The sequence below is a fragment of the Chitinophaga filiformis genome (assembly GCF_021646545.1).
GTDB classification, from domain to species: Bacteria; Bacteroidota; Bacteroidia; order Chitinophagales; family Chitinophagaceae; genus Chitinophaga; species Chitinophaga filiformis_A.
Genome location: NZ_JAKIRP010000001.1, coordinates 576,715 through 807,400, shown reverse-complemented (window position 1 = coordinate 807,400; position 230,686 = coordinate 576,715). Strand labels below are relative to the sequence as shown.

The following is a 230,686-nucleotide window of genomic DNA, read 5'->3' as shown; positions in this document are numbered from 1 at the left end:
TAGGCCCCCACAGCAAAAATATTTTTATCGCAGCTATAAGCCCTTCAATTGGGAGTGCGTTATGCGCAAAGCGTCCTGCCCAATCCCCCGGAATCCCTTTTTTCATCGCAGCCATAAGCCACTAAAAAGCATAAAAAAGGCCCGGTTGATGTACCAACCAGGCCTTTTAACCTTAAATTATATCGTCAATAATTCATAACTATATAATTATCAATTAATTAACTACAATCCATACTGAGCGCTGATCTCCAACATTCTCTCAATTGGTTTCTTTGCAGCAATCCTCAATTGTTCGTTCATTGTGATCTCCGGCTCTTCATATTCCATGCACAGGTACAACTTTTCGAGCGTGTTCAACTTCATATGGGGACAGTCATTACATGCACACGCATTATTTGGCGGCGCTGGAATGAAAGTTTTACCCGGATTTTCTTTTTGCATCTGGTGGAGAATACCGGTTTCAGTCACAACGATATACTCCTGGGCGTCATCTTTCTGAGAAAACTTCAGGAGTCCGGTGGTAGATCCGATGTAGTCAGCGATCTCAAGTACTGCCGCCTCACATTCCGGATGGGCTATCACCTTAGCTTTCGGGTGACGGATCTTCAATTTTGTGATCTTTTCAAGGGAGAAGATCTCGTGTACCATACATGCACCGTTCCACAGTAACATGTCCCTACCCGTTTTTTTGGCCAAATAAGCCCCTAAATTCCTATCGGGGGCAAAAATGATCGGCTGGTCCTTGGGGACGCTTTCGATGATCTTTTCGGCATTAGATGAGGTACAGATGATATCGCTGAGCGCCTTGATACCTGCAGAACAATTTATGTAGGAAATAACGAGGTGGTCGGGATGCTTTTCTTTGAATTTCCTGAATAACTCCGGAGGCGCGCTATCGGCCAGGGAACAACCGGCCTTCAGGTCCGGCAGTAGAACTTTTTTCTGCGGACTCAGGATTTTGGCTGTCTCTGCCATAAAATGCACGCCGGCGAAAACTATAATGTCGGCATCCGTTTTTGCGGCCTGCTGACTTAAACCCAGACTGTCACCGATGTAGTCGGCTACATCCTGGATGTCGGGTTCCTGGTAATAATGTGCCAGGACGATCGCATTCTTTTCCTTCTTTAACCGTTCGATTTCTGCAAAGAGATCCAGGCGTACATCAACCGGCAAATCCAGATACCCTTTTTTTTGCAGTTCGCTTTTTGCAATTTCCAGCTCCCTCATCATAGTTTATATATATAGTTTATTTATTTAAAAAAGAAAAACCCACTACTATTAGGGCTGTGAATATGTGAAAACTAATTTTGACCACGATGTACAAATGTAGTTGTTATTCTTTTTGTGTTGGCTATCCACAGGAAATTAACAATGAAGATCAGCCATACTACTGGAAAAACCTACTTTCATCCACACCCGTGGATATCGTTTACCGTGAATATTTTTTTTGACGCCTGCCTATTGAAAACATGTGGACAGCTGAGCCAAGCAATCCCCAAAAATCACTTTTCAGGACCCGGACCTTTCTCTCGGGAAATAACAAAATTAGTTTTCAGGTACCTGAAGTGAGGTTTTTACCACGATATTGGACAATTCCTACCGCTTTTTTAACAGTCGATGTGGATAAACTACAACTAAAAAGTTATATCAGGTTAAGAACGCTTTTTTAGCTTTACATCATTCTTTGTACACATCTGGATGTGAATGAAGAAATTGCCTCCTGCGAAATGTGAATAAACAAGGCGACATTTTTAAAGAGGCGAAAATCCTGAAATAATGGCCCATAGCCGTATTGAAAAATCCCTGGGTCTAACATAAGATCTGGTACAAAAATCATGACAAATGTGGATAACCTGTGAATGAAGACTTAAATCTATTTCCCGCTAAATTGGCCGAAATCCTTTCCTGTATTGGGTTTGAGGCAATAAAATCTGTTTTGTAGTTACAGTTATTTTATTCTATTTTTGCTTTCCTTAAAAAATTTAGACTATATAATATATGTCAGTTATTCAGAAGATCAGGGATAAATATGCCGTGGTGATCGTTGTAGTGATCTGCCTGGCTATTGTCAGCTTCCTGTTGCAAGACGCCTTTTTCGGCAAAAACTCTCTTATTCGCCGTTCCACGACTGTAGGTAAAGTAAATGGTGAAGAACTCGAATTCTCCGACTATCAGCAGATGATCAAAACTACTGAAGACCGGATGCGTCAGGGTAATAATGTCCTGAACGATCAGATCACCGAGCAGGCACGCGAATCTGCCTGGAACCAGTTCCTCAGCAAACAGATCATGGACGCTCAGTATCAGAAACTGGGTCTGGCTGTAACTGACGAAGAGATCAGAGATCAGTTCACTGGTAAAAATCCCAGCCCGATTGTTACCCAACAGTTTACTGATGAGAAGACAGGACAATTTGATCGTGCACGTATGCAACAGGTACTTGCCAGCATCAACCAGGACAAAACCGGTCAGATGCGCGCAGGTCTGTTACAACTGGAAGATTACATTGCTCAGTCAAGGATTTCTGAAAAATATCTTTCCCTGATCAAACAGGCGGTTTATTATCCTAAATGGTTAGCTGAAAGGCAGATCCAGGATAACGGACAGCTGGCATCTGTTTCTTACGTGTCAGTTCCTTACGCCACTATCGCTGACTCCACTATTAAATTGACAGACAGCGAACTGAATAGTTATATTAATAGTCACAAAGAACTGTTCAAAACAGAAGAGTCCCGCAAAGTAGATTATATAGCTTTCAATGTAGTGCCTTCTGCTGCAGATACAGCTGCTGCGCTGAAAGTGCTGTTCGAAGCAAAGCAGGAACTGGACACTATCAGCAATGCTGATGTTGCCGCTTTCATCAACCGCAACTCTGACCTGCCTTTCTATGACAGCTATGTAGCAAAGAGCGCATTGATGGTTCCTCAGAAAGATACATTGTTAAGTTTACCAAACGGTGCAGTGTTCGGACCATATTATGATAATAACCTGATCGTTTTTGCAAAAATGATCGATCGTAAGTTATTACCAGACAGCGTGAAAGTGCGTCATATATTAGTAGCTACCCAGAACCAGCAAGGTGGTGGCCTACCAGATTCAGTTGCTAAAGCCCGTATCGATAGTATCGAAAGAGCAGTAAGAGGCGGCGCCGATTTCAAAGCACTGGTTGAGCAGTATACTGATGATGTAAGAAGCAAACCAACCGGCGGCGAATATGATGTAACTCCTTCCACAGATTTTCTGAAAGAATTCAAAGACTTCGCACTGGAAAAAAGTAAGGGAACTATCGGTGTTGTAAAAACACTGGCCGGTTACCACCTGATCGAAATTATGGATCAGAAGAATATCGGTCAGGCAGTGAAAATTGCTTATCTCGCTAAACCGGTAGCTCCAAGCCGTGAAACTGATAGCAAAGCATATGCTGAAGCAAACGAATTTGCTGCGAGGAACCGCGACTGGAAAACATTTGAAAAAAATATCCAGCAGAACGGTATGAACAAGCGTATTGCTGACAACCTGCGCCCAATGGATCACGTGATTCCAGGTATCGGTCAGGCACGTGAACTGGTTCGCTGGGCATACGATGCTAAAAAAGGTGACGTGAGCAACGTATTTACCTTTGATAATAATTATGTAGTAGCAGTACTGACTGCAGTGCGTGAAGAAGGTACCGCTGCGCTGGAAGATGTAAGACCTTCTGTAGAAGCTGAAGTAAGAAAGAATAAAAAGGCTGCTCAGATCATTGAAAAGATGCAGTCACCTGCATCTCTGGAAGCTGCACAGAAATCAACCAACCAGCCGGTACAGACTGCGGATAACCTGTCTTTCGGAACTCCGTTTGTTGCCAGTCTTGGTTTTGAGCCACGCGTAGTGGGTGCTGCATTCAATAAGAGCTGGGGTACTGCCAAAGTATCTGCTCCTATCGAAGGTAATGCAGGTGTATACGTGATCAAAGTAAATGCCTTCACTCCTTCCGGTCAGCCTCAGGATCCGAAAAGCGTAAGCCGTGTTTATGAACAGAGCCTGCTTTCTGCCTTAGACCAGCAGCTGTTCTCTGTACTGAAGAAACTGAGCAAGATCGAAGATAACCGTAGCAAATTCTTTTAAGGAATAAGAATCTTCAAATAACTGATAATGAAAACGCCAGGGGATAAGCCCTGGCGTTTCTGTTTTAGCCCCTTTTTCCTGCACTAAGTCATGATTAACCCGGCGCCTTCAGCCGGCCATCCCATAGATACTTTTAGTACCTTTGCATAGTAAAAAGTAGGGCTTATGGAAGAGATTGTAAATAAGGTTGCGCAAAGTGGGTTGATCACCCTGGACCTGGAAGACTATTATCCGAAAGAAGAGATTGTGGAATTTGATCTGAAGCAATACCTCTTTATGGAGCTGATCCTCAAGGAGAAAGATTTCAGGGCTGCACTTCAGTCGCTCGACTGGGAACAATATCGTAATAAAAATGTCGCCATCATCTGCACTGCAGATGCAGTTATACCATTCTGGGCTTATATGCTCGTGATGACCTATCTCGCGCCAGTCGCAAATTTTGCTGCTTTTGGCAATAAAAAGCATATACACCAGGTACAGTTTATGAAAAACCTGGCTGCGATCGATGTGAATGAATACCTTGATAAACGGGTGGTAATCAAAGGTTGTGGCGATCAGGGAGCGGGAGAAGCTGCATATGTTGAGATCACACGTTTGCTGACTCCTGTGGTGAAAAGCCTGATGTACGGGGAACCCTGCTCTACTGTACCTATCTATAAAAAGAAATGATCAAAACCATTTCTTCTTTTTAAAGAAGATGATCATGGCAATAAGCATAACCAACATGAATAGCATGGTAAGATAATAACCATTCTTGGTGTGCAACTCCGGCATGTTGTCGAAGTTCATGCCATAGATACCAGCTATAAACGTCAGCGGCGCCATCAGGGTAGTTACTACGGCGAGCACTTTCATAATCTCATTCATCTTGAGATTGATCTGGGTATGATACAGATCCTGGACAGTTAATATTACGTCCCGGTAGTTTTCGGCCAGGTCATTAGCCTGGATGATATGGTCATATACATCCTTGAAGTACTTCGTGGTCCTTTCTTCCAGTAAATCACTGTCACTTTTGAGAAAGCCATTTATCAGGTCCCGTACAGGAGCGATGGCCCTTTTGAACAGCAACAACTCCCTTCTTAACAGGTTGATCCGGGCCTGAGTGCGCGTATTCGCCTGGTGCTGAACAGCATCCTCCATCAATTCTATCCGTTCCCCTAACTTTTCAATAATACTGTAGTAGCTGTCCACAATAACATCCAGCAGGGAATAGCAGAGATAGTCGGCACCCACAGACCGGAAGCGCGAATTATTAATCCTTAGTTTGTCCCTTATATGATTGAATACGTCTCTTTCCGCGTCTTCCTGAAAAGAAATAACAAAATTTTTTCCCAGTACAATGCTTACCTGTTCCTGTTCTATCGTGCAGGTGTCTTTATTAAAGTACATCATTGGTAAAAGACAGAACAGGTGCTCCCCTATTTCATCCATTTTCGCACGCTGACCTACACTCATAATATCATCCTCAAGCAGGATATGGATCTTGAGACGTATACAGATGTCGTGTACCGTCTCTTTGTTAATACCGTCTACGTTTATCCACACTGTATTTTTACTATCAATGTGTTTGAAAATAGGTTCCACATTGCCGCCCATTATTGTCTCCTCCTCAAAATGGTTATGACCATAACTGAAGATGGTTATTTTTTCACATACTGACTGCTTTCGTGTAATTGGCCCGGTTGCCGGATTGTAATTCATCAGGCGTTGCTTCTTTACTTTGAAAGGATTCAAAGTTTCCAGTACATCCTGGATGGGCAATATGCGACTCGGCTTAACCATTATGGAGAAATTTATACTGACTTTTAAAATTAACTTAAAATTGGCGTAACGAGGAATTAACAACCAGTGACTATCTTGGATTGATTAACCACCTGCAACTGTTCACATAATAATTGTCTCCCGGAGACAATTGCTCCGCTTGCCCGCCAACTTATGCGGCTACACAATGCATTATTATGCTGCCATCAGTTTATATAGGTAAAAATAGAAATGCTTTTTTAATAACTGGTGAATTTAGAATCTATGCGCGCATTAATTTTTGTAATAGCCGTCCTGCTGCTGGTCATTTGTGCCTATAGCATTTATGAGTCAACCCGTAGTAAAATTGCTGCCGAGAAAAATGTTCTCAGCTGGTACAAACCGGCTGTTGGAAATCTCAGCATGAAACTGGGAAAATTGTGCACTGCGCTGGTTACTCATCAATCCTCTCAACAAGTACAACTGGCGTTTTGTGAATCAAGACTGGCCTATAAGAACGTCGAGGTTTTTGCAGAATACTTCAGTCCATATACGGTCCAACTTATTAACGGCAGAGGTGATGATACTACAGCGAGTGGTAAGAGGCAGGCATTCCAGGCACTTGAACATTTATTATATCCATCTCTGCAAACAACTGATACGCAGGCTGCTTATATAGCAGCGCGCAAGCTGCTGACTGCTGTCAGGAGTTTGTCTCAGGTGGAAAACAGACCAGCGCCAACAGATGGACAGTTATTTGAAGCAATGAGACTGGAACTTGTCAGGATTATGGCGCTGTCTCTCAGCGGGTTCGATTCTCCTGAAACGGGGCAGCATCTGAAAGAAACCGCAGCCGCTTTAGAAGGTCTTAAAAGTATCTGGCGTTTATATGCAGATCGTGTTAATATTTATAATCCCGTGTTGGTGCAGTATACAGAAGAATTGTTGACAGCTGCACATAAGTCGCTGGAACAGGGGCGGGCCGAAACGTTTGATAAGCAGGCCTTCATCACAGATTATATAAACCATCTTTCGGTGAATCTTAAATTGTCCAGGGAAGCATTGAGCATTCCTTATGGCAATGAACCATATATTCTCGATCCCGCAGCATCCAACGTTTTCGCCCGGAATGCGGTACATCCATTATATATTTCTTCCGATGCACAGACCGATTCTGCCGGCAGTCACGATCCGCTATACAATATTAATGGTCAGCAATTCAGAGCCAGTTATATATATACGTTGTTACAACAGAACGGTGCATTAAATGCAGTTGCCGGGGGTAGCAGATAAAAGAAGGACTGCCGGCGAAGAGTATCACCGGCAGCAGATTGGCTATTTAAGACTAGGATATGGAAGACATATTCAATAATGTTGTGGTCAAACAACAGGCCATACAAAGTCAACTCCGTAAATGCTACGGGGCAAAAATTGCTGTACAAAAAAGGGAATTACTAGAGATTGGATATATAACAATTATTCAGCTTTCTCTCACCTTATGCTATCACCTATTGCTATTGCAGCAGACCTCGGATTAAAAACATGCATTCTCAGACGCTCCCAGCAATAGTGTTTTTCCATGAGAATATGGTAAAACTGATTGCGGTGCAAATAACAATACAACGCTAATAATTCCAAAAAAAATAGCCCAAATACCATATAAATGTGAGATAAATGAGTATTGCCGGCATAACTATGAGTAAAAAAATGTACAAAAGATAAATTGAATATCAAGGAAAGATGGTCTATATCATGGTCATAATATAGGGTTTACAGCTTAGGAATTGTTTTTGTTGCGGATAGGTAGTGATCCTAACAAACATAATTACCAAAAAACCATAAAACATAGAAATTATGGAAAACAAGCTCAGTAATAAGAAAGTGGCCATATTGGTCGCCGATGGTTTTGAAGAGGTTGAATTCACGAAGCCTTTGGAAGCCTTACAGAGTGCCGGCGCCAATGTAGATGTAATATCACTGCATGACGGTGAAGTAAAGGCATGGGCCGAAAAAGACTGGGGCAAGACATATCCTGTGGATAAAGTCGTTAGTGAGGCCAACGCCAAAGATTATGACGCCCTGGTACTGCCAGGTGGAGTAATGAATCCTGACCACCTGCGGGAAAGTCAGGAAGCAGTGAATTTTGTATCGGGTTTCTTCGATGACAGTAAACCCATTGCGGCCATTTGTCATGGCCCCTGGACATTGATAGAAACAGGGGAACTAAAGGGAAGAACGGTTACCTCCTACCCATCTTTGAAAACGGATCTGACAAATGCAGGCGCTAATTGGGTTGATAAAGAAGTAGTTGTGGACAATGGATTGGTTACAAGCCGCAACCCCAACGACCTGCCTGCTTTTTGCAGGAAAATGGTGGAGGAAATAGGTGAAGGCATACATGCCTGATGACAGATAACTTATATGTAAAAAGGCGTCCTGCTATAGCGGACGCCTTTCTTTTTATCTGATAATCAGGTTATTTTTTCTTCTTCTTATATTTTATCTCCACAACGGCAACCCCGGTGGTGATTATGCCGATACGTTTGGCTGCTTTTTTCGAAAGGTCGATCACCCTTCCCTGCGAAAAAGGTCCACGATCGTTAATCCGTACCGTCACTGATTTGCCGTTAGAGATGTTTAGAACTTTTACCTTAGTACCAAATGGCAGTGTACGATGTGCGGCCGTCAGTCCATTCTGTCTGTAAGTCTCGCCACTGGCCGTTTTACGACCTTCAAATTTGTCAGCATAGTACGATGCTTTTCCATTTTCCGTGATCTTTCTGCTGCAGGATGAAAAGCAAAACAAGCTGCAGATCATCACTACCAACAGGCGGGTAAAGTTTCTAGTTATCATAGGTCTGGTTTTTACAAGCAGGGTTTTCGCCGGCCCAAGGTAAAAAAATCAGAAAGGATATCCAATCGCTATATTTAATATAAGATTTTCCCTGCGCCAGTCCGGATCGCCGAAGTTGATATCTTTTATTACCCATCTTTCATCGGATGGCAACCACGGCTTACGTAACGGAAATGCCAGATCAAGCCTTACTACGATAATGGAAGCGTCTATACGTAAACCAACACCCGCATCCACAGCTATCTGGTTTCCAAAGGTACTGGTTTTGAACTTGCTGCCGGGTTTGGAAGGTATATCCTGCTTTAGCCAGATATTACCTGCATCCAGGAAAACTGCAGCATTAAAGATACCAGTAAGACGTGCACGTATTTCAGAATTATATTCCAGCCTGATATCACCGGCCTCATTTGCGAGGAACCGGCTGGTGGTGTCCTTGTATGTTCCCGGTCCCAGTGTCCTGGCACGGAAGCCGCGAAGACTGCTGCTACCTCCTATAAAATACTGTTTTACAAACGGTAAGGTGATGGAGTTGCCATAAGGAATACCGAAACCGACATATAAACGGTTCACCCATGTCAACTTACGGGTAAGTTTCCAATAATGCCTTACGTCTCCTGTAAGCCGCACATATTGTGCAAACGGAGCGCCGAACAGCGTTCTTGCAGTGTCTTTTTTAGGTATAACAACTCCCGCTACATTGCCGGAATAGTCCAGATCACCGCTCAGGTAGAAGCTATGCTCTTTATTGTCCGACTGGTCATTGAACGTGATATTGTAATTGCCTCCCAGGATGAACTGCTTTTCGATAGCGGCCCGCTGACTGGGGTCATTTCGCAGAATGCTGTCATAACCAGGCGTAGTGCTGGTCGGCAACACATATGTAATAGCAATCGGGGACCATTTGTGTTCCAGGTATTGTGTCTGGCGCCAGATATACTGAAACTGGAATGAATATGCGTTCAGGTTATATAACTGACTACGGCTGAACAGTTCATAACTCAGGCTGATACGTGTACGTGGCACATAGGGTGTTTTCACATTGAAATTGAATAGCGGTTGCCAGAACTTCGGAATAGTAACAGCGGCTTCCGCTTTGAAATTGTAGGAGTTACCTCCGATCAGAGGGGTTTTGTTAGCAGTCTGTGTTCCTCCTACCTGCCACTCCACACCACCAGATAAAGTGATTTCAAACAAATTTGCCGCGTGCAGCCAGTTACGGTTACGGGAGGTGATCCTTATTTCAGAACCGACAAAGTTGTTTGATTTAGAAGTCCCCCTTAATTCGGCCGACAAGCTTCTACGCGGATAAGGCGTCAGGAAAAAACTGGCATTTAATTTCGAACTGTCTGACCTTGCAGGCCGGAATTGTCCCTTCACAAATTTGAAAGTACCCAGATCTGTCAGTCGGTGCAGGGTGGTATTATGTGCACTCAGCGTATATAAACTATCCGGTTTCAGGAATACTGACCGGGCTAAAACACTGGGCCTGAATTTATGCGTGGAATCGACAATCCGGATATGCTGGAACCTTTCCGGCGTGCCTCTCCGTGTAAGAGAATCCTTTTCCAGAGAGTAATTCGGAAACAGGGTAACATTGTTCATCCTGTATTGATGACGTGCTGCTAACGGGGTTTCCTCTTTCATCTTCAGATAAAGATCAACCATGCCATTGTTCGTGCTGTCTACCTCTACGAGCAGGTGGTCTGGCGTGAAGTAATAATAACCCTGTTCCTTTAAAATGTTATGTACACGTTGACGTTCCGCCACTACACTGTCCAGACGAAATGGACGCCTGAGTTTAAGCGAACTGCCCTTTTGTGCGGCAGCAATGGCTTTACCAAGGGCTGTACTATCTGTTTCGTAAGTAACGCTTTTAATGCGATATCGTAGATTGGGAGTCGCTGTATAAGCAATAGATGCTTTTTTCTTTCCCTTGTACTTGACCTCAGATACCACATCTGCCTGAAAGAATCCATTGTCAACCAGATATTGCTCCAGCACATTAGCCGTATGATCTGGTTTTGCACTGCTCAACAAAACAGGAGGTTCTCCCCACTTACGTCTCAACAGGTAGTTGAGTCCCTTGCCTTTAGGCTCCTTGCCAAGATTATACAACCACAACCTGATAGGCATGCCGGCAAATCTCCGGTTCCGGTTTGGCCTTATCCGGCTCTCCAATCCCGCAGTGAGGCTGCCATAGTCTCTCGGTTTTCTTCCCTCCCATTTTACCTTGGCGCCAGTATACAGCCTGTCGTTTTCAGGGACAGTTTTGGTGCTGCTACAGGCACTTATGCACAAAGCAAAAAGGGCTGTAATAACGGGGAACGATATATACTGGTTTATTCTGATCATTTTCTTTTGTTGCTGACAGTTTTCTTATTGCGGAGCTTTTGCTTTTTCTCCTCGGATTTGGCACGGCGGAATATCTCGCGGAATTCGTCATAGTCCATAATAAGTGCGAAGGCTACTCCTGTTTCCACAACCTGGCCTTCGATAACGGTACTGTTATCGCTGCGCTGATAGACCCTTACCCGGTAACGGCCATCTTTTGTCAGTTTGTATTCTACAGAAATATCACCCACCAGTGATGATGGATTTGCCTGGTTCTCTCCCTGCAACATTACATTAGAGCCAACGGAAACAGAAAGGCGTTCATTAAACAGTTTCTTGGAGGCACCTACTTTCAGATTGGTGGTTTCCTGCGCGCTGCCTGTGGAATAATCTTCCCTCGATTCTACATCGAAATTCAGGTCTACTCCTTTAATAAGATTGCCCGCCAGGTTGTTCAGCTGTTGCGACAGGATCTTGCTTACACTCTGCCGCGCCATATTACGAACGCCAAAGTCGCCACTGCCGCCACCATCGCTAGCTAATGGGTCCTCAGGAATAAAGCTATTCAGTACCAGCAATCCCATCACCTGTTTATTTAATTCAGACGGGATCTGGTTGATCTGCTTGATGCGGTTATATACGCTTCCGCTAAAGGCGTTCTGTTCCGCTTCCGGCATGTCGAGCTCAAAGGAGATCTCCGGCTTCATCATCTGCCCTTTGATGCGGAGATACACATAAAAGGGCAATTTTTGCCGGTACCTGTTCCTGTCAATTTCTGACAGATTAGTCAGCTGGTCTTGTACCAGGTCTGCCGCTGCTGCATTCACCGTATACCGGGCCGTAATGTTCAGGTCTGCCTGCATGGCCTCTCCGCTGAAGGTAATGGTACTGCCCTTCTCTATGCTGAAAGAACGTTTGATCAGCTGGTTCAGCGACATTTCATACTTTCCTTCAGTTATCTCATAACGTCCGGTAAGCGTCATTTTGCTACTGGCATCCAGGGTGGCATTGATATTGGCTGTACCCTGCGCCTCTACAAAATCGCCATTTACAGGATCGATGATGATCTTAATAATGGATTCCGGAGTGACTTCGGCAATACCGGAAAAATTAATGCCTTTCAGGCGTGGGTTCTCAAAACGGGTACTATCTACGGCTTTAAAGAGACTGGAATCGACAGGGTTAGACTTATCAACAAACACAATCACTCCTTCCCTGTTCGCTATTCCTGGTTCTTCGGCGGGGAGTGTAACAGTGATTTTTGATTTATCCCTGAGTTTCACATTGGCGTCTACCCTGGGAAGATCAAGATTTCCACGCACCCTGATACGTGTATCTATGAACGCCGGACCATAATATAGCTGCTTGGGATCCTGTTGCGTTCCCAGTATCATAAAATTCTCTGAATTGATATTGAGATTGAAATTGTACTTACTGAAATCTGGTGTATTGATACGGCCGTCCACCACCAGTTCATTGTCAAGACTGTCGGCAACCACGAACTGGTTAAATTCGATACCCCTCTCGTCCATGGTAATGGTTTCATCTGGCAGGCGGAGACGGGCGCCGACATAAGTAATAGTACCACCAGCATCATTGAAATGGAGGGCTCCCAATATTTTGGGTTTATCAGTAGTACCGGTAATGGTGAATTGTCCATCGGCACTGCCGTGCATACGGTTTACATTCCCGAAAGTAAACGCCTCCAGAGAAGCCATGTTGATATTGTTGATGTCTACAGTGGCATTGATCGTACTATCATAAGTTCCATCCACCTTCACATCATTCTGATTGCCGGTGAGATTGGCGCTGAGTTTATATTGGTTGGGCTGAGGAGTTTCTACGTTTGCTTCCAGCGTTCCAACCGAAGTTCCTCTGAAAGCGAAGGAATCTACTTTTAAAGAGGCTTTTATTAACGGAGATTTATCAAGGTTACTCGCCAGCGCTTCCGCATTCAGCAACCCGTTGGCCAGTAATGTATCGGATGACAGCAAAGCCGTAATAGTAGACAGCTTGAAGTCTTTGATGGTTGTTTTTAATGGAGGCAACGCACCCTGAACGCTATCCCCCAGGGTATGCACCTGTATGGACTGGTCCTGATAAGAGAGCGTCAGGTGAGCGGTATCAGGATTTCCATTGATCAGATGGATGCGGTTATTCTCATCTACCTTCCACTGCTGCTTGTTCAATAAGAGGTCTGTTTTCAGCGACAGCTGCATGGCATTTGCAGGAAGGAAGGTCACATATCCGCCGGCTTTATATTTTGGTTTACGTCTGATATCATCCACCAACAGGTCCCACTCTACTTTCCCTCCTACTGCATTGGCTTTTAATTGTGTATGATTGAGGGGGGCGATATTATGATATAACCTGGCAAGATCCACAGTGGCATTCAATGAGGTATCGAGTATACGGGCTGCCAGCTTTACACTGTCCAGGCGCAGAGAATCATAAGACAACTTGAGCAGATTGGCATTCATCACCAGCAGACTACTATCCGTATTCAGACGTCCGTCAATAAGCAATGGATATTCCATCCGCAGGCCGGGTGCCATATTGCGTAAACTACGAGGCCAGGTTAAGGAAGCATTCCAAAAAAGCGTCTGTCCGGCAGGCACTTGTACCAGCCTGGCGCTATCGTAAGGTTGTAATGGTTTATTGATCACCTGGCCGAAAGCGCCTCCAACTTTCGTATAGTCGATGTTACCATTGGCGTGGATAAACCCAAAGGGGCCCTCCAGTGCGAGATACTGTTGGTCCTCGTGTTTGGCGATGAATGCAATGGTATCCAGGGGGAATACCTGGCCTTCTGTAGCAATCTGCCAGTTATGAAAAAAGGCATTTCCCACCAGGCGTTGAGGAGCAAGGCTGCTGAAGTCGGCCGTCAGGTTACCTTTGAGGATCAGCGGTTCACTATACCAATTAGTAGCATGCAGATCAGCCTTGTCCATCTGGAGGGAGGCCTGTAGTGACTGTACACTGGTATCGTTTAATATGGCATTGAGATCAAAAGCCAGGGTGATACTCGTGTCTGTACTCTGGCCCTGGGCCTTTAACTGCCGTTTGTCTATGTTGGCATTCATAGCTATACCATGGTAGGTATAACGATTGTAAGTAGCTGCATCCAGATTGATGGCCGCCCGCCCAATCATACCCGGGAAAGTATATCCTTGTCCGGAGGTCGACATCCGTCCGCTGATCCAGCCCATCGATGTATCGTACATCAGTATACCGGGATGTACCTTAAAAGACGGTACTGTTACATCATAAGTGGCGCGGATGCTGTCCATGATATTCACCAGGTGCGCGGACAGTTGTGCATTGGCCGAACTACTGGTGAGCTGCAACTGTGCCTTCAGGTCCTGCATACCTCCGAGCACCTTGCCGGTAATGAGCATCTCTTCGGGCAACCGTGGCGTGTCTGGCAAAGTACCCGCTGGTAACCAGGACCTTAATGGTTTATTGCCGGACTGAATATATATGGAAGGCAGATTCGCATAAAACCGGTTCGCATCAGTCGCATGTTCAACTTCTCCTTTGGTATGAATGCGGTTACCAACGTTATCTGCTATACGTAACGTTTCTATGATCAGTTTTCCCAGGCTGCCTTTCAATACTGCGGTAACATCTATCTCTTTGTCCCACAATGGCGTCATCGCCGGATTACTGCGTGAATCCGGAACAAAAGGTAACCACTCACCCAGCGATATATGAGAAGAGTCTATGTTGGCGCGGAGTTGTAAGAGGTCCATATTGTTCGCAGAGAGGGAGGACCAGGAAGGTACCGTTACCGCAATCTGCTTCCTCAGCAGGCTCTTATTTGTTTCCAGGAACATGTTCTGCAAAGCCAGCGACTGTGGAGTGAACAATACATCGAAACGGGCTTCTTTTACCGCAAAGCCTGATTTCTCTCTGGTTTCCAGCTTCTTAAGTATTGCGCTGATCGTGTCTGGCTTGTAAAGGATATTGGAAAGAGAGGTACTGAGATCATAGAGCAGGAGGTGGTTATAATCCGGATTGTTGCCCGCGGCTCTTGGAGGAGGCGCTGCGTTATTGTCAAATTTGAAATCCAGGTGCTCCAGTTCTGCCTTGGTGGCCAGTACTTTCCAGGTGTTGGGCTCACTGTCGGATGGCACCGGCGAGGAGGTATCTTTTGGCACTGATATGGTAAATGATCCGGCCGTCTTACCGATTTTCAGATTACCTATCTGCACCAGGGTGGAATCCAGATCAATACTTGAGTTCAGTAATTGGAAATCATTGATGCGCCAAACGGTGGAGATACCACTGGCCTCATCTGAATATAAAAAGGCGCTGTTTTTAATGTGGAGCTTTTTTAACAGCAGGTGGAACGGGGTACTGGCAGTATCTACAGGTAAAGGCGGCGGAGGAGCCCCTGTCAGTGTTTTGGGACGGTATGCCTGTGTGAATAAGCCTTTAAGTCCGCTTAGTTCAATACCCCGGAAAGCGTATAGTCCTTCGTCAACCAACAGGTCATCAGGATCAATGTGGAATTCCTGGAAATGAACAATGGCGGTCATACCTCCTTCCGCATCTGCAATGCGGAGGCGCACATGCCGCAGTGTAACATCTTTAACACGGTACTGGAGCGAGGTGCCCGTCTCTGCAGCAAGGGTATCAGGCGTTTCATCAGAAGCAAAGGCGTCCTGAATGAACTGATAATTATAAGTACTATCGCCCTGATTGCGGTAAACATTGACGAGTACAGAATCCCATTCCAGGCCATTAACGCGTAGCTCATTGTTGATAAAAGCCAACAAATTGTACCGCACTTTTAATGAATTGGAAAACAGCAACGTCTTTGATGCCTTATCTGCAACATATACATTCCTCAGTTCCAGATATTGCCACCCACGCATCCGCAGATAGCCGATACGTACCTGTGTCTGAAGCTTCTTTTGCAGATACTGCTCTCCCTGACGGCGGATGTAGTCCTGCACTGGTGCCAGTTGTAAAAGTAATATTACTAGTACAGGCAGTGCCAGGATGACAACAAGCCCCCACAATAACCATCGCCACCAGGGACGACCATGATGTATTTCTTCCTTTGTAGATGGATCTGTCACTATGAAATAAGGTTACTTATATAGTAATTTACTGAAATAAAACACTTTAGGGTACGTATGCTCACCTGGTTAATCAAACAAATACTATACCTGCTGAGTTGGAAGGTATAAAAAAAGTCCCGTCATAGACAGGACTTCTGAAATAAAATGCCGGTTTTATATTACCAGGATGGCGTGTTTCGCTGGTTGAACTTCTGAATATAATATATCAGTTTACTCTTGTTCTGTTTGTCTTCGTTGAATTCCCGCAATAATGCAGTATCCTGGGTTAGTATATATCTGCGCATATTGAACAATGTCAGGTCATATACATCTCCGGTTACGAGATTCAATACCCTCTTATCGGCCGTTTGCGGAGGGGTATTTTCGAAAACCATGCCTCCTGTGGCCCTGTTGGGTGTAGCGGAGGTAATGGAGTGGATGCGATACAGGCAATAGTACCCGATCTCTTCCAGTTTATTCAGTCCATTGTCTTTTATGTAAATGGAGGTACCATCTGAATAGCCCCAGTATTTCTTCACTTTCTGCTCTTTACCGGTAGAGTCTACCAGATTCAGCTCGTTAGGCGCTGACAGCAGATAGACCTGTGCTGCAGGCGTTTTATTCTTCACCGTAATTGTTCCGGTAATAGAAGGATTGTTTGCCCTGAATTCCTGGAAGGTTTTATAGATACCTTTTTTGTATTGGTGGGTATCGTAAACTGAAGTGCCAACCTGAGCGGATGTGAATTGCACAAGGCCTGTGCAAAAGATGATAGAAAGTACCAACTGCCTCATATGGCTACAAATGTACTGTTTTTCACGAAGGAGGGCATTAGAGTGCCAGTACGTTCTGTTTCTTCATATCATCAAATATCACTTTGCGGATCCTTTTGTACACCGTAAATTTTGCCATTTCGATGCTGGTCGACAAACGTGCAGACCATATTGTTTCAGGTCCTTCAATCAGTGTAATATCAAACTCGTCGACCAGGTACATTTGGCTTACTGTTCCGCCGCCTGTATATGACATCACTCCGTTGTATCCCATTTGAGGGGCAGTACTAATGTAATTCGTCTGCTGATCCATAGAGGCCGACAGCGGAGAGAAGCGAAGCACTGCATCATGAGGCCAGGCGGCTACTTTCTTCAGGACTTCATCAGTATCCAGCTTATGAGGATCTCCGAGGTATTCATATTTGCAGTCGATATTATGTGCTTTCAGTTCTTTGATCAGCTCTACAGAGAGATGATCCATGTACATACGCGACTGCATACTACCTTCTCCGACAATAAGGATCTTGCGATAGTGTTTTACACTATCCAGCTTGTTCTCCACGGGCTGCAGTGTGATTTTTTTCTGGGCGTAGGCCGGCAGCAGGAACAGGCCTGCCAGCAGTAACAATAAAAGTGCTCTCATAGGGATTCCAGGGATAATTTATACTGTAAATATATATGAAAAAACGGCAACGGTCTGCACGGCTAGCAAGTAAAAGGCCGGGTAAAGACCCGGCCCGGCTGAAGGTTACAACAAAATCTAAACCTGCTTATGAGACTCTTTGATATTTTTATAAGTTCTGTGCAGCATTGGCGTTTTTAAACGGCCAATGCCTGCAATGAATCATCTTTACTTTCGAGTTGTGATGCGCCCATCAGGAATTCATCCACTTTTCTGGCGCACTCACGACCTTCACTGATAGCCCATACCACCAGGGACTGTCCGCGGCGCATGTCGCCAGCAGCAAATACCTTTGGTATGGTAGTCTGGTAGGCTTTCTCAGTGGCTTTTACATTCCCACGTTCATCTTTTTCCACGCCCAGTTCTTCCAGCAGGCCGGTATGTTGAGGATGTAAGAAACCCATCGCCAGGAAAGCCGCTTCACAAGGGATCTCCTGTTCACTGCCAGGAACTTCTTTGAAGCCGCCTGGTCTGCCATCGGGGCCCAGGGCCCATTCGAGGTTTACTATTTTTAACCCTTTCAGGTTACCATTTTCATCGCCGACAAATTCCTTTGTACCAATTGCCCATTGACGGTGTGCACCTTCTTCATGTGAGGAGGATGTTTTCAATACCATAGGGTAGGTAGGCCATGGCATATATGGTGTACGCTCTCCGGGAGGTTTTGGCAACAGTTCCAGCTGGGTTACACTTTTTGCTCCATGACGGTTGGATGTACCTACGCAGTCAGAACCAGTATCACCGCCGCCTATTACAACAACATTCTTGCCAGTTGCGAGGATATCATTACCGGATACAGGACGGTTACTTACACGCTTGTTCTGTTGCTTCAGGAAATCCATCGCATAATGCACGCCGTGCAGCTGACGACCAGGAATGCTCAGGTCACGTGGGATAGTGGATCCTCCAGCCAGTACGATCGCATTGTATTCACGCAGCAGATCGTTCACGCTTACATTCACGCCCACGTTTGCATTACACTGGAACACCACACCCTCTTCTTCCATCAGTTTCACACGACGGTCTATTACCCATTTCTCCAGTTTGAAGTCAGGAATACCGTAACGAAGCAGACCACCAGGAGCGTCATCTCTTTCAAATACAGTCACACTGTGGCCAGCATAGTTCAGCTGAGCGGCAGCAGCCAGCCCCGCAGGACCAGAACCGATCACCGCTATCTTTTTACCAGTACGTACCCTTGGTGTTTTAGCCTGTACCAGCCCTTTGTCGAATGCCACTTCAATGATGTGACGCTCAATTTCTTCAATAGCTACCGGAGGCTGATTGATACCCAGTACGCAGGCGCTTTCACACGGAGCAGGACAGATACGGCCTGTGAATTCCGGGAAGTTATTTGTACTGGTCAATATTTCATAAGCTTCTTTCCAGTCTTTCTGATATACTGCATCGTTGAACTCAGGGATCACGTTGCCCAGAGGACAACCACTGTGACAGAATGGAACGCCACAGTTCATGCAGCGCGCAGACTGTTCATTCAGTTTTGATTCTGAATACTTTTCTACGAATTCGTTATAGTGTTGGACTCTCTCCTTAGCAGGAGTTTTGCCCGGCAGTTCCCGGGTAAATTCCAGGAATCCTGTTGGTTTGCCCATTGTCTCTTGTCTTAGATGTTAGAATGTTACTACTTCTCTACCTTCTGTGCGCCCGTTTTGCTTGCGTTCAGTACAGCTTTGTACTCTTTCGGGAACACTTTCACGAAGTGGCGCAGCTGGTTTTCCCAGTCTTTCAGTATGAACTTAGCCACGGTACTGTTCGTATATGCATGATGCTTGGTGATCAGGTCCTGCAGTTCGGCAGCATCCTGCTGGTCCAGCGGATCCAGGTCGATCATGTCCTTGTTGCAACGTCCTGCAAACACACCTTTTACATCATATATATAAGCAATACCACCGCTCATACCTGCACCGAAGTTGCGGCCGGTTTCTCCGAGTATCACCGCTTTACCTCCTGTCATGTATTCACAACCGTGATCGCCAACACCTTCTGCTACGATGGTAGCGCCGGAATTACGTACACAGAAGCGTTCACCGGCTTTACCACGGATGTAAGCCTCGCCGGATGTTGCACCGTAAAGGGCAACGTTACCTGCGATGATGTTTTCTTCCGCTTTAAAACCTGCTTCAGGAGAAGGATAAAGGATCAGTTTAGCACCGGATAAACCTTTACCGAAGTAGTCATTTGCCTCTCCTTCCAGTTCCAGTGTTACACCTTTCGTGTTGAAAGCACCGAAGCTTTGACCTGCAGAACCCACAAACTTGTAGTGGATAGTATCTTCCGGAAGACCGGCTCCGCCGTAACGTTTGGATATTTCGTTACTGAGGATGGTACCTACGGCCCTGTCGGTGTTTTTGATATTATACTGGTGGAATACACGGGCTTTTTTCTCCAGTGCCGGCTGTGCTGATTTCAGCAGCTGCCAGTCAATCACTTCACCGATACCGTGATCCTGCTCTTCCTGTTTGAACAGCCCTGTTTCGTCAGCAGCTGGTTCTTTATATAATATTGGAGACAGATCGAGTTGTTTGTACTTCCAGTGAGTGATGTTTTCACGTACCTGGAGGCTGTCTACCTGGCCAACCATGTCGGTTACCTTACGGAACCCGAGGTCTGCCATGATCTCACGGAATTCTTCTACCAGGAACTTGAACAGGTTCACTACGTTCTCTGCATCACCGTTGAAGCGCTTGCGCAGTTCAGGATCCTGGGTGGCTACACCTACAGGACAGGTATTCAGGTGACATTTACGCATCATGATACATCCTTCTGCTACCAGTGCGGCAGTTGCTACACCCCATTCCTCTGCACCCAGCAGGGTAGCGATAGCAATGTCACGGCCTGTTTTCAGCTGACCATCGGTCTGCACCACTACGCGGCTGCGCAGTTTGTTCTTTACCAGCGTCTGGTGTGTTTCAGCCAGACCCAGTTCCCACGGCAGACCTGCATGTTTGATAGAGCTGATCGGAGAAGCACCGGTACCACCGTCATAACCGGCGATAAGCACTACATCCGCTTTTGCTTTGGCAACACCGGCAGCGATGGTACCAACACCAGCCTTGGATACCAGTTTTACACTGATACGTGCGGCACGGTTAGCATTTTTCAGGTCAAAGATCAATTGTGCAAGGTCCTCGATGGAATAAATATCATGGTGCGGAGGAGGAGAGATCAGACCTACACCTGGTGTGGAGTGACGAACCTTCGCGATCCAATCATCTACTTTATGACCAGGTAACTGTCCGCCTTCTCCAGGTTTAGCACCCTGTGCCATCTTGATCTGGAGCTCGTCCGCGTTTGTCAGATAATTACTTGTTACACCAAAACGGGCGCTTGCTACCTGCTTGATGGCAGAGCGCATGCTATCACCATTTGGCAGCAGTTCGTAACGCAGTTCATCTTCACCACCCTCACCGGTATTGCTCTTGGCGCCGATACGGTTCATCGCGATAGCCAGTGTGGAGTGTGCTTCGTGGGAAATGGAACCAAAGCTCATCGCGCCTGTAGCAAAACGTTTCAGGATGCTTTCAGCAGATTCAACTTCTTCCAACGGAACAGAAGGACGGGTACGTTTGAACGAGAACAGGCTACGCAGCGTGGCTGCTTTTTCGCTCTGGTCGTTCACTGCTTTTGAGTACTTCTTAAATACGCTGTAATCGCCCATGCGGGTAGCATATTGTAAGAGGTGGATAGTGGTCGGGTTGAAGAGGTGGAATTCCCCTTTTCTCTTCCACTGGTAGATACCGCCGGTTGTCAGACGCTGTACAGGTGTTTCCTTGCGGCCGTAACCCATCCAGTGTTTAGCCAGTGTTTCGCGGGCTATTTCATCGAGGCCCATACCCTGTATACGGGATACGGCGCCGGTGAAATATTTATCTACTACCTGGCGGTTGATACCTAATATTTCAAATATCTGTGCACCCTGATATGATTGCAGGGTGGAGATACCCATTTTAGAGAATACTTTCAGCAAACCGTCGCATACAGCCTTGATGTAGTTCTTCTTCAGTTTATCCACATCCAGTTCTGTCTCCAGTTTGTCGTTCAGCTTCAGGTCACGGATGGTGCTCAGTGCCAGGTACGGGTTGATGGCGGTTACGCCAAAGCCCAACAGACAGGCAAAGTGGTGCACTTCCCATACATCTCCGGCTTCTACGATCAGACCTACCTGGCCACGGTATCCTTTGCGGATGAGGTGGTGGTGTACGGCAGATGCAGCCAGCAGTGAAGGTATAGCGGCGTGTTCTGAGTCGATCGCCCTGTCTGACAGGATAATCACTTCGAAGCCATCTTCCACAGCATCTACCGCATAACGGCACAAACGCTGCAGGCCTTTTTCCAGAGAGCCCGGTTTGCCGTCAGCCCTGAAGTAAGTATGGAGGGTCTTAGCCTGGAACAAGCCGGTATCAATACTACGGATCTTTTCCAGTTCGAAGTTGGTCAGGATCGGGTGACGAAGCGCCAGACCATGACAGTGCAGCGGATCTTCGTCCAGCAGGTTACCATTGTTACCTACATAGGTAGCCAATGACATTACCAGCTTTTCACGGATCGGATCGATAGGCGGATTGGTTACCTGTGCGAACAGCTGTTTGAAGTAGCTGGTCAGGTGCTGTGGCTGGTCACTCAGCACGGCCAGCGGAGCATCCGTACCCATGGAACCTACCGGCTCTTTACCATCGAGGGCCATTGGCGCGATGATGGTGTAAAGATCTTCTGTAGAATAACCGAAGGCGCGCTGGTATTTAAAGATCTGATCGTGTTCCAGGTGGGTGAAAGTAACCCTTGGCTCAGACAGTTCTTCCAGGCGGATCTTATATTTATTCAGCCACTCGCCATAAGGTTGCTGAGAGCAGATATTCTGTTTCAGCTCCTCATCGCCGATGATACGGCCCTGTTCCATGTCCACGATGAACATTTTACCAGGCTGCAGGCGGCCTTTTTCTTTTACATTCTTAGGATCTATTGGCAGTACACCAGCTTCAGAAGCCATGATCACGCGGTCATCTTTAGTGATAACAAAGCGGGCAGGACGCAGACCGTTACGATCCAGGGTACCACCAATGATCTTACCATCTGTGAAGGAGATACAAGCCGGACCATCCCATGGCTCCATAAGAGAAGCATGGTATTCATAGAAGGCTTTCTTCACCGGATCCATGTCGTCGTTGCCATCCCAGGCTTCAGGGATGAGCATCATCATTACATGTGGCAGGGAGCGGCCGGTGAGCAGCAGCAGTTCCACTACGTTATCCAGGCTGGCAGAGTCAGACTGTCCTTCTTCCACAAGTGGAAGGATCATGTCCATCTCTTCCTGTGAGAAGTATTTGGAAACGAAGTCCTTCTCTCCTGCCCTTAACCAGTTCAGGTTGCCTTTCAGGGTGTTGATCTCACCATTGTGCGCTATGTAGCGGTAAGGGTGAGCCAGACGCCAGCTAGGGAACGTGTTGGTAGCGAAACGGGAGTGGATCAGTGCAAACGCAGATACCATCTTCTCATCGCTGAGGTCAGCGTAATAGTGACGTACCTGGTAAGTTGTTAACTGACCTTTATATACAATAGTCTTGGTAGAAAGGGACGGAATGTAGAAAAGCGCTTTCTCTTTCGGAACAGTGTTGCGAACGGTTTTAGAAACGTAGTTACGCAGCACGAAGAGTTTACGCTCAAAAGTGTCATTGTCCGTAATATGATAAGGACAGGCAATAAATACCTGTTCAATTTCCGGTTCAACAGAAAGGGCGCCTTCACCTATGCCATCGGGACGTACCGGCACCTTACGGTAACCCAGTATTTCCAGTCCCAGTTTCTCGGCCGCTCGGTTCAGGATCTCACGGCACTCTTCGCGCCAGCGAGGCTCTTTCGGAAAGAAAATCATGCCTACCCCGTATTTTCCAAATTCAGGGAGGCTAATGCCTATCTTAAGGCATTCGTCGTACAGGAACTCGTGTGGCAGCTGGATAAGGATACCAGCACCATCACCGGTGTTTTGCTCATAACCACATGCACCGCGGTGCTCCATGTTTTCCAACATGGTCAACGCATCCCGGATGATCTGATGCGATTTACGGCCCTTGATATGGGCAGTAAAGCCTGTTCCGCATGCATCATGCTCAAAATCCGGGTGATACAGTCCTTGCAATTGCTTCACTTCTTGCATTCGTTTAGATTTTTTGACCTTGGCACACCTTCCCCGCTTACTCCAGGCGGTTGAGGTACCGTAATTTTTCGGGAACGGTATAAAGATACTAAAGGAAACCGGTATTTTTTACGAAAGTTTTTGTATAACCCCAAAAAATTAGAAAAGATTAAAAAAGTACTGGCATTCGTTAGAATTAAATAAGAGGACAGGTAATAACTGACCATATTTGCCCCTGAAAGGGCCATGTTGGGTGACGAAAATGTTTAATGCGTTGAGGGCAAATGGGGTTTCGGCGGAAAGGAAGGGGAAATCACCGCCCTTTCGTGGGGGATTGAGACAATACAAGCTTGCGGATCCAGTGGAGATATAGTACAGATATAGTAGAGATATACTCATCCTCCCTTAATCTTCCGTTAAAAAAGGGAGGATTAAGGGAGGATGAGTATATCTCTACTATATCTCAACCGAATCTTGTCCTAATTGGGATCGGATCGAACCATGAAGAAAACCGGTTTCTCAAGTAAGCAAACGCAAGGCCGCGCGAAGGGATCATTTTCGCGTATGGTTTCCTGCATCTGTATAGTACCAATCCGGTACCAACGGTGTACCAATGGCCTCATCTTATGTTCATCCTACGTTTTGAACGTAAGATGAACATAAGATGAGGCCATTGGTACACCGTTGGTACCGGATTGGTACACTAGAGATACTAATGAAACTATCCACGGATATCAGCCGCGCCAAAGGCGGACCTTAGCGTTTGTAGCGCGGGGTTTCTAACCCCGGGGAGGGAAATGCGTCGCCTACGAACCATAAACGTATGGTTACGCCCAGGACCAAACGGATGGGCCAACAGACGCGATAATAATATATAAAACCCTCCGGCAATTAGCTGAAATTGCTACAAACACAGGCGAGTATGATGTAATAGATTAACTATTAAACGATTGTAACATTTATCCCCATTTCTTCCAACGCCTTCACAATATGTGCTGAAACACCGCTGTCGGTAATGATCTCATCCACTTCTTCCAGGTCGCAGATCTTTCCGAAACCACGACGTCCGAATTTGGAGGAGTCTGCCAGTACAATAGTTTTCTGTGCGGTTGCCACCATGCGCTGGTTCAGCTGGGCTTCCAGGAGATTGGTTGTGGTCAGGCCAAATTCAATATCAATACCCTCCAGCCCCAAAAATAATTTGGAAACGGAGAAATCGGCCAGGATCCTTTCGGCGTAAGTGCCTGTTACTGAGGAAGAACTGTTGCGTACAATACCTCCCAGCTGCAATACCTCGATCTCCGGATGGCGTAACAACTCCTGCGCTACGTTCAGGGCCGGGGTGATCACGGTCAGGTGGCCTTTAGGATGGATATTCCGGGACAGCGCCAGGGCTGTTGTTCCTGAAGAGATGATAATGGCATCGTTCGGGGCTATCATGGCAGATGCTGCGATGGCGATATTGTTCTTCTCATCCCGGCGCAGCTTCTCCTTCTCGTTGACAGGTTTGTCGTTAATGTAAGGATTGTTGACTGTAGCGCCCCCGTGTGAGCGGAATAACAGGGACTTGTCTTCAAGCAGTTTGAGGTCTTTACGAATGGTAACACCGGAAACATCCAGTTCCTTGCAGAGATCCACTACATTCACATATCCTTTTTCGGCTAAACGGTCAAGAATGTATTTGTGTCTTTCTGCAATATTGATCATTGACATACGCGCAAAAAATTAGCAGTTGTAGAAAAAAGCATTACATGTTTTAAACAGATTTGGAACAAATACAGTTATGCCTTCTTCCAATTCGTTACAAAAGTACTTTCATGTTGTTGAATTTAACACATTGCATCAGAAAAAATATTTAGTAAAAAGTGAGGAATATCATGTATAAATGTGCGTTTATACATTAACTTCCTGAAAAGGAATGAACAAAACATTTATTTTCGATTTACGGGACGGCCAGCGCCCGCTACTTTTTCTTCCTATGTGAATGAAATAAACTGAAACTAATTAAAAGAAAATAAAGCATAGTCCTCACAATGAACAGGTTAACCTTTCAACAACAGCTAGGCAATACGGCAACAGTCGTTTGGGATATTATTGTGATCGGCGGCGGCGCTACCGGATTGGGCATCGCCATGGATGCCGCCCAGCGGGGTTTCCACACCCTACTGCTGGAACAGTCGGATTTTGCCAAGGGAACTTCCAGCCGAAGTACCAAACTGGTACACGGCGGGGTACGCTACCTGGCCCAGGGTGACGTAGGACTGGTGAAAGAGGCCCTATACGAAAGAGGACTGCTGCTGGCAAATGCGCCACATCTCGCACACGACCAGGAGTTTATTATACCCTATTATAAATGGTGGCAGGGGCCTTTCTATGGCATAGGACTAAAACTTTATGACCTGCTCTCAGGACGACTCAGCCTCGGGCCTTCACGCGTAATCGGGCGACAGGCAGTCATTAAGGCCTTGCCGGCTATACGCCGCGAAGGACTGAAAGGCGGCATTGTTTATCATGACGGACAATTTGATGATTCCCGTCTGGCAGTAAATATTGCCCAGACAGCGACAGAAAAGGGAGCGGTACTCCTGAACTATTTTAAAGTGACCAGTCTGCGGAAAGATGGAAATGGAAAGATAGACGGCGTAAGCGCTAAAGACCTGGAAACGGGAAATACCTATGATCTGCAGGCTAAAACGGTGATCAACGCCACAGGTGTATTTGCAGACGAGGTGTTGCAGATGGACGAACCGGGCGCCCGGCCCACTATCCGCCCTAGTCAGGGCGTACACGTAGTGCTGGATGCGAGCTTCCTGAACAGCACCAGCGCGCTGATGATCCCGAAAACGGCTGACGGGCGTGTATTGTTTGCGTTGCCCTGGCACGGAAAAGTGTTGGTTGGCACGACGGATACGCCGCTTAACGATCATAGCCTGGAGCCACAGGCGCTCGAAACTGAGATTAATTTCATTCTGCAAACTGCCGGGAGTTACCTGCAAAAAGCGCCTACCCGCGCGGATGTGCTGAGCGTATATGCGGGCCTGCGACCGCTGGCTGCTCCGCAGAAAGATACCGATAGCACCAAGGAAATATCCCGCAGCCATAAACTGATTACCGCCGCTTCCGGACTAATTACCATCACAGGTGGTAAGTGGACTACCTTCCGCAAAATGGCGGAAGATACTGTGGACGCGGCCATTACTATAGGCGGACTGGCTGCAGTGCCCTGTTCAACGCAAACCCTGCATATCCATGGCTATACGACGATGGCCGCCGCTCCTGCCCCACTGGACGTGTATGGTAGTGATGCAGAACCGATCAATGCATTGATAAAAGCCAATCCGGATCTTGCGGAACAACTGCATCCCCGCTTGCCCTATATTAAGGCGCAGGTTGTCTGGGCTGTGCAACAGGAAATGGCCCGCACGGTAGATGATGTTTTGTCCCGAAGACTACGTGCCCTTTTGCTGGATGCGCGGGCCGCGGTGGAAATGGCTCCAGCCGTTGCTGCTATACTGGCGAAAGAGCTGGAGAAAGACAAGGCCTGGGAGGATGAACAGGTGAAAACCTTTACTGCCATAGCAGCACATTATCAGTTGCATTAATTATCATCGACAAAATAAACCATAGTTCCATACCCGTTAAATTTCACGTGTAAGCTATATGAAGGAAAAGGAAATAACCCGGTATGTCCTGGCATTGGATCAGGGTACCACCAGCTCAAGGGCGATCATCTTTGATAAAGCCGGCGCGATTGTATCTGTAGCCCAGAAAGAATTCAGACAGATCTTCCCTTCCCCCGGATGGGTGGAACATGATGCCAGCGAGATCTGGTCCAGCCAGTTGGGCGTTGCCGCAGAAGCAGTGGCTAAGGCACGACTGAGGGGAACTGATATCGCGGCGATCGGGATCACCAATCAACGGGAGACCACCATTGTGTGGGATCGCCGTACAGGTAAGCCTGTTCACAACGCCATTGTATGGCAGGACCGGCGTACCGCGGCCTACTGCGATGAATTGAAGGCAGCAGGGCATGGACAGATGATCCGGGAAAAGACCGGTCTTGTCATTGACGCCTATTTCTCTGCAACGAAAGTGAAATGGATACTGGATAATGTTGAGGGCGCGCGGGAAAAGGCAGCCAAAGGATTACTGGCCTTTGGGACAGTAGATGCCTGGCTGGTATGGAACCTGACAGAAGGGAAAACCCACGCGACAGATATTACCAATGCGTCACGGACAATGTTATTCAACATACAAACCCAGAGCTGGGATGAAGAACTATTGTCCCTCTTTGATATTCCGGCTACCATGCTGCCGGAAGTAAAGCAGTCCAGTGAGCTGATTGCAGAAACGGCAACATCTATTTTCTCTGTAACCATTCCTATCGCCGGTATTGCGGGCGACCAGCATGCCGCCCTGTTTGGACAGATGTGTACCTCTCCGGGAATGGTAAAGAATACCTATGGCACAGGATGTTTTATGCTGATGAACATCGGCGGACAGCCCATCATTTCGCAGAACAACCTGGTTACCACTATTGCATGGAAAATAAACGGAAAGGTGGAATATGCCCTGGAAGGTAGCATCTTCATTGCCGGAGCCGTAGTACAATGGCTGCGTGATGGATTGGGCATCATCCGGTCCTCCTCAGAGGTGGAAGGTCTGGCGGCAAAGGTGGCCCACAATGACGGCGTATACCTGGTACCGGCCTTCGCAGGTCTGGGTGCTCCTCACTGGGATCAGCATGCCAGAGGTACGCTTGTAGGCATGACCAGGGGTACAACGTCGGCGCATATTGCCAGAGCTGCCCTGGAAAGTATCGCCTACCAGACCATGGAGGTACTGCGTGCGATGGAAGCGGATGCCGGTATCAGCATAAAAGAATTGCGGGTAGATGGCGGAGCCACCAATAACAATTTGCTCATGCAGTTCCAGGCCGATATCCTGGGTACGCAGGTAATACGTCCCAGGATCACGGAAACAACGGCTATGGGAGCGGCTTATCTGGCGGGACTCGCAACCGGCTTCTGGAAAGACCAGGAAGAAATTGCCCGCCAGTGGCAGGTGGACCACTCTTTCACCCCGGCAGGTAAGGAAGAGCAGGTGCACAAATGGATCAAAGGCTGGAGCCATGCAGTAAAGGCGGTGAAGGCCTGGGCAAAATTCTCGGCACAGGAAGACGCCGTAGTAAGCCAATAATACAACCTGCGGATGATCTGACTTAATCATTCCCGCACCACTAAAATGACTAACTGATAAAAATAATTCTTCAATGAACCCTTTATTAGCAGAGTTTCTGGGAACCATGTTATTGATACTGCTGGGTAATGGCGTAGTGGCAAATGTTATTCTTAATAAGACAAAAGGCAATGGCGGTGGCTGGATCGTGATCACGACCGGCTGGGCACTGGCCGTATTTGTGGGTGTAGTCGTGGCCGGTCCTTATAGCGGCGCACACCTGAACCCTGCCGTGACGCTGGCAATGGCTATAGCCGGAAAGTTTGCCTGGTCAGCTGTTCCGATGTTTATCCTGGTTCAGTTACTGGGCGCCATGACAGGAGGATTCCTTGTCTGGTTTTATTATAAGGATCATCTGGATGCCACAGCAGATCCGGGCCTGATCCAGGCCTGTTACTGCACGGCCCCGGCCATCAGGAATAACGGGCGGAATTTCGGCAGTGAGGTGATAGGCACCTTTGTACTATTGTTCACTATCTTTTACTTTACCGGGGCTGAACTAGGGGCAGAGAAAACACCGGTGGGAATGGGTTCCCTGGGAGCATTGCCTGTGGCCCTGCTGGTATTGGCAATTGGACTTTCACTGGGAGGCACGACAGGGTATGCTATCAACCCGGTAAGAGATTTAGGTCCGCGTATCATGCATGCCATCCTGCCAGTAAAAGGAAAGGCAGGTAGTGGATGGGACTACGCCTGGATTCCGGTGGCTGGCCCTTTTGTTGGTGCGGCTATTGCTGCAGCGCTGTATCTCTGGCTGCAACCAGCGATAAGTCAATGATCTGAGATGACTGGCGGAACAACCATTGCCTGCTTTTTATAAGGGAAGATAGCCGGAAAGACACTTTTCCTATGTGAGAGAACAAGGAGAGAATAAGCAGAGAAGACGCAGAGAACAAGCAGCGGGTTTATCCCGGTATATTCCCGTTGGTAATATTTGTACAATTCAAATTCTGAAAGGATAGATAATTTGACAACCTTAAATAGCCGAAGGCGTTAACAATCAGGTCTTATTTGTAGTTGAAATTATCTATCATGAGAAAAATATGTCAATCACTGTCTGCACTGGTGCTTACCGGCGCGATGTTGCAGACAGTTGCTGTTTTTGCCCAGAAACCGGTGGACCGTCCGAAATTAGTTGTTGGTATTGTTGTTGACCAGATGCGTTGGGACTACCTGTACCGGTATTATGATCGTTATGAAGCCGGTGGATTCAGGAGAATGTTGTCAGAAGGCTTTTCCTGTGAAAACACATTCATTACCCATTTACCTTCTTTTACGGCTGTAGGGCACAGCACGATTTACACGGGATCTGTACCTGCCATTCACGGTATTACCGGTAATGACTGGACAGACCAGGTAAGCGGCCGCCATTGGTATTGTACAGAAGATACTACCGTACAGCCGGTGGGCACAACCTCTGACGCGGGTAAGATGTCGCCCCGTAACCTCCTTGCCTCTACGATCACTGACGAGCTGAAAATAGCGACGAACTTCCGCTCTAAAGTCGTAGGTGTGTCCCTGAAAGACAGAGCCTCCATACTGCCTGCAGGGCATGTTGCCAACGGCGCCTTTTGGCTGGATGACAGCAATGCCAGCTTTGTGACCAGCTCCTTTTACATGCAGGACCTGCCGGAATGGGTGAAGGCTTTTAATGCCCGCCAGCTGCCGGCACAGATGATGTCGAAGTCCTGGGAAACACTCTATCCCATTAATACCTATATCCAGAGTACTGCAGATGATATGAAATGGGAAGGCACCTTCAGCGGAGAGACAACGGCTACATTCCCACATAAGATGCCGGATATTTACCAGAAGGATAAAGGCAGCCTGCGCTCCACTCCTTCCGGAAATACCCTCACGCTCGAATTTGCCAAAGCTGCCATTGAAGGATATCAGCTGGGGAACAATACAGTGACCGATTTTCTTGCTATCAACTGTGCTTCAACAGACTACGTGGGACATAAGTATGGACCTAATTCTATTGAAGTGGAAGACACCTACCTGCGTCTGGACAAAGATCTGTCGGCCTTCTTCCGTTACCTGGACCAGCGTTTAGGCAAGGGCAATTACCTGGTGTTCCTGTCTGCAGATCATGGGGCGGCCAATTCTGTGGCATTTATGAAAGAACATCAGATCCCGGCCGGAGTGCCCGACGGGAAGATGTTAACGGGATTGAATGCATTGCTGAAGGAGCGTTTCGGCGCAGACAAGCTGGCTCTGACTACAGAAAATTATCATGTCGGATTTGACCTCAAAACGATCGCCGCGCAGAAACTGGATTATGATGCGATAAAGAAAGCAACTGTTCAGTACCTGCAAAAGCTTCCCGGAGTACAATTTGCTGCAGATGTGGATAACCTGGGCAACAGTGCCATACCAGAACCGATCAAGACGATGATCGCCAATGGATATAACCCTAAGCGTTGCGGATCGGTAGCGATCATTCCCGAACCAGGCTGGTATTCAGGATCTGATAAGGGCACCACCCATGGCAACTGGAATCCGTATGATACTCATCTGCCACTGGTGTTTATGGGCTGGCATGTGAAACATGGAACGAGCAATGATGTGGTTAGTATGGCGGATATTGCACCAACCATTGCGGCCATGCTACGTATCCAGATGCCGAATGGAGCTGTAGGTAAGCCGGTACAGGCGGTATATAAATAACAGATCATCATCGCAAAAAGAGAGGATGTACCGAAATAAGCGGAGGCTCCGAAGCGCATAACGGCGACCTGATTGCGTCAGATAACTGTATAAAAAGAGCGCCTGGATCAAAGTGTGATCCAGGCGCTCTTTTTATACATAATATGTTACTGATATCTGGCCGTCGGTTCTGGGTCAAACATAAACAATGTTCTCCTCCCCGACTTCTTCATATATAAAGGATCGCTTGCCCAGCTTTCGGTTTGCAGGCGGTTCAATGCTGTTACCACGTAGGTGTAAAGATTTCCTTTTACGTAGGAATAATCTATGAACTGCGGGTCGGGCATCTGTTGTATGATGGCCAGGATCTTGGTAGGATCGTTCAGATTGATGGATTCACTGGCATTGAAACGGTACAATACATACTGTTGCGTACGACCGGAGGTATCATCGTCTGCCCAATAAAGGTGGAGGCCATCGGTTCGTTCAAAGGCATCTATAAAATAAGGAGGCAGCGGTGCCGGCAGGTTGATCCAGGGCATTGCAGGGCGCAGGGCCGGATAACGGTAGAAATGATTGCGCAGGGTATCTTCAAATCCTAAAGGATTGCCATTGAATGATTTAGCGCTGTAAAAGGCGCTGCCATGAATCGTGTTAAGTGTCCGGGCCTCTGTGATCTGTATCGGCAGCTCTGCCGGAACACTCCAGGCGGCGCTGCTACGGAGGCGATATACGCCATGACCAATATATACATTACGGCCATAACCATGCTGGGCCCACCAGTTCAGCAGCAGCTCGTAGTTGGCTGCCCGGTGCCCCCGCTCCCAATACAGCTGAGGAGCCACATAATCAATCCAGCCGTTCTTCAACCATTTGCGTACGTCCGCATAGAGGTCGTCATAATTCGCCAGTCCTGTTGTATAAGAACCGTCCTGGTCTTTATTTTTATTGCGCCAGATGCCGAAGGGGCTGATCCCAAACTTTACCCAGGGCTTTTCTTCCTTGATCATTTTGCCCACCATCTGGATAATGGTGTCTACGTTCCAGCGGCGCCAGTCGTCTTTCATCATGTTACGGCCATACTGGCGGTAGGAATTGTTGTCGGGAAAGTCCCTGTTGGCGACCGGGTAAGGATAGAAATAATCATCGAAGTGAATAGCATCTATATCATAGCGGCGTACAACGTCCCGGATGATCTGGGTAACGTATTCACGCACTTCCGGAATGCCGGGATCAAAATATTTTTTACCATCAAAATTGACGAACCACTGTGGCCGCATACGTGTGATGTGATTGGGCGCTACGTTATTCCTGCCGGTGCTGATAGCAGCACGGTAAGGGTTAAACCAGGCATGGAATTCCATTCCCCGTTTATGGGTTTCTTCCAACATAAAACGGAGCGGATCATAATAGGGATTGGGTGCCTGTCCCTGTACACCGCTCAGGTATTCTGACCATGGCTCGAACGGAGAATCGTAGAAGGCGTCTGCAACCGGACGGACCTGAACAATAACGGCATTCATGCCGTTACGCTGTTGCTTATCGAGAAGATTAATAAATTCCTGTTTCTGTATCTCAACCGGCAATCCTTTCCTGGAAGGCCAGTCAATATTTTCCACCGTGGCAATCCATACTGCACGAAATTCCCTTTTGGGGGGCAGTTGAGCGTGGACCTGGTTAAAGATGCAGGTGAGCATTAGCGCAACTCCCAATAAATACTTGACCATTCTAGATGTAGGTTAAGACCTGAAAAACTGCGAAAATAACAAAAGCATTCATTTAAGCAATCCGAAGTAACCGACTGCCGGCCATGAAGTTGATAATGCAGCACAAACGGTGCCGGATTAGGGATAAACTGTACAAAAAACACATGTGATTTAAAAAACCTCTATATCCCTATTGTAAAATTCGATACGGAAAGCGGTTGATTCCACTGGGTATGTGGACGAAAGTTGCTACCTTTGTTGCATCAAAAAGTTTAGAGTACCATGATTAAAACAGGCAATCCCATTATCAGCATATATACGGAAATGACGCCGAACCCGGAAACAATGAAGTTTGTGGCTAACAAGCTGTTGTATCCAGGTAAGCACATCGATTTTCCGGATGAGGCCAGCGCTAAGCCGTCTCCTCTGGCAGTCGAGTTGTTCAGCTTCCCGTTCATAAGGGGTGTTTTTGTTATGGCTAATTTTATTACGCTGACAAAAACACCAGAGACTGACTGGAACGATATTATACCTACTATAAAAGCCTTCCTGAAGGAATATCTGGAAGATAACCGTCCCGTTATCAACGAAGAGGAAATAGTGGTGACAAAAGCTGCCGCGACCAATGAAGTGAGCGCAGACGATACTGATGTGGTAAAACGTATCAAGGAATTACTTGAAAACTACGTGAAACCAGCAGTAGAGATGGATGGCGGAGCAATTCAGTTCAAAGATTACGACGACGGTACTGTAACGTTGATGTTGCAGGGTTCCTGTTCAGGTTGTCCCTCTTCCATGATCACGCTGAAAGCCGGTATTGAAGGCATGATGAAGCGTATGATCCCTGAGGTGAAGGAAGTGGTGGCAGAAACAGAATAAGCCATAGTTGAGAGAATGATAGTGTTAAAAAAGAGCGCAGTCTTTTGACTGTGCTTTTTTATTGTCCCTGGTATATCTTTATCCCTTATTCGGAAACATTTTATACTTATGAAAAAACACTCATTACTGTGGATCGCCCTGTTGATAACCGGGGGGGTACAGGCACAATCGGGGAGCGAAAAACCCGGGGCTGAAATTATCTACGGCTTCCGGTACAACGGTAAGGACGTTCCTGAGGGGAATGTGAAACTGATCATCCAGGGCAACAAGGCCAGCTACCAGCCGATTGATGTCGCTGCACAGAAGGAAAGGCAGTTCCTGGACAACAAGGGAAAGGCTACTTACCAGATGATTACCAATAAAGAAGGGGAACTGCTGACTTTCAAAAAAGCCTTCAGCAATTATGATCAGCCAGAATTGCTGCCTGGTATCGACACCGTGCTGGGATACCCCTGTAAAAAAGCGAAAGTAAAGGTCCGCTCAAATAATATTGAGATCTGGTATACCGATGCCCTGCCACTGAAAGGAACGCCTGTTTTGGGCTTTGCGCCAGGCCTGGGCCTGATATTGAGAACGTTGCGTAATGGTACTTCCGAATACATCGCGACAAAAGTGGATCTGCGTAATATAAAAGATGAAGAGCTGAAATGGCCGGCTTCGATGGGTTCAATGGTAGACGATGCCACCTACCTGCGCCAGGTGATTGAGAACAGGTTCAATACCCTGCACATCTTCAACCAGGAGCAGATCAGCTGGGGAAATAAATTTAACGACCCTGCGGATGAGCAGGAGAACGTTACTTACCATTATGCCGGAGGAACCGTTATCCTAAAAAAGGTAAAACTGCCGAAGACAACCGACGTTACCTTGTTTGCAGAAGTTGCGGAATATTCCAACGGAGACTCTTACGACCGTACCGGCTCAGTATTTATGATCCCTTTGGACAAGAAGAGCTCCTTCCTGAACGGTTTGAAAAAAGGAGTAAAAGAATTGCCTGTTTATCATGAGAAATACCGTGGGGTTGTAGCCACAGATAACTATCTGCCAACCATGGAGTTGATGCGTTTTTTCACCCCTTTCGGTATCAACTATTATAATGAAAAGGTGAAAATAAAAGGCTACGAGTGGGCTGACTCTGCTGTATATCGCCAGGATATTACCGAGTTGCTGCCCCGTTTGCAGGGAGAAGTATGGCTGGGCATATACATTGGTAATTATGACAAAGGTGGGCATAAAGTAAGTCTCCGTCTGAAATACTATCCTGCCGACAACGACCAGAAAGGTACGAAGGACGAACATTGGGTAATGCCGGTTTTCAACACCACCAACCTGATGGAAATGGCAGACCAGGAATATGGCACTATGTTCGGAAAAGATTCTCTGACCGTCACAGTGAATATCCCTGAAGGATTAAAAAACCTGCGTTTACGTTATACAACTACCGGCCATGGTGGCTGGGGTGGTGGAGATGAGTTTAACCGGAAGCTGAACGAAATCTTCGTAGACGGAAATAGGGTTTATCATTTTATCCCATGGCGTACCGACTGCGGCAACTTCCGTTTGTCAAATCCGGCTACAGCCAATTTCAATAATGGTCTGGCCTCTTCAGACCTGAGCAGGTCTAACTGGTGTCCGGGAGGTGTGACGGAACCGATCACTATTCCCCTACCCGATCTGACCCCGGGAGAACACACCTTTAAAGTGAAGATTCCACTGGGAGAGCGGGAAGGCAACAGTTTCAGCGCCTGGAACGTTTCCGGTTGTTTAATAGCAGAAAAATAAGGGAGCATAACTTTAGGACATGAATTTTGATGCACTATATCAGGGACTACAGGAAGGAATGCGGGCAATGAGCTGGCTGGAAATAGTGGCAGCGTTGTTTGGCGCCATCAGTGTGATCTGCAGTAAGCAGAACAGCATATGGTTGTACCCAACAGGATTGGTGAGCACCGGCATCTATGCATATCTGTTGTCGCGGGAACAGTTCCGCCTGTACGCAGAAGCTACATTGAATGTCTATTATTTCATCATGAGCGTTTATGGCTGGTATCATTGGGCAAAAAAAGATGATAGTGAACCGGAAACGCCGGTAGAATGGGCTAGTCGCCGGGAATGGATTGTGACGGCGTTGATAACTGTGATAGGCTGGGGTGTTTTTGCATACTTGCTCAGTAATTACTCCAACTCGGATGTTCCTTTGATAGATGCATTTGTATCTGCTACGGCCTGCGGCGGTATGTGGCTGCTGGCGAAGCGGAAGATAGAGAACTGGCTGGTACTCAATGTGTCCAACCTTGTAGCGATTCCCTTATTGTTCCATAAACATTTATTGCCAACGGCAGTATTGACCATATTCCTGTTCATTGTTGCCGTGTTGGGTTATTTCAGCTGGAGAAAGATCTGGCGGGAACAACATGCTGCGGGAGTGGCAAAGTAATTATAATATATGTTGAAAGTAGTTGTTATAGGGCCGGAGTCTACCGGAAAGAGTACATTGAGCGACCAGCTGGCGGCACATTATCAAACGGTGTGGGTGCCGGAATATGCACGTCAATACCTGGAAGAGTTGCCCCGGCCCTATGAACAACACGACCTGCTCACTATTGCAGCAGGACAGCTGGCCCTGGAAGATAAGCTGGCAGCACAAGCCAACAGACTGCTGATCTGCGATACAGATCTGCATGTCATCAAGGTATGGAGTGAGCATAAGTATGGTGCCTGTGATCCCCGCATCCTGGAGCAGATAGCCACCCGCCCCTATAATCTGTATCTGTTAACCTATATAGACATTCCCTGGGAGGAAGATCCGCAGCGGGAGTACCCTGACCCTGCCATGCGGGAATACTTTTATAACATTTACAGAGACCTCGTTGCCACGTCGGGCGTACCCTGGGTGGAGATCAAAGGAAGTTTTGAAGAAAGGAAATCGCTGGCAGTAACTGCTGTGGATAAGCTGTTGAAAGACAATAAACGCTGATATTATTTACTGCTTACCAGTTCCGCGATATCCGGGTCCGGAGCAATGAACCGCATCTGCTGTAATATTTTTCGCTGACGATAGGAGGTGATACGTGCCGGCGGCGTTACGGTATACTTTATTGGATTCGGCAGGCAGGCAGCGATCATAGCGGCTTGTTCACGATTCAGGCTGGCTGCACCTTTATGATAATATTGTTGTGCTGCAGCTTCTACCCCAAAAATGCCATCTCCTGTCTGCGCCACATTCAGATACATTTCAAGTATCCTCTCCTTGCCCCATATTTTTTCGATCATAAAAGTAAAATAGACCTCGAGTCCTTTGCGCACCCAACTGCGTCCCTGCCAGAGAAATACATTCTTTGCTACCTGTTGGCTGATGGTGCTGGCTCCCCGGATCTTTTTACTTTTCTGGTTATGCTTCATCGCTTTCTCGATGGACTTAAAATCAAATCCGTTATGATCCGGGAACAGTTGATCTTCACTGGCCAATACCGCCAGCTTGGCATGTTGAGAGATCTCATCATAGTCAGCCCAGGTCTTATGGAAATGTTTATCTGTTCCAATGAGGCTAAACCAGGAGGATATCATGGTAAGGGTGATCGGCGGATTGACCCATTTTAATATTATAATGTAAACGAATTGAGCAATGAATAGAACGAGTGCAATCTTTTTCAGCCTTCTCCAGGTTCTCGGAACAATCCCTTTTAAATTCATCCAGATTGGTTTTGCAAATTGGCTGGAAAGATAGTAAGATTATTTAATGTGGAAAATGTGTTGGCCTGGAAATTGGGACTGCATCCCGGTGTACTTTCGTAAATTTGTAATATGCTCTTAACCTTACATCCGGACAATCCGAACGCCCGCCATTTAAAAACGATAGTGGAATGTTTGAAAGGCGGTGGTGTGATCATCTATCCTACCGATACTGTGTATGGTATGGGCTGTGATATTAGTCAGCATAAGGCTGTAGAAAGGATCTGCCAGATTAAACATATTAACCCGGCTAAAGCCCAGTTCTCTTTTATCTGTTATGACCTGAGCCATTTGTCAGACTATGCAAAGAGTGTGGATACGCCCACATTTCGTATGCTGAAAAAGGCGTTACCTGGTCCTTACACATTCATCCTGCCGGCCAGCCGGGCAGTACCGCGTATGTTAAAGGCCAAAAAAGATACTGTAGGTATCCGTGTTCCGGATAATAATATAAGCAGGGCTATTGTAAAAGAGTTGGGGAATCCTGTAATGAGTACCTCCCTTCCGATAGATAAATACGTGGAGGAGTATACGGATCCTGAGATTATTCATGAGAAGTTCGGTAAAATTGTGGATATCGTGGTGGACGGTGGAATTGGTGGGTTGACCTTTTCTACCGTAGTAGATTGCACTGGCGATGTGCCGGAACTGATCAGGGAAGGTGCAGGTAGCTGGGAGGCTTTGGTATAAAATGCGTTGATTATGAAGAAACTATTGTCCTTAGCGGGATTGTTCACATTTATTTGCCTGTCGCATCTATCTGCGCAGTCCTGGCTTATAGTAGCTCCGCTTTATCCTTTGACGAAGTCAAGTAACTTCTGGCTCGCACCTCCTGAAAAGGTGGCACCGCCGGTATATTTATCCTCCTTTCAGTTGACGGCTAACAAGCCATTGCCTGTGGCAAAATCTCCGCTTGCACCGAATGATTACTATCAGCAACATTTCGGGTTTTTCTGTAAAAAGGAGTGGTATTTTGAGAAGCAGGTACAGTTGCCGGTGAAGGTGCGATTGGGGAGTTATCAGGAGGCGCAACGACTGGAAGGTAAGTGAGTTTTCTTCCTTTAAATGCCTTATGGCGCTGTGTTTTAGTTCTTATTAATGACTGTGTCAATTAAATTAATTGCTTTTGTCAATTAATTATTTGCGTGTGAAATCTCTTCTTTTTGGGTGTAAATACTTGAGATTTTATTGATTAGAAACGGCGGTTTTTTCTTGTATTGAGGCTTGGTGAAATGGAGCTTGTGCAACGGTAGTATTTGACTTTGGCAAGGATGTTTTCAGTCGTTTATGTGTGAGATACGACGGGCTTTCAGGTGGGACTACTGGCTGAGTTCTTTGAAGCTGCGGAAGATTGAACGCTGGATGTCGTATTTAGCTTTTGGATTTCTGTTAAACCCCTGTCAAGCGTGCCGGCCGGCTTCAAACAACTGAGGCCAGTAGTCTCCACCTGAACCCCGTCTTGATTCAGGTCGTCCGCTTATAGTGAGACCGAAACAATCCTAACTTATAGTACATAATCAATCGAAACTCCCTTTTCCTTGATGATATCAAACGTTCGGAGTTGGATGCCATTTTAAAAAGACTTTGGTTGCTCCACTTAATAATAGCATGATCGTGTTTGATTTCCTCTAAGCCGTTAAGAAATACTTGCTCGTCTGAAGAAAACGAAAGACTCTTTCTTTAAATAGAAGGACCATACTTCGGCACAAATAAATATTGCATCACAAATGGATCTGCATTACAAGTAAAGTCATTTAATAAAAGATATACGTGCTATCATTGATAAAGTCAACTACATGTGGATCCTGTTAGCGCCTCTGGCAGCACTTAGGTTAAACGGCTATTGTTTCGAAGGATGCCAATATCATCTTCTGCCAAAAGAGCGAACTTCTATTTGATAGTGAGAAATGTTTCCAGTGGCCATTCCCTGTTCTTCTAAAAGAGTCCTCTCCAGTATAATAGAGATATATGCTCCGAACGAGGGCAATACCGTCTTCTGTTAAACAGCGCAGTTCTACTGTAATCATTTCTCGAAGAAGGTAAAGACCTTCCTCTGTTAAAGAACTACCTACTTACTATAATAGGGAGATCTAAAGCAGCGTGGGTTCAGGTGGGAATCACTGGCCTCAGTTATTTGAAGCCAGCCGATACGCTTGACAGGGGTTTAATAAATATTCAAAAGCCCAACACGATTCCCAATGCCTTATCTTCCGCAGCTTCAAAGAACTCAGCCAGTGATCCCAGCCTGAAACCGACGCAGTATCTCCACCTCAAAAAAGTTACTATTCCCGAACGTAATTACAAAAGCAAAGAGCGTCCAACACGATTCCCAATGCCGCAGCTTCCAAGAACTCAGCCAGTGATCCCAGCCCGAAACCGACACAGTACCTGACCTCAAAAGAATTATCACCCCTAAACAAGGTGCGTCCAAATAAAAACGGCTGCCTCAAACGAGACAGCCGCCCACTATAAGTAGAGAGATAATTAAGACTGTTTGATCCCTAACTTCTTCGCAATATCCGCCGGAATTGCTTTTTTGTTCAGCATAATGCTGGTAGTCTTGTAAGCAAAGAATGGCTCGGAAGCATAGAAATAGCCATTATCAGGGTTTGAAGTTCCCCAGGAGTTCTTCACACGGAAGAACACTTTCCCGTTCTGGTCTTTCGCCATACCTACGATATGCATACCATGATCATCCTGTGTTTCGTAATTATCAAAAGCCAGCTGACGAAGTTCCGGGGTAATGGTTAATTCCTTCACCGGTTCAGTGAATGCTTTACCCAGTTGTTCAGGCGTCAGGCTTGCTACGTCTGGAACGATAGCCAGACCTTGTCCAAAGTTGAAGCCTTTCTCACTTACGTCTGATGCCCAGGCAACGGTGTAGCCGTTCTGGATAGCATTCTCAGTGATGGCGGTCAGGTCGCTCAGGGGAACATTATACATTTTATCCCAGTTCCAGTTGTCAGGAACTTCCAGCACAAACTGTTGATAGTAAGGATGGTGTGTGAAAGAGGTGATAAATACATAATCATCCGCATCCAGACCCAGTTCCTTAGCGAAAGTTTTCGGGGTATAGCTCTTACCGTTATACTCAAATTTTTCAGGAGCATCACCGATGTACGCATTCAATACACCATCAAAGGCTTTGCTCCAGTTAGGATTGATAGTAGATTCGGTAGCACCGATCTTCTTCACCATGCCATCCAGGATGGAAGTCATTTCGGCATGGTTATAAATTTTTACGCGATTACCGTCGTATACACTTTGAGGTACAAGACCGTATTCACGGAGACAGAGGAGATCATCAGGGAATCCACCGCCCTCACCGAAATTGGCTTTACCATGCATACGGACATAGTTGGATGCTTTCAGGGGATACATTTTTCTAACTACATACATCTCGCTGAGGTTAATATTCTTGCCTTTTCCGATGCGAAGTGCTTCGGCCTGGAAGAAGGAAAGTCCCGAGAAGGACCAGCATGTACCGGTATTGCCTTGGTTTTCTACGTCACCTGCGTCGAGGTTTTTGATAACAGTGAACTTATAGTTACTGCCTTCCTTGTTGGTTGTTTGTGCGATAGCCGCTGTGGAACAAAAAGCGGCAAGGCATAGCGCCCATGTCTTCATTGTAATGATGTTTTTCGGGTATTTTTAAAAAAATAGTGGCCCAATCTAAGCTAAAACAGTCATTCCTAATGGATAAAGAATGATGAGTGGGAGTTGCAATAGATTGCACGCTGCCGTTAAAACAATCTTCGGCGGCATTGTAACCACGTACCTGCGAACGTCGGGATAATCACTTCACACTGTGAACAAGGTATTCCTCCCGGGATATCTCCCATCTCCATAGCTGTTCAGGGGCCTCTCCTACAAAATGCATCCCGGACTTCTGAAGCACTTTCACAGCGGCGTTATATTCCTCTTCAGTATGGGCGATCACCTTGTTTACATAGGAATGGTTAAAGGCAAAGCGGACCAGCGCCTGGGTAAGCTCAGTACCATACCCCTGTTCACGGTAGGGAGATGAGATCTCATACCCTATTTCAACGGCGCCATCCCTGTCGGGACGTCCTTTAAAACCGCCGGCGCCCATGAGGCATTTATCCTCCTGGTGTATTACCAGGTAAAAGAACCAGCCTAACATAGAGGGGTCATTTCGGAGTTTGTCGTATGCTACAAGTATCACTTCCGGAAACTCTGTCCAGGATTCGGGGATATGGATGTCTAGCAGTTCACCCAATACCTCTTCTCCCTGTAACAGTGCTTCGAAATACTGCAGGGTACATGGTAATAATTGAAGTCGAGGTGTCAGGATCATGGGCGAAAACTAGTAAAGGATTTTGGAAAACACAATAGGCAGAACAAGGGAAAAAATACTAATTATCAGCGGGAAATACAGTAGCTGCAATGGTGTTACGCGGATGATTTGATATGAACCCTTCGGGAGTGTCGTACCGGGGATGTAAATGTTAAAAAAACCAGGAACTGAAAACGCAGCGATTGTTGGTTGCGTGTTAATTCCTGGTTTTTAATTATTTAGGCTTTAATTGGCTTAATGCGCCTCCAGCCAGTTGGCGCCGGTGCCAATTTCAACGTCGACAGGCACCGTCAACGGCAATGCATTGCGCATGCCTTCTTCTATCAGCGGCTTGATAAGTTCTATTTCGTCTTTGTGCACATCGAATACCAACTCATCATGTACCTGCAGGATCATGCGGGAGCGGAGATTCTCCTGTTTCAGCTTTTTATGAATGGCGATCATGGCAAGTTTGATCATGTCGGCAGCAGTACCCTGTATCGGCATGTTGATAGCATTTCGTTCCGCATATCCCCTCACTACCGCATTGGAAGAGTTGATATCTTTCAGCCAGCGTTTGCGGCCCAGTAATGTTTCAACATAACCATTCAGTTGTGCAGATTTTATCTGGTTGTCCATATATTGTTTTATAGACGGATACTGTGCAAAGTAGTTATCTATTAATGTTTTAGCCTCTCCTCTGGCAATGCCCAGGTTTTCAGACAGACCGAATGCGCTTACCCCGTATATGATACCGAAGTTTACGCTCTTGGCGTTGCGGCGCATGTCTGAAGTTACATCTGCCAGCTCAACGCCGTATACCTTTGCTGCAGTGGCGGCGTGAATATCCAGCCCCTGACGGAAGGCATCGATCATATGCACATCTTCACTGATGGCGGCAATAATGCGCAGCTCAATCTGTGAATAGTCGGCAGACATTAACACATATTCCTCATTGCGGGCAACAAAAGCTCTACGTACTTCACGTCCTCTGTCGGTACGGATAGGAATGTTCTGCAGATTAGGATTGTTGGAGCTGAGACGTCCGGTCACCGCTACTGCTTGGTTGTATGAGGTATGTACCCGATTGGTACGCTTGTTCAGCATCAGCGGCAGCGCATCCACATAGGTGGATTTCAGCTTGGTCAGCTCACGGAAGATAAGGATGTCTTCCACGATCTGATGTTTATTGGAAAGCTTCGCCAGTACATCTTCACCGGTCGCATACTGTCCTGTTCTGGTCTTTTTGGCCTTAGGATCGAGCATCAGTTTCTCAAACAGCACCTCTCCCAATTGTTTGGGCGAGGCCAGGTTGAAGCGAACGCCTGCCTGCAGATATACGCTCTCTTCTGCGCGTTTGATCTCTTTTTCGAGCTCGCGGGAGTAATCGGAAAGTGCCTGTATATCAAGGGAGATGCCCTCGTATTCCATGTCGGTCAGCACTTTCACCAGCGGATTTTCTACTTCATAAAACACCTTTTCCACAGCTTTCAGCGGCAGCAATGGTGCAAATTTCTCCTTTAGCTGAAGGGTGATGTCGGCATCTTCTACTGCATAATCCTTGATCTTCTCAATTTCCACATCGCGCATATTGCCCTGGCCTTTTCCTTTCTTACCGATCAGGGTCTCTATAGACACTGGTTCGTATTGCAGGTACTGAGCACTGAGCAGGTCCATACCACGACGGCCTTCCGGTTCTATGAGGTAGTGGGCCAGCATAGTATCGAAGACAGGGCCTTTGATTTCAACACCATACCATTTCAGGACGATCATATCATATTTGATATTCTGACCGATGAAGAGGATATGGGTAGTGTCGAACAGCGGACGGAAACTGTCTACTATTTCCTGGGCCTGGGTCCTGTCTGCAGGTATAGGTATATACCAGCCTTCTCCGGCTTTAACGGAGAAGCTCATGCCGACCAGTTCAACGGCATTGGCGTCGGTACCGGTGGTTTCCGTGTCGAAGGAGATTTCCTGCTGTTGTAAGAGCGTAGCGAGGAGTTCTTTCCTTTTTTCCGGGGTATCGGCCAGCAGATAGTTATGTGGCGTATTGTTGATATTCTTTTCCGCAATTAGTACACTAACAGGAGCTTCCTGAGGTTCTTCTGAAGGAGGCGGTGCCGCGCCCTGGATCTCATTGCCGAACAGGTCCAGCTGGGCTTTGGCCGGAGACGCTTGTTCTATGGTGGCTACGGTAGCAAAGCCGTCTCCAAGTATGCGTTTTCCGAGGGTTTTGAATTCCAGCTCTGTGAAGATCTCCGCCAGTTGCTCCTTATTGGAGGGTTTGATGCAGAAGTCTTCTTCATGGAAAGTAACCGGTACATTAGTAATGATAGTAGCCAGCTGTTTGGAAAGGATTGCGCTTTCCGCACCGGCTTTGATCTTTTCAGCCATCTTTCCGCCAATCTTATCGGCATTTTCGATCACGCCTTCTACAGAGCCGTACTGGGAAAGCAGCTTCATGGCGGTCTTCTCTCCTACGCCGGGAATGCCTGGGATGTTATCCACAGCATCTCCCATCAGTCCCAGGATATCTATTACCTGGTGCACATCGGTGATCTGCCATTTTTCACAAACCTCTTTGGGACCAAGGATCTCTTCCTTGTTACCCATGTAAGGAGGTTTGTAGATGAATACATTTTCTCTTACCAGCTGTCCGTAGTCTTTATCAGGAGTTACCATATATACGCTATACCCGGCGTCAGCTGCCTGCCAGGCAAGGGTACCGATCACGTCATCCGCTTCATAGCCATCCAGTTCCACGACAGGAATATTGAAGCCGGTGATGATGCGTTTAATGTCTTCCAGGGAGTCCAGAATATCTTCCGGAGCGTCCATACGGTTAGCCTTATAATCGACAAAGGTGGAGTGCCTTTCAGTAGGAGCATGTGTGTCAAACGCTACCGCCATGTGGGTAGGTTTTTCTTTATTGATAAGGTCCAGCAAGGTGGAGGTAAATCCAAACTGTGCGTTGGTATTTCTGCCGCTGCTGGTGAGGCGTGGATTTCTGATCAATGCATAGTAGGCACGATAGATGAGCGCCATTGCATCCAGTAAAAACAATTTCTTTTGCATCCGCCAAAAGTAATTATGAATGATGAATTACGCATAAACAAATGCAGATTATCTCTCCTGGATAAGATCGCTTTCCGGAGAAATGCCAGACGGATATTTTGGAAGTTCCCTTCGCCGGCAGATATTTGCGTCGAAAGTGTAATGACATGAAGAAAATATATCATTTATCTACCTGCAGTACCTGCAAACGTATCCTGGAAGAAATCGGCGCCAAAGAGAACGGGTTTGTGCTGCAGGACATTAAGACTGAAAAGATCACGCCTGCACAGCTCGACGAGATGCACAAACTGGCGGGAAGTTATGAGGCGCTTTTCAGTCGCCGGTCACAGAAATACCGTCCAATGGGATTACACGAAAAGGAGCTCACAGAAAAAGACTACCGCGACCTGATCCTGGAGGAATACACCTTTCTTAAAAGGCCGGTAGCGATAGTAGGAAAACAGATCTTTGTCGGCAGTGATAAGAAGACGGTAGAAGGCTTACAGGTAGCTGCGGGCAAGTAAGTTAGCCCAGGCTTGCTACGAACTTGTTCACCACGCCTTTATACTGCTCCATATCCTGTTCATGTTCAAATGATTTGAATTCGAACTTTTCGGCAGCGTCGAGTGCTTCCTTCAGATTAAATGCATGCTGAGGTATATTATAAAAATATCCCTTCTTCATGAGGAACTTACCCAGATACTCCTGTTCAGATTGTCCGGGAGTAGGGATCAGGATCGCTTTTTTGTTCAGCTTCACCAGGTCCATCAGGGTAGTATAGCCGGAACGGCTTAGCACCATTTTCGATGCCAGCATGGCCTCGTTGAGGTCTTTTGCGTTCAGGTGATTGACCTGTTGTACCCGGGGAGTGATCTGTTGCTTTTCCGGCGTGCCGGGTTTACCGCTGACAATCAGTGCGCTGATAGGCAGGGTTTTGATCTGGTCCAGCACTATTTTTTCCAGGTTGGAGCGCTGCGGCTCCGGACCGGATATAAGTACCAGCAAATCATATTGTTGCGGCGTATCAGGCCGGTCTTTGAAACGGCTGAGGCATCCCAGGTAAGTCGTATTAGGAGGCAATACGGACGGATGGCCAAGTATGCCGGAGAGGTTATTGGCATCTGCATAATCGGGGATCCAGCAGGCACCGTACCGGCGGATATAGCGGTAATTCAGCCACTGCAGACTCTTTTCGATGATGCCACCGAAAGGCGTTTTGATGAGCAACTGATGGGAAATGAAAACAGTAGGGATCGTGCTATGGTAAAGCCCAAAACGGTTGTCCGAAATAACGGCGTCGATCTGGTGTTCTTTCACCGCTTTCTGCAGCCATTCCTGCTCGTATTTAATAGCATTCAGGATCTGGGGGATCTGCTGAATGATCTTCCAGCCAAACAGCCAACCCTTTTGAGTGTACTGGATGCGGTAACCAGGCAGCGGCAGTATGGTGAGTTCCGGAAATTCCTGCTGTAAAAGTGAGGCATGTTTGCCCTCGGCTGCAATAAGTACCTTGCAACCAGCGTTTAATAGTTCATGGATAAGCGGGATGTCGCGGGTGGCATGTCCTAATCCCCAGTCGAGCGGGACTATCAGTATCGTTTTGCGCGTAGAAATTGTGGACAAATATTTGAAATTTTTACGAAATTAGCTTAATTTAGAAATGCGCACTGTTAAGAAAAGGTAAACTCTCGTACAGACGGGCATCTATCAAAAGCGAACAGAACTTAAGAGTATGATAACAAGAAAATGGCTGACTATTTTATTAGTGTGCAGTAGCCTAAGCATTATGAGTCAGGGTTGTAAGATTTTGAAGAAGAATGATTGCGGGTGCCCTACCATGAATAAAAAACGGATGCACTAAAATAAGTACCGGTTTTTTAGCCGTTGAGTTCCCGAAAGAAAGAAGGATAAACATTACTACTTGTAACATCCAGTTGTTGAATACACGCCAAGCCGCTTACTCCTATATGAGAACGCCTTTAAACAAATTTTAAGGGAACAGTCAAATTATTCAAATGAAACAGGTAGAGAGGGATTTATTGATCTTACTGCATGAAGATCGGTATAGCGAACAACAGATCCAGTATGCAGTAAAGCAGATCAGCGATATGCTTACGATGGTGGAGACCATGGAGTACCTATGTAACGTTATGGAAGTTGCTGATTGCAACAAAAACCGTGTTACCAGCAAGAGATCTGTATTGCAGAGGGCATTCTCCAGAAAGGAGCATAAAGCATTCGAATTTATCGTTCATAAGAACTAACAATACAGCTACGCAGCTTATTCATGACCAGCAATTGATCATGCGGCACCCTGATGCATAAAAGAAATATTAATCCGTAATTCATCTCTTCCCAAAACAACATATTTCGTAATTGATTCGTAGGTTTGCCGGCAAACAAAAATACTTGTGATGGCAGACTTTACACTCCTCCATGATTATCTCCTCCCAATTTCCAAAGCAAGTCTGAATGATGATCAGGAATACGATGAATTCCAGATTGGAGGGATCGTAGATCTGTATGAAGATGGATATACACCTAATCTCGATATCGCAGATATTATCCTCCTGGGCGTAAATGAAGACCGAGGTTATGGTCCAGGGAAAAAAGGTCCTGACGCCGCTGATATCGTAAGAAGAGAATTCTACAGTTTATTTTACTGGCACAAAGATGTAAAGATTGCTGACATGGGTAACCTGCGCAAGGGTGTTTCCCTGGCAGATACTTATGCCGCTTTGAGAACAGTGCTCGCAGAACTGATCAACTCCAACAAGACCATCATCATACTGGGAGGATCGCATGATCTTACCTATGCACAATACAGAGCTTACGCCACACAGAAATATGTGATTGAAGTGACCGTTGCGGATGCTTTGATAGATCTGAAGGAAGAATCTCCTATTCCGGCAGATAGTTTCCTGATGGAGATGCTGACAGAACAACCCAACTACATACGTCATTATAACCACCTGGCATTCCAGAGTTATTTCGTACATCCGCGTATGTTGGAAACACTTGATAAACTTCGCTTTGATTGCTATCGCCTGGGTAAAGTAAGAGAGAACCTGGAAGAGATCGAGCCGGTATTGAGGAACACAGATCTGCTGAGCCTTGATATCAATATCATCAAACATAATGATGCACCAGCCAACACGCTTTCTCCTAACGGATTGGGAGGTGATGAAGCCTGTGCCCTCTCGCGCTACGCAGGCATGAGCGGAAGACTCAGCACCTATGGCATCTATGGATATCGCCCGGAAAAAGATAAAGATTTCCTGACGGCGAGACAGATTGCACAAATGTTGTGGTATTTTGTGGATGGCTGTTCTGTAAAGAACAAGGAAGCATTGCTGAATGAACGGGAAGCCTTTTATGAGTTCAATATTGTTTGTGCGGACATCGATACCGTATTCCTTAAGAGCAAAAAAACGGGCCGCTGGTGGATGCAGTTGCCTGGCAAAGGAAAAGACTTCGTACCCTGCACCTATAGCGATTATGTAACAGCAAGCAATAATGAGATTCCTGAAAGGTGGCTGAGACACCAGGAGAGAATGTAAGCTTATAGTACAAGTATATGTCACAGACGAGAAAAACACGCGCCCGTATTGGCTTTATCCAGAATGTACAGGATATAGTGCTGATAATCGCGGGTGTTTTATTAGCAGCTGTAGGGCTGAAAGGATTTTTGCTGCCAAACGGCTTCCTGGATGGCGGCGTCACAGGGATCTCCCTCCTGATTAACCGGCTCACCGGCTGGTCTATTTCTGTGCTGTTGATCGTGATCAATATTCCTTTTATTCTGCTGGCATATAAACAGTTGTCTTTCAATTTTACTGTGAAGGCGCTTTGCGCTATCCTCGGACTGGCAGCCGCATTGCTGTTTATTGAGGTACCAACTATTACAAGCGATAAATTATTGATCGCTGTCTTTGGCGGATTGTTCCTGGGAGGAGGAATCGGGCTTTCAGTAAGAGGAGGCGCTGTACTGGATGGTACAGAGGTACTGGCGCTCTATATCAACCGGAAAACAGTACTGTCTATGGGTGAAGTGATCATGTATTTCAACATAGTGATCTTCAGTGTTGCAGCAGTGCTGATCAATGTTGAAACAGCCTTATATGCAATGCTCACTTATCTCTCCGCTTCCAAAACAGTTGATTTTGTAATACAGGGTTTTGAAGAATATATCGCACTGACGATTATCTCCAACGAAAGTGAACTAATAAGAAAAACCCTGACACTTTCCTTAAAGAAAGGTGTGACAGTCTTCAAGGGCCAAAGTGGCTTTGGCAAACGGGGCGCTGTAGATAAGGATATTGATATCATTTACACCGTCGTCACCCGTCTGGAAGTCCACAAGATCATTGATGAAATAGAGAAAATAGACGCAAAAGCGTTCATCGTGCAACATAACATCAACGACACCAAGGGAGGCATGATCAAACGCCGGGTCACACATCACTAATACTCACCTCATGGCAAATATACGGCGGCAACACACTGAAAGTATGTTGCCTTGTATACCATTCCGTCATCAGTTATCAGGAATGTTTGCTTGCCAATAGTTCCATTAACCGTGTTTTCAGGAAAGCGGCTTTATTGTCTGTCACGATCATATCATCATCGAGACCAGCCAGTGTTTGTGGCCGTTTCTTTTCCACACGGAGGTCAATATCCTTGAAATATGTTTGTCTCTTTTCTTCCCATTGGGCCTGGGAGATCTGTAAAGTAGCACGGCGGTTGTTGTCCAGGTTATCGCATAACTGGCGATATACTGTATTCAGTAAGCTGTCTATCTGGGTATAATACTGAAGGGCGCAGTTATACTGGCTCTTACCCTCTGCCAGGCAAAGCTGGTAACGCTTTTCAAGAGAATCAACGGCAGATTTACTGGTTTGTGCGAAAACATTCATGCATATGCACAATGGCAAGCATAGGATAAAACGTTTCATAGGATTGAACAATTAGGGTCGCAAATATAGTGAAATAATAATATGTGATGTATAATAAAAAAGAAAGGGTTCTGATTGCAGAACCCTTTCTTTTTTTATGTCTTTTTTAAGCTGAATCAGATCACAACCAGCTCATAGAAATCTTCAGGAGTGAAATATTCCTGTGCCAGTTCCTGGAGCTCTTCGGCGGTAATTGTCTTGATCACCTTGATGTTGTTATAGAAATAGTTTTCATCCAGCCCATTCAGGATCAGGTTCTTCCAGCGTTGTATCACTTCGAAGGCACCATCGAGATCACCCAGAATAGAGCCGATCATGAAGTTACGCACCAGGTGCAGTTCGTCTTCCGGAACTACTTCCTTTTGCAGGGTACGTAGTTCTTTATAGATCTCTTCTATGGTCGCCTCGCACACATCCCTGCCGGCTTCCGTCTGGATATTGACAGCGCTGGTCTGCCGGAAATTATAAAGCTGAGAATGAATGCCGTAGGTATACCCTTTTTCTTCGCGGATGTTGCTCATCAGGCGGGAACCAAAGTATCCGCCCAGAATGGTGTTCAGCACCAGCATCTTAGGGAAGTCCGGGTGGTAGCGGTTCGGGAATGGACGTGCTACACGCACAGCGCCCTGTACACCATTTTCATCATTGAAGATGCGGAACTTCCTCTCTTCTGCCGCTAATACCGGCATATCCGGCCGGATAATAGAAGAGTCTCCGTTCCATTTTTCCTTACCAAAAGCCTGATTCAGCAACTCAATAAGATTGGTGGGAAGATGGCCGGCTACGAATATCTTACAACTGTCGTAAGTATAATGCTGTTTGTAGAAGGTCTGCAGTGTAGGCGTCTGTAATGCATCATATGCATCCATACTGCTAACCCTGCCATATGGGTGAAATTCTCCAAAGAGGTACTTGTCAATATGCCGGTTGGCAACGAAGTCGCATTTCTGGAGGTTCACCGCCAGGCGTTGTTTCATGTTCTGCCGGAAGATGGCCAGTTCTTCTTCCGGGAAGACCGGGTCCTGGATCACCTCCTGTAATACCGGAACTAATGACTCAAAGTGTTTAGTGAGACAATGCAGGGTATAAGTGGCATATTCATGGTGACTGTTACGGTTCAGATAAGCACCGTAATAATCGATACTCTCATTGATTTCAAGCGCGGAGTGTTTGCTGGTGCCGTTCTTCATGAGAAAGTTGGTCGCAGAAGCTACCAGGTTCTCTGTTTCATACCAGCTGCCGCCAGGGAACACTAATTCCAGTTGTAATGTATCCTGTTCATCAGACTTTATGATATATACTGGGATGCCGTTGTCCAGTGTAACCTTTTCATAAGGTTTCAGTGTAATATCGAACTCGGTGGCATCTTTTATCTCAGGGGCAATTTTCCGGTTTATCATCAATCTTAAATCATATTTATTTACAAGGAAGATCTGTCAATATTCAGGCAGACAGTGTTATCCTGCGTAATAGTAAATCGTATTGGAATTTTTCTCGTCAAACAGATGCTGTGCTTCGCGATGCATATCGGCAGAAGTTACAGCTTCGTAGTGGCTGAATTCTTCATTCATCAGTGCCGCGTCGCCGATCAGCTCATAGAATGCCAGGTTGTTTGCACGGTTAAGCAGTCCCATGTCCTCAAAGGCCAGCATACTTTCCACCCTGTTTTTTACTTTCTGCAATTCGCGTTCAGGAATGACCGTCTGCTGTATTTTATCTATTTCTTCCTGGATAGCTTTTTCCGCATCCTTCATTTTCACTCCTTTGACGAGTTTACCCTCAATGGTAAGCAGGCCGGCATCCAGTGTGCCGAAGTGATAACAGTCAATATTGCTGAACAGCTTTTTCTCTTTTACCAGCACCTGGTTCAGACGGGACGAAGGCCCACCACCCAGGATATCCGAGATCAGATCTATCGCATAATATTCTTTCGTCGTGCGTCCGGGCATATGATAACATTTATACAATGCATCCAGTGGCACATTCGCTTTTACTTCCAGTTTATGAGCGGCAGTTTGTGGTGGTTCTACCGGCAGGTTACGTTGTATACGCTGGCCGGAAGGAATATCGCCAAACCATTTTTCGGCCAGCGCTTTTACCTGTGCAGTGGTGACATGACCCCCGACTACCAGTATGGCATTGGCTGGACGGTAATATTTGAAGAAGAAGTCCTTCACATCTTCCAGGCGTGCATTTTCAATATGGGAAAGCTCCTTGCCTATCGTCATCCATTTGTAGGGATGTACTGCATAGGCCAGATCTCTCATTTTATGCCATACATCGCCGTACGGCTTATTGATATAATGTTCTTTAAACTCCTCACAAACTACCTTCCGCTGCACGTCCAGGCTCTTTTCGCTGAAAGCGAGGGACAGCATGCGGTCACTTTCCAGCCAGAAGGCTGTTTCTATATTTTCGGCAGGTAACTGAATATAGTAGTTGGTGAGGTCGCTGGTGGTAAATGCATTGTTTTCGCCGCCAGCCATTTGTAATGGCTCGTCATATTCCGGTATATTGACAGAACCTCCAAACATCAGGTGTTCGAACAGGTGAGCAAAACCGGTCTTACTGGCGTCTTCGTCGCGCGCGCCTACGTCGTACATCACGTTTACCACTGCCATGGGAGTGGTATGGTCTTCATGCACTATCACGCGCAATCCGTTGGCTAAGGTGAATTTATTGTAATGAATCATATTTCCCTGTTTATGAGAGTTGCAATTTAATTAAAAGAATGGGAGAATAGACGGAGTCTTATTTCTCGAGATATAGCTCGCGTCCGCTATAATTGACGGTAATACTACGGAATTGTCTCCAGACCATAAACCCGATAGAGCCAGCCATTTCATGCAGAGAGCCGGCATCATTCACGTCTTTGCTGTAACTGGCTGCCACCAGTTCCAGGTGTATTGGGCCCAGATCAAGACTGGGTAGGCTGGTATTCGTATAAGTTAATTCTTTGTAAAGATCTTTTACCTTGTCGGTGCTCAGTACTGGCAGCCGGGTATTGAGCTGGTGTTTTTCCACAAATGGAAAGTTGAACAAAATACCATATTCGCCTCCGGAAATGAAGTGGAAGCGGCTGCTAAGTGATTGGCCATCAGGTAAATGAATTGTGCCTTCTATCACCGGGGTCTTAAAATTCAGGCTCAGAGGCAGGCGCTGCCCGGGAGTATTTGCCGGCGTTTTATTAGACCTGTAGAGCTGCAGCACCTGTTTCTCATAGTCGATCTTCACGATGAAGGATTTCAGCAGGTCCACGCCGATAATGCCGTCTATTTTTATATTCAGATCCCGAAATTCATCCAGGGGCTCAATGTACACCTTAACGAAGGGCAACCTGGTTTTATCGAGGTATAATACATTAATGGTGGCCGTTGGTACCCGCACCACTACCGCGTCAGTGCCACTTAGTCCGCCGTCATCCTTGGTCTGCAATCCCAGCTGGTCGGCGGTTTGTCTACTCAGGGTGGTTACTTCAGCTCCGGTATCGAAGATGAAATGAAGGCTGTCCGGCGGGAGACCGGCAGGTGTTGTGCCGGAAAGTGTGGTACTGATGACCATATACCTGTCATACAAAAGGAAAGGCAGTGTGGCAACCGGTTTCTGGCTGGTGGCATCCTGCGCTTGAAGAAAAGCCGGCAGGCAAACAAGTATAGCAATAAGATACTGTCTCACGATAAACATTGTCTCCTTATAAAGTGTCCCTGACGGGGGAACTCCCCCATTCATGATCCTAACGGAGGATTGTGCAATGTATTATTTCAGACACTTATAATATGCTTTTGATCTGGATTTTTTTTATCATCAGCTCTTTATTGCGCATTATCAGCAAAGTAGGCCGGGTGCCGACATTTTTGAGAATGTCGCGGTATAGTTGAAGGTTGCCGGAGAAGATATTGTTGACGGCGATGATGAGATCTCCTTTTTGCAGGCCGGCTTTTTCGGCCGGAGAACCTTTAATGATATCGGTAACCTCCACCCTGCCGTCTATCAGGTAAATGATCAGACCTGTATAGGAATAGTCAAAAGGATCTTTGTAATGGGAGTTAGGCATCACGTAGATCTCCTTCTTACCGTAATTCAGTATGAGATTGAACCTGCGTAACAGGTCGTTGCCAACCATGCCACCGAGGAATGGATAGGCCGTTACATTCGTAACATCATCAAAGATGTAGACGGGAACGTTCCGGAAGGAATAGTTACCCAGCTTAAACTCCTGGATGGTAGTAATGTCCATGGTCATTTTTCCTCCCAGCCCCTGCGCTTCCGTCTGTATCACCTTGCGCTGCCTTTTCCGTGAGGAAAGGATGGCGCTGTCTTTCACAAACTGTTGGGAAAGCAGGAGGCACATACCGGCGCCGGTATCAAAATAGTAACGGTTATAGTGTTGCGCCTTTCCGTTTTTCAGGAAGGCATTCACAATAGGGATCAGCGTCAGTGAAGGGCGCATCAGCTGACCTCCTTTGGGATAGGAGAACGGGCCTTTTTCATAAATGGAGATCATCTCCGTATCATAATCCACCTGTACAATGAATTTACTCAGCAGGCTATAACCGACAATGCCGTCTACCTGCAAACCATACACCTGGCTGATCAACTCATAATCATTGATATGGAAATCGAGGCTATCTACCTGTAAACCAGGTAACTGCAGGCTCCTGTCCATGGCAAATGAGACGGTTTTGGATCCCCCTACACCACGGACGATCCTATCGGTAGGCGTCAGGTGAATGCCCAATTGGATGCAGGTATTGGTGTCGAGTGAAATGCCGGCGCTGCCGGTATCCAGGATGAACTGCAGGGTATCGGGAATGCCCGCCAGACAGGCGCGTATCACAACCACACCTCCATAGTATTGTTTGAACGGGAAACGGGTGATCAACTCCCCCGGTTTCCGGGGGCTGGCAGTTGTAGGTTGCGTTTGCGCGGTGGCAACGTGGAATAAACAAGTAATGGCAATTATTATGAGCCAACAGTGCTTCAACAGCGTAGATTTTTGCATACAGTTACCGTAACAGAATAACGATGCTATAAATTTAACATTATTCCTACCTTTGTCCATCATGGAACTGAAAGATCTATACAGGAAAGCATTAAACTTCGAGTGGCTTACACCGGAAGAAGGGATTTATCTATTTGAGAAGGCTCCGCTTGCAGAACTGATGGACATTGCGAATGAGCTGCGTAAGCAACAGGTGCCACATGGAAAGGTGACCTGGCAGATAGACCGCAATGTGAACACCACCAACGTGTGTACGGCTAACTGTAAGTTCTGCAATTTCTACCGGGTACCCGGCCACGCAGAAGCCTACATTACCACCATCGACGAATACAAGAAAAAGATAGAAGAAACGCTGAAGTTTGGCGGAGACCAGCTGCTCCTGCAGGGAGGTCACCATCCGGAACTGGGGCTGAAATTCTATGTAGATACTTTCAAACAGCTGAAGCAGTTATACCCTACCGTTAAGCTGCATGCACTCGGGCCCCCCGAAGTAGCACACATCACTAAACTGGAAAAAAGTACCCACATCGAAGTGCTGTCAGCACTGAAAGAAGCCGGTATGGCAAGTCTGCCCGGCGCCGGAGCGGAAATATTGAATGACCGTGTACGCAGGTTGATCTCCAAAGGTAAATGCGGCGCGCAGGAATGGCTGGATGTGATGAGGGCTGCCCACAAGCTGAATATACCATCTTCGGCAACCATGATGTTTGGCCATGTCGAAACATTAATGGAACGTTTCCAGCACTTTGCCGATATCAGGCAGGTACAGAGTGAAAAACCGGAAGGTCATTACGGCTTTACCGCATTCATTCCGTGGACGTTCCAGGATGTGGATACCCTGTTATCCCGCATTCGTGGTGTACACAATATGACCACTTCAGAGGAGTATATTCGTATGATTGCGCTGAGCCGCATTATGCTGCCTAATATTAAAAATATCCAGGCTTCCTGGCTGACAGTAGGCAAACAGGTAGCGCAGATATGTCTGCATGCCGGAGCGAACGATTTCGGTTCCATCATGATCGAGGAAAACGTGGTAAGTGCAGCCGGTGCTCCTCACAGGTTTACCTACCGCTCGATGCAGGAAGCTATCAAAGAAGCGGGATTTGAACCGCAACTGCGTACCCAGCTGTATGAATTCCGCGATATTCCGCAAGGAATTCAGGAGCAGGTCATCAATTACTAATCTGATATACTGACATAAGAAAGAGGCCCGGAGATCGTATGATTTCCGGGCTTTTTTATGCGTCATGTACATACCGTATCCCCAATTTAATCTGATCAGGAAAAGTTCCATTGGGAGGAATAAAGATGATGCGAAATTCCAGTTTCCGGACCAAATTTCCAGCATCTGGAATTTTCTACTTATCTGACAATCAAAGAAATGTTAATTTATTCCTGTCATGTAACTCTTCCCTCCTGCCACCGTCTAACAGGTAGTTAAAAGGAGGAAATATGAAAAAGTTAGGATTATTTTTGATGGCCATTGGATTGCTGTCGGTGACAGCTTGTACCAGCACTAAGCTGACTTCGTCCTGGAAAACACCGGAAGCCCGGTTACAGCAGGAAAACAAGATCATGGTAATAGCGCTGGTGCCGGCAAAAGAACGCAATCTGCGTATACTGATGGAAAATAACCTGGTTTCCGAACTGAAGAAAGAAGGCTATAATGCGGTTTCTGCTTACGCTACCTATGGCCCGGATGACGCCCTGGCTAAAGGAGATGAAAAGGCTGCATTAAAGAAATTCCGGAACAGCGATGTGGCGCAGGTAATGACGATCGCCATGGTCGACAAGTCCCGTGAAAGATCATATGTACCTAACTACGGTCCGTATGGGTATCCATACTACGGTGGTTTTGGGCCTTATTACAGAGGATGGTATGGAAGCATGTACAATCCGGGGTATTACCAGGTGAATACGAAATATCAATGGGATACCAATCTGTATGACCTGAAAGAAAAGAAACTGATCTATAATGCGCAGACCGATTCAGTAGACCCTCCAACAGCCTATAGGCAGGCCTACCTGTTTGCAAAGCAGATCGTAAAGGATATGCAGAAGCAGCAGCTGATAGCAAAGAATTAGGATTTTGTTACTTTTGAGGTTTGGCAGTTCGCCAAACCTCGTTTTTTTTATGCTGGAATTACCTGTTAATGAAATGATTACGCTCAGGCAATTACAGCCTGAGCATGCACCGACCCTCTTTAACCAACTGGATGCTTCACGCAGGAGCCTGCGCCGGTTTCTGCCCTGGGTAGATTACAATACCAATCAGGAACATACACTACGTTTTATTGAGATGATGCTGAGAAAGGCCGAAGACCAGGAAGCTATAGCATTTGGCGTCTGGTATCAGCAGCAGCTGTGTGGGGTAATAGACCTGCATTGCTGGGATCATCAACTGGACAAAGCAGAGATCGGGTATTGGCTGGGGGAAGAATTCCGCGGTAAAGGCATTGCGGTAAACGCCTGCAAAGCGCTGGTATCGTTTGCTTTTCAGACGTTGAAACTGAATAAATTAGAAGTGCGTTTTGCGCTGCAGAATGCAGAAAGTGCCCAGATCCCCATCCGCCTGGGCTTTGCCAAAGAGGGTATTCTCCGCCACAGCGCCAAACTCCATGGTCAATATGCAGACACCGTGGTGATGGGGATCTTAAGGCAGGACTGGAAACATTAGATATCGCAGATCTCCACGCCCTGTTTCAGGGAGGCCAGCTTGTCAGCACGTTTAGGCACAAATTCCTGTGCTACGAAACCCTTGAAACCTGTTTCGTGAATAGCCTTCATGATAGCGGGATAATACAGCTCCTGTGTTTCATCGATCTCGTTCCTGCCCGGAACGCCACCGGTGTGATAATGGGCAAAATACTGGTGATTATTGCGAATGGTCTGGATCACATCTCCTTCCATGATCTGCATGTGATAAATGTCGTAAAGCAGTTTAAAACGCTCGGAGCCAATAGCCTTACACAGCTCTACCCCCCAGTTTGTGTGATCGCACTGATAATCTGGATGGTTTACCTTACTGTTCAGCAGCTCCATTACGATGGTCACTTTTTTCTTTTCGGCGTAGCTCATGATACGCTTCAGGCCTTTGGCGCAATTCTCAATGCCCGCCTGGTCGTCCAGCCCTTCCCTGTTGCCTGAGAAGCAGATCAGGTTTGTGAAGCCGGCTTTCGATGTCTCATCTATCAGGTGTTCGTAGTAAGTAACGAGCTGATCGTGATGCGCTTCCCTGTTCCAACCGCGGCCAATATTCCAGTCTTTATTGATAGAAGCCACCATGGCGCAGGTCAGGTCATATTTTTTTGCAATCGCAAAGTCTTTCGGGTCCAGGAGGTCTATTGCCTGCAGGCCAATCCTGTTGGATGCCTTGCAGAGATCTTCCAGTGGAATGTCGTTGTAACACCAGGCACATACGGAATGATTGATCTGACCTTTCAGTTTTTCATCCATTTTTCCCTCGTGGGCCATCACACGGGTGGAAAGGGAAGCCAGTGAAGTGGATGCAAACGCCATAGCAGCGGCTTTTTTGATCATATCGCGGCGGGAATTTTGGTTAAGCATGTTGGTAAAGTATTTACTGTTGACCGTGAAACTACGCAATTTAAAATTTGCGTACAGCTGTTACCTTAAATAGTTCGTAACTTTGTACTGTGCCAATACGTTCTAATATTTAGAGGACAATTATGTTTGATTAGCAGAATTACGAATATATAGACCCAGTAAATCAGCATTTTTTAAGAGATTGTATTACAGATGTTTATTCCAAAAGAACGCCACAACACCGCCTCGTAATTCCCGTACCGCTCAACCATAATTGAAATTGGTAAGCTATTTGATTATACATAGATAACATTTAAAGCGGAGGTCTGCATGGAAAGAAGATTTACCCCTGCATTATGGACTTGTGTTGTAATGGACCTGATTGGATGTGCAAGCTATACTGTGCCGGTTTTAGGAGAAGTAAGTGATGTGATCTGGGCCCCCATTTCTGCTATTATTTTTTACAGAATGTTTGGCAGTAGTCTGGGCGCTTTCGGAAGTGTTTTCAACTTCATGGAAGAACTATTTCCTGGTCTGGATTTTATTCCAACATTTACACTGAGCTGGGTAGTAAGAAGAATAACGCAGAGTATCAGGGAACGCAAAACGGCTGAGATGCAAAGTAGCCGGGTTATAGTGCCATAAGCAACAGCAGAAAAATACTAAGGTTGTAAGGTTTCAAAGCTGGAGGCATGAAGGAGGAAGTACGTCTCCACCTTTGTTATCCTTTCAACCTTTCAATGAATCATCAACTTCGGAGTCATTTTACATTTACCAATAAAAAAAGGTCTCACAACTGTGAGACCTTTTGCATTTATGTATTGCCTTATCAACCTCCCCGCATGAATCCCGGAGCGCCCATCCGCATTCCCGGAGGGCCCATTCTGCGGCGTTCGCCATTGTTATTGTTACTACCCGCAAATTTGTTGATGAAGTACGTGAAGCTGATCATGAAATATCTCTGTAGCACCATGTTGTTCACGTCTTCAATATAGTTCTCACCTGTATTACGACCCACACTTACGTTCTGATGTAACAGGTCATAACCGCTCAGTTTTATCAGACCTCTCTTATCTTTGAATACGCTTTTTGAAATGAATGCGTTCAGCATAGTTACATCAACGTTGTAACCTTCTGCCCTGCCCGCATTCAGCGTATAGGTAACATCGCTTCCTATGATGAAACCATAGGGCAGATTCACGTTATAATCAAATGAGAATGCGTAGTTGAAATAATCTGTGTTATTGTTTGGCTGGATGTCATACCGTGCGCCACTGTAGTTTACACTGGCACTGGTAGAGAAATCGAACAGCTCCTTGTATGTATAGTTGAAGCTCACTCCCTGTGTGATACCAAAGTTCCTGGTATAACTTCTCATTAGCCTTGAAAAGTCTATTTCAGTACCTGTGAAACTTACATCCCGGTTGTAGTTCACATTGGTGTTGAGATTCACAGAACTCTTCAGTTTTTTAATGGGAATGGTATTTACTGCAAATGCACTAAGGTTGTATGCGCCGTTTGAATTGACCGGCTTCGTATACTGCTTGCCTGACGTGTCAACACGGTTCGCATTCACGATCTTATTGCTTGTAAAGCTGGCATTCACATTGGTAAAGAATCCACGGAACGTACTGTTATTAAATACGTTATAGCCCATGTTGATACTATGTGAAAAAGACGGCTTCAGGTCAGGATTACCTTGTTGCACATACAATGAACTGGTCAGGTCTGGCAGTGGTTGCAACTGTGTCACTGTTGGTTGCGATGTGCTACCATTATAGCGGAAGCGCAGTCGTTTGCCTCTCTGAAAATTATAATTGAATGATGCTGAGGGATAGAAGTTAACGGTACGCTGGTCAATTTGTGTTTTCCTGCTTACGTTGTCGTTTAGCAGACTGCTGAACTGTACATTCATTCCGAAGGTATAATCATACTTCAGTTTCTGCGTACGGATATTGATGCCCGCCTGTTGCGTGGTGAATGTATTCTCGAATATGTTGGTCAGACTGTCATTCAGTTTATCGTATTTACCACTGGCGCCATTAATGTCATACGTGAGGTTCCTGGAATCGCTATAGTTATTATTCCACGCATAGGATACTTCCAGGAAGCGGTCTTTCATGAGCGGCTCGGTATAGGTCAGTCTTACTCCCATATTGCGTCCCATATTATCCGCATTGGTCATCCTGTCATAACCGGTGGTGAAAGAATCTGTAGCAGCTGTTGCCAGATGTATGTCTGTTGTTTTGAAGAAATTCTCTCTGGTGGTCGTATTGTACCCGAAGCTGAGATTAGCGCTGAGTGTACGGCCGATCTTATTGAATTTCTTTCTGAACAATGCGGTCGTCGAGAAGTTAGGAGAAGTAGCATGGCTACGGTTTCTGGACTCCCCGTCTATCGTTTGAACCTTATTCTCATCCAGCGATTCATATTGATTGAGTGTATTGGTAGAACCATCAGAATAACTGAAACTGGGGGTAACGATCAATGAATGCATAGAGTCTATCTGGTATTCAACCCGCATGTTCAGCCGGTGATTGTTATTGTCGGTAAGGGAACCAGACTGCTGATTATAATAGTAGGTGGTATCGGCCAGAAAGGTTTGTTTGTTACTACGTTTGCTTGTTTCTGTCCGCGTATCGTTGATAAAGTAGCTGCCATTGATTTTCAGCTTTGAGCCGAAGTCCTGGTTGTAGTTAAACCCTGCATTCCAGTTACGGGTAATGCCAGTGGCATTGTTTCCGCCAAGACTACTAATGGTGGATTGTGCCGCACCGCGGCCGCCTCCGCCGGCGCGGCCACCACCACCTCCGTTGCCTCCTCCTCCACTGCCATTGCCGTTGAAGTTGAAGACGTCGTTGAAGGTATAACCAAGATTATTCACGTTATTGCCACTTCCCAGGAAGGATAACTGCCTGTTGTCCTGGAAGGTATTCAGACTTGCGTTGACAGCAAAGCGATCGTTGTCTCCATAACCGGCAGATGCTCTGCCGAAGAAGCCCTTTTTCTTATCTTTTTTGATCGTGATGTTGATAGCTTTTTCCGTGTTGCCATCGTCAATGCCGGTGAACTGTGCCTGGTCAGATTTACGGTCTATCAGCTGTATCTTATCGATGATATCTGCCGGCAGGTTCTTGGTGGCCAGTTTAGGATCATCACTGAAAAAAGGTTTGCCATCTACCAATACCCTTTTCACGGTTTCCCCCTGTGCCGTGATTACGCCATCTTTATCTACTGATACGCCCGGCAACTTTTTCAACAGATCTTCCACAACCGCATTTTCCCTCGTCTTAAAAGAACCTGCGTTGAATTCCAGTGTATCCAGTTTTACCACCACGGGAGGCACTTCCTGGACGATCTCGACTTCATTCAGCAGCAGGCCCTTGCCTTTGAGTTGTATGGTTCCCATATCCGATACAGGCTGGGTTGCCGAAATCGTGACGCTTTTAAAAACCGGCTGGTAACCCAGGAAAGTGATGTATACTCTGTAGTTGCCCAGTGCGATACCGGTGAAAGAGAATGCCCCTTTTTTATCAGTAAAGGCGGTAGCCGCCAGGGAAGAATCCCTGCCATTCAGCAGGGCTACGGTTGCATCCGGTAAAGGATGTGTTGCAGAAGAGTCAGTCAGTAATCCCTTTATCTGCCCCTGCTGCGCTTGTGTGGAGAGCGCAAACAGGAACAGTAAAGTAGCAATAAGGGTAATTCTTTTCATGAAAAGGGAATTGGTAAGAAGGAACGATGCAAATTAGTGTCTTATTTAATTCCCGTTTTGCCGCTCACGGAATTTCTGCATCGCTTCACGGCGCATGTCACGCAACTGGTCTTCAGTTACTTTTTCTGCATTTGCCGGTAATGTAACATCTGTTGTTACTGGTTTAAAGTCCACCTTGGTAGCAGTAAAAGAGCGTCTGCTGCTTTCTGCAGAGAGTACTACACCATTACCGTCAGGTAACAGGCCATTGATAGGGCTGTAGCTGAAAGGAAGGTCTTGTGTATACCATACCGTGTATTCTTCGTTACGCACAGTAACAGTCGCTTTTTTACAATTGTAACCGGCAATTTTCTTCGTCTTGTCGGCCAGTTTAGCATCCTTGGCAGGAGCATAGGCTTCTTCTGCGTAGTAAGTCTTAGTGCTGTCTTCCGGTTTGGAGAAAACCTGCAGGTATTTCTTTCCACTGAGGTCTACATATCCGCCTCCGAAGTTACCACGCATACCACCAAAGCGACCACCGCGGCCACCACCATTGCCTCCCTGTCCAGCGCCGGGACGTCCGCCACCAAAACCACGACCACCGAAATCAGGACGTTCCGTCTCAAGCTTGCCTTTGCCACCAGTGAAGTAGAAGTGTTGATTGAAGGTAATCACCTGCTCTTCTCCGTCACCTTCATTACCACCACGTTGAGGCATCTTTGCATTTATTTCATAGTCGATCACGCCGGTATTCTTATCCTGCGCAAAGGCTGTCATGCCGCAGAATGCAACCAATGCAGCGCTAAGGAGTGTTTTTGAAAAGTTCTTCATATGCTCTGATTTTTTTCTGATACAAAAGTCATTATTCGGTTTTCAATTGTTGGTTAAATAGCTTTATTTACTGTTAATTATTGTTAAGGGCACAAGGCGGGTACGTGAGGAACCAATAGCTTTGTAACATACCCGGCAGCGGGAGCGTACTTAACAGCGAAAAATCGGCAATTTATGCGTCAGCGGATCCGCAACATTCTGATACTAATGTGTGTATGTATACTTGGCATCTATTTCTTCCAGGGATACTGGCTGTACAATTCCTATCATATACAACTCGATCAGTTTAATAAAGACATCAATGAATCTTTACGGACGGCTGTTTTTAATAAACAGTTTGCTGACGTGCGCCGCTACTTCCGTAATTACGGAAGAGACCGGGATTCGTTCAGGATACCGCACGATATGCCTCCACAGGGCGATATGCCCAGATTGCGTAAGCGGGCTGACATGCGTGAGGAAATGTTAACAGACACGATTAAACGCAGACGAGAAATTCGCCCGGGCAACGAGTTTGCAGATACATTGGCCAGACAGATCTCTGATCTTATTCTGCTGAATAACCTGACCAGCGACAGCGTGAAGCTGATCAAACTGGACTCTGTATTTACTGCCGAATTGCATGCCCGCCAGATACTGACACCTTACGTGCTGGATACCTTCCACATTAGTTTCAACGGATACAACCGGGAGAGTTTCAGGGACAGTCTGAGAAAGAGACCGCCATTAAAAACGTCCAAAATACCTTTTAACCCGGCCAGTAATCTCTTTGTACAGGCAAAGTTTGAGTCGCCCTTACAATACATCCTGGCGAAGATGATGTGGACACTGGCAGGTTCTCTGGCGCTGCTGGTGCTGACGACTATCTGTTTTGTGTATATGCTTCGTACCATCCTGAAACAGAAACGGCTTTCGGAAGTGAAGAATGACTTTATCAATAACATGACGCACGAGCTGAAGACGCCTATTGCTACTGTATCTGCAGCGGTGGAAGCCATGCAGAACTTCAATGCCCTGAATGACCAGCGGAAAACGCAGACCTATCTCGACATCTCCAAGCAGGAGCTGCAAAGACTGTCTGACCTGGTAGAAAAAGTGCTGCATATTGCTGCAGAGGAAAGAGAAGAGATTGAATTGTTCAAAGAAGATACAGATATCGGCGAGGTGATGGATAGTATCATTACTAATCACCAGCTGAAAGCCGGCCGCCCTGTGCAGTTCCGTTATGATAACCTGCTGGGAGAGCAGTCGGTGGATGTTGATAAAACTCACCTGACCAATGCGATCAGCAACCTGGTGGACAATGCGATCAAGTACTCCGGAGATCATCCGTCCGTATACATCAAAAGCATGCTGGAAGGCGGGAAACTGGTTATCCGTGTAAAGGATAATGGGATCGGCATACCGAAGGTATACCAGGAAAACATCTTTGACACTTTTTTCAGGGTACCCACCGGCAACCTGCATAATGTAAAGGGTTTCGGACTGGGGCTCAGCTATGTAAAGAAGATCGTGGAGCTGCACGGAGGCACGATCAAAGTGCATAGTGAACCGGAAAAAGGAAGTGAATTTATCATACAAATACCCGTTTAACACCTGCAACTATGTCAAAAGTATTACTGATAGAGGACGAATGGCAGCTGGGACAGATAGTGAAAGACAGCCTGGAAATGAGGGGCTTTGAAATGCTCTACGCCGCTGACGGCAAAGAGGGGCTTCGTTTATACGAGGAGCATAAACCGGACGTAGTCGTGCTGGATATCATGATGCCTAATATGGACGGTTTTACGGTTACAACAGAGATCAGGCGGCAGGATAAAACCACGCCTATCATCTTCCTCACGGCAAAATCCCAGACCACAGATGTGGTAAAAGGGTTTGAACTGGGGGGGAATGACTACCTGAAAAAGCCCTTCAGCATGGATGAGCTGATCGTGCGTATAAAGGCCCTGTTGCAGCGGTTCAAAGAGACGCCGGCCGCTTCTGATGCTGGCGCTGATGTCATTCAGATAGGCCAGTATATGTTCAATTATACAAAACAGACCCTTACCCGGAACAATAATACGGAGTTCCTCTCCCACCGGGAAGCAGAAATACTGCGGCGGTTGTCGGAAAACCTGAACCAGGTGATGGAAAGGAAGACCGTATTGCTGGACCTCTGGGGAGACGACAGCTTTTTCAATGCCCGCAGCATGGACGTGTTTATCACGAAGCTGCGGAGGTACCTGAAAGATGACCCGCGGGTACAGATCGTGAATATAAGGGGGGTAGGGTATAAACTGATCTTTTAATTATCTTTGCCGACTATGGATCAGATAGAACAGCAAATAGCTGCCTACAAACAGGAAATATTAGCATTCGAGCCAGCCACGGCTGCGGATCTTGAACAATACCGCATTAAATTCCTTGGAACAAAAGGGATCGTAAAAGCTATGTTTGGCGAGATGAAACAGGTGCCAAACGAGCGTAAAAAAGAGTTCGGGCAAGTTCTGAACGGGTTTAAACAACTGGCGGAAGAAAGGTATGCTCAGTTTGAGCACCTGAAAGACGGCGCGGCTGCAGCTGCTACCGATGCAGACCTGACGCTGCCGGCAGAGCCACACCGGCTGGGCACCCGCCACCCTATAAGCGTTGTAAGAAATAAGATCATCAGCATATTTGAGCGTCTGGGTTTTGCCATTGCAGAGGGACCGGAAATAGAAGACGACTGGCATAACTTCACCGCGCTCAACCTGCCGGAAAATCACCCTGCACGTGATATGCAGGATACCTTCTACATCAGCAAAAATCCGGACTGGCTGCTGCGTACCCACACCTCTTCCGTACAGGTAAGGGCGATGGAAACCGGTAAGCTGCCTATCCGAATCATCTGTCCCGGACGTGTGTATCGTAATGAAACCATCTCTGCCAGGGCACACTGTTTCTTCCACCAGGTGGAAGGGCTGTACATTGATGAGAATGTATCATTTGCCGATCTGAAACAGACATTATACCACTTTGTGAAGGAACTGTTCGGAGAAAATACCCGTATCCGTTTCCGTCCTTCCTACTTCCCTTTCACTGAACCAAGCGCTGAAATGGATATATCCTGCCAGATCTGCGGCGGTTCAGGATGTAATGTATGTAAACATACCGGCTGGGTAGAGATCCTGGGTTGTGGTATGGTGCATCCGAAAGTGCTGGAAAATTGTGGTATCGATCCTGAGAAATATACCGGTTTCGCTTTTGGAATGGGTATAGAACGTATCACCATGCTGAATTACCAGATCAAAGACCTCAGGTTGTTCTCTGAAAATGATACCCGGTTCCTGGAACAGTTTGAAGGAGCGCTCTGACGACTGAAATAAAGATTGTTGCAAAGGAGAAAACGTGCGTTTGTAAATCCGCCGTTTTCTCCTTTGTCTTTTTTACCCCGATAAATTCCCCGTATGATCACAGCTGACCAGATTAAAACGATTGCTGTATGTGGCGCCGGCACCATGGGCGCTGGTATTGCACAAGTAGCAGCAGCAAGCGGTTACCGTACCATATTGTTCGATGTACAGGCGGCAATGCTTGAAAAAGCACAGCAGCAAATCACGTTGCAGCTCGACAATGCCGTAAAGAAAGCTAAGATGAGCGCTGAAGAGAAAGACGCCATCCTCGGGCGGATAACTTATACCGCTCAGGTAGCAGATTGCCGTGCCGAATTGGTCATAGAAGCCATTGTTGAAAAGCTGGAGATAAAAACTGCGTTATTCAGTCAGCTGGCCGCCATCAATACACCAGCAACCATACTCGCAAGTAATACCTCTTCCCTGCCGGTGACTGGCATCGCTGCCGGAATAGATCATCCCGAGCGGGTGGCAGGTATGCACTTCTTCAATCCTGCGCCAGTAATGAAACTGGTGGAGATCGTCAGGGGGAAAGATACTGCCCCCTATGTGACTGAGCTCTTATACACATTGTCGCAACGATTGGGAAAGACGCCGGTAATGGTGCAGGATATTCCCGGATTTATCGTGAACAGGGTAGCCCGGCACTACTACCTCGAAGCGATGCAGATAGCCGCAGAAGGAGCCGCATCGTATAAAAGTATAGACCGCCTGCTGGAAAGCGCAGGATTCCGCATGGGGCCTTTTGCGCTGATGGACCTGATAGGCAACGATGTAAACCTGGCTGTAACACGCTCTCTCTATGAGGCTTATAACGGGGCCCCCCGCTTTGCTCCCAGCCCGTTACAGATAGCCAAGGTGGAAGAAGGTGCATTGGGTAAGAAAAGCGGGAAGGGATTTTATAATTATCTTTGACGCAAACGGGACTTATTTCATGAATTTAGTTACGGGTGGCACAGGTTTTTTAGGCAGTCATTTATTACGTAAACTGGTGAATGTCGGGCAGCCGGTACGGGCATTGTACCGCACAGCAATTCCTCCGCAGGTAGAAGATATACGGCATAAAATAGAATGGGTAAAGGGCGACGTGCTCGATGTCAGCGCCCTGGAAGATGCTATGCAGGGTGTAGACAAGGTCTACCACTGTGCAGGCGTCGTGTCTTTCCGTCCCGAAGAGCAGGACCGGATGATGAAGGTGAACGTAGAAGGAACGGCCAATGTGGTTAACCTCTCCATCGACGCCGGGGTCAGAAAGCTGGTGCATGTCAGTTCCACTGCTGCACTGGGCAGGGCAAGAGTAGATGGCGTGCTTGATGAATCCAGTGAATGGCGGGAAGGTAGTAACAATTCCAGGTATAGTATTAGTAAACACCTGGCAGAAATGGAAGCCTGGAGAGGAATGGCAGAAGGACTGGATGTTGCGATTGTTAACCCGGGTATTATACTGGGCGCCGGTTACTGGGACGACGGTTCCGGTATGCTGATAAAGAATGCCTGGAAAGAGTTTCCGTATTATACAGACGGTATCAACGGTTTCACTGACGTACGCGATGTGGCGGAAGTCATGTTCCGGCTGATGGAAAGCGATATAGAAGGAGAACGTTTCGTGCTGACAACCGATAACTGGAAGTACTATGACCTGTTTAAAGAAATGGCACAGCAGCTGGGCAAAAAGCCGCCTCATAAACCTGTGAAGCCCTGGATGGCGGAAATAGTATGGAGAGTAGAAGCGTTAAAAAGTAAGCTATCCGGTAAAAAGGCACTGCTGACAAAAGAAACAGCCAGAACGGCACAAATGAAAGTCTACTATAGCAATGAAAAGATCCTGAAGGCATTGCCGGGATTCTCTTTTACACCATTACAAACAACAATTGCTGATATGTGCCAGGCCTTCCTGGAGCAGAAGCGCCGGGAGGGATAAACCTTACCTGACAAGAAGCGCGCCTATAGCAGCAACCAATACCGGTTGGAGAGGCTTTCCCTCCATCTCCGCGCTCATCCATACACGGGGACGCGCTCCCGTAACTACAGCCGCTACTACCTGCCGGCGGATGTGAAACTCATAACAGATATTTTCATAGGAGTTTTTAGTTCCGAAGCGGTTATGAGCTGTAATACGTACCTCATCATCGCCCGCGCGCAGGGTGCCTGCCGGTTTGTTCTCATTAAGTTCCAGGTAATTCACATCTTTCAGGATCATCTCCCATCGTTTTAAAGGCTCATTTTTCGTCCCGTTGATCAGTATGTAGGAGAAGTGTGCAGTTGCCGGCATATTGTCCAGAAATGAGGGCAGGGAATGGCCGGAGAAAGCAACATGCGCTGCCTGTATGACTTGTATCAGTATGTTCTCATCCCTGCCGCTTACCCGGATATTGAACGGGTTGATGGGGTCTTTAATGAAACTGATCGCTGCCGCATCGGCTATCCCGTTCTTCCGGGAAGAGGTAGTATACTGACCAAAGGAGATCGTTCTGGCGGTAAACCATCCGTCGCTGATCTTAACAGGCCATTCCTGCGCGGAAGTATAAAGTCCATCCTGGGCCCATACATTAGTACAGCCGGCAATCACAAATATGAGGGCAAGAATATTACGGAACATAGAAAGGGTGCTTAAACTAAAAGGCTTCATGCAACACATGAAGCCTTTGAAATAGTATATCAATTGCCATACAGCTTTTGCCAGATCTCAGGAATACGTTTGATCCAGTTTATTTCCTTCATTTTAACTTTTGCATCTTCTACTGGAGAGCCAAAGTATACCTTACCGCCTTCGAGGGAAGAAGGTACACCGCTTTGCGCCAATACAACAGCACCCTTTCCGATAGTCAGGTCTTTGGAAACACCTACCTGTCCCCAAAGGATCACATTGTCCTGTATATGCGCTTTACCGCCCACACCTACCTGACCAGCGAAGAGACAGTTACGGCCGATAACGGTGCCATGTCCTATATGGATCATGTTATCGAATTTCGTGCCACGACCTATGATGGTATCGCCACTTACACCTTTGTCAATGGTACAACCGGCGCCTATTTCAACATCATCTTCAATGATCACCCTTCCGCAGCTTTCCATTTTATCGTACATCACCTCCCTGTCGGCCCGTTTTTTAAAGTAGAAGGCATCGGCACCGATAACAGTACCCGCATGGATGATCACGTTGTTCCCGATAATGGAATTGTCGTAAATAGTTACGTTGGGATGAATGATACAATTGGTACCGATAGTAACATGATTACCAATGAATACATTTGGCTGTATGATAGTCCCCTCGCCTATTACAGCAGAATCGCTGATGGGGTTGGTGGCTGGTTCAAAAGGACGGAAGCGTTTCACAAGTTTCACATAAGCACTGAACGGATCGTCTGACACGAGTAACACTTTACCCGGAGGGCAAGCTACTTTTTTGTTGATGATAATAATCGTAGCTGCTGATTTCAGGCAGGCATCATAGTACTTCGCGAAGTCCACAAACGAGATATCACCTGGTTCTACCTTATGGATCTCATTGATGCCCGTGGCCATCAACGTATCGTCGCCTTCCAGCTCTGCGCCTATGAATGCTGCTATTTCCGTTACCGCGATCGGTTCATTAAACTTCATGTTTTCTGTTGTTTAGTGAAGCAAAGGTAGTAGAGAATACGATATGATTGTTCACCCGTTTTGGTTTCATGAAGAAGAGAAAAGAAGTTTTAACGCTTCGTTGTAACTGTTGTTATCCACATTTTTTTTAGTGTGTGAATAAAAAAGTTTGCATTTTTTTTCTTTTGTGATGAAATTCTTTTTAATATTGTGTAGGGAATTTTTGTTCCCTGTACTTACTAACCCATTCACATAACAAGAAAGTCTGATTGTAAACACGGTCAGACTTTTTTAATGCCCTGAAAAACCCTTTCCCTGCAAGTGTTTCCGCTGATTCAGCAATCTCATTTTTATCTCTGCAGATAAGAACAGGGAATCGCTTTTTCCTACGCTATATACCAGATGTTTATAATTTCCATTTTCTGGAAAAGCACCACGTCTTTCAGTAACATAATTTAAACGGGTATAAAGTGATAAGAATGAAGTGAATAAGCTGCGAGAACCTCAGATAGCAGTACTGAACAGTTGAGATTGTGGTAGCTTTTTCCATAAGCGGGCATCAAAAGCCATACAGATATTGCGTATAAAAGGCCTGCCTTTCCCGGTAACAGATACTGCATCTTCCGTAATGTGTACCAGCCCGTCTTTCTCAAGCTCTTGAAGCCTTTCGAGGCTTTCTGTTATAACAGTACTTCTCTTGTCTGCCTCGCTCAGGGTAGTCTTAAAACTGCACATGAGGGCATGAATATGGCCGCGCAATTGCAGGTCTTCCCCATCCAGAATATGACCGCGCACCACAGGGAACTGTCCGCTGTTCACCAGCTGTTGCCATATAGCGATCCGCTTTTCATTCTGTGTATATGCATACCAGCTGTCTCCTATTGAGGATGCGCCAAGGCCGATCATCAGTGAAGTATGGTGATCGGTATATCCCATAAAGTTCCGGTGTAATGAACCCTGATTGCAGGCATGGTATAAGCTGTCATGAGACAGTGCAAAGTGGTCCATCCCTATCTCTGTATAGCCATGCTGTGCGAACAGCGTTTTACCCAGCTCATAGAGGGCTCTCTTTTCTTCATCTTTGGGAAGATCTTCCTCAGAATAACGCCGTTGTCCCACACCTTTTACCCAGGGAACATGCGCATAACTGTAAAAGGAGATCCTGTCCGGTCTTAACTGCATGACTTTATTAATCGTATCTCCTACACTTACCATGGTTTGAAGCGGAAGCCCATATACCAGGTCATAGTTGACAGAGGTGTAACCGATAGCTCGTGCAGTGGCGGTAACCTCTGCTACCGTCTCATAGGGTTGTATCCGGTTGATGATGTCCTGTACTCGTGGATCGAAGTCCTGGATGCCCAGGCTCATACGACGGAAACCAAGATTATAAAGCGTCAGCATATGCGCCTTCGTGGTGTTGTTGGGATGGCCTTCAAAGCTTAGTGTGGCATCTGGCAACAGGTCGGCATGCAGATATATCCGGGAAAGTAAGTTATGCAGGTTCTGTGGACTGAAAAAGGTCGGTGTTCCTCCTCCCAGATGGATCTCCCTGATACGGGGACGTTCCTCAAACAGCTGCAGGTAAAGCTCCCATTCATTGAGAACAGACTGTATATAAGGTGCCTCTACACCATGATTGACAGTGATGTGTTTGTTGCAGCCGCAATAAGTGCACAATTGTTCACAATAAGGAAGATGTATATAAATGCTGATGCCCTCAGTATGGTTGGTGGCGCGGAATGATTGCAGTAAAGTCTGCTTCCAGGTGTCGATATTGAAACGCTGTTCGTCCCAGTAAGGAACCGTCGGATAACTTGTATAGCGGGGAGCAGCGGTATTATATTTTCTGATGAGTTGCATGTCAGGATGGTTTAAAGCAGTGTATGGATACTTTTTCTTCGGATGTGGTCAATGCAGGGCTGACATAAGGAATGTTCAGATTAAGCCCGCGCATAATGAGCAGAACGGCCATTACGGTGATAACATATGGGATGCAGCGGCGTAAGCGGTTACGGACGCGTATACTGATAAGATCGTTGAACCAGCTAAGCGCGATCATTGCAGGTAATGTACCCGTACCAAAAGCGGCCATGAAAAGAGCGCCCTGCAGGGAACTACCCGTAGCTACAGCACCCGTAATGGCAAACCATACCAGGCCGCAGGGCAACAGACCGTTCAGGAAGCCAATTGCATACAATGTATGCTGTTGCTGACGGCGCAGCAGATTGCCCAGCATTGTTTTGATATGACGGGTATAAAAACCTGTATTCAGCGGGAAGCGTTGATGACGAAAGCCATATTGTAACACGATCAGCAACAACATTACACTTCCCAGCAGAATAGACAGCCATTGCTGCAGGCCGCCCAGGAAGAATTGCCTGCCCAGCCATCCGGAAACAAGGCCCAAGCCGGCATAAGCAGTCACCCTTCCTGCGTTATACAGCAGGATGCCCACCTGCTTACGTACGCCGTCCAGATGTTGCACCGGCAGTGTGAGCGCGATAGGCCCGCACATGCCGATGCAATGAAAGCTGCCAATAAAGCCCAGCGATAAGGCATATAGGAATGTCAGGAGCATAATCTGTTTCAGTTAACGGTTACAAAACTTTCCTGGTAATAAGACTTTCCTTTCGCCTCCCATTGCAACTGCACCCGGTAATTGCCTTTCTGAAACCGCTCCTTACTGACCAGCACCAGCCCGTTTTCATTGGGTTGGAGCGGTACAGAGACGTCCTGGCGGGAGTCTGATGCGCGGTAGAACAGCACCTTGCCTGTCAAAGAAATGCCCTGCATTTCAGCAGGAAAAAGAATACCTACAGCCTTATCTGACTGGTTGATGCTGACAGGTGCAGAAAGGGAAAGCGCTTCTCTCCTGCCGTCGATCACCTGCTGATATTTCAGCTCTTCCGCGTAATAGTTAGGCGTAACCATGTCTATGCGGGTACGCATACTTTTAGTTACCAGCGTGAGGATACCTGCCGCAAAAAGGATGAATACGATAATGATTTTATGACCCCAGTTCATGACTTGAATATTTTGATGAAGGATATATAATTACTGCGCAGGTCCCAGGAAGGTGGTACCGATGGTGCCCGCCTTTTTGTCTCCTGCATATAGTGTGATATGTAAAGTGGTTTTACGTTTTTTTATGGCAGTGCGGGGCAATATCACGAAGAAGATGCCCTCGCCCTGTTGTTCGCCTTTTACGACTATCTGCTGATGACCAAGCAGTTCTATTTTGCCAGGGGCATCTTCCAGCCGGAGCCTGAGCGGGATGTCGCTGGCTGTTTTGTTGACCAGTTTGATCCGGTAAAGATTAGAGATGCTGTCTGCTCCCCTTTCCTGGTACAACATACCTGCTGTACGGATGATGGTACCACTTACTGGTTTACGACTTACCAGCATCCAGGTGATGGCAGTAAGTAGTATTACCAGTACAGAACTGTACAATTTAAGCCTGGTGGTAAAGCGTAAAGGTTGTTTGTTGGCGATCCCGTTCTCAGATGCATAGCGGATAAGGTGAAGGGGGCGCCCTGTTTTTTCCATCATGAAGTTGCAGGCATCAATACAGGCAGTACAGTTTACACACTCCAGCTGTGTACCATTCCGGATGTCTATACCAGTTGGACATACCTTTACACATTGATAGCAGTCTATACAATCGCCCAGGTTGTTATCCACCTGTTTCTTGAAATGCCCGCGGGGCTCTCCTCTTGTATAATCGTATGCTACCACTACTGAATCTCTATCCAGCAGTACCCCCTGGAGGCGTCCGTAAGGACATACTACGGTACATACCTGCTCCCTGAAGAAGGCAAACACGCCATAGAATACGCCTGCAAAAACGATCATGGCGGCAAGGCCGGTGGTATGTTCCGTAACCGGACCTGTTATTATTTCAAGTAAACTATTGATGCCGATGATATAGGCCAGGAAGGTATTGGCAATCAGGAAGGACAACATATAGTAGAGCACATGCTTACCAGTCTTCCTCACTATCTTATCTGTGTTCCAGGGTGCTTTGTTTAAAAGTTTCTGGGCAGATGCGTCACCTTCTATCCAGTATTCTATTTTGCGGAAGAGCATTTCCATGAAGATCGTCTGCGGACATGCCCATCCGCAGAACAAGCGGCCGAATGCCATGGTGAATACTACTATGAAGAGAATGAACGCCACCATGGCTAAGCCGAATATAAAGAAGTCCTGTGGCCAGAATATAGCGCCAAACAATATAAATCTGCCTTCCACGACATTAAATAAAAACAAGGGCCGGCCATTCAATTGAATGAATGGGCCGGCAAAAAACGCAAGGAAATAAAGGAAGCTTAGCACACTCCTCGCGTTATAGAGTTTACCTTTCGGCTTCTGGCTATAGATCCAACTGCGTTTTCCTTGTTTGTCAACAGTCGCCAGGCTGTCTCTGAACGATTCTTCCATCACGAAATATGTTTACTTAAATCTGGTCTATTCTTTTTCTAATGTGCCCTGTTGCTCTTTCGGATTCGGTGGATTTGAGCCACGTATACTCTTGATATAGCTGGTCAGCTGCGCCAGTTGCTTAGGAGAGAAATCGTCTTTCCATGACTTCATCCCCTTTTCCGGCACACCATATTTAATAGTGCTGAACACGGCTTTTACCTGCCCTCCGTGTAACCAGTAATCATCTGTCAGATTAGGTCCTACAACGCCCTGGCCCTGAGGTCCATGGCATGCTGCACAATTGGTGGAGAACAGTTTCTGTCCGGCGGCAATATCATCTGCGCCAGTCAGCAGCGTTACGCTATTTTCATCGATATTATTGGCCGCATTTTTCAGGTATTCTTCTTTCGCCTCTGCTGCCGCAGCTTCTGCAATGGCCAGTTCTTCCACCTGTGAGGGTGCGGAATGTGCTATCTGGAAACGCCAGACATACACAACGGCAAACACCATACTGAAATAGAAGCTCCATCTCCACCAGGGCGGTGTGGGATTATTCAGCTCACGGATACCGTCATAATCATGCCCCATATCTTCTTCCATTTCTGAAGCAGCATCCAGTGTTTTGGTTTTGTTGAGCTTTTCAAACCAGTGTACTACAGGTTTGCCGGGAGCGGCCACCTTCTTTTTCCTTTCAATACCTAGCAGTACACGCAGCGTATACAGCAGGGATATAATGATCATGATCTCCAGAGAGATAACAGAGACCAGCAGGTAAAAAGAGGTATCAGACAGTCCGCTGATGATATTGGTGACAGCAGGTTTCGCGGTTTCAGTTGCTTCCTGTGCCAGCAGACTGTTAGAAGAAAAGAGCCCTGCTACCAGGATCGCGATGGAAACGATCGTTTTACCTTTTTCACTTTTTACGCGTTCCCGGTAGATGTCCATGGCGCTGAATACAGCGCTGCCGAGTATGGCAATAGCGATCAGCAGACCTACAATAACCGTCAGCAGTACAATAGCCACCGGATGCCCCAGCTCCGATGGCGGAGTTGGCTTGTATTGTGCAGCTGCCGGCAGGCTATTCAGCAGGCATAGGGTAAAAAGGAGTAAGCCGGTTATAGTGATTGATTTCTTGTTCATAATGTTGCGATTAGGAAATGATAAAATGAGCATGCTGCGATCAGCGGTCATCCAGCGGGATGTTCCGTATATGGTCTATCATGCCTTTATCAGCCTTGAATGCCCAGAATGCTGCCACCAAAAAGAATAAGGTAAATATGCAGAGGGAAGCCAGCGGGTATATACTTACACCTGTAATAGATTGCAGGTAATTGATGAATTTCATATCTACTAAGATTTACAATTGATCAGATTATTTTTTCTCTGCTATCACAGGATTTTTGATATCAGCACCCAGGCGTTGCAGGTAAGCGATCAGCGCTACGATCTCTTTGTCTGGCGCTACTTCCAGCTTATCCTTCTTCAATGATGCTGCTATTTCCTGCGCCTGTTTAGCCATGTCTGCATTGGCCTGTGCTTCATAACCAGCGGGATACGGTACGCCCAGTTTGCGCATGGCATTGATCATAGCAGGCGTTTTTGCCTTGTCTGTTTTATCATCGAATAACCAGGGATATTGCGGCATAATAGAACCCGGAGACATAGACGTAGGGTCGAGCATATGATTGTAGTGCCATGAGTGAGGATATTTTCCTCCTATCCTGGCCAGATCTGGTCCTGTTCTCTTTGAGCCCCACTGGAAAGGATGGTCGTATACAAATTCACCGGCTTTGGAGTATTCGCCATAGCGCGCTACTTCATCGCGGAAAGGACGGATCATCTGTGAGTGACAGGTATAACAACCCTCGCGGATATATACATCACGGCCGTGCAACTCAAGCGGCGTATATGGTTTCACGCTGGTGATAGTAGGAATATTGCTTCTCACCAGGAAGGTCGGAACCATTTCGAGAATACCACCTATTGCTACTACTACGAGGCTGAAAACCGCCAGCTGTATGGGTCTGCGCTCAATCCAGTTATGCCAGTGCGTTTTACCGTGAGTATGTATCACTTTAGGTAATGGCGCTGCTTCTGCGGGTTCATTTGCTACAAATGAGCCACGGCGTACGGTCTTGGCCAGGTTGACGATCATCAGTATCACACCGCCGATATACAGTACGCCGCCTAAGCCACGTAGTGCATACATTGGAACGATGGTATTCACTGTTTCGAGAAACTGGAATTTCAGCTGTCCTTCCGGTGTGAACTGCTTCCACATCATACTCTGCGTGAAAGCGGCCCAGTATAATGGGATCACATAGAAAATGATACCCAGTGTACCCAGCCAGAAGTGAGTATTCGCCCATTTGCGGGAATATAATTCAGTGGTGAAAAGACGGGGTAATAACCAGTACAGGATACCGAATGTGAGGAACCCGTTCCAACCTAATGCACCAACGTGTACGTGTGCGATGGTCCAGTCGGTATAGTGGCTGATAGCATTCACATTTTTCAGCGACAGCATAGGGCCTTCGAACGTAGCCATACCGTAACAGGTCAGCGCTACCACAAAGAATTTCAGGATAGCATCTTCTCTCACGCGATCCCATGCGCCACGCAGCGTGAGCAAACCATTCAGCATACCGCCCCAGGAAGGTGCGATCAGCATAATGGAGAATACGGTACCCAGCGATTGTGCCCATTCAGGCAAGGCTGTATATAAAAGGTGGTGCGGTCCGGCCCAGATATAAATGAATATCAGCGCCCAGAAGTGAATGATGGACCAGCGATAGGAATATACAGGTCTGTTGGCCGCTTTAGGTACGAAATAGTACATTAATCCCAGGTAAGGGGTGGTCAGGAAGAAGGCCACGGCATTATGTCCATACCACCATTGAACCAGGGCATCCTGCACACCCGCATACCAGGAATAACTTTTCAGGAAGGATACCGGCATCTCGAACGAGTTCACAATATGCAGCATGGCAATCGCTACCCATGTGCCGATGTAGAACCAGATAGCGACATACAGGTGCGCTTCACGACGGCGAAGGATAGTGCCCAGCATATTGGCTCCAAACACCACCCAGACCAGGGTAATAGCGATATCAAAAGGCCATTCCAGTTCTGCATATTCCTTACCGGTAGTGCAGCCGGCGAATAATGTAATAGCGCCTCCGGCAATGATAGCCTGCCATCCCCAGAAATGTATCTTACTTAATACATCACTGAACATGCGTGTTTTACAGAGGCGTTGTAATGAATAATACACACCCATGAAGATGCCATTGCCCACAAAAGCGAAAATGACAGCATTGGTGTGTACGGGTCTTAAACGACCAAATGTTGTAGGTGCGTAACCCAGGTTAAGGTCGGGCAGCACCAGCGCCAGTGCGGCCCACAACCCGGCCAGCATACCGATCAGCCCCCAGCCGATACAGGCGTATGCAAACCATTTCACGGTACGGTTATCGTACGAAAATTTTTCGAGAGACATGTTTGTTCAATTACGAATGATAAGAGATGAGTTGATAGTATAGAAAGGAAAATCAATGGTGGTCGCAGATGCGTGATTTGCAGTTTGTGTTGTTGCATGCCTTCCCCGACTTGCAGCCTGTTTCAGCCGGTTTTATTTCGAACAGCACACGGTGTGCAGGGGAGAAATCATCTTCAAATTGTCCGCTCTTTACTGACCATATAAAAGCAGCGAGGAAGAAGATGGCCACCAACAGACTGGCTCCGAGAAGTATGATGATCACGCTCATAATATTTGGTTTTAAATTCTATGAGCAAAGCTAGCCTGTCGTGCATGCGGATACGATGATGCTGCTCAATGCGGGTACTGATTCATATCATGGTCTGTCCATCCATTCGCTCAAACCATAAGTAAGCAGTACAATACTGATGGAGCTGGCGGGCATGAGTATGGCAGCGGTGAGCGGAGACAGGATACCCTGTACGGCAAAGAATAAACCGATGAAATTGTATAAGAGAGAGATGATAAAAGTGAAGATAATAATACGCTTGTTGTTCCTGCAGGTCCTGATAAAACGAGGCAGCTGTATCAGCTGATCTGCTTCGAGAATGCCGTCGCTGGCGGGTGTGAAGTTGTTACTGTTTTCCGTCAGTGATATGCCGACATCGCTTTGCTTTAATGCACCCGCGTCATTCAGACCATCTCCGATCATGAGTACGCGATGGCCTTGTTTCTGCAGCGACAGGACATACCCCAGTTTGTCAGCAGGTTGTTGCGCGAAATGCAGGCTGGCAGCAGATCCCATCATTTCCTGTAAATAAGCTGCTTCTGCATCATTATCGCCCGATAGCAACGATAATGCATACTTGCTCTGCAGGTGTTGCAACAATGCGGGAATGCCTTCCCTGTAGTGATGGCGGATGATAAAACAGCCGGTCTGTTGTCCGTCAATAGTTACATACACGGTGCTTCCGGCCGTATCTATTTTGTTGGTGGTGCCTGTAAATGCTGCATTACCCAGTTGGATGAAATTATATTGTACCCAGCCGCTGATGCCGTTCGCAGGTACTGATCTGAAATTCCTGATAGGCAGGGTTTCATCCTTACCACAAAAAGACGCGATCATTTTACTGAGCGGATGTGTAGATTGTGCGGCCAGCGAGCCGATAGCCCATAGTTTCTCTTTGGTGAGCGGCATACCCTGATAAGATACGCTGGAGGTGGCTTTGCCGGTTAATGTCCCCGTTTTATCAAATACAATGTGATCTACATCAGCAAGCCTTTCTATTGCATCTGCATTCCGCAGATATAAGTGATGCCGGCTTAAGATGCGGAGAATATGCCCATTGGTGAAAGAAGCCGCCAGCAATAGCGCACAGGGGCAGGCAACGATCAGCACCGCTGTTACTGCCGGCCATATACGGGACGGATCGTGTGCCCACCAGTAAGTAGCCGTAATAATGGCTATTGCGAGTACTACCCAGGTAAAATAACGGCTCAGCAGGTGAATGAAAGAGGGCGGTTTCTCCTGTGGCGTTTTGAGTTCCTCCCTGTTCCAAAGGCTGGTAAGATAACTTTGCGCTACTTCCTTGATCGTCAGGATCTCAATATTCCCTTCCAGTTGTTTCCCGCCGGCATATACGATCTCTCCGGGGCTTTTTTGCACCGGAACGGCTTCTCCGGTTACAAAGCTATAATCTATGATGGCGTTACCTTTTACAAGGATCCCATCAGCAGGGATCAGTTCCTGGTTGTGGATCAGTAAAGTATCGTTGGTTTTGATGTCGGGTAGTGCCGTAGGTACCTGCTGACCGTCTTTCAGTACGGTAATGGCAATCGGGAAATAGGCGGTATAGTCGCGGTCAAAAGATAATCCCTGATAGGTTTTATCCTGCAGGATCCGCCCCACGAGCATAAAGAAAACAATACCCGTCATGGAGTCAAAATACCCGCCGCCGCTGTCGGTAACAACGTCTGTCAGGCTGCGGACGAAGGTAACAATGATGGCCAGTACGATGGGTAGGTCAATATTCAGAAAGCCGCTTTTGAGGCCACCCCAGGCGGAGCGAAAGAATACCTGTGCGCTGTAAAAGAAGACAGGCAGCGACAGTGTAAGATTAAGCCAGCGGAAGATGTGGTTCATTTTTTCGTCCGCATAACCGTAGTGGGAAAAGTATTCCGGGAAACTAAGCAGCATGATATTGCCAAAGCAAAATCCGGCCACCCCCAATCTGTAGATCAGTCCTCTTTGTATGCGGGGCTTTTGCTGCCGGAGGTCCTGCAGGCTGATATAGGGTTCATATCCTATACTGGTCAGGGTTTCCGCGATATGTCTGAGAGATGTTTCCTGCTGCCGGAAGATGATCATTGCCTCTTTTTTAGCAAAATTGACGGTCACTCTTTGCACGCCGGCGTCGAGGCGGTGCAGGTTTTCGAGTAGCCACAGGCAGGAGCTGCAGTGGATATGCGGAATATAGAAAGTGATGTGTGTTTGTGTATCGTCCTGGAACTGAATCAGTTGTTGCTGTATTTTTTTGTCGTCCAGGAAGGCGAATTTATCTTTTCTTACAGGTATCCGCTGCGCCTGGCCCGGATTGTTGTTCAGTGTGTAGTAGTCGCAGAGCCCATTCTCATTAAGGATCTCATACACCAGTTTACATCCTTCACAGCAAAAGTGCTTGTCGTCCAGGGTTATTTTCCTGTCCGGACAGTCTTCCCCACAGTGGGCACATTGCAGTTTGGTATCGGGAGCGACAGAGATTGTTGCCATGATAAAGGATTTTGGCAAAACTACCCGCAAGGCGGGGGACAGACAATGATGGGTATCAAAAGGGGCGCTGATCGTTGTCAGCGGCCGGAGATGTCATCGTGAAATACCTTTCAGGTACGGGTGGAGATCCGAAGAGCTCCCTTGTACATCTCATATATAACCCTTTGTATACCCATATATAACCCATATATAACCCATATCTCTATAAATATGGGTTATATATGGGTCATATATGGCTTATATATGGGTTATATATGGGTTATCTCACCGAATGCACTATAGTAGGGCACTTACAAAGAGTATAGGAAATACTTATTTTGTAAGGAGTTGATGCTAAGGAATTGAGCGCATAGTGTTTGGGTTTTATATGAGGGGTACTAACTTAAATACGGCAGGAAATCCTAATCCAGGAATGGACGAACAAGGGACGAACAAGCGACGGCGGAGCGACGAAGAGGGATGGACTTAAAAGAAAGGTTGAGGAACATCCGGGGTTAGACCTGAGACTTGGAATTTAATCCTGCAGGTTGGCGGTACGGGTCAGTTCTTCGGTGTTGAGCAGGCGGATCTTTTTACCCTGTAACTCGATCAATCCGTCTTTTTTGAACTCAGAGAGCAGGCGTATGGCCGATTCTGTAGCGGTACCTACCAGGTTGGCGATTTCCTCGCGGGAGAGGCGGACGTTGAGGGTAAAACCGTCCTGTTCCACGCCATAGGTCTCTTTAATGAAAAGCAGGGTTTCTGCCAGACGTTCACGTACCGGCTTCTGGGCCAGGTGGGTGATCTTCATTTCTGCCTTTCTGAGCTCGCTTGCCAGGATGCGCATCATTTCCAGGGAAAGGCTGGCATCTTTCTGCAATACGCTCATGAAAAGGTCTTTGGGAATGAAACATACGGAGGAATCGTCCAGGGCAATGGCAGATGCGGTGTAACGTTCTGCACTGAGGAGCGCCTTATAGCCGATAATGTCGCCGGGTTTACAGAGACGGACGATCTGCTCGCGGCCGTCATCGCCACAATGGGACAATTTGATCTTGCCGGTATTCACGCAGTAAATGCCGAAGGGATAAGCGCCCTCCTGGAATACGATCTGGCCTTTTTTGTATGTGGTACATACCTTGGCAGACTCAATCTCTTCCAGATTGCACTTCTCCGCTTTGAACAAAATTGATCCAAAGCGGTCCTGGCAATTCGTACACGAAGCATTATGGAAAGGCGTACACATAGTTTCAGTGTGCAAAATTACTAATTTACAGCCAAAATAAGCGTACGTTCCCTTACTACTTCGAGCATGTCACTTAAATATTATATTATATATAAACCCTTCCAGGTGCTGACCCGTTTCGGGAAAGAGGAAGGAAAGGAAAGCCTGGGAGATTATTTTAAGGTGCCTTCAGATGTTTACCCGGTAGGCAGACTCGACTATGACAGTGAGGGGCTGCTCATTCTCACAAACGATAAATCGCTGACCCATAGGCTGCTGGACCCGAAATTTGCCCATGAAAGGGAATATTGGGTGCAGGTAGACGGGGCGGTGACACAGGAAGCCATACAGCAACTGAAACAAGGCGTAAAGATCGCGGTAGACGGTAAGCAATATCAGACCCGGCGTTGCCAGGCCGCCTTGTTTGAAACAGATCCTGTGGTGCCGGAACGTAATCCCCCTATCCGTTTCCGTAAGCTCATACCTGCTCCCTGGATCAGGTTAGTGCTTAGCGAGGGTAAAAACCGACAGGTGAGGAAGATGACGGCGGCTGTTGGTTTCCCTACGTTGAGACTTATCCGTTACCGGATAGGCCGTATCACTGTAGAAGGGCTGGAACCAGGACAGATGCGGGAAATGGGGCAACGCGAAGTGTATGATATGCTGTTTAAGTAGCCGTTACGGAGAGGCCCCGACGTGGCTTCCTGGCAGCTTATATGGTGTCGTGCTGTTGTTTGCTTGCACCTATTCTTTGTGCTTTGGGCTAATTTAGGTAGGTTTGTTGCCTACAAATCTCTATTATGCTGAAATCAATGACCGGCTTTGGAAGGGCGGAAACTACCAAGGGCGAGACCACGATAGTGGTGGAAGTAAAATCGCTCAATGGTAAGCAGTTTGAGGTAAACCTGAAGATTTCCCCGCTGTTAAAGCCTTACGAGTTTGATATCCGCAACCAGCTGCAGCAAACCCTCTTGCGCGGTACCCTGGATGCGACAGTAAATATAAGGCAAAACGGGGCTACCCGTCCGGTGGTCATTAATACTGATCTGGCTAAATATTATCATAGCACTATTACATCACTGGCTACAGAACTGAATCTGCCGCAGGAAGACATGCTGAATGTGCTGATGAAGCTGCCTGAGGTGGTATCGCCGGCTACAGAACAGATATCTGAAGAGGAATGGCTCGAAGTGGAGAAAGTGATCCAGCAGGCAGTTACTGACCTGGATGCCCATCGCCTGGACGAAGGACAGATGCTGTCGGCAGATCTGTTGCTGCGCATAGAGAATATAGAATCCTATTGTATAAAGGTGCGTGAACTGGACCCGTTGCGTAAGGACAGGGTGCGTCAGCGACTGGAGGGCTTACTGGCGGAACATGTAGGGAAAGAAAATGTGGACGAGAACCGCCTGGAACAGGAACTGATCTTCTACCTGGAGAAACTCGATATCTCCGAAGAACTTATCAGGCTGGAAAATCACTGTCGTTATTTCAAGGAGATCCTGGCAGAAGCAGATCCTTCAAAGGGAAAGAAACTGGGTTTCGTGCTGCAGGAAGTAGGACGTGAGATCAATACAACCGGTTCCAAAGCTAATGACGCCAATATCCAGCAATGGGTAGTGCTCATGAAAGATGAACTGGAAAAGGCCAAAGAACAGGTGCTGAACGTACTGTAATCAAACGACGATATCGTTCTTCAGATATAAAACGTATTGTGATTAGCATATGAATAAACTCTGCCGGATTATTGTGGCCGCGGGAATGCTGGTAACAGCAGCCTGTCAGCCGCTGAAGATGGACACCTATGAAAAGAACCTGGATATTCCGGGACATGAATGGTCCTATGCTTATAAACCTGTTTTTGAGGTGACCGTGCAGCCTCAGGATACAGCGTACCTTTACAATATTTATGTAAATGTGAGGCATAAAGACTCCTACCCTTTCAGCAATATATGGTTGCAGGTACATACACAGTTTCCGGGTGAGAAACCGGTAGCACAGCGGGTAGAGTTACCGCTGGCAGATATGACCGGCAAATGGCTGGGCAGCGGGCTGGATGACATTTATGAACATAAGATTCCCATCCAGCAGAAGGCTATCCTGAACAAAGCGGGCACGTATAAGTTTACTTTTGAACAAAACATGCGGCAAAATCCGTTGCCGGATATCATGAATGTAGGCCTGCGGATTGAGAAAGCCGGGTTGAGAAACAATGAAAAAGCTATTCCGTAAAATGGAGGGACGAAGTGGGATTCACTTCGTATATCTTTTTGTACTGGCATATACCATCCTCGCGCTGGTATGGTGGGGCGTACTCCTGTTCAACCAGAGTGAACAGATCACCCGTTTTGAGCTGCAAAACCTGATGCTCCGGACTGACAGTATTGCACATCCGGTGGAGTTTCATCAGGAATTGAACCGGATTAAAACCACCGAAGAGAGACGTTCTGTCATGTTTTTCGGAGAAGGCCTTATCTTTCTGGCTATCATATTACTGGGAGGATTCTTCGTATACCGGTCTATCTGGAAGCAAATGCGCTTATCCCAGCAGCAGCAGAATTTTATGATGGCGGTGACACATGAACTCAAATCGCCCATTGCAGCTGCGAAACTAAACCTGGAAACGCTCCGGAAACACAAGCTGGACGAGGAAAAGCGGCTAAAATTATTGGATAACACTATCCGGGAAACCAACCGGCTGGACCAGCTCTGTAACAATATTCTCCTGGCATCCCAGATGGAGGGACAACGCTATCAGCTATTCCGGGAAGACATAGATTTCTCTGCCCTGCTGGAAACCGGCATCAGGGAAATGCAGTCACGCATTTCGACACATACGATACAGGCACATATTTTGCCAGACGTGTGGGTCAATGGGGATAAGTTCATGTTGCAGATCCTGCTGAGCAACCTGGTAGAAAACGCTGTTAAATATGCCCCCAGGCATACGGTGATAAATGTAACGCTGGAAGAATGCAGCGGCAGCATGTTGAAACTGAAGGTAACAGACGAGGGGCCGGGCATCCCGGCAGACGAGCGGGAACGGATCTTCCTGAAGTTTTATCGTATAGGCAACGAAAATACGCGTAAAGCAAAAGGATCCGGGCTCGGATTGTTCCTCAGCAGGAAAATTGTACAGCAGCATGGAGGCACGATCGTCGTAAAAGATAACGTACCTGCCGGCGCCAGTTTTGAGATAACCTGGCCGGTATATTCCATTCAAAGAGTGTAAATTAGCGATTGCAATTATTAACTATGAAGGAAGCTACTAAAGCATCCATACTACTGGTAGAGGACGAAGAAAACCTCCAGGAGGCATTGAAACTGAACCTGGAGCTGGAGGGATATGAAGTAACAGCTGTAGATAATGGCACCGCAGCTTTAAAGGCGGTAAAGAACGAATATTTTGACCTGATCATCCTGGATATCATGCTGCCGGAAATGGACGGTATTGCCGTTTGTGAGAACATCCGTATCCAGAATAATGAAGTACCCATCCTGTTCCTCAGTGCGAAGAACAGTAGTGCAGACCGTGTATTGGGCCTCAAGAAAGGCGGGGACGATTATATGACCAAGCCTTTCAACCTGGAAGAACTGCTACTGCGGGTAGAAAAACTGATTGTTAAAAACAAACGCATACAGGATAAGGACAGCGTATCTACCGTATACCATTTCGGTAACAACGAGATCGACTTCGCTGCACAGGAGTGCATCGGCAAAGACGGAAAACACTATGAACTGAGTAAGAAAGAAACGATGTTGCTGAAACTGCTCATCGAAAATAAAGGCGAAGTAGTAACCCGGGAAAAGATCCTGCAGGTGGTATGGGGGTATAATGTATATCCTACTACCCGTACAATTGACAACTTTATTCTCAATTTCCGTAAATATTTTGAAGAAGACAGCCGTAATTCCAGGTATTTCCACTCGGTTAGAGGGGTGGGATACAAGTTTACCGAATAGCCGCTGACTGCCATTTACCCGTTGTTTTGCCCCGGTTGTTCCGCAAATGCTGCCTTGTATTAATTGCCCCTTTCCCGGGAACCAGATTTGATGGATATTTAGTATGGTCTTAACTCCAAATTAGTATCATGCTATAAGGATTGTGCGACTTTGTGAGGTGTTTATAATTTGTATCCTTTCGTAAACCTTTTCGAATTTGGTCTTTTGCTCTAACATACTCAATGCAGTAGGTTGGCCGTACTGGATGTTTTTTCTGTTGAGTTTGATCATGATCTGCTGTGTGTTCTATATACGTGAGAAGCATATAAGGCAGGCTTCAACCAGAGAGATAAGCAGGCAGCAGCTGATACACCTGGAAATGCATGCATTCCAGGCGCAGATGGATCCTCATTTTATCTTTAATAGTCTCAACGCTATACACCACTACATCCTCACCACCAGTACTGATCTGGCTTCCCTCTATCTGACGCGGTTTGCGCGGCTGATGCGTCTTATTATCCGCAATTGTAACAGGGAATGGGTGAACCTTGAAGAGGACATCGAAGCGCTGGAGCTGTACTTACAGCTGGAGCAGCTCCGTTTCGGTCCCCAGTTCGACTATGAGCTGGAAATTACCCCCGATGTATTCCAGCAGGTCACCTTCGTACCCCCACTCATTATTCAACCTTATATCCAGGAGGCGATCTGGCGCAGACTGCTGTTACGTCCTGATAAGACGGGCGGTTGCCTGCGGATCAGGATAAGCCGGGAAAATGAGATGCTCTGCGTCCGCATAGAGGACAACGGTGTCAACCAGGGCTCATCGGGAGAAAATGCCCATCTTTCTCAGGGAATTAGCATTGCCGCAGCCAGACTAGAGGCTATTAACGCGCGGTATAATATGCGATCGGCTATCAGAGAGCAGGAACTTTACAATGAAATGCAACAACCCTGCGGTCATCTTGTTATTATTAACATGCAGCAAATTGCTGCCAGAGAGGCCGTAATGTAAGGTATAAAAACGGCATCTGCCTAAAATAAACTTTCACATCTTTACACAGAATATCGTATATTATATCAGACTCTCGCCTATGCTTTCTTATGCTGACTGAGGGAGAGTCTTTTGGGGACAAGAATTAGAAAAACATGCGCACCATTATCGTGGATGATGAAAAACTTAGCAGAAGCGTATTGAAGCTTTTGCTGGAGAAACATTGCCCTGCAGTAAACGTAGTGGCCGTTTGCGCGGATGGGATCTCTGCACTCGAGGCAATAGAAAAATATCAACCTGATCTGGTTTTCCTGGATGTAGAAATGCCGGGACTGAACGGATTTGAGGTCCTGCAGGAATGCAGGGATGCCTCGTTTTCCATTATTGTTACTACTTCATACGATCATTATGCGCTGGACGCTATCCGCCATAATGCATTAGATTATTTGCTTAAGCCCATCATCCGGGAAGACCTTATAGATGCCGTTGACAAGGCAATGATGCGGCAGCGGCAAAAGGGACAGTCAGGAGAAAATACAGATTCCCTGATGGAATTCCTGCATCAGCACCTCTACCCGGGTGAAAGATTGGCGCTTCCCAGTCCGGAGGGCCTGAGAATGCTGTTGGTAAAAGATATTCTGTATTGTGTGGCTGAGGGGGAAAGCACCTGCATTCACCTGATAAATGGTGCTGAGCCATCATTGGTATGCCGCTCACTAAAAGAGGTGGAAGGATTGCTGAGGAACAAAGGCTTTTTCAGGGTGCATCACAGTTATCTGGTCAATCTGAACTATATGGATAGGTATATAAAGGGTGATGGTGGGGATATCATCATGACTGATGGTAGTTGTATACCTGTTTCCCGTCAGCGTAAGCAGGAGTTTATGGACAGGATAGAAAAGCTTTAAGCCGCAAACTACAGGCTTCAGGAGAAGAAGTTGCCCTACGTGCCCGTAGCCTGTAGTTTGCAGCCTGTCTACAACCTCCTGATCTCTGCACAAGCCAGCCAGCCGGTCTTGCCATCCGGCAGCAATATTTTGCAATATTCCTGTGTAGCGTCGGTTACCTGCACTTTTACCCCTTCGTGCAGTTCAAACATATCTTTACTTCCCTGGTCCGGAGCCGCTTTTACCTTTACTGTGCTACCCATGATAATGCCCTCATTGTGCGCATTGGCAGTAACATAGGTGCTGATACCAATTGTCAGGTAAAAGAAGAACAACAGTGTTGCCACTCCCGTCCCCCACCGCAGCAATGCGGGTTTAAAGGATGGTACTATCAGCATGGTAATGATGCCCGCTATCAGCAGCCAGAAGAAAATAACAGCGCCCACCGCCCAGCCATTGGGGCTATGGAAATGTTGTAAGTGCAGCCACCACTGTTGAAAGAACAGCAGGGGCAGGTCATTTACATAGCCTTCCACCCTTTGATTGGCAACAGACAGGTTATGATGGGCTGATTTATTAAAAGGATCCCTTGCGAGGGCTTTTTCATAATTATAGATTGCCAGACCGGTCTTATTGGCTTTATACCAGGCATTGCCAGCATTGGTGAACAATTGTGGCTGATGATAGCCTTCATCGATCAATTGCTGGTAAATACCGGCGGCTTCAGTGTATTGTTTCTGCCTGTAAAGCTGGTTCGCCTTTTCAAACCGCTGTTGCTGGTCGGGAGCAGCAGCTGAAACATTATATGCCAGCAGCAAGAAGGCACAGATAGCTGTTAATGTTCTTTTCATCCGTTATAGTTACCTGAGTTTACACGACACTTTTTGCACGTTGCAGTTCATCTTCCAGATGGCTGATCACCGTTACGGCCTGCTGATAAGTACCCTGCATCTTATCATTGTTATGCATGGGTGTATACAGCGCCATTTCGCAATCATCCAGCAGGTCAAACAACTGAGTAGTATACTGTACACTCACCTGTTGCCGGGTCAGTTTATCCTGTATAAGCTGTTTGCTGAGGTCTGCAAAAGGAACATGCAGTTTATTACTGAGATAACCCCATATAGCGCGGGAAGTCTCTTCATAGAAAGCCTTGTCTTTTCCTTCTTTCAGATAACGTGCTGCCAGTTCCAGTCGTTTCAGGGCCACTTTATTGGCATAACGGTGCTTGAGGAACGCTGCGTTATTTTGCTGGTAGTTTCGCCGGCGGCGATATACTACGGCTGCCACCAGTAAAAGAACAGGAACCAGTAAAAGGATATAGAATAATGGGCTGATCAGCAGGAACCTGCTTTCTTTCACCCAATTGAGCACTCCATTGTAGTTGGAGGTGATGGTATTCCTGTTTACACTGAAGTCCTCTTTATCACGTTTCGTCTGTTTGCCCGGAGTGACATGTACTGAGAACGGCTCTGAACGGATCGATTTGTAACTGTTGGAGGCTACATCGAAATAAGAAAATTCTACAGCAGGAATAGTTTGATCACCCGCTTCCAGCGGCATCAGTGCATATTCAAACTGACGGGAGCCGGACAGCGGATTGCTGTTCTTCTCGATATTGTCGGTTACTTTAGGATCGTATTTTTCAAAACCGGCAGGTATATCCACCTTCGGACCATTCAGCAGGTTCACATTACCCTGGCCGGATACGATCACTTTCAGCGTGAGCGCGTCATCAGTCGTAAGATTCCGTTTATCGATGGTCGCGGTCATGTTGAACTTACCCACAGCCCCGGTGAAACTCAGCGGGCGGTTGTCTACAGGAAGCGGTTTAACGGTTACTTTCAGTGGTGCTGTCTGGACTTTGTAAGGAACATCTTCGTAGGTTACTTCCGGCCGATTGAAAAAGTCGTCAAAGAAAGGATCATCGAAGGGATCTTTAAAGCCCGGGTCATTGAACAGGTCCGCAAAAGGATCACGGGCCTTCCTGTTGCCGTTGTTCTTAACGAGTTTGACCAGTTTTACGTGGTTGTCCACTTCCACGGGATCAAGCTCCAGGGTACCTGATTGCAACGGGAACAGCAGTGTTTTACGGATGGTGAACACCTTGAAACGCATGCCGTTCACGATTTCTTCAGACGCCTGCGGAGGATTGGGCAACTCTATGTCTTTTGCGGAAAAGCCTTTGAATGCCGGCACCTTAGTAACGCTGGAGTTAGTCGGAAGGCGGGTGTACAGTTTATAAGTAGCAGTCAGCTGCTCGCCTTCATATAAAGTGGTTTTATCCACATCAACTTTTACAAAAATGTTTTTACGCAGTTTAGCATTCACGTCTTCCCCATTTCGCAGCACCCCTTCCATTTCATCCTGCTGCTGTTGCTGGCGTTGTGACCTGGATGGAGGGAGGCCGCTTTGCGGCATTGACTGCTGAGGTGTTTGTTGATAGCCGCCGCGGTTAGCCTTTACTACTTCTATGGTGACAGGGTTGGAACGTACTACATTCCCGTTTGAACGGGCAGTAGCGCCGGCAATGGTGAAATTGCCCACCCTTCTGGCCTGTATCACATAGATCAGCGCTATATATTCGGAGCGCCGGCCATTCATAATAGACTGCCCCTGCATCTGGGAAGGTCCCTGCAGAATTTCAAAATCATTGAAAGCCGGAGGTGTAAAACTGCTGACATTAGGAGCGTTTTCCAGCATGAACTGTATCTGGAACGGTTCATCCAGTGCTACCTTGTTGTTACTGACAGAGGTAGTGAACCTGAATTCCTGTGCCTGCAGGCAGGCAACTGCGCCCAGGCAAAAGAGCAGGGATAATACAAACTTCTTTATACTAACAGTAGTGACATTCATAATGCAGAACAAATTTAGCCAAAGCCAGCCCTGTTGGTGCTGAATACCCAGTTAAAAGTTAGTTAAAAAAATAATCAATATAATCGTGGAAGTGCTTGCTGGTTAAGGGTTTATGCAATGTCACCCAGCATAGGGCGCATGATAACTTCCTCTACAACCGCCTGTTTTGACAGGGTATATGCACCCCATAAAAGGTCTGCCACGTCTTCAGGTTCCATCATTCTGCCCGGAGGGGCATCAAAGCCTTCCCAGGAAGCAGTTAAAGTAGGTCCGGGGCTCAGGGAGGTTACTTTTATGTTATGAGGTTTCAGTTCTTCCCTCAGGTTCCGCGAAAAGCCCAGCAACGCAAACTTCGTGATGCTATAGGCCCCTCCGTTGGGGTATGAAGTATAACTGGCAGTTGAGCACATATTAAAAATATGACCTTTCCCATTAGCTTTCATCCCTGGCAATAGCTGCCGGGTAAGATGATAGGCACTGTAAACGTTAACTGACATCATGTTTTCCAATAATCCGTCTTCCTGGTCCTGCATACCACCCGGTACAAAAATGCCGGCGTTGTTGACCAGTATATCTACGGTTTTGAAAGTACTTTTGATCTCTTCTGCGAATGCCAGTACAGCGGCTTTCTGACCCATGTCTACAGAACGGGCAAGTATTTTGACAGAGGTGTTTACCGCCTGGATATCTGCTGCTGCCTTTTCCAGGTGGCCTGCGTTCCTGGCGCAGATGGCTACGTTAAATCCTTCTCTGGCCAGCTTTTCGGCGACTGCTTTTCCTATTCCTTTACTGGCGCCGGTAATTACTGCGTTCATATTTTCTGATTAAGGGAGACGGAAAATAGTAAAAAATGTGCTTCCCCCCGTAATGAGTATCTTTGTGGTTGATTAAGGACGCGCTAGAAAATGAAATACAAGCATATATTTTTCGATCTGGACCATACCCTATGGGATTTTGAGACCAATGCCTACCTGGTATTAGAGCAGCTGTATCACGCACATAAGCTGGAAAGCCGCGGGGTACCCTCCTTTAAGGAATTTCATGAGGTCTACATGGTGCATAATAATAAACTCTGGGACCGTTTCCGGAAGGGATTTATCACCCGGAATGATCTGCGCAGCAAACGTTTCCGCCTTACGCTACTCGATTTTAAGATCGGGGATGAGAAATTGTGCGAAGCGCTGGGCACACAGTTCCTGGAGGAATTGCCTACCCAGACAGCCCTTTTCCCTTATGCGAAAGAGGTGCTTGAGTACCTGGCAGCAAAGAACTATCCCATGCATATGATCACCAATGGTTTTGAGGAAACACAGCTGCGTAAGATGAAAAGTTCAGGGATAGATCACTTTTTCACACATGTCATCACCTCAGAGTCTGCCGGCAGCCTGAAACCATACAGGGAGATCTTCGACTATGCCATTACCAGGGCAGCCGCTACAGCAGACAGCAGTATTATGATCGGAGATGCGTTGGATATTGACATTATCGGCGCATTTAATGCCGGAATAGACCAGGTGTATTTCAACCCGCTTGTACCAGTCACTGGTGAGCTAAAACCGACCTTCGTCATCAACAGTCTGGACGAGCTGAAAACAATCCTGTAGCACCTGTTTACAATAAAAAGTCCCATCCTCATTGCGGTTAGCTATTGAGGATGGGACTTTCTGTTATAATTGATGATCTATTTGCCAGATGGTTTTACTGCGGAGGCAGTAGCAGGTTGCGCTGGCTTTGCCGGTTTAGCGGCTGCTGTGCGCAGGGCGGCAGTTTTGCTGGGTTGTTTACAGCAGGCGCTGCCTTTTGCTACCTGGTCTTTTTTACAGCATGCGGCAGCAGTCGCTGATTTTTTACAGCAGGACGCCTCTTTCGTCTTTTCCTGGGCGAATACTGCGCCGGAGAAAAATAATACAGCGGTTGCTCCTAAGATCAGTTTTTTCATGACTAGTCTGTTTATGCTGTTAAATATAAGCAATTAAATGGTAGCGATCACAGTTTGACCTCCACGTACCACTTGTTCCAGTGCCACATTGACCTGGGTACCTACCGGGAGGTAAATGTCTACCCTTGAGCCAAATTTAATGAAGCCCAGTTCCTCGTTCTGAGTCACCTGCATACCGGGTTTCAGATAATTCACGATACGGCGGGCTAATGCACCGGCGATCTGTCTTACCAGTATATCCGCTTTCGCGTTACCGATCACTACGGTATGGCGTTCATTCTCAGTAGAAGATTTTGGATGCCATGCCACGAGGTATTTACCTGCGTGATACTGTGACAATTTCACCTGTCCGCTGATCGGATTCCTGTTCACGTGTACGTTGGCAGGGCTCATAAAGATGGACACCTGCAGGCGTTTGTCTTTAAAATACTCAGGTTCATAGGTTTCTTCAATCACTACTACTTTACCGTCGCAGGGAGCAATTACCAGGGATTCATCCAGTTTCATTTCCCGTTTAGGGATACGGAAAAAGGAAATGATAAACAGGAACAGTACCAGGGAAAAGGCAGCCACGATCCTGCAGAGCAGCGGCATATGTCCTAAAAAGTAGAAAACGGCGCCGTTGATCAGGGCAAGAACAGCAAAGGTCAGTAAAATGGTAGCTAATCCTTCTCGGTGGATCTTCATTGTTGTTATGTATTTAATGCGAAGTTAAATCATTGCAAAGAAATGTACGTACAACCAGGCAAACGGTGCTGCCAGCAGCAGGGAATCAAAGCGGTCCATAAAACCTCCGTGCCCGGGCATGATGCTGCCCGAGTCTTTCACCCCGGCCATACGCTTGAGTTTTGATTCGATGAGATCGCCGGCTGTTCCAAAAATGGCGGCTATGGCAGCCAGCACCAGCCAGTGCTGTAAGGATAGGTATTCACTGCCCCAGAAGTAGCCGTATACACCCGCTGCGGCAACGGCCAGTATCATACCTCCCACTGTACCCTCAATGGTCTTTTTCGGCGAAATAGCAGGGGCAAAAGGGGTACGTCCTATCAGTGATCCCACGATGTATGCCATCGTATCGTTGATCCAGATAAAAGCGATCAGCAGTAAGGGGATCAGCCAGCCGGGACCGGTGCCTGTGGCGGTATCGGTAAAGCGAATGGCGTCATAGTTCAGGCAAAGGTGTACCAGCAGTCCGAGGGAAAGGGTGATATACGCCAGGCCCAGCGCGGAATAACCCATGTTTTTCAGGGAAAAGTCCTTGCTCAGCAGTATTTCTCCGATAGGCATGATCAGCAGGAAGATGATAGTCAGCCACCAGCCCAGGAACCCCAGGGACAGGTTGGCGGCGGAGGAAAAATGCTCCCCTGTGAAGGCCATGATCAGGGCACAGCTGGCTACCAGTAAGCCGGTTTTATGCCAGCCGGAAATATTATTATAGTCCGGGTCCACATGACGGATGAGCTTAAAATACTCCTGTAATGCAAAGAAATTGATCAGGAAGAAAAGCAGAAAGAACGTAAAAGGACTATAAAGGATCCCGCCAAGCATCACGGCTACAAAAACCAGTGCTGTTGCTGTACGGGTAAAGAAAGTTTTCATGCTGAAATGGCAATTGTTTTACAAATCTGTGTTGAAAGCGGAAAAAGGCTGGTAATATCAGGCCAGGTCTCCGGAGGCCTCGGCCAGTAATTGCCTGGCGTCTGCTTCCTGGGAGTTGTGAACAAACAGCTCCACCATGCCTGGCAGGGCCGTTAAGTAAGCAGAGTCCTGCCTGTTGATAAGTACCACATTGATCCCGTTTTCTTCCAGCATCCCCCTGATAATCTCCGCGCGGAACAATTGGTTGGTATAATAAATTTTCACCCAGTCTTTTTCCATAATAATCCGTTTGTTAGGACTAAAGTACGATTACTTCCCGATTGATTCAACATTGTCGTTAAAGTCGTCCCGGTGATTGTGTTCCCGTTCTCCGGGAGTCGTCTGTTTATCAAACAGCCAGATAGCCCCAATAGTCAATGCCAGGCTGAGTGCTGCGATATACCATTCGGTCGGTGTGGACGTCATTGGGTCTGTCTTAATAATTTTGGCCTGGTAGAGATAAATCATCACAACCTGCAGGCCATTGTTCAGGAAATGGCCCAGTATAGACAGCCAGAGATTACCACTGAGGTAATAGATGGCGCCCAGCAGGAAGCCGAGTAACACGCGGGGAATGAAATCCATCCATTGCATATGAATGGCACTGAAACAAACAGCAGTAATGAATACGGCCAGCCAGGGCAGCTGCGGCATCATTTTGATGAACAGGCGCTGTACAACACCTCTGAAGAAGAATTCTTCTGCTATGGCCGGAATAATGGCTATCAGCGCCAGATTGATGAGCAGGTCGGAAATGTTGGACATTGTTAACAGTACCCGCGTAAGCGTTTCCGTCTGCTCCTCCAGCTTCCTTACCTCAGGCGAAAAGGGCCAGGTGTGGTTCCAGTCGCCGGTATAACTTACAAACGGGAAGGCCACCAGCATGATCGAAAAAGCTAATATAATGGGCAGGAAACGTGGCGTCCGGTCGATTCTCAGCCATTTAGCAGGGCGGTCAGCTACCATGAAGGTAAAAAATACGGGAGGGAGCAAAAAAACTACTAAACTGTATAGAAATTGCGTTAATTTCAAATAGCCGAGAACTTTAGGGGATACCGGCGCCAGGGCCTCCTGGGCCGTATATAGTTCACTTTGGAGTGTCGTTAACGAGTAACCGCTTATGGGCGGGAATACAAAAGCAAGGAAAAACAGATATAGGACTGAAAACAGCAGGAAAAAGCCAACAAATGCTGCGAACTGTAATGATGGCGGATATTGCTTCAAACGGCCTGTCATAGATTAATTTTGCGTAAATTTACAGTGCGAAATCGAGTTGACAATTGCTTTCCGGATTTCCCCGGAATTGGACGTCAGCCCTACAAATGATAAAATGGTAAAGATTGGAAATATAACATTGGGCAATTTTCCGCTGTTGCTTGCGCCAATGGAAGATGTAAGTGATCCGCCTTTTCGTGCGGTGTGTAAAGAAAACGGTGCGGACCTGATGTATACTGAGTTTATTTCTTCGGAGGGACTTATACGTGATGCCATCAAGAGCCGGCAGAAGCTGGATATATTTGATTACGAACGACCTGTGGGTATCCAGATATTCGGAGGAGACGAGGAACCAATGGCAATGGCCGCCCAGATCGTGGAGGCCACGAACCCCGACCTGCTGGACATTAACTACGGTTGTCCTGTTAAAAAAGTGGTTTGTAAAGGCGCCGGTTCCGGCATTCTGAAAGATATTCCCAAAATGGTGAAGCTGACTGCTGCTGTAGTAAAAGCGACCCGTTTGCCGGTGACCGTAAAAACCCGCCTGGGTTGGGACGATGATACAAAAAACATTGAAGAGGTGGCGGAACGACTGCAGGATGTGGGTATCCAGGCACTGACCATCCATGGCCGCACCCGTACACAGATGTACAAGGGAAATGCCGACTGGACATTGATCGGAAAGGTCAAGAACAATCCACGCATTCATATCCCTATATTCGGTAACGGGGACATATGTACCCCAGAGCAGGCTATTGCAGCCCGCGCGAAATATGGAGTGGATGGGATTATGATTGGACGTGCTGCGATCGGATATCCATGGATCTTCAATGAAATAAAACATTTTATACAAACGGGTGAACATTTGCCTCCCCCATCTGTTTTGGAACGGGTAGAAGTATGTAAAAAACACCTGCGGCATTCCGTCCAGTGGAAAGGAGATGTGGTGGGAATACTTGAGATGAGACGACACTATACCAATTACCTGAAAGGGTTACCGCATATCAAAGAATTCAGGCATCAATTAGTAACTTGCAGTACATTGGCAGCTGTAGAAGAAGTGTTAGATACGATAGCATTGCATTACAAAGATCATATAATTGAACGGACATCCCCCCTTACTGACCAAAACCTACTGCCAGCAAAAAATGAAGTAGCAGATTGTAACGTTTACGGATAAACCCCAGGTTCAACTATTAAATTTCTTTCACATGGCCACGATTAAAAATCTGAAAAATGAAGTCTGGAAAGACTTGCAGATTAAAAATAAATCTGCCCTGCGTAAAAAGTATGCAGTATCTAACATGGGAAGAGTGATCAGCTATTACGAAGATATTTCAGACGGGAAATTGTTGTCCGGTTCCACGGTAGAGGGCTATACAGTATTGAATGTAAAGCCAGCGGATAGTTATCAGTCCCTTTACCTTCACCGGGAAGTTGCAAAGTTGTTTAATAAAAAGCCGGGACGTACCTACAAGTACGTTATCCACATAGATTACGATAAGAAGAATAATAAAGCCACCAATCTGCAATGGGCTACTAAGGAAGAAATGGAAGCTCATCAGCAGTTCAGCCCCGCAAAACTTGCCTATAAGGAAAAGCAGCGGAACCGTGTTAAGGGGCTTAAGCTGAACATCACCAAAGTAAAAAGTATTAAACGCCTGCTGGCAAAGCCCGGCAGAAAAACAATGAAGCAGATCGCTGAACAATTTGATATCAGCGAAATGCAACTCTACCGCATAAAGAGCGGTGAAAACTGGAGCCATGTAACACTGGATTAAAGCCTGGTTTTCCAGGAATGATCATATGATGTTGTCTGACATACAAGCCATCTGTTTCATGACAGATGGCTTTTTTTATGAACACCTGATCATACTGTCCAGCAGCTCCGTATAATGCCTGCTGGCTCTTAATACCGGTTCATGCCCCATAATGATGACCTGCTGCCTGGCCCGGGAAAGCGTGACCAGCAATTTCCTGTCAACCTCTACCCTGCTGTCTTCCCAGTGAAATGCGCCCAGATTTTGTAACTGCCCCAGTTGTACCGGATGATATACCGCCAGGGAGACGATAATAATGTCATTTTCCGCCCCCTGGAAGCGTTCTGCTGTGTCGATGTTGATGGCCTGGAGCTCATCATCATTTCCGATCAGCTCGCGGATAAGACTTATCTGCGTGCGCCAGGGCGTTACTACTCCAACTGTTTCACTACTAAACCGACGGCCATACCGCTGCCTGAAATGATGCAAGAGGGATACTACCTGCTCTGCCTCTGTACGGTGCATTTTGGATGTTGGCTCATGCGGGCTGGGAATAAACAGCGTACGGCCCCTGGAAAGTATATAAGACCAGTTATCGGCGTCAGTATGCTGCCCGGGATTGTATGGCTGCGATTGTAATGGATTACCGGCAGAGAGCTGTCCGGCGTAATAGTGGTTAATCAGGGATGCAATGTCATTATGCATCCTGAAATGGGTATTCAGCATGCCCCACGCATGGCTCCACTTCATGGTCTTGCAGTGTTGGATGAGCCGTTCAAACAGGGTGCAGCGGAGGTCTGTGATACCCTGTGCCGTCAGTAAAGGATGCTGGATCTGGCAGAATTGGTCTGCCTGCGCAACAACAGGCGGTAACTGATTCTGGTCTCCTATCAGAATAAACTTCCGGAAGGGCATCAGCAACCCCAGTAACTGTGGTTCTGTGAGCTGGGATGCTTCATCCGCGATCAGCGTGTCCATTTTTACGCCCAGCATTTGCAGCAGATGAAGGCGTGTGGCCATGGTAGCCACCGTACCTACGAAAACACGCTGGTTCATAACAAATCTTCCGGCTCCCTCAATATCGCCGTTCAGACAATACTGGCGCAACTGGTGCTCTGCCGCTGAGCGGCGGCTGCCCATACGAAGATGAGTGATGCCTTTGTCCTCCAGCTTCCGGCAGATCTCTTCTACCGCACGATTGGTAAACGCGACGATCACTATCTGGTTGCCATTGTTAACAAGAGAGGAAACCAATGCCGTCAGTAAGGCGGAGGTTTTGCCGGTACCCGGAGGTCCCTGTATGAGGTAATAGTCCTGTGCTTCCAGGGCGGCCTGCAAAATAGCCTGCTGGTTACTGTTAAACATCGGCGGGCAGGGTGCGCTCAGCGGAGCAGAGAGCGGGGCCCGCTGCCCCAGCAGTAATTCCATCCGCTGGGCAAACCGGGGTTCCAGCACATGAAACAAGGCGGTGGCAGCCACCCAGTAATTAGATTCATAGATATCATGTTCTATGACCCACAATTGTTGCTGACCGAAAAAATCGTGGGTGATCTGCCGGTTGTTCAGTGAAAAGGTTAAGCTGGCTTTTCCCAGGGCATCTATCCTGCCCTTCAGTACCTGGTGCCGCAATGGGAACAGTCCATCCGGGGAACGGGGATAGATGATGGCAGTATCGCCGGTACGGAAATTATGATTGACCGGGATATGGATATTGAAAACAACTGTACTGCTTTCAGCATCAAAATGACGGAACTGCAGTCCGGGAATGATGTTAAAGCGCTCGAGCTTTTCAGCTTCAGATAGTAGCCACAGCGCAGCAAAGCCTTCTGAATCATCTTCCCTGTCGGGCGCAGAATACATGCCGCATTTTGCCAGCAGGTATTCCCGTAGCAGAAAGGACAGGAATTGCTGATAGTAAGTGCGCAATAATGGTGACGCTGTGGTGTATACGGCTTCAAAAGCTGTAAAGTGCACCGCGCTGAATGATGGCAGTCCTTCTGCAGCCACTGTGGTGATCTGGTCGAGAATGCCGTATTCCCCTGCCGCCAGCCGTAATAACTGGGAGACGACTTCGTTACGGAGCGCCAGCAGTTCATTTTCTGCCGGCCGGTTACTGCTTACATTCCGGAGTGGTGTATCGTTGGCGGCAGAGTACAGAATAGCAGAACTGCCGCGTCGTTCATCGCCAAACGCAGATTGCAGCAACAGGTTATACCCTACTACCTGCATCTCATGGTTCTTCCACGCGCCATAATCCGGAGAACGGCCACTTTTCAGCTCAAAAATCTCTTTTCGCAGGGAATCCGTATCATCTTCCGCCAGAATATCCAGTCGTCCCTGCAGGCCGTATAAGGCCGAGAAAAACGTAGGTTCTATTCTGACGGGACGGTTATGCAGTTCTGCTGCTGACTGCAATAGGTTAGGCCAGTGTTTTGTGCGAATGTCGGCAAACATGTTGTTCAGCTCCACGCGACCGTAGGCGGCAGCCTGTAATACATTTTCAGCCACTGCTTCCACGAACGACTGTCGCAGGTCCATTTCGGGATTGCGCAGCACATTGTCCAGCAGGGCGTTCACCACATTCCCTTTGAAAGCTGCGACACCGGGTGTTTGCGGAACCAGCTTTTTCACAAGATAGAGCAGTTTGCCGGCGCCCTGCCTGCCGAAGCATTCCGCCAGGTCACTGATATCTACAAGGAGGTCTGGTTCCAGGATAATCCTGGTGGCATGTACGGCTTCATATAAGCCCGGCGCCTCAGTTTTACTACAATGCAGGATATGCACGGTATCATAGGCACGCAATTGAGCATGTAACAGCGTGGTGTGTGGTTGTACACTTTCTGAGATCATCAGCCGGAATAATCCCAGATCATCATTGCGGCAACCCAGCGTGAAATATGGCGCCTGATCGGATCTTTTCTGTAAAGGGCCAACATCCGTAATAAGACATTTCAGTTGTGGCACCAATGCTGCTGAAAGCTGAGGCGTATAAGCGAGGGTACTTCCCTGTACGGGAAGACAATGTTGTATGAGGATGTCAGGAACAGGAATTTCACAGAAGTGTTGTATGGCATTTGCCATGGTTTGCACGCAGATGAGAGATAATTCCGTATCTGCGGTCAGTGTTCCGATAACGGCTTTGTGCGTGTGAATACGTAAGGCAGTAAGTTGTTCCTGCAAAGCGGCAGGAACGGGATATTTATCAAAGAAGAACTGCATGCGGGCAAACAGGTTGCCGAAACTGCGCGTTTCTTCCCGGGTAAGGTAGCGGAACAGCTGTTCCAGCAATTGCCGGATCTGTCGTAGTGTTTCTGTAGGGAATGGCCTGTTGGCCGCTTCCTGCAGACGCATATAAAAAGCCTGACCACTAAGATGGTGTGTTGGTGCATTGATCTTATTCACTGACATATTTCAACAGGAAGGTCAACAATCATTAAAAATTGTAAACGATGAAGTGATCAGCAATATAAGTAAAAAGGTCTACGCTGCTTTACGATGTGACTTGTCTTTTCTTTTATCTGCTCTGAACAGCCATGGCGCTACAGGTTTGGAGAGCGACCATAATCCGAGTTTCTGTCTTTTGGCCGTTGTCTGTGCTGCAGCCAGCGGAGCGCTTTTCGAGTATTCAGTATAATGCCACGCATAGCCGTCAGAGATCATTCTGCCATTAATATACTGGCCATCAGCACTGTATACATCCCCTATCCAGCGTTGATATCTATCCTTGCGTAGCAGTTCAACGGTGACTGTTTTATTGAAGCAGAGATCTGCCAGCGCCTGTTTACTTCTCTGGTAGAAATCCTGTCCTTTCTCTGGTGCATCAATAGCGCTCAGGCGGATCTTGTAAGTTGTTTTATTCACCAGCAGTTCAAACGTATCGCCATCCATTATGCGCACCACTTTCCCTTTCACTTTCTTCGGTGGATTGGCAGCGGTGGTGATTTGAGCAAACAGGCATAGGATAAGACATGAGACCACACAATAAAATACTTTCGTCATTGCACGCTGGATTTAGGGATGCGAAGTAACAAATTTTTGTTCTACCTTCCGAAGGATTTAAAGTAATAAGTGAACATGTCTAACAAGAAAATAGCCATCATCGGTGGTGGTAACCTGGGGAAAGCGATAGCACAGGGGCTGCTAAAGAGCGGGTTTTCAACGCCTGCAGACCTGACTGTGACCAAACGTAATCTTGCTTCATTAAGTGATTTGCAATCATTAGGAGTACAGACAATTTCGGACAATGAAGCGGCCATACGCGGTGCCGAGGTCATTGTAGTGGCATTGAAACCATATAACGTGAGAGAAGTACTGTCGCAGGTAAAAACAGCTTTCGATCCCTCCCGCCAGATGCTGATAAGTGTAATAACCGGAGTTTCTATTGACGACCTGGAACAGATAGCAGGCGCCGGTATGCCGGTAGTACGCGCTATGCCCAATACAGCCATTGCCATACAGGAATCTATGACCTGTATCTGCCATAAGAATGTGTCTCAGCAGCAGGAAGTGTATGTGACAGAAATGTTCAATCAATTGGGAGTAGCAGTAAGTATAGACGAAAAACTGATGGACGCCGCGACGGTGCTGGGCGCCTGTGGTATTGCCTACGCATTACGCTTCATCAGGGCCAGCATACAGGGTGGTATTGAGATCGGGTTTGATGCCCGTACAGCAAACCTCATTGCAGCACAGACGGTCAAAGGCGCTGCACAGCTGCTGATCAAGGAAAATCGTCATCCGGAAGAGGAAATAGATAAGGTTACCACTCCTAAAGGCTGCACCATTGCCGGCCTTAATGAGATGGAACATCAGGGCTTCAGCTCTTCACTGATAAAGGGAATTACCGTGTCTTACAATCGGATCGCGAAGGATTAAGTCAGACAACCTCCTGTTTGGGATAATCAAAGAAAAGGAACGACTTCTTCGCGCGGTCAAAATCTTTCCATGACTGGATATTTGCCTGAACAGCGAATACGCCGGAAGTGGGGATATTGTCAATTCTTATCTCCTGGGTTACATAGTTGGCAAAGTCGGTAATACCAGGATTGTGCGCAAAAAGAGCTACTGTATCTATGTCATCATCAATCTTCGTGATCACTTTCAGAAAGGTAGAGGCATAACACAGGTACAACTCTTCCTCCAGCAGGATCGCGTCTTTATCGTAGTGCCACTCTTTGGCCATAAGCCGTGCCGTACTCCTGGTTCGTTTGGCCGGACTGGCAATAAGCAGCTCGGGCATGATGCCCCTTTTTGAGAGGCGGTGTGCCATTTCAGGAGCGTTCTGTTTGCCGCGCTTATTGAGAGGCCTGTCAAAGTCGTCTACGTCAGGGTCATTCCAGCTAGATTTGGCATGACGGATAAGTAATAATGTTTTCATAACAACAATGTTATTATGTAGCAAAAGGGATTTGCTGTTCGCGGTTTGAGTTAGTCTTATTTAATATTAACTAATTTACGGATTTTACTGAAAGTAAGTGTAATACAGGGGGCTCTACCGGTTGGGGAATAGCGGATTTAAAGGAAATTTAATAATGGAGATCTCATAAAAAAAGGGCCCGTTTTAAACGAGCCCTTTATATTTTTAGTATCCTCTTTCATTTTTGCCTTCCATGTAGTTCATGAATGCTTTATTCACTACACGGTTACCTCCCGGCGTCGGGAAGTTGCCGGTGAAATACCAGTCTCCCAGGTTGTTCGGACAAGCCTGGTGCAGGCTCTCGATAGACTGGTAGATGACATCCACTTTAGCATTGATATCGGAAGGAGTAATGATCTCGGCAATCTTGGCAGAGATCTCTTCTGTTGTGAACGGTTTGTAGATATTTCTTACAACGTTCTGTGCGTGCAGGGTATTAGTGCGCTGCAGTTCCATACAGAGGCCATATGCTTCCTGCAGGATGTGTTCCTTGCCATGGTCTTTTAGCAGGGCAATAGCTGCTTTAAAGGCAACAAAATCGCCTATTTTGCTCATGTCAATACCATAGCAGTCAGGATAGCGGATCTGCGGAGCGGATGATACCACGATGATACGTTTTGGTCCCAGACGGTCCAGCATCCTGATGATGCTTTCGCGGAGGGTGGTACCACGTACAATGGAGTCATCTATTACTACCAGGGTATCTATGCCCGGACGCACTGTACCATAAGTGATGTCGTAAACGTGCTGTACCATTTCATTACGGCTGGTGTCGGCAGTAATGAAGGTGCGCATTTTTACGTCCTTAATGGCAATTTTATCTATACGGATACGGCGGTTCACCATTTCCGTCAGTTTTTCTTCGTCAAAGTCTTTACCCCATGACAGGATACGTTCTACCTTAATCTTATTCAGATAATCTTCCAGCCCTTTCAGCATACCGTAGAAGGCAATTTCTGCCGTATTGGGAATAAAGGAGAAGATGGTATTACGCAGGTCGTTGTCTATGCTTTTCAGTACGGTTTCAGACAGGTTGTAGCCTAAAGCAGTACGTTCTTTATAGATCTTTTCATCATTTCCGCGGGAGAAGTAGATACGTTCGAAGCTGCAGGCGCGGCGTTCCTTTGGTGCGAGGATCTGTTCTATGCTGTATTCCCCGTTTTCTTTTACGATCAGGGCATTACCCGGCATGAGCTCCAGTACTTCATTCTCTCCTACATTGAACGCTGTGCGGATAGCGGCGCGTTCAGATGCGGCAACAATGACATCTTCGTTGATATAATAATAAGATGGACGGATACCGTGGGCGTCGCGCATTACGAAAGCATCTCCGCTGCCGATCAGTCCACATACGTGGTAACCTCCGTCAAACATGGAAAACGCCTGCTGGAGGATAGTTTTCACATCCAGTCCGTTACGTCTTTCCTCATCTTCTTTGCTCAGGAAGTGGTGAAGTACTTCCAGCATAGCAGCAAGGTCACTGTTGCGGTGTGTTTCTCCCGGTTCAACGTTCACGAACTTAAACAGTTCATCTACGTTCACCAGGTTGAAGTTACCGGCGAGGGCGAGGTTGCGTGCAGGAATGGTATTGTGACGTACAAAAGGGTGGCAGAGTTCTACGTTGTTCTTGCCCTGAGTGGCGTAGCGGAGGTGTCCCATCATCAGCTCTCCGAGAAAACGTATGTGGCCTTTCATGAGGCCCGGGTACTTGGTGATTTCCGGCTGGTATTTTTCTATTTCGTCTATTTCGTCTCTGACCTTTGCAAAGATATCTCCGATGGCTTGCGGTGCGCTGCTTCGCAGGCGATGCATGAATGGTACTCCCGGTTCTGTGTTCAACTTTACTGTGGCTATACCTGCTCCGTCCTGTCCGCGGTTATGTTGTTTCTCCATCAGGAGGTACAACTTGTTGAGGCCGTAGAAAACTGATCCGTATTTCTGTTGGTAATATGAGAACGGCTTTCTAAGTCTGATAAACGCTAGTCCGCATTCATGTTTTATGGCATCACTCATCCCTATTAGAATTGAAGGCGCAAAGTTACGTGTAAAAAGCGGAACGCCCAACGCTGAATGATAAATGCGGGTTGTCCCTGAAACAACAATCCCCGGCATATATTATGCCGGGGATTGCTATTGAATTATATGTGTTATTGTTTTGCTATACTTCCCATCCATTGGGCAATGTGGTTACACTGTTTGAACTCGTCTTCCACATGGATATAATATGTCGGGATCTTTTCCCTCAGCCATTTATCGCGGGCCTCCTGTTGTTTCAGCTGGAGGGTGCGCTGCTGTATACGGGCATAATCGTCAGTCATATTCTCCCGGTGAGGGTTGGTGCGTGTTTTCAGATAAATAATGCGAATGCCATTACGGCCACCTGGCTGGTCATCGACATATGGCATTGGTTTAGAGATGCCTCCTGGCTTCAGGGTGTCCAGCAGCAGCACGATATCTCTTTCTGACGGCTGGTCCAGCTGGTCGATGGTGATCAGGGTGCTACCGTTCATTCTGTTCTGCAGCATACCACCGTCAAACTTCGACATTGGCAGGTCGCTATATTTAACTACTGCCTCTCCAAATGTCATTTTTCCATTCAGGATGAGCAGACGAACGCTATCCAGTTTTTTAGTCGCTTCTGCCAGATCATTACGGGTCACATTTGGTTTCAGCAGGATGTGCTGTACGGTAATGTTGTCGCCCTGGCGTTTGATACACTGGATCAGGTGATAACCGAACTGGCTTTTTATTGGCGAGGAGATCTCGTTTTCTTTCAGACGGAAAGATGCCGCGAGGAAGTCAGGGTCCCACTGTTTGTCATTTCTGTTCAGGATATACACGCCCTTGTTTTCCTTTGCGCCCGGATCTTCTGAGTAAAGTATTGCCAGACGTCCGAAGTCACTGGTTTTGTCCTGCACCTGTTTCTTGAACTCCAGCAAGCGGTCTATCGCATACTGGTCCATTTCCTTGGTAGCTTTTGGCTGTATTACGATCTGTCCGATCTCGAGTTCAGATTCGTAGAATTGGAGACTATCTTTAGGAATAGCGTCGAAATATTTCTTTACCTCAGATGGGGTCACTTTCACAGATCCTGTGATCTTGTCCTGCATTGCCTTTGCCAGCAGCCCTTCTTTGATAGGCTGACGGAAACGCTCACGCAGCTGGTAAATGGAATATCCTGTTACCTCTTTCATCTTCTCACGGCTGCCGTACAGGTCCTCGAAGTAACGGATACGGTTATCGATCTGACCGTCCACATCTTGTTCACTCACGGGCAAGCTGTCTCTTTCAGCCTGCATCACCATTACTTTCTGAGCGATGATCTGCTCCATTATCATGCAGGGAGCATTGGGAGGAAGGCTACCATCTACAGTAGAACGCTGCAGATTCACCATTTCTCCTTCAATGTCTGATCTGAGAATGATTTTATCCCCCACAATAGCTGCAATTTTATCAGCTACCATTTTCTGCTGGGCTACGGCTACCTGACAAAGAAGTAAAGTACCCGCAGAAAGTGCAAAAATTTTATTCATGTTAACAAGTGCAGTGAAATCCAAAAATAGCCAATAAAAAATAAGCCGCTATTGGGCGGCTTATCTTTTTAACAAAAGTTTATGCTGATATTATAAAGTCCTCTTAACTTCTACTTCTTCGAAGCCTTCCACTATATCGCCCACTTTAAGGTCGCTATAGTTTCTGATACTCAGACCACACTCCATATTGGCGGCAACTTCCTTCACGTCATCCTTGTAGCGTTTCAGAGAGGCCAGTTCGCCGGTGTAGATTACGATACCTTCGCGCACCAGGTTTACACGGGTGTTGCGGGTGATCTTTCCGTCCAGTACGAAGCAACCTGCTACGGTCACCTTGTCGAAACGGTAAGTTTCGCGGATCTCTACGTTGGCGACAACCTTTTTCTCGATCTTCGGCTCCAGCATACCTTCCATCGCGCTCTTCAGTTCGTCGATAGCATCGTAAATGATGGAGTAAGTGCGGATCTCGATGTTCTCTTTCTCTGCCAGTTTGGATGCCTGAGAAGAAGGACGCACCTGGAAACCTACGATGATCGCGTCGGATGCGGTTGCCAGCAATACGTCGGATTCTGTGATCTGACCTACTGCTTTGTGTACCACGCTCACTACGATCTCTTCGGTAGACAGTTTCTGCAGGGAGTCGCTCAGCGCTTCTACAGAACCATCAAAGTCACCCTTGATAATGAGGTTGAGCTGTTTGAAGTTACCCAGTGCAAGACGGCGTCCGATCTCATCCAGTGTGATGTGTTTCTTGGTACGGATACCTTGTTCACGGATGATCTGTGCACGGCGGTTAGCCACTTCTTTTGCTTCGGATTCATCTTCAAACATGCGGAACTTCTCACCTGCCTGCGGAGCACCATTCAGACCCAGCACCTGTACCGGTGAGGAAGGTCCTGCTGCGTCAACACGCTGGCCACGTTCGTTGAACATCGCTTTGATCTTACCAAAGTGAGAACCGGAAGCGATGGTGTCACCCTGATGAAGGGTACCACTCTGTACCAGCACGGTGGCTACGTAACCGCGGCCTTTATCGAGGGAGGCTTCAATTACACTACCGGACGCTTCCCTGTTCGGGTTAGCTTTCAGTTCGAGTAATTCCGCTTCCAGGAGTATTTTTTCCAGCAGGACGTCTATGTTCAGACCGCTCTTGGCAGAAATTTCCTGGCTTTGGTATTTACCACCCCAGTCTTCCACCAACAGGTTCATACCTGCCAGCTGTTCTTTGATCTTTTCAGGATTAGCGCCTTCTTTATCCACTTTGTTGATAGCGAATACCATTGGCAGGCCTGCAGCCTGTGAGTGGGAGATCGCTTCACGTGTCTGTGGCATGATGGCGTCATCTGCAGCGATTACGATGATGGCGATATCCGCTACTTTAGCACCACGTGCACGCATCGCGGTAAAGGCCTCGTGACCTGGGGTATCCAGGAAGGTGAGCTTTTTACCGGAAGACGTTACCACCTGGTAGGCACCGATGTGCTGGGTGATACCCCCTGCCTCGCCGGATACTACGTTAGCGTTACGGATATAGTCGAGCAAGGAAGTCTTACCGTGGTCTACGTGACCCATGATAGTCACAATAGGTGCTCTTGGGATCAGATCTTCCTCGTTATCAGTGATTTCTTCTTCCTCCATTTCATCCGCATCATCTACTCCGATGAATTCCACTTCGTAACCGAACTCTCCTGCTACCAGTTCTATTACCTCTGCGTCCAGACGCTGGTTGATAGACACCATGATACCCAGTCCCATACATTTTGAGATCACTTCAGCAAAGCTTACATCCATCAGGTTGGCGAGTTCACTTACAGATACGAACTCTGTTACCTGGAGTTTATTGCTTTCAGCCCCCTGGTTAGCCATCTGCTCTGCGAGCTCATGGCGTTTCTCACGGCGTTGTTTAGCTTTAGTGTTTTTACCACGGTTACCACCACCAGTCATTTTGGCCATGGTTTCCTTGATCTTATTCTGGATCTCGTTCTTATCGATTTCTTTTTCTTCAGGTTTCCTGTCGCGGTCACGATCACGGTTGAAGTTACCCTGACCACCGGGGCGGTTACCAAAGTTACCACCTGGTCTGTTGCCACCATGTTGTTGTCCGCCTGGTCTGTTACCACCGGGACCACCGCCTGGACGGTTACCACCGCCGTGCTGTTGTCCACCCGGTCTGTTACCACCTGGTCCACCGGGGCGGCCATCGCGGTTAGGCGCGGTGTGTGGTCTGCTAGGACCACTAGGCCTGTTGGTATTGTCGCGGTTTCCACCTGGACGGTTGTCCCTGTTGAAATCTCCACGGTTACCAGGGCCACGGTTATCCGCGTTACCGCCTTTTGAAAGATCGCCTGGCTGAATAGGTTCAGGTTTCTTTTCAACGATGATGCGTTTCCGCTTGCGGTTGTTGTCGGCGTTGTTGTTATTGCCGCCGCCACCGCGGTTGAAATTACTGTTACCCTTATTGTCGCGTCTTTCTGAATGTACAGGCAACTCAATTTTTCCGATCACTTTCGGACCGGTGAGTTTTTCGGCCTGTATATTTTCAATAACGGCTGTACCTCCGTTATCGTCCTGGTCTGATGCAATGTCTGCTGCAACTTCGTCCATATGCTGTGCGGCCGGTTTCTGTGCGGTTTGTTCTTTCGCTTCTGCCGGTTCTTTTGTTTTTTCCTGAGCAGCTGCCGGTTTTTCGGCTGCCGGCGCTTGTTTCTCTTCCACAGCGGGGACAGCAGGTTTTTCAGCAGCAGGTGCCGTTGTTTTTACTTCTTGTACTGGTTGTACGTTTTGTACTGGCTGAACGGGTTGCTGCGGTTTGGCTTCTGGCTGGGCAGGTTTGGCTGCTTCTGCCGGAGGCTGTTGCTGTGCAACGGGTTGCTGTTGTGCCTGCGGTTGCGGAACAGGTTCTTTTGGCCTGTCCTTCTCGCTGGCGGTAGGTTCCGGTTGTTTTGCAACAACTGGTTTCTCCTCCTGTTCCGGCTTTTTAGTTGATGCCGGTGGCGCAGGAGGTCTTTTTGGTTTATTCAGGGCATCCAGGTCGATAGTGGCCACGATTTTCGGACCATTGATCCTGGGTGCGTCTGTTTTTATAACTTCCGGAGTTTCCGGTTGTGTCTGCACAGGCGGCGTTTTCTCAGCAACAGGCTGTTGAGGAGCTACGACGGGTTCTTTAGGGGCCTCTTCTGTTTTAACAACAGGTTTTTCTTCCGCTACCGGTACCGGTCTTGGCTCGGGTTTAGGTTCAGGCTTAGGCTCCGGTTTTGGTTCGGGCTTAGGCTCTGCTTTAGGCTCCGGCCTTGGTTCTGGTTTTGGTTCGGGTTTAGGCGCTTCAACTGCGACCGCGGGTGTGGGTTCCTCTTTAGGAGTTGCTTCTTTCTTCTTGGCTGCTGCCTCTGCTTCTTCCTTCTCTTTCTTCTTCATTGCATCTAACACACTTCCTTTAGGCAGGGCTATCTGATCGCTTTTGCGTTTGTTAGCCTTGTCCTGCTGGAACTCGGACTGCAATGCTGCATACATCTGGGACGTAAGACGGGCGTTGGGTGAGCCAAAGCCCCCCATGTCATAGCCCTTATTAGCAAGGAAATCGATCAACGTTTCCTTACCAATATTGAACTCCTTCGCTGCAGCCAGCAATCGTGGCGTGTTGTTTGTTACTTCAGGCATATTGTAATCTCGGGCCTCCCCATTTTTCCCGTTAGCTAACGGGACTCCTTTTTAACAATTAACAATAACTAAAAAATACTTTCTGTCAAGCAAGCCCACATCCCGGGGAAGTTGTGGTGTGAACCTACTCTTTATCAAATTCTTCCTGTAGTATTCTTCTTACCTCGCTTACAGTTTCCTCTTCAAGATCTGAGCGACGTACCAGCTCCTCAACAGTCAGGTCAAGTACACTGCGGGCAGTGTCACAACCAATACGTTTGAGTTCATCCAGTACCCATTCTTCGATTTCATCGGAGAATTCTCCCAGGTCAATGTCATATTCAGCCTGTTCCTGTTCTTCATCACGGAAGACATCAATCTCATAACCCGTCAATTCGCAGGCCAGTTTAATATTGACACCTTTTTTACCGATTGCCAGGGACACCTGATCTGCTTTGAGGAAAACAGAAGCATATTTATTATCATTATCCACTTCCATACGGCTGATCCTTGCGGGCGTCAATGCACGCTGGATCAACAATTGTATATTAGAGGTATAGTTGATGATATCTATGTTTTCGTTACGCAACTCGCGTACAATCCCATGTATACGACTTCCCTTCATACCTACGCAGGCACCGACAGGGTCAATGCGGTCGTCATAGGATTCAACAGCCACTTTAGCTCTTTCTCCAGGTTCGCGTACTATTTTCTTGATTACGATTAGGCCGTCAAAGATCTCGGGAACTTCAATTTCCAGCAATTTAGCCAGGAAGGTCGGATGGGTGCGGGAAAGAATGATAAGCGGAGCGTTATTCTTCATCTCCACTTTTTTCACTACTGCCCTTACATTTTCCCCTTTCTTGAAATAATCGGTAGGAATTTGTTCAGATTTAGGTAAAATTAACTCATTCCTTTCATCATCAAGCAATAAAACTTCTTTTTTCCATACCTGGTAGACTTCACCTGTTACAATTTCTCCTACACGGTCGGCATATTTCTTTACAAGAATGTTCTTTTTAAGGTCGCCAATACGGGCGGAGAGGGTCTGCTTTGCAGCCAGGATGGCCCTGCGGCCAAAATCCATGATCTCCACTTCCTCGTAAAGGTCTTCCCCTACCTGGTAGTCTGGTTCAACCAAAATGGCTTCCGAATAGGCAATCTGGGCATTATCATCTTCAACCTCACCATCTGCAACAATGGTACGGCGGCGTAAAATTTCCAGGTCACCTTTCTCAGTATTTACAATCACGTCAAAGTTCTCATCAGAGCCATACTTTTTACGGAGAAGAGTTTTGAACACGTCTTCCAACACTTTCATCAACGTAGGGCGGTCAATGTTTTCCGCTTCCTTAAACTCCGTGAATGACTCAATCAGGTTAATACTAGCCATGTTTCGGTTATATTATTATATTTTAAAACACGATGCACACCTTCGTGTGCTTTATTTCACTTAAATTTATTTCAGTTGTTTTTTTCTCTTTTTTCTTGCCAATCAGCTCCTCAATCGTCACCTTTTCTTCCGAAACGGCCAGCAGGGTACCCTCTTTTTCAGAGTTATCCAATAAAGTAACAGCTACTTTACGACCAATGTTCTTAACATATTGACGGTGAAGTTTCAGCGGCTCATCTAGTCCGGGAGAGGATACTTCCAGGGAAAAATCGTTGTCTGGGAACAAATTGGCACCTTCAAGCCTGGTGTACAGGTTCCGGTTAAATGCGACCAGCTTATCTACCGGTACGCCATTATCCCCGTCTACAAAGAGTTTTATGTTGTTTGTGGGCTTTATCCGCACATCTACTACGAAGTATTCCGGATAAGGAGCAAGCATTTCTGTTGCCAGGTCCCGGATGTTTATTATTACTTGTTCATTTGCCATAAAAAAACGAGAAGGGGACCGCTCAGTCCCCTTCGTTAGTATCATTTTCCTATGCAAAATTAGGATTTTATTTTGATCCAAGAACATTTTCTTTAACTTGTAAGAAATAATTTCACGAGAGAAAACGCCCTGTCCGCACAGATTCCGAAAAAAAATAATAACTGCGCCCCTAATACGAAATATGCAAATTAAAGCATACATACAACATGTTAATATAGAGTTGATGATATGGCCAGCGGCCCTATCGCTTTTATTTTTCATGGATCCACACCAGGCCAGCAACGCCAGTTGCTGTATGTTAAAAAGAATGGGAATACCCTGGTGCCCCGGATGTGGCCTGGGACATTCCATTCACTTTTTGCTACATGGAGAATGGCGCACCTGCCTGAAAAATCACCCCCTGGGCCCGTTCGCTGTATTGATATTAACATACCGGACCTTCCAGCTCGCCAGACTGCAATGGCAATCTTTTGCGGAACTTAAAAACCACTATACATGACAGATTTTATCAGCTTACCGGGTATTGAACAGGAAGAGCTTTTATGGCTGCAGGAACTTACCCGCGACTATTCCATTGAAACCCGTCAGCGTTTCCTGGCTATTTATCAAGGGCGGAGAAAAGATCCCCAGGTCATTCTTATCTGCTGCCTCGTCGGTTTGATCGGTCCGGCCGGTATCCACCGCTTCCTGATCAACCAGATCGGCATGGGGATATTATATATTTTGACAATAGGTTTGTGCTGGATCGGTACCATTGTTGATGCAATCAACTACCGTAAACTGACCTGGGAGTACAACAAAAAGGCTGCTCTTCAAAGCGCGGCACTGCTGGGTTTATAACCAGGTTGATCTGCTTTTCCGGCTGTTAAAGAAAACCTAAAGGCCGAATTTTCTCTGCCCAGAAAGCAGATTAACTGCTACATTTGTTACATGATACTGAAATACGCATTTCTAGCATTTGTGTTCTGGTTGCTGTACAAATTTGTATTCGACTTCATCGTGCCTGTATATCAGTCAACCAAACATGTACGCAGACAGATGGGAGATATCCAGGAGCATCTTCGTCGTCAATACCAGCAACAGGAACAAGCCCAGAGACAGGCTGCCCAGACGCAGCAACAGCGCTCCGCCCCTAAAAACGCGGACAAAGGAGATTACCTGGATTTTGAAGAAATCAAATAGTCTTCACTGTTACCTGAAGATATCTGCTATCGTCTTAGGCGGCAGGAGATGGATTGTTTGTATGCCAACAACCCTGGCGCCTTCAACATTGGGAAGTGTGTCATCTATAAATAATGTCTCGGCGGGATCCAGGCCATTCTCATCCAGCACAAACTGATATGCCTCCTTCTCAGGCTTGCGTAACCCGATCAGGTGAGAATAATAAGCTTTATCAAAAAAAGATGCCAGGGAAGGTATTCCCCTGCTGTCCTGTAATATTTTATTAAAGGCATCCAGGTGAATAGCATTCGTATTGCTTAACAGGTATAGCCCATAATGCTGCCTTAACTGCTGTAATATCTGCAACCTGCGTAGCGGAAAGTCCAGCAGCATCGCATTCCATGCATCAATGATCTGCTGGTGCGTGGTGCCCGGCGCTGTGTGTTGCTGCATCTCATTCAGAAATACTTCCGGTTCGATCTTGCCGGTCTCCAAATCGTTAAACACCGTGGTTAGCGTAAACTGGTTGTATAAACTGGTGAACTCTTTTACCCCGAGGTCTTCAAACGCCTTGTAAGTCAGTTGGTAATTAAGATTAATTATAACCCCGCCCAGATCGAAGATGATGTGTTTAATACCTTTCATTATATGAACTGCTGAATGAGAAAGTGCAAATTTATGTGCCGGGAACAAAAAATTCAGAAATGATTGGATAATTGAATAAAAAATAATTAATTTTGCCCTCCCTGAAAAAGGGAACCCACGAGAAAGTTTCAAAATATTCGTTCTGCAAAGAACAGGTCCTATAGCTCAGTTGGTTAGAGCACCTGACTCATAATCAGGGGGTCCCAGGATCATGCCCTGGTGGGACCACGAAATAAAAAGGCTTTCAGCTGATCGGCTGAAAGCCTTTTTTAATGCTTACCTAACCAATTACCTGACATCTATTTAATTAAATCTTTGGAGGTATCGTACGTTGTCCGTTCAATCGGTGATGAAGCTTTTCTGTAGTTTCCTGAGCCTTTGTCAGGATAGTTTCAACCGATTCAAAGATTTTTGCTTTTTCCGGGATAAAGTTGAAAACCCTGGGGGCAAGGCTACGCCTACCCGCTTTTAAGGAGGGAACAACACCTATCAAAATAATTCTTGTTGGCTGGCAAATTGGAGAATGTTGCAGATATGCAGGCAAAACTCTCCAATCAGAAAGAAGCAATTCGTAAGCAGTGACGACGTTTTTTATGTAAGCAGCAATTCCTTCACCGTATATCTCCCTGGCAAATTTTCCACTTCCACAATGACTTTACCGCCTGCTGGCAGCGCAGTTACTTTATAATGCCAATCAACGCCGTTCCAGCCCAAAACTGCCCGCCCACTCTCAGTAACAACACCATCAGCGTCTACTACCTTTACCTCCACTTCCGCTACACGGAATTCATTTTTGGCAGTCACTACCACCTCCTCCTTTTCTAACCTGATACTTTGGATCTCGGGACTGCGGTAAGCATCCTTCACTGCCATATTATAGGCATTTTGTCCTGGCCCTGCCAGCGATGCATAATAGGCTTTCACCTCCGGATCGGCCATCATTAGCTGCGCACGTGCCGAAGCAATGGTCATCCTCTCCCTTGCTTCTAACTGCTTTTGGGTAGGCTTTTTCCTTGAAGGGCCGCGTTTCGTCGCCATAATGATCTGCCCATTCCGTTCGTAGATCGTGAGTTGTTTGCCGAGGGTACCCCGTACAAATTGAAGGAGGATATTGTCTTTAACAATGGCCATAAAAAGGTCTTTTGAGGTTATTAATTACAAGTGTATTGCTTCGCTTCTCTAAGGTACAGATAAGCTTCCATAATCGACAACAAAATGATATTTAGATATCACTTCAATATCGAATGGATATATAAATACCCTTTTGATACCCTTTTAGTACCCTTTTGGAGACCTTTCAGTAAGCTCATCGCAAGCCGATTGCGTACTTCCCGAACCGGAGAAAGGATTACTACCAGGTGTTCAACCTGATCCCTGACTTCTGGCGATTGTAACTCCACGTTTCCTCTCCTCCTACGATATGCATCCGCCGTAGTTCAAATACATACAGCACTAATGATCCCCGCAGGAATGCCTTGGTTGCCACCACTGGCACCGCACGACAGCTATTGCAATGCCCCGCCAGTGATCCATTCACAGGAAGCCGGAGCGAAACGGTAAAAAGTGGGAGCACTAAAACATCCCCTCCTGTCATTTCGGGAAATCTGGATAACTCATCGGGAAGTGATGGCATTGCTTCAACAGCACATACCCGATAGGTTTGCATGTTGGTCCGAATAGCTGTAGCAGATCACAGATTGAATTTATGAGCGCCAGCCATGCCCAAACTGGGTTAAGCATATTTCAGGGTGTGCCTGCATCGTGGATCATGCTGTAGCAGTGGGCTACACCGATGCCCACCTCGTGGATGTTATATTATGTATCGGGGCAAATATGATCTCCAATATGCTGACACGCACCATGAATGTTCAACCGGATGCTCCTCCGGAAATGTAAACGTGATCCCTTACCCAGCTTCGGGCAGTTTAGACAAGTCTTCGGGAAGTGCCGGCATTTTTCGGGGCCGCTGGTCACAGTAGTTTTACAATGTTGTCAGGCAACAGAAAACAGATCTGTTATCCGAAGACAACACTTCATTCAAAACACACATTCTTTAAAACTACAGCAATCATGAAAAAGGTAATTACTGTACTGGTGCTGGCATTGGCATTTGTAACCGGCGCCTCAGCACAACAGACAGCAGATGTACGCAGGAAAGAATACAATGTAGACAAATCAGGGTTAGCCCTGCAGGGATATGATCCTGTGGCCTACTTCACCGATCATAAAGCCGTTGAAGGCAATAAGGATATCGCCACAGTATATAATGGCGTAACATACCGCTTTGCATCGGAAGAACACAGGAAGACGTTTAAAACCAATCCTGAGAAATATGAACCGTTATACGGCGGATGGTGCGCCTATGCAATGGGCGCTACCGGCGAGAAAGTGGAGATCAACCCCAAAACATTCAAGATAGTAGACGGTAAACTCCACGTCTTTTATAACAAGTACTTCAATAATACGCTTGAAAAATGGAACAAGGACGAAGTGCATTTAAAGAGTAACGCGGATAAGAACTGGACCAAATTTGTCAAATAACCACATCAATCTAAAAATATCAAAATGAGGAATCTATTCATCGCCACCTTCATATTATTTCTTGCAGCATGTGGCAGCAATGCGCAAAAAAGAGAGATTTTTTCGCCGGAAGGCAAAGCCATTAAAGGATATGATCCTGTTGCGTTCTTCAGAGAGCAGAAAGCGGTAAAGGGTACTGAGGAACTGTCATATACCTGGAAAGATGCGCAATGGCTGTTCTCTTCTAAAGAGAATCTCGACAGCTTCAAGGCCAACCCGGAACATTATGCGCCACAGTATGGTGGGTACTGCGCCTACGGTACTGCTCACGGACATAAAGCACCTACCGAAACAGATACCTGGACTATTGTGGACGACAAGCTGTATTTCAATTACGATGCGAAGGTTAGAGAAAACTGGATAAAGGATACAAAAGGATTTATTGAGAAGGCTGACAAAGAGTGGGTAAACATAAAAGACAAAGAGTAATCATCAACGACTAAAAATAGTTCTATGATCAAAGTTGTCATTCTTTGGATATTGCGGCTGGTGGCTACGATTATTATGTTGCAGACACTATTCTTCAAGTTTACTGCCGCGCCAGAATCTGTTTACATCTTTTCTACACTGGGTATGGAACCCTGGGGCCGCGTAGGGATCGGCATCCTGGAACTGATCGCATCCATCCTGATCCTTTATCCACGTACAACCGGCTTCGGGGCTGTATTAGCTACCGGATTAATGGCCGGGGCACTCCTCTCCCACCTCACTAAACTTGGTATTGTTGTACAGGATGATGGTGGATTGCTGTTCACATATGCGTTGCTGGTATTTGTGAGCAGCGCTGTGCTGGCGTGGCTGTACAGAGCGCAGGTGCTTCATTTGCTTTTTAAGCCCAAATCTACAGTGTTATGACAACCTCAGTATCACAGGTGACGGCTCCTCTGGCAGGTTTGCTTATGCAATTGCAGGACCTGCTGGAGCACCTTACGGATGAACAGTATGTGTGCCAGATAAAACTACTCTCCAACGCTACGCTCGGACAGCATACAAGGCATATCATTGAGTTTTTTCAGGAGCTGAACGCTGGCTATGGCACCGGAACCGTCGACTATGACAAAAGAAAAAGAGATTACAGCATAGAGACCAGCAGAGCATGCGCCATTAACAGTTTGATAATGGTCATGTCCTCACTGGAGAAAGAAAACAGGAAACTACTCCTGGCCATTGATTACAGCAGTGATAGTGAGGAAGGAGAATTCGTAGAAACAAATTACAGCCGTGAACTGGTCTATAACCTGGAACATACCGTCCATCACATGGCCTTACTGAGAATCGGAGTAAATGCGGTGTCAACCATTGTGCTGCCCGAAGACTTCGGGGTAGCCATTTCTACGCTAAAACACAGGAATGCATGTGTACAGTAACCGTTATACCAACAGCAACAGGCGTTTACCTTACTTCCAACAGGGATGAGCATGCACGTAGAGGGCGTGCATTGCGTCCGGAATATGTCTATGGCGAGGGCTACACATTGCTCTTTCCAAAAGACCCGGATGCCGGTGGTAGTTGGATTGCACTGAAAGACAATGGAGACGCTGTAGTGCTGCTGAATGGAGCGTTTACAAAACACTTGCGTCAACCGCCGTACCGCAGGAGTCGTGGGTTGATATTACTGGATGTAATAGCAGCTCACGACCCTGAACGGCGGTTCGAGGAAACAGACCTTGAAGGAATAGAGCCTTTTACACTGATCCTTTTTGTGAGAGGAAATCTCTGGGAACACCGCTGGGATGGCATCAAAAAACATCGCCTGTTGCTCGATGCAGCGAAGGCCTACATCTGGTCTTCCGTCACTTTGTACGATGAGCTGGAAGCGCGTGAAAGAGAACAATGGTTTAGCGACTGGATCGATCAGCAGCATGTCCAGGTAAATAGTGAAGAGGTCCTTCGTTTTCATCAGTATGCGGGAACGGGCGATGTGAGAAATAACCTGGTCATGAACCGGGAGGATAAGATCAGCACTGTCAGCATTACATCGGTGTATATAGCAGCCGGCCAATTAGAGATGCGATACAAAGATCTGCAGGCAGGAAACGATACAGAGAAGATATTTGTCTTACCGAAAAGTACTGCCACAACTATACGGAACACTGGTGCACGCAAATGGTGGCTATCTGTCCGGAGAATGATGATAAGAATTTTCCACTGGGAATACTGGCCTGCTTACCTTATTTACGGTCCCGTATATGTTTACTGGCTCTGGCTAAGTATAAAAGCCCGGTCCTTGTTTTTCTTCAGCGCCGCTAATCCGGGTATCAGGAACGCGGGTTTTGCACAGGAGCGTAAAAGCGAGATCTATACCCTGATCCCCCGGCAATATTATCCGAAAACACAATTATGCCACTCCGGTACAGATCCGGAAATCATCATCGATCAGCTGAAGGAGGAGACAATGACCTTCCCGTTAATCGCCAAACCGGATATGGGAGAACGGGGTATGCAGGTAAAACTGCTGCATTCCCCGGCTGACCTGGATGAATATTGCCGGTTGAGTAAAGTAGATTTCATCGTGCAGGAATATATTGATTATGAGCTGGAAGCAGGCATTTTCTATTATCGTATGCCGGGAGAGAAGAAAGGACATATTTCCGGTATTGTCGGGAAGGAGTTCCTGTCTGTTACCGGTGATGGACACTTGACCATCGCAGCGTTGCTCGAAAAACAGGACCGGGCATTATTGCAGCTACCTGCCCTGCGTATGACGCTGGGAGCTACGTTGAATATTGTATTGCCCGCCGGAGTCAGTCAGGTGGTAGTGCCGTATGGTAACCACAGCCGGGGCGCCCTGTTCATTGACCAGCGCAACAGGATCAATGCGCAGCTAATTGATGTGATAGACGCTGTTTGTAAACAGGTTCCCGGCTTCTATTATGGCCGTATGGATATTAAGTTTAAAAGTTGGGACGATTTGAATGAGGGCAGGCATTTCTCTATTATAGAGTTAAACGGTGCTGGCAGCGAACCTACGCACATCTATGATCCCGGGCATTCACTGTTATTTGCCTGGAAAGAAATATGCCGGCACTGGAAGATACTGTACAGCATCAGCAGGCTGAATGCGGAACGAAGAGGCCTCTCCTTAATGGATATTACAGAAGGGATTAAAATGTTACAGCAGCACACAAGGCACTTAAAGCGGGTAAGACAGTTATGAAACAGCATAGCAGGATGATAGGATGGGCAATGGGGATCAGTTTTACAGGGTCACTGCCATTGGGTACGCTGAACCTGACTGTAGCCAATTTCAGCTTTGCTGGTAACCTGGCAGGGGCCGCCATGTTTGGCGTGGCGGCCATCATTATCGAGATGCTGCTGGTGCGTATTGCATTGCTGGCAGTGAAACAGCTGGAAAAACTGAAACGGATATTATGGTTCTTTCACCTGATCACGGGAGCGGTATTGTTGCTACTGGCCTTTAATAGCCTTACCGCCGCCTGGCAAAAACAGATGTTCCAGGCCGAAACACCTTTTACCACACTGCATCCGTTTATAATGGGAGTGTTGCTAAGCATTATCAATCCCCTGCATATACCGTTCTGGATAGGTTGGACAGCAGTGCTCAAAGCAAAACATCTGCTGAGTGACAACCGGGTAGCACATAACTTTTACGTGATGGCCATAGGAATGGGAACAGCCCTCGCGTTTTCGGCTTATGCACTGGCAGGCCGGTTACTGATAGACTACCTGGTAGAACAACACGTGCTCCTGAACTGGATATTGGGCATTGTACTGCTGATTACCGGCATGGCGCAACTGTATAAAGCCTTCATTGTGCAGCCTGTCGCGATGATAAGACAGGTAGGCGGCCGTAATGAATAGCACAGCAGCCAGTTATCTAACAACTGTCGTTGCCTGTAAGGATGGAAGGCTTATTGCCGCGGAAATCGGAAGGTGCAAAAGAGGTGAGTTTCTTGAAGAAAACGCTGAAGTGTGCCGCATCTGCAAAGCCCAGTTCATAAGCTATCTCCTTGGATGATTTGTCGGTGTAGAGCAATAGACGTTTGGCCTCAAGGAGGACCCTGTCCTGTATGATGGTCAGCGGCGACTTATCGTTGTATAAGGCAAATAGATTTGCGAGGGTTTTGGGGGAGCGGTTCAGCTGATCTGCATAAAACTTTACACGATGTTCGACCTTGTAGTTTTTCTCTACCAGCAGATTATACTGGCGGACAATGTCCAGTTTTGATGCTGGCAGCTCGTCCTCATTCAGGAATTGCTCTTTCGCCAGACGGGTAATGATAATGATCAGCCTTTTGAGCAACATCTGCAGCATGTCCTGCTGAATGTTGTCGACTGTTTCGAACTCGTCCAGGAATACTTTCAGCAGAAGATCAATTTTATACTGTTTGGCTTCATCGAGTTTAACAAACATCATATCACGGGAACCATAAAAAAGAAAGCCCACACAACTTACCTCCTTATCATGGTCCACGATACAATAGAACGGCCGGTTAAACTGCCATGCAACAATGCACTTCGGATTGGCAAACTGGAAGGTCTGATTAACCATCAGGCAGAGGATGGTATTGGAAGGGAAGTTATATTGTACGCCATCCACCAAGGCTTCCTGGGTTTCTCCCCTGTTCCAGGCAATGGTCAGCAGCTTGTCTTTCCGGTCTTTCCCATAAAAATACCGGTCGAATTCTTCCTCGTCCAATGTCAGCCTGCATTCCCCGGAAGTCTTGTTGTTTTTATATGACAGCTTCATTCAATATGAACACGGTTTTGATTCGAATGTTACGAGGTGTCCGCATCTGTAAAATAAGAAAGTACCCCGGTTTTTAACGAGGTACTTTCTTACTTCATGGTTCGCTGTGTGCTGTATTAGATGATTTATTTCCCTCCGTACACCTGCTGCAGGTATTCTCCTACACTTCCTCCTTTTCTGCCGATCAGTTTTTCCAGATCAGTGCTGACGTTTGCAAACTCCCCTTCTTTGGTAGCCACGCTAAATCCTGCAAACAACCCGATATACTCTGATGGTACACCTACTTTTGCCAACTCGGCTGCAAATACCTCTGGAGTTGGTGATACATAAGAAACATTTTTACCGGTAATGGCAGAGATCTTTGCTGCTATATCCGCATAAGATACTGCTTCAGGTCCGGTCAGTTCGTAGCTGCGGTTCTCATGCCCCTCTCCTGTCAGTACTGCTACCGCTGCCTCTGCCAGGTCGCTGCGCAGCACTAACGCAGATTTACCATCACCAGCCGGCTGGAAGATAACCCCGGTTTCAAATATTTTATCTCCTGCAAAAATTGGTATCATCTCGGTGTATATAGCATGTTTGAGGATGGTATATTTCAAACCGGATGACTTTAACAGATCTTCTGTTAACAGGTGAGTAGAGGCGACAAAATAAATCGGAGATGTGCTTGTTTCATTCTTGCGCTGGAAACTCGTGTATACCACATGACCTACTTTCGCTTCTACCGCTGCACCCACAACGTTTTCATGCTGCGGGCCACGTTTAGCAACATCATTGCCGGATATGAAATACAGCTTGTCAACGTCTTTGAAGGCGTTTACAAGCGAGCTTTTATCATCATAGCTACCTATTGCCACTTCTACTCCCAGTTGTTTGAAAGGGCCTGCTTTTGCTTCATCACGTACTAATACCTTTACGCTGGAAGCTGGTACTTTGCCGAGCAATTTGTCTAATACGATACGACCAAGGTGGCCGGTTACTCCTGTTACTAATATTTTTCCCATTGTCCTTTAATTTACTGTATTGGTTACTTAATTACCTTTACTTACTTTTAGTAAGTCAAAAGTAAGGTGCCTGGAAATGTCTGACAAGAAGGCACCGCGCAGTATGGTTGTTACCTGGGAGTAACTATTGTTGATTATCAATGTTTTAAAATGATGGATATTTTGGAAAAATATCGTTCCTCCGGCGGGGGGAACTGCGCTGTAAGAAATGTATTGGACCGTTTAGGTGACAAATGGTCTATGCTGATCATTCTCGTTCTCGGAAAAGAAGGTACAATGCGGTTCAATCAGCTGCATCATGGGATCGGAGATATTTCCCAGAAGATGCTGACCGTCACGCTGAAGATCCTGGAGGCCGACGGGCTGGTTATCCGTAAAGTATATGCGGAAATCCCTCCCAAAGTAGAATATAGCCTTACCGAAAGGGGGCACTCCCTGGTGCCACATTTAGAGGCGCTGGCTGAATGGGCCGAGACACATATGCAGGGGATCTATGCCTCCCGCGAAAAATATACTGCAGGAGTCTAGTTGCTGGTCTGACGGCGAATTAGTGGTATCTTTGCAGATAGTTTTAACTGATTTTTAATGCAGAATAACAGCAGGTTTATTGCCATTGAAGGACTGGATGGGGCCGGAAAATCTACCCAGATCGCTTTACTGACGGAATATTTTAATAAGCAGGGTATAGAGACACGCTTTGTACATTTCCCGATCGTACAGGAAGGCGTATTCGGAGAACTGATTGCCAGGTTCCTGCGGGGCGAGTTCGGAGACGTAAAAAGTGTACACCCACAATTGGTGGCGCTGTTATTTGCCGAAGACAGAAAGGCATTTGCACACAATATCAATGAATGGCTGGCCAGTGGATATGTGGTACTGGTAGACCGCTATGTACTGTCCAATATTGCATTCCAGTGTGCGAAGCTGCAAACGGAAAAAGAGAAGAAAGAGCTGCGTGAGTGGATCAACATGTTTGAATATGAGTACAACCGTATTCCCCAGCCGGATCTTTCAATTTACCTGGATGTTCCTTTTTCTTTTACCGAGCAGGCCTTGACACAGCGTCGTTCCGGCGAGGAAAGGAAGTACCTGAATGGGAAAGACGACATTCATGAGAAGGACTTCTCCCTTCAGCTGGCGGTAAAGCGGGAGTATGAAATATTAGCAGATACTGATCCTTCCGTTACCAGGATCACCTGTTTTGATGGAGATGGAAAGATGAAGTCTATTGCAGACATCCACGCAGCCATTATACATAATATCACAAAATAATCAGATTATGTCTATAACATCGAATGCAGACCTGTCGGGGATGCAGGCTGTGAGTGAGGCCGTAGGGATTACATTAAGGAAGATGAGGGAATATGCCTGTCCCGGTATGTCAGCAAAAGAGCTGGATGAATATGGCGGCAGGCTATTGAATGAAATGGGGGCAAAGTCAGCGCCGAAACTGACCTATGGGTTTCCCGGATGGACCTGCATCAGCCTGAATAATGAAGTAGCGCACGGTATTCCATCCGGCAATAAGATATTGCAGGAAGGAGACCTGGTGAACATAGATGTTTCAGCCGAACTGAATGGCTATTGGGGTGATAACGGGGGTTCGTTTGTATTGGGAAACGATATTCATAATCATAATCCGCTGGTGAATGCCTCAAAGCTGATATTGCAGAAAGCGATCGGTGAGATCAGGGGCGGAGTAAAGATTGCTGACATAGGGCAACTCATAGAATCGACAGCAAAGAAAATGGGCTACAGGGTCATTAAGAACCTGGTGGGCCATGGCGTGGGCAGAAGCCTGCATGAGGAGCCTAAAGAGATCCCGAATTACTACGACCGTATGAACAAGAACCGGTTCCGGAAGAATAGTGTTGTTGCCATTGAGACGTTCATTTCTACCAGAGCCTCTTACGCGTATGATATGGGGGATGGCTGGACGCTCGTGACCAATGATGGCAGCTTCGTAGCGCAGCATGAACATACCATCATAGTAACAGATGGACAACCGGTGATCCTCACCGCATCCAATCAGATCTGGGACTAATGTATTGTAAATAAAAAGAGAGGGCCTCGTTTCAAAAAAACGAAGCCCTCTCTTTTTATTGGAAGGAACTGATCTTATGAACCGTAACCGTCATTCTGAGGTCTCAGGTTAATGTTGTTACGCATTTCCTGTATTGGTAGTGGGAACAGCAGATGTTTCTTCTGTAGTGCGGCACCGGAGTTTTGGTTAATGTGTCCTTCAAAGTTGTCGAAGCCATTAGTGTCTTCGTTGTATACTTTTCTCAGACGCACCATGTCAAACCACGTAATGCCTTCATAACAGAACTCATGCCAGCGCTCACGCCATACTGCCTCTTCAAACGCGCCCTGTGTCAGCCCTGATAAAGGATCCAGCCCCGCCCTTTCACGTACGCGGTTCAAAGCAGCATATGCATCAGCATTTGGAGTACCGTCTGCCTTGTTCTGCGCTTCTGCGTAGATCAGCAATGTCTCTGCAAAGCGGATCTGAGGCATGTTCAGGTTACTTCTACCGGTACCGGGAGCGCCTGGTTTACCATGAGCTGCTACATCGAAGTGCTTGTAGATGTAAGGTTTGTCTAACTGGAATGTATCGCCTTTACCGTCTACGAAATAGTAAGTAAAGAAAAACTGCTGCTGATCTGTACGTTTATCCTTAGGCTCAAACTTCTTGTATGAATCATAGAAAGAAGAAGTAGGGATAGAACTACCTACACCGCTACCCATGGCAGAGATATTCTTTGACAGGGAGTTGTTTGGCAGCATTAGTGATTGCATCGGGTTGCCCTCGATATCTGCCAGGTACTGTACTTCAAACAGGTGTTCTACCTTATTGTTGTTCGTTACGTCATGCAGCTGGCTATAAGCGTCGAACAGATTGATCTGGCCTGTATTGGTTTTTGCATAGTCAAGAACCTCTTTTGCTTTAGCGGCCGCCATCTTGTAATATTCCAGACCTTTTTCCAGCGGATAGCCGGCCATAGTCAGATATACTTTTGCCAGTTCGGTTTTGATGGCAGCGAGGCCTACCCTGCCGGAAGCGTCCATCCATGGCAAGCCGGATTCTTCAGCCATTTTCAGATCTGCAACGATTTGCGCATATACGCTATCCGTGCTTGTACGGCCAGGATAGAAATCAGGAGAAGTAGGTGTTTGTGGCTTTGTGATCAAAGGAACATTACCCCAAAGTCTTACAACATAGAAGTAAGACCATGCACGCAGGAATGCTGCTTCACCCATTGTTCTTTTTCTCGCTGCCTCATCCATATTTGGGATGCCGGGAATTTTATCAAGCGCCATGTTGGCCTGTGCAATTACTCTATAGGCGCCAGTCCAGAATTGTCTGACGTGGAGGTTATCTCCATCATATACAAGCCCCAGGAGGTTGTTTAGGTCAGAGTTTTGAGCGGTTGCTGTTGCTGCAGTACCTGTCGGTGCATCCAGCATCTGGAAGTTGGCCGAAAAGATACCTGCACCACTACCAATGAAACGGGCGCGTGCATAAGCTGCATACACCGCTGCATCCGCATGTTCCGGTAAGGTATAATAGATATCTGGCGACAGGTTGGAAGGGTCTTTTTCTTCCAGGAATTTGTTACAACCGGTAGCAAATAAGCTGCCACCGATCAATATGCTAAGTGCGGCTTTTTTTATGTAGTTCTTCATGAGCATCTCTTTTTCTGATAAATGTTAGATTGATTAGAAAGCAACGTTAGCGCCAAGCTGGAACGTAGTTGGTTTCGGATAATCAAAGAATGTTTGGCCCTGTGCAAATGGCTGTGAGTAAGTGCTTACTTCAGGATCGTTACCACTGAATTTAGTAGCAAGGAAGAAGTTTTGTACAGAAGCATATACTCTCAGTTTGCTGAGATGCAGACGTTTCAGTTTTTCGGCAGAGAAGTTATACCCCAGTGCCAGGTTCTTACCACGGAGGAATGAACCATCTTCTACCCAACGGGTGTCTACGTTGGTAACATAACCAGCGCTCGGATTACGTGGAGCCGCGATGTCGGTATTCTGGTGATCCGGTGTCCAGTAGTTCAGTACGGATTTGAAGCTGTTAGCCAGGCCAGTACGGTCTTCACCGGAGTGGTGCGTCATGTTCAGTACATCGTTACCATACACGAATTGCAATTCAAGCGTTAGATCCAGGTTTTTGTACTTAAAGGTGTTGAAGAAACCACCCCATCCGTCAGGGTTACCGTTACCGATGATCATACGATCAGCATCGTTAATAGCATGGTCGCCATTTACGTCGCGGTATTTGATATCGCCGGGCAGGATTGGTTTGCCACCACGGTAATCTTTAAACAGCGCAGCTTCAGCAGCGTCTTTTGTAGCCCAGGTGCCTTCGCGCACGAGACCCCAGAAGGAACCTACAGGTTCACCTACGCGGATGATGTTTGTCTGGTTGGTGAAGTTAGGACCACCCACACCGAATATGTCGGCAGGAGTTGCCAGTGCCAGCACTTTATTCTTGTTGAAAGAGATGTTGAAGGTGGTAGACCAGGAGAAATCTTTCGTCTCAATGTTCACCGTATTCAAACCGATTTCCAGACCCTTGTTTTCCATTGCACCAACGTTTCTGCTGATAACAGTGTAACCGCTGGTGGTAGGTACAGGCGCATCCAGTAACATATCTGTAGTTTTCCTGTAGTAGAGGTCAGCTTCCAGAGAGATCCTGTTCTTTAACAGACCCAGTTCCACACCAAAATCATACTGCGCAGTTTTTTCCCATTTCAGGTCTTTGTTAGGTAGCCTGTTGGTACCTACACCCTGTACTTTCTGACCGTTCAGTGGGAAGGCGTAGTCGTTGCTCGCGGTCAGTGAATACAGGGAGCTGTAAGGCGGGATCTCAGAGTTACCCGTCAAACCGTAGCTCGTACGCAGTTTCAAAGTAGAGATGGTTGGATTGTCTTTCAGGAATGACTCCTCAGATACACGCCATGCCAACGCTGCAGAAGGGAAGAAAGCGTATTTGTTGTTGGGGCCGAATTTGGAAGAACCATCCACACGGCCTGTGAAGGTAACCAGGTACTTATCTTTAAAGCCATAGTTCACACGGCCAAAGTAAGAGTTGAATGCAAAACCAAGGTTACGGGAAGCTGCGCCGGATGAAGGAATCAGACCTGCAGAACCGATACTGTTGGTTTCGAGATAGTCGGTAGAAAAGTTTTCACCACGTACGTTGAAGCCGAAGATGTTATCTTCCTGCCAACCCACACCCGCTAAAGCATTGATAGAGTGAATCTGGTTGAAGCGTTTGTTGTAGGTCAGATAGTTTTCAAATGACCAGTAAGTTTCCCTGTCGTTCGCAACGATGGCAATACCTTTCTGGGTAGCAGAGATGTCTATCAGTGAGCGGCCGTTCCATTCGTTCCTGCCGCGGGTTACTACGTTAGCACCTACAACGGAACGGAATTCCAGACCTTTTGCCAGGGTGATAGTAGCATATGCGTTACCCAGTACGTTCTGTGTCTGCAGAATGTATTTGCGGTCTGTCAGGATGTGTACAGGATTGGCACCACCTTCAGCACCAGGATACAGCTTGTTATTGCTGAAAGTACCATTTGGCATTCTAACCGGCAGGAAAGGCAGCGCTTCTGTGATCATACGAACAGAGTTCAGACCACCGGTACCGATATCAACCAGGTTTTCGCTCTGGTTAGTGTAACCCAGTGATCCACCTACTTTCAGCCATGATTTCATCTGGCTGTCGAATGTGAAACGTGCAGAATATCTTTTCAGATAAGAATTCAACAGCAAACCTTCGTCATCCCTGTAACCCAGGAACAGACCGAACTGGCTGTTTTCATCACCACCTGTAAAGCCTAACTGATGGCTGTGAGATACTTTATGTTGCACAGATTCCTTAAACCAGTCTGTATCATACTTTGGATTGCCATTGGCATCGAACAGATCAGGATTGGTTCTTTTTAACTTAGGATCTTTAGATATATAAGTGCCCTTAGCCCATTCAACCGGATCGTAGATCTCAGCGTTCTTCCAGGCCAGGTCTTCTACCTGCATATATTCTTTCGCGTTGAGCATCTCAACACGTTTAGGGCCAATGGTGTTATATGCCAGGCCTACATCATAAGTAACACGGCTACCGCTGGCATTACCTCTTTTAGTAGTCACCAGAATAACACCGTTCGCACCTCTTGCACCGTAGATCGCAGTGGAAGATGCGTCTTTCAGCACCTCTACAGATGCTATTTCATTCGGGTTTAAGAAGTCGATTGCATTACTGTTCTGCGTTTGTGCACCTACCGGAATTACCACTCCGTCAATTACATAGAGCGGGTTGTTGGTAGTGTTGATAGAACTGAAACCACGGATACGCACATTGGTCTGACCACCCGGACGACCCGAGTTGGTGTTCACCTGTACACCGGGGATCCTGCCTGCCAGCGCCTGGTTTACAGAGGCTGCGGGTCTTTCTTCCAGTTGTGCGGTTTTCACAGATGCTACAGCGCCTGTCAGGTCAGAACGTCTTGTAGAACCATAACCTACTACTACTACGTCCTGTAAGGATTTTACGTCAGAGGACATGCTGACGTTAATGTTTGCAGCGCCATTAATCACTTTTTCCTGACTCAGATAACCAATAAACGAGAATACAAGCGTACTACCAGAGGGGGCATCAATGCTATACGTACCATCTGGTTTGGTTTGGGTTCCGCTACTAGTGCCTTTAACTTGTACAGATACACCAGGGAGCGGGGAGTTATCCCTGTTGTCAAGGACCCGGCCGGTGATTTTCCGGCTTTGTGAGAAGGCGTGCAGCGTCATCAGCAAAGCCAATGCGCCTTGCACCGCGACCCTCATGAAACGTGTGAATTTAGACTTCATATACTGGAGGTTTTAGATAATAGACTACCGGGCTGCAAAGCATTCGATTGCAGCATGACAAGTACAGTTACTACTGACAGTTACATTTTACATTACATCATTATTTTACGTGGCCTGTAATGAAAAAGAATAAAATAAAATGCTGATAGTTATCCGTTGAGGATAAGAAAAAGCTACAAGTAATAATTAATGATTAATGATTCAAATAACGCTACGGAATTTTAATTTAAGTTCAATACACAAGTTCTTTATAACGATTTCGGCTTTTTGAATAAATATGGTAACTCCGCCTTAAAAGTATAATATTTTTCAAGTAAAGTAAAACGTTTTTGCAAAAAAGTTTTGAACGGTGAAAAACTGCTATGGGAGAGGGTAAGAAAGGGATTTTGGTAATTTGTATATAAATCAGAAAAATGACATAAAATGACAAAACAGGGAAATATTATTTTGGCATACTTCCCTGTTCTGTATATTTTTCCTGGTAAAATAGTATTTCTTATTGTTTAACTTCGAAGATGTAAAACTGTGTCTCCTCTCTTTTGTCAAAATTATTATCAACGACGAAAATAAGACTTCGGTGTCCGTTAGCTAGTATCGGGCCGAAAGTCATTCCTTCCACATTATCAACAAAGGTATCCAGCTCATCAAAATTCAGGAGTAACTTCTTTTTCCCTGGTGTGAAATGGGTTGTTTCGCGTAACGAATTGACCGTCTTAATATCAGTAGCATGTTGAAGATCTGCTATGAATACACGGATCGTGTTGCTTTTTACGCCGGTGGAGAACGAGCGCTCCATCACCAGTAGCTGCGTTTCCGAGAGTGCCAGTATATCGGAAATACCATTTACACGGAAAGCGGAATCGGGGACAGCGGGATGTGCTACAGCTTCCAGTTTATAAGCATACTGGGCTATTGGCTGACGGGTATGCAGATCATATTTGATAATACGTGTATATGCGGTAGTATCTCTCAGGTCAGCACGGGGACCGTCTTCATATCGCGGCTCTTCCAGGCTTACAAACATACAACGGCCATCGGGAGTAATACCAATGCCTTCGAATACACCATTACGCCTTGGCCCGTTTTCTGTGGCCCGCATGTGGAACTGTTCCGGCAAGGGATAGCTGCCAAGAAACCGCCCGCTGCTGTCTATGTCGTATACTCCGGGGTCATTGACAATGTTCCCCTTCTCTGAAATGATCCTCTCCCCTTCACTGCTCCATACCAGATGACCGGTATGCGGATTGTAACGCATGGCCTCCGGGTCGGGTGCAAGGGCCTTTGCCGGGGGATATACATTGCCGTCGGGCATTCTCAGATAAGTAGTACCAATAAAATGGATACTGTCTCTATCGTAATTGTTTGCTGGTATCTGAACGGTGTAATATCTGGCTGCTTGTTTTTCCGAACGGTCATCGCAGATCAGGTAATAAACCTTCCGGGTACTGTCATAATCTATACCTGAAAGCCCTCCTACTGTGGTACCCTTAAAAGGCATGTTGTAAGGAACAATGTATTTATGCAGTAATGTCAGTGAGTGAATGGTGGGTGTCGTGGTGTCTCTAACGCTGGTTTTATGGCTGGTAGCACAGGCACTCAGCAGCATAACCAGGAGCATGTATTTTCTCATATAAAAATTTCTCAGTCACAAAAGTAGTGAATGAAAAGTATCTCTGGGATTAAGTATAACCGCTCCTGCTGCCCATGAGAAAGTAGGCAGATGGACATAACAATACTGTTATGGAAACACCGGTTTGAAAAAAAATAAGGTAATCAGATCGTAGCAGAATAGTATGTCGGTCTTTCTGCTACGACTGATTACCATTTTCACACAATGGAGCTGGTTGCCCAGTTATACTGCCCGGCCGCGTATAATATTTACAAGAATAGCAATGATAGCTAATACCAACAGCACGTGTATCAGACTGCCGGCGGAGTAAACAAACGCACCCAGTATCCATCCGATGATGAGGATCACTGCGATCAAATAAAGTAAGCCGCTCATATCAATAAGATTTGGTTATAGTAACAAGTAAAAAATCTGTGCCAGATAGTGTTAATGACAAGAGGCACTGCTCTTCCTCAATGTTTACAAGGCTTACAGCGTATTCTTCCCTTTTTTAAGCAATATATGCCGGCATTTTTTATGGAGTTTTCTTTGTGGAGTTGATTCCCCAGCAAGGGCAAAATCTCCGTCAGGTAAGGCGCTGGAACAGGCCACCATGCCTGCTCGGCTATAAGCGCAGAAACTGGTAGTATTTTTGAACCATACATATACTAATCATCATTGCATTAATCTAAAATTGACTATCATGCAACTAAATGAAAAATTGTTGGAAGCCCTGAGTGATCTGGTCAGGATCAATCAAGATCGTGTGGAAGGATATGAAAAAGCAATAGCATTAACAGAAGATACCGACCTGAAGGCTTTGTTCCAGAGAATGGCAGACGAAAGCCATACATATATTGACCAGTTAAACAACGTGTTACTCGACGGTGGAGGAGACGTCGCCCAAGGCTCTTCTACATATGGGAAACTCTATAGAACCTGGATGGATGTAAACGCGACCTTTTCAGGACGTGACCGCCAGGCACTGCTGTCTTCCTGCGAATACGCAGAAGACGCCGCACAAAGAACATACGAAGATGTGTTGCGTTCTACTGTCCCGATGCCTTACAGCGTAAGGGAGCTGATCGCTAACCAGAAGGGCGCGCTCAGAGGTTCGCATGAAACCGTTAAGACTTACAGGGACCTTGAAAAGATCCCTCATTGACCGGAATGTGTTCATTTTAACACCCGTTGTTCTTTTTGTTCATAATGATGATAACTGTGGTTGTTCATTATGTGCAGCTTACATTTGGAATGTAAGATTAAGCGGCTACTTATCTCAATAAGTAACATTTTCAGTAATGGATTTAGGTAAATCTACAGCCCCGTTGGATGCGGGGCTGTTATATTTTTACAAAGTTCTTCTCTTCGTCTTTCATCAATAACCCGCATCCCAATCTTTCCATACAGGCTCATAACCCTGCGCACGCAACATGCCACTGATGTTCGCCGGACTACGGTCGTCAGATATTTCGAACTGCTCCAGAGAAGACAGATCTGTTGCGTACCCACCGGGATTCGTTTTTGAACCTGCACTAAGCGCTGTAATGCCCAGTTTGATCACATTATCTCTGAAACGGGGCGTTTCTCTCGTAGAAAGACTTAATTCAATTTCCTGGTCCAGCAAGCGGTAGGCGCAGATCAGCTGTACCAGCTCGCGGTCGTTCATTTCCACTTTAGGAGGCAGGCCACCCGAACAAGGGCGCAGGCGCGGGAAAGATATACTGTACTTCGTCTGCCAATATGTCTTTTCCAGATACTGCAGATGAAGGGCTGTAAAAAAACTATCCGTACGCCAGTCTTCCAGCCCTATTAGCACGCCCAATCCTATTTTATGGATACCTGCCCTGCCCAGCCGGTCCGGCGTGTTTAAACGGTACTCAAAATTAGATTTACGCCCCTTAGGATGATGCAGCTTATAATCTGCCTCGTGATATGTTTCCTGGTAGACCAGTACCGCATGCAGTCCATAAGGTATCAGCTCCGCATAGTCCGCTTCATCCATAGGTTGTACCTCCATGGAGATGTTGGCAAAATGCGGGCGGATCACTTTCAGCGCTTCCCGGAAATAATCCACCCCTACGGTCTGATTAGCTTCACCTGTAACCAGCAGCACATGCTCATACCCCATTGCCTTGATAACGGCCACTTCCCGGAGTATTTCCTCTTCGTTCAGCGTCTTCCGCGCAATCTTATTATCCAGGCTAAAGCCGCAGTAGGTACAGATATTCTGGCATTCATTGCTGAGGTACAGGGGAATGTACAACTGCATGGTATTGCCAAAGCGCTGTTGCGTAAGCCTGCGGCTCAGCTGGGCCATCTGTTCAAGATAAGGGGCTGCCGCCGGCGATATCAGTGCTTTAAAGTCTTCGAGGGTACGCTTGCTGCGGTTAAGCGCAGCTTCCACATCGCGGGCGGTTTTCGAATAAATATCCGCCTTGACCTCGTCCCAGTTATATTGATCAAAAATGTTTTTAAAACCTGACATAATGTGCTTGTTTAAACTTCATCAAGAAAGCCGATCAGTGGGCTGGACGCCACTGCCTGACGCTGCACGGAGGGCAATCCTGCTTCATATGCCTGTCTGCCGGCTATAACGGCCTGTCTGAATGCCTGTGCCATCATTACCGGGTCTTTTGCCACGGCGATAGCAGTGTTCACCAACACGGCGTCTGCCCCTATTTCCATGGCTTTTGCGGCATCCGATGGACTGCCGATACCTGCGTCTACCACCACCGGTACATTACTCTGTTCGATGATGATCTCCAGGAAATCGATCGTCCGCAGGCCTTTGTTGCTGCCTATTGGTGCGCCCAGGGGCATGACGGCGGCTGTACCTGCTTCCTCCAGTCTTTTGCACAGCACAGGGTCTGCGTGTACGTAGGGCAGTACAATGAACCCGAGTTTTACCAGTTCTTCTGCCGCTTTCAGTGTTTCTATCGGATCTGGCAGCAGGTAGCGTGGATCGGGATGTATTTCGAGTTTGAGCCAGTTCGTTTCAAGGGCTTCCCGGGCCAGTTGGGCAGCATATACGGCCTCTTTGGCTGTTCTTACGCCGGAAGTATTAGGCAGTAATTTTAGCTGCGGATGATGCATGTGCTGTAACATATCATCCGATTCATTGTGGACGTCCACCCTTTTCAGCGCTACCGTCACCAGTTCTGAACCTGAAGCCAGTAAGGCTTCCTCCATCACGGACAGTGAGGCAAATTTGCCAGTGCCGGTAAACAGGCGGGAAGAAAAGGCATGTCCGGCTATTACAAGTGGTGTCATATTGTTGTAAGAGATGATACAGTTTGAAATTTGTTTTCTGCATGTGTGATAAGGCCACTTACCGCAATGCCGTGAATACCCGTCTGCATCAGCACCGGTACATCTTCTGCCAGTATACCGCCGATAGCGATGACCGGAATATGAATACCCATATTCCTGAGCGCCTGCATGATGCCGGCAATGCCTTCCAGACCGAGGATGGGACTGAGCTTCTCTTTAGTGGTGGTAAAGCGGTAAGGTCCAAGGCCTACATAGTTAGCGCCGTCTTTTACATGAACAAGAATATCTTCCAGCGTATTGGCGGTACCACCAATGATAAATTCATCGCCGGTGATGGCCCGGGCCCTTGTCACTGTCATATCCTGCTTGCCGACGTGTACACCATGAGCGCCGACCGTCTTCGCAATGTGTGGATAGTCGTTGATGATAAGAGTGGCGTTGTACCGTGAACAGATGGCTTTTGCCGAAAGTGCGCTGGCCAGGATCTTATCTTCGGGTTCATTCTTGATACGAAGTTGTATCCATCTGCAACCGGCCTCGCAGGCAGCCAGGATATTATCCAGGTGTGAGGCAGTTGCCGTTTGTTGTGATATATAATGCAATGAGCTGATCATGTGATATGATAACCTAAAAGTGATGAATGACTGGCCAGAAACTTCTCTGTATAAAGTTTGGCCTTGATACAGGCGACAGGCAATGAGCTGCCTGCTGCCAGTTGTGCGGTAATAGCAGCGCTGAGCACACAGCCGGAACCATGTTTAGGAAAGACGGTTTCAATACTGGCGGGAATATCGATTATATCGGTCCTGCCTATATACAGACTGTCTACTCCCTGTCTGTCCTGCCGGTGCCCTCCCTTTAGCAGCACTGCACTGTAGGCTGCCAGGGCGCTTGCAGCGGCATGACCGTCTTCCTCCCCACTCAGTAGCTGCGCTTCCTGATAGTTGGGAGTTAGCAGGTACACTTGCTGCAATACCTGTTTCCATACCGATAGTTGTGTGGTATCATGAAACGTGTAGCCGGCGCTGGCTTTCAGCACAGGATCCAGTATGAAACGTACATCCGGCTGTATGGCCTTTATGGCCTCAATAACCTCCAGTATGGTAGCTGCATCGCGTACGATCCCGATCTTGCAGTACGCCACCGGATATGTTTCCATAAGCGGTGTTGCCTGTGCTATGATCTGACCTGCGGATTGCCACTCTACTGAAAGGAAGCGGCTATCTGTCTGTACAGTGATGGCCGTACAGACGCCCAGACCATACACGCCAAGCGCCTCAAACGTTTTTATATCTGCCAGCAGGCCTGCTCCGGCGGAAGGATCGAGGCCGGCCAGACTTATGACATAAGGGCGTCTGTCCTCCATATATCCCTGATGCGGCGGAAGTTGCTGATAGCTGCAGCGGGTTCCTGCCAGATGGCGCCCAATAGGGCAATCCCGTCAAACTGCATGTCGCGGGCCTTTGCTGCTGTGGTATGATCGATCCCTCCCAACGCCAGTACCTGACCCTTGTAGCCATCCTTTGAAAGGCGGAAGCCTGTTCCGAAGGTGCTTGTATGCCCCGGTTTGGAGATGCTGTCAAACACGGGAGCCAGCAGCAGCTGGTCCCAGTTATCGCTGGCTATCTGCAAGGTCTGGGCGGCATGTATGCTGGTGCTGAGCCGCCATCCTCTCTGCCGGTAGCCGATGATCTGGTCGCCGTTTACAAGGCCCCTGCCGGTTTCACTGAAGTGTACGCCCTGCAGGCCATACTTTTCGCAAAGGGCAGGATGTCCCGCTATCATCAGCTTATGGTAGCAGGATGGATCTGCGTCTTGTAACAGCAGTTCATAATCTGCTTCCGGCCACCCCGGTTTGCGTACGAGGATGCTGTCTGCGCCTTCGGCGATCAGTTGCTGCCAGTAGTTGGTTTCTTCCGGCAGGAATGTACTGTGTGTGATGATCTGTATCATGAGATGAGTATCAGAAGTAAACTTCTCCTCCCTGTTCTTTAAATGCATGTGCCTGTTCTGCCATACCGGTTTCCAGGGCCAGTGTTTCATCTATCTGTTGCGTAGCGGCATAGTCCCGCACTTCCTGTGTGATCTTCATCGAGCAAAAATGAGGCCCGCACATAGAACAGAAGTGTGCGATCTTGGCGCCTTCTGCAGGCAGCGTCTCATCATGATAGGAACGGGCGGTCTCCGGATCGAGGGAAAGGTTGAACTGATCTTCCCAACGGAACTCAAAGCGGGCTTTACTCAGGGCATTATCACGGTGTTGCGCCCCCGGATGACCTTTGGCAAGATCTGCAGCGTGAGCTGCAATCTTATAAGTGATCACCCCTTGTCTTACATCTTCCTTATCAGGCAGCCCCAGGTGCTCTTTAGGTGTCACATAACACAGCATAGCGGTACCGAACCAACCGATCATGGCGGCGCCGATAGCAGAGGTGATATGATCATAGCCTGGTGCAATATCCGTAGTCAATGGTCCCAGCGTATAGAAAGGCGCTTCTTTACAGTGTTCCAGCTGTTTATCCATATTCGCCTTGATCAGGTGCATAGGCACGTGTCCCGGACCTTCTATCATGGTCTGTATATCATGTTTCCACGCAATATCGGTCAGCTCTCCCAGCGTTTCCAGTTCTGCAAATTGTGCGGCATCATTGGCATCTGCGATGCTTCCGGGACGAAGACCATCCCCCAGGGAGAAGGCTACGTCATATGCTTTCATAATGTCGCAGATCTCCTCAAAGTGGGTATAGAGGAAGTTCTCTTTATGATGCGCCAGGCACCATTTGGCCATGATCGAACCTCCACGCGATACGATGCCGGTGGTACGTTTGGCGGTAAGCGGTACATAACGCAGCAGTACGCCTGCATGTATGGTGAAATAGTCCACACCCTGTTCGGCCTGTTCTATAAGCGTATCCCGGAAGATGTCCCAGGTCAGGTCTTCGGCTTTGCCATTTACTTTTTCCAGCGCCTGGTAAATGGGAACGGTGCCAATGGGAACGGGTGAATTACGGATGATCCATTCTCTTGTTTCGTGAATATTTTTACCGGTGCTGAGATCCATGATCGTGTCTGCCCCCCAGCGGCAGGCCCACACAGCTTTTTCAACTTCTTCCTCTATACTGGAGGTGACCGCCGAGTTACCGATATTGGCATTGATCTTCACCAGGAAATTACGGCCAATGATCATGGGCTCACTTTCCGGATGGTTGATATTGTTGGGAATGATGGCACGTCCTGCAGCTACCTCCTGTCTTACAAATTCGGGTGTGATGAATTTCAGGGGGATATTGGCGCCGAACGACTGCCCTTTATGCTGTTGCCAGAGCGCGTTATTGTCCTGGAATAATTTGTCTACACATTGATTCTCGCGGGTGGCAATGTATTCCATCTCGCGGGTGATGATACCTTTCTTAGCATAATGCATCTGCGACACATTATGTCCTGCTTTTGCTTTCATTGGTGAATGCTGATACGAGAAGCGCAGGCCGTCCAGGCGGCTGTCGGCCAGTCTTTCCTTGCCGTAGGCTGAGGTAATGCCTGGCAGCTGTTCAACATCATTACGGTCTTTAATCCAGCTCTCACGTAACCTGGGTAGGCCTTTGCGTACATCTATGTCCATGTTCGGATCGGTGTACGGACCGCTGGTGTCATAGACTACGACCGGGGAATTAGGTACTTCGGCTCCTTTGCTGCCATGCAGGCGTGTAGGAGTCAGCGTGATCTCTCTCATGGCAACGCCATCTACGTAGATCTTTCTGGATGCCGGGAAGGGCGTACGGGAAATTGAATGCATAAAGTGATGATTGAATTAGGATTTGCGAGTTGAGAAGATGGCACACAGGGACATACCACGGCCTCACGGCTGTGCGCGTATCATTGTCATTGTATGCCTGTAAATGAGTCCTTATCCGCCTTGTGTGGCGCGGATGATCGTGACCTTATCTGCAGTCTGTAATATTTGTTCCGGCCAGGAGGTTTTCGGAATAACCTGGCTGTTGACGGCGATGGCGACGCCTTTTTCTGAAGAAAGTTGAATAAACTGTAAGAGGGCAGCAACAGTAGTTCCTGGCTGCACCGCATAAAGTTTATTGTTTACAAGCACTTCCATGTTTGCAAGGAATTAAGTGAACAATAAACTTTAAGGATGGAAAGATGAAGAAGAGTTCAGCTACTTTTCCCTACGGCAGTATGAGCTGCGTCAGGTACTGAGGGTTTCATCTCAGCTTCCCGGAAGTATGTACAACCGGGAAACACCCCTAAAGTGCCTTAAAGGTAGTTAAATTTGTTAAACTAGTATTGCTATCTTTGGAACTATGAAAAAATGTCTGGTCCTGTCAGTGATCTGTACTGTTATTAGCGCAGCATGTCAACAGCCGTCTCCGTCTTCAAAAACAACTGTGCCGGAAGACAGTAGTCTGATTGATGTGAAGGATACAGTCACCCCCGAAACGATCACAGATTCTGTAACGCTGGTGAGGGCGGATACGATATCCTATACTGAAGACCAGCTGCTGGGCAAATGGTTACAACCTGTGCCGGGCGTGGACAAGGCCACACAGGGGTTTCAGCTGAAGAAAAAAGGCGCCATTACTTCAATCAATACGTACTCAATGAAATATGACAAGTGGAGTGTGTCGCACGATACGCTGCTGTTATGGAGCCATATAGAGGGCTTGCAGCAGAAAGACTCTGCCGCTGTCATAGATACTACGCTTATCAAGTCACTAACGGATACTTCGCTGGTGCTGTTTCCCATCAAAGCCGCAGAGGGATACCTCGAAGAATACAAAAAGGTCAAAAGCAAGAAAAGATAGTTCCTGGCCATAGTCCACAGGCAACAGACAATTGCGATATATTGCCTGCTGCCTGCATTGCAGACTATAGTTTGTCATGAACTAACTAATGATACATTTGCCACAAAGCTACTGCGCAGGCCACAACTGCCATGAAGATACCTGCTGTAGCTACCTGTGTGTCATCAATATTCTTGTGAGCTTTTACTACGGAAAGTCCGCCCACTATAATGGCTGCAATGCCCAATATCAGTGCAGTATTGGGATTCCTTGATATAAATGCATATACTGCAGCAAATATGCCCGCGAACATAGAAACGAAGCAGGCAATTTTGGTGGGGGTGGACGTGGTGTGCTGTTGCATATAAGTAAGAATTAAAATGAAAATAAAAAGTTCATAACCTGTTTATTGCTTTCGTTCCTCCCAGGGTACTTTCAACAGTGTGCCTATCTGCTGATACTGAGATTCCTGGTACTCATCCAGCCCGTAGCGTAGCCGCGTTACATCATTTACCACCACAAATGTGCCGAACAGGCGATCCCAGAACGAAAAGATGTTTGCATAATTGGAGTCAGTTTCCGGCTGATAATGACTATGATGCACCTTATGCATGTCAGGCGATACAATGACCCAGCTAAGGGTGGTATCCAGCCATTTGGGCAACCGGATATTGGCATGGTTGAACTGCGACATAAACGCTGAAATGGTCTGGTATAACATGACCATCCAGATGGGCACTCCCATGGATACGATGGCCAGCAGGAGGGCTGCCACCCGGAAAACAGATTCCACCGGATGATGCCGCAGGGCGGTGGTAGTATCCACTGCCGTATCGATGTGGTGGATCTTATGGAAATGCCACATCCAGGCTATCTTATGCTGAATAAGATGTACCAGGTAGGCGCCTATCAGATCCATCATCATAATGGCCAGCAGGCAATGGAGCCATACCGGCAATGTAACGAGGTATAAAAGGCCAAAATGGGCCTTTGCAGTCCATTCTGATGCGATAACGATCAGGAATGCGAAACCAAGGTTAACAATGGCTGTTGTCAACGTAAAGAACAGGTTGGTGCCTGCATGCCGGTACCTGTTCACCTTCAATGAGAGACGGGGTATAGCTCCTTCTATCATCCATAGGAGTAACAGTCCGCCTACAAGAAATGCGGTACGATACCAGGAAGGAATATTATTGAAAAATTCTTCCATACGGGAATCAAATTTTACGGCATGATAGTACCATGCCCTGATCAGTTCATCGTGAAATAGTGGTCATCAAACTGGGGTAAATCAAATCGCTTACTGTCCTGTTTACTGGTATTAATTTACGAACTTTTTAAATAACAATTCTTTTGAAAGTGGCTGTGGGCAAAGAAAAAAGCAATCTCCTTGTGAGAGATTGCTTTACAAATAAACATAAGTTATTAGCTGTTGTTAAACTGACTAGTTGTTCAACATCAGCGGCATTACCAGCATCAGCAGGTCTTCATTTTCTTCTTTTTCGGAAGGTTTGAGAATACCCGCTTTTGTTGGGGTAGACAGTTCGATGGTGATCTCATCTCCTTCTGCGGCATTCAGCATTTCAATGAGGAACTTCGCATTGAAAGCAATTTGCATATCATCGCCGGTGTACTGGCAGCCCATGCGTTCGTTACCTTCAAAGGAGAAATCCACGTCCTGCGCAGAAAGCTGGAGTTCGCTGCCAGTAATATTCAGGGCCACCTGGTTGGTGCTCTTATTGGCAAATACGCTCACACGTTTCAGGGCGTTCTGGAAATCGCTTTTTGCCAGGGTAAGGCGGTAAGGATTATCTTTCGGGATCACCACTTTATAGTCAGGGAATCTTGCGTCAATGAGGCGGCAGATCATCTGTGCGCCGTCATGTGTCACGAAGAAATGGTTCTGACTGTAGGCGATCTTTATTTCGCTGTCATTATCAGGCAAGGCAGATTTCAGCAGGTTCAGCGGCTTTTTAGGCACGATGAAGGTTTCTGCTTTAGGACATTCTACGCCGGTCCTTACATACTTCACGAGACGGTGCGCATCGGTGGCTACGAATGTGAGGCTGGCAGGGGTCAGTTCGAAGAACACACCTGTCATAGCAGGACGCAGGTCATCGTTACTTACGGCAAACAGGGTCTTGTTGATCGCTGTTACCAAAGCAGTAGATGTCAGCGTGAAAGAGGTAGTATCATCTGCTGTAGGCTCTTTGGGGAAATTCTCAGGATTTTCTCCCATTACCTTATACTTACCGTTGTCGGAGGTGATCTCTACAGCATAAGAATTAAGATCTATATGAAAAGTCAGCGGCTGATCGGGCAGATTCTTGAGTGAATCCATCAGGATCTTGGCGGGAATACAGATACGGCCATTTTCTTTGGCTTCAACCTCCAGCTTTACCTTCATGACAGTCTCAAGGTCTGTGGCCACTACGGTCAGCTCGTTCTTGTCGATCAGGAAAAGGAAATCTTCCAATATAGGCAACACCGTATTAGAGTTAATCACCCCGCTGATCTGCTGCAATTGTTTTAACAAAGTAGAGGAAGAAACGATAAACTTCATGTGATATATTGTTATTTACTTTTTCTTTTTTATCAAAACCGGCCACTGTAAAGGATTCTGACATTGTTGGCCGTATTCTGGGTTTGTTAACCGCACTAAAAATAAGGCTTTTTAAGAAAGCGGACAAAGATAGAAAGAATTGTCAAGTATCGTGCTATTTACAGATATTACCGGAAAATGCAATGTTAGATGAAGTGATGATTATGTCTTGTTTTATTGAAATTAATTTAATGAAAGGAGTCTTTATTATGATGTGGTGAAAAAATCTACTGTTTCTTTTAAATGATGTTCATATCCTTTAGCTTTGCGGGCGCAAAAAAATATTTTTAAAACTAAAAATTCTTTTGGGTTATGAAACTGTCTCATTTAGCCGAAACGTTGATCGGGTCTGAAATTATCAAACTGGCCGGTGAGATAAAGGAGAAGCAGGCCAAGGGCGAGAAGATCTACAATTTTACCATTGGGGATTTTGACCCCAAGGTATTTCCAATTCCGGCTGAATTTGAGGAAGAGATCATAACGGCTTACAAGGAAGGGTACACCAACTACCCTCCGGCTGACGGTATTCCCGAATTAAGGAAATCTGTGAGCGAATTTATTGCAGAACACGAGAACCTGACCTACGATCCTGCCAGGGAAATTGTAATCTCCTGCGGCGGTCGTCCAATTATCTATGCCACTTTCAGAACAATTGTTGACAGGGGAGAAAAGGTAGTATATGCTACTCCATCCTGGAACAATAACCACTATACTCACTTCCTGGAGGCCGAGCACGTAGTGCTGGAAACAAAGCCAGAGAACGACTTCATGCCAACTGCTGCCGAACTGAAACCGCTGCTGAAGGGTGCTACCCTCCTGGCACTGTGTTCTCCGCAGAACCCAACCGGTACTGCTTTCGGTAAACAGCAGCTGGAAGAGATCTGCGACCTGGTAATTGCCGAGAACAAGAGCCGCAGCGCTGACCAGAAACCACTGTACATCCTGTTCGACCAGATGTACTGGGTACTGACCTTCGGCCAGACGCACCACTACACACCTGTTTCCCTCCGTCCGGAACTGCGCGACTATACCGTTTTCATCGACGGCATGAGTAAAGCTTTCGCAGCTACCGGTGTAAGGGTGGGCTGGGCTTTAGGACCTGCTCACGTAATTGGTAAAATGAAATCTATCCTCTCTCACGTAGGTGCCTGGAGCCCGATGGCAGAACAACATGCTGCTGCCCGCTACCTGCGCCGTAAGGATGAAGTGAACGTTTACCTGAAGAAATTCAAAGCAGAAGTAGAAGAGCGCCTGCAGAAGATCTATGAAGGTTTTGACAGCCTGAAAAAAGCAGGCCATCCTGTAGAAGCTATCGCGCCACAGGCGGCAATCTACCTGACCCTGAAGATCGACCTGGCGGGTAAAAAGACCGCCGATGGTACCGTACTGCAGGACCAGGCAGCTGTTACCTCTTACATCCTGAACGAAGCAAAACTGGGTCTGGTACCTTTCTATGCTTTCGGTTCTTCCAAAAACTCTCCCTGGTATCGTCTCAGCGTAGGTACCTGTAGGAAAGAAGAGATCCCGGCAATGATCGCTCAGCTGAAATCAGCGCTGGAGAAGCTGCAATAACAGATTATACTGGCAAGCTATAAGAAAAGAAGAAAGGCCGCCCCGTCTTGAACGGAGCGGCCTTCTTCATTGAATAGGTGTGGTGTTGTGGAAGGAAGGGGAATACTTAATGCTTGTCGTGACCTTTGCCTCTGCCTTTACCTTTCTCTTGTTTTCCGTGACCCCGGTTGTCATTCTTCCACTGCTTGTGCTGTGGATGGTCCCTGTTCGCGTAGTATTTCTGTTCCTTGCTGTCACGAATGGATACCTGGTCATGTTTGTTCCTGTAACCATAATACTCCTTACGATACTTGTCATGGGACAGATAAGGCCTGTTCACGCCATTGATCACGACTTTATGTGCGCGGTATACGTCGAAGTTGGCGTACCTGGCCGGCAAGACTGCTGACCTGCGCCAATCATTGCCATACCTGTAGATGTATACTCTGTCTGGCACATAATAGTATGTTTCGATATCCGGGAGATAATAATAATCAACATAATCATAACCCACAGGTCCCCATACCGGTTGTCTGCCTATATTTATACTTACATTGATCTGCTGGGCCATGGTTGTTGCCGTAAAACCTGTTACAGCTAACAGAAGAAGCATTAACTTTTTCATAGCGTTTGATTTTACCCATGTAAGGCAAAACCAATGCCCTAAAGTGCCAGCCGTGTTTTTTTTTGAGATATAGCGTTAAAATTTGTCGGTTAAAACCCCAAATATTGAGACCAGCTGTTAAGAAATCGATCCCATAATGGACCCGATTTCACCCCCTGAACATGAAAATGGGCTTTATGCTATAATTGGCGTCGAAATAAGTCGAGTAGAAGTTGGCTAGCTATAAGACGCGTATTGTCCCCCCAACCTTTAAATAACCCCGTAATCGCCTGAATGTTTAGTTTTTCCGGAGAATGCCTGAGAACGTTACACATCCCTCCCAGGTTTGTCTGTCTGGACTAATTTTGTCCTATTGTTGCCGCTTTCAATATGCTTCGAACCGAAACCGGGGTTCGGATGTCAAAAACCAGGGGCGAAGTTCGGTCAACCTAGCGTCAACCTCCCTTCATCTTCCGTTCCGGAACGGAAGATGAAGGGAGGTTGACGCTAGGTTGACCGAATGTCGATTATATCTCAAGTACACAAAAGTGCCCCGATCCACTCTCGTACCACTCCGGTACCACTCCGGTACCAATCCGGTACCAATGGCTTTAACTTATGTTCATCTTACGTTCAAAACGTAGGATGAACATAAGTTAAAGCTATTGGTACACCGTTGGTACCGGATTGGTACTATACTCCAGGTACACTCAAACCAACCCAAAGTCTGACCTTCTCCTTATTGGTAATAAAAACACTGTGTATAATCGCCTAATTATCAATCAATTTAAAAACTGACTTTCTGACTTTTCAACCTTCTGACTTTTGAAGTCAAAAAGTTAATCTATTGTTAAATGGTCAACTTGTTTCACTTTTCTCTGAATTCTTCCTATTTTTGACTCGCAAACTAAAAAAGTCAAAAAGTTAATGCTTGCTGAGAACAAAGATGAAATGAGGGATAAGATCCTGGAGGCGGCCTTGAAGAGATTCATGCACTACGGTGCGGCTAAAACCACCATGAATGAGATTGCAGATGATCTGCGTTGCTCAAAGGCATCGTTGTACTATTACTTTTCCGATAAAAAGGCATTACATAATGCCGTGTTAATGAAGATTGGCGAGACTTTCTTCCAGGAGCAGGAAGCAGAAGCCGATAAGGATATTTCGGCTGAACAGATCTTCACTAATATTATCGCCATAAAAAAACAGTTCGTGGAGCGTTTCAATCGCCTGGAACTGTTTAAGATCCTCAACGATAAATCAGAGGAAATACAACAGATCATCCGGTCTGTTCACGAGCGGGAGACAAAAATGCTCACCAAGATCATTGAAAAAGGCGTGGCCTCAGGAGAATTTGACGTCGAAAATCCTGTAGAGATCGCACAATTATACAGGGATGCTATGGAAGGACTGCGGTTTGCCGGAATGAGCTGCATGCCCGATAATATCCCGGAGTTAGATAAAGACGCATTTGATAAGATAGTAGCACAGCAGAAATTGTTGACGGAAATATTCGTCAGAGGAATCAAGAAACAATAAACAGGATAATGCCAGTCAGAGCACGGATATTGGAAACAGCATCAAGGATGTTCAGGACGTATGGAATTAAGAGTGTTACAATGTTCGACATATCAAGGGAATGTGGGGTGTCAAAGAAAACGGTGTACGAACATTTCAGGGACAAGGAAGAACTGGTAAAGGATGGGGTGCGCTTTTTGCTGAACAGGCACGAGCAGCATCTGGAAGATTTTCGTCAGCAATCTGCTAACGCTATTGAAGAGCTATTGAAAGAGGTGGAGTACATGGAACAGATGGGAAATACGATCAATCCCGTGATGCTGTTTGAAATGGAGAAGTACCTGCCCGATATCTGGAAAGACGTGGAAGTGTTCAAACAGGAGCGGCTATTGCAGGCTATCACTGCCAACCTTGAACGGGGCATGCAGGAAGGCATCTACCGCAAAAACCTGAACCGGAACATTATGGCACGTACGCGGTTACTGCAACTCAACATGGTTTTTGAACCAATGCAGTTTCCCGCTACACAGTTCAATATGCACGAGGTAATGAGAGAGATCACTATACATTTTATACTGGGAGTGACAACAATGAAAGGACGTAAGCTGGCCGCTGAATACCTACAGATTAAAGAAGACTAATACTACCGCTTAAAACTATATCCGCCAACTAAAAAAATCAAAGTAAACATACGGATGAAAAGGATAATGTTAACGCTTATTCTCTTAATGGGAATAGGGGGATATACCTCCTATGCGCAATCGGAACTGTCGTTGCAGGAGTGCCTCAAGTATGCACTCGCCAATAATCAGCAACTGGCACGTACCCGGCTGGAAGAAGATATGGGCCGTTTTAAAACCAGTGAAGTAAGAGCCAGGGCTTTACCTCAGATAAATGCCCAGGGGCAGTATACCAACAATATCAAGAAACAGGTGCTGGCCGTTCCCGGAGAGATCACAGGGGGCGCACCCGGTACCACTACCCTGCTGGAAGCCGGTACCACTCACAATGTTACCGCTTCTGGTACTGTGACTCAGGAGGTGTTCAACCAGTCCGTATTTACCGGTCTGAAAGCGGCAAAAGCCGGTGAAGAATACTATAGGATGCAGACCGCGCAGAGCGAAGAGACGGTGATCTACAACGTAACACAGCTTTATTACAATACACTGGTGTCACGCGAGAAGATGATCGTACTCGATGCCAACATAGAAAAGCTTACCAAACTGGTAGAAACCACTTCCTCTCAGGTGCAGAACGGATTGGCGCGTAAGATAGACCTTGACCGTATGCGTGTGAACCTCACCAACTATAAAACACAACGTACACAGGCACAGAACCAGTTCCAGGTACAGGCCAATCAGCTGAAACAGCAAATGGGCATGTCTATGGGCACTACGCTGAACCTGCCTTCCGCCTCATTCAAAGAAATCGAAACCAAAGCTACAGTAGTAGATTTCGGAGGTATGAATGTCGACAACAGGATCGAATACCGCCTGCTGAAGAAACAGGAGGAACTGCAGGAGTTCCAGAAAAAAGCTTACGTAGCAGAGTATTATCCTTCCCTGGCATTGTCTGGTAACTATTCTTACAATGGTATCAGCAACAAGTTTGATATGCTGAAATCCAAATCAAACGGTTCTACGGCCAGCTGGTACGACATGGCGGCTGTAAGCCTTACACTGAAGATCCCCATTTTTGATGGATGGGCGCGCCGCTCACGTGTAAGCCAGGCCAACGTAACCCTCAAACAACTGAGGAAAGATATGGAGGCTACTACCCTCTCCCTGAATACGCAGTATGAAAATGCCAAGCTGCAGGTGCAGAATAACCTGGCCACTATTAAGGCACAGCGGGAGAACGTAGACCTGGCCAATGAAGTGTACAACTCCACCCAGAACAACTATAACCTGGGCCTGGCCAATCTGACAGACCTGCTGGATGCCGAAACATCCCTTACTTCTGCACAGAATAACTACAACGAAGCATTATTACAATATAAGCTGGCAGAACTCGATATTATCAAATCCAATGGTAATCTGAAAAGCCTGCTGAACTAATTAAAACCGCTAAAACCGCATACCAAACTATATGAAAAAGATTCTTATCTGGGGCACACTGACTATTGCAGCTGTTGTATTGATCATGTGGAAACTGGGCGCCAATAAAAAGGAAAATGAAGCCAAAACGGAATTTGTGAAGCAGAGCAACGCCGGCGAGGTGCCCGTACTGGTGGAAAAGGTGGCGAAATCAGATTTTTCCCAGGGCTTTCAGTCCAACGGGAACTTCACTCCGGTACGTGAACTCACCTACCTGGCAGAAACTACCGGCCGTATCACTAAACTGCTTGTAGACGAAGGTAGCGTTGTACGCCAGGGACAGATCATTGCACATGTAGATGGAGAAATACTGGGCACAGACCTCGCTGCTGCTAAAACCAACCTGGAACAGCTGAGGGTAGATAAGGAAAGATATGAAGCTGCCTTTAAAACAGGTGGTGTAACTAAGAAACAAGTGGATGACGCAACCCTGCAGTACGAGTTGCAGAAAACAAAATTTGAAGCTGCCAGCCGTCGTGTGGGCGATACCTATATCAAAGCTCCCATCAGTGGTGTGATCAACAAAAAATATATCGAGCAGGGTGCCTATCTCTCTCCCGGCAATAAGATGTTTGATATAGTAGACGTATCCCGTCTGAAACTGGCGGTATCTGTACCGGAATTCCAGGTGGTGAACCTGAAAGAAGGCGATAAAGTGAAAGTAACTTCCAACGTATTCCCTGAAATGAACTATGAAGGACGAGTAACCTTCATCGCCGCAAAAGGTGATAATACACTCAACTATCCCGTGGAAATGGAAGTGCTGAATAACACCGGCAAACAACTGAGAGCTGGTATGTATGGCACCGCCCATTTCGAAATGAAGGATGCATTGCCAACCATCCTTGTAGCACGCACCGCTTTTGTGGGTGGTGTGAACAGTAACCAGTTGTATGTAATGGAGAACAATACTGCCAGGCTGCGTAAGGTAGTAGCTGGTCGTATTTATGGCGATAAGGTGGAGATCAGGGAAGGATTGAATGAAGGCGAAACTGTTATTACCAGCGGTCAGATCAACCTGGTAGATGGCGTTAAGGTAACGGTGCAAAAATAATCAACTATGAAGATCACAGAAGTATCCATAAAACGGCCCACGATAGTGGTGGTAATATTCACCATTCTTACATTGCTGGGTGTGATGAGCTACCAATCGCTCAACTATGAGCTGTTGCCGAAATTTGAATCGCCGGTAGTAACCATCGCAACTGTATATCCGGGTGCATCTCCGAAAGAGGTAGAGAGCACCATTACAAAAAAGATTGAGGATGCGGTAGCATCAATGGAGAAGATAAAGAAGATCATGTCAAAATCTTCTGAAAGCTTGTCTACCGTTACCGTAGAATTGAATAACGATGCCAACGTTGATCTTGCCATGCAGGATGCTCAACGTAAGGTGAACGCTATCCTGTCAGATCTGCCTTCTGACGCCAAAGCGCCATCGCTCACAAAGTTCTCCCTGTCTGATTTGCCTATCATGACCTTGTCTGCTACTGCGAATATGGACAGCAAGGAGTTCTATGACCTGGTAGATAAGAAGCTGCAACCATTGTTATCCCGCTTACCGGGCGTGGCACAGATCTCCCTGATCGGTGGACAGGAACGTGAAATACAGATAAACATCGATCCAAACAAACTGGAAGCATATAAACTGTCTATTAACCAGGTAAGGCAGACAGTTACCAACGCTAACCTCGACTTCCCTACCGGTAAAGTGAAAACAGCAGATCAGCAGATACTGATCCGCCTGGCCGGTAAGTATAAAAATGTGGACCAGTTGCGTAACCTTGTGCTCACAACAACTGCAGATGGTACGCAGATCCGCCTGAGCGATGTTGCTGACGTGCAGGATGCGCAGAAGGATGTGGAACGTATGGCGCGTGTAGACGGAACAAGCGCTATCGCATTGCAGGTGCAGAAACAGACAGACGCCAACGCGGTGACCGTGAGTGAGGAAATGAAAAAAGCGATTGTCCGCGTAGAAAAAGATTATGCAGCTAATAATCTGAAAATCTTCATCGCGAATGACTCTTCAGACTTTACGCTGGAATCGGCGGACTCTGTGATCCATGACCTGATCATTGCGGTAGTACTGGTAGCAGCGGTGATGCTGTTGTTCCTCCATAGCATCAGGAGCGCGATCTTCGTAATGATCTCTATTCCTGCGTCTCTGGTAGCCACATTTATCGGTATGAAGCTGTTTGGCTTCTCCCTGAATCTGATGTCGCTGCTTGGTTTGTCACTTGTGGTAGGTATCCTGGTGGATGATGCGATTGTGGTACTCGAGAACATCTATCGCCATATGGAGATGGGTAAGAACAGGGTACGTGCGGCATTTGATGGTGTGAAAGAGATCGGTTTTACCGTTACCTCCATCACCCTGGTAATTGTAGTCGTGTTCCTGCCAATCTCTTTAACGAATGAGCTGGTATCGAAGATCCTGAGGGAGTTCTGTGTGGTGGTGATGATCTCTACGATGCTCAGTTTGTTATCGTCCTTTATGATCGTACCGCTGTTGTCGTCCCGGTTTGGAAAACTGGAGCATATCACCGGGAAGAACTTCTTTGAGAAATTCATCCTTTGGTTTGAAAGGCAGCTGCAGAAGTTTACCGATTGGATGACAGATATCCTGAAATGGGCGCTGAACCATAAACTTATTACCCTGGTGGTAGCCATAGGCCTCTTATTCCTCTCCTTTATGCTGTTAGGCAAGGGATACATTGGCGGTGAGTTCATCCCGAGAGGTGACCGTGGCCAGTTCATCCTGGTACTGGAAATGCCCAAGGATGCATCTGTAGAACAAACCAATCAGGCTACACGTAAAGCGGAGCAATATTTGTCAAAGAAACCGGAAGTGACCCGTCTGATCACCACGGTTGGTCAGACCAGTGAAGACGGTATGGGTACATCACAGTCTACCGCGTATAAATCAGAGATCACGGTAATGCTGGTGGATCCTGAAAAACGGGCAGACGGTTCCGATATCTACGCTGCAAAAATGAAGGCGGAGATCAGGAACATCCTGCCGGGTGTGAAAGTGAAAACCATGAACGTAAGTATTCTTGGTACGGCGGAAAATGCGCCGGTAGAGCTGGTCGTGATGGGCACGGAGCTGGATAGTGTAATGGCATATGCAAAAGCTGCAAGAGAGGTGTTGGCGAAAATTGACGGTACCAGTGATGCGAAATTATCTGTAGAAGAAGGTAACCCGGAGATCAATGTACAGGTGGACCGCGATAAAATGTCCGCACTGGGTCTGACACTGGAAAATGTGGGTGGTACTATGCAGACTGCTTTCAGCGGAACAGCAGATGACTCTAAAATAAAATTCCGTCAGGGCGATTACGAGTATGCTATCAACCTTCGGTTCGATGACTTTAACCGTAAGAGCCTGCAGGATGTATCCAATATACAGTTCCTCAACAATCAGGGTCAGCTGATCCGTTTGTCACAGTTTGCAACTGTAACGGAGGGTTCGGGTCCCAGCCGACTGGAAAGAAGGGATAAGAACACCTCTGTGTCTGTAAAATGTCTCGTGATAGGCCGTCCGAGTGGTACTGTACAAACTGAGTTTGCGACGGCACTTGAGAAGCTGCGTAAGCCTGCCGGTATCTCTTATGTATGGGCTGGTGATGCGGAGAACCAGGGAGATTCATTTGGCGCGCTGGGTGCAGCCCTGTTGATCTCGATCGTAATGGTATACCTGATCATGGTGGCGCTGTACGACAACTATATCTATCCATTTGTGGTATTGTTCTCTATTCCGCTGGCTATTATTGGTGCATTGCTTGCGCTTGCGCTTACCAACAATACGCTGAACATCTTTACCATTCTCGGTATAATCATGCTGATTGGTCTGGTGGCAAAGAACGCGATCATCCTGGTTGACTTTGCCAATCAGATGAAAGAGCAGGGACAGAGCACGAATGAGGCTTTGATACATGCAAACAATGCCCGTCTGCGTCCGATCCTGATGACTACCATTGCCATGGTGATCGGTATGTTACCTATCGCGCTGGCAACTGGAGGTGTGGCTTCGATCAAGAACGGTCTGGCCTGGGTTATCATCGGAGGTCTGATCAGCTCAATGTTCCTGACCCTGATCGTAGTGCCGGTAGTGTACAGGATCGTGGATAGTGTAATGAACCGCTTCGGATGGAACAAGCCGTCTGCCAAACGATTGATCCGTCAAAGGCTGGTAGCACCTTATGCAGCAGAAATTGAAGAAACATCATTGAATTAATCAATAAAAGAGTTTAGTTACTAATAGTGTAACAGTTGTAGGTTTAGGCAACAGGCCGGAGTACTCTTACTCCGGCCTCTGTTTTTTAGCAAAAAAAAAGCCGTCGCATAGGACGGCCGGTATGGGGGACAAATGATGGCGATAAGTCAGATTGTTGCGTTCTTTCTGATCTGGTTAAAGGTGTACGTTGTTTTGATCTCGCCATTCTCAAAAACTGTGACCAGCTGGTCTTTCAGTTCCGGAGCTTCATTTTCAGGAAGAGATTTATAGGTACCATTGTCCAGTACAAGTTTCTGTTTACCTGATTTGGATTTTTTGAAAGATACCCTGGTGTTGCCATTGGCATCCAGCTCAAGAGGGTTCTTCTGTACATTGATGCTTTTACCATTCACCTGAGCAAAGGAACATTTCAGCGCAAATTCCTGCGTATCTCTGTTGACCCTTTGCAGTAATGCACCGCCCATTCCCAGTACCAGGTTTTCAGCACTGATGCCTGCCTGTTTCAACGCTTCAAAGATGGGAGGAATAGAAGAGTAACTGATACCATCGCCCTGTATAACTCTCACCTGTGGAGGCAATACTTTATATCCTTTTTCATTCAGGCTGTAGCCGAAAGTTTCCATCAGGATCTCAAATACTTTGAGGAGGGTCTGGATAGCATCTCCACTGTCAGGACGGATCACCAGCGTGCCTTGCCTGCTGAGGATCTGTTCTTTCAGTTCAGTGCCCCAATATTCTTTACATGCTCTGAAGATGTTGTAAGAGTCGGAAACACAGGCAATAGTACCTGTAGGGAAAGTATTCAGGATGTGACGGAAGATGTCTATCTCCCCTTCTTCACCCAACAGGGTCACTATAGAGTGTTCAGTAGCCGGAATAGATAATCCGGGAGCAACCGGCGCCTGATAATACCTTTTCGCAAAAGTAGAACCGATCAGTGTATCGCTGCCGGAGAAGTTGATGAGGTGAGCACTACCGCCAATACCGGCACTTTCTACAGAGCTGGCCCCACGGAAACCGAAGTCGTTCAGTACAAAGTCAATTCCTGCAAAAGCAGCTTCACTGGCCGTTTCTGTATAGTATTTCTTCACTGTTTTTTTGATTTCCCTGGAGAGGGTAGCTACAGTGCAAGGGTACCATACCTGCATGAGCAGGGTTTCCAGGAAATTGGTCAGCCAGTAACATTCCGGATCGGTGTTCTCGATGCTCATTAACACATTGCGTACACCTGTCACAGTGCCTTCCGGCACAGCCTTGATACGTACAGGGAGGCGTCCTCCGTGTTTCTCTATTATATATTCGAAACGGCTGCGGTCAAACACGTCATTACGGCCAAATACTTCCAGTAAGGTAGCTTCCGCTTCGTCAATTTTTTCTTTGGTGATAACAGTGCCCTGCAGGTACTCCATCAGGAAATATTGCAGGCCGTAGAAAACGGTTTCTTCGAATTTGCCCCCGCGGCTTTCAAAGTAGGAGTAGATGTATTCGGTGCCTGGGATATAGAGTTTGTGGTGGGAATATTTGTAGGCATCTGCTAATAGAATGAGGTTTTCCTTTGTCATGATTCTTCGTTTAGTCGTTAGTAGAATATTTTTCAGCTAATTTTTTCAGGAGTGGGATGTGTGTACTGACTATTTCACCCTGTGCTATCAGTTCGTTTATAGCGTTGACATTGATCCAGCGCATTGCGGCAAGGTCATCGTCGGCAGTAGGTTCTCCAAATAACAGGTCAGTACTGAAAAGGGTGGTGATGATCTTATCCACTTCAGAGCGGTAGCGCCAGTCATCCATTTGCAGAGACATTTCATACTGCATCGGGCCTGTTTCTATCTGTCCGCATTCTTCCTGTAATTCTCTCGCAGCAGCGGCATCAAAGCTGACATCATCAGGGTCAGCAAAACCACCAGGGAGTCGCCAGGCATTTTCTGCAGGCTTGCGTCCCAGCAGCAATTCACGGCGGTTATTGCGGAACAATGCGATATCTACAGTAGGGTATACTTTAGGATAAAGATTGTAAGTGCTATAGATAATGCCGGCCCGGAACTCCTCTGTATCAAATACCTTATCAGAAACAGCTTCTCTTTGTGCCGTGGCGTTAAAGTCCTGTACCGGTGGTAACGCCGCAGTTGGGAAGCGGCCGGAATAAAAAGGGATGAAGCTATCGCGGCTACCATACAGGATGAATGTTTCATTACCAAGATTGTTACCTAGTAATTCATCCAGTTTGCGGGACCATACTTTATCTGAAGCCTGGTCGCTGAGTGGAAGTACGATCACATCAGGGAAGAGCTGTTTCAGCATCCGCTCGCGGGTGTAATAGTCCAAAGGGTTTTTACGTCCGCCTTTGATGGGGCTAACGCCGAGTACAATGATCAGGCGATTGTGTTTAGATCTTACTTCTTTGATCAGCTGTAAGTGCCCCTCGTGTAAGGAAGGTGTCTGGAACCTTGCGATTATTACCCCTGTCGGCTTTTGCGTTGTCATTGATAGTATGCTTTTGTGTAACTTCTACACAAATATATAGCGGTTTAAACATATAAACAAAATATTTTCCGTAATAATTACACAAATAACGTTCTGAAAATACCGAGAAGATGATAGTAGTATTGATAATGAATATTTTGTATGATCTACTGTGCGTTCGAGCCGCCGGAAAATTTTTAAACGAATGGTTATAACATGGCAGAGAGTAGGATACAAGGCAGTGAGAGCAGCTATGGCCAATCCAGTCAAAAGTCTGGGAGCGGAATAAACAGAAACATTTCAAATATTCACTGGCCGCGCTACGGTGGGGCTTTTTATGTGCAGCAGTGCAGGGTACTCATGGTCGTTGATAATGATCAGATCTCAAAAGTGATCCCTTCTTTCTTCAGCTGGAAATAGCGTTCCTCGTTAAAGCTGTATAGTTTAGCAGGCCTGCCGGCAGAAGGGTGTCTCTGTTTTTCATTATGTCCGGCAAGAATACCCAGGTGATTGATCTTCTTCTGAAAGTTACGACGGTCGATAGGCCGGTCGAGCACCGTTTCATAGAGTTTCTCCAGGTCGGAAATAGGGAATTTCTGATCGAGGAGCTCAAACCCGATAGGCTCATATCTTATCTTGGCGCGTAACCGTTTTACCGCGGCTTCCACGATAGCAGAGTGGTCGAAGGCCAGGTCAGGAAGTTTTTTGATATCGAACCAGTTAGCGTCTTCAGCATCTGAGCTGGCGGCCAGTTTGAAGTTGGTCGGGTTAACCAGGCCGAAATAGGCTACGGATACTATCCTGCCTCTGGGGTCACGTTCCGGCTGGCCGAAGGTATAAAGTTGTTCCAGGTAGTTGATGTGTACACCTGCCTCAGTTTGCAACTCACGGGTCACTGCTTCTTCAAGTGTTTCACCGTCTATCACGAAGCCTCCGGGTAATGCCCAGCGGTGCATGAAGGGAGGAATGGTGCGTTTGATGAGTAATACGGAAATACTTTCTTTGGCGGTGTATCCAAATACTACCGCATCTACACAAAGTCTTATGTTTTGCTTAGGTTCCAAATCCAGTTCTAAAAGATTATAGCCGGTTATGGTGATCCCGGCATACTCACTATTTAATATATTGTTCCACCTGTGTAGTGTCTTTTTTCAGATTGATGAACAGGGGATTTTTCATCGGATCAAATGCAATGATCAGGTTTGCCTCCTGTGTATTTGCAGGGGGAGGTAGTTCTATGAGCACTTCCTGCCTGTTGTTCCGGCGAAAGAGGAGACTGTCTTTACCGGCCACATGACGTACAAAGCCGTGACGTTCAAGATAGCCGGTCAGTTCCTGTTTACGTTGCAGCAGGGAGTCTACCTGTGGATCGCCACTCACAGGTTTCACATTGCGCACCACGTAACTCTTTTCTGTAATGATTTCATAACCAGAAGTGTCTTCTCCCTTGTTACGTGCCTGATTACACGAAACGCAAAGGATAGCGGCACTTAATATGAACAAAACAGCCTTCATACAACGATATTAAGGGCTGCAAGATATTATAAAACGATCAGAATTGGACATCAAATACTTTTTCGCTGTCTTCTCTCCTGACTTTCACGGTAGTTTTGTCTCCTTTTTTGAAAGTTGAAAGTGCCTGCATATAATCTTCCAGGTTCACAATGGTATGTGATCCGAGTTCGACGATCACGTCATTGGCCAGTATACCTGCTTTACTGGCCGGTTTGTTATCTGACACACCGTCTACCCTTACCCCTGGTTTTTGCCATGTATAATCAGGCATGATGCCCAGCGTGACGGTGAACCTGGCGCTGGAGGTGGCGGCAGGTTGTTTGTCGCGCGTGTGGGTGAAGGGCAGTTTGTCCATACCGTTAGTTTTCTCTACCAGCGCGTATACTACTTTGATCACGCTTAATTCCCCTGCATAATTGATCTTAGCTGCTTCATCAGATGGTTTATGATAGTCGCTGTGTGTACCTGTGAAGAAGAACAGCACAGGAATATTTTTCCGGTAGAAAGAGGTATGGTCTGAAGGTCCTGTACCAGAGGAATCGTAGGTGGTACGTAGCTCTGCCGGGATGGCCTGTTTCAGTAGCGTGGGCCATACGGGCGAGGTACCTATCCCTCCTACCTGTAATCCTTTTGCAGGATCCAGACGGCCTACCATGTCCATGTTGATCATATAGTTGAAACTGCCGGGAGCAATGGAGCTGTGCTCAGTAAAGTATTTGGAGCCGAATAATCCCAGTTCCTCTCCTGAAAATGCGACGAACAGGTAATTGTATCTGTGCAGACGGGAGGCTTTCAGCATCCGGGCCAGTTCCAGCAGGGCCGCGGTTCCGCTGGCGTTATCATCGGCGCCGTGATGAATGGTCTTATCGTTAGGCGCCAGTGAATTGTGGTCTTCCCCATGTCCGAGGTGATCAAAGTGGGCGCCGATCACAATAGTGCTGGCGGCTTTGTTGTCTATATAACCCACCACGTTAGTACCGGTACGTCTGCCGGAGGTAAAATTCACCTGCATGTTTATCCGGAGATCTTCAGCATCCGAGAGTAGCTTGCTTGTCTCGCTGTTCACCCACATCACGGGAATGGTGAGCGGATCAACAGTAGCGGACAGCCACTTCTGGACTTCCTGCGGCTTCTCATTGCCGTTGTAGAAGATCACGCCGGTAGCGCCGGCTTTGGCCGCTTCGCGGGCATTTTGCCGGTATATTTCCAGGGGATCTGCGTGTGGCTGCATTTCAAAATCCTGTACATTGAAGAGCCAGATGTTGTCCGGTTCATTCACATCGCGTAATACATCTCCCTTAGCACTTTTTTGTGCGCTGAAAGGCAGGGGGACAAACTGTTCACCCGCGGTGAGCGTGGTTTTGTTGACGGTCAGATGCGAGCTGGTGGCTATCAGCTTGCCTTCGCTTACGGGGAATGTTTGCAGGTAGCCGCTGTCGCCCTTTGGGGTAAGGCCGGCCAGTTTCATCTGCGTAGCGATATATTCTGCAGCCAGTCTTTCACCTGGAGTGCCTGTGCGGCGGCCTTCGAGTTTATCGCTGGCCAGGAAGGTAATATGGGCCTGAAGGTTCCCCAGCGTCGTACGATCTGCTTTCTTTTGGGCATTCAGCTCATGAGTAAAGGGTAATAACAGCGCCAACAGGCATATGGTATGCTTCACAGTTGATGAATTTTTAAAGAGTCTACTGAAAGAGCCGGCAGACCAGGTCTTTTTGCAAAGATACGTATCTAAGTGGTTGATTAGCAATGAAAGTGTCGATTGCTAATAACAGTTTCATGCTCAAAGTTGTTCATATACCGTTGCAGGTAAGGATGATTCGCTGGCGGTGCTCATAAATCCAGAAGGCAATTATTGCACCAAAATCACTATTTGGCCGCCGAATTTGGAAAATCAGCCTATTTTTGCCGGGCTTAAACAAAACTTAAACCTAAAAACATACCCAAAACAGAACCGATCATTAAATTTATGAAGAACACACCATTTACACACAAACATGTAGCGCTGGGCGCTAAGATGGCTCCTTTTGCAGGGTATAACATGCCGATTTCCTATACAGGTATTAATGATGAACACCTGGCTGTCAGGAATAATGCAGGGGTGTTTGATGTGAGCCATATGGGTGAATTCATACTGAAGGGAGAAAATGCGCTTGACCTGATCCAGCGGGTTACCAGCAACGACGCTTCCAAACTGACCGCAGGAAAGGCGCAATACAGCTGTCTGCCTAACAACGAGGGTGGTATTGTAGATGACCTGCTGGTGTATTGTATCGAAGAGAACAAGGTATATATGCTGGTAGTGAATGCCAGCAACATTGAGAAGGACTGGGACTGGATCAGCAAACATAATACGAAGGGTGCCGAAATGCACAACATTTCCGACAAGACCTGCCTGCTGGCTATTCAGGGACCTAATGCGGCCAGCATACTGCAGCCGCTGACCAGCATCGAACTGGTAAACCTGAAATATTACACTTTTGCCAAGGGCGAATTTGCCGGCGTGCCTAATGTACTTGTAAGTGCTACCGGTTATACCGGCGCCGGTGGTATTGAGATCTATTTTGAAGATAAAGACGGCGTAGCCGAAAAGATCTGGGATGCCATTTTCGAAGTAGGCGGACCTAAAGGGCTGAAACCAATCGGCCTGGGGGCTCGCGATACGCTTCGCCTGGAAATGGGTTTCTGCCTCTACGGTAACGATATTGACGATACTACTTCCCCACTGGAAGCAGGATTGGGCTGGATTACAAAATTTACAAAAGAATTCACTTCCCGCAGTAAATTTGAACAGCAGAAAGCGGCAGGCGTAAGCAGGAAGCTGGTAGGTTTTGAAATGGTGGATAAAGGTATTCCCCGTCACGACTACGAGATCAAGGACGCTGACGGCCAGGTAATAGGCAAAGTAACCTCTGGAACACAGTCGCCTTCCCTGCAGAAAGCAGTTGGCCTGGGATATGTAAACACTGCATTTGCTACCCAGGATTCAGAAATATTTATCGCAGTAAGGGACAAATTATTGAAAGCCAGAGTTGTAAAGGTGCCATTCTTAAGTTAAGTTCGCATATAATTGCAAAAACCATATCTTTTCTATGCCTACAATTCATATCACAACCGTAATTCATGCTCCGCTGGAGCGGGTCTTTGACCTGAGCCGGAGCATTACGCTGCATAAGCGCAGTATGGCGCATATGCAGGAAGAAGCGATCAGCGGCCGTACCAACGGTCTGATTGATCTGGATGAAACGGTAACCTGGCGGGCCAAACACCTGGGTAAGGTGAGGCAGCTGACCACCCGTATTACGGAAATGCGTAAAACTGAGTATTTCTGTGATGAGATGGTGGCGGGAGATTTTACCTATATGAAACACGAGCATCATTTTAAAGAGATAGGTAATGGTACAGTAGCAATTGACATCATGGAGTTCGGAACACCTTATGGCTGGCTGGGCAGATTGTTTGAACGGTTTTACCTGCACAAATACATGACCAACCTGCTGATGTTACGGAACAAGGTGATTAAAGACTATGCGGAAACCGAGAAGTGGAGAGTGATATTAGATTAATGAATGATCAGGATGAAGGACCGGGAATTGAGAACTGATAGTATGTCAGTACTCAGTCCTTGTTCTTCATACTGATTTTTAAATAGGACAATGGAACAGCAGAAACCGACTTTAGAAGTATGTTTATCACCGGCATTGTTGCACTTATATGATGTGAAGAACAGTATCGTGGTGATCATTGATGTGTTGAGGGCTACATCCACGATTTGTACGGTATTGTATAACGGCGCCGCCAGAGTGATACCTGTAGCTTCTGTACCGGAATGTATCAGCATCGGCGAACAGCTGGGGGCCAATGCCATTACAGCCGGTGAACGGGACGGACGGATTGCGGAAGGTTTGCTGCACGGGAACTCCCCTTTTGAATATCCCCGCGAATTTATTCAGGACAAGACACTGGTACTGACCACTACAAATGGTACCAAACTGTTGCATATGGCTAAAGACGCCATCGCCATCATTACCGGCTCATTTCCAAATCTTTCAGCGGTGTGCGACTACCTGGTAGCACAGGGTAAACCGGTCATTCTGGGATGTGCTGCCTGGAAAGATCGTGTTAACATGGAAGATACCCTGTTTGCAGGCGCTGTAGTAAGCCGGATCAGGGAACACTTTACCGTAGATTGTGATTCTGCCATTGCTGCAGAGACCTTATACCAAGTATCAAAAGATAACATCCAGGAGATCATGAAGCAGGCTTCTCACTACAGACGCCTGGCGAAATTCGGACTGGAAAAAGATATTCAGTATTGTCTCACACCTGATGGGGCCAACGTGCTACCCATATATAGAGATGGAGAGCTTGTGGCTGCGGAATAGCTGCAAGATAAATTCTTTTTATAAAGTGTTTGTTTCTGGAAGTGATACAATGTAGCGCTAAGGCTACTCATGCTCTAGCTTTTTAGGATTTTTCTGCGTACTTTTGTGAATTGCCTTTTCATCAGCTGCTAAATATTTTAGCTTTTAACCCGGCTGGTTTATAAAGCGGGCAATTTGAAACTATGTCGCTGCCCCAGCTACTGAAATATGTATATAATAACGGAACTGATGAGGTGATCCGTAGGGGGAAGCGCATCTTTGCGACCGGAGGTGTGGAGTTGTTAGAAGCTGATCCTATACTCAAATCAGCCACTTTCAGGGTAAAGAGCGATACCCATGCAAATTATTATCGCGTTTCCATCAACAAGTATCACGAAACGGGCATTATGTCTGTCCGTTGCCAGTGTCCCTACAACCTGGGAGACATCTGCCGGCACGAAGCTGCTGCTATGTTCCAGTTGCAGGAAATGCTCGATAAAAATCACTTTGAAAGCTATGATACGCAGTATAACCAGCAGCATACGCTGGTGAAAATGAAGTTCATAGACTTGAAATCGCTCAAACTGCTCACTTCCAATGAGATATTCACGGAAGCGGAGAAAATAGCCAAATCTGCAAAGAGCTTCAAGATCACTTCTGCGAAAGATGAAAAAGTAGAAGCGACCCTCAAATATGAAGGACAGGATTACCCATTGATCATACAGCGGAACGAAGAGCGCTTTTTTGATACACATTGCACCTGTGATGAAACAGAACATGCCCTGTGTAAACACAAGACAGCCCTTTTTGTGCATTTGCTGAACAGTCAGGGGCCATATTATTTTGATACATTACGTAACTGGGATAAAGAAAAGAATAAACTCCTGTCCTTATACGGTTATTCACTTGATGATGACCTGGAAGGGAAGTTCACTTTCTCCTACATGGAGGGCAAGCCCTTCCTGCGTGTGCTCGATCCCAGTATAAAAAGGGTTGACGGCGCCCTTGCCAGCAGGCAGCCAGCTCCAGCCCCGCCACCAGAGGTTTCTGCGGCTATTACCCAGCGCATAGGCGTTGTGTTTAATGCCAATGAACAATTGTATCCGTTCTTCAGGATAGACCTGGTAAGCGGTGAAGTAAATGAGGAACAGAATGCCTTTGTCTCCCTGGTCAATAAACTCGACCTTTCTAAATACATAGACTTTTACCAGTATAAAGAAGCTGATCGCGACCTGATCACCCCAGTCCGCAAGGTACAGGGTATGGAAGTCAGTAAGTTTCTGAGCAAGAACTCTCCTTTTGCAGGCATCTGGGAAAACATCACCCACGATGATAATGAGTCTGCCTTGCCAACGGAAACAAAGGAGCTGATGCTGGAATACCTGCATCCCAAACTGGCCAAACTGTTTCCGCAGATAGCGGCACATGGTCTGTTGTTCCTGTTACCGAACCGGCAACAGTTCAAAACAAAGAACCTGCAGCCTGTTCACCTGGCTGGTGACAGACTACAGCCAATCTTCAAAACACACGCTGCCGCAGACGTTATAGAAGTGACGTGCCATGTTCTCATAGAGGGAGAGATGGTAAATGTTTCTGATAATGAGTGGGATAGCTCCATATTGTTCCTGAAGAACAATGTGCTTTACCTGTTTGAAAATGCACAGGACGCACTGCACGTGGAGTTGTTCCGTGAGAATGGCCGCATCCGCATTCCTGCCGATCAGTGGGGAACCTATTTGCAGGACTACCTGCTGCCATTAAGCAAGCAATATCAGATACAGTTTGACAATTCCCTGCTGGCGGAAGTGGATGACATACTGCCGGAATGCCGCGTATTCCTCCGTGAGGTTGGCGAGACCTTCATTATTCAGCCAGGATTTGCTTATCACGGACAGGAAGTCGATTGGAATGATGACGGCAAAATAACGGTACAGGAAGGGAACAAGGTCCTGATCATCCACCGGAACAAAGAAGCAGAACAACAGTTTGTCGATAAACTGAGTACGCTGCACACCAATTTTGCACAACCTAACTCAAATAATTATTTCTTCCTGAAGGCTAAAGAGGCGCTGAAGAACAACTGGTTCTTCCTGTTTTTTGATACGCTGAAGGAAATGAATGTACGGGTGTTCGGATTTGAGAACCTGAAGAACTTTAAGTTCAGCGCCCATAAACCGGTGACCAACCTTCAGATCAGCTCAGGTATTGATTGGTTTGACGCACAGATTGAAGTGACCTATGGCGATCAGAAGGTGAGTATAAGGGATATCAAGCAGGCGCTGGCAGGCAAACAGAACTATGTACAGCTGGCGGATGGTTCCCTCGGATTGCTACCGGAAGAATGGTTAAAGAAATACTCCCTGTTGTTCAAGATCGGGGAGGAAAAAGATAAAGGCGCACTGAAACTGAGTAAATACAATTTCAGTGTGATCGATGAACTGTATGAGTTCATTGACGATGATGCGATATTACTGGAGCTGGAACAGAAGCGGCGTAAACTGCTGCAGTTTGACGAGATCCGTAATATTGCCCTGCCGCATAACCTGCGGGCCACGCTGCGTCCTTACCAGGAAAGCGGGTTCCAATGGCTGAATTACCTGGATGAAGTGAAGTGGGGAGGTATCCTCGCAGATGATATGGGTCTTGGTAAGACTATCCAGGCACTTACATTTATCCAGCATTACAAGAATAAGAATGATGGTAAATGTCTTGCACTGGTGGTATGCCCTACTACCCTGATCTATAACTGGGAAAATGAGATCAAGAAGTTTACGCCCAGTATGACCTATCATATCCACCATGGCCCTACCCGTCTGAAAACAGTGGAAGAGCTGGTGAAGTTTGACATCCTGATCACTACCTATGGTACCCTGAGAAGTGATGTACAGACACTGATGAAGATGGACCTGGATTATGTAGTACTGGATGAATCCCAGGCTATCAAGAACCCGCAGAGCAAGGTGACTAAAGCGGCGCAACTGCTGAATACCAGGAATAAACTGGCTTTGAGTGGTACGCCGATGCAGAACAATACATTTGACATTTATGCCCAGATGAACTTCCTGAATCCGGGTATGCTGGGAAGTGTGGACTTCTTCCGTAATGAGTTTGCCACGCCGATAGATAAGTTTCAGGATGAAGAACGTAAGGATCATCTGCGTAAGCTCATCTATCCGTTCATTTTGCGCCGTACCAAAGAACAGGTAGCGAAAGAACTGCCGGAGAAGATCGAAACCGTAATCTTCTGTGAGATGGATGCAGAACAGCGGCATATTTATGATGCTTACAGAAACTCTTACCGTTCAAAAATATTGGGCGTGATCGAAGATCAGGGTATGGAACGCTCACAGCTGACCATCCTGCAAGGTCTGATGAAGCTGCGCCAGATATGTGACTCACCGGCTATCCTGAATGAGGCGGAACAATATCCAAATCATTCTGTGAAGTTACACGAGCTGACCCGTGAAATGTCTGAGAACATCAGTAATCACAAAGTGCTGATCTTCTCCCAGTTCCTGGGTATGCTTGGACTGATCAGGGAAAAGCTGCAGCATATGAAGATCCCGTTCGAATATTTTGACGGTAGCACTTCTGCAACGGAACGTGAGCGTGCAATACAGAATTTCCAGTCCAATGATGACTGCAGGGTATTCCTCATCTCCCTCAAAGCGGGTGGTGTGGGTCTTAACCTGACGGCAGCTGACTATGTGTATATCGTGGACCCCTGGTGGAACCCGGCCGTAGAACAGCAGGCTATTGACCGTACACACCGTATTGGTCAAACGAAGAATATCTTTGCTTACCGTATGATCTGTAAGGATACTGTGGAAGAGAAGATCCTGCAATTACAGGAGCGTAAGAAATCGCTGGTGAAAGAGATCATTGCAGATGATTCCGGATTTGTGAAGAAGCTTACCAAGGAAGATGTGCTTTACCTGTTCAGTTAACGCAAGACTTATTGATAAAGAGAAGGACGTACCAGTTAGCAGTACGTCCTTTTTATTTATGAAGTTTACAGCACCCGTGAAAAGAAATCGATGATCAGTATAGGTAATCCGAAGGCGATGCCCATGCCGTAAACCAGGTCAAGCCATATCACGGCCCCATGCGGCCCCATAGATCATACCTGTGATTGGAACAGTAATGATCTTCAGCCGTAGCTACGCCGGCCTTGAAGTAAGTGGGTAAACGGAACAGGGCAGGCAGTAATATAACGCTCACCCCTATGCACCCCAAATAACTTCTCTTGTAAGGGGATACCGGGACAATTCCTGGCGACAGTCTTGCAAAGCCGTACCTTATAACTGAGTTGATATCTGGGATTATGGCATTTAGAACACCCTGCTGAGCGCAGGTTTATGCGGTTACTGAATTCTTCCATAGGTTCTAACATATTATATACCGGAAATATATGTCTTTAGGCCGGTATTCGGAAGGCGATAGCGAGAGATACTAAAGGCGGCTAATATTTTATAAATATTTTAACCCTTTGTTTTATTCCTATTCCATTAAATTTGCCTAATATTCTTTTTCAAGACTTTATACTTACACATGAAGAAATTAATTTTTTCGCTGGGACTGATGGCGGCTTCTTTTGGAGTATTTGCACAGGATGCCAAGAATGCAGTTGCTAATAAAGCTATGGGAGCAGCCTCACATTCCAAGGATTTCTTAGTGATTCAGTTGGGATATGTTGGATTGACTGGTACAGGAGCTAGTGCTATTAATACTGGTTTTAACCGCCAGCTGAATATCGCATTTATGTACGATATTCCTTTGCAGAAAACTAATTTCAGCCTTGCGGCAGGTTTGGGAATAGGGTCTGATCATTACCATCTGAGCAACATGAGCCTGGACTTAAGAAATGCGTCTACTGTTCCTGATTTCCAGGAAACGGATGCTTACAGCAAGTTCAAGCTGGCAGCTACCTATCTCGAATTGCCGTTGGAACTCCGCTACCGCGCGGTACCTGAGAATGCAAACAAAGGTTTCAAAGTAGGGTTGGGTCTGAAAATAGGTAACCTGCTGAATGCACATACCCGGTCAGTGAGCAATGTAAACGGTTCAAAACTGATTGAAAAAGAAGCCAGCAAACGTCTTTTCAATACATGGCGTTTTGCAGGTACTGCAAGGGTGGGTTACGGTAACTTCGCGGTGTATGGTACTTATGCTTTGAACGGTATATTCAAAGACAACGGTACTTACGATGTGAATCCTTACTCCTTCGGATTTATGCTCAGTGGTTTGTAATCTACTGAGAGAAGATATTAAACTAAAAAGGGCGTCTGCTTTAAAGCGGATGCCCTTTTTAGTTTTTATAGTTATTCTTTATTCTACCATTGTTAACAGTGGTCTGTAATGTGAGATCAGACACATAGAAAAGCTACTTTAAACACCCTTGAAAGCAGGCTTCCGTTTCTCGAGGAAGGCTTGTATCCCCTCGGTATTGTCGGCGGTATTGCCGGCAATTTCCTGACAGTAGGCCTCGTACTCCAGCACTGCGTCAAGGTTTTCTGTCATACCCTTGGTCAGCATCTTTTTCAGCAGGGCAATGGCCTTGGTAGGTGCATTGGCGTAAAATGACGCTTCGGCCTGTACAGCAGCTTCCAGTTCTTCCGGTTTCACAACCTTATTAACAAAACCCAGTTGATGTGCTTCAGTTGCTGATAATTTTGTAGCCTTGGTGGCCAGCTCGAAGGCCCTGTGGTAGCCGACAGTCCGCGGCAGGAAATAGGATGACCCCGAGTCCAGCACGAGGGCGATATTGATGAATATCTCCACCATGGCAGCGTTTTCACTGGCAATGATCATATCGCAGGCCAGGGCAATGGAGCAGCCGGCTCCGGCAGCAATGCCATTCAGCTGGCAAATAACAGGTTTGGGCATATTCCGTATAGCCCTGATGATAGGGTTATAGCGTTTACGCAAGGACTCGCCGAGATCGCGTTTTCCGCCATTCCCATTTAAAGCAGCTTTCAGGTCCTGACCACTGCTGAATGCTTTATTGCCAGCACCGGTCAATACTACTACCCTGACGGCAGCATCTTTTTCTACCTGTTTAAGGGCATCCTGTAATTCATAGCTCAGCGGATCGTCAAAGGCATTATAAACATCCGGACGATTGAGTGTAATGGTAGCAATGCCTTCGTGGACATTAAGCAAGAGAGAGGTGAACATAACGTTGGGGAATTTATACATGAATTATCAATCAGGTATCAGGTACCAGCAATGTTGAAGTGCCGGTACCTGATACCCTGTTATTTACAGTGTTTCTTTCAGCCATTGGAAGAATTCCCTTTGCCATACCAGGGCATTCTGTGCTTTCAGCACCCAGTGATTTTCCTCCGGGAAATACAACAGTTTACTTTTGATTCCTTTCAGTTGTGCCAGCTGGAAGGCCTGCAAGCCCTGTTCAATACCTACACGGAAGTCTGTTCCTCCCTGGATGATCAGGATGGGCGTATTCCACTTATTGGCATATTCGCTTGGATTGAATTCTTTGTACACTTTTGCGTTGGCTGCATCCCAGTAGGCACCGATGTCCCAGTTTGCAAACCAGAGCTCTTCGGTAGTACCGTACCAGCTCTTCAGGTCAAAAAGACCATCATGGGCAATGAATGATTTGAAGCGGTTGTTGTGAGTACCAGCCAGCATATAAACTGAGTAACCACCATAGCTGGCGCCTACAGCACCCAGGCGGTTTTTGTCGACATATGGTTCCTGGCTTACAGCGTCAATGGCGCTGAGGTAGTCGCGTATAGGCTGTCCGCCCCAATCTTTACTGATGGAAGCGTTCCATTCCACACCATGTCCGGGCATACCGCGACGGTTAGGTGCTACTACAATGTAACCCTGTGATGCCATCAGCTGAAAATTCCAGCGGTAGGAATAGAACTGGGAAAGGGCAGACTGTGGGCCTCCCTGGCAGTATAGTAAGGTCGGGTATTTTTTTGCAGGATCGAAATCTGGTGGGAATATCACCCAGGCCAGCATCTCTTTATTATCGGTAGTCTTGATCCAGCGTTTTTCCACTTTACACATGCCGGTTTTGTCGTAGGTCTCTTTATTCACTGTAGTGAGTGGCTGCAGGGTACCTTTAGGCAGTTGCAGGGTAAAGAGTTCCGCAGCATGGTTCATGTCGGTACGGGATACTACAAGTGTATTGCCCACCTGTCCGACAATACCGTTGATGTCAAAGTCGCCTTCTGTTACCTGGCGTATATTTTTTGCAGTGGTGGCAGCTAAATCTTTCTGGAGGGTGATTTCCAGTAGCTGTTCGGTGCCTTTTACTACCGCGAGGAACAGCAGTTGTTTGCCGTCTTTGTTCCAGTGGATAGAAGCAACGGTACCGTCCCAGTCTTTGGTAAGATTGGTACGTTTACCGGTAGCGCGGTCCAGTACGATGATATCGTTCTTGTCTGCTTCAAAACCATCCTTTGCCATACCAAGCCAGGCCAGGTATTTACCATCGGGGCTGAAAGAAGGAGCTACATCATAGCCGGCCAGTCCTTCGGAAAGGTTTTTGGTAGCGCGGGTTTCCAGGTTGTATTCGTAAATGTCAGTGTTGGTGCTGACAGCATATTCCTTACCGAATTTCTTTTTGGTCACATAGACAATGCTTTTGCCATCGGGGCTCCAGATCATATCTTCAGAGCCGCCGAAGGGCATCTGTGGACTGTCGTACAATTCACCTTCCATAATATCCACGGGAGTGCCTATCTGGCCGTTCTCATAGGTGGCATAAAATACATGCTGGTAGTTACCATCTTCCCAGGTATCCCAGTGGCGGTAATTGAGATTATCGTATATCTGCACATTGGACTTAGGGAGGTCAGGATAGAAATCGCTGCCGGCCACTTTTTTTAACTTCACTTCTTTGGAGAACAGTATGTGTTTACCATCCGGGGAAACACGGATATTCTGCAAACCGCCTTCGACATGGGTGATCTGGGTGGCTCCGGTACCATCGGCATTTGCCTCCCAGAGCTGACCTTTGTAGGAATATCGGATCTTTTGTCCGTCTACAGCGCTGACATCTCCTTCTGCACCGGGTTCTGTAGTGATCTGTTTAGCGGCGCCTCCCGTCAGGGGGATGGCATAGAGATTCTTTTCGCTTTTATTCTCGGCGATATTATATCGCGAAACGCCATAGATAACCGTCTTACCATCTGCCGTAATTGTTTCCCCGCTGACTCTGCCCAATTGCCAGAGCAGCTCAGGCGTCATTTTCTGCTGGGCCACTGCCATAGTTGATATAAAAAGTGATGTTAACAAAAGTGATTTATGCATGTTTAGATTTTGTTTGGAGACTAAATGTAGGCAATTTAGTCAGTGTAACATAAGAAGCGGCTGATTGACTGCTATACGCTACCGCCTATGGGGCTATGGACTAATTCCATACCTTTGCAGTAAATTTTTATAAACTTTGATTGAAAAGAAACAAGTTGTACAACAGGAAGAGAGAGCGGTTATAGTGGGATTGATCCATAAGGAGCAGTCGGAGCGCCAGGTGCAGGAGTACCTGGACGAGCTGGTGTTCCTGGCAGAGACGGCCGGTGCTACTACTGTGAAGCGTTTTACCCAAAAATTATCTCATCCTGACAGGGCCACTTTTGTGGGAAAGGGCAAGCTGGAAGAGATTAAAGACTTTATTACAGGCAGAAATATCAATCTTGTCATATTTGACGATGAGCTGACCGGCTCCCAGATTGCCAACATAGAGAAGGTGCTGAATGTGAAGGTGATAGACCGTAGTGACCTGATCCTGGACATCTTCGCCCGCCGTGCCCGCACAGCTCAGGCGAAAGTACAGGTGGAGCTGGCGCAGTATCAGTACATCCTGCCCCGCCTGAAAGGGATGTGGAGTCACCTGGAAAGACAGGGAGGTGGTATTGGTAGTCGTGGTCCGGGTGAAACGGAGATTGAAACGGACCGTCGTATCATCAAGGATAAAATATCCCTGTTGAGAAAACGTCTGGCTGAGATTGACAAACAGTCGCTGACCCAGCGCAAGGACCGTGGAGAATACATTCGTGTAGCCCTGGTGGGTTATACGAACGTAGGTAAGAGCACCATTATGAACCTGCTGAGCAAAAGTGAGGTATTTGCCGAGAATAAACTGTTTGCTACACTGGATACTACCACCCGTAAAGTAGTGTTTGACCAGACAGCATTCCTGCTGAGCGATACAGTTGGATTTATCCGAAAACTGCCTCACCATCTGGTAGAGAGCTTCAAATCGACACTGGATGAGGTAAGGGAAAGCGATATTCTGCTGCACGTGGTGGATGTTTCTCATCCGCAGTATGAAGATCAGGTGGAAGTGGTGAATCGTACCCTGCAGGATCTGAAGGTTTTTGACAAGCCCAGCATCATGATCTTTAACAAGATGGATCTGTATGAGCAGCAGACCTTTGACAAATGGCTGGCTGAAGATATCAAACAGGACATCCTGAGCCAGCTGAAGGAGAACTGGGAAACCAGGACACAAGGGAACTGTGTATTCATATCCGCTTTAGAGCGTAAGAATATTGATGAACTGCGTCAGACTATCATGGATAAAGTTGTGACCCTGTATAGAGAACGTTATCCATACAAGAGCGAGTATTTTTATTAGACAATGGCAAAACAATACAACTGGCATCGTTTATCAGACCTGTATGCAAGGGAGGGCGAGATAGGTGTAATAGAGGTCCATGGCAAAAAGATCTGCTATACTTTATACCAGCAGCAGCTCTATGCATTTGCTTATAAATGCCCGCATGCAAGCGGTATCATGGCAGATGGGTTTATAGATGATGCCGGTAATGTTGTATGTCCGCTGCATAGATACCGGTTCAACATCAAGAACGGGTATAACAGCAGTGGTGAAGGCTTCTACCTGAAGACCTATCCACTGGAACAACGGGAGGATGGCCTCTATATAGGATTCGAGAAATCCAGTCTTTTCGGTTGGTAACCCTGTTAATTTTCGATTAAACTCCCCGTCAGCTTTGTGGAAGTGACATCAGTGCTGTAACTTTTGCGCATGTCATTATCTTCTGTTTCAGAAAAGAAAGTCAGCCTGTGGATGATCGGGTTGCTGATATTTGTACATATCAGCGGTCTGCCGGTTACTATTATGGAGCCTGATGGCGCTTTATATGCCGGCATCGCCAAACATATGGTGCAGCATCATGATTACCTGAACCTGTTTGTTGACGGTCAGGATTGGCTGGATAAGCCCCATTTCCCGTTCTGGATGGCGGCACTCTCCTATCATCTTTTCGGCTTTACGACTTTTGCTTACAAACTTCCTGCCTTCTTATTCCTGATGTTGGGAGTAGTGTATACTTACCGTTTCGCGAAGGCGCTTTATGGTGAGCAGGTGGCCCGTTGGTCGGTTTGTATCCTGCTGACGGCGGAACATCTTGTTATATCCAGTACAGACGTTCGTGCGGAGCCTTACCTCACCGGATTGATCATCGGCAGCGTATATCATCTGTATAAACGGCAGTTGTTACCGGGCGCATTACTGGCAGCTTTTGCTGTGATGACAAAAGGGCCTTTTGCACTGGTACCCATCGGATTTGCGCTGATCGGACAATTTGTGTTCACAAAGCAGTGGAAGGAATTGTTTCATGTACGCTGGCTGATTGTAGCAGTGCTGATTGGTCTGTTTATTACACCGGAGCTATATGCATTATACCAGCAATTTGATGCTCATCCGGAGAAGGTTATTTTCGGACAGACCGGGGTGTCGGGTATCCGTTTTTTTTTCTGGGACAGTCAGTTCGGGCGGTTTATGAACTCGGGCCCGATCAAAGGCAGTGGTGATCCGTCGTTTTTCCTGCATACGGTGCTTTGGGCCTTCCTGCCCTGGTCTATATTCCTGTATGTGGCCGTGATTGCCTTTATCAGGAAAGGGCGTCAGGTACGGGAGTATTATTGCATCAGCGGGGCGCTTACCACCTTTCTGCTGTTCTCCTTGTCTAAATTCCAGTTGCCACACTACCTGAATATTATTTTCCCCTTCTTTTCGATCCTGACGGCGCAATACATCTTATCTATGAAGAAAGAAAAGGCCTTCCGTATTACGCAGTATGTCATCATGGGGATTATAGCCATCGCTATTGCTGGTTTATGGGCGCTTTACCGGCCTCAAATCAATTTTATAGCTGTTCTATTGATCGTGGTCGTAACAGCCGTTTTTATATGGCTGCCGTTGAAAGGAATAGCAAGGGTGTTCTTCCGCACCTGTCTGGCGAGTGTGGCGTTGAATCTTTTTTTAAACGGACTGTTCTACCCGGATGTGCTGCGTTACCAGAGTGGAAGCGCGGCCGCCTTTTATGCAAATGAGCATCTCAAAGGAGGTGCGGTTGGTTTTTACAGGGCACATTCTTATGCGCTGAGTTATTACCTGGATGCTCCCCGCTTGTCATATGACACTTTACCACCGGGCCCTTCCCTGATCTATACGACTGCTCAATGGAAAGATTCGCTGGTTGTGCAGGGGCATCGTTGTAAGGTATTACAGGTCTTCCCCCACTTCCCGGTGACGAAACTTGACCTGCAATTTGTGAATTTTTATACCCGGGATTCCGCGGTGGATAAGCGTTTGCTGGTATTGGTGGACTCGTTTTGAAAAAATATTTGAAAAGAATTTTGCAGAAATGAAAAATTGTCTATTTTTGCAATCCCGAAACGGGAAACACACTCCTCCTTAGCTCAGTTGGTTAGAGCATCTGACTGTTAATCAGAGGGTCGCTGGTTCAAGTCCAGCAGGGGGAGCGAAAGAAAAGAAAGTCTACAAGCCTTGTGTTTGTAGACTTTTTTGTTTTCTGTAACTTCAACTGCAATGTCCCATATAGAAACCCAGATCCAGTATATCGGGGAATTGTCTTTTGTCTTAATCAAAGGCTACTATATTTTAATTTTGAAAAATGAAGATTAAAAAGCTCAACATCGGGTCGTACAGACACTTAGAGAATATTAATCTGGACTTTACATATCCCGAGGGGCATGCAAAGGCTGGTATGCCGCTGGATAAGATTTGTTTTATTGGTCAGAGTGCGACGGGAAAGACGAGTATTCTGGAGTTGTTGAAGCAAAGTGCATTTGTGTTGAGCGGCGCAGAACCATTGAATGGAAAGGGGTTACTTCGACATGAAGGCCTCAAATTTGACGGTGAAGTGGAATTTTTATATGAGGACATACAGTTAGCTGTAAATAGAAATGGCGCACACGTAGATGGAAACCAATACTTTAAGTTTTTACAAAAAAGAGGTCCAGCTTGGTCGGCACCGGAACTAAAGCTGCTTTATTTTAGCGCTGAGATTATTTCCGACAAGATCATTCGAATCTTCAACCAAAATCCTCTTAATATTCTCAATGCTTTGTCAGAGGGAGGCCAATCTTACTATCATAAACGAAATGATGACAGTAATTACATCTATGAATTTACACAAGAAGTAGATGAACAAATCTGGTTTTCTCTTCTGAGTAAAATTTTGGATTACAGAAAGAATTTTACTCAGATGGCTGCAGAACTGATAAATAAAGGGTCAATTGGTGACTTGGAAAAGCTCAATAAGGAATTTAACAGGTGGTCGGAACAAAACAAGAACCCACTTATACCCTTCGCGGAATTATTTAACCCCATAATTGAAAAACTGAATCTTGAAATCGACTTAGTCAATACAGAATACTCCATTCCAATTAAGTCAAAGGTTAAAAATGAAATTGTCCCCATATCAGGATTAAGTACAGGAACTAAAGGATTATTACTTTCATTTTTTCCATTGTATGAATTTAATACTGATGATGCTATAATTCTTATAGATGAACCAGAAAGATCTCTTTTCCCTGATCTTCAAGTTGATTTAATGTCATATTATCAACGTCTGGCGCCTAATGCTCAACTTATAACAGCAACTCATTCTCCATTTATAGCTGCGGCATTTGAGCCTGAGGAGAGATTTATCTTATATTTTGACGACAACGGGAAAATATCTGTCCGCAGAGGTGAGGCTCCTATTGGCGATGATCCCAACGACATATTGAGAAATGATTTCCAGGTTGACTTTTATAATGATTACGGTAAGAAAGCTTACAAACAATACCTGGATCTGAAAAGGAGAATGCAAGAAGAGACCGAGCCACAAAAAAAGAAAGAACTTCTTAGCGAGTTAACACAATTAGGAGATAAATATAATTTTTGATGAGAAAGGCTATTAAAGTTGAATCTTCCAGGATTTTAGCTGACGACTTAAAATATATTTCCAATAGCTCAACCCACAATAAAAAGATCAAGGACTATCTGCTTCAGGAACAAAAAAGTTACTGCGCTTATACTGATGAATATATTAGCAGAACAGATGCCTCAGACATTGATCATTTTAATCCGAGGTTGAAGAACACTGAGGGGGATGGCTATGCTAATTGGTTTCTGATAAAAAATCAGTGGAATAAGGAGAAGAGCAATAAATGGGAGAAGTATCAACCTATTCTGCATCCGACTTCAGAAGACTTTGAAGAGAGGATCTCTTATCATCAAGGTGATTATTTTGCGAAATTTGAAGAGGATATAGAAGCTTCCAATTTAGTAAAGTTGTTAAAACTAGATGACCTGTCGCTCGCGGAGAAAAGAAAGAAATATATTAAAAGGAAGAAATCTGACATGGAGGCGTATGGTGAAGGGGCTGATGTGTTTTTTGCTAATCTGATTAACGATGATAATTGCGAGGTTTCTTATTTAAGGGCAATTAAAGAGGAATTCGGAGTGGATGTTTGGTCGATGCTGCCATGAATTATTGTGTTTATAGGTGTGTAAGGCAATTTGTTGAATTCCAATAAGTCCTGCGATAATTGGTTATGTAATTGTCTCATTAGGCGAGCAAGTAACCAGGGTCTCACTTATGTGAGACCTTTTTTATTATATTACATTGGTTCCACAGCGGCTAAATTCGCGCTCGATTATTAAAACGAATAACATCCCGTCAAATGCAACCAATTGTTCTTATTTGCCTGTCCATTGCCTTATCTGTCTCCTGCTCTACAACCCGAAATACAACAATTTACGATAACAAAATTACCAGTATTGAGAATCACCTTTATGCCATTACTGCGAGTGGAAAGGATACAGGGATAGCGCAGACTGTTAGTCAGAGAATGGCTGCACTGGGAATAAAAGGATTTGCTAATCGCGGCCGGGGTGTAGTCATTATGACAAATTCCAGCGATGCTACGGCAATTATCCGCGAATACGTGCGCTCTGTTTCCAGAGTGTATGGATGGCCGCCTATGTGGAATAGGGAGTAGTTTATCCTGTCAAATGGGTTTTGTGCAGCCAGTTACATCATCGTTAAAAAAGTGCTCAAAATTTCCTCTGTTAAGTGTGTCAATTCCGCAAAAGTACTAATCTTGAGATCAATTATGTTAAATCCTACAATAGCAGCCGAATACCAGGCAGGATAAGAATCTGTATGTGGCATTAAAGCCCAGATCAAAGGACTGTATGGGCTTGTGCCCTCGTCGGGGAGTTTATTTTGCAGCTGCTCCCTGTAAGATTCACAATCTTGTACTGAAACATGATCTGCTGTCAGTTGTTCTAAAAGTTTAAGCGCACCTTTGCCAAGATCATCCAGATCGTTCTCGACAAGCAAACAAAACTTATAAGCAATTATCCGCTGCTGCCTTTCAGTGAGAGGCCGAACTTTGGTCTCAAAGACTTCCCAATATTGCTTTTCGTGGTCTTGCTCCATTGAATGAGGATTGACTTATAGATTATCGATTGGTATTTGTAACTGCAGCCAAGGTACTTTACTTTTTTTGAAGCAGGTTCGCTCTTCAACTAGCTGGTTCAATAACGGTCCAGCAGGGGATGCGAAAAAAAGCCGGCCGGAAATGTTGGTATATTAGGCATCAAAAGGGAATGTCAGGAGAAGCGAGCATCTCTTGTAAGCGCATTGTCTTCTAAACCTAAGTCTTCTTTAAATAGCTCTTTTACTTTTTGAATAATTTCTGCCCGGTTGATGGTTGTAGCATTACGTCTTACTTTGTTATAGTGCTCTCTTGAAATTTTTTCTGCAAGTTGTCCGACAGTTTTCAGCTTAAGTTCTTTGCCTAGCTTACTAGCGATATTGATCCCTATAACGGAAAGTACCATACCTCCAAATCCGATTTTCCAGGAAAAGAATAGGACAACGAAGGACGCCAGAAAAACCGATAGAAGTAAGAGTAATAACCAACCTTTTGTCTGCAATATCTGGGTCTTAATTCCTAAGATGCTATCAAATTTTTTTATCTGCTGACGTCGTTGTGTACGAGGGAATAATTCTTCCAGGCTTGTGTTTGTTTTCAAAGTATCCTTGTCATATGGCTGAATTTCCCTTATTGCTTGTCGAATTTTGTAAAACGCCTGTTGTGTCGTACAGTCATTCGTATTTCGTCCTTCGACCTTATTGGCAATCAGGTCACAAAGGTCTCCGAATGTTCTCACTTGTTTAAGTTCTGTACCAAATTCAATATGGAAGGATATTTCCACTTTCTCGAGGATCATGTCTATGTCTAAAGGATCAATGTTTTCTAACCCAATGCCGCTGTGTAAGGGGAGCTCATCCATATTATATTTCATTTGTATTATAATGGCCTAAATGTAAATGGTTTGTATCCGATAGTTTCTTTTGTGGGAATGTTAGTATATGCGAAATGCCAACAAATTGTGTCTGGGCCTTATTTAGATTTAACGACAATTTTGATAACTCCACCAACAAGATTAAATAAATATAAGATCTGGAGACCTCCAAACGTCATCGCAATAAGTGCTTGAATATGCCAAAGTCTTTGGACACCTTCCCAAGTAGAAAATTCATAGGGTGTAGCAAAACTATATAGCGGTAGAACTTCGTAAATATACATAGTCAAAGGCACAAAGATAAAAACACTGACCATATGCAACCAGATAAGACCATTGCTAAGTAAAAACCGGAATGTTAAATGGTACAGTCCCCACAACAGCAACAGAAATAACGTAAATACCCAGAAAATAAAAGGCACAGGAATTACAAAGTAAGTATCATGTAAATGAATATCTATTTGGTCATAGTAAAAACAGAAGGATGCTGCAAATACGATGATTGCTATTAGCAGCAATAGGTGGTAGGGCCGTGCTTGTATTTTTTTGATCAAGTAGATGTAGTTTGGAGATGAAATTATACTCAAATATAACTGCCGGAGCCAAACTTTTATGTAAACATGCTCGGATAATTTCTGCTGATTATTACCCAGATGTTATCTAACTTCTTATCCAGCTTTTTTAACTTTTGAAATTATCATCTAAGATCTACGGGATAAAGGCTTGCCGACAATCCAAACTTTTTTCTTTATTTAACTATAATATGCTCCAATTCTCCCTTGAAATAGAAATCCACCCTGACATCGAGGTGGTACATATGGCCGATAAAGTTAGATTTCGCGGCACAAAAGAACGTATTGAAGAATTTGCTAAAAAATTCCATAAGCTCAAAGCTCTTGGCGATGGACAGCTAGTTAAGCTGGGAAACTATGTCCTTAAGGTGTCAGACTATATAACAGAAGACAACGAGAAAGCAAACTGGATAGAATTGCCTAATCACGCATGGCTAATTGTGGGTTGTAAGTTTTCGGAGGTGGCAGCGGAATGGGAATGTAATCCTTTTGACTTTAATATGTGTGGGTACACTAACGCGATTCCTTTTGATATTGGAGTGGAAGTGACGGACTTACCGCAGCAATTCTGGGAAGACATTGAGCCTGATGAAATCGGGTAACAATTGGTTGATGTTTGTTGTGTCAACGTAGCTCTGCCTATTGAGTCAATACCTGCATATAAATTTGTTTTGCAGGAGAGCAAGCCTTTTAGTAACTAGCGCCTGTTATTATCCCTAGCTATGAAAAAGCAACAAATTATCGCTTGTAATTTAATATTGGTCGCTATCTGGACATGGATACTCGTGTCTTTTGTTACGATATATAAAACAGAAGTCTATTTCATTGATTCGAATCCATTTTATAGTCGCACGCTTTGGGTATTGTATTTCGGAGCATTGCTGTATACAAATTTCTTCGTTACCAGGAAAATCATCTTAAATCTGTTGATCACTACCCTACTCTTCCTGGTACTTCACTTTTGTACAGTCCGATTAGTTAATGTATTTATGAATTATCTGATGGTAAATGATAAAAAAACGCCATTAGGCTGGACATTTAAGTACCGTTTCCTGGATATTTTTGTCTTAAACGTATTCTTACTGCTTGCCTTTGAAATAGTAGGTTATGTTCAGTTTTTCAGGAAAAAATAGAAGTATTCGCCGTATGCTGAGAGGAGGTCGGTTGAATCCGACAATAATGGACAAGGATAGATGACCATACCCATACCACACCTCTATTTCCAAGAAAATGCTAGTTTTGGGATTATCCGCAAATTATGTTCAACCCAGCAAGAAGAAATAGAAACATCGGGACGGCTAGGCGGGGTCACGGCCAAAATAACAGGTTGGTAATTCCGCAACCGACGACTACATCAAAGAGCTATTACGAACGTCTCGGGCCTTACGAAAAGCTGGAGGTAACAATTAACGGTCATTTGTTTCTGTTCATAGTCGAAACGCCCCGCCCGGGCTCAGGTCATGCATGTTCGGTGGCTGACGTGAAGCATATCATTGAGCATATACCAGTCGTAGATTACGGGAAATTGAAATTAATTATTCTTCGCCAGCCTAAACGAAAAGAAGAAGTACTGTCATCAGTATGGGGGCGCCTGATTTATTCCTATGAATTTGAAGGCGATTATTATCCCGCTATTATTCTTGAAGCAGTAGATTACTCCAAAAGGTTAAAGTGGAAAAAGACACTTTCGATTCAGGATCAGCAGGAATTTGAACGCTTGAAAGCAGATGGGCATGAATTTGTTGATGACGGTAGATACTTTACAGCTGAATTAAAGCCCGGACACGTTCGACATACACAGCTGTACAGGACTTTACTGCATGAGTTTGGGCATTACGTTCATTATCTGGAGGTAGTAGAGAGGCGGGGAATGGAGGATGAGGAGTTAGAGTGCCGGGAACAACGGGATGAAGATTATTTCAAATTACCAGGAGCGGAGAAGGAGAACTTTGCCCATAAATATGCCGCAAATTTGCAGGATCGGCTTATAGCTCAAGAGGTGATCCCTTTCCATCCCATGTGAATATTGACAATTGTTGTGTAGAATATAGCCCATCATCGAACTTATAAATGCCAAAGTGCTTGGCGGATATCGCTCAAGCACTTTGGCTTATGAAGTATAAAAAAGGCCTTGAGTATTACCTTAATTCGCACTAACTCTCGTATACGTCGCCGGATATAATTTCCTGAACATCACATAGGTCACTGATATAATTATAAACGCTACTACTGCATCAATGGCTGCTGATGGTGGAAGCACACTTAACTTTGAGAAGAACGCAAATATTATATCAAAGAATATCCCTGCAAACACCCACTCTTTTAGCCTAAGCAGTTTGTCCGGAGTTAAAAGAACAATAATGCCTGTAAGCTTTGCGACACCCAGAATATAAATGAAGTGTGGAGGATACCCCAGCTGTACTGTTATATCCCATACAATTGGATTTTTTGTCAATTCAAAAAAGCCGCTTGCTCCAAACCATAATGAGATGAATATAGCGCCTATCCAATAAATTGCTTTTGTTGTTTTTGTGTTCATGATCTTAGGTTTTTAGTTGTTTTGTGATACAAAGATGTTCCAAAACCAACGGTGGCGGGAGTACTATCTCCGGAAGTAGACAAAATGAGGGGCCAACCAGACAATAGTTGTCGCCATTCTTTCTACTCCATCTTATGTGGATTAAAATATCAGGAATTCCTGCTCATATGCTAGTTACTTGCAGGTCAAAAAGAGGTATTGATGCCAGTCATAGCATCCACAAAAGGTTCTTATTGCAGGATTTAGGGTCCTTATGAAGGGAATATGGGGTTACCTATACATTGTTGCAAACTGGATTGGCGTCGTTCCTAATATATTGCGGAAAGCACTATCCTCAAGGTAGGAGCTTCATACGGTGCAGAATGGCTACGTTATGGCGAAGTGTGAAGATCGTAGCGGCAACAAAAAAGCACCTGGAGAAATAAAAAGAAGGAGCACTCCAGCCACAGCGCCGTCGTGCTCCTATCTGTTATACAGCTAAAACTCTCTCCTGTCGTTTCTTAAAATCCGTAAAATTATATCCTGTCTCTTTCTTAAATAACTTGCTGAAATAACAGATGTCTGTGAAACCTAAATCCCACGCGACCTCTTTCATGCTGCTATCTGAATAGGCAGCATATCTCTTGGCTTCCAGTATTACACGTTGCCGGATATGGTGACCAGCGGTATACCCCGTGGTCTTTTTTATAGCCTCGTTCAGGTAACTGGGAGTAACGCACATAATATCTGCAAATTCAGAAACCTTCTTATGTGCTTTGAAATGCTGGTCGACTAATTGAATAAACCGTTTCGCCTGTCTGATGTTATGATTTTGCTGATTGTTACAAGGCGCGGTACGTGACTGCCTGGACATGTGGATGAACAGAATGTTCAGGTACCGGCTTAATATGTCTGAGCTATAGATCTGTTGCTGTGAATACTCCTGAATGAGCTTATCCATAATCGTCCTCATCTCATGGCGGATCTCTTCACTATAACTGACATTCGCCGATTGGACCAGCACCAGGAGCAGGTCTGCATGATAAACGGAGTTGTACTCCTGTAAAAAGAGCTCATTAAAACGGATGATATATCCCTGAGCACCACTGTCAGCAGTAAACTGATGTAATTGATTAGGCATGATGCCGAATACCTGGTCTCCTTTAGGAGAATAAGTTTGCAGGTCGACCTTTAGTGTGCAATCACCCGAAACTGCCCAGATAATTTCTATGAGATCGTGGGCATGCGGAGCTGGGTTATTGAACTGATTATTGTGTGCGACCTGGTCAAAAGTATGGATCTCGAAAAACGGTTTGGTGGTATTCATTACATCGATATTTAAGCGTTAAGGAGGAATGTTTTATACAGTCGTGATTTAAAAGACTATGGCGTACTTACAGGTGTTGTATAAAGTGGCATAGTCAGGAAGTCTGTTGTTCTGCCAGGTAAATGCATCACCCTGGTGACGATTGCGGATTGAATTGAATATAGGACGTACTATGTAGCATAACTGGTTGATTTTGGATTTTTCGAAATGGATCTCTTATCGTTGCTGTTATAAAACTATCTTATTTAATAGTTGACGAGACGTATCGTTCGCCAAACAGGCAAAAACAGTCGCTGTGAGGGGATGCTTAGACGCAAAAAAAAGAGCAGTCAACGACTGCTCTTTTTTTAAATAACCGGGTTAACATTACACCTGTGAGTAAAAATCTTCTGCCTCCCGGAGGGCATTATCTGTAAATGATTTTAGCATATCGATATGTATCAGTAAAGGAGGAGTGATCACTGTTGCTGATTCCAGCTCATCCAGCGTCGGAAACAAACGCTCCGCCAGTCCCATAATTGAAATAGTAGTTTTCATATTATGAGCCGTACTTTTTAAGGTTTTAATATCGTTGTTGTGAAAGGCGGATTCGAGTAGAGAAATCTCCTGGGGCATTGCTTCAATGAACTGCCTGGTCACTTTTTTCTCATACACTTTATTTCCCCGGCTGATCTCCTTCATATAATCCAGGTTGATGTACTGGTAATCAGGAGTAGCAACATTTGCCTGTGTATATTGTCGCTCCTTAAGAGTGGAAATAGAGGCAAAGCGGTTGATCAGCTGATAGAGCTCCTTTTCATTGATCGGCTTTGAAATATATTCATTCATTCCGCTACTGAGACATTTTTCCCGCTCGCCTGCCAGTGCATGGGCTGTCATAGCGACTATCGGAACGTCAAGCTGCAGCTCTCTCCGAATGAGGCGGGTGGCAGTATATCCATCTATCTCCGGCATCTGAATGTCCATCAATATGAGATCGTACCGTTCTTTTTTCAGATAGTCGATGGCCTCTGTCCCATTGCTGGCCATATCGAAAGACAGGTCCCATTCTGTGAGTAGATGCTTCATCAGGCTACGGTTCATGTCATTGTCATCAACCACTAATATTTTAACGGAACTGTTTGCTGTAATTTTAAACTGGCTGATGTCTACCGTTTCAGGTACCGGTACCTGCCTGGAAGCAATGGCATATGGAATGAAGAACCTGAAAGTTGTGCCCTTTCCCGGCTGACTCTCAACGCTGATATCTCCTCCCTGCAATATCACCAGATCCTTCACGATAGAAAGCCCCAGTCCGGTGCCGCCATACTTGCGGGTAATGGAATCTTCTGCCTGATGGAAGCGGTCAAAAATGGAGGAAAGCTTGGACGGTTCGATACCGATGCCTGTGTCTGTAATAGTAAATGCCAGCTGTATAATGTTACTGTCACTCTGTTTATTATCTACGGAAATGATAATCCCTCCTTTCTCGGTAAACTTGAGTGCATTCCCTATCAGGTTGACAAGTATCTGTGTCAGACGCGTAGCATCGCCTACCAGGGTGTCTGGTACCGAAGGGGATATCTCTCCCTGTAGCACCAGTTTCTTTTCTTTTACCTTTTCACTGAAGAGCGTCTGAATGGAATGGAGCAGACCTCTTACGCTGAAAGGGGTGGCCTCAATCCTTACCATACCAGCTTCGATCTTGGACAGATCAAGGATATCGTTGATGATAGTGAGCAGGTTCTCTCCTGCCTTCTGTATGGAATTAACGAACTCTGAAGAGCCTTCGTCCAGCTTTCTGGACTTCAGCAGGTTGGTAAATCCAAGTATCGCATTTAAAGGTGTCCTGATCTCATGACTCATATTGGTCATGAAATTCTCCTTGATCATGGCAATTTCCCGCACTTTCTTTTCTGACCTGTCCAGCTCCTGGATCAGTTGCTGTTGCTGACGTATCCTGGTCATGACGAACCATAACACGCTCCCGGCAGTCAGTAATATCAGGCAGATAAGGATGATCCCCCAGTTTCTGGCCCTCCGGCTGCTCTCATTAATATTGTTGCTGAGAGCAGTCATAACAGATTGCCGGCTGTCGTAGATCTTGCGGGTGATGCTGCTGATCTCATTTGAGATCTCCCTCGCACGTGGATTGGCGATCAGACTGGTGTCGTCCATTTTTCCTGTCCGGAAAAACTCATGCATCAGCTGGTTCTTGTTATGAAGCTTCTGACCGGCCAGGTATTCCAGTCTTTTGATATACATAACTGCACTGTCATCCTTGCTTATCTGCTTCAGCGTATCGACGAAGGCTTCTACTTCGGCAATTTTGGCGTCCACACCCTCAATATGGGAAGTGTCGTCGGTAGCAATAGCAGCACGGATACGGCTTTCCACCCAGATGATGTCCCGTTCCAGCTCACGTAGCTTATTGCCTGTCTGCAGTTCCCTGAGTAGCTTTTGGTTGCCCCTGATCAGCTGATCAATGTTCCTGGAGGAATTGTATTGCACAAATGCCAGCACGAGAGTACCGGCAAGAAAGGCAATCAGGATCAGATATGTAAAACGATTGTTATTCATTATCAATCAGTAAAAGTCATATGCCCCCACCACATCCGTCGATTACTTTCGCCGGAAAGGCAAAAACAATAGCCGGATGCGCCTTAACAAAGGTGGATATCAGAGTACGTTCATTCGTTTGTTGAGTATTTTGCGGTAGGCATCAGCTACCGGAAGCGACTTGTCTCCTATCAGCACGGCCCCGTCCTGAAGGGTATCTATTTTGTCGATGGCTACCATATAAGAACGGTGTATCCGCAAGAAACGAGCAGCGGGTAGCCGCTCCTCCAATACCCGCAGGGAAACGTGTATGGCGAAAAATTTCTTTGCGGTAAATATCTTTACGTAATCTCCCATGGCCTCGGCATACAGGATCTCTTCCAGCTTCAGTCTTCTTACAATGTTGGAGTCGCGGATAAATATGAATTCGTCATTTTCCCAGCGCATCTCCTCTTTGTTACTCTCCAGGATCTGGCGGACCTTTTCTATGGCCTGGATGAATCTGCCTGGGGTAATCGGCTTCACGAGATAATCTGCTACATTCAGCTCAAAGGCTTCTACAGCATACTCTTTCTTGGAAGTTGTAAATATGATGACCGGTCTTTTGTTACCGAGATTTTTTATTAATTCGAGCCCCGACATTCCTGGCATTTCAATGTCCAGTAGCAAGAGGTCTACGGGGTTGTCCTGGAGATAATTATAAGCATCAAGCGCACTTCCGCATTCACAGGCAACAACAACGCCTTTGATCTGGCTGGTCAGTTCCAGAAGTGTGCTACGTGCAATGGCATTGTCGTCGATAATAAGTGTAATCATATAGGTTTGATAAAGCTAAATTTTGTGGAGCAAAGGTCTTAATTCTGTGCCAATTGACAATTCATTGATTATTAATCGAATATGATTTTTCGGGTAGAACGACTATCACGATATATCGTTATTTCACAATGATAATAGTTATTTTACTGTTTATAAATCAGTTACAGTTGTTGATCGGTGAATTGTTCCAACGCTGGTGTTTATTCTTTTATTGCTGCTTATCGTGAACGCCAAACTTATGTCTTCCCGGGAAACATTGCAAACCTTTATTTTTCTCCTTAAATAAGGAAGCCGGTTCGGTAAGGGATAAAAAGACATGCTAAAATATACTACAATATAAGTCAAAGGAAGCAATCCTTTTTAAGGATATTACTGTACGCTTGTATCCAGCAGAGCTGGAAGATACAGCGTTCTTTTATAGCGCCTGTTAGAGACTAAATGCGCCGGACTATTAGAGAATAATTCAGTGCTCCATCAAGGAAACTCGAAGAGCGCTGATTAGGGAAACAGGGTCATTATGTATTGTCGGGGCTCCTGCTACTAAGCAGGAGTAATACGGCCAGAGTTGTATCCTGATACAAAACACGGGATACCAAGGGGACATGATTGAATAGAAGGAGTATTGCCAATGCATTACAAAGGCTATCTGATTTTATCCGCCAATTGTTCATTGCATTGAACAATGTTCTCTAATCATCCCTTTCAATCTCAGGTAATCCCTTCACTCCCGCTATGATCGTCTCACCAGCATTATCAACAAGACATGCACCCCGGTACATTCTTGTTGCGACCATCACAGTTTCTTGAAAACCGGAGATGAGTGCTGTGTTGGTAATATTGTTGTCTCTTGTCAGTTCAGTGGCCCGCAGGCCGTTTACATAAACCATACAATTAGAATTTTTAATGAACTATTTTATTCGCGCAGGAAGTACTTGCAAATGCATGTGGCTTTGCCCGGAAGGTGAAGCCCATACCCATGATGTATCCCATTGCTTCTTTCAATGCATCATTACTCCTGAAGTTCGGATTGGTGTTGATGTCTGCATGCACTTCCATATCTACATTGTACCTGGTAAAGATGTTGCACAGTGAATAGGCAACTTCAATGCTCCTGCCCACTTCTTCAAGCATCCGTTCCTTGATACTCATTTTGCGCAGTGTGCTGTCAGCATGGATGTACATGAAACCGCCCTTACCTTTCCGGATAAAAACGATCACTGTGGCGAATTCAGTAATTCTGCCCTTTACCTGGCTGTCAGTACCGATACATACCTTCAGTTCATTACCAGCTTCTCTTTCTGCAGACAGCATGTTGCTGATTTCATCAGCTATTGGCATGTTGATCTTTTCACCATTCAACCGTCTCCATTTGTTGATCTGTTGCATTGCTATGTCATATTTTGTTGCCTGGAATTGATAAGATATCAGCAGGTTTTGAACTTGCCTCCACTGATACCGTTTATAAAAAATAGTTTGTTATGCCATGAGATTCGAACCCTCCAGCTCCGGTGCTTTACAAGGCCCTGTAGGTTTGCCGTTGAACTATGGCACATTTGGTTTCCGGGCTCAGATTCGAACTGAGAACATCACAGTCAAAGTGTGATATGTTGACCCTTACACCACCCAGAAAATTGTTGGCCTGACCGGACTTGAACCGTTAACCTCCTGCGTATAAGGCAGTTGCTCTCACCATTGAGCTACAGGCCAATGCGGGTAACAAACAATAAAAAACCCGGCCGTGATAAACGACCGGGTTTATATGTAACTGATATAAGCGTACGCTAAGTCAGACTATAATTGGGTCGTTGAAAAATTAGGTATAGATCCTTACCTGCAAACATCCATGCATAGCTATGGCCGGTGCCCGATAACTGTCGCGCACTGATCTGTTTAAGTCGTATGGGTGATACTTGTATTTGCTGCATAGCGTAATTTCAGGTAAAAGAAAAAGCCCCGCAATTGCTTGCGGGGCCTGTGTTATATTGAATCAGTTATTATCAACTATTCTGTAGCATAACATGCTCCGCAAGCGCTATTGCCGTCTATGAGGCAGTAGAAACTTTCTGGTTTTGAATGTAGCTGTATGCGTAACATGATATTGTTTGTATTTTTGTTTGCGATGCAAAGATGAAACTATTTTTCCGATAATAACAAATTTGGAATAGGTTTTTTTGTGAATTTTATGTTACGTTGAATTATAACCCTGTATTACAATGAATGATATTATCAGTGAGAAACTGCTAACGATAGAGCAGGAAAAGAATGTAAAGATACTCTATGCCTGTGAGTCCGGAAGCCGTGCCTGGGGCTTCGCATCGCCGGATAGCGACTATGATGTACGATTTATTTATGTGCAACCTGCCGATAATTATCTCAGTATAGAGGAGAGAAAAGATGTGATAGAATTGCCTGTGAATGAAGTCCTGGATATAGGTGGATGGGATATACGAAAAGTGCTGCAGCTTTTTCTGAAATCAAATCCTCCCTTATACGAATGGCTGCAATCATCCATTGTTTATAAAGAACATGGTAGTTTTAAAAGTGAATTATGGCAGCTGGCCGGGAAATATTTCTCCGGACGTGCTGGCTGTCATCACTATATTTCCATGGCAAGGAATACCTTCGAGTATGATTTGCAGGGCGAGCAGGTAAGGATCAAGAAATACTTCTACGCATTACGTCCGGTATTGGCCGCTCTGTGGATCATTGAGAAAAAGGCAGTACCTCCAATTACATTTAATGAATTGAGAGTGCTCATCGCCGATAAGGACTGGAATGAGGCCACTGATGAATTGCTGGAACGCAAGAAAGTATCGGACGAGAAAACAATGATCACGCCCGTACCTGTCCTGCAGCATTGGATTGAAGAGACGATCGCTTATTGTAAAGAACAGGCATCATTGCTGCCAGCTGTACAACATAACACGACTGAAATGAATACACTGTTCAGAAAATATATTAATACCCAATGACTTTAGAAGAATTGCAATCCGGTAACCGACACCTGCTGTTAAAATGCATCAGCGGCAGCAGGGCGCAGCAATTGCACTCCCCCACGTCTGATACAGATATTAAGGGAATCTTTGTGTTGCCGCCCAGGGAGCTGTATGGATTGACCTATACCCCGCAAATTTCAAACAGCACGAATGATGAAGTCTATTTTGAAATAGGCAGATTTATAGACCTGCTGAGTAAGAATAATCCGAATATTATTGAACTTTTAAGCACGCCTCCCGATTGTGTATTGTTTCGTCATGGCCTGATGGACCAGATAAAACCGGAGGACTTCCTGTCGAAATTGTGTAAAGACACTTTTGCCGGTTATGCCGCTTCACAAATAAAGAAAGCCAGAGGACTCAATAAAAAGATTCATCGTCCCTTAGATGAAAAGCGTAAATCGGTACTGGATTTCTGCTACGTTATTGCCGGCAACGGTAGCATTCCCCTGCAACAATGGCTGGATAGCCAGGGGTTTTCGCAGGAGGATTGTGGTCTGACCCAGGTGCCTCATTTCCGCGACGTTTACCTGTTGTTTCATCAGCACCAGATAACTGATAAGACTTTTCTCAAGGGCATCATATCCGGCGAAGCCGCCAATGATGTACAATTAAGCTCAATTCCCCCAGGGATCTCTCACCTGGCAGTTATGAACTTCAACAAAGACGGTTATTCTGTTTATTGCCGGGAATATCTCGAATACTGGGAATGGGTGGAAAAACGGAATGATACCCGATACCAGAATACCCTGACCCATGGTAAGAACTATGATGCGAAAAACATGATGCATACCTTCCGTCTGTTAAGTATGGCAGAAGAGATAGCTGTCGAACGAAAAGTGATTGTGCAAAGAAAAGACAGGGAGTTTTTGCTTAGTATCAAAAGCGGGGCGTTCGAATACGATGACCTGTTGAAAATGGTGGATGAAAAACTAGAGAAGATGGACGACCTTTACGAGCGCTCCGGTCTGCCGGACACACCAGATCTGGCTAAAGCCGAAGCCATTCTCGTAAGCATCAGGGAACAGTTTTACAAACAGGATATATGAACGCAAGTGCACATCAGCAGGAAATAGCTGCGCATGGATTTACAGTAATAGAGAATATATTCACTGATAATGAAGTCGACGCATTGATCGCGTTGATTCAACAGGCCGACAGTTCCAATGAAACCTTCCGCAAAACGAAAGACTTGTTTGCTATCAGGCAGTTTCTCAAAGAGGTGCCGGATGCAGCGCCTGCTATCTTTACACCAGTATTGAATGCGGTGATCAATGCGCTTTTCGGAGAAGGTTACCGGGCAGTAAAATCGATCTATTTTGATAAACCAGGGGATTCTAACTGGTTCGTGTCCTATCACCAGGATCTTACTATTTCAGTAAAAGATAAAGCGGATGTTCCCGGATTTGGCCCCTGGACGGTAAAGCAACAGCAATATGCTGTACAGCCACCGTTAACAGTATTGGAAAATAATTTCACCATCCGCATTCACCTGGATGATACGGATGAACATAACGGTGCATTAAGAGTGATTCCCGGTTCTCATAACAAAGGTATCTATCGTCCTGAGACGATCGACTGGTCTAAGGAAACGGAAGTGTCATGTAATGTACGTAAAGGCGGAATGATGATCATGCGTCCTTTACTGCTGCATGCCTCCAGCAGAACTACCAATAACCATAAGCGTCGGGTGATCCATATAGAATTCAGCAACCGGGAATTGCCTGCACCACTTCAGTGGTCGGAACTGCTGCATAATTAGGCCTTTATTTCAGATCTATACTTCCTTATAAAATAGACAATACTGATAGCAGTGCCGATAATGCCTACGCATCCTGTTATCAGCACGAGTTGAGTATAGAACTGTAACCAGTTTGTCTGGATGCGGAACAGCGATTTCGTGAGTAGCACCCCCACACTTCCCAGGTAGCCGAAGGAATCTGCCAGGTAAATGAGGAAGCCGACATTGCCGGAAAAGCGGAAAGTGGCAATAAAACGGTCAAATAGGATACTGTTGAATGGTATATAAACCATAAATAAACCCAGCCCCACCAATATCATCCACAGGTATAATGATAATCCAGATTGCAGGTAGAGCACAGTTGCTACCAGGGAAATAATAAAGCCCAGCAACATGATGATCTGTGTCAGGATGAAAGTCCTGTAGTTATTCTGGAGGAATATCATGGCCGCGATCATTACGAGTATGATCAGGGAAATGATGGTTTCTGTCCGGGTGAATATACTGGCATCAAATGGCTCGCCGGAGGCACGCCACATATCAGCCATAAAGCTGTCTCTTACTTCTCTTAGTATGGTTACGAGAATGTAGATGATGATGAGCATTATCAGGCCCGGGAGGAACCTTGCTAATAATTTTTTCCTTTCTTCTGCCGGCATCGGCAGCCGGTGCATACGCAATGCTTTATCTTCTTCATCAGGAGGCGGGATCTTTTCCAGCAGGTATACAAACAGTAATAGTGGCAAGATAAATAAGGCGCCGACTATAAATGGCATCCGGAACTCATCTGCTCCGAGCGACTCCATAACCCATTGGGCGGTAAATTTGGCCAGTCCCGAAGCGAAGATGAAGCTCACCGCCAGCGCTGCACTGATCAGGTCAGTTGTACGCCGGCCTTCCACATAAGAAAATACAATACCCCATATCATGCCAAGGGGAAAACCATTTAAGAAAAGACACCAGAAATTATAAGGCGCAGGTATTACTGCAAATAATAGCCAGGCCAACCAGGATAGTCCTACTAATAACAGTATCAGCCGGCCCCTTCCTACCCTTTTCATTTCTGAGATAAACCGTATACCATAGAATTTACTGCTCATATACCCCAATACCTGGGTGATGACCAGTACGATCTTGTAATCCAGTCCCAGAATGGTATGGCCTGCATAGGCGGCTACGTTGAAGGCTTTCCGGAAAGCGAAGATGCAGGTATATGCTGCAAAGGCGATCAGTGCAGAGAAAACGGCCACGCTGAGCTGACGGGAAGAGAATCGATTAGATATTGGCTGATGCAAATGAACAGGTTGATGGTACCTGCTAAAAATAGTAATTAATTGCGCTCGAGGAACAATGCTTTTTCCTGGATTTTTATTTGCTTACGAAAAGAAGACTTGTAAGTGCCTGCCACGATATCGCCCCTGATCGTTACCAGGTAACGTTTGGTGTTGGTGTGACTGGTGTTGAATGTAAAGGTAAAATGTTGATCTTCGGTCAATGGTTGCAGCATTTTCGCCTTGCAGGGTAGCTGCTCGTATGAGGTGGCCTCACACTTACGCACATCACTCCTTACAGCAACAGGCAAGAGCGGAGAGGCATTTGCAGGCGAAAGATTTATTTCGAGATTATGGAGGTATACAGTGTCCCTGATATCTTCAAAGTTGAGTACCACGTTGAGTTCGTTATCGCCATTGATAAGGAATTCGGGTACTGCTGAAAGGTAGGGGCTAATGGAGGTGTAAGCTGCAGTACGATCGTACAGCACGACTGTATCCAATTTGTATGCAAACAGGAAATAGCCGCAGATAGCGGCGGCGGTTACAATAAAGATGGTAATGCTGTATTTAAGCATGCCTTAAAAATAGGGCTGATCGGCAGAAAAGAGAATCCCTGAAAACAGGGGTTTTATAAACGAAGAAGGGATGACCTTTTATCACCCCTTCTTTGCTGGTACGAATATTTGCTTTAGCTGCCCCACGATATCTCCACCACCGCTTAGCGTAATGTTGCTGATCTTGTCTGCTATCTTCTCAACATATTCCATCTCCTTCAACTTAAACAGCATTTCATTTTCTTCCATGAGCTTCGCTGTGTTCAACAGGCTACGGGTGCTTGCTGTTTCTTCTCTTCGCATGATGCTGTTGGCCTGCGCCTTCTTTTCAGCTATCAATACCTGGTTCATGATCTCCTTCACATCACCTGGCAATATGATATCGCGAATACCGCAGTCCAGTAGCTGTACACCCAATTGAAGCGCCTTTTCTGTCACTGTATTCATGACCATTGGAGAGATCTCGTCTCTTTTGTCCAGTAGTTCATCCAGTGTATACACTGCTACCTGTTCCCGCAGGGCCAGCTGCAGCAATACATACAGTTGCTTATCATATTCCTTATTTTCAACCAGCTTGTAAATATCCACTACATTGTAACGTACAGTGAAGTTGATACGGATATTGGCCTTGTCCTTTGTCAGGATTTCCTGTCCGTTGATCTCCATCTGTAACTGGCGGATATCTGTCTTGTATACTGTCAGTGCAACTGGATTCTTCCAGAAATAGTGTATGCCTGGCTCCAGTGCCTTATTGAACTTTCCGTCTACATACAGCAGTCCCTTCTCGTAGGATTCTATGGTGTAGAACCTCACATAAGGCTGTAATTCCGGCCTTACCAGAATGGCGCGTTCCACCTGTTCGGTGATCTCATACTTTGAAAGGTCTATCAGCGTAACGCTGTACGCAGCGATCCCCTTCCAGTAGGCATGCTTCCCTGGTGCCAATACAGACCTGAACAAGCCATTCTCATACAGCAGGCCAATTTCCTGCTGCTTTACAGTGATCACATCCAGCGCTTCTGCCAGATCTGTGTACTGTAATAGTATATTCAGGTCAACGGAAGGCTGAAATGGCTTCGTCATATCAAACAGCATTACCAGTTCGTCGGACTTCACCCAGTGAGTTCCTTCCTGCAGCGTCTTTATGTAGCGATTGTTTTTGAACACTAACGCCTTGGTGTATGCTGCTACTTTTGTACGTGATATCATAAATTTGTTGTTTTCGGGTTTAGGGATTAGTAATTGTAATTATATATAGACTCCCAGAGGAGTTGTGTGTCTGTAGGGTAGCTACCATGTCTGTTACCTGCGGAAGCGGGCTTGAGTTGTTGTCGGTGAAACATGTTCCCGGCCATGGTGCCCGGTGGGCTAACATGGTACAAGGATACCGGGTATAGGGATAAACCAGGCACCGGCCAAAGATCAGTTCCACGTTCAACAGCGGTATCTGCCTTTTTCAAGGCGGTCGCAGATGGAGAAAGGCCTTTTGCTTTTCTACCGGGCTGCTACCCTGTCTTAGTTAGAGGCGACAATTGTTAAAGCAGTTTGCCGCTGCTGGAATTGGATTTAAAGTCCAAGGTGGAACCTTTAAAGGGTTCCGTGTCTATTGCTCTACCTGAGCGATCCTTTTTCAGAGGATGGGAGTCGAACCCACAGGAACAAACACTTGCGACAGCAGCATATTACCAGCGATTCGTGGTAATACTACGGGGCCATTCAGAAACCCTCATCCGGTCCGCCGCAGCCTTTTGTAACTGTGTCATCAACGATGACAAAACAAAGGTGGAAGTCATGTGCGCACTTTTTTTGCGCATTAGAATATTTTTTTTACTTTTTGAAAAATTTATCCTGATGCCCGTTAATAAGAATGCCCTTATCCGTTACAGAACCATAGACTCCTGTCTCCGGAACCGTCTGCGGAAGTGGACATTACAGGACCTTATTAAAGCAGTGGGAGATGCATTGTACGAATACGAAGGAGTGGAAAAAGGGATCAGCCGGCGTGCTATTCAGATGGACCTGCAGGCCATGCGGAGCGACAAACTGGGATATAGTGCGCCGATCATTGTTGTGGACAAGAAATATTACACGTACGAAGATCCTGAGTATAGTATTACTAAAATTCCTTTGAATGACCTTGACCTTAGCCGGATGAACGAGGCGGTAGAGGTGCTTAAGCAATTCAAAGGGTTCTCTCATTTCAGTAGTCTGAACGAAGTAGTGCAGAAACTGGAGGATCATGTGTATGCAGCCTCCAACAATACACGGTCAGTGATTGAATTTGAAAAGAACGAGCGGCTGAAAGGGCTGGAACACCTGGAGCTGTTATATCAGTCTATTATTCAGAGAAAAGCCGTTAAGATCAGTTATCAGTCTTTCCGCGCGAAGAATGGCAACACTTTTGAATACCATGTCTGGTGGCTGAAAGAGTTTAAGAACAGGTGGTTTGCCGTTGGCGTAAAGGGGAAGGGCATGGTAATCACCCACCTTGCCCTGGACAGGATACAGGAACTGGAACTATTGGATAACACTTTATATATTGAGAATGATGATGTGGAGCCGGCCAGCTATTATAAAGATGTGGTGGGAGTAACAGTTTCCACGAATCTGCGGGCGCAGAACGTCAAAATACTTGTCAGTCTTGAACACGCGCCATACATTCTTACAAAACCGATGCATCACTCCCAGGAACTTTTAGAAACCCGGGAAGATGGTATTATTATCAACCTGAAGGTCCAACTGAATTTCGAGCTGGAAAGGGAGATCCTCGGGTATGGAGATGGGATGATCGTTTTGTCTCCCGCAAGCCTGGCAGCCAGAATGCATAAAAAAATGCAGCAGGGGGTTGTTAATTACAGCGATCCGCTACTATTCCACAAAACTGAAAGATGAAATCTAAGCTTATTTGTTTGTTATTGCTAGTTGCATGTAAAATGTCATCCGCCGGTTCTGCCCGGGATAGTTTATTAGACAGGCTGAATCTGACAATTGAAAATGCACATACGTATGATGCAGAGAAACTGAAACAGATCAACACCTTGAGACAGGCGTTTACTGCTGCAAGGCATTCGTCCCTGCAGCAGCAGTTCGACCTCTGCCAGCAGTTATATGAACAGTTCAAGGTTTTCAAATATGATTCAGCTTTTGCTTATGCCCGTAAATTGCAGGAACTGGCCCGTGAAATGAATGACTCGCAGCGGATCAACTATGCCGGCGTTAAGCTGGGGTTCGTCTTGCTTTCTTCCGGCATGTTCCGGGAGGCAGGCGACTATCTGCTTACTGTAAACGTCAATTCCCTTCCTGATAGCGCCAGAGCGGAATACTACTCATTAAAGGGACGTTATTACTATGATATGTCTGATTATAGCAGTGATAACTACTTTGCGCCTGCCTATACCCGCCAGGGTAATATCTATATTGATTCTGCTCTGATGCTATATAAACCGCATTCTTTCAATTATGACTATAGTTACGGTTTAATGTATCAGAAGAAGCAGATGATGGATAGTGCAAAATACTATTATACCCTAACTGTCAGCCATCAGGATATTACCATGCACCAGCAGGCGATAGCTACTTCCTCACTGGGAAATATCTACATAAAGTTAGGTAAGCAGGACAGTGCTATTATTATGATGACAAAAGCCGCCATGGCCGACATCATGTCATGTACGAAAGAAACTACGGCCATGTTCATTCTGGCGGAACTGCTTTTTAAAGAGCGGGATGTCAAACATGCCTCCCGGTACATAGAATATGCTGTCGCCGACGCCTCCTTCTATGGAGCCCGCTTAAGGAAAGTACAGGTTAGCGCCATTCTTCCCATCATCGAAGTAGAAAAGATCAATACAGTAGAGGCACAGAAAAAGCTACTGTTTGTTTATTCTGCTATCGCCACCCTCCTGTTACTGGCGCTGATCTGGTTATCTGTGATCATCTACCGGCAGTATAAAAAGCTTCAGGCTGCCCAGCAGGTGATTACTTCTGCCCATGCATTGCAGCAGGAGATCAATTATAAATTGATGGAAGCCAATAAAATCAAAGAGGAATATATAGGGTATTGTTTTCAGATCAACTCATCTTACCTGGATAAGATCAAGAAATTCAAAAAGTTGGCCGATCAGAAACTAACCGATAACAAATATGCCGAGGTCAGGTACCTTGTTAATAATATAGATCTCAAGGAAGAACGGGATGAATTGTTCAGAAATTTTGATCGCATCTTCCTGAAAATATTTCCCAACTTTGTAACTGTCTTTAACTCATTTTTCAAAGAAGAAGACCGGATCAGGTTAAAAGACAATGAACTATTGAACACAGACCTCCGGATCTTCGCATTGATAAGGATAGGTATCAGCGACAATGTAAAAATTGCCCAGATCCTTGAGTATTCAGTGAATACTATTTACACTTATAAAACCAAGATAAAAAACAAAGCCATTATTCCAAAAGAAGAGTTTGAAGAGCGGCTTATGGACATTAAAGCGCTTTGAAGCACGTCTTAAAATGATAAGAAAACCCGGTTATTATCTTTATATAATAATAATGATAATATAATGTTAATGCATTGTTAATCAATAAATTGTCGCTTATGAAAACGCCTTTTGACCCAATATTTTCTATATAACGATCATATAAATTGTTAACCTGTGTAAGGCAGGTTTACTTTGACTTATCGACCGCATCTATAAAACTATCCGTCGCAGAGAGAAACCAGTGAGACCACGTTAACGATAATGTCAAAAAACCAGTTATGAAGCAAAAATTCACGGCTCTAACCAGCTTTAGTCAGGACTTATTATAGAGACATTAATCACGTTGTGAAGACAATGGTGCAGGGTTAAAGTATTCCACGTTTGGCGAGCTGCCAGGCTTGTCAGACCCATTCATTCAGGCATCAATATTCCACAAACCAATAAAAACTGATCTATGACCAATCTTCTATTTCGCAAGGTGCGTCTGTTATGCTCGTTACTACTACTAGTAGCAGGTTTAGCCAGCGCGCAGACCAAACCCGTGAACGGTAAGATCACGGACGAAAATGGTAACCCTGTTCCCGGTGCTACTGTACAAGTAAAAGGTACTAACACGGGCACCGCTACGACAGCAGATGGCACATTCAAGTTGAACGTACCGGCAAACGCTACCTCACTGGTGGTGTCTTTTGTTGGGTATGTGCAGCAGGAAATCGCTATTGCCGGCAAGTCAGAATTTTCCATTTCACTGGTACCAACCAGTACTACCCTGACGGATGTGGTAGTAGTTGGTTATGGTACTACCCGGAAAAAGGACCTCACCGGCTCCGTGGTATCCATTAAATCGGCCGACTTTAACAAAGGTATCGTAACCGCCCCCGATCAGCTGATCCAGGGTAAAGTGGCCGGTCTGATGGTGGTTGCCAACAGCGGTGCCCCAGGTGGCGCTACCACGGTAAGGATCAGGGGTAACTCTTCCGTAAGAACAGGTAACCAGCCACTGTATGTAGTGGATGGGATGCCTTTGGATGGCCGTACCGCTAAACCTTCTGTAAGTGCGAATGGTCTGGGACAGACGCCGGATGCTAACCCGCTGAACTTTATCAATTCCTTCGACATCCTGTCTATGGATGTACTGAAAGACGCATCTGCGACCGCTATTTATGGTGCGAGGGGTGCGAACGGTGTAGTGATTATTACCACCAAGAAGGGTGCAGTAGGAACTCCCCGTCTGGATGTAAACTATTCCGCCGGTATGAGTAAAATCCTGAAAAAACTGGATGTACTGGACGCTGCCGGTTATAGAAGCGCCCTCAAACAGTACAACCTGGCTGGTGGCGACGAAGGTTCCAGTGTAGACGCCATGGAGAGCATTCTACGTACAGGCGTTACACACAATGTGAATGTCGGTATCAGCGGAGGCGGCGAGTCCGGCGTTTACAGAGCGTCTTTCGGTATGCTGGACCAACAGGGTATCGTGAAGAAAACCGGTCTGAAAAAATATACTGCTAACCTGAACGGTCAATATAAACTGCTTGACAACAAGCGACTGGGCGTAGATTATTATATCCAGGCAGCGCATACTACTGAACAGATTGCTCCTATCACCAGCAATGCCGGTTTCACTGGTAGTCTGATCGGTCAGGCGTTGCAATGGAATCCGACTCTTGCGTTGCGTAAGCCAGATGGTTCATTTAACGTACTGGGTGTTGGTTCCGCTATTAATCCGGAAGCTATGTCAGCTGCCTACGATGACAACGTGAACATTAACAGTATCCTCGCTAGTGTGTCTCCTTCCTACAAATTTACCGATGAGCTGGAGTACCGCTTTAACTATAGCATCAACCATCAGGTGGGTGAAAGGGAAACGCAGATCGCTTCCTTTATTAATATAGACCAGGTGTTTGGTAATGGCCAGGCCTACTATGGCGTGAATACCCTCACCTCTCAGCTGATGACCCATACCCTGAACTATAACAAACAGATCACTCCTGCCCTCTTCCTCGGCGCCGTGATCGGTTATGAGCGTCAGAAATTTGATTATAAAGGCAGATCTGTAGGTGGTCTTGGATTTACTACGGATGAGTTGAAATACACCGACATCCTCCAGAACCCTACACAGACTAACACATTCCTGAGCTCCTTCCGCAATCCGAAATCGGAACTACAGTCTTATTTCGGTAGAGTAAACCTGAACTTCCTCGATAAATACCTGCTGACTGCTACCCTGAGGGCAGATGGTTCAAGCAAGTTCGGTTCTAACAACAAGTATGGTTATTTCCCATCATTTGCTGCTAAATGGAACCTGAGCAACGAGGCTTTCCTGAAGGATAATAAAACCATCAACCAGTTGGCATTACGTGTAGGCTGGGGTATTACAGGTAATCAGGAATTCCCTGCAGGTGCCGCTCAGGAGCAATACACGCTCAATTCAAATGGAGGCGCCAGTCTTAGCAATGTGGCAAACCCGAACCTGAAATGGGAAAGTTCCAAACAGCTGAATGCCGGTATTGACTATACTTTCTTTGGCGGCAGATTATATGGTAGCGTAGACTACTTCCATAAGAATACGTCCGACCTGCTTTTCAACTTCCCGGCTATTCAACCTGCACCGGCTTCCAATTACTGGATTAACCTGCCGGCGAACGTGATTAACAAAGGGGTGGAATTAGTATTAAGGGGAGATGTGGTGGCTACCAAGAACTTTACGTGGAACCTCGGAGTGAACGCTACTTTCCTGAAGAACAGATTGGAAAACTACGACGGTCCTCCTGTGCTGACAGGCTCCATCAGCGGACAGGGTGTGTCTGACGCATATGCACAGCGCCTTACCAACAACCAGCCGCTGAACTCCTTCTACCTGAGGAAGTTTGAAGGGTTTGATGACAATGGCCAGGGTAAATATACAGACGGAGGTAACACCCTGTTCTACCTGGGAGATCCTAACCCTAAAACAATGCTGGGTATTATCACCAGTGTAAACTACAAGCATTGGTCATTAAATATCAGTATGCACGGCGCTTATGGTTTCGACCTGTATAATAATACGGCCAATACTGTATTGCCTATCAATAACCTGGGCTCCAGGAATATTGCTGCCGACCTGGTGGGAACACAGGAAAGTCTTTCTAACCCTATCACAGTATCCAGCCGTTATCTGGAAAAAGGCAATTTCATGAAAATGGATAACGCCACTATCAGTTATAGTATCGGGAATATCGGAAAGGTGATCAAGAACGCATCTGTATACATCACCGGACAAAACCTCTTCATCATCACGAAGTATTCTGGTTTTGATCCTGAAGTAAATACAGATAAGAGTATCAATGGTGTGACCTCTCTGGGTATCGAGTATTCACCTTATCCAACAGCCAGGAACTTTCTGGCCGGTATCAACTTCTCGTTATAATTCACTGATCTAAAAAAATTACTACTATGCGATTGAATAAAGCATTCATCATATTATCACTTGTCTTCGGATGTGGAATGACATCCTGCTCGCTCGATGAGCAGTTGGGCTCCACGCTGACACGTGAACAGGCAGATTCATTGATCAAGGTTCCCGCACTGTTGATCTCAGCATACAATGGTCTGCAATTGCCTTTTCAGGACCAATCCAACTTTTGGGCACTGCAGGAAATGACTGCAGATGAAGCAGTGGCTCCTACCCGTGGGGGCGACTGGGATGACAACGGCGTATGGCGTGCGCTTAAACTGCACAACTGGACACCAGATCATACGTATATCAGCAACACGTTCTCCAACATCCTGCAGTTGCAGTTCCTGGCGTCCAATGTGCTGAGTTTTAATCCCACTGCACAACAGGCGGGAGAAGCCCGTTTCCTGCGCGCTTTTGCGATGTTCTCCATCCTGGACGGCTGGGGACAGGTACCTTTCCGCAATCCCGGCGATACCCTGTTGAATGCACCAAGGGTAATGCAACCGGCAGAAGCCACAGCGTATCTCATTAGTGAATTGACCGAGGTGATTAACACACTGGATGAGAGTGTACCGGCTTATACCGCCAATAAGAATGCCGCCAGAGCACTGTTGATGAAAGTCTATCTTAACAAAGGCGCCTGGGCTAACAGGGCGGCTCCTACATTCGATGCAGCTGACATGCAAAAGGTGATCGAGTTGGCAGATGCTATTACCGCGAGTGGTAAATATAGTCTGACAAACTACTTTGACAACTTCGCCTATAACAATGATGCTATCTCAAAAGAAAACATTTTCACCCAGCGTAATGGTCCCGGTTTCAGTACAGTAAGAAGCGGAAACGCAGTGTTCTGCCACTGGGCGCCAACTCTGCACTACAACCAGGATCCAAGCGGCTGGAATGGTTATGCTACCATCTCTGATTTCTATGACAAATTTGAAGCAACTGATGTACGCCGTGGCGGATCTTATCCGGGAGTGACAGAGAAGAGCGGGCTGAAGGTAGGTTTCCTTGTTGGACAGCAATATAATGCAGCTGGTACTGCGCTGAAAGACAGGAAGGGAAATCTGTTGAGTTTCACAAGGGAACTGAAATTGCAGGAAACAGATCCGAATACACTGGAAGTAACAGGTATCAGGGTAGTAAAATATCCGCCTGATATGACATCCAATGAAACCAAGAGCAGTAATAATGCTAACAACGACTACGTATTTCTGCGTTATGCAGATGTGCTGCTGATGAAAGCAGAAGCATTGCTGCGTACCAACAATGCACCAGCTGCACTGACGATTGTTAATCAGATCAGGACTAACCGTCAGGCCAGCGTATGGGCTTCTATAGATCTTGACAAACTGATCGATGAAAGAGGCCGCGAGCTCTATTGGGAAGGATGGCGCAGACAGGATCTGATCCGCTTTGGTAAGTTCCTGGATGTATGGCAGCTGAAACCCTCCGATAATCCAAAGAATTTGTTATTCCCAATACCCACCAGCGACCTTGCTGTTAACAAGAACCTCAAACAAAACGACGGTTATTAATATTCTTTCAAAAGAGACTGCATTATGCAGTCTCTTTTGATCATTTCCACATACTCATTACAAAGGTGATTATCTGCAGATCTTACGTGGGTGATCATACGGGAGTGATTTGTCCTGAGATGTAGTGTATGAGCATAAAATGGCCATTTAAACACAAGATACCTATGCATTGAAATTTACATCTTACACTGATGCAAAGTAGCGGGAGCTACTATTGCGATCATGCAGTTACACAAGGGGGATATGCTGTAGCCATAGACATGGTGGTAGGCATAAAGATAGTGCAGAGTGGAATTGTGGTGGAATTTTGATGCAGCTTATTGCCCGGTTGGGGGTATAGATTGGTTACCTCCACCGGGAATAGGCATATATAAGCCATGATGTTATCCCCGATAATCCTTCCTGTAAATGTTGTCCCCGTTTGTATTTTGTCATGCCTTTACTATCACTGTTACTCCTTTATTATCATCACTTCTCCTCTACAAATTTTTTTCTTTATAGCCTTATTTCTACGCAAACTGAATAAAATGAATGCTATTAGTTTAATGAATGTAATGATACAAGGTTAATCGGATAAGCGTGTTTACTTTTGTCCTGTTGCCGCTAACGCCAATAGCATTTTAATAAAACAGCTTTAGTTAATCCATATACCTATACGAAAATGATACAAAGCAATTACTTAACGAAGAATGCAAAATATTATTCAGTTGATATGTTATTAAGGGGGATAAAACACAGCACCATGAAAGCTATGATTAGCGTCCTGCAGGACGGACGTTAATTCATATTGCCTTTGTTTTCCGGCTATTTAGTAATTAGGGTTTAACAAACAATTAAATATAAACCGGGTTTCAGTCTTGTTACCTGGGGCTTCTTTGGCTATAAATGTTATTCAGTAAAGCATATACTGTTTAGGCAGTTTATTGCGCTGGCTTAAATAATAGGGGTTATGTTAGTGGTCAACGTATAACGAACCACAGAGTCTCTCCCGGGAACCATTCCTGGTACCCGGTTTAATTATGCTCGCATAGTGGCGGAATGACGTGTGGAAGAATAGATGTAGGAAGTGTTGATGAATGATTAAGTGATGTAAAGAACCAGCGTGAAAGAGATGGCAAATGTACTAGCGGTAATAGTTGTTGTTGTCTGCGCTGTGGTAGGTAGTATACTGGTTATCGAAGTAGTGATCCTGGCGGTAGTGAAAGTAATTCACCTGGCAGGCGGCTGTATATCAATAACCTCAGGGACGCAAAGGGAACATATTTGCAGAGAGAAAGTGTATTAGGCAGTTGTGATAATGTGTGAAGATAAGAACTGGTTAATAATAGATAGTAAAAGCTGATGTTGGGATGCAAATGTGGCGCTGATCGCATTGGTTGCAAGCTGCTGAAAGGCGCCACATCTTTTAAATCATTTTTATCTAGGGGTTTTCAATTTGTAACCGGGAGCTACTCCTGGCTCCCGGAAGCTTTTACTACATCCGAAGATATTTTAAACTGGGAATATTGACGCAATCGCATAATAGATGTTTTAACCTGAATCAGGTACCATTCCTGGTACCTGGGGATAGTTTTCATAAGTTTCATTTTAACAAATTCTCAATGACATCGGGTATCACTTCTGATACCTGAAACTTATTACAAAGATTCGATTCATTAGTGACATGGGGTTAATTTCAAAGAACCGGGGATCATTCCTGATCCCCGGACATTTTTTTGATAGTGGTGAGCAATGCTGCCGAGTGCTTTTTTGATCAGCCGGCATTAGCACTATATCGCAAACCATGAACTTATGCTAATCTATACACTTGCTTTTTTTAACGTATCCAATACGTTTGTATTTACACTTCCGAATAATGATACGCCTGCTGCACCGTTTTGTAACGCGAGGCGGATGCCTTTTTCCAGGTCGTCCATGTTGCCTTTGAAATCCGGCAGATATAATCCGGCATACAAGGGGAATTTTCCGTGAAGACCATTCACCCCTTCAGCTACCGCTTCGCCTATCCAGCTTACATCTTCTTTATAGAAACCATGATAGATCATCGGATTAACAGAATCAAGCGGCCAGTTTGTCCAGTCCTGTCTTACAATACGTTTTGCAATATCAGGTGTTGGAAATACAGCTGCTGTAATAGGCTTTTTATGTTGTTTGGCTACCTGTGCCAGGTTGGTGACTACATTCGTGATACGATCATACCGGTACTTTCTCCAGGAAGGACTCTGGTCAGGATGTTCCATATCCAGAGGATCTATTCCCTTTTTCTCTTTGTACTTTTCCCTGCAGGTTTCACAATAACAGAAGTCATACTCAGGCAACTCTTTAGATTGATCGATGTTATAGTTAGTCCACAGGTTGACAGGAAGAACAACATCACAATAGCGCACATAATCCAGGTGAAGCCCGTCTACATAGTCTTTTGAAAGTACTGCTTCGGCTTGTTCTTTCAGATAGTTGACAACCTCTGGTTTGCTTGGGCACAGCCAACGGTAATAGGCAACATAGGGAGGCTTTGTTGCACAGGATTCTCCTTTTCTGTTTTTCGCATACCATTCAGGATGGCTGGCCAGCAGTTCCTTCTCACCACGGTTCATTGTCCAGATCCATCTGTGTGCCATAATACCATTCTCTTTCGCTGCTCTGAAATGCTTCTCGCTATCTTCTTCAAAGAAGATATCACCTATGCCGGCTTTTTTGTAAGCAGCATAACGTTGCTTCAGTTCGGCAACGGTATCCTTTGCATCAGGATTTATCCATACACGATGCCTGGCTGTTCTGGCCGGCTGGGACGGTGTTTTCGCGGAAGCAGATAAAGTCGGGATAGCTGGTTGCATGATAGCCAGGCTACCCAGACCAACTGATTTCAGGAAGTTGCGTTTATTCATGTGATGAGTTTTGAGAGATTTTCCCTTCTTGATTAATAGAACAGCGTTCTTTTGAGCTTTTATTCAGCAGGGTGGCCGTGAACTGATCCGTGATACCCTCCATTTGTAATGTGTAAGTTACTCCCTGCACCGTGATCGTGGTGGCTGATATACCAAGTGCACTCAGGTTAGACGCATAGCGCCCATTCTTTTTGCGGTACTGCAATTGCTTGGCGTATACATCCCAGAGATATTCCTTTGCCGCTTCAATAGCAGGCAGCGGTAAGGTAACCGGAGCACTGCCGGCAGGTTTAGCGACGAAAGACAGGTAGCCCCACTTTTCAGGTGCATGCATATTAATGATACCCTGAGGAGACCATACCCAGTTATGCTCAGGCAATGGCCTACCGGTTTTGGGATCCTTGCGCTTGATATACTGACCATTCACAATATCGGTATCCCATTCAACACGGGAAAAATTAATTCTCCAGCGGGCTCCGTCTTTAGGCGTCAGGCCCTGGTTAAAGAAACCAAATGCGCTGAAAGGGATAGCCATTTCTACAGTCCATTTTTTATCCTTATCCTGCGGATTGTTTAATGTACCGTCTATCTGAACTGCCGTCCGGAGTCCCCTGGTATCCCAGGTCATCAGCGCGTCTCCGCCCACCCGGTACGCTTTGGACATGAAGAGATCCATCACCGTATTATGAGCATTGATCTCTATTTCAAAATACTTTTCACCATCTCCGTCGGGATCTGCGAATACTTCAAAATCGTTATCCTGGAAGATAATAGTGTCGTGCTGATGTAAGGTCGCCCAGATATGAGGTTCTTCCAGTTCCGCAAGGATGTAGAGATGTTGGTGATCCCACAGCATTTTCAGGCGTGTCCGCATGGCTGGCGCCGGCTGTTTATCGCCTTCAATATCTGTAAAATCATCACTCCATACAGCTTTTGACCATGCATTTTCGTCTGCTATCCCATCTATTTTGATAGGGACATCAGTCTGATAAGAGTGATATTGCCTGGGAGGCACATAGGCCGGCTTTTGTTGTGCGTAAGATGGGAGGTACAGGCATACCATTCCCAATCCTGTAATCACATGACGAATAAGTTGAGACATGAGCTAAATATAAGAAAGATGGAGGCGTTATTTAGATTTTTTCAATGAATGGCTTAATTGAATGGTTAAAATGCAAAAAAAGGGCATAATTCTAAATTATGCCCCGTTGGATGAATTCTTTAAAATGTTCGCTTACTTTACCTGGCAGAATGCCATCTCTACAATCGTAACCCGGCAACGAGTTCAGGCACTCTCCCCTCTACTCGTTCTGACAACTTCTACCCGTGAGCTGCCATCAGTGTAATGATCTCTGCTCGCTGATAGTCAGGACATCCACCGTGATAGGATGCTACTACAGCGCCCAGCGCGCATGAAAAAGAAAGCGTATCGAAAGGATCGTATTTTTTAATGGTGCTATACAGGAAGCCCGCTAGAAAAGCGTCTCCGCTACCGATTGTATCAGCCACCTTTACGCGGTATCCGGGATGCTGATAGAATTTTCCCCCTTTTAACAGGGCGGCTCCCTTCTCCCCTAGCGTAATAATGATAGTTGGAATGGAATATTGTGTGCTCAGTGCTTTTGCCTGTGCCTCCATATTGTCTGGCCACTGGTGCCAGCTGCCGATGGTAGCAAGTTCGGTCTCATTTAGTTTTAATATGTGGCAATGATGTAACAGCTCTACCAGCAGCTCCTGGTCAAAATGAGGAGGACGCAGATTAATGTCCAGTACAAAGGTGCGGTTTCCTTTTAATAAGGACAGTAAGGTCTGTCTGCTGTCCATATTCCGGCTGGCCAGGCTACCGAAAACGAGGAAAGTATCTCCTGGTTGCTGAGCCAGTTCCCGTAGGGCAGGTGTAAAAGAAATATAATCCCAGGCAACAGGTCGCACGATCTCGTACTTCATCTCCAGCGGATTTTCTGCTGATGGACGGGCATAAACCTTTCCTGTTTCATTGATAGGATCAGTTTGAATATAGTCGGTTGTCAGCTGATATTGCTTCATTATTTCCAGTAAGGTATGGCCAGGTTCATCGTTTCCAATACTGGATATCATAGCCGCAGGCACGGATAATTTCTGAAGATGATAGGCCACGTTCATCGGTGCTCCTCCCGGCAGGGCCTTATCTGGCAAAATATCCCAGAGCACTTCTCCAAAACAAGCTACTTGGTATTGCGTCATAATTATTAATGTATTTGCGCTCAGTAATTATATTTTGATTACATAATAATACTCTTTTCCTGCACAATCTTTTATAGACACGGTGGCTCAGGCCTTGCTGGGCCAATAGCTGTATAGTACAGCAATTATCTCCTGAAGGAGGATAAGTTGAAAAGCCAGAGCGCTGGACAGCGCTCCGGGGTAATCATCTATTTTATCAACCTTGGTGTGTATTAAAGAAAGTACAGACCCCCGTCCAGGGCATTATAAAGAATTACAACGCCTTAGACACAAGCAATGGATGTTCTTCGCTGCTGTGGTAACGTCAAAGCTGTAAGACGGACCAAAGATGCGCGACGAACAGTAAAGCAAAAATGGAATTCAGCCCGGATTGGACGGAACGATTGAATCCGGTATCGTTTTCAGATAATGGATATGGATAGATATAGAGATAGATTTAGACCAGAAAATAGATATAGATATAGGAATAGGCATAAATATAACGATAGGTACAAAAACAGGTTTAAATGGATCCTCTCAATGTATACAGGCAAACTGCCTGATAAACAATGGTTCCTTAAAAAATAGTACATAATAATGTATTGGTTCTGGATAAAGAATGAATGGTTTTATCGGCAAAAGTGAACTCACTTACAAATAGATATAGCATGACTGATTGAATGAATCGGGACAACAATTTTTTTAACGGCTCAAAAGTAAAATGAAAAACCTGGAATCAATGAGTCCATTATGTTCATTTTGAGACTGTTAGTTCTTTCTGTTCACTCGCCTCGCAGGCAGCCCTTCTTTTTTATTGGGTATTAAAAAATATTAATGTGTTCCATAGCTGACCTAGCTAAAATTAACTCAATCAAGGCAATAACCTTAAAATCAGCTTAAAAATGTATTAAAGTTACCTAGATTTAAACAGTCGTTTGATTTAATTAAATGTTTGTTTAACTTTGTACTCACAATTCGATTTACACATGGAATACAATCAAAAGCAATTATCAATCCTGGAGGCTGCCGAGAAGCTGTTCGCTTCTCATGGTTTTCATGCCACTTCAGTGAGGGATATTGCTCATGAGGCTGATGTGAACATCGCAATGATATCTTACTACTTTGGCTCAAAAGAAAAATTAATTGAGGCCATCTTCCTGAAAAGAATCATCGCCTGGAAAATGACGTTGACGGCAACGCTTACTAATACAGAGCGTTCATATGTTGAAAGATTTGATGCTTTGGTGGAAACGTACGTTGCCCGGGTTATGAGCAATCCTTGCTTCAATCTGATGATGATAAGGGCGCAGATCCAGGAAGATATAGCAGTGAACGAACTTATTCACGAAAATAAAAAAGAGGTATACGAAGTGATCAAATCCTTCATTAATGAAGGACAGGAAAATGGGGTATTTAACAGGGATGTGGATATCATGATGATGGTGGTTACCCTTGTAGGTACAACTAACCATATTATGTCTACCAGGCATCATTTCCAGCGCATGAGCAATTTAGAACATCTTACAGATAGCCAACTTCAGGAATATCTAATCAGTCATACAAGCAATCATTTGAAAAATTTGTTTAAAGCCATTCTAATCCATGAAGCTTAATAGCACATACAGGCGACTATGGTCTCTTACAGTGTGCGCCCTTCTGCTGACTTTACCTTATCTCAGTAGCCAGGCGCAAGACAAGAAGAGCCTGTCTTTGAAAGAAGCCATAACGCTTAGTATACAAAACAGTAAAGAACTCAAACTCAGCAAAACCAAGATTGACGCAGCACTGGCATCAGTTAAAACCGCCAACAATTCTCAATTACCAGACGTAAGCGTTTCTGCTTCATACCTCCGTATCAACGAGCCGAATGTAGATCTCAAACTGAAGGTAGGAGGTAGTGATAGTTCCGGTGGCGGATCATCTCCTAAAGTGAATTCAGTAGCCTACGCCATGGCTTCTGTTTCCCTGCCGATCTTTTCCGGGTTCATTATCCAGAGCCAGAAAGAATCAGCAAGATATCTGGCTGAAGCAGCAAAACTGGATGCCGACAAAGACCGCGAAGCAGTGATCCAGAATACGATCAACGCTTACAGCAATCTGTATAAGGCGCAACAGGCGGTGACGCTTGTACAGGAGAATCTGAAACAACAGCAACAGCGGGTGGCAGATTTTACCAATCTTGAGAAAAATGGTATCGTAGCTCGTAACGATTTATTAAAAGTGCAACTGCAGCAATCGAATGTAGAGGTATCTCTGCTGGAAGCAGAAAGTAATCTCAAACTGGCTAATATCGCGATGAATTTATTGCTGGGCTTACCAGAAACGACAACACTGACCGCCGATACTACCACTTTCGAACAGATACCCGCGGGTACCAAAGCTGCTGCCGAATGGGAACAGATAGCCCTGCAGAACCGCAAGGATGCCGCTGCACTCTCCGCCCGTGAAAGAGCTGCGAACGCAGGTATCAAAGCTGCTAAAGGCGAATATTATCCCTCAGTAGCACTGACTGGCGGTTATGTTGCCCTGAGTGTACCTAACGCCCTGACAGTGACCAATGCACTGAATGCCGGCATCGGCGTAAAATATTCTCCTTCCTCCCTCTGGAAAGCCGGATCAAAAGTGACAGAAGCGAAAATAAGAATGCAGGAAGTACAGGTAAATGAGGAGTTGCTGGCAGATAATATTCATCTTTCTATCAACAAGGCATATCAGGATTATTTAGTGAATCAGAAGAAGATAGAAGCCTACATGAAGGCAATTGACCAGGCAAGTGAGAATTATAAGATAGTAAAGAACAAGCAGGAGAATAATCTGGCTACCACTACAGACCTGCTGGAAGCTGATGTGGCAAACGTACAGGCAAGACTGAACTATGCTTTTGCTAAAGCTGATGCGGTAGTTGCTTATACCAAACTACTTGAAACCGCAGGTGTCTTGAATGAAACAGGTGCAGAGGCCGGGAAATAATCAATCAGGATTTTAAAAAAAGTAACAATCATATATATATTATATGGAAACGCAAACAGCTACAACTAACAATAAAAGTTCCCAGAATGCTCATGAAGCTCCTAAAAAGAGGAACTATCGTTTCATCATCGTTTTGGCAATCCTTGTTATCGGTGGTGGTGCATTCGGTATCTCTAAATATATACATGCTCAACATCACGAAGAGACCGACAATGCGCAGATAGAAGCAAATGTGAGTCCTGTGATCCCGAGAGTAACAGGTTATGTGAAAGAGGTACGTGTTAAAGATAACCAACGTGTAAAGAAAGGCGATACCCTGGTAATACTTGATGACAGGGATCTGCAGATCAAAGTGTCACAGGCAGAAGCAGCACTGGCCGCTGCAGAAGCAAATGTACAGGTAGCAGTGGCTACTACTACTGCAGCCCGCTCAAACGTTTCTTCTTCCCAGGCAAATATCTCAGCAGTAGATGCACAGATAGAAGCCGCCAAGGTAAATGTATGGCGCGCTAACCAGGACTACGAACGTTACAGCAACCTGATTAAGGATCACTCTATTACCCAGCAACAATATGAGCAGGCCCTGGCTGCAAAACAAACTGCAGAACGCCAGCTGAATGTACTGGAAGAACAGAAAAAAGTGGCTGCCCGTCAGACAAGTGCTGTGTCTACACAAAGTGATGCTACCGCTGAACAGATCAATGCTGCCAAAGCTGTGATCAAAGAACGTCAGGCAGAAGTTGATAATGCAAAACTGGTGGCAAGCTACGCTATCATCACCGCTCCTGAAGATGGGGAAGTGTCAAAAATATATGTACAACCAGGACAACTGGTGCAGGCAGGTCAGTCACTCTTCAGCGTAGTTTTATCTAACGACGTATGGGTAGTGGCCAACTTTAAGGAAACACAGCTCGATAAAATGAAACTGGGTCAGAAAGTAAGTGTGCATGTGGACGCATTCCCAGGTAAGTCTATCGAGGGTAAAGTAACCTCCTTCTCTCCTGCTACAGGTGCACGTTTTGCCTTACTGCCTCCCGATAACGCTTCAGGTAACTTCGTAAAGGTTGTACAACGTCTGCCGGTGAAGATCGAGTTCAACGATCTGAAACAACCTGAGGTTAAACAACTCCGTCCGGGTATGAACGTAGTTGTGGACGTACATCTTGATTAATGTCAGTCACGAATGGCCCCGCTTGTGTGGTGCGGGTGATGAATAAACAGGAATTACTTTTAGTCTGGTCTTTTATACAATAGCGTATTTCGTGTCACCAGGCGGGGACATTCGGTAACTGATCTTTATACAACTAATTGATAAACGCGATGCAACAAGAATCATTGGTAGAATATGGAGCCCGTCGGGTGATCATTACAATTACTGCCATCTTTTGCGCCTTGCTGGAGATCGTGGATACGACCATCGTGAACGTGGCATTGAATGATATGCGCGGAAACATGGGGGCCACGCTGAGCGAAATAGGTTGGGTGATCACTGCTTACGCTATCGGTAACGTAATTATTGTACCGATGACAAGCTGGTTATCACAACAGTTCGGACGTCGTAACTACTTCGCAGTTTCCATCGTCATATTTACGATATCCTCCTTCCTTTGCGGAAATGCCACTGCCATGTGGGAGCTCGTATTATTCCGCTTTATACAGGGTTTAGGTGGTGGAGCGTTGCTTGTGACTTCACAAACTATTATTACTGAAAGCTATCCGCCGGAGAAAAGAGGGATGGCACAGGCGATCTATGGTCTGGGTGTGATCATTGGCCCGACACTGGGTCCTCCTTTAGGTGGTTATATAGTGGATAATTACTCCTGGCCTTACATTTTTTATATAAACATTCCAATCGGAGTAATAGCGACCCTGCTTACACTACAATTCGTAAGAAGCCCAAAATATGGTGAGAAGAAATCAGCGAGTGAGATCGACTGGTTAGGAATTGGACTCCTGGCTATAGGGGTGGGAGCACTCCAGTACGTCTTAGAACGTGGACAGGAAGATGACTGGTTTAATGACTCGACAATATTGATATTGGGAATTGCGGCAGTATTGGGCTTCTTCTTCTTTATCTGGAGAGAACTGTCATACAAGAACCCCATAGTGGAACTGAGGGTGCTTGGAAATGGAAATCTTCGGGCAGGTACGCTGTTATCTTTCCTGATGGGTTTCGGGTTATACGGATCTACCTTCATTATTCCGCTATATACTCAGAGTACACTAGGCTGGACGGCTACACAGTCGGGTATGTTGATGATACCCGCCGCCCTGACCACAGCATTTATGATGCCTTTTATAGGAAAAATGCTGGAAAAGGGAATACCGCAACAGTATCTGGTAGCATTGGGAATGTTCCTGTTCTTTGTCTTCTGTTTCTGGGGATATAAGATCATTACGCCAGACACAGGATCAGAAGCCTTCTTCTGGATGCTGATTGTAAGAGGTGTCGGAATGGGTATGTTGTTTATTCCTATCACAACTCTTTCATTGTCAACACTGAAAGGTCAACAGATAGGACAAGGCGCGGCATTCACCGGTATGATGCGTCAGCTGGGAGGTTCCTTTGGTGTGGCACTGATCACAACATTTGTTTCCCGCCGTAATGAACTACACCGTGTAGATCTGGTGAGTAAGCTGGACACTAATGACCCTGATGTGATGAACAGAGTATCAGGAATGACAGCCAACTTTGTTGCAAAAGGAATGGATGCCAAGAGGGCTGCGGGAAGTGCCTATCAGGCACTGGAATACAGCGTCATGAAGCAGTCTGTGGTAATGTCGTATATGGATGTATTCCTCTACCTGGGTTTGATGTTCCTGATCTGTGTACCATTTGTGCTGATGGTTAAAGGCAGCAGAAAAGCAAAACTGGATCCAAGTGCGATGCACTAAATGATATTAAAGATATGTTACTAACAGTGTAACAGTTGTAGGTTTAGGTAATGAGCCGGAATAATCTTATTCCGGCTTTTATTTTTTGGTGCCGGGCCGATGATGCTTCTCCTTGTTCTCTCCGTCTTCTCTCCTTGTTCTCTCAGGCTTTGGAAATAGCATCAGGCCCCCTACTATTGTTTCTATTATGCTGGATTGATGCTGTATGTTGTTCGATGCTTCTTCGTCGCTAGTTCGTTGCTAGTTCGAACACTGTTCGAACAGGTGTTTTATGTTAAAATAGTATCAGATGGCCTGATTCCCAGTTGGCTTATTGGCCCCTTGCGGTGTAAGAAGCCTTTGCACTGCCTTTGGGTTGAACCTGGTGGGGTACCGGACCTCTCATGGTACAAAAAGGGTCCGACTTCGCTTGATGTAGCCTGCGATTCTATAGCTATAGGCGCTCTAGTCCTGCATTAGCACAGCTATTCTATAGCGATGGCTATAGAACAGTGCCTATAATGCTATAGTAGAGAGCCTATAGGCTATAGCCCCCAACGAATCTTAAGCGAAGATGAGTGGGGGGGATTATTCACGCTAAGTAGCCCGGTTTCAGTATGGGATGGCGGTCGGCGCCTCTCTGGCGGCGGAAGGATGTCTAGCTTTGTCAATCGGATGGGCTTTGGAATATTGATTTAGCTGCGTCAGTCGTAGCCCAGAGAGCCGAAGGCCCGCCATTCCCATCTGAAACCGCTGCTACTTCCGCGGGTCCAATGATAAATATAAGGTGCCGCTTTATGGGACGCTGTTGGCTGGCTTCCAATAGATGATGCTGATCTGCCATTAATGGCAGACATTACTTTGGTGGAGATACAGTAAAGAGTCGGTAGAGATATAGTTGAGATTCACTTAGTCTCCCTTAATCCTCCCCTTTTATAGGGAAGGTTAAGATAGGATAAGCGGATCTCAACTATATCTCTACCATATCTTAACCGAATCTCAGGCGAACGAATCTCAAGCGAAGCGAATAGAATCGAATACTAAGATAGCCCCTTATATACGCGTTATACCGGGCTTATACGAGAAGTGTACAAGACGCACACCGGAAGTATACCAGACGCATGGGTGGAGTTTGGAACAGCAAACGAGTATAAATGGGTATGAGCGTTAAAAGGACAAGTATTTTCCCCGCTTCGTTGGAGCGTTGTGTTTGCCGGTTGGCGATCCCGGTGGAAGAGTCAAAAGAAAACCCCCGGCCTGGAAAAGCCGATGGGTACTATATTCCCTCAAATTAATCCATACCGGTACAAGCCATTGAATAGATGACCGGTAAGCACTTAATAATCGTTAAAACTGGAAAATTGTTCGATGATCGTTTTGGTAGTTATTCACAACATATAGCAGTTAATTCCTATGCCTGTGGCTGAATTCAGCAGTGTTGTATTAATAAAGTATGATAAAATTATGGTAAAAAAGTTTATAAATGATGCGTTTATGTAAGAATTATCAATATGATACATCCTATTTCAATACAGAATATTGTTGATACTTTAGGTGTGCAGTTATTCACATTTTCATAGTTTCCATTAAATGTGGAAAACTATCTACGTGAGAAATCAAGTTGATATTAACTTTGCGCTACGGATGCCATGGCATTTTGTTTGCCCCCTAAACACTAGGACTTAACCAACGAAAAAACGGACAAAAAGATCAATTAATTCGAGAAGAATAACGGATCCCAAAACGTACCCTTTATGAAGAGAATTGCATTTGCCTTTGGGCTTTTAGGAACAGTGCTGGCTGTTTTAGCACAGTACGCTATTATCAACGACTGGACGCTGTTCCGGTTATTTCACACACTCGGCTTTATCGGATATATACTGATCATCAGTGCCGCCGCTTCTCTCTCTTTGTTATTCATTCACGAATTATCGAGAGAGGAAAAAATGCGTATCCGGAATAAGAGCTTTGAATAGAATATCTTTGCATGCTAATTAGTGAACTATGGAAGGTCTGGACGAACCATTTATACTGAAGTTTGAGTACAAGGAGAAGCCTCATATCCTGGAGGTACGCCCATGGATACAGCAATATAAGATCAGTTACAAAGTAACTGTTGAAGAATGTGAGATCACCTTCGAAGAAGATGAGGAAGGACAGCTGCGAGCTATTGGCGATAAACATGTACATGCCGGGCATAGCGTTGACCCGCAGCTGCTGGAAGACATTGCCCGCCGGATACAGGAAGCTGTAAGCGGTCAGGAGCCTTAATCCTGGTTGGCCTCGTCGATTAGTGATTGCTCATCCCATCCCTGCGCCGAAGGATTCCATTTGGTTACCCGTTCATTGGACATCAGTTTTTCAAGTTCTTCAATACGTTGCTTAACGGTATTGATGTAGAGCTTTTTGTCATTCCTGATGGCAGACAGGCCTTTTAGAGCTTTTTCATCCTGCTTTCTGAATGTACTGATATTACGATGTGCATGATAGGCCCTTATGCCTAGCATCTGTAGCGCGTCTGCCCCCATGCGCAATGAGGTATCCAACGTCTCACGATAGATATGTAATACGCCAAGGTCCATCAGCTCATAGGTATCAGGAATATGCTCTGCTTTTACCAGCATTTGCAGGTGAGGGAAATGTTTACGTACCATCTTCACCACATCGAGCGTCTGTTCCACGGTGTCCATGGCAACAATAATGATCTTCGCATCTGCAGCGCCGGCAGCGGCCAGCAGATCACGACGGGAAGCATCTCCGTAATATACCTTGACACCCAGGTTATGTAATGCATCTACCCTGTCTGAATCCAGGTCCAGGATGGTTGCCTTTACACCGTTTACCCGCAGGAAACGCCCTACAATGTTCCCGAAGCGCCCAAAGCCTGCAATGATGATAGGGTGTTTCTCCTGGATTTCGTCTGCCTCACGGGGGTTGCCTTCGGTACTGGTCTGATTGAACCGAGGTTGAATAATACGTTCGTATATAAGTAACAGCAATGGTGTCAGTGCCATGCTGAGCGCTACCACGGCGGTCATGATACTGGTCATCCGGGGAGAGAGTATATTATTCTGTTGGGTAAAGGCTAACAATACAAACGCAAATTCTCCTATCTGGGAAAGCGCCATACCAAAGAGCAGGTTTTGCTCGATGCTGATACGGAATGCCCGGCCGAGTACCAGCAGTACGATCGTCTTGAGCATCATTAAAGATACCACCAGGCCGAGTATCACCCAAGGCATAGAGAGTACCAGTTTGAAGTCGATGGACGCTCCCACCGCCATAAAGAACAAGCCCAATAACAGGCCTTTAAAAGGTTCTATATCGCTTTCCAGTTCGTGCTTGTATTCGCTGTTGGCCAATACCACTCCTCCAAGGAAAGCGCCTAATGCCGGGCTTAATCCCACTAGGCTCATAAGTACGGATATCGCTACAACAAGTAGTAATGCGAAAGCGGTAAACAATTCCCTTACACGTGTTCTCGCCACTACCCGTAGTAATGGACGGACTAAATATTGTCCTGCTACAATGATCACTATCACTGCGCCGAGTACCACCAGGGTCTGCATCCAGGCGGGCAGGTTATCCCTGAGTGAGGTGGCATGGTCGGCTGTACTGTTCGAATCAGGACCAGCCAGTAAAGGGAAGATCGCCAGCATTGGAATGACGGCGATGTCCTGGAAAAGCAGTACTGAAAAGGCACTTTGGCCTGCCGCTGATGACAGCTGTCCTTTCTCTTTCAGACTTTGCAGCACAATGGCCGTTGATGACAGGGACAGCGTCATACCCAGTGCCAGTGAAGCATTCAAAGGCTGTCCGAGCAAGAGGGCCAGTCCGGCAATTGCAGCGGCTGTGATCAGCACCTGTAATCCGCCAAGCCCCAGTATAGGCGCCCGCATATTCCACAATAATGCAGGTTCCAGTTCAATACCGATCAGGAACAACATCATCACGACACCAAATTCCGCAAAGTGCATAATATCCTGTCCCTCATGTCCTATAAAGCCCAGGAGGGATGGACCAATTACGATGCCTGCCAGCAGATACCCCAGTACTGAACCTAAGCCGAGCTTTTTGGCTATCGGGATGAAGATTACCGCCGCAGCCAGGTATATCATTGCTATAAAGAAGTATGAATGTTCCATGTCATTGAATTTTTGCTTGTCCGTCCCGTAGCCCTTCCAGCATCTTCTTATAAGCAACTGCCTGCTCCAGGATGCCCGTGTAGGAAAGCCGGTGTGTACCGTAAATAACAAAAGGTTCCAGATACTGCATATTGCACAACATCGCCGTTTGCCTGAATGGCAAAAGGAAGTCGTGTATGGTATATTTATGCCAACCCTCTTTGCTGTATGTCGATTCCTGAGCGCCGGCGGAGATAACGTTGCCCGCCATTTTGCCACGTAACGCAGTACCCGTACGCCCGTACGCCCAGCCATGTTCCAGCACAAGGTCCTGCCATTGTTTGATCATAGCAGGAGCACTATACCAGTAAAACGGGTGCTGAAACAATATGATGTCGTGCTGCAGGAGTAAGGATTGCTCATGCCTTACATCAATGTTCAAATCGGGATACACCTCATAAAGGTCATGCAGCGTCACCCCCTGCATGCCACGTATGGCAGTCAGTAACTGTGAATGCACCCTGGATTTTTCAAATGCAGGATGCGCAAATAAGATCAGAATTTTCGCCATAAACCGGATTAAATTTCAAGCATGATCCGACGGATGAAGATCATGAATACTCCTGCAATAATAATCTATATTGATTAAGTATGCCCGATTTGGAGACAAACCCAACCAGTTTGCCCTCATCAGTGACCGGCAGATTCCAGGTATGTACTTCGTCAAATTTGTTGATCACATCCGCTACATTATCGTGGAGATCAATTACAGCAAGTGGAGGTTTCATTAATTGTCTGATGGTCACAGTATCGTATAACGAAGGGTTGAACATGATCTGCCGTATATCATCCAGTGTGATGACGCCGTCCAGCCGGTTGTCGGGGCCTTCTACACCGATGACATTACGATGTCCGTTCTTTACCAGTTCGATCAGCTGTCTCAGTGTTTCATCAGCAGATATCCGCTGGAAGTCTTTTTCCACCAGCTCCTCCAGTTTCAGGAGGGACAGGATATTTTTATCGTGCGCTTTTGTGAAAATCTTTCCCGTATCTGCCAGATGTTTTAATTCCGGAGAAATGGGCGAAAACCATTTCGCCAGCAGGAATGATGTGGTAGATACGATCATCAGCGGGATGAAAAGATCGTATCCGGAGCTTGATTCAGCAATGAGGAAAATGGCGGTCAGCGGCGCATACATTACCCCGCTCATGACACCGGCCATTCCTACAATCACCAGGTTAGTGAAAGGAACATTGTCAAATCCGAGGTGAGTGCACAGCAGCGCGAAGAAGTAGCCCAGAAAGCCACCTGCAAAAAGCGAAGGCGCGAAATTACCACCATTACCACCGCTGTGGATAGTGAAGGCCGTTGCAAATACTTTCAGCAGACAGATGCAACCGGTGAACAACAAGAGTATCCAGCTCTGTGTGGGAATATACCTGAAAAAGCTATTCTGAATGATCTCATCGGAATAGCCGCCTGCAAGTAATTTCACGCTGGCATATCCTTCTCCGAATAAAGGAGGCATGAGTACGCACAATACGGATACGATCACACCTCCCAGAATGGCTTTCTGCAGAGTGGACCATTTGAGGCCTTTAATGAAATGTTCAATACGCTGCGATATGACAATGAAGTAGCGCGCATACAGTGCAGATAATAACCCCAATCCGATATAGTAGGGAACATTATAGTAATTGAATGGCTGCCTGGTTTCAAAATGAAACAATACTTCTTCCTGCAGAATGATCTTTGACAATAAGCTACCGCAGACAGCTGCTAATATAAGTGGAATGAAGTCGGAGAAAACGACGCCCGTCAGCAGTATTTCAAAGGCAAACATCACTCCGGCAATGGGTGCATTGAAAGCTGCCGCAATACCGGAAGTAGCGCCGGCCGCCAATAATAGTGTTCTTTCCTTGTATCCCAGATTATAATTACGAGCATAGTTACTGCCAATAGCGGCGCCTGTCACGGCAATTGGGCTCTCCAATCCGGCAGATCCACCCAAACCCACCGTGATGGCACTTTGCATGATCTGGGAATACATTTTTACCGGCGGAATAAAACTGGAGTTCTGCGCAATTTCATGGAGTATGAGCCCAATCCCCTTTCTGGACTGGCCTTTGAAAAACCAGATCACCAGGAGAGTAGTCAGCACGATGCCCAGGAATGGAAAGACGATATAAAAAATAACCTGTGTACTGAAATGTACTTTGTGGGTGATAAAGTAGTGTATATAGTGTACGAGTACTTTCAGTACTACTCCTGCTATTCCAGCACCCAGACCAACAAGGATACCAGATAGTATAAGGAACTGACCCCTGCTTAATACCTTGTGCAGCCAGTGAATAATAATCTCATAGCTCCTGACCTTTCTTAAACTGTATCGCTCAAAATCACGCTTAAACCTGAAGAAAGAGTGATACTTCTTTATCGTTTTAAACTGGCTCATTACTAATGCTTTCTTTGTGTCATAATTCGATCAATGCATAAACCTTGTCATTCATATACTTGCCACCCGGATGACGGGCCGTATAGTCAAGGTTTATCCAATATTCGCCTTTCATCTCGTGGTAGTGGATCTCCTTCACGGGAGGTCGGGGAAACAAAGTAACAATTGCCTGTTTCATAATTTCAAAGTCCTCTTTAGTGCCACAGTAAAGTTCGGGATATGCGTGGCCCTGTATAAGTACAATGCGGCAACGTGCACCGATAGATTGCAGACAGGAGGACATCAGGATAGAGTGATCATCGCAATCACCTCCCAGACCATTCTGAATCGTTTCCATGGGGGTAGCAAAATATTCGTCACGGTGCGTATCAGGCACATATTTGAAATGCCTGTTTATATAATGGAACAATGCAAGATAGCGGGACACTTTTCCGTATTTGGAAAAATACTCATCAAACCCTTCGACAGAGTGAGCTACGGAGAAGTTGCGGACGAGGGAATCTTTGTAATTGACCTTATCCCGTATGCCTCTCACAGTTTTATCCCGATAGGTTTCCACGCGTCTGGGGTAAAGGCTGAGAATGTCGAACTGTTTGTTGTTCTTGGCGCCCCAGTTACCCTGTACCATTCCCTTGTAGTCGTTCAGCACATTGGTAAAGGAATAATTGTCCGTGAAATAATTGATAAACAATACGCTGCAGACAAGTACAAAGGCCGGGATGATCAGCGGTCTGAAGATCCATAACAATAAACGGGTGAACAGGAAGGCAATCAGCACAGCCACAAACATATCCATATGCCAGCCTTGCAGCACTAATGGGGGAATATACCGGTTAAGGTAAGGTGCTAATGGTATAATGGTCAACAGGCTCAGCAGGTTGAGCAGAAATTGTTGGAATGTAGTGTATTTACTTTCATCAATGGCCATTATGGTATGCAATAACGCAAAATTATGCCAGATGAATTGCAAAAAATTGGTTTTAAGCTTTAAAAAGCGATCTTTTTATGGCCGGAAGCCTTTGTAAGATACTGATTTGTAGTTAATTGGTTTGAGTGGCGGCAATCAGTACCTTCTCGAAATGTTTAAAGGAGGTACTTTTATTGATAAGCGACATTTGTTGCTGGGCCTGATTATATTGTTTGTCGAAGCGGACCTGCGAATACATTTTGCTAAGCAGCTTAAAGCCTGCCAGCAGCAATAATTTAAAATCCATCTTCTGGGAAATTTCAACAGCAGCTTCTGCTATGCGGATAGCCCTGTTTAATTCTTTTTCTTTAAAATAGATTTCTGCCAGGATCATCTTTTGTAACACTTCCATGTGTTTTCCGCTGGTGAAATCAAAGGAATAGGTCTTTATCACCTTGTCTGTATGCTGGCATATTTTATTTGCCAGTGCCAGGTTGCCGAGTCCGAGATAAGCCAGTGCCTGCCAGCATAACAGCGCCAGCCGCAGCGAATTGGTTCGTTGATATACGAGTGCGGGGAAGCATTCAAATATCCGCTTCGTATAATTGAGCATGTGCGTATTATCGTTCAGCAGGGAGAAAGCCATGCCGGTCATTCTGAATACCATCTCCTGAGCAACGGTGGGGGCATGCCGGGTACTGCCTGTTAAGTAGCGGGGATAGTTATAGATCTTGTCTTTTATGCTCTCATTGATGATCCCGAATTTCAGATATTCGTATATGAAGAGGTATAGATCGTAGGGAGACACCCATACTTCGTCATCGATCGTTTCCCTGGAAATAAGTTTTTTAATATTGCTCAGCTCCACTTCGCACTGTTCCGCATCCAGTTGTAGTAATGACATCGAAAAAAGGATGCTGCGGATCTTCAGTTTATCGTCAGGCATTTCCGACAGATCGAGGAGGGCATTAAGCACCCGCTTTTTACCGAAATGCAGGAAGTTATCGTTAATGAAACGGCTCAGGGGATTTTTACGGAAATACCCCTGAGGGAATACTGTACTCAGCAGGCCCTGTTTTTCGCCTTCAGGTTGGTAATGTATGGCAAGATATTCCAGCAGGTAGGATTTTTCCATGGTGCTCAGCGGCAGGTAGAAGATCTTATGGATTCCTTCCGGCTGATCGTTGTTGATGGCATATCGCAGCAGCCATTTGAATATGCCAACCCTGTAGGAGGAAGGCGGCAGCTGCCTCGCGATCTTTTGCAGCATATGGTCGTCAATCTTATCGTTGGCCTGTTTGATATAATGCATGGCCGAAAAATATTCCAGCAGGAACTGATGTGCAAAGCGCACTTTAACGATGAACATTACTTCCTGGCTGAGATTCTCTTCTACCAATATATTATCCGCCAGTAGCTCCTTATATGCCGGGAAAAGGTCTGCATTTTTATTCAGTAGCAGGTTTTTATCTGTATGTTGCCCCGCTTTGCCAAGATCGAGCAGCCATAACATTTTCTCGATGATCCTGACCTTAAAGGTGTTGGTCGGTGAGTTGAAAACTTTGGTCTGCACAAACTTTGAGATCATCTCAAAGAGACTGAGATGTTCACTGACAAAATTCTGCCCGGGGCCTGTATTCAGTTGGCAGAATAGCTGCAGGTAATAAGGATAGCGTAGTTTCTGGAGGAAGCCCTCGCTGAAGGTACGTACAGTAGCAGGATCAATACGGTGATTATACAATACCGATTTTACTTCCTGTTCTGTAAGGGAGGGGAGGTTAATACTGGTCTCTTCATCCATTTCCGGTCCCAGGTACCAGTATCGTCTGAATGCAGGGTACTGGAGGGAGTGCTGGAAGATATCTGACCAGGTGCTGCTGCGTATTGAGAGGATTACTTTAACCCAGGGGAACAGATCGTTAGAGTATACGAACTCTTCCAGTTTGGTATACAACAGTTTTAACTTATCCCCTGCGATAGTGATCTCATCAAACCCGTCTATAATTAAGATTAGCCTTCCTCTTATTTTGTCAAAATGGGAGGCAAAATATTCTCTGAAGTTTTCTCCTGCACCCAGGTTGAGCTGATTATCCAGCCAGGTGGCCAATGAGAAGCCACGTAGCAGCAGGCTGCCTGCCGCATGCGCATGAATGAACCAGCAGATATCCTTTTTAAACTTGGCGTCTTTACTGAACCAGAAATGTTCAGCCATATGTACAAGGGTAACCGATTTACCCCAGCCGGAAGGCGCTATGAGAGCAGTTGCCGCATAGTCGCTTTCCAGGAAACGTTCAATATGGGCAAAGCAGGAAGGGCGGGGAACTGTCAGGGCAAAGGGTATGCCTGACCTGTTCTTTAAAGTAAGTATGGTATAATGTGAGATGGTAACGGCCTTGTTTTTTAACTCCAGCCATTTGCTGTCATTCAGTTCATTATTGTCTGTCTGAACATAATGCTGGGCCTGAAAATCATCCCAGTCCTTGTAGTTACAGTATTGGGCCAGCGTGTTGAGCGTGTAACGAGAAAAACTATGCTTGGTAGTAGCAAAGCCAAATACCCTTTTAAGGGTCGTTTCACTGACCGCTTTTGTGGTTTCTTCCCTTATGAGATCAGAAAGACGCTTGCAATCACTGGGTGTGATGGTATCTGCGCCAAACTTTCGGGATACCTCATTCTGTAATGTTATGATAAAGTCATAGGAGAGATCTATCATACGGGGACAAGGAAATGGATTTTGAGTAAATGGATTTTGGTTATTCTGCAATAAACTTACGTATCCATTTTCAATTCAGATTTGACCGTTTAGAAAATGGCTGAAATGAACGAAATAAATTAAAATGAATGATATGTAATAGATGTTGATTATTAATGCAACAGTATGATTGTCATGCTTTTTGTCCAAAGGGATGCTTCTTTGAAGAAACTGTCAAATAACAAAACTGTCTTATTTGATTAGCCTGGCTAACTGATTTAGAGACAATAAATAATGAGCAGTCCAAACTAAAAAATAATGAGTACCGGATAATTTTATCCTAAAAAAGACGTCAGTACAAAACCACTATACCTCCCTCCTCCCCCCGATAAGCTTGTTATAATAAATTTCTCAGACTTCATACGGTGTGAACGAAATGAACACCAGATTTACGTGTAATGAACGAAATGAACAGGCTCGTCCATATTGAATAAAAAGACTTTGTTTTAAACCAGCTGATCAGCATATTTTCGCCCCCGTTGTTTTTCAACTTTCAATATTTCCTCAACATAAGGACCCCTTGGGTGTATTCAGCCATTTCAACCTGGTGACTCCCTATCCTTATCCCTGAGCTTCATAGCCCCTGCCCCCTAAGAGTAAGAATGAATCGTGGTACAATATGCTTTTTCGCACTGAAGAATGCACGCTTTACAGCCCGAACCAATTGAATACTAATATTATGTATTTTAAAGCTACCCTGAAAAGCCCCATGAGAGCTTTTATGCTTATTCTTTGTTTTCTCGTCTGGTTGCTTGGGTTACCGTTGGGTAAAACTTCCGCAAAGGAGGTGCCCGGAACCAATACCGTGTTGAGACACGATGCGACAACCTGGTTGGATAACTATCTCTTCCATCATCCTCATTCTCCCCTGCTGAGCAAAGCCTGGCGCACTAATGACTACCGTGGCCCGGGTGATATCTGGAGTTACGGCCAGGAGCAGCAAAGCCCTGTTACCAGTGGTGTTGCCTGCCTGGCATGCTCGGTAACGTCTCCCGGCCTGGCCGTAGACGGTGATACGACTACTGCCTCGATATTTACAGTGCCATTAGGGGTTGCCGGTACTATCGGGCAATTAGTAAAACTACCCGGCGTATATCAGGCGGGAGACAGTATAGTACTATTCCTGGATGCTCCTGCTGAAGATCTTGCAGCGGTTGTTTTACCACGAGTGAGAGTGACAACCTACAATAACAGCATTGCCGGTCCGGCAGTGTCCAACAATGATGGCGTAACGCTCGACGCGTCAATAGTAAAACTACAGCTGTTAGGCATAGGCTCGAATAATGCCCGGAAGTTCCGTGTAAGTATTCCCGCCACTAAAACATTTGATGGTGTACAGGTAGATTTCGGCGGCCTGGTAGGTGTATCCGGTTCATTGAAACTGTATGAAGTAGCTGCAATGATCCCGGTTACCGTATTACCACAGCCGGCCGGAACTGCCTATAATACGCCGGTTACTTTAACGCCTTCCATCCGCATCTCCAATCCGGTGTTCAACTGGTATACTTCACCGCAGGGTGGAGTACCTGTTTTTACCGGTTCCGGGGCCTTTACCAGCCCTCCTCTTGTCCGTAATACTACCTATTATGTAGAGGCAGAAGATCCTGCCGGTACAACAAGCCTGGTAAGGACTGCAGTACCCGTGACTATCGGCGGTGGTAACGGTCCGCTATGGGCATATGGTACCGGTCAGCAGGCCCCTATTATGAGCGGTGTGGCCTGTGCCTTGTGTAGCATACTGAATCCGGCATTTGCTTCAGACGGAGATACTACTACCGCCTCCCATTTGTCGCTGCCTTTGGGCATTGCCGCTGCCTTAGGACAAAAGATCACTTTCCCGGGTACATACCATAGTGGTGACAGTATCATTCTGATCCTGGGTTCAGAAGCTGATTTCCTGGCCAATGCGGCTTTGCTGGGAAGTATCGGAGTTACCACTTCTTTGAATAATGTCAGTAACAATGACAAGCAGCTATTAAATAGCTCCTTGTTGGATATTGATGTTCTGCAGGGCTTGAATGGTATCAAAAGGTTCCGGGTAGCTATACCAGTATCACATACTTTCGATGCTGTACAGATAGATCTTAGCAGTATCCTTGGCGCCAATAATTCATTACATATCTATGAGGTAATCGCAATGACACCGGTAGCGGTTACGCCAAGTCCCGCTACGATTAACGCAGGACAAACCGCCACACTCAATGCTGCATTGCCCGGCATACCCGGCGTTATCTTCAATTGGTATGAAACTGCTGAGGGAGGCTCGCCGATATACACCGGTAATAGTTTTGTAACGCCTCCGCTGTTCCAGCATAAAACCTATTACGTGGAAGCTATTTCTCCCACTGATGGTCTGATCAGCATTAAGAGAACAGCTGTAGATGTGAATGTAAACAGTGCGAGTGCTAACGGACAATTAAGTTGCAGCGGTTCCCAGACACAGAACAACGGTACCGGAGGAGCAATCTGCCTGGGATGTACCGTAGATAATCCGGGCCTGGCAGTGGATAATGATCCGGCGACAGCATCTAATGTGCGTATGGGAATAGGAGCACTGGGATATGTTTACCAGGATCTGGTATTCCCCGTTGCAGGTAAAGCCGGAGATACTATTCGTTTGGGGCTTGGAACTACCACAGGGCTGCTCGATCTGGCGGTGCTCGGAGGTATTAGTGTCGGTCTCGGAAACGGTATAAGACCAACAGACGCTGACATGGGCGGTCTTCAGAGCGGCCTGCTGACAGTACGTTTGTTGAATGGCGTACAGCAGAGCACCTATACTTTCGTTGCGAATAAAACTTTCGACAGGGTAGAGATCCGTTTGAGCGCTTTGGTAGGGGCGATTACTACACTGAATGTATACTACGCACAGATAGTTACTCCTGTTGCGGAGGTAGCTGCCGGCAACATATTCACCTGCAGTGGAAGTCCTGCGGTGCTGAGCGCCGTTGGCCCTGCCGGTTATACGTTGCGCTGGTATAGTTCTTATACCGGTGGCACTCCGGTTGGTTATGGTGCATCATTCACTACGCCAGTCATTACAAAGGATACTACATATTTCGTGGAAGCCGTGGGCGCCGACAGTTGTGGTAGTGAAAAACGTACGCCTGTACGTGTGAAAACAGGTTTGCCGGGAGTGGTGGTGACGCCGTCTTCCGCAGCTGTAGTGGAAGGAGCTACGCCTACATTTAATGTTGTTACCCCGAATCCGGGTTACATCTATAATTGGTATAATGTGCCAACAGGCGGTACCCCTGTCTTTGTTGGTACCCAGTTCACCACACCTCCGGTAACGGGAAACGCGACCTATTATGCAGAAGCGATATTGCAAGGTAATGCCGGCTGCAGAAGCCTGCGTACGCCGGTGGCTGTTACACTCAATGGTGATAGTGGACCGGGTACCCCAGGCGATATTGATTGCGGTGGTGCTACCCGTCAGGAAACGGCGGCAAGTGGTATATGCATCGGCTGTTTTGTGGAGAAACAGGATTCAGCCGTTGACAACAGCACACAGACAGCATCCGTTATGCATACCGTTCTTGGTGTCGGGGCCAGCATACAGCAATCTCTCATCTTCCCTGCTGCCGGTGTAAAAGGAGATAGCGTACGTATTAAACTCGGCTTCGTTACCACGCTGGCAGATCTCGGCGTGTTAAACGGTATCCAGATCTCTTCTTCCAACAATGGTACTGCCAATAATGATCAGATAACGCTTGGCCAGGGACTACTGAATCTCCGGTTGTTGAATGGTAACAGGGATCTGATATATTCTTTTGCACCTGGCGCTGCTTTCGACAGGGTTAATGTCAAACTGAGCGGCCTTGCCACAGCCCTTACAGCATTGAAAGTCTATTCAGCACAGATATTTGCGGGCAAGCCGGCTGTGGAAAAAGATACCGTGTACATCTGTCAGGGTAGCACAGCTACACTGAGAGCAACTGGCCCTGGCACATCTTTCCGCTGGTATAATCAGCCTGTTGGAGGTACCGTACTTGCTTCAGGTGCTACCTTTCAGGTAAGTGATCTGACAAATGCTGTTTACTATGTAGAAGCACTTTCCTCTACGGGTTGTGCGAATCCGACAAGAAAGGCAGTATATGTAATCGTCGGTTTGCCACAGCCATTGGTAACGCCGTCTGTGAGCACGATCAATGCTGGTCAGACAGCCACTTTCACTGTCAATAATCCTAATCCTGCATTTCAATACAACTGGTACAATGCGCCGGTTGGTGGTACGATGCTACAAGCTAATAGTACCAGCTTCACAACTCCGGCATTGTCTGCTGCCGCAGTTTACTACGTAGAGGTAAAAGATCCGCTAACTAACTGTACCAGTCCGACACGTACTGCGGTACAGGTGAATATTGATATGCCTGCAGAGCCAACGCCATGTAGTTATGCTACGCAACAGGTGAGCCCTGTTATTGCGGGTATCTGCCTGTTATGTTCTGTATCTGATCCGGCACTGGCAGTAGACCAGAATGCAAATTCAGCGTCTACGATTACTGCTACCCTGAGTGCGGTAGGGTATGTGGGTCAGTCGTTACGGTTTGGTAACACTTATCCTGCGGGCGACAGTGTTACGCTGGACCTGGAAGTGCCCGGCCAGGTAATAGATGCAGCATTGCTGGGCGGTGTGCGACTGGAAACTTACAATGGAGATACGCCTAATGGCGACGCCATATTCCTGAATAATTCAATAGTACATGTAAGGCTGCTGAACACGGGCAACAAGTTCCGGGTAACAGTGCCGGTTGCCAAAGCCTTCAATGGCGTATTGGTAAGCATCAACGGTGTAATAGCGGCATTGACACGTGTGAAGGTGTACTTTGCAGCGGTGGTAACGCCCAGACCCCAGGTAGCTACGCCAACTGTGAATGTGTGCAGTGGCGGGACGGCTACATTAATAGCAACATCTCCTAACGGTGCAGACCTGGCCTGGTATACTACGGCTGTTGGAGGTACACCGCTGCCAGGAGACGGCACATATGTAAGCCCGGCCCTGACAGCATCCGCTACCTATTATGTGGAGGCCGGCCGTTTTGGTTGTGCCAATCCTGTGAGAATACCGGTAAGGGTAAATGTTGGTACGACACCTGCTGCACCGACTGCTGCCGGAAGAAGTATCTGCGCCGGTAATCCGGCTGCCCTGCTGGCAACAGCACCGACAGGAGCTACGTTCCGCTGGTATTCCGCAGCTACAGGTGGTACGCTGCTGGCGTCCACCGCAAACTATACTACTAATGCCCTGACTGCAGATACTGCTTTCTATGTAGAGGCAGATAATAATGGTTGTAAGAGTGCAACCAGGACAAGAGTTCCTGTAACAGTGAACGCTGCTCCGGCTAATCTCACTGTAACCCCATCTGCGACAGTTGTAAGTAGCGGCCAGGGGGCCATCTTTACAGCGCATGCAACGGGCGCCAATGTCATCTATAAATGGTACAACATGTCCGGGGATTCTATTTTCACCGGAGCTGTGTTCAATACCGGTCCCTTAACTGCTACCAGTACCTTCTCAGTAGAGGCGGTAAATGCAGGTGGTTGTAAGAGCGGACCGAGAGTATCGGTGACAGCGACTGTTGTGCCAGGTGATAACGACATCTCCTGTGACGCAGCTTCCGGCCAGGAAAACACGGCTAACGGCATCTGTGTCGGTTGCTATGTCGAAAATCCGGCGCTGGCTGTTGACAACAGTATACTGTCCAAATCCACCCTCCATGTGGTGCTTGGACTGTTGAACGGATATGTACAACAGTCACTGATCTTCCCGCAGGTCAGCGAGCCCGGTGACAGCACGGTTATAGCCCTCTCCTTCGACAATACGCTGGCAGACATCGGCCTGTTGTCGGCCATTGAGGTGGGATCTTACAATGGCGCCGTTTCCAATAATGACTTCATTGCGCTGAATAACCCGCTGATAAGACTGACCTTACTGGGCGGTAATAAGCAGGCACTCGCAGGCTTTAAGCCCAAAGCGCTGTTTGATAGAATTGTAATACGTCTCCGGTCCGGTGCAGCTTCTGCCCTGAGCGCGGTGAATGTACATTTCGCAAGTCGTGTGGTAGGATTGCCGGTAGTAAAAGGCGATACGGTGTGTACGGGCAACCGCGCTACACTCGCTGCAAGCGGTCCGGCCAATGTTTCCTTCCGTTGGTATACAACAGCAATAGGTGGTACTTCCATTGCTACAGGTACAAGTTATCAGACGCCTGCACTGACAACGAATACTACTTATTATGTAGAGGCAGTTAAATCAAGTCTGGACTGTCCTAATCTCCAACGTGTACCTGTAACGGCCATCGTAGAAGCCGTACCAGGTGCACCTGTACTGGATACTACTGCGTTGTCTATCTGTAGCGGTAGTACTGTAACTTTTAATGTGAAACCGGTAGCTGGCGTTATCTATCGTTGGTATACTGCTCCTGCAGGTGGCACCTTACTGTTTACAGGTACTTCTTACAAAACACCTGCTCTGACGGCTACCACAGCCTATTATATTGAAGCATCCAATGCTACTGGTTGTATTAATACGGCTCGTAAAATGGTGACAGTTAACATCGTTGGCAGGCCAGCAGCACCAACAGTGGCTTCCGGCAATGTGACTATCTGTGCAAACAGCAGTGCACAACTGGCGGCTACTTCTACGACTCCGGGCGCCGTATTCCGCTGGTATACAACGGCCGCTGGTGGTTCGCCGGTATTCGAAGGGGCTTCCTTCCAGACGCCGATACTGACAGCGTCTGCCACTTATTATGTTGAAGCGGCGGCAGGTGCTTGCACAAGTGCATCAAGAACATCGGTGGCTGTTACGGTCAATCCGGTGCCTGCTGCGCCGACTGTAACAACAATACCTGCAAACGGTGAAGTGGTATCTGGCCAGTCAGCAAAATTGACCGCAAATTCCACGACACCGGGTGTAGTATATAACTGGTATACAGTTGCTACCGGCGGTAGCCCTGTATTTACCGGAGCCACCTTTGCAACGCCTGCGCTGACCAGTGGCATCACTTATTATGTTGAAGCGGTTGCAGGTGCTTGTCCGAGCCCACGTACTGCAGTACAGTTAACAGTAACCGTGGTGCCGAATACAGCCTGTGATTTTGCAAATGCACAATCAAGCAGTACCACGGCTATCTGTGCGCTTTGTTCAGTAGTAGATGGACAGCATACAACAGACGCCGATATTAATAACTACTCAATACTCTCAGTACCACTGGCCGCTGGTGGAGGCAGCGTACAGCAAAGCCTCATCTTCCCCGGCGTTGCAGCTGCAGGCGACAGTGTGCGCATTATGATGGAATTGCCGGCACAGGTGGTAGATGCAAGTTTACTAAGTTCACTGGAGGTATCCAGCTTCAACGGAGCAACGGCAAATAATGATGCCTTGTTGCTCAATAGCAGTAACGTGAGCATCAGGTTGTTGAGCGGTAGCGAAAAATTCACCGTGGCCTTTGCTCCGGGCGCTGCCTATGACCGTGTGCAGGTGCGCCTGAGAGGTGGCGTAGTAGCGGCTTTAGTGAAAGTCCATATCTATTATGCAACAAGACAGGTTTCAGCGCCGGTAGTAGCTGCGCGTAATGTTACTATCTGTAGTGGCAATACGGCTACGCTTACGGCGACAGCCAGTCCGGTGGCTACACTGGAATGGTATGATGCTCCTGTTGGCGGGCAAAAGGTATTTGAAGGGGCTTCCTTCATTACACCGACGCTGACGGCAACAAAAACATATTATGTACAAAGTGTGCGTACCAGCAATGATTGCGCTAATCCGAACAGGGTGTCCGTAACAGTTAATGTGATACCAGGACTGGTAACGCCAACTGTAACTGGCGCTGCGATCTGTGCAGGTCAGCAGGCTACCCTGACGGCTAATGTAACAGGCTCGAATATACAGACCCGCTGGTATAGCGCACGGACAGGTGGTACACTGTTGTTCACAGGTACTACCTATGTAACGAATGCACTGAATGCAGATACCGCATTCTATGTAGAGACAGGCAATGGTGCCTGCACGCTGTCTTCCAGGATAAGGGCAACTGTAACAGTTGGTGGCGGTGCCTCCACCCCTGTGCTGGAAGCGCAGAACGTAAACATTTGCGCGGGTAGCGCGGCCACCTTTAAGATCACGTCAGCAGCAACAGGCATTACCTACAAATGGTATACAGCTTTGACCGGAGGTACACTGGTAGATACAGGTACCACATTCACTACGCCGGTGCTTTCTGCTACCACAGTTTACTATGTAGAGGCAAGCAGCAATAGCGCTGCATGCAGCCAGGCGAGTGCAAGAGTAGCTGCTACAGCCACTGTAGCTGCAAGACCAGCTGTTCCGGCACTGGTAAGTAATAATGTGGAGATATGTGCTGGTCAGAACGCCGTACTGTCTATACAAAATCCGCAGAATGGTATAAGCTACCAGTTCTATACTGCTGCAACAGGTGGTACACTGGCATCTACCGGACCTGTATTTGTGGTGATCGGCGTTACCGGTGATGTAACCTTCTATGTACAGGCGGTGAACAATAGTGGTTGCGCCCATGCAGGCGCCCGGGTGCCTGTTACTATCAAGGTATTGCCGGCTCCGGCAACGCCAGTGGTAGTTGCACCTGCTGTTACTGTATGTCCGGGATCGACTGCAACCCTATCCGTGCAACAGCCAAATGCTGCGTTCACCTATCGCTGGTACACTACCGCAACAGGTGGCACAGCGCTAGACTCGGGCAGCAGCTTCACAACGCCTGCTATCAATGCCGCTGCCAATTACTACGTGGAAGCTGGTAATGGTAGTTGCAGCAGCCCCGCAAGAACACGGGTAGCAGTGAGTGTTTCGACCGCTCCTCCGGTTCCTGTACTTGAATCCAATAATGTAAGCACCTGTACTGGTGGTACCGCTACCCTGCGCGTAACCTCCAATACAAATGGTGTGAAGTATAACTGGTATACAGTTGCTACCGGTGGCACGCAGGTCTTTAGCGGTCCAGAGTTCGTCACTCCAGCACTGAATAACAGCATGGTGTACTATGTTGAAGCAGTAAGCACTAACAGTCAATGTGCCGGTACCAGTGCAAGAGTCGCCGTTACGGTAACAGTAGGTGTGTCTCCGGATGTGCCTGTGTTGACTGCTGGCAGTGTGAGGGTATGTGCTGGCCAGGATGTAACATTGTCCGTACTGCATCCACAGGCAGGCGTGTCTTACCAGTGGTTTGATGCAGCTACAGGCGGTACGCTTGTCTACACAGGCAGCAACTTTACGGTAACAGCAATAAATGCAGATGTGAATTATTATGTACAGGCGGCTTCAGGAACTACCTGCGTAAGTGTCAGCCGTGCAGTGGCAGGTATCCTGGTAGATGCGGCAGCACCAACACCGGATGTTGCAGCGGCAAATGTGATCACCTGTGTGGGCGGTACTGCCACATTCAATGTGCTTAACCCGGACGCAGCACTGACCTATCGCTGGTATGATGCTCCGGCTAAAGGAACCATGCTGGCTGCCGGTCCTGAATATACAACGGCTGCACTGAACAACAATACCACCTTCTATGTAGAAGCGCTGAACGGTACCGGTTGCAGCAGCCAGGCCAGGAAAGGAGTAACTGCAACAGTGGTGAATACCATTGACGCGCCGCTGGCAGATGGTACCACCATCTGTGCGGGCCGCTCCGCAGTGCTCAACGTGAAAGATCCGCTGGCGGGTATTAGTTACAAATGGTATACAGCTGCAACGGGTGGTACTCCTGTCTTCACAGGTGCAGCCTTTACCACAGAACAGCTGAGCGCAAATACAACTTACTACGTAGAAGCTGCTACCGGTGGCTGTGTAAGTCAGAGCCGTACCATCGTACAGGTAACAGTCAATACTACACCTTCATCTCCGGTGGCAGCCAATGCTGCAACGACAGTATGTCCTGGCGAATTTGCCACGTTAAGTATACAGAACCCTAATGCTGCCCTGACTTACCGCTGGTATAACAGCCCGACAGGTGGTACACCGGTAGCAACAGGTAGTTCTATTATGACTCCGGCTATTACAGCTAACGTTACTTATTATGTAGAGGCACTGAATACTTCCGGTTGTACGAGCATTGTCCGCACGCCTGTGAGCGTAACACTGGGCGCTTCGGCTGAAAATGCAGCTGTGGCTGGTAATACAGACATCTGTGCAGGTGGTATGGTCACACTTTCCGCTACATCGGCAACTGCAAATGCAAGCTTCCGCTGGTATACAGCAGCTACAGGCGGTGCGCCAATAGCAGAAGGAGCCACATTCATTACACCGGCCCTCAACCAGCCAGCCACCTACTACGTAGAAGCGATAAGTGCAGGCGGTTGCAGCAGCACTTCCAGGACAGCCGTACAGGTAAATATCCTTGAGCCGTTGGCGGCACCGGTCGTAACAGTAATGCAGACAACACCGACACAGGTAGTCTTTGAGTGGACCGCGGTACCGGGGGCAACTGCCTACCAGGTAACAGTGGATAACGGCCATACTTACGTCGTTCCAAGTTCCGGCGCTGAAGGGCTTGCACATATTGTTTCCGGCCTGGCGCCTGCGCAGATTATCACTATACGTGTAAGAGCAGTAGGTATTGCAGATTGTGAAACCAGTGCACTCTCCTCTGCGGTGACAGGTACAACAGAAAACCCGCAGGGCAACAACATCTTTGTTCCGAACGTGTTCACACCAAACG

The 230,686-nt window shown here is 46.4% G+C and carries 185 protein-coding genes, 4 tRNA genes, 1 pseudogene and 1 riboswitch (1 of these 191 cut by a window edge); of the genes and pseudogenes, 89 read left to right on the top strand and 101 right to left on the bottom strand.

Translation table 11 applies throughout. From position 1 onward, the window contains the following. Positions 1–222 precede the first annotated feature (222 nt). Positions 223–1,227: a quinolinate synthase NadA gene (nadA, locus tag L3C95_RS03295; RefSeq protein WP_089829513.1), complete on the bottom strand. Its 1,005-nt coding sequence runs from the start codon at positions 1,225–1,227 to the stop codon at positions 223–225. Positions 1,228–1,998: 771 nt separating this feature from the next. Between nadA and L3C95_RS03290 the strand changes: the two genes are divergently transcribed. Further along, a complete protein-coding gene (locus L3C95_RS03290; protein ID WP_236385156.1) occupies positions 1,999–4,107 on the top strand; it encodes a peptidylprolyl isomerase in 2,109 nt (702 codons plus the stop codon). A 165-nt stretch (positions 4,108–4,272) separates the two neighbouring features. Beyond that, complete coding sequence (locus tag L3C95_RS03285; RefSeq protein ID WP_236385153.1) at positions 4,273–4,776, top strand: DUF2480 family protein; 504 nt, start codon at positions 4,273–4,275, stop codon at positions 4,774–4,776. On the opposite strand, the gene corA is transcribed toward L3C95_RS03285, so the two are convergent. Then, positions 4,777–5,892 (bottom strand): magnesium/cobalt transporter CorA, encoded by a 1,116-nt coding sequence (corA, locus tag L3C95_RS03280; protein WP_236385151.1) that lies wholly within the window; start codon positions 5,890–5,892, stop codon positions 4,777–4,779. It abuts the gene before it with no gap. 243 nt (positions 5,893–6,135) lie between these two features. Here corA and L3C95_RS03275 point away from each other — a divergent pair, with 243 nt between their 5' ends. Next, a complete protein-coding gene (locus L3C95_RS03275; RefSeq protein ID WP_236385149.1) occupies positions 6,136–7,143 on the top strand; it encodes a hypothetical protein in 1,008 nt (335 codons plus the stop codon). 561 nt (positions 7,144–7,704) lie between these two features. After that, on the top strand, positions 7,705–8,256 hold the full coding sequence (locus L3C95_RS03270; RefSeq protein ID WP_236385148.1) for a type 1 glutamine amidotransferase domain-containing protein: 552 nt from the start codon (positions 7,705–7,707) through the stop codon (positions 8,254–8,256). A gap of 70 nt (positions 8,257–8,326) precedes the next feature. Here the strand turns inward: L3C95_RS03270 and L3C95_RS03265 are convergent, their stop codons facing one another. The 8 genes from L3C95_RS03265 to L3C95_RS03230 all read right to left on the bottom strand — a co-directional run bounded on the left by L3C95_RS03265 (position 8,327) and on the right by L3C95_RS03230 (position 25,423). After that, a complete protein-coding gene (locus L3C95_RS03265; RefSeq protein WP_236385147.1) occupies positions 8,327–8,704 on the bottom strand; it encodes a septal ring lytic transglycosylase RlpA family protein in 378 nt (125 codons plus the stop codon). Positions 8,705–8,752: 48 nt separating this feature from the next. After that, the gene (locus tag L3C95_RS03260) at positions 8,753–11,056 is read right to left on the bottom strand and encodes a BamA/TamA family outer membrane protein (protein WP_236385146.1); all 2,304 of its coding nucleotides are present in this window, start codon (positions 11,054–11,056) and stop codon (positions 8,753–8,755) included. Then, on the bottom strand, positions 11,053–16,122 hold the full coding sequence (locus L3C95_RS35085; RefSeq protein WP_236385135.1) for a translocation/assembly module TamB domain-containing protein: 5,070 nt from the start codon (positions 16,120–16,122) through the stop codon (positions 11,053–11,055). Before L3C95_RS35085 ends, L3C95_RS03260 begins: the two co-directional genes overlap by 4 nt. 161 nt (positions 16,123–16,283) lie before the next feature. After that, complete coding sequence (locus tag L3C95_RS03250; RefSeq protein ID WP_236385127.1) at positions 16,284–16,898, bottom strand: hypothetical protein; 615 nt, start codon at positions 16,896–16,898, stop codon at positions 16,284–16,286. Between the two features lie 37 nt (positions 16,899–16,935). Continuing rightward, the gene (locus L3C95_RS03245) at positions 16,936–17,520 is read right to left on the bottom strand and encodes a hypothetical protein (protein WP_236385125.1); all 585 of its coding nucleotides are present in this window, start codon (positions 17,518–17,520) and stop codon (positions 16,936–16,938) included. Positions 17,521–17,696: 176 nt separating this feature from the next. Continuing rightward, positions 17,697–19,172, bottom strand: coding sequence for a glutamate synthase subunit beta (locus L3C95_RS03240; protein WP_236385123.1), 1,476 nt, complete (start codon positions 19,170–19,172; stop codon positions 17,697–17,699). 29 nt (positions 19,173–19,201) lie between these two features. Continuing rightward, positions 19,202–23,731 carry a glutamate synthase large subunit gene (gene gltB, locus L3C95_RS03235; protein WP_236385120.1) on the bottom strand — a complete coding sequence of 1,510 codons (4,530 nt, stop codon included), beginning with the start codon at positions 23,729–23,731 and terminating at the stop codon, positions 19,202–19,204. Positions 23,732–24,652: 921 nt separating this feature from the next. Continuing rightward, a complete protein-coding gene (locus L3C95_RS03230; RefSeq protein ID WP_199654382.1) occupies positions 24,653–25,423 on the bottom strand; it encodes a DeoR/GlpR family DNA-binding transcription regulator in 771 nt (256 codons plus the stop codon). Positions 25,424–25,743: 320 nt separating this feature from the next. On the opposite strand from L3C95_RS03230, the gene L3C95_RS03225 reads away from it, so the two are divergent. The 4 genes from L3C95_RS03225 to pafA all read left to right on the top strand — a co-directional run bounded on the left by L3C95_RS03225 (position 25,744) and on the right by pafA (position 31,618). Further along, positions 25,744–27,312 (top strand): glycerol-3-phosphate dehydrogenase/oxidase, encoded by a 1,569-nt coding sequence (locus L3C95_RS03225; RefSeq protein ID WP_236385118.1) that lies wholly within the window; start codon positions 25,744–25,746, stop codon positions 27,310–27,312. 58 nt (positions 27,313–27,370) lie between these two features. Continuing rightward, entirely contained in the window at positions 27,371–28,909 is a 1,539-nt protein-coding gene (gene glpK, locus L3C95_RS03220; RefSeq protein WP_236385117.1) for a glycerol kinase GlpK, read from the top strand. A 73-nt stretch (positions 28,910–28,982) separates the two neighbouring features. Continuing rightward, complete coding sequence (locus L3C95_RS03215; RefSeq protein ID WP_236385116.1) at positions 28,983–29,726, top strand: MIP/aquaporin family protein; 744 nt, start codon at positions 28,983–28,985, stop codon at positions 29,724–29,726. Between the two features lie 254 nt (positions 29,727–29,980). Next, positions 29,981–31,618 carry an alkaline phosphatase PafA gene (gene pafA / locus L3C95_RS03210; RefSeq protein ID WP_236385115.1) on the top strand — a complete coding sequence of 546 codons (1,638 nt, stop codon included), beginning with the start codon at positions 29,981–29,983 and terminating at the stop codon, positions 31,616–31,618. Between the two features lie 146 nt (positions 31,619–31,764). Here pafA and L3C95_RS03205 read toward each other — a convergent pair whose 3' ends face one another. Next, positions 31,765–33,324, bottom strand: a complete 1,560-nt coding sequence (locus L3C95_RS03205; RefSeq protein ID WP_236385114.1) for a glycoside hydrolase family 10 protein — start codon at positions 33,322–33,324, stop codon at positions 31,765–31,767. Between the two features lie 261 nt (positions 33,325–33,585). Here L3C95_RS03205 and L3C95_RS03200 point away from each other — a divergent pair, with 261 nt between their 5' ends. From L3C95_RS03200 to L3C95_RS03185, 4 genes are all read left to right on the top strand, one after another. Continuing rightward, positions 33,586–34,182, top strand: coding sequence for a NifU family protein (locus tag L3C95_RS03200; RefSeq protein WP_236385113.1), 597 nt, complete (start codon positions 33,586–33,588; stop codon positions 34,180–34,182). Between the two features lie 108 nt (positions 34,183–34,290). Continuing rightward, entirely contained in the window at positions 34,291–35,964 is a 1,674-nt protein-coding gene (locus L3C95_RS03195) for a PNGase F N-terminal domain-containing protein (protein WP_236385112.1), read from the top strand. A 19-nt stretch (positions 35,965–35,983) separates the two neighbouring features. Beyond that, positions 35,984–36,619, top strand: coding sequence for a nicotinamide riboside transporter PnuC (pnuC, locus tag L3C95_RS03190; protein WP_236385111.1), 636 nt, complete (start codon positions 35,984–35,986; stop codon positions 36,617–36,619). Between the two features lie 9 nt (positions 36,620–36,628). Next, positions 36,629–37,159 (top strand): AAA family ATPase, encoded by a 531-nt coding sequence (locus L3C95_RS03185; RefSeq protein ID WP_236385109.1) that lies wholly within the window; start codon positions 36,629–36,631, stop codon positions 37,157–37,159. Positions 37,160–37,161: 2 nt separating this feature from the next. Here the strand turns inward: L3C95_RS03185 and mtgA are convergent, their stop codons facing one another. Then, complete coding sequence (mtgA, locus tag L3C95_RS03180; protein WP_236385107.1) at positions 37,162–37,875, bottom strand: monofunctional biosynthetic peptidoglycan transglycosylase; 714 nt, start codon at positions 37,873–37,875, stop codon at positions 37,162–37,164. Positions 37,876–37,986: 111 nt separating this feature from the next. Here mtgA and L3C95_RS03175 point away from each other — a divergent pair, with 111 nt between their 5' ends. Both L3C95_RS03175 and L3C95_RS03170 read left to right on the top strand, forming a co-directional pair. Beyond that, entirely contained in the window at positions 37,987–38,604 is a 618-nt protein-coding gene (locus tag L3C95_RS03175) for an L-threonylcarbamoyladenylate synthase (RefSeq protein WP_236385105.1), read from the top strand. 12 nt (positions 38,605–38,616) lie between these two features. After that, positions 38,617–38,964 carry a hypothetical protein gene (locus L3C95_RS03170; RefSeq protein WP_236385104.1) on the top strand — a complete coding sequence of 116 codons (348 nt, stop codon included), beginning with the start codon at positions 38,617–38,619 and terminating at the stop codon, positions 38,962–38,964. 1,434 nt (positions 38,965–40,398) lie between these two features. Here L3C95_RS03170 and L3C95_RS03165 read toward each other — a convergent pair. The 3 genes from L3C95_RS03165 to polA form a co-directional block, all read right to left on the bottom strand. Beyond that, complete coding sequence (locus L3C95_RS03165) at positions 40,399–41,541, bottom strand: aminopeptidase C (protein ID WP_236385103.1); 1,143 nt, start codon at positions 41,539–41,541, stop codon at positions 40,399–40,401. Between the two features lie 169 nt (positions 41,542–41,710). Continuing rightward, a complete protein-coding gene (locus tag L3C95_RS03160) occupies positions 41,711–42,232 on the bottom strand; it encodes a GNAT family N-acetyltransferase (RefSeq protein WP_236385102.1) in 522 nt (173 codons plus the stop codon). Between the two features lie 234 nt (positions 42,233–42,466). Next, positions 42,467–45,289, bottom strand: a complete 2,823-nt coding sequence (polA, locus tag L3C95_RS03155) for a DNA polymerase I (protein WP_236385101.1) — start codon at positions 45,287–45,289, stop codon at positions 42,467–42,469. 146 nt (positions 45,290–45,435) lie between these two features. Between polA and L3C95_RS03150 the strand changes: the two genes are divergently transcribed. Then, entirely contained in the window at positions 45,436–45,792 is a 357-nt protein-coding gene (locus tag L3C95_RS03150; RefSeq protein ID WP_236385100.1) for an arsenate reductase family protein, read from the top strand. 1 nt (position 45,793) lies between these two features. On the opposite strand, the gene L3C95_RS03145 is transcribed toward L3C95_RS03150, so the two are convergent. Further along, on the bottom strand, positions 45,794–46,891 hold the full coding sequence (locus L3C95_RS03145) for a glycosyltransferase (protein ID WP_236385099.1): 1,098 nt from the start codon (positions 46,889–46,891) through the stop codon (positions 45,794–45,796). A 392-nt stretch (positions 46,892–47,283) separates the two neighbouring features. Here L3C95_RS03145 and L3C95_RS03140 point away from each other — a divergent pair, with 392 nt between their 5' ends. The 3 genes from L3C95_RS03140 (at position 47,284) to L3C95_RS03130 (ending at position 49,736) form a co-directional block, all read left to right on the top strand. Continuing rightward, the gene (locus tag L3C95_RS03140) at positions 47,284–47,532 is read left to right on the top strand and encodes a hypothetical protein (RefSeq protein WP_089829456.1); all 249 of its coding nucleotides are present in this window, start codon (positions 47,284–47,286) and stop codon (positions 47,530–47,532) included. A 150-nt stretch (positions 47,533–47,682) separates the two neighbouring features. After that, positions 47,683–48,828 carry a formimidoylglutamase gene (locus L3C95_RS03135; RefSeq protein ID WP_236385098.1) on the top strand — a complete coding sequence of 382 codons (1,146 nt, stop codon included), beginning with the start codon at positions 47,683–47,685 and terminating at the stop codon, positions 48,826–48,828. Positions 48,829–48,845: 17 nt separating this feature from the next. Continuing rightward, positions 48,846–49,736: a YitT family protein gene (locus L3C95_RS03130; RefSeq protein ID WP_236385097.1), complete on the top strand. Its 891-nt coding sequence runs from the start codon at positions 48,846–48,848 to the stop codon at positions 49,734–49,736. 76 nt (positions 49,737–49,812) lie between these two features. Here the strand turns inward: L3C95_RS03130 and L3C95_RS03125 are convergent, their stop codons facing one another. The 5 genes from L3C95_RS03125 to L3C95_RS03105 form a co-directional block, all read right to left on the bottom strand. Further along, positions 49,813–50,223, bottom strand: coding sequence for a lysozyme inhibitor LprI family protein (locus L3C95_RS03125; RefSeq protein ID WP_236385095.1), 411 nt, complete (start codon positions 50,221–50,223; stop codon positions 49,813–49,815). Positions 50,224–50,339: 116 nt separating this feature from the next. Then, positions 50,340–51,623, bottom strand: a complete 1,284-nt coding sequence (locus L3C95_RS03120; protein ID WP_236385092.1) for a M16 family metallopeptidase — start codon at positions 51,621–51,623, stop codon at positions 50,340–50,342. A 57-nt stretch (positions 51,624–51,680) separates the two neighbouring features. Next, positions 51,681–52,916, bottom strand: a complete 1,236-nt coding sequence (locus L3C95_RS03115; protein ID WP_236385091.1) for a M16 family metallopeptidase — start codon at positions 52,914–52,916, stop codon at positions 51,681–51,683. 58 nt (positions 52,917–52,974) lie between these two features. Continuing rightward, positions 52,975–53,907, bottom strand: coding sequence for a retropepsin-like aspartic protease (locus tag L3C95_RS03110; protein ID WP_236385086.1), 933 nt, complete (start codon positions 53,905–53,907; stop codon positions 52,975–52,977). Between the two features lie 85 nt (positions 53,908–53,992). Then, positions 53,993–55,105: an aspartyl protease family protein gene (locus L3C95_RS03105; RefSeq protein ID WP_236385084.1), complete on the bottom strand. Its 1,113-nt coding sequence runs from the start codon at positions 55,103–55,105 to the stop codon at positions 53,993–53,995. A gap of 181 nt (positions 55,106–55,286) precedes the next feature. Between L3C95_RS03105 and mqnC the strand changes: the two genes are divergently transcribed. From mqnC to L3C95_RS03090, 3 genes are all read left to right on the top strand, one after another. After that, positions 55,287–56,411, top strand: coding sequence for a cyclic dehypoxanthinyl futalosine synthase (gene mqnC, locus L3C95_RS03100; RefSeq protein ID WP_236385083.1), 1,125 nt, complete (start codon positions 55,287–55,289; stop codon positions 56,409–56,411). Between the two features lie 269 nt (positions 56,412–56,680). Further along, positions 56,681–57,313 carry a hypothetical protein gene (locus L3C95_RS03095; protein WP_236385080.1) on the top strand — a complete coding sequence of 211 codons (633 nt, stop codon included), beginning with the start codon at positions 56,681–56,683 and terminating at the stop codon, positions 57,311–57,313. A gap of 49 nt (positions 57,314–57,362) precedes the next feature. Then, the gene (locus L3C95_RS03090) at positions 57,363–57,905 is read left to right on the top strand and encodes a GNAT family N-acetyltransferase (protein ID WP_236385078.1); all 543 of its coding nucleotides are present in this window, start codon (positions 57,363–57,365) and stop codon (positions 57,903–57,905) included. Here L3C95_RS03090 and L3C95_RS03085 read toward each other — a convergent pair. Beyond that, positions 57,902–58,795: a hydroxypyruvate isomerase family protein gene (locus tag L3C95_RS03085; RefSeq protein ID WP_236385076.1), complete on the bottom strand. Its 894-nt coding sequence runs from the start codon at positions 58,793–58,795 to the stop codon at positions 57,902–57,904. The genes L3C95_RS03090 and L3C95_RS03085 overlap by 4 nt on opposite strands. A 309-nt stretch (positions 58,796–59,104) precedes the next feature. Here L3C95_RS03085 and L3C95_RS03080 point away from each other — a divergent pair, with 309 nt between their 5' ends. Continuing rightward, on the top strand, positions 59,105–59,419 hold the full coding sequence (locus L3C95_RS03080; protein WP_236385070.1) for a hypothetical protein: 315 nt from the start codon (positions 59,105–59,107) through the stop codon (positions 59,417–59,419). Positions 59,420–59,603: 184 nt separating this feature from the next. On the opposite strand, the gene L3C95_RS03075 is transcribed toward L3C95_RS03080, so the two are convergent. Together L3C95_RS03075 and L3C95_RS03070 are read right to left on the bottom strand one after the other, a co-directional pair. Then, on the bottom strand, positions 59,604–62,486 hold the full coding sequence (locus L3C95_RS03075) for a TonB-dependent receptor (RefSeq protein WP_236385069.1): 2,883 nt from the start codon (positions 62,484–62,486) through the stop codon (positions 59,604–59,606). Positions 62,487–62,531: 45 nt separating this feature from the next. Further along, positions 62,532–63,296, bottom strand: a complete 765-nt coding sequence (locus L3C95_RS03070) for a GLPGLI family protein (protein WP_236385068.1) — start codon at positions 63,294–63,296, stop codon at positions 62,532–62,534. Between the two features lie 174 nt (positions 63,297–63,470). On the opposite strand from L3C95_RS03070, the gene L3C95_RS03065 reads away from it, so the two are divergent. From L3C95_RS03065 to L3C95_RS03045, 5 genes are all read left to right on the top strand, one after another. Further along, positions 63,471–64,889 (top strand): sensor histidine kinase, encoded by a 1,419-nt coding sequence (locus tag L3C95_RS03065; protein ID WP_236385067.1) that lies wholly within the window; start codon positions 63,471–63,473, stop codon positions 64,887–64,889. Positions 64,890–64,900: 11 nt separating this feature from the next. Beyond that, the gene (locus L3C95_RS03060) at positions 64,901–65,587 is read left to right on the top strand and encodes a response regulator transcription factor (RefSeq protein ID WP_236385066.1); all 687 of its coding nucleotides are present in this window, start codon (positions 64,901–64,903) and stop codon (positions 65,585–65,587) included. A 15-nt stretch (positions 65,588–65,602) separates the two neighbouring features. Beyond that, positions 65,603–66,631 (top strand): phenylalanine--tRNA ligase subunit alpha, encoded by a 1,029-nt coding sequence (gene pheS / locus L3C95_RS03055; RefSeq protein ID WP_236385065.1) that lies wholly within the window; start codon positions 65,603–65,605, stop codon positions 66,629–66,631. Between the two features lie 93 nt (positions 66,632–66,724). Continuing rightward, a complete protein-coding gene (locus tag L3C95_RS03050; RefSeq protein WP_236385063.1) occupies positions 66,725–67,585 on the top strand; it encodes a 3-hydroxyacyl-CoA dehydrogenase NAD-binding domain-containing protein in 861 nt (286 codons plus the stop codon). A 19-nt stretch (positions 67,586–67,604) separates the two neighbouring features. Further along, entirely contained in the window at positions 67,605–68,591 is a 987-nt protein-coding gene (locus tag L3C95_RS03045) for an NAD-dependent epimerase/dehydratase family protein (protein WP_236385061.1), read from the top strand. 3 nt (positions 68,592–68,594) lie between these two features. Here the strand turns inward: L3C95_RS03045 and L3C95_RS03040 are convergent, their stop codons facing one another. From L3C95_RS03040 to L3C95_RS02985, 12 genes are all read right to left on the bottom strand, one after another. Beyond that, positions 68,595–69,269 carry a hypothetical protein gene (locus tag L3C95_RS03040; protein ID WP_236385060.1) on the bottom strand — a complete coding sequence of 225 codons (675 nt, stop codon included), beginning with the start codon at positions 69,267–69,269 and terminating at the stop codon, positions 68,595–68,597. A 59-nt stretch (positions 69,270–69,328) separates the two neighbouring features. Then, a complete protein-coding gene (locus L3C95_RS03035; RefSeq protein WP_236385059.1) occupies positions 69,329–70,273 on the bottom strand; it encodes a UDP-3-O-(3-hydroxymyristoyl)glucosamine N-acyltransferase in 945 nt (314 codons plus the stop codon). Positions 70,274–70,756: 483 nt separating this feature from the next. After that, positions 70,757–72,115, bottom strand: coding sequence for an oxygen-independent coproporphyrinogen III oxidase (gene hemN / locus L3C95_RS03030; RefSeq protein WP_236385055.1), 1,359 nt, complete (start codon positions 72,113–72,115; stop codon positions 70,757–70,759). A gap of 1 nt (position 72,116) precedes the next feature. Further along, complete coding sequence (locus L3C95_RS03025; RefSeq protein WP_236385053.1) at positions 72,117–72,833, bottom strand: sulfite exporter TauE/SafE family protein; 717 nt, start codon at positions 72,831–72,833, stop codon at positions 72,117–72,119. Between the two features lie 8 nt (positions 72,834–72,841). After that, positions 72,842–73,279, bottom strand: coding sequence for a FixH family protein (locus tag L3C95_RS03020; protein ID WP_236385052.1), 438 nt, complete (start codon positions 73,277–73,279; stop codon positions 72,842–72,844). 30 nt (positions 73,280–73,309) lie between these two features. Then, on the bottom strand, positions 73,310–74,692 hold the full coding sequence (gene ccoG / locus L3C95_RS03015; RefSeq protein ID WP_236385051.1) for a cytochrome c oxidase accessory protein CcoG: 1,383 nt from the start codon (positions 74,690–74,692) through the stop codon (positions 73,310–73,312). A gap of 27 nt (positions 74,693–74,719) precedes the next feature. Further along, positions 74,720–75,814: a cbb3-type cytochrome c oxidase N-terminal domain-containing protein gene (locus L3C95_RS03010; RefSeq protein WP_236385049.1), complete on the bottom strand. Its 1,095-nt coding sequence runs from the start codon at positions 75,812–75,814 to the stop codon at positions 74,720–74,722. Positions 75,815–75,854: 40 nt separating this feature from the next. Next, positions 75,855–76,019, bottom strand: a complete 165-nt coding sequence (locus tag L3C95_RS03005) for a CcoQ/FixQ family Cbb3-type cytochrome c oxidase assembly chaperone (RefSeq protein WP_236385048.1) — start codon at positions 76,017–76,019, stop codon at positions 75,855–75,857. A 27-nt stretch (positions 76,020–76,046) separates the two neighbouring features. Further along, positions 76,047–78,173 (bottom strand): cytochrome-c oxidase, cbb3-type subunit I, encoded by a 2,127-nt coding sequence (gene ccoN / locus L3C95_RS03000; RefSeq protein WP_236385046.1) that lies wholly within the window; start codon positions 78,171–78,173, stop codon positions 76,047–76,049. A gap of 52 nt (positions 78,174–78,225) precedes the next feature. Then, positions 78,226–78,441, bottom strand: a complete 216-nt coding sequence (gene ccoS, locus L3C95_RS02995) for a cbb3-type cytochrome oxidase assembly protein CcoS (protein ID WP_236385043.1) — start codon at positions 78,439–78,441, stop codon at positions 78,226–78,228. Positions 78,442–78,528: 87 nt separating this feature from the next. Continuing rightward, positions 78,529–80,922 carry a heavy metal translocating P-type ATPase gene (locus tag L3C95_RS02990; RefSeq protein WP_236385042.1) on the bottom strand — a complete coding sequence of 798 codons (2,394 nt, stop codon included), beginning with the start codon at positions 80,920–80,922 and terminating at the stop codon, positions 78,529–78,531. Between the two features lie 514 nt (positions 80,923–81,436). Continuing rightward, complete coding sequence (locus tag L3C95_RS02985) at positions 81,437–82,162, bottom strand: Crp/Fnr family transcriptional regulator (RefSeq protein ID WP_236385041.1); 726 nt, start codon at positions 82,160–82,162, stop codon at positions 81,437–81,439. 51 nt (positions 82,163–82,213) lie between these two features. Between L3C95_RS02985 and L3C95_RS02980 the strand changes: the two genes are divergently transcribed. The 7 genes from L3C95_RS02980 (at position 82,214) to L3C95_RS02950 (ending at position 87,967) form a co-directional block, all read left to right on the top strand. Then, positions 82,214–82,801 carry a pseudouridine synthase gene (locus tag L3C95_RS02980; protein ID WP_236385040.1) on the top strand — a complete coding sequence of 196 codons (588 nt, stop codon included), beginning with the start codon at positions 82,214–82,216 and terminating at the stop codon, positions 82,799–82,801. Between the two features lie 125 nt (positions 82,802–82,926). Next, positions 82,927–83,802 (top strand): YicC/YloC family endoribonuclease, encoded by an 876-nt coding sequence (locus L3C95_RS02975; RefSeq protein WP_236385038.1) that lies wholly within the window; start codon positions 82,927–82,929, stop codon positions 83,800–83,802. A 49-nt stretch (positions 83,803–83,851) separates the two neighbouring features. Next, complete coding sequence (locus L3C95_RS02970; RefSeq protein ID WP_236385037.1) at positions 83,852–84,358, top strand: gliding motility lipoprotein GldH; 507 nt, start codon at positions 83,852–83,854, stop codon at positions 84,356–84,358. After that, positions 84,339–85,358, top strand: coding sequence for a sensor histidine kinase (locus L3C95_RS02965; RefSeq protein WP_236385035.1), 1,020 nt, complete (start codon positions 84,339–84,341; stop codon positions 85,356–85,358). Before L3C95_RS02970 ends, L3C95_RS02965 begins: the two co-directional genes overlap by 20 nt. A 23-nt stretch (positions 85,359–85,381) precedes the next feature. Continuing rightward, positions 85,382–86,089: a response regulator transcription factor gene (locus L3C95_RS02960; RefSeq protein ID WP_089829386.1), complete on the top strand. Its 708-nt coding sequence runs from the start codon at positions 85,382–85,384 to the stop codon at positions 86,087–86,089. 280 nt (positions 86,090–86,369) lie between these two features. Next, positions 86,370–87,080 carry a sensor histidine kinase gene (locus L3C95_RS02955; protein ID WP_236385023.1) on the top strand — a complete coding sequence of 237 codons (711 nt, stop codon included), beginning with the start codon at positions 86,370–86,372 and terminating at the stop codon, positions 87,078–87,080. A gap of 134 nt (positions 87,081–87,214) precedes the next feature. Further along, positions 87,215–87,967: a LytR/AlgR family response regulator transcription factor gene (locus L3C95_RS02950; protein ID WP_236385021.1), complete on the top strand. Its 753-nt coding sequence runs from the start codon at positions 87,215–87,217 to the stop codon at positions 87,965–87,967. A gap of 68 nt (positions 87,968–88,035) precedes the next feature. Here the strand turns inward: L3C95_RS02950 and L3C95_RS02945 are convergent, their stop codons facing one another. From L3C95_RS02945 to L3C95_RS02935, 3 genes are all read right to left on the bottom strand, one after another. Next, complete coding sequence (locus tag L3C95_RS02945; protein ID WP_236385019.1) at positions 88,036–88,797, bottom strand: SH3 domain-containing protein; 762 nt, start codon at positions 88,795–88,797, stop codon at positions 88,036–88,038. Between the two features lie 19 nt (positions 88,798–88,816). Then, on the bottom strand, positions 88,817–90,802 hold the full coding sequence (locus L3C95_RS02940; RefSeq protein WP_236385018.1) for a BatD family protein: 1,986 nt from the start codon (positions 90,800–90,802) through the stop codon (positions 88,817–88,819). 110 nt (positions 90,803–90,912) lie between these two features. Continuing rightward, positions 90,913–91,617 carry an SDR family oxidoreductase gene (locus L3C95_RS02935; protein WP_236385017.1) on the bottom strand — a complete coding sequence of 235 codons (705 nt, stop codon included), beginning with the start codon at positions 91,615–91,617 and terminating at the stop codon, positions 90,913–90,915. A 90-nt stretch (positions 91,618–91,707) separates the two neighbouring features. Here L3C95_RS02935 and L3C95_RS02930 point away from each other — a divergent pair, with 90 nt between their 5' ends. Further along, on the top strand, positions 91,708–92,406 hold the full coding sequence (locus L3C95_RS02930) for a YjjG family noncanonical pyrimidine nucleotidase (protein ID WP_236385009.1): 699 nt from the start codon (positions 91,708–91,710) through the stop codon (positions 92,404–92,406). Positions 92,407–92,483: 77 nt separating this feature from the next. On the opposite strand, the gene L3C95_RS02925 is transcribed toward L3C95_RS02930, so the two are convergent. From L3C95_RS02925 to L3C95_RS02905, 5 genes are read right to left on the bottom strand one after another with little or no spacing between them, the layout of a single operon-like run. After that, a complete protein-coding gene (locus tag L3C95_RS02925) occupies positions 92,484–92,741 on the bottom strand; it encodes a hypothetical protein (protein WP_236385007.1) in 258 nt (85 codons plus the stop codon). Positions 92,742–92,774: 33 nt separating this feature from the next. After that, positions 92,775–93,428, bottom strand: coding sequence for a phosphatidylserine decarboxylase family protein (locus L3C95_RS02920; protein ID WP_199654309.1), 654 nt, complete (start codon positions 93,426–93,428; stop codon positions 92,775–92,777). A gap of 24 nt (positions 93,429–93,452) precedes the next feature. Then, the gene (locus L3C95_RS02915; RefSeq protein ID WP_236385005.1) at positions 93,453–94,340 is read right to left on the bottom strand and encodes a phosphatidate cytidylyltransferase; all 888 of its coding nucleotides are present in this window, start codon (positions 94,338–94,340) and stop codon (positions 93,453–93,455) included. A 57-nt stretch (positions 94,341–94,397) separates the two neighbouring features. Next, positions 94,398–94,619 (bottom strand): DUF2007 domain-containing protein, encoded by a 222-nt coding sequence (locus L3C95_RS02910; RefSeq protein WP_236385003.1) that lies wholly within the window; start codon positions 94,617–94,619, stop codon positions 94,398–94,400. 30 nt (positions 94,620–94,649) lie between these two features. Then, complete coding sequence (locus tag L3C95_RS02905) at positions 94,650–95,345, bottom strand: CPBP family intramembrane glutamic endopeptidase (protein WP_236385001.1); 696 nt, start codon at positions 95,343–95,345, stop codon at positions 94,650–94,652. Positions 95,346–95,709: 364 nt separating this feature from the next. Between L3C95_RS02905 and dusB the strand changes: the two genes are divergently transcribed. Together dusB and L3C95_RS02895 are read left to right on the top strand one after the other, a co-directional pair. Beyond that, on the top strand, positions 95,710–96,774 hold the full coding sequence (gene dusB, locus L3C95_RS02900) for a tRNA dihydrouridine synthase DusB (RefSeq protein WP_236385000.1): 1,065 nt from the start codon (positions 95,710–95,712) through the stop codon (positions 96,772–96,774). Positions 96,775–96,805: 31 nt separating this feature from the next. After that, positions 96,806–97,375, top strand: coding sequence for a helix-turn-helix domain-containing protein (locus L3C95_RS02895; RefSeq protein WP_199654301.1), 570 nt, complete (start codon positions 96,806–96,808; stop codon positions 97,373–97,375). Positions 97,376–97,450: 75 nt separating this feature from the next. On the opposite strand, the gene L3C95_RS02890 is transcribed toward L3C95_RS02895, so the two are convergent. Then, a complete protein-coding gene (locus tag L3C95_RS02890) occupies positions 97,451–100,762 on the bottom strand; it encodes a DEAD/DEAH box helicase (RefSeq protein ID WP_236384999.1) in 3,312 nt (1,103 codons plus the stop codon). A 72-nt stretch (positions 100,763–100,834) separates the two neighbouring features. Further along, positions 100,835–101,353 (bottom strand): thermonuclease family protein, encoded by a 519-nt coding sequence (locus tag L3C95_RS02885; protein WP_236384998.1) that lies wholly within the window; start codon positions 101,351–101,353, stop codon positions 100,835–100,837. Between the two features lie 75 nt (positions 101,354–101,428). On the opposite strand from L3C95_RS02885, the gene proC reads away from it, so the two are divergent. Continuing rightward, positions 101,429–102,229, top strand: coding sequence for a pyrroline-5-carboxylate reductase (gene proC / locus L3C95_RS02880; RefSeq protein WP_236384997.1), 801 nt, complete (start codon positions 101,429–101,431; stop codon positions 102,227–102,229). 1 nt (position 102,230) lies between these two features. Here proC and L3C95_RS02875 read toward each other — a convergent pair whose 3' ends face one another. The 6 genes from L3C95_RS02875 to rimP form a co-directional block, all read right to left on the bottom strand. After that, positions 102,231–102,731: a SixA phosphatase family protein gene (locus L3C95_RS02875; protein WP_236384994.1), complete on the bottom strand. Its 501-nt coding sequence runs from the start codon at positions 102,729–102,731 to the stop codon at positions 102,231–102,233. A 204-nt stretch (positions 102,732–102,935) separates the two neighbouring features. Next, positions 102,936–104,663 carry an amidophosphoribosyltransferase gene (locus tag L3C95_RS02870; RefSeq protein WP_236384992.1) on the bottom strand — a complete coding sequence of 576 codons (1,728 nt, stop codon included), beginning with the start codon at positions 104,661–104,663 and terminating at the stop codon, positions 102,936–102,938. 254 nt (positions 104,664–104,917) lie between these two features. Next, a complete protein-coding gene (locus L3C95_RS02865) occupies positions 104,918–106,303 on the bottom strand; it encodes a peptidylprolyl isomerase (RefSeq protein WP_236384990.1) in 1,386 nt (461 codons plus the stop codon). A 90-nt stretch (positions 106,304–106,393) separates the two neighbouring features. Continuing rightward, positions 106,394–109,960 carry a translation initiation factor IF-2 gene (gene infB / locus L3C95_RS02860; protein ID WP_236384988.1) on the bottom strand — a complete coding sequence of 1,189 codons (3,567 nt, stop codon included), beginning with the start codon at positions 109,958–109,960 and terminating at the stop codon, positions 106,394–106,396. 124 nt (positions 109,961–110,084) lie between these two features. Beyond that, on the bottom strand, positions 110,085–111,332 hold the full coding sequence (nusA, locus tag L3C95_RS02855; RefSeq protein ID WP_199654287.1) for a transcription termination factor NusA: 1,248 nt from the start codon (positions 111,330–111,332) through the stop codon (positions 110,085–110,087). A gap of 22 nt (positions 111,333–111,354) precedes the next feature. After that, positions 111,355–111,819 (bottom strand): ribosome maturation factor RimP, encoded by a 465-nt coding sequence (gene rimP, locus L3C95_RS02850; protein WP_236384983.1) that lies wholly within the window; start codon positions 111,817–111,819, stop codon positions 111,355–111,357. 181 nt (positions 111,820–112,000) lie between these two features. Here rimP and L3C95_RS35190 point away from each other — a divergent pair, with 181 nt between their 5' ends. From L3C95_RS35190 to L3C95_RS02840, 3 genes are all read left to right on the top strand, one after another. Then, entirely contained in the window at positions 112,001–112,318 is a 318-nt protein-coding gene (locus L3C95_RS35190; RefSeq protein WP_410682405.1) for a DUF2752 domain-containing protein, read from the top strand. Then, positions 112,315–112,659, top strand: coding sequence for an NINE protein (locus tag L3C95_RS02845; protein ID WP_236384981.1), 345 nt, complete (start codon positions 112,315–112,317; stop codon positions 112,657–112,659). The genes L3C95_RS35190 and L3C95_RS02845 overlap by 4 nt, the downstream gene beginning before the upstream one ends. Positions 112,660–112,749: 90 nt before the next feature. Beyond that, positions 112,750–113,001 carry a hypothetical protein gene (locus L3C95_RS02840; protein WP_236384980.1) on the top strand — a complete coding sequence of 84 codons (252 nt, stop codon included), beginning with the start codon at positions 112,750–112,752 and terminating at the stop codon, positions 112,999–113,001. A 9-nt stretch (positions 113,002–113,010) separates the two neighbouring features. Here the strand turns inward: L3C95_RS02840 and L3C95_RS02835 are convergent, their stop codons facing one another. Further along, on the bottom strand, positions 113,011–113,625 hold the full coding sequence (locus L3C95_RS02835) for an HAD family hydrolase (RefSeq protein WP_236384979.1): 615 nt from the start codon (positions 113,623–113,625) through the stop codon (positions 113,011–113,013). 154 nt (positions 113,626–113,779) lie between these two features. Here L3C95_RS02835 and L3C95_RS02830 point away from each other — a divergent pair. Beyond that, positions 113,780–113,853 (top strand) — tRNA-Ile (locus L3C95_RS02830). A 363-nt stretch (positions 113,854–114,216) separates the two neighbouring features. Here the strand turns inward: L3C95_RS02830 and L3C95_RS02825 are convergent. Continuing rightward, positions 114,217–114,756: a hypothetical protein gene (locus L3C95_RS02825; RefSeq protein WP_236384978.1), complete on the bottom strand. Its 540-nt coding sequence runs from the start codon at positions 114,754–114,756 to the stop codon at positions 114,217–114,219. Between the two features lie 220 nt (positions 114,757–114,976). Then, entirely contained in the window at positions 114,977–115,291 is a 315-nt protein-coding gene (locus tag L3C95_RS02820; RefSeq protein ID WP_236384977.1) for a hypothetical protein, read from the bottom strand. Positions 115,292–115,695: 404 nt separating this feature from the next. On the opposite strand from L3C95_RS02820, the gene L3C95_RS02815 reads away from it, so the two are divergent. From L3C95_RS02815 to L3C95_RS02790, 6 genes are read left to right on the top strand one after another with little or no spacing between them, the layout of a single operon-like run. Beyond that, positions 115,696–116,166, top strand: a complete 471-nt coding sequence (locus tag L3C95_RS02815; protein WP_236384975.1) for a YHS domain-containing (seleno)protein — start codon at positions 115,696–115,698, stop codon at positions 116,164–116,166. 24 nt (positions 116,167–116,190) lie between these two features. Then, on the top strand, positions 116,191–116,634 hold the full coding sequence (locus tag L3C95_RS02810) for a YHS domain-containing (seleno)protein (RefSeq protein ID WP_236384973.1): 444 nt from the start codon (positions 116,191–116,193) through the stop codon (positions 116,632–116,634). Between the two features lie 24 nt (positions 116,635–116,658). Further along, positions 116,659–117,060 carry a DoxX family protein gene (locus tag L3C95_RS02805; protein ID WP_236384971.1) on the top strand — a complete coding sequence of 134 codons (402 nt, stop codon included), beginning with the start codon at positions 116,659–116,661 and terminating at the stop codon, positions 117,058–117,060. Beyond that, positions 117,057–117,572, top strand: coding sequence for a DinB family protein (locus tag L3C95_RS02800; RefSeq protein ID WP_236384970.1), 516 nt, complete (start codon positions 117,057–117,059; stop codon positions 117,570–117,572). Before L3C95_RS02805 ends, L3C95_RS02800 begins: the two co-directional genes overlap by 4 nt. Continuing rightward, the gene (locus L3C95_RS02795; RefSeq protein WP_236384968.1) at positions 117,560–119,362 is read left to right on the top strand and encodes an NRDE family protein; all 1,803 of its coding nucleotides are present in this window, start codon (positions 117,560–117,562) and stop codon (positions 119,360–119,362) included. Before L3C95_RS02800 ends, L3C95_RS02795 begins: the two co-directional genes overlap by 13 nt. Continuing rightward, a complete protein-coding gene (locus L3C95_RS02790) occupies positions 119,359–120,027 on the top strand; it encodes a LysE family transporter (protein ID WP_236384966.1) in 669 nt (222 codons plus the stop codon). The genes L3C95_RS02795 and L3C95_RS02790 overlap by 4 nt, the downstream gene beginning before the upstream one ends. Before the next feature lie 16 nt (positions 120,028–120,043). On the opposite strand, the gene L3C95_RS02785 is transcribed toward L3C95_RS02790, so the two are convergent. Together L3C95_RS02785 and L3C95_RS02780 are read right to left on the bottom strand one after the other, a co-directional pair. Next, positions 120,044–120,916 carry a helix-turn-helix domain-containing protein gene (locus L3C95_RS02785; RefSeq protein ID WP_236384964.1) on the bottom strand — a complete coding sequence of 291 codons (873 nt, stop codon included), beginning with the start codon at positions 120,914–120,916 and terminating at the stop codon, positions 120,044–120,046. A 125-nt stretch (positions 120,917–121,041) separates the two neighbouring features. Continuing rightward, positions 121,042–121,920: an SDR family oxidoreductase gene (locus L3C95_RS02780; RefSeq protein ID WP_236384963.1), complete on the bottom strand. Its 879-nt coding sequence runs from the start codon at positions 121,918–121,920 to the stop codon at positions 121,042–121,044. Between the two features lie 150 nt (positions 121,921–122,070). Here L3C95_RS02780 and L3C95_RS02775 point away from each other — a divergent pair, with 150 nt between their 5' ends. The 3 genes from L3C95_RS02775 to map are packed head-to-tail and all read left to right on the top strand — an operon-like array spanning position 122,071 to position 123,964. After that, entirely contained in the window at positions 122,071–122,448 is a 378-nt protein-coding gene (locus tag L3C95_RS02775) for a winged helix-turn-helix transcriptional regulator (RefSeq protein WP_236384962.1), read from the top strand. A 57-nt stretch (positions 122,449–122,505) separates the two neighbouring features. Beyond that, positions 122,506–123,192 carry a dTMP kinase gene (gene tmk / locus L3C95_RS02770; protein WP_236384961.1) on the top strand — a complete coding sequence of 229 codons (687 nt, stop codon included), beginning with the start codon at positions 122,506–122,508 and terminating at the stop codon, positions 123,190–123,192. Positions 123,193–123,199: 7 nt separating this feature from the next. Further along, positions 123,200–123,964 (top strand): type I methionyl aminopeptidase, encoded by a 765-nt coding sequence (gene map, locus L3C95_RS02765; RefSeq protein ID WP_236384960.1) that lies wholly within the window; start codon positions 123,200–123,202, stop codon positions 123,962–123,964. A 74-nt stretch (positions 123,965–124,038) separates the two neighbouring features. Here the strand turns inward: map and L3C95_RS02760 are convergent, their stop codons facing one another. The 4 genes from L3C95_RS02760 to L3C95_RS02745 form a co-directional block, all read right to left on the bottom strand. Then, positions 124,039–125,607, bottom strand: a complete 1,569-nt coding sequence (locus L3C95_RS02760; RefSeq protein ID WP_236384959.1) for a RagB/SusD family nutrient uptake outer membrane protein — start codon at positions 125,605–125,607, stop codon at positions 124,039–124,041. Between the two features lie 33 nt (positions 125,608–125,640). Beyond that, entirely contained in the window at positions 125,641–128,796 is a 3,156-nt protein-coding gene (locus tag L3C95_RS02755) for a SusC/RagA family TonB-linked outer membrane protein (RefSeq protein ID WP_236384956.1), read from the bottom strand. 496 nt (positions 128,797–129,292) lie between these two features. Further along, positions 129,293–130,426 carry an esterase-like activity of phytase family protein gene (locus L3C95_RS02750; protein ID WP_236384954.1) on the bottom strand — a complete coding sequence of 378 codons (1,134 nt, stop codon included), beginning with the start codon at positions 130,424–130,426 and terminating at the stop codon, positions 129,293–129,295. A gap of 222 nt (positions 130,427–130,648) precedes the next feature. After that, positions 130,649–130,801 carry a lmo0937 family membrane protein gene (locus L3C95_RS02745; protein ID WP_236384950.1) on the bottom strand — a complete coding sequence of 51 codons (153 nt, stop codon included), beginning with the start codon at positions 130,799–130,801 and terminating at the stop codon, positions 130,649–130,651. Positions 130,802–131,108: 307 nt separating this feature from the next. On the opposite strand from L3C95_RS02745, the gene L3C95_RS02740 reads away from it, so the two are divergent. Then, complete coding sequence (locus L3C95_RS02740) at positions 131,109–131,570, top strand: ferritin-like domain-containing protein (RefSeq protein ID WP_236384942.1); 462 nt, start codon at positions 131,109–131,111, stop codon at positions 131,568–131,570. 213 nt (positions 131,571–131,783) lie between these two features. Here L3C95_RS02740 and thiH read toward each other — a convergent pair whose 3' ends face one another. The 7 genes from thiH to thiS form a co-directional block, all read right to left on the bottom strand. Next, complete coding sequence (thiH, locus tag L3C95_RS02735) at positions 131,784–132,893, bottom strand: 2-iminoacetate synthase ThiH (protein ID WP_236384940.1); 1,110 nt, start codon at positions 132,891–132,893, stop codon at positions 131,784–131,786. Positions 132,894–132,904: 11 nt separating this feature from the next. Beyond that, the gene (locus tag L3C95_RS02730) at positions 132,905–133,678 is read right to left on the bottom strand and encodes a thiazole synthase (RefSeq protein WP_236384937.1); all 774 of its coding nucleotides are present in this window, start codon (positions 133,676–133,678) and stop codon (positions 132,905–132,907) included. Then, a complete protein-coding gene (locus L3C95_RS02725) occupies positions 133,675–134,292 on the bottom strand; it encodes a thiamine phosphate synthase (RefSeq protein WP_236384936.1) in 618 nt (205 codons plus the stop codon). Before L3C95_RS02725 ends, L3C95_RS02730 begins: the two co-directional genes overlap by 4 nt. Further along, positions 134,289–135,044: a hydroxymethylpyrimidine/phosphomethylpyrimidine kinase gene (locus tag L3C95_RS02720; RefSeq protein ID WP_236384935.1), complete on the bottom strand. Its 756-nt coding sequence runs from the start codon at positions 135,042–135,044 to the stop codon at positions 134,289–134,291. Before L3C95_RS02720 ends, L3C95_RS02725 begins: the two co-directional genes overlap by 4 nt. Continuing rightward, the gene (locus L3C95_RS02715) at positions 135,017–135,631 is read right to left on the bottom strand and encodes a thiamine phosphate synthase (RefSeq protein ID WP_236384934.1); all 615 of its coding nucleotides are present in this window, start codon (positions 135,629–135,631) and stop codon (positions 135,017–135,019) included. Before L3C95_RS02715 ends, L3C95_RS02720 begins: the two co-directional genes overlap by 28 nt. A gap of 10 nt (positions 135,632–135,641) precedes the next feature. After that, positions 135,642–137,471: a phosphomethylpyrimidine synthase ThiC gene (gene thiC / locus L3C95_RS02710; RefSeq protein WP_236384933.1), complete on the bottom strand. Its 1,830-nt coding sequence runs from the start codon at positions 137,469–137,471 to the stop codon at positions 135,642–135,644. 111 nt (positions 137,472–137,582) lie between these two features. Then, positions 137,583–137,786 (bottom strand): sulfur carrier protein ThiS, encoded by a 204-nt coding sequence (gene thiS, locus L3C95_RS02705; protein WP_236384932.1) that lies wholly within the window; start codon positions 137,784–137,786, stop codon positions 137,583–137,585. A gap of 50 nt (positions 137,787–137,836) precedes the next feature. Then, a riboswitch (TPP riboswitch) is annotated at positions 137,837–137,946 on the bottom strand. A gap of 45 nt (positions 137,947–137,991) precedes the next feature. Between thiS and L3C95_RS02700 the strand changes: the two genes are divergently transcribed. After that, on the top strand, positions 137,992–138,492 hold the full coding sequence (locus tag L3C95_RS02700) for a lipocalin family protein (RefSeq protein WP_236384930.1): 501 nt from the start codon (positions 137,992–137,994) through the stop codon (positions 138,490–138,492). An 85-nt stretch (positions 138,493–138,577) separates the two neighbouring features. On the opposite strand, the gene L3C95_RS02695 is transcribed toward L3C95_RS02700, so the two are convergent. From L3C95_RS02695 to dnaN, 3 genes are all read right to left on the bottom strand, one after another. After that, complete coding sequence (locus L3C95_RS02695; protein WP_236384929.1) at positions 138,578–138,835, bottom strand: hypothetical protein; 258 nt, start codon at positions 138,833–138,835, stop codon at positions 138,578–138,580. A 42-nt stretch (positions 138,836–138,877) separates the two neighbouring features. Further along, positions 138,878–139,681, bottom strand: a complete 804-nt coding sequence (locus tag L3C95_RS02690; RefSeq protein WP_236384927.1) for a sterol desaturase family protein — start codon at positions 139,679–139,681, stop codon at positions 138,878–138,880. A 234-nt stretch (positions 139,682–139,915) separates the two neighbouring features. Continuing rightward, on the bottom strand, positions 139,916–141,034 hold the full coding sequence (gene dnaN / locus L3C95_RS02685) for a DNA polymerase III subunit beta (protein WP_089829285.1): 1,119 nt from the start codon (positions 141,032–141,034) through the stop codon (positions 139,916–139,918). Positions 141,035–141,385: 351 nt separating this feature from the next. Between dnaN and L3C95_RS02680 the strand changes: the two genes are divergently transcribed. Next, positions 141,386–142,645 (top strand): pyridoxal phosphate-dependent aminotransferase, encoded by a 1,260-nt coding sequence (locus L3C95_RS02680; RefSeq protein ID WP_236384924.1) that lies wholly within the window; start codon positions 141,386–141,388, stop codon positions 142,643–142,645. A gap of 106 nt (positions 142,646–142,751) precedes the next feature. On the opposite strand, the gene L3C95_RS02675 is transcribed toward L3C95_RS02680, so the two are convergent. Further along, positions 142,752–143,249 (bottom strand): hypothetical protein, encoded by a 498-nt coding sequence (locus L3C95_RS02675; RefSeq protein WP_236384918.1) that lies wholly within the window; start codon positions 143,247–143,249, stop codon positions 142,752–142,754. A gap of 906 nt (positions 143,250–144,155) precedes the next feature. Here L3C95_RS02675 and L3C95_RS02670 point away from each other — a divergent pair. Genes L3C95_RS02670 through L3C95_RS02650 form a run of 5 tightly spaced genes read left to right on the top strand, consistent with a single transcriptional unit; the run spans position 144,156 to position 151,082 of the window. Continuing rightward, on the top strand, positions 144,156–144,767 hold the full coding sequence (locus tag L3C95_RS02670) for a TetR/AcrR family transcriptional regulator (protein WP_236384909.1): 612 nt from the start codon (positions 144,156–144,158) through the stop codon (positions 144,765–144,767). An 8-nt stretch (positions 144,768–144,775) separates the two neighbouring features. Next, positions 144,776–145,387: a TetR/AcrR family transcriptional regulator gene (locus L3C95_RS02665; protein ID WP_262915814.1), complete on the top strand. Its 612-nt coding sequence runs from the start codon at positions 144,776–144,778 to the stop codon at positions 145,385–145,387. Between the two features lie 54 nt (positions 145,388–145,441). After that, a complete protein-coding gene (locus L3C95_RS02660) occupies positions 145,442–146,803 on the top strand; it encodes a TolC family protein (RefSeq protein WP_236384905.1) in 1,362 nt (453 codons plus the stop codon). A 31-nt stretch (positions 146,804–146,834) separates the two neighbouring features. After that, the gene (locus tag L3C95_RS02655) at positions 146,835–147,896 is read left to right on the top strand and encodes an efflux RND transporter periplasmic adaptor subunit (protein WP_236384903.1); all 1,062 of its coding nucleotides are present in this window, start codon (positions 146,835–146,837) and stop codon (positions 147,894–147,896) included. A gap of 6 nt (positions 147,897–147,902) precedes the next feature. Further along, a complete protein-coding gene (locus L3C95_RS02650) occupies positions 147,903–151,082 on the top strand; it encodes an efflux RND transporter permease subunit (protein WP_236384901.1) in 3,180 nt (1,059 codons plus the stop codon). A gap of 146 nt (positions 151,083–151,228) precedes the next feature. Here the strand turns inward: L3C95_RS02650 and L3C95_RS02645 are convergent, their stop codons facing one another. The 5 genes from L3C95_RS02645 to L3C95_RS35080 form a co-directional block, all read right to left on the bottom strand. Further along, a complete protein-coding gene (locus L3C95_RS02645; protein ID WP_236384899.1) occupies positions 151,229–152,644 on the bottom strand; it encodes a nicotinate phosphoribosyltransferase in 1,416 nt (471 codons plus the stop codon). 10 nt (positions 152,645–152,654) lie between these two features. After that, entirely contained in the window at positions 152,655–153,566 is a 912-nt protein-coding gene (locus L3C95_RS02640) for an NUDIX domain-containing protein (RefSeq protein WP_236384898.1), read from the bottom strand. Between the two features lie 356 nt (positions 153,567–153,922). Then, on the bottom strand, positions 153,923–154,609 hold the full coding sequence (locus L3C95_RS02635) for an NUDIX hydrolase (protein ID WP_236384896.1): 687 nt from the start codon (positions 154,607–154,609) through the stop codon (positions 153,923–153,925). Positions 154,610–154,658: 49 nt separating this feature from the next. Next, positions 154,659–155,060 carry a hypothetical protein gene (locus L3C95_RS02630; RefSeq protein ID WP_236384894.1) on the bottom strand — a complete coding sequence of 134 codons (402 nt, stop codon included), beginning with the start codon at positions 155,058–155,060 and terminating at the stop codon, positions 154,659–154,661. 37 nt (positions 155,061–155,097) lie between these two features. Beyond that, a complete protein-coding gene (locus tag L3C95_RS35080; protein WP_236384890.1) occupies positions 155,098–156,720 on the bottom strand; it encodes a M20/M25/M40 family metallo-hydrolase in 1,623 nt (540 codons plus the stop codon). Positions 156,721–157,026: 306 nt separating this feature from the next. On the opposite strand from L3C95_RS35080, the gene gcvT reads away from it, so the two are divergent. The 5 genes from gcvT to L3C95_RS02600 all read left to right on the top strand — a co-directional run bounded on the left by gcvT (position 157,027) and on the right by L3C95_RS02600 (position 164,671). After that, positions 157,027–158,115, top strand: a complete 1,089-nt coding sequence (gene gcvT / locus L3C95_RS02620; protein ID WP_236384889.1) for a glycine cleavage system aminomethyltransferase GcvT — start codon at positions 157,027–157,029, stop codon at positions 158,113–158,115. 34 nt (positions 158,116–158,149) lie between these two features. After that, positions 158,150–158,623, top strand: coding sequence for an SRPBCC family protein (locus L3C95_RS02615; RefSeq protein WP_236384884.1), 474 nt, complete (start codon positions 158,150–158,152; stop codon positions 158,621–158,623). Between the two features lie 90 nt (positions 158,624–158,713). Next, positions 158,714–159,442 carry a 2-phosphosulfolactate phosphatase gene (locus L3C95_RS02610; RefSeq protein ID WP_236384883.1) on the top strand — a complete coding sequence of 243 codons (729 nt, stop codon included), beginning with the start codon at positions 158,714–158,716 and terminating at the stop codon, positions 159,440–159,442. 182 nt (positions 159,443–159,624) lie between these two features. Then, positions 159,625–163,368, top strand: coding sequence for a DEAD/DEAH box helicase (locus L3C95_RS02605; protein WP_236384879.1), 3,744 nt, complete (start codon positions 159,625–159,627; stop codon positions 163,366–163,368). A gap of 604 nt (positions 163,369–163,972) precedes the next feature. Then, on the top strand, positions 163,973–164,671 hold the full coding sequence (locus tag L3C95_RS02600; RefSeq protein WP_236384878.1) for an outer membrane beta-barrel protein: 699 nt from the start codon (positions 163,973–163,975) through the stop codon (positions 164,669–164,671). A 138-nt stretch (positions 164,672–164,809) separates the two neighbouring features. Here L3C95_RS02600 and L3C95_RS02595 read toward each other — a convergent pair whose 3' ends face one another. Both L3C95_RS02595 and L3C95_RS02590 read right to left on the bottom strand, forming a co-directional pair. Continuing rightward, positions 164,810–165,598 carry an enoyl-CoA hydratase-related protein gene (locus tag L3C95_RS02595; protein ID WP_236384877.1) on the bottom strand — a complete coding sequence of 263 codons (789 nt, stop codon included), beginning with the start codon at positions 165,596–165,598 and terminating at the stop codon, positions 164,810–164,812. An 84-nt stretch (positions 165,599–165,682) separates the two neighbouring features. After that, a complete protein-coding gene (locus tag L3C95_RS02590) occupies positions 165,683–167,710 on the bottom strand; it encodes a prolyl oligopeptidase family serine peptidase (protein ID WP_236384876.1) in 2,028 nt (675 codons plus the stop codon). A gap of 136 nt (positions 167,711–167,846) precedes the next feature. Here L3C95_RS02590 and hflX point away from each other — a divergent pair, with 136 nt between their 5' ends. The 7 genes from hflX (at position 167,847) to L3C95_RS02555 (ending at position 173,719) form a co-directional block, all read left to right on the top strand. Next, positions 167,847–169,037: a GTPase HflX gene (hflX, locus tag L3C95_RS02585; RefSeq protein ID WP_236384875.1), complete on the top strand. Its 1,191-nt coding sequence runs from the start codon at positions 167,847–167,849 to the stop codon at positions 169,035–169,037. A 3-nt stretch (positions 169,038–169,040) separates the two neighbouring features. After that, on the top strand, positions 169,041–169,379 hold the full coding sequence (locus L3C95_RS02580) for a Rieske (2Fe-2S) protein (RefSeq protein WP_236384874.1): 339 nt from the start codon (positions 169,041–169,043) through the stop codon (positions 169,377–169,379). Positions 169,380–169,448: 69 nt separating this feature from the next. After that, on the top strand, positions 169,449–171,044 hold the full coding sequence (locus tag L3C95_RS02575) for an ArnT family glycosyltransferase (RefSeq protein WP_236384872.1): 1,596 nt from the start codon (positions 169,449–169,451) through the stop codon (positions 171,042–171,044). A 72-nt stretch (positions 171,045–171,116) separates the two neighbouring features. After that, positions 171,117–171,190: transfer RNA gene (locus tag L3C95_RS02570), tRNA-Asn, on the top strand. A 152-nt stretch (positions 171,191–171,342) separates the two neighbouring features. Continuing rightward, positions 171,343–172,620 carry an ATP-binding protein gene (locus L3C95_RS02565; protein ID WP_236384870.1) on the top strand — a complete coding sequence of 426 codons (1,278 nt, stop codon included), beginning with the start codon at positions 171,343–171,345 and terminating at the stop codon, positions 172,618–172,620. Next, positions 172,620–173,207 (top strand): HNH endonuclease domain-containing protein, encoded by a 588-nt coding sequence (locus tag L3C95_RS02560; RefSeq protein ID WP_236384867.1) that lies wholly within the window; start codon positions 172,620–172,622, stop codon positions 173,205–173,207. Before L3C95_RS02565 ends, L3C95_RS02560 begins: the two co-directional genes overlap by 1 nt. 194 nt (positions 173,208–173,401) lie before the next feature. Then, entirely contained in the window at positions 173,402–173,719 is a 318-nt protein-coding gene (locus L3C95_RS02555) for a hypothetical protein (protein WP_236384866.1), read from the top strand. 32 nt (positions 173,720–173,751) lie between these two features. Here L3C95_RS02555 and L3C95_RS02550 read toward each other — a convergent pair whose 3' ends face one another. The 3 genes from L3C95_RS02550 to L3C95_RS02540 all read right to left on the bottom strand — a co-directional run bounded on the left by L3C95_RS02550 (position 173,752) and on the right by L3C95_RS02540 (position 175,588). Further along, positions 173,752–174,162 (bottom strand): hypothetical protein, encoded by a 411-nt coding sequence (locus L3C95_RS02550; RefSeq protein ID WP_236384865.1) that lies wholly within the window; start codon positions 174,160–174,162, stop codon positions 173,752–173,754. A 173-nt stretch (positions 174,163–174,335) separates the two neighbouring features. Next, on the bottom strand, positions 174,336–175,022 hold the full coding sequence (locus L3C95_RS02545; RefSeq protein ID WP_236384864.1) for a hypothetical protein: 687 nt from the start codon (positions 175,020–175,022) through the stop codon (positions 174,336–174,338). A 110-nt stretch (positions 175,023–175,132) separates the two neighbouring features. After that, entirely contained in the window at positions 175,133–175,588 is a 456-nt protein-coding gene (locus tag L3C95_RS02540) for a hypothetical protein (protein WP_236384863.1), read from the bottom strand. Between the two features lie 209 nt (positions 175,589–175,797). On the opposite strand from L3C95_RS02540, the gene L3C95_RS02535 reads away from it, so the two are divergent. Together L3C95_RS02535 and L3C95_RS02530 are read left to right on the top strand one after the other, a co-directional pair. Then, positions 175,798–176,208, top strand: a complete 411-nt coding sequence (locus L3C95_RS02535) for a hypothetical protein (RefSeq protein WP_236384862.1) — start codon at positions 175,798–175,800, stop codon at positions 176,206–176,208. Between the two features lie 656 nt (positions 176,209–176,864). Beyond that, positions 176,865–177,629, top strand: coding sequence for a hypothetical protein (locus tag L3C95_RS02530; protein ID WP_236384860.1), 765 nt, complete (start codon positions 176,865–176,867; stop codon positions 177,627–177,629). Between the two features lie 120 nt (positions 177,630–177,749). On the opposite strand, the gene L3C95_RS02525 is transcribed toward L3C95_RS02530, so the two are convergent. The 8 genes from L3C95_RS02525 to L3C95_RS02490 all read right to left on the bottom strand — a co-directional run bounded on the left by L3C95_RS02525 (position 177,750) and on the right by L3C95_RS02490 (position 184,512). After that, positions 177,750–178,145: a DoxX family protein gene (locus L3C95_RS02525; RefSeq protein WP_236384858.1), complete on the bottom strand. Its 396-nt coding sequence runs from the start codon at positions 178,143–178,145 to the stop codon at positions 177,750–177,752. A 469-nt stretch (positions 178,146–178,614) separates the two neighbouring features. Continuing rightward, positions 178,615–179,451, bottom strand: a complete 837-nt coding sequence (locus L3C95_RS02520; RefSeq protein WP_236384857.1) for a helix-turn-helix domain-containing protein — start codon at positions 179,449–179,451, stop codon at positions 178,615–178,617. 366 nt (positions 179,452–179,817) lie between these two features. After that, the gene (locus L3C95_RS02515; protein ID WP_236384856.1) at positions 179,818–182,010 is read right to left on the bottom strand and encodes a response regulator; all 2,193 of its coding nucleotides are present in this window, start codon (positions 182,008–182,010) and stop codon (positions 179,818–179,820) included. Between the two features lie 99 nt (positions 182,011–182,109). Next, the gene (locus tag L3C95_RS02510; protein WP_236384853.1) at positions 182,110–182,805 is read right to left on the bottom strand and encodes a LytR/AlgR family response regulator transcription factor; all 696 of its coding nucleotides are present in this window, start codon (positions 182,803–182,805) and stop codon (positions 182,110–182,112) included. A 689-nt stretch (positions 182,806–183,494) separates the two neighbouring features. Further along, positions 183,495–183,692 carry a hypothetical protein gene (locus L3C95_RS02505; RefSeq protein WP_236384852.1) on the bottom strand — a complete coding sequence of 66 codons (198 nt, stop codon included), beginning with the start codon at positions 183,690–183,692 and terminating at the stop codon, positions 183,495–183,497. A gap of 13 nt (positions 183,693–183,705) precedes the next feature. Further along, positions 183,706–184,191, bottom strand: coding sequence for a ribonuclease H-like YkuK family protein (locus L3C95_RS02500; protein WP_236384851.1), 486 nt, complete (start codon positions 184,189–184,191; stop codon positions 183,706–183,708). A 168-nt stretch (positions 184,192–184,359) separates the two neighbouring features. Continuing rightward, a tRNA-Gln gene (locus L3C95_RS02495) sits at positions 184,360–184,434 on the bottom strand. 5 nt (positions 184,435–184,439) lie between these two features. Next, positions 184,440–184,512, bottom strand: a tRNA-Ile gene (locus L3C95_RS02490). A gap of 506 nt (positions 184,513–185,018) precedes the next feature. On the opposite strand from L3C95_RS02490, the gene L3C95_RS02485 reads away from it, so the two are divergent. Genes L3C95_RS02485 through L3C95_RS02475 form a run of 3 tightly spaced genes read left to right on the top strand, consistent with a single transcriptional unit; the run spans position 185,019 to position 187,563 of the window. Then, the gene (locus tag L3C95_RS02485; RefSeq protein ID WP_236384847.1) at positions 185,019–185,777 is read left to right on the top strand and encodes a nucleotidyltransferase domain-containing protein; all 759 of its coding nucleotides are present in this window, start codon (positions 185,019–185,021) and stop codon (positions 185,775–185,777) included. Next, complete coding sequence (locus L3C95_RS02480; RefSeq protein WP_236384845.1) at positions 185,774–186,850, top strand: DNA polymerase beta superfamily protein; 1,077 nt, start codon at positions 185,774–185,776, stop codon at positions 186,848–186,850. The genes L3C95_RS02485 and L3C95_RS02480 overlap by 4 nt, the downstream gene beginning before the upstream one ends. Continuing rightward, entirely contained in the window at positions 186,847–187,563 is a 717-nt protein-coding gene (locus tag L3C95_RS02475) for a phytanoyl-CoA dioxygenase family protein (RefSeq protein WP_236384843.1), read from the top strand. Before L3C95_RS02480 ends, L3C95_RS02475 begins: the two co-directional genes overlap by 4 nt. On the opposite strand, the gene L3C95_RS02470 is transcribed toward L3C95_RS02475, so the two are convergent. From L3C95_RS02470 to L3C95_RS02460, 3 genes are all read right to left on the bottom strand, one after another. Then, positions 187,560–188,837, bottom strand: a complete 1,278-nt coding sequence (locus L3C95_RS02470) for a DUF5690 family protein (protein WP_236384841.1) — start codon at positions 188,835–188,837, stop codon at positions 187,560–187,562. The genes L3C95_RS02475 and L3C95_RS02470 overlap by 4 nt on opposite strands. A gap of 35 nt (positions 188,838–188,872) precedes the next feature. After that, on the bottom strand, positions 188,873–189,391 hold the full coding sequence (locus tag L3C95_RS02465; protein ID WP_236384839.1) for a hypothetical protein: 519 nt from the start codon (positions 189,389–189,391) through the stop codon (positions 188,873–188,875). 81 nt (positions 189,392–189,472) lie between these two features. Further along, complete coding sequence (locus L3C95_RS02460) at positions 189,473–190,579, bottom strand: slipin family protein (protein WP_236384836.1); 1,107 nt, start codon at positions 190,577–190,579, stop codon at positions 189,473–189,475. 642 nt (positions 190,580–191,221) lie between these two features. Here L3C95_RS02460 and L3C95_RS02455 point away from each other — a divergent pair. The 5 genes from L3C95_RS02455 (at position 191,222) to L3C95_RS02435 (ending at position 200,107) form a co-directional block, all read left to right on the top strand. Then, the gene (locus tag L3C95_RS02455; RefSeq protein ID WP_236384835.1) at positions 191,222–192,262 is read left to right on the top strand and encodes a helix-turn-helix transcriptional regulator; all 1,041 of its coding nucleotides are present in this window, start codon (positions 191,222–191,224) and stop codon (positions 192,260–192,262) included. Continuing rightward, a complete protein-coding gene (locus tag L3C95_RS02450; protein ID WP_236384833.1) occupies positions 192,259–193,863 on the top strand; it encodes a DUF6377 domain-containing protein in 1,605 nt (534 codons plus the stop codon). Before L3C95_RS02455 ends, L3C95_RS02450 begins: the two co-directional genes overlap by 4 nt. A 436-nt stretch (positions 193,864–194,299) precedes the next feature. After that, positions 194,300–197,254 (top strand): SusC/RagA family TonB-linked outer membrane protein, encoded by a 2,955-nt coding sequence (locus L3C95_RS02445; RefSeq protein ID WP_236384831.1) that lies wholly within the window; start codon positions 194,300–194,302, stop codon positions 197,252–197,254. Positions 197,255–197,280: 26 nt separating this feature from the next. Next, positions 197,281–198,822 (top strand): RagB/SusD family nutrient uptake outer membrane protein, encoded by a 1,542-nt coding sequence (locus L3C95_RS02440; RefSeq protein WP_236384826.1) that lies wholly within the window; start codon positions 197,281–197,283, stop codon positions 198,820–198,822. 1,111 nt (positions 198,823–199,933) lie between these two features. Beyond that, entirely contained in the window at positions 199,934–200,107 is a 174-nt protein-coding gene (locus L3C95_RS02435) for a hypothetical protein (RefSeq protein WP_236384823.1), read from the top strand. Positions 200,108–200,621: 514 nt separating this feature from the next. Here the strand turns inward: L3C95_RS02435 and L3C95_RS02430 are convergent. The 3 genes from L3C95_RS02430 to L3C95_RS02420 form a co-directional block, all read right to left on the bottom strand. Further along, a complete protein-coding gene (locus tag L3C95_RS02430) occupies positions 200,622–201,707 on the bottom strand; it encodes a family 10 glycosylhydrolase (protein WP_236384822.1) in 1,086 nt (361 codons plus the stop codon). Then, complete coding sequence (locus L3C95_RS02425; protein ID WP_236384818.1) at positions 201,700–202,809, bottom strand: carbohydrate-binding family 9-like protein; 1,110 nt, start codon at positions 202,807–202,809, stop codon at positions 201,700–201,702. The genes L3C95_RS02430 and L3C95_RS02425 overlap by 8 nt, the downstream gene beginning before the upstream one ends. 218 nt (positions 202,810–203,027) lie before the next feature. Beyond that, positions 203,028–203,930 carry a carbohydrate kinase family protein gene (locus L3C95_RS02420; RefSeq protein ID WP_236384816.1) on the bottom strand — a complete coding sequence of 301 codons (903 nt, stop codon included), beginning with the start codon at positions 203,928–203,930 and terminating at the stop codon, positions 203,028–203,030. A gap of 965 nt (positions 203,931–204,895) precedes the next feature. On the opposite strand from L3C95_RS02420, the gene L3C95_RS02410 reads away from it, so the two are divergent. The 6 genes from L3C95_RS02410 (at position 204,896) to L3C95_RS02385 (ending at position 212,024) form a co-directional block, all read left to right on the top strand. Beyond that, the gene (locus tag L3C95_RS02410) at positions 204,896–205,522 is read left to right on the top strand and encodes a TetR/AcrR family transcriptional regulator (protein ID WP_262915813.1); all 627 of its coding nucleotides are present in this window, start codon (positions 204,896–204,898) and stop codon (positions 205,520–205,522) included. Beyond that, the gene (locus tag L3C95_RS02405; RefSeq protein WP_236384814.1) at positions 205,512–206,879 is read left to right on the top strand and encodes a TolC family protein; all 1,368 of its coding nucleotides are present in this window, start codon (positions 205,512–205,514) and stop codon (positions 206,877–206,879) included. The genes L3C95_RS02410 and L3C95_RS02405 overlap by 11 nt, the downstream gene beginning before the upstream one ends. A 43-nt stretch (positions 206,880–206,922) precedes the next feature. Further along, positions 206,923–208,050, top strand: a complete 1,128-nt coding sequence (locus tag L3C95_RS02400) for an HlyD family secretion protein (protein WP_236384813.1) — start codon at positions 206,923–206,925, stop codon at positions 208,048–208,050. A gap of 149 nt (positions 208,051–208,199) precedes the next feature. Continuing rightward, complete coding sequence (locus L3C95_RS02395) at positions 208,200–209,774, top strand: DHA2 family efflux MFS transporter permease subunit (protein ID WP_236384812.1); 1,575 nt, start codon at positions 208,200–208,202, stop codon at positions 209,772–209,774. 1,733 nt (positions 209,775–211,507) lie between these two features. Beyond that, on the top strand, positions 211,508–211,729 hold the full coding sequence (locus L3C95_RS02390; protein WP_149694268.1) for a hypothetical protein: 222 nt from the start codon (positions 211,508–211,510) through the stop codon (positions 211,727–211,729). 28 nt (positions 211,730–211,757) lie between these two features. Further along, on the top strand, positions 211,758–212,024 hold the full coding sequence (locus tag L3C95_RS02385) for a hypothetical protein (RefSeq protein ID WP_236384809.1): 267 nt from the start codon (positions 211,758–211,760) through the stop codon (positions 212,022–212,024). Here the strand turns inward: L3C95_RS02385 and L3C95_RS02380 are convergent. From L3C95_RS02380 to L3C95_RS02360, 5 genes are all read right to left on the bottom strand, one after another. Beyond that, entirely contained in the window at positions 212,021–213,898 is a 1,878-nt protein-coding gene (locus L3C95_RS02380; protein WP_236384807.1) for a monovalent cation:proton antiporter-2 (CPA2) family protein, read from the bottom strand. The genes L3C95_RS02385 and L3C95_RS02380 overlap by 4 nt on opposite strands. Position 213,899: 1 nt before the next feature. Then, positions 213,900–214,448, bottom strand: a complete 549-nt coding sequence (locus L3C95_RS02375) for an NAD(P)H-dependent oxidoreductase (RefSeq protein ID WP_236384805.1) — start codon at positions 214,446–214,448, stop codon at positions 213,900–213,902. A 40-nt stretch (positions 214,449–214,488) separates the two neighbouring features. Then, entirely contained in the window at positions 214,489–216,333 is a 1,845-nt protein-coding gene (locus L3C95_RS02370) for a chloride channel protein (RefSeq protein WP_236384804.1), read from the bottom strand. A 19-nt stretch (positions 216,334–216,352) separates the two neighbouring features. Next, entirely contained in the window at positions 216,353–217,303 is a 951-nt protein-coding gene (locus tag L3C95_RS02365; protein ID WP_236384802.1) for a transglutaminase-like domain-containing protein, read from the bottom strand. 70 nt (positions 217,304–217,373) lie between these two features. Then, positions 217,374–219,953 carry a hypothetical protein gene (locus L3C95_RS02360; protein ID WP_236384800.1) on the bottom strand — a complete coding sequence of 860 codons (2,580 nt, stop codon included), beginning with the start codon at positions 219,951–219,953 and terminating at the stop codon, positions 217,374–217,376. A gap of 658 nt (positions 219,954–220,611) precedes the next feature. On the opposite strand from L3C95_RS02360, the pseudogene L3C95_RS02355 reads away from it, so the two are divergent. Together L3C95_RS02355 and L3C95_RS35185 are read left to right on the top strand one after the other, a co-directional pair. Beyond that, positions 220,612–227,739: pseudogene (locus tag L3C95_RS02355) on the top strand (hypothetical protein); the annotation flags it as partial. 93 nt (positions 227,740–227,832) lie between these two features. Next, a protein-coding gene (locus L3C95_RS35185) for a gliding motility-associated C-terminal domain-containing protein (RefSeq protein WP_410682695.1) crosses the window boundary here: on the top strand, positions 227,833–230,686 show its 5' portion. Its footprint extends 236 nt past the window's final position; the window shows 2,854 of its 3,090 coding nt (coding positions 1–2,854); the start codon lies at positions 227,833–227,835; its stop codon lies off the right edge, out of view.

Excerpts from the sequence above, each read along its gene's own strand:
- nadA (WP_089829513.1), bottom strand. The coding sequence starts at position 1,227 with ATGAGGGAGCTGGAAATTGCAAAAAGCGAACTGCAAAAAAAAGGGTAT.
- L3C95_RS03290 (WP_236385156.1), top strand. The coding sequence starts at position 1,999 with ATGTCAGTTATTCAGAAGATCAGGGATAAATATGCCGTGGTGATCGTT.
- L3C95_RS03285 (WP_236385153.1), top strand. The coding sequence starts at position 4,273 with ATGGAAGAGATTGTAAATAAGGTTGCGCAAAGTGGGTTGATCACCCTG.
- corA (WP_236385151.1), bottom strand. The coding sequence starts at position 5,892 with ATGGTTAAGCCGAGTCGCATATTGCCCATCCAGGATGTACTGGAAACT.
- L3C95_RS03275 (WP_236385149.1), top strand. The coding sequence starts at position 6,136 with ATGCGCGCATTAATTTTTGTAATAGCCGTCCTGCTGCTGGTCATTTGT.
- L3C95_RS03270 (WP_236385148.1), top strand. The coding sequence starts at position 7,705 with ATGGAAAACAAGCTCAGTAATAAGAAAGTGGCCATATTGGTCGCCGAT.
- L3C95_RS03265 (WP_236385147.1), bottom strand. The coding sequence starts at position 8,704 with ATGATAACTAGAAACTTTACCCGCCTGTTGGTAGTGATGATCTGCAGC.
- L3C95_RS03260 (WP_236385146.1), bottom strand. The coding sequence starts at position 11,056 with ATGATCAGAATAAACCAGTATATATCGTTCCCCGTTATTACAGCCCTT.
- L3C95_RS03250 (WP_236385127.1), bottom strand. The coding sequence starts at position 16,898 with ATGAGGCAGTTGGTACTTTCTATCATCTTTTGCACAGGCCTTGTGCAA.
- L3C95_RS03245 (WP_236385125.1), bottom strand. The coding sequence starts at position 17,520 with ATGAGAGCACTTTTATTGTTACTGCTGGCAGGCCTGTTCCTGCTGCCG.
- L3C95_RS03240 (WP_236385123.1), bottom strand. The coding sequence starts at position 19,172 with ATGGGCAAACCAACAGGATTCCTGGAATTTACCCGGGAACTGCCGGGC.
- gltB (WP_236385120.1), bottom strand. The coding sequence starts at position 23,731 with ATGCAAGAAGTGAAGCAATTGCAAGGACTGTATCACCCGGATTTTGAG.
- L3C95_RS03230 (WP_199654382.1), bottom strand. The coding sequence starts at position 25,423 with ATGTCAATGATCAATATTGCAGAAAGACACAAATACATTCTTGACCGT.
- L3C95_RS03225 (WP_236385118.1), top strand. The coding sequence starts at position 25,744 with ATGAACAGGTTAACCTTTCAACAACAGCTAGGCAATACGGCAACAGTC.
- glpK (WP_236385117.1), top strand. The coding sequence starts at position 27,371 with ATGAAGGAAAAGGAAATAACCCGGTATGTCCTGGCATTGGATCAGGGT.
- L3C95_RS03215 (WP_236385116.1), top strand. The coding sequence starts at position 28,983 with ATGAACCCTTTATTAGCAGAGTTTCTGGGAACCATGTTATTGATACTG.
- pafA (WP_236385115.1), top strand. The coding sequence starts at position 29,981 with ATGAGAAAAATATGTCAATCACTGTCTGCACTGGTGCTTACCGGCGCG.
- L3C95_RS03205 (WP_236385114.1), bottom strand. The coding sequence starts at position 33,324 with ATGGTCAAGTATTTATTGGGAGTTGCGCTAATGCTCACCTGCATCTTT.
- L3C95_RS03200 (WP_236385113.1), top strand. The coding sequence starts at position 33,586 with ATGATTAAAACAGGCAATCCCATTATCAGCATATATACGGAAATGACG.
- L3C95_RS03195 (WP_236385112.1), top strand. The coding sequence starts at position 34,291 with ATGAAAAAACACTCATTACTGTGGATCGCCCTGTTGATAACCGGGGGG.
- pnuC (WP_236385111.1), top strand. The coding sequence starts at position 35,984 with ATGAATTTTGATGCACTATATCAGGGACTACAGGAAGGAATGCGGGCA.
- L3C95_RS03185 (WP_236385109.1), top strand. The coding sequence starts at position 36,629 with ATGTTGAAAGTAGTTGTTATAGGGCCGGAGTCTACCGGAAAGAGTACA.
- mtgA (WP_236385107.1), bottom strand. The coding sequence starts at position 37,875 with ATGAATTTAAAAGGGATTGTTCCGAGAACCTGGAGAAGGCTGAAAAAG.
- L3C95_RS03175 (WP_236385105.1), top strand. The coding sequence starts at position 37,987 with ATGCTCTTAACCTTACATCCGGACAATCCGAACGCCCGCCATTTAAAA.
- L3C95_RS03170 (WP_236385104.1), top strand. The coding sequence starts at position 38,617 with ATGAAGAAACTATTGTCCTTAGCGGGATTGTTCACATTTATTTGCCTG.
- L3C95_RS03165 (WP_236385103.1), bottom strand. The coding sequence starts at position 41,541 with ATGAAGACATGGGCGCTATGCCTTGCCGCTTTTTGTTCCACAGCGGCT.
- L3C95_RS03160 (WP_236385102.1), bottom strand. The coding sequence starts at position 42,232 with ATGATCCTGACACCTCGACTTCAATTATTACCATGTACCCTGCAGTAT.
- polA (WP_236385101.1), bottom strand. The coding sequence starts at position 45,289 with ATGCAAAAGAAATTGTTTTTACTGGATGCAATGGCGCTCATCTATCGT.
- L3C95_RS03150 (WP_236385100.1), top strand. The coding sequence starts at position 45,436 with ATGAAGAAAATATATCATTTATCTACCTGCAGTACCTGCAAACGTATC.
- L3C95_RS03140 (WP_089829456.1), top strand. The coding sequence starts at position 47,284 with ATGAAACAGGTAGAGAGGGATTTATTGATCTTACTGCATGAAGATCGG.
- L3C95_RS03135 (WP_236385098.1), top strand. The coding sequence starts at position 47,683 with ATGGCAGACTTTACACTCCTCCATGATTATCTCCTCCCAATTTCCAAA.
- L3C95_RS03130 (WP_236385097.1), top strand. The coding sequence starts at position 48,846 with ATGTCACAGACGAGAAAAACACGCGCCCGTATTGGCTTTATCCAGAAT.
- L3C95_RS03125 (WP_236385095.1), bottom strand. The coding sequence starts at position 50,223 with ATGAAACGTTTTATCCTATGCTTGCCATTGTGCATATGCATGAATGTT.
- L3C95_RS03120 (WP_236385092.1), bottom strand. The coding sequence starts at position 51,623 with ATGATAAACCGGAAAATTGCCCCTGAGATAAAAGATGCCACCGAGTTC.
- L3C95_RS03115 (WP_236385091.1), bottom strand. The coding sequence starts at position 52,916 with ATGATTCATTACAATAAATTCACCTTAGCCAACGGATTGCGCGTGATA.
- L3C95_RS03110 (WP_236385086.1), bottom strand. The coding sequence starts at position 53,907 with ATGTTTATCGTGAGACAGTATCTTATTGCTATACTTGTTTGCCTGCCG.
- mqnC (WP_236385083.1), top strand. The coding sequence starts at position 55,287 with ATGGAACTGAAAGATCTATACAGGAAAGCATTAAACTTCGAGTGGCTT.
- L3C95_RS03095 (WP_236385080.1), top strand. The coding sequence starts at position 56,681 with ATGAAAAAGTTAGGATTATTTTTGATGGCCATTGGATTGCTGTCGGTG.
- L3C95_RS03090 (WP_236385078.1), top strand. The coding sequence starts at position 57,363 with ATGCTGGAATTACCTGTTAATGAAATGATTACGCTCAGGCAATTACAG.
- L3C95_RS03085 (WP_236385076.1), bottom strand. The coding sequence starts at position 58,795 with ATGCTTAACCAAAATTCCCGCCGCGATATGATCAAAAAAGCCGCTGCT.
- L3C95_RS03080 (WP_236385070.1), top strand. The coding sequence starts at position 59,105 with ATGGAAAGAAGATTTACCCCTGCATTATGGACTTGTGTTGTAATGGAC.
- L3C95_RS03075 (WP_236385069.1), bottom strand. The coding sequence starts at position 62,486 with ATGAAAAGAATTACCCTTATTGCTACTTTACTGTTCCTGTTTGCGCTC.
- L3C95_RS03070 (WP_236385068.1), bottom strand. The coding sequence starts at position 63,296 with ATGAAGAACTTTTCAAAAACACTCCTTAGCGCTGCATTGGTTGCATTC.
- L3C95_RS03065 (WP_236385067.1), top strand. The coding sequence starts at position 63,471 with ATGCGTCAGCGGATCCGCAACATTCTGATACTAATGTGTGTATGTATA.
- L3C95_RS03060 (WP_236385066.1), top strand. The coding sequence starts at position 64,901 with ATGTCAAAAGTATTACTGATAGAGGACGAATGGCAGCTGGGACAGATA.
- pheS (WP_236385065.1), top strand. The coding sequence starts at position 65,603 with ATGGATCAGATAGAACAGCAAATAGCTGCCTACAAACAGGAAATATTA.
- L3C95_RS03050 (WP_236385063.1), top strand. The coding sequence starts at position 66,725 with ATGATCACAGCTGACCAGATTAAAACGATTGCTGTATGTGGCGCCGGC.
- L3C95_RS03045 (WP_236385061.1), top strand. The coding sequence starts at position 67,605 with ATGAATTTAGTTACGGGTGGCACAGGTTTTTTAGGCAGTCATTTATTA.
- L3C95_RS03040 (WP_236385060.1), bottom strand. The coding sequence starts at position 69,269 with ATGTTCCGTAATATTCTTGCCCTCATATTTGTGATTGCCGGCTGTACT.
- L3C95_RS03035 (WP_236385059.1), bottom strand. The coding sequence starts at position 70,273 with ATGAAGTTTAATGAACCGATCGCGGTAACGGAAATAGCAGCATTCATA.
- hemN (WP_236385055.1), bottom strand. The coding sequence starts at position 72,115 with ATGCAACTCATCAGAAAATATAATACCGCTGCTCCCCGCTATACAAGT.
- L3C95_RS03025 (WP_236385053.1), bottom strand. The coding sequence starts at position 72,833 with ATGCTCCTGACATTCCTATATGCCTTATCGCTGGGCTTTATTGGCAGC.
- L3C95_RS03020 (WP_236385052.1), bottom strand. The coding sequence starts at position 73,279 with ATGAACTGGGGTCATAAAATCATTATCGTATTCATCCTTTTTGCGGCA.
- ccoG (WP_236385051.1), bottom strand. The coding sequence starts at position 74,692 with ATGGAAGAATCGTTCAGAGACAGCCTGGCGACTGTTGACAAACAAGGA.
- L3C95_RS03010 (WP_236385049.1), bottom strand. The coding sequence starts at position 75,814 with ATGAACAAGAAATCAATCACTATAACCGGCTTACTCCTTTTTACCCTA.
- L3C95_RS03005 (WP_236385048.1), bottom strand. The coding sequence starts at position 76,019 with ATGAAATTCATCAATTACCTGCAATCTATTACAGGTGTAAGTATATAC.
- ccoN (WP_236385046.1), bottom strand. The coding sequence starts at position 78,173 with ATGTCTCTCGAAAAATTTTCGTACGATAACCGTACCGTGAAATGGTTT.
- ccoS (WP_236385043.1), bottom strand. The coding sequence starts at position 78,441 with ATGAGCGTGATCATCATACTTCTCGGAGCCAGTCTGTTGGTGGCCATC.
- L3C95_RS02990 (WP_236385042.1), bottom strand. The coding sequence starts at position 80,922 with ATGGCAACAATCTCTGTCGCTCCCGATACCAAACTGCAATGTGCCCAC.
- L3C95_RS02980 (WP_236385040.1), top strand. The coding sequence starts at position 82,214 with ATGTCACTTAAATATTATATTATATATAAACCCTTCCAGGTGCTGACC.
- L3C95_RS02975 (WP_236385038.1), top strand. The coding sequence starts at position 82,927 with ATGCTGAAATCAATGACCGGCTTTGGAAGGGCGGAAACTACCAAGGGC.
- L3C95_RS02970 (WP_236385037.1), top strand. The coding sequence starts at position 83,852 with ATGAATAAACTCTGCCGGATTATTGTGGCCGCGGGAATGCTGGTAACA.
- L3C95_RS02965 (WP_236385035.1), top strand. The coding sequence starts at position 84,339 with ATGAAAAAGCTATTCCGTAAAATGGAGGGACGAAGTGGGATTCACTTC.
- L3C95_RS02960 (WP_089829386.1), top strand. The coding sequence starts at position 85,382 with ATGAAGGAAGCTACTAAAGCATCCATACTACTGGTAGAGGACGAAGAA.
- L3C95_RS02950 (WP_236385021.1), top strand. The coding sequence starts at position 87,215 with ATGCGCACCATTATCGTGGATGATGAAAAACTTAGCAGAAGCGTATTG.
- L3C95_RS02945 (WP_236385019.1), bottom strand. The coding sequence starts at position 88,797 with ATGAAAAGAACATTAACAGCTATCTGTGCCTTCTTGCTGCTGGCATAT.
- L3C95_RS02940 (WP_236385018.1), bottom strand. The coding sequence starts at position 90,802 with ATGAATGTCACTACTGTTAGTATAAAGAAGTTTGTATTATCCCTGCTC.
- L3C95_RS02935 (WP_236385017.1), bottom strand. The coding sequence starts at position 91,617 with ATGAACGCAGTAATTACCGGCGCCAGTAAAGGAATAGGAAAAGCAGTC.
- L3C95_RS02930 (WP_236385009.1), top strand. The coding sequence starts at position 91,708 with ATGAAATACAAGCATATATTTTTCGATCTGGACCATACCCTATGGGAT.
- L3C95_RS02925 (WP_236385007.1), bottom strand. The coding sequence starts at position 92,741 with ATGAAAAAACTGATCTTAGGAGCAACCGCTGTATTATTTTTCTCCGGC.
- L3C95_RS02920 (WP_199654309.1), bottom strand. The coding sequence starts at position 93,428 with ATGAAGATCCACCGAGAAGGATTAGCTACCATTTTACTGACCTTTGCT.
- L3C95_RS02915 (WP_236385005.1), bottom strand. The coding sequence starts at position 94,340 with ATGAAAACTTTCTTTACCCGTACAGCAACAGCACTGGTTTTTGTAGCC.
- L3C95_RS02910 (WP_236385003.1), bottom strand. The coding sequence starts at position 94,619 with ATGGAAAAAGACTGGGTGAAAATTTATTATACCAACCAATTGTTCCGC.
- L3C95_RS02905 (WP_236385001.1), bottom strand. The coding sequence starts at position 95,345 with ATGGTAGCTGACCGCCCTGCTAAATGGCTGAGAATCGACCGGACGCCA.
- dusB (WP_236385000.1), top strand. The coding sequence starts at position 95,710 with ATGGTAAAGATTGGAAATATAACATTGGGCAATTTTCCGCTGTTGCTT.
- L3C95_RS02895 (WP_199654301.1), top strand. The coding sequence starts at position 96,806 with ATGGCCACGATTAAAAATCTGAAAAATGAAGTCTGGAAAGACTTGCAG.
- L3C95_RS02890 (WP_236384999.1), bottom strand. The coding sequence starts at position 100,762 with ATGTCAGTGAATAAGATCAATGCACCAACACACCATCTTAGTGGTCAG.
- L3C95_RS02885 (WP_236384998.1), bottom strand. The coding sequence starts at position 101,353 with ATGACGAAAGTATTTTATTGTGTGGTCTCATGTCTTATCCTATGCCTG.
- proC (WP_236384997.1), top strand. The coding sequence starts at position 101,429 with ATGTCTAACAAGAAAATAGCCATCATCGGTGGTGGTAACCTGGGGAAA.
- L3C95_RS02875 (WP_236384994.1), bottom strand. The coding sequence starts at position 102,731 with ATGAAAACATTATTACTTATCCGTCATGCCAAATCTAGCTGGAATGAC.
- L3C95_RS02870 (WP_236384992.1), bottom strand. The coding sequence starts at position 104,663 with ATGGAGAAACAACATAACCGCGGACAGGACGGAGCAGGTATAGCCACA.
- L3C95_RS02865 (WP_236384990.1), bottom strand. The coding sequence starts at position 106,303 with ATGAATAAAATTTTTGCACTTTCTGCGGGTACTTTACTTCTTTGTCAG.
- infB (WP_236384988.1), bottom strand. The coding sequence starts at position 109,960 with ATGCCTGAAGTAACAAACAACACGCCACGATTGCTGGCTGCAGCGAAG.
- nusA (WP_199654287.1), bottom strand. The coding sequence starts at position 111,332 with ATGGCTAGTATTAACCTGATTGAGTCATTCACGGAGTTTAAGGAAGCG.
- rimP (WP_236384983.1), bottom strand. The coding sequence starts at position 111,819 with ATGGCAAATGAACAAGTAATAATAAACATCCGGGACCTGGCAACAGAA.
- L3C95_RS35190 (WP_410682405.1), top strand. The coding sequence starts at position 112,001 with ATGCAAATTAAAGCATACATACAACATGTTAATATAGAGTTGATGATA.
- L3C95_RS02845 (WP_236384981.1), top strand. The coding sequence starts at position 112,315 with ATGACAGATTTTATCAGCTTACCGGGTATTGAACAGGAAGAGCTTTTA.
- L3C95_RS02840 (WP_236384980.1), top strand. The coding sequence starts at position 112,750 with ATGATACTGAAATACGCATTTCTAGCATTTGTGTTCTGGTTGCTGTAC.
- L3C95_RS02835 (WP_236384979.1), bottom strand. The coding sequence starts at position 113,625 with ATGAAAGGTATTAAACACATCATCTTCGATCTGGGCGGGGTTATAATT.
- L3C95_RS02825 (WP_236384978.1), bottom strand. The coding sequence starts at position 114,756 with ATGGCCATTGTTAAAGACAATATCCTCCTTCAATTTGTACGGGGTACC.
- L3C95_RS02820 (WP_236384977.1), bottom strand. The coding sequence starts at position 115,291 with ATGCAAACCTATCGGGTATGTGCTGTTGAAGCAATGCCATCACTTCCC.
- L3C95_RS02815 (WP_236384975.1), top strand. The coding sequence starts at position 115,696 with ATGAAAAAGGTAATTACTGTACTGGTGCTGGCATTGGCATTTGTAACC.
- L3C95_RS02810 (WP_236384973.1), top strand. The coding sequence starts at position 116,191 with ATGAGGAATCTATTCATCGCCACCTTCATATTATTTCTTGCAGCATGT.
- L3C95_RS02805 (WP_236384971.1), top strand. The coding sequence starts at position 116,659 with ATGATCAAAGTTGTCATTCTTTGGATATTGCGGCTGGTGGCTACGATT.
- L3C95_RS02800 (WP_236384970.1), top strand. The coding sequence starts at position 117,057 with ATGACAACCTCAGTATCACAGGTGACGGCTCCTCTGGCAGGTTTGCTT.
- L3C95_RS02795 (WP_236384968.1), top strand. The coding sequence starts at position 117,560 with ATGTGTACAGTAACCGTTATACCAACAGCAACAGGCGTTTACCTTACT.
- L3C95_RS02790 (WP_236384966.1), top strand. The coding sequence starts at position 119,359 with ATGAAACAGCATAGCAGGATGATAGGATGGGCAATGGGGATCAGTTTT.
- L3C95_RS02785 (WP_236384964.1), bottom strand. The coding sequence starts at position 120,916 with ATGAAGCTGTCATATAAAAACAACAAGACTTCCGGGGAATGCAGGCTG.
- L3C95_RS02780 (WP_236384963.1), bottom strand. The coding sequence starts at position 121,920 with ATGGGAAAAATATTAGTAACAGGAGTAACCGGCCACCTTGGTCGTATC.
- L3C95_RS02775 (WP_236384962.1), top strand. The coding sequence starts at position 122,071 with ATGATGGATATTTTGGAAAAATATCGTTCCTCCGGCGGGGGGAACTGC.
- tmk (WP_236384961.1), top strand. The coding sequence starts at position 122,506 with ATGCAGAATAACAGCAGGTTTATTGCCATTGAAGGACTGGATGGGGCC.
- map (WP_236384960.1), top strand. The coding sequence starts at position 123,200 with ATGTCTATAACATCGAATGCAGACCTGTCGGGGATGCAGGCTGTGAGT.
- L3C95_RS02760 (WP_236384959.1), bottom strand. The coding sequence starts at position 125,607 with ATGAAGAACTACATAAAAAAAGCCGCACTTAGCATATTGATCGGTGGC.
- L3C95_RS02755 (WP_236384956.1), bottom strand. The coding sequence starts at position 128,796 with ATGAAGTCTAAATTCACACGTTTCATGAGGGTCGCGGTGCAAGGCGCA.
- L3C95_RS02750 (WP_236384954.1), bottom strand. The coding sequence starts at position 130,426 with ATGAGAAAATACATGCTCCTGGTTATGCTGCTGAGTGCCTGTGCTACC.
- L3C95_RS02745 (WP_236384950.1), bottom strand. The coding sequence starts at position 130,801 with ATGAGCGGCTTACTTTATTTGATCGCAGTGATCCTCATCATCGGATGG.
- L3C95_RS02740 (WP_236384942.1), top strand. The coding sequence starts at position 131,109 with ATGCAACTAAATGAAAAATTGTTGGAAGCCCTGAGTGATCTGGTCAGG.
- thiH (WP_236384940.1), bottom strand. The coding sequence starts at position 132,893 with ATGTCAGGTTTTAAAAACATTTTTGATCAATATAACTGGGACGAGGTC.
- L3C95_RS02730 (WP_236384937.1), bottom strand. The coding sequence starts at position 133,678 with ATGACACCACTTGTAATAGCCGGACATGCCTTTTCTTCCCGCCTGTTT.
- L3C95_RS02725 (WP_236384936.1), bottom strand. The coding sequence starts at position 134,292 with ATGATCAGCTCATTGCATTATATATCACAACAAACGGCAACTGCCTCA.
- L3C95_RS02720 (WP_236384935.1), bottom strand. The coding sequence starts at position 135,044 with ATGGAGGACAGACGCCCTTATGTCATAAGTCTGGCCGGCCTCGATCCT.
- L3C95_RS02715 (WP_236384934.1), bottom strand. The coding sequence starts at position 135,631 with ATGATACAGATCATCACACACAGTACATTCCTGCCGGAAGAAACCAAC.
- thiC (WP_236384933.1), bottom strand. The coding sequence starts at position 137,471 with ATGCATTCAATTTCCCGTACGCCCTTCCCGGCATCCAGAAAGATCTAC.
- thiS (WP_236384932.1), bottom strand. The coding sequence starts at position 137,786 with ATGGAAGTGCTTGTAAACAATAAACTTTATGCGGTGCAGCCAGGAACT.
- L3C95_RS02700 (WP_236384930.1), top strand. The coding sequence starts at position 137,992 with ATGAAAAAATGTCTGGTCCTGTCAGTGATCTGTACTGTTATTAGCGCA.
- L3C95_RS02695 (WP_236384929.1), bottom strand. The coding sequence starts at position 138,835 with ATGCAACAGCACACCACGTCCACCCCCACCAAAATTGCCTGCTTCGTT.
- L3C95_RS02690 (WP_236384927.1), bottom strand. The coding sequence starts at position 139,681 with ATGGAAGAATTTTTCAATAATATTCCTTCCTGGTATCGTACCGCATTT.
- dnaN (WP_089829285.1), bottom strand. The coding sequence starts at position 141,034 with ATGAAGTTTATCGTTTCTTCCTCTACTTTGTTAAAACAATTGCAGCAG.
- L3C95_RS02680 (WP_236384924.1), top strand. The coding sequence starts at position 141,386 with ATGAAACTGTCTCATTTAGCCGAAACGTTGATCGGGTCTGAAATTATC.
- L3C95_RS02675 (WP_236384918.1), bottom strand. The coding sequence starts at position 143,249 with ATGAAAAAGTTAATGCTTCTTCTGTTAGCTGTAACAGGTTTTACGGCA.
- L3C95_RS02670 (WP_236384909.1), top strand. The coding sequence starts at position 144,156 with ATGCTTGCTGAGAACAAAGATGAAATGAGGGATAAGATCCTGGAGGCG.
- L3C95_RS02665 (WP_262915814.1), top strand. The coding sequence starts at position 144,776 with ATGCCAGTCAGAGCACGGATATTGGAAACAGCATCAAGGATGTTCAGG.
- L3C95_RS02660 (WP_236384905.1), top strand. The coding sequence starts at position 145,442 with ATGAAAAGGATAATGTTAACGCTTATTCTCTTAATGGGAATAGGGGGA.
- L3C95_RS02655 (WP_236384903.1), top strand. The coding sequence starts at position 146,835 with ATGAAAAAGATTCTTATCTGGGGCACACTGACTATTGCAGCTGTTGTA.
- L3C95_RS02650 (WP_236384901.1), top strand. The coding sequence starts at position 147,903 with ATGAAGATCACAGAAGTATCCATAAAACGGCCCACGATAGTGGTGGTA.
- L3C95_RS02645 (WP_236384899.1), bottom strand. The coding sequence starts at position 152,644 with ATGACAAAGGAAAACCTCATTCTATTAGCAGATGCCTACAAATATTCC.
- L3C95_RS02640 (WP_236384898.1), bottom strand. The coding sequence starts at position 153,566 with ATGACAACGCAAAAGCCGACAGGGGTAATAATCGCAAGGTTCCAGACA.
- L3C95_RS02630 (WP_236384894.1), bottom strand. The coding sequence starts at position 155,060 with ATGAAGGCTGTTTTGTTCATATTAAGTGCCGCTATCCTTTGCGTTTCG.
- gcvT (WP_236384889.1), top strand. The coding sequence starts at position 157,027 with ATGAAGAACACACCATTTACACACAAACATGTAGCGCTGGGCGCTAAG.
- L3C95_RS02615 (WP_236384884.1), top strand. The coding sequence starts at position 158,150 with ATGCCTACAATTCATATCACAACCGTAATTCATGCTCCGCTGGAGCGG.
- L3C95_RS02610 (WP_236384883.1), top strand. The coding sequence starts at position 158,714 with ATGGAACAGCAGAAACCGACTTTAGAAGTATGTTTATCACCGGCATTG.
- L3C95_RS02605 (WP_236384879.1), top strand. The coding sequence starts at position 159,625 with ATGTCGCTGCCCCAGCTACTGAAATATGTATATAATAACGGAACTGAT.
- L3C95_RS02600 (WP_236384878.1), top strand. The coding sequence starts at position 163,973 with ATGAAGAAATTAATTTTTTCGCTGGGACTGATGGCGGCTTCTTTTGGA.
- L3C95_RS02595 (WP_236384877.1), bottom strand. The coding sequence starts at position 165,598 with ATGTTCACCTCTCTCTTGCTTAATGTCCACGAAGGCATTGCTACCATT.
- L3C95_RS02590 (WP_236384876.1), bottom strand. The coding sequence starts at position 167,710 with ATGCATAAATCACTTTTGTTAACATCACTTTTTATATCAACTATGGCA.
- L3C95_RS02580 (WP_236384874.1), top strand. The coding sequence starts at position 169,041 with ATGGCAAAACAATACAACTGGCATCGTTTATCAGACCTGTATGCAAGG.
- L3C95_RS02575 (WP_236384872.1), top strand. The coding sequence starts at position 169,449 with ATGTCATTATCTTCTGTTTCAGAAAAGAAAGTCAGCCTGTGGATGATC.
- L3C95_RS02565 (WP_236384870.1), top strand. The coding sequence starts at position 171,343 with ATGAAGATTAAAAAGCTCAACATCGGGTCGTACAGACACTTAGAGAAT.
- L3C95_RS02560 (WP_236384867.1), top strand. The coding sequence starts at position 172,620 with ATGAGAAAGGCTATTAAAGTTGAATCTTCCAGGATTTTAGCTGACGAC.
- L3C95_RS02555 (WP_236384866.1), top strand. The coding sequence starts at position 173,402 with ATGCAACCAATTGTTCTTATTTGCCTGTCCATTGCCTTATCTGTCTCC.
- L3C95_RS02550 (WP_236384865.1), bottom strand. The coding sequence starts at position 174,162 with ATGGAGCAAGACCACGAAAAGCAATATTGGGAAGTCTTTGAGACCAAA.
- L3C95_RS02545 (WP_236384864.1), bottom strand. The coding sequence starts at position 175,022 with ATGGATGAGCTCCCCTTACACAGCGGCATTGGGTTAGAAAACATTGAT.
- L3C95_RS02535 (WP_236384862.1), top strand. The coding sequence starts at position 175,798 with ATGCTCCAATTCTCCCTTGAAATAGAAATCCACCCTGACATCGAGGTG.
- L3C95_RS02530 (WP_236384860.1), top strand. The coding sequence starts at position 176,865 with ATGTTCAACCCAGCAAGAAGAAATAGAAACATCGGGACGGCTAGGCGG.
- L3C95_RS02525 (WP_236384858.1), bottom strand. The coding sequence starts at position 178,145 with ATGAACACAAAAACAACAAAAGCAATTTATTGGATAGGCGCTATATTC.
- L3C95_RS02520 (WP_236384857.1), bottom strand. The coding sequence starts at position 179,451 with ATGAATACCACCAAACCGTTTTTCGAGATCCATACTTTTGACCAGGTC.
- L3C95_RS02515 (WP_236384856.1), bottom strand. The coding sequence starts at position 182,010 with ATGAATAACAATCGTTTTACATATCTGATCCTGATTGCCTTTCTTGCC.
- L3C95_RS02510 (WP_236384853.1), bottom strand. The coding sequence starts at position 182,805 with ATGATTACACTTATTATCGACGACAATGCCATTGCACGTAGCACACTT.
- L3C95_RS02505 (WP_236384852.1), bottom strand. The coding sequence starts at position 183,692 with ATGGTTTATGTAAACGGCCTGCGGGCCACTGAACTGACAAGAGACAAC.
- L3C95_RS02500 (WP_236384851.1), bottom strand. The coding sequence starts at position 184,191 with ATGCAACAGATCAACAAATGGAGACGGTTGAATGGTGAAAAGATCAAC.
- L3C95_RS02485 (WP_236384847.1), top strand. The coding sequence starts at position 185,019 with ATGAATGATATTATCAGTGAGAAACTGCTAACGATAGAGCAGGAAAAG.
- L3C95_RS02480 (WP_236384845.1), top strand. The coding sequence starts at position 185,774 with ATGACTTTAGAAGAATTGCAATCCGGTAACCGACACCTGCTGTTAAAA.
- L3C95_RS02475 (WP_236384843.1), top strand. The coding sequence starts at position 186,847 with ATGAACGCAAGTGCACATCAGCAGGAAATAGCTGCGCATGGATTTACA.
- L3C95_RS02465 (WP_236384839.1), bottom strand. The coding sequence starts at position 189,391 with ATGCTTAAATACAGCATTACCATCTTTATTGTAACCGCCGCCGCTATC.
- L3C95_RS02460 (WP_236384836.1), bottom strand. The coding sequence starts at position 190,579 with ATGATATCACGTACAAAAGTAGCAGCATACACCAAGGCGTTAGTGTTC.
- L3C95_RS02455 (WP_236384835.1), top strand. The coding sequence starts at position 191,222 with ATGCCCGTTAATAAGAATGCCCTTATCCGTTACAGAACCATAGACTCC.
- L3C95_RS02450 (WP_236384833.1), top strand. The coding sequence starts at position 192,259 with ATGAAATCTAAGCTTATTTGTTTGTTATTGCTAGTTGCATGTAAAATG.
- L3C95_RS02445 (WP_236384831.1), top strand. The coding sequence starts at position 194,300 with ATGACCAATCTTCTATTTCGCAAGGTGCGTCTGTTATGCTCGTTACTA.
- L3C95_RS02440 (WP_236384826.1), top strand. The coding sequence starts at position 197,281 with ATGCGATTGAATAAAGCATTCATCATATTATCACTTGTCTTCGGATGT.
- L3C95_RS02435 (WP_236384823.1), top strand. The coding sequence starts at position 199,934 with ATGGCAAATGTACTAGCGGTAATAGTTGTTGTTGTCTGCGCTGTGGTA.
- L3C95_RS02430 (WP_236384822.1), bottom strand. The coding sequence starts at position 201,707 with ATGAATAAACGCAACTTCCTGAAATCAGTTGGTCTGGGTAGCCTGGCT.
- L3C95_RS02425 (WP_236384818.1), bottom strand. The coding sequence starts at position 202,809 with ATGTCTCAACTTATTCGTCATGTGATTACAGGATTGGGAATGGTATGC.
- L3C95_RS02420 (WP_236384816.1), bottom strand. The coding sequence starts at position 203,930 with ATGACGCAATACCAAGTAGCTTGTTTTGGAGAAGTGCTCTGGGATATT.
- L3C95_RS02410 (WP_262915813.1), top strand. The coding sequence starts at position 204,896 with ATGGAATACAATCAAAAGCAATTATCAATCCTGGAGGCTGCCGAGAAG.
- L3C95_RS02405 (WP_236384814.1), top strand. The coding sequence starts at position 205,512 with ATGAAGCTTAATAGCACATACAGGCGACTATGGTCTCTTACAGTGTGC.
- L3C95_RS02400 (WP_236384813.1), top strand. The coding sequence starts at position 206,923 with ATGGAAACGCAAACAGCTACAACTAACAATAAAAGTTCCCAGAATGCT.
- L3C95_RS02395 (WP_236384812.1), top strand. The coding sequence starts at position 208,200 with ATGCAACAAGAATCATTGGTAGAATATGGAGCCCGTCGGGTGATCATT.
- L3C95_RS02390 (WP_149694268.1), top strand. The coding sequence starts at position 211,508 with ATGAAGAGAATTGCATTTGCCTTTGGGCTTTTAGGAACAGTGCTGGCT.
- L3C95_RS02385 (WP_236384809.1), top strand. The coding sequence starts at position 211,758 with ATGGAAGGTCTGGACGAACCATTTATACTGAAGTTTGAGTACAAGGAG.
- L3C95_RS02380 (WP_236384807.1), bottom strand. The coding sequence starts at position 213,898 with ATGGAACATTCATACTTCTTTATAGCAATGATATACCTGGCTGCGGCG.
- L3C95_RS02375 (WP_236384805.1), bottom strand. The coding sequence starts at position 214,448 with ATGGCGAAAATTCTGATCTTATTTGCGCATCCTGCATTTGAAAAATCC.
- L3C95_RS02370 (WP_236384804.1), bottom strand. The coding sequence starts at position 216,333 with ATGAGCCAGTTTAAAACGATAAAGAAGTATCACTCTTTCTTCAGGTTT.
- L3C95_RS02360 (WP_236384800.1), bottom strand. The coding sequence starts at position 219,953 with ATGATAGATCTCTCCTATGACTTTATCATAACATTACAGAATGAGGTA.